Origin of the sequence: Streptococcus fermentans, assembly GCF_040888305.1 — a bacterium.
GTDB classification, from domain to species: domain Bacteria; phylum Bacillota; class Bacilli; order Lactobacillales; family Streptococcaceae; genus Streptococcus; species Streptococcus fermentans.
This window is the reverse complement of sequence record NZ_JBFNFG010000001.1, coordinates 1-230,686: the sequence shown is the minus strand read 5'-3', so window position 1 is coordinate 230,686 and position 230,686 is coordinate 1. Positions and strand designations below refer to the sequence as shown.

203 protein-coding genes, 1 tRNA gene, 13 pseudogenes and 2 other annotated features are annotated in these 230,686 nt (G+C 40.4%); of the genes and pseudogenes, 50 read left to right on the top strand and 167 right to left on the bottom strand.

Features of this window, described 5'->3' with window-relative positions; all coding sequences use genetic code 11:
* Positions 1–200: 200 nt before the first annotated feature.
* On the bottom strand, positions 201–1,778 hold the full coding sequence (locus AB2B50_RS01095; protein WP_126419914.1) for a DEAD/DEAH box helicase: 1,578 nt from the start codon (positions 1,776–1,778) through the stop codon (positions 201–203).
* A 339-nt stretch (positions 1,779–2,117) separates the two neighbouring features.
* Between AB2B50_RS01095 and AB2B50_RS01090 the strand changes: the two genes are divergently transcribed.
* The 4 genes from AB2B50_RS01090 to AB2B50_RS01075 all read left to right on the top strand — a co-directional run bounded on the left by AB2B50_RS01090 (position 2,118) and on the right by AB2B50_RS01075 (position 6,856).
* Positions 2,118–3,434: an FAD-containing oxidoreductase gene (locus tag AB2B50_RS01090; RefSeq protein WP_320692245.1), complete on the top strand. Its 1,317-nt coding sequence runs from the start codon at positions 2,118–2,120 to the stop codon at positions 3,432–3,434.
* A gap of 98 nt (positions 3,435–3,532) precedes the next feature.
* On the top strand, positions 3,533–4,876 hold the full coding sequence (murT, locus tag AB2B50_RS01085) for a lipid II isoglutaminyl synthase subunit MurT (RefSeq protein WP_320692246.1): 1,344 nt from the start codon (positions 3,533–3,535) through the stop codon (positions 4,874–4,876).
* Positions 4,876–5,658 carry a lipid II isoglutaminyl synthase subunit GatD gene (gene gatD, locus AB2B50_RS01080; protein ID WP_320692247.1) on the top strand — a complete coding sequence of 261 codons (783 nt, stop codon included), beginning with the start codon at positions 4,876–4,878 and terminating at the stop codon, positions 5,656–5,658. Before murT ends, gatD begins: the two co-directional genes overlap by 1 nt.
* Before the next feature lie 115 nt (positions 5,659–5,773).
* Complete coding sequence (locus AB2B50_RS01075) at positions 5,774–6,856, top strand: M24 family metallopeptidase (protein WP_320692248.1); 1,083 nt, start codon at positions 5,774–5,776, stop codon at positions 6,854–6,856.
* Positions 6,857–6,901: 45 nt separating this feature from the next.
* Here AB2B50_RS01075 and AB2B50_RS01070 read toward each other — a convergent pair whose 3' ends face one another.
* The 18 genes from AB2B50_RS01070 to AB2B50_RS00985 form a co-directional block, all read right to left on the bottom strand.
* Entirely contained in the window at positions 6,902–7,444 is a 543-nt protein-coding gene (locus AB2B50_RS01070; RefSeq protein WP_320692249.1) for a GNAT family N-acetyltransferase, read from the bottom strand.
* A 209-nt stretch (positions 7,445–7,653) separates the two neighbouring features.
* Positions 7,654–8,478: an ammonia-dependent NAD(+) synthetase gene (nadE, locus tag AB2B50_RS01065; protein WP_060956001.1), complete on the bottom strand. Its 825-nt coding sequence runs from the start codon at positions 8,476–8,478 to the stop codon at positions 7,654–7,656.
* Positions 8,475–9,935, bottom strand: a complete 1,461-nt coding sequence (locus tag AB2B50_RS01060) for a nicotinate phosphoribosyltransferase (protein ID WP_320692250.1) — start codon at positions 9,933–9,935, stop codon at positions 8,475–8,477. Before AB2B50_RS01060 ends, nadE begins: the two co-directional genes overlap by 4 nt.
* 107 nt (positions 9,936–10,042) lie before the next feature.
* A complete protein-coding gene (locus AB2B50_RS01055; protein WP_320692251.1) occupies positions 10,043–10,531 on the bottom strand; it encodes a DUF6773 family protein in 489 nt (162 codons plus the stop codon).
* Positions 10,521–10,730, bottom strand: a complete 210-nt coding sequence (locus AB2B50_RS01050; protein ID WP_001107501.1) for a helix-turn-helix transcriptional regulator — start codon at positions 10,728–10,730, stop codon at positions 10,521–10,523. The genes AB2B50_RS01055 and AB2B50_RS01050 overlap by 11 nt, the downstream gene beginning before the upstream one ends.
* 149 nt (positions 10,731–10,879) lie before the next feature.
* Positions 10,880–11,476 (bottom strand): HAD family hydrolase, encoded by a 597-nt coding sequence (locus AB2B50_RS01045; RefSeq protein WP_320692252.1) that lies wholly within the window; start codon positions 11,474–11,476, stop codon positions 10,880–10,882.
* A 51-nt stretch (positions 11,477–11,527) separates the two neighbouring features.
* Entirely contained in the window at positions 11,528–11,938 is a 411-nt protein-coding gene (locus tag AB2B50_RS01040; protein WP_320692253.1) for a GNAT family N-acetyltransferase, read from the bottom strand.
* 99 nt (positions 11,939–12,037) lie between these two features.
* Complete coding sequence (locus tag AB2B50_RS01035; RefSeq protein WP_320692254.1) at positions 12,038–13,411, bottom strand: amino acid permease; 1,374 nt, start codon at positions 13,409–13,411, stop codon at positions 12,038–12,040.
* 82 nt (positions 13,412–13,493) lie between these two features.
* The gene (gene greA, locus AB2B50_RS01030; RefSeq protein ID WP_000818756.1) at positions 13,494–13,976 is read right to left on the bottom strand and encodes a transcription elongation factor GreA; all 483 of its coding nucleotides are present in this window, start codon (positions 13,974–13,976) and stop codon (positions 13,494–13,496) included.
* Between the two features lie 352 nt (positions 13,977–14,328).
* Positions 14,329–16,071 carry an endolytic transglycosylase MltG gene (gene mltG / locus AB2B50_RS01025; RefSeq protein ID WP_320692255.1) on the bottom strand — a complete coding sequence of 581 codons (1,743 nt, stop codon included), beginning with the start codon at positions 16,069–16,071 and terminating at the stop codon, positions 14,329–14,331.
* 81 nt (positions 16,072–16,152) lie between these two features.
* Positions 16,153–16,647, bottom strand: a complete 495-nt coding sequence (locus AB2B50_RS01020; RefSeq protein ID WP_320692256.1) for a GNAT family N-acetyltransferase — start codon at positions 16,645–16,647, stop codon at positions 16,153–16,155.
* Entirely contained in the window at positions 16,644–17,159 is a 516-nt protein-coding gene (locus AB2B50_RS01015) for a GNAT family N-acetyltransferase (RefSeq protein ID WP_320692257.1), read from the bottom strand. Before AB2B50_RS01015 ends, AB2B50_RS01020 begins: the two co-directional genes overlap by 4 nt.
* 8 nt (positions 17,160–17,167) lie before the next feature.
* Positions 17,168–18,502 carry a UDP-N-acetylmuramate--L-alanine ligase gene (gene murC / locus AB2B50_RS01010; RefSeq protein WP_049530641.1) on the bottom strand — a complete coding sequence of 445 codons (1,335 nt, stop codon included), beginning with the start codon at positions 18,500–18,502 and terminating at the stop codon, positions 17,168–17,170.
* Between the two features lie 11 nt (positions 18,503–18,513).
* Positions 18,514–19,110 carry a hypothetical protein gene (locus tag AB2B50_RS01005; RefSeq protein WP_049503372.1) on the bottom strand — a complete coding sequence of 199 codons (597 nt, stop codon included), beginning with the start codon at positions 19,108–19,110 and terminating at the stop codon, positions 18,514–18,516.
* 58 nt (positions 19,111–19,168) lie between these two features.
* Positions 19,169–22,255 (bottom strand): DEAD/DEAH box helicase, encoded by a 3,087-nt coding sequence (locus tag AB2B50_RS01000; protein WP_320692258.1) that lies wholly within the window; start codon positions 22,253–22,255, stop codon positions 19,169–19,171.
* A 91-nt stretch (positions 22,256–22,346) separates the two neighbouring features.
* Positions 22,347–23,513, bottom strand: a complete 1,167-nt coding sequence (locus tag AB2B50_RS00995; protein ID WP_320692259.1) for a MalY/PatB family protein — start codon at positions 23,511–23,513, stop codon at positions 22,347–22,349.
* Between the two features lie 4 nt (positions 23,514–23,517).
* The gene (locus tag AB2B50_RS00990) at positions 23,518–24,612 is read right to left on the bottom strand and encodes a cystathionine gamma-synthase (protein ID WP_320692260.1); all 1,095 of its coding nucleotides are present in this window, start codon (positions 24,610–24,612) and stop codon (positions 23,518–23,520) included.
* A gap of 145 nt (positions 24,613–24,757) precedes the next feature.
* Positions 24,758–26,716: a peptide ABC transporter substrate-binding protein gene (locus AB2B50_RS00985; RefSeq protein WP_320693284.1), complete on the bottom strand. Its 1,959-nt coding sequence runs from the start codon at positions 26,714–26,716 to the stop codon at positions 24,758–24,760.
* A 461-nt stretch (positions 26,717–27,177) separates the two neighbouring features.
* On the opposite strand from AB2B50_RS00985, the gene AB2B50_RS00980 reads away from it, so the two are divergent.
* The 9 genes and pseudogenes from AB2B50_RS00980 to AB2B50_RS00935 all read left to right on the top strand — a co-directional run.
* Complete coding sequence (locus AB2B50_RS00980) at positions 27,178–27,492, top strand: YdcP family protein (protein WP_000420682.1); 315 nt, start codon at positions 27,178–27,180, stop codon at positions 27,490–27,492.
* A gap of 15 nt (positions 27,493–27,507) precedes the next feature.
* A complete protein-coding gene (locus tag AB2B50_RS00975) occupies positions 27,508–27,894 on the top strand; it encodes a YdcP family protein (protein ID WP_320692262.1) in 387 nt (128 codons plus the stop codon).
* A 28-nt stretch (positions 27,895–27,922) separates the two neighbouring features.
* Positions 27,923–29,308, top strand: coding sequence for an FtsK/SpoIIIE domain-containing protein (locus AB2B50_RS00970; protein ID WP_320692263.1), 1,386 nt, complete (start codon positions 27,923–27,925; stop codon positions 29,306–29,308).
* Between the two features lie 177 nt (positions 29,309–29,485).
* Positions 29,486–30,691: a MobT family relaxase gene (mobT, locus tag AB2B50_RS00960; RefSeq protein ID WP_000398284.1), complete on the top strand. Its 1,206-nt coding sequence runs from the start codon at positions 29,486–29,488 to the stop codon at positions 30,689–30,691.
* Between the two features lie 42 nt (positions 30,692–30,733).
* Positions 30,734–30,955 carry a hypothetical protein gene (locus AB2B50_RS00955; RefSeq protein ID WP_001009056.1) on the top strand — a complete coding sequence of 74 codons (222 nt, stop codon included), beginning with the start codon at positions 30,734–30,736 and terminating at the stop codon, positions 30,953–30,955.
* Positions 30,956–31,071: 116 nt separating this feature from the next.
* Positions 31,072–31,569, top strand: a complete 498-nt coding sequence (locus tag AB2B50_RS00950) for an antirestriction protein ArdA (RefSeq protein WP_000342539.1) — start codon at positions 31,072–31,074, stop codon at positions 31,567–31,569.
* A gap of 88 nt (positions 31,570–31,657) precedes the next feature.
* Positions 31,658–32,050 carry a conjugal transfer protein gene (locus tag AB2B50_RS00945; RefSeq protein ID WP_000723888.1) on the top strand — a complete coding sequence of 131 codons (393 nt, stop codon included), beginning with the start codon at positions 31,658–31,660 and terminating at the stop codon, positions 32,048–32,050.
* Positions 32,034–34,481, top strand: coding sequence for a conjugal transfer ATPase TcpF (tcpF, locus tag AB2B50_RS00940; RefSeq protein WP_000331160.1), 2,448 nt, complete (start codon positions 32,034–32,036; stop codon positions 34,479–34,481). Before AB2B50_RS00945 ends, tcpF begins: the two co-directional genes overlap by 17 nt.
* Positions 34,482–34,483: 2 nt before the next feature.
* Positions 34,484–35,947, top strand: a pseudogene (locus AB2B50_RS00935) (CD3337/EF1877 family mobilome membrane protein); the annotation flags it as partial.
* A gap of 52 nt (positions 35,948–35,999) precedes the next feature.
* On the opposite strand, the gene AB2B50_RS00930 reads toward AB2B50_RS00935, so the two are convergent.
* Complete coding sequence (locus AB2B50_RS00930) at positions 36,000–36,680, bottom strand: IS6-like element IS1216 family transposase (RefSeq protein ID WP_049486871.1); 681 nt, start codon at positions 36,678–36,680, stop codon at positions 36,000–36,002.
* Positions 36,681–36,755: 75 nt separating this feature from the next.
* On the opposite strand from AB2B50_RS00930, the pseudogene AB2B50_RS00925 reads away from it, so the two are divergent.
* The 6 genes and pseudogenes from AB2B50_RS00925 to AB2B50_RS00900 form a co-directional block, all read left to right on the top strand.
* Positions 36,756–37,478: pseudogene (locus AB2B50_RS00925) on the top strand (YtxH domain-containing protein); the annotation flags it as partial.
* A complete protein-coding gene (locus AB2B50_RS00920; protein WP_000769867.1) occupies positions 37,475–38,476 on the top strand; it encodes a bifunctional lytic transglycosylase/C40 family peptidase in 1,002 nt (333 codons plus the stop codon). The pseudogene AB2B50_RS00925 and the gene AB2B50_RS00920, both read left to right, overlap by 4 nt.
* On the top strand, positions 38,473–39,408 hold the full coding sequence (locus AB2B50_RS00915; RefSeq protein WP_001224320.1) for a conjugal transfer protein: 936 nt from the start codon (positions 38,473–38,475) through the stop codon (positions 39,406–39,408). The genes AB2B50_RS00920 and AB2B50_RS00915 overlap by 4 nt, the downstream gene beginning before the upstream one ends.
* A gap of 313 nt (positions 39,409–39,721) precedes the next feature.
* A pseudogene (locus tag AB2B50_RS00910) lies at positions 39,722–39,769 on the top strand (hypothetical protein); the annotation flags it as partial.
* Positions 39,770–39,784: 15 nt separating this feature from the next.
* The gene (tet(M), locus tag AB2B50_RS00905) at positions 39,785–41,704 is read left to right on the top strand and encodes a tetracycline resistance ribosomal protection protein Tet(M) (protein WP_320692264.1); all 1,920 of its coding nucleotides are present in this window, start codon (positions 39,785–39,787) and stop codon (positions 41,702–41,704) included.
* A gap of 100 nt (positions 41,705–41,804) precedes the next feature.
* Complete coding sequence (locus tag AB2B50_RS00900) at positions 41,805–41,990, top strand: cysteine-rich KTR domain-containing protein (RefSeq protein WP_011058338.1); 186 nt, start codon at positions 41,805–41,807, stop codon at positions 41,988–41,990.
* Positions 41,991–42,049: 59 nt separating this feature from the next.
* On the opposite strand, the pseudogene AB2B50_RS00895 reads toward AB2B50_RS00900, so the two are convergent.
* Positions 42,050–42,187: pseudogene (locus AB2B50_RS00895) on the bottom strand (XRE family transcriptional regulator); the annotation flags it as partial.
* A gap of 283 nt (positions 42,188–42,470) precedes the next feature.
* Here AB2B50_RS00895 and AB2B50_RS00890 point away from each other — a divergent pair.
* The 5 genes and pseudogenes from AB2B50_RS00890 to AB2B50_RS00870 form a co-directional block, all read left to right on the top strand.
* Positions 42,471–42,554, top strand: a pseudogene (locus AB2B50_RS00890) (MLS leader peptide); the annotation flags it as partial.
* A gap of 48 nt (positions 42,555–42,602) precedes the next feature.
* On the top strand, positions 42,603–42,686 hold the full coding sequence (locus tag AB2B50_RS00885; protein WP_001814874.1) for a 23S rRNA methyltransferase attenuation leader peptide: 84 nt from the start codon (positions 42,603–42,605) through the stop codon (positions 42,684–42,686).
* 124 nt (positions 42,687–42,810) lie between these two features.
* Positions 42,811–43,548, top strand: coding sequence for a 23S rRNA (adenine(2058)-N(6))-methyltransferase Erm(B) (erm(B), locus tag AB2B50_RS00880; protein WP_001038796.1), 738 nt, complete (start codon positions 42,811–42,813; stop codon positions 43,546–43,548).
* 354 nt (positions 43,549–43,902) lie between these two features.
* On the top strand, positions 43,903–44,457 hold the full coding sequence (locus tag AB2B50_RS00875; RefSeq protein ID WP_000576156.1) for a recombinase family protein: 555 nt from the start codon (positions 43,903–43,905) through the stop codon (positions 44,455–44,457).
* A gap of 3 nt (positions 44,458–44,460) precedes the next feature.
* Entirely contained in the window at positions 44,461–47,379 is a 2,919-nt protein-coding gene (locus AB2B50_RS00870; protein WP_001240982.1) for a Tn3 family transposase, read from the top strand.
* Between the two features lie 73 nt (positions 47,380–47,452).
* Here the strand turns inward: AB2B50_RS00870 and AB2B50_RS00865 are convergent.
* Positions 47,453–47,674 (bottom strand): annotated as a pseudogene (locus AB2B50_RS00865) (helix-turn-helix domain-containing protein); the annotation flags it as partial.
* 504 nt (positions 47,675–48,178) lie between these two features.
* On the opposite strand from AB2B50_RS00865, the gene AB2B50_RS00860 reads away from it, so the two are divergent.
* The 4 genes from AB2B50_RS00860 to AB2B50_RS00840 all read left to right on the top strand — a co-directional run bounded on the left by AB2B50_RS00860 (position 48,179) and on the right by AB2B50_RS00840 (position 50,791).
* A complete protein-coding gene (locus AB2B50_RS00860) occupies positions 48,179–48,601 on the top strand; it encodes a sigma-70 family RNA polymerase sigma factor (protein WP_000804885.1) in 423 nt (140 codons plus the stop codon).
* The gene (locus AB2B50_RS00855; RefSeq protein ID WP_000857133.1) at positions 48,598–48,828 is read left to right on the top strand and encodes a helix-turn-helix domain-containing protein; all 231 of its coding nucleotides are present in this window, start codon (positions 48,598–48,600) and stop codon (positions 48,826–48,828) included. The genes AB2B50_RS00860 and AB2B50_RS00855 overlap by 4 nt, the downstream gene beginning before the upstream one ends.
* Positions 48,829–49,288: 460 nt before the next feature.
* Positions 49,289–49,492, top strand: coding sequence for an excisionase (locus AB2B50_RS00845; RefSeq protein ID WP_000814511.1), 204 nt, complete (start codon positions 49,289–49,291; stop codon positions 49,490–49,492).
* A gap of 81 nt (positions 49,493–49,573) precedes the next feature.
* Positions 49,574–50,791 (top strand): tyrosine-type recombinase/integrase, encoded by a 1,218-nt coding sequence (locus AB2B50_RS00840; protein ID WP_001291561.1) that lies wholly within the window; start codon positions 49,574–49,576, stop codon positions 50,789–50,791.
* Between the two features lie 243 nt (positions 50,792–51,034).
* Here AB2B50_RS00840 and AB2B50_RS00835 read toward each other — a convergent pair whose 3' ends face one another.
* A complete protein-coding gene (locus AB2B50_RS00835; protein ID WP_320692265.1) occupies positions 51,035–52,657 on the bottom strand; it encodes a putative polysaccharide biosynthesis protein in 1,623 nt (540 codons plus the stop codon).
* 103 nt (positions 52,658–52,760) lie between these two features.
* Here AB2B50_RS00835 and AB2B50_RS00830 point away from each other — a divergent pair, with 103 nt between their 5' ends.
* Entirely contained in the window at positions 52,761–54,206 is a 1,446-nt protein-coding gene (locus tag AB2B50_RS00830; protein WP_320693283.1) for a UDP-N-acetylmuramoyl-L-alanyl-D-glutamate--L-lysine ligase, read from the top strand.
* A 191-nt stretch (positions 54,207–54,397) separates the two neighbouring features.
* Here the strand turns inward: AB2B50_RS00830 and AB2B50_RS00825 are convergent, their stop codons facing one another.
* The 22 genes from AB2B50_RS00825 to AB2B50_RS00720 form a co-directional block, all read right to left on the bottom strand.
* On the bottom strand, positions 54,398–55,048 hold the full coding sequence (locus AB2B50_RS00825; protein WP_320692266.1) for a DUF1803 domain-containing protein: 651 nt from the start codon (positions 55,046–55,048) through the stop codon (positions 54,398–54,400).
* Entirely contained in the window at positions 55,032–55,544 is a 513-nt protein-coding gene (locus AB2B50_RS00820; protein WP_061862839.1) for a YiiX/YebB-like N1pC/P60 family cysteine hydrolase, read from the bottom strand. Before AB2B50_RS00820 ends, AB2B50_RS00825 begins: the two co-directional genes overlap by 17 nt.
* 70 nt (positions 55,545–55,614) lie before the next feature.
* Complete coding sequence (locus AB2B50_RS00815; protein WP_000036039.1) at positions 55,615–56,550, bottom strand: manganese-dependent inorganic pyrophosphatase; 936 nt, start codon at positions 56,548–56,550, stop codon at positions 55,615–55,617.
* Between the two features lie 84 nt (positions 56,551–56,634).
* Positions 56,635–56,919, bottom strand: coding sequence for a GIY-YIG nuclease family protein (locus AB2B50_RS00810; RefSeq protein ID WP_000349620.1), 285 nt, complete (start codon positions 56,917–56,919; stop codon positions 56,635–56,637).
* Positions 56,909–57,655 (bottom strand): tRNA1(Val) (adenine(37)-N6)-methyltransferase, encoded by a 747-nt coding sequence (locus AB2B50_RS00805; RefSeq protein WP_000229054.1) that lies wholly within the window; start codon positions 57,653–57,655, stop codon positions 56,909–56,911. The genes AB2B50_RS00810 and AB2B50_RS00805 overlap by 11 nt, the downstream gene beginning before the upstream one ends.
* Before the next feature lie 48 nt (positions 57,656–57,703).
* Complete coding sequence (locus tag AB2B50_RS00800; protein WP_000689622.1) at positions 57,704–58,066, bottom strand: S1 RNA-binding domain-containing protein; 363 nt, start codon at positions 58,064–58,066, stop codon at positions 57,704–57,706.
* Position 58,067: 1 nt separating this feature from the next.
* Complete coding sequence (locus tag AB2B50_RS00795; RefSeq protein WP_075227132.1) at positions 58,068–59,468, bottom strand: bifunctional Cof-type HAD-IIB family hydrolase/peptidylprolyl isomerase; 1,401 nt, start codon at positions 59,466–59,468, stop codon at positions 58,068–58,070.
* An 80-nt stretch (positions 59,469–59,548) separates the two neighbouring features.
* Positions 59,549–60,052, bottom strand: a complete 504-nt coding sequence (locus tag AB2B50_RS00790; protein WP_061863221.1) for a GNAT family N-acetyltransferase — start codon at positions 60,050–60,052, stop codon at positions 59,549–59,551.
* Positions 60,053–60,302: 250 nt separating this feature from the next.
* A complete protein-coding gene (gene rpsR, locus AB2B50_RS00785; RefSeq protein ID WP_000068664.1) occupies positions 60,303–60,542 on the bottom strand; it encodes a 30S ribosomal protein S18 in 240 nt (79 codons plus the stop codon).
* A gap of 32 nt (positions 60,543–60,574) precedes the next feature.
* A complete protein-coding gene (ssbA, locus tag AB2B50_RS00780) occupies positions 60,575–61,045 on the bottom strand; it encodes a single-stranded DNA-binding protein SsbA (RefSeq protein WP_000609604.1) in 471 nt (156 codons plus the stop codon).
* Positions 61,046–61,056: 11 nt separating this feature from the next.
* Positions 61,057–61,347 carry a 30S ribosomal protein S6 gene (gene rpsF, locus AB2B50_RS00775; protein WP_001151786.1) on the bottom strand — a complete coding sequence of 97 codons (291 nt, stop codon included), beginning with the start codon at positions 61,345–61,347 and terminating at the stop codon, positions 61,057–61,059.
* 128 nt (positions 61,348–61,475) lie between these two features.
* The gene (locus AB2B50_RS00770) at positions 61,476–62,132 is read right to left on the bottom strand and encodes a CBS domain-containing protein (protein ID WP_049549357.1); all 657 of its coding nucleotides are present in this window, start codon (positions 62,130–62,132) and stop codon (positions 61,476–61,478) included.
* A 322-nt stretch (positions 62,133–62,454) separates the two neighbouring features.
* The gene (locus AB2B50_RS00765) at positions 62,455–63,165 is read right to left on the bottom strand and encodes an ABC transporter ATP-binding protein (RefSeq protein WP_320692267.1); all 711 of its coding nucleotides are present in this window, start codon (positions 63,163–63,165) and stop codon (positions 62,455–62,457) included.
* Positions 63,165–63,929 carry an ABC transporter ATP-binding protein gene (locus AB2B50_RS00760; RefSeq protein WP_075227130.1) on the bottom strand — a complete coding sequence of 255 codons (765 nt, stop codon included), beginning with the start codon at positions 63,927–63,929 and terminating at the stop codon, positions 63,165–63,167. Before AB2B50_RS00760 ends, AB2B50_RS00765 begins: the two co-directional genes overlap by 1 nt.
* Positions 63,929–64,885, bottom strand: coding sequence for a branched-chain amino acid ABC transporter permease (locus AB2B50_RS00755; RefSeq protein WP_049509416.1), 957 nt, complete (start codon positions 64,883–64,885; stop codon positions 63,929–63,931). Before AB2B50_RS00755 ends, AB2B50_RS00760 begins: the two co-directional genes overlap by 1 nt.
* A gap of 3 nt (positions 64,886–64,888) precedes the next feature.
* A complete protein-coding gene (locus AB2B50_RS00750) occupies positions 64,889–65,758 on the bottom strand; it encodes a branched-chain amino acid ABC transporter permease (RefSeq protein ID WP_000941435.1) in 870 nt (289 codons plus the stop codon).
* Between the two features lie 114 nt (positions 65,759–65,872).
* Complete coding sequence (locus AB2B50_RS00745; RefSeq protein ID WP_320692268.1) at positions 65,873–67,033, bottom strand: ABC transporter substrate-binding protein; 1,161 nt, start codon at positions 67,031–67,033, stop codon at positions 65,873–65,875.
* An 88-nt stretch (positions 67,034–67,121) separates the two neighbouring features.
* Positions 67,122–67,391, bottom strand: coding sequence for a YlbG family protein (locus AB2B50_RS00740; RefSeq protein ID WP_320692269.1), 270 nt, complete (start codon positions 67,389–67,391; stop codon positions 67,122–67,124).
* Between the two features lie 75 nt (positions 67,392–67,466).
* Positions 67,467–68,057 (bottom strand): ATP-dependent Clp protease proteolytic subunit ClpP, encoded by a 591-nt coding sequence (gene clpP / locus AB2B50_RS00735; protein WP_000613459.1) that lies wholly within the window; start codon positions 68,055–68,057, stop codon positions 67,467–67,469.
* Positions 68,058–68,229: 172 nt separating this feature from the next.
* Positions 68,230–68,859, bottom strand: coding sequence for a uracil phosphoribosyltransferase (upp, locus tag AB2B50_RS00730; RefSeq protein ID WP_000517029.1), 630 nt, complete (start codon positions 68,857–68,859; stop codon positions 68,230–68,232).
* 87 nt (positions 68,860–68,946) lie between these two features.
* Positions 68,947–69,414 (bottom strand): deoxycytidylate deaminase, encoded by a 468-nt coding sequence (locus tag AB2B50_RS00725; RefSeq protein WP_000136981.1) that lies wholly within the window; start codon positions 69,412–69,414, stop codon positions 68,947–68,949.
* 18 nt (positions 69,415–69,432) lie between these two features.
* Positions 69,433–69,990, bottom strand: a complete 558-nt coding sequence (locus AB2B50_RS00720) for a TetR/AcrR family transcriptional regulator (RefSeq protein WP_311523089.1) — start codon at positions 69,988–69,990, stop codon at positions 69,433–69,435.
* A gap of 124 nt (positions 69,991–70,114) precedes the next feature.
* On the opposite strand from AB2B50_RS00720, the gene AB2B50_RS00715 reads away from it, so the two are divergent.
* Both AB2B50_RS00715 and AB2B50_RS00710 read left to right on the top strand, forming a co-directional pair.
* Positions 70,115–70,960: a DegV family protein gene (locus AB2B50_RS00715; RefSeq protein ID WP_248034768.1), complete on the top strand. Its 846-nt coding sequence runs from the start codon at positions 70,115–70,117 to the stop codon at positions 70,958–70,960.
* Between the two features lie 227 nt (positions 70,961–71,187).
* On the top strand, positions 71,188–72,363 hold the full coding sequence (locus AB2B50_RS00710; protein WP_320692270.1) for a BaiN/RdsA family NAD(P)/FAD-dependent oxidoreductase: 1,176 nt from the start codon (positions 71,188–71,190) through the stop codon (positions 72,361–72,363).
* A gap of 106 nt (positions 72,364–72,469) precedes the next feature.
* Here AB2B50_RS00710 and AB2B50_RS00705 read toward each other — a convergent pair whose 3' ends face one another.
* Entirely contained in the window at positions 72,470–73,210 is a 741-nt protein-coding gene (locus AB2B50_RS00705) for a MerR family transcriptional regulator (protein WP_320692271.1), read from the bottom strand.
* Between the two features lie 231 nt (positions 73,211–73,441).
* Between AB2B50_RS00705 and AB2B50_RS00700 the strand changes: the two genes are divergently transcribed.
* Positions 73,442–74,782, top strand: a complete 1,341-nt coding sequence (locus tag AB2B50_RS00700) for a sodium-dependent transporter (protein ID WP_320692272.1) — start codon at positions 73,442–73,444, stop codon at positions 74,780–74,782.
* Positions 74,783–74,824: 42 nt separating this feature from the next.
* Here the strand turns inward: AB2B50_RS00700 and manA are convergent, their stop codons facing one another.
* The 7 genes from manA to AB2B50_RS00665 form a co-directional block, all read right to left on the bottom strand.
* Positions 74,825–75,769, bottom strand: coding sequence for a mannose-6-phosphate isomerase, class I (manA, locus tag AB2B50_RS00695; protein WP_320692273.1), 945 nt, complete (start codon positions 75,767–75,769; stop codon positions 74,825–74,827).
* A 121-nt stretch (positions 75,770–75,890) separates the two neighbouring features.
* Positions 75,891–77,330: a 6-phospho-beta-glucosidase gene (locus AB2B50_RS00690; protein WP_320692274.1), complete on the bottom strand. Its 1,440-nt coding sequence runs from the start codon at positions 77,328–77,330 to the stop codon at positions 75,891–75,893.
* A gap of 164 nt (positions 77,331–77,494) precedes the next feature.
* Complete coding sequence (locus AB2B50_RS00685; protein WP_320692275.1) at positions 77,495–78,073, bottom strand: DUF3592 domain-containing protein; 579 nt, start codon at positions 78,071–78,073, stop codon at positions 77,495–77,497.
* A gap of 301 nt (positions 78,074–78,374) precedes the next feature.
* A complete protein-coding gene (gene spxB / locus AB2B50_RS00680; RefSeq protein WP_045614086.1) occupies positions 78,375–80,150 on the bottom strand; it encodes a pyruvate oxidase in 1,776 nt (591 codons plus the stop codon).
* 323 nt (positions 80,151–80,473) lie between these two features.
* On the bottom strand, positions 80,474–82,696 hold the full coding sequence (locus tag AB2B50_RS00675; RefSeq protein WP_316108867.1) for a heavy metal translocating P-type ATPase: 2,223 nt from the start codon (positions 82,694–82,696) through the stop codon (positions 80,474–80,476).
* Positions 82,697–82,705: 9 nt separating this feature from the next.
* Positions 82,706–83,077, bottom strand: a complete 372-nt coding sequence (locus AB2B50_RS00670; protein WP_000933322.1) for a cupredoxin domain-containing protein — start codon at positions 83,075–83,077, stop codon at positions 82,706–82,708.
* Positions 83,078–83,087: 10 nt separating this feature from the next.
* Positions 83,088–83,483, bottom strand: a complete 396-nt coding sequence (locus tag AB2B50_RS00665; RefSeq protein ID WP_045763230.1) for a CopY/TcrY family copper transport repressor — start codon at positions 83,481–83,483, stop codon at positions 83,088–83,090.
* Between the two features lie 206 nt (positions 83,484–83,689).
* Here AB2B50_RS00665 and AB2B50_RS00660 point away from each other — a divergent pair, with 206 nt between their 5' ends.
* From AB2B50_RS00660 to AB2B50_RS00645, 4 genes are read left to right on the top strand one after another with little or no spacing between them, the layout of a single operon-like run.
* A complete protein-coding gene (locus AB2B50_RS00660) occupies positions 83,690–84,370 on the top strand; it encodes an amino acid ABC transporter permease (RefSeq protein WP_320692276.1) in 681 nt (226 codons plus the stop codon).
* On the top strand, positions 84,330–85,007 hold the full coding sequence (locus AB2B50_RS00655) for an amino acid ABC transporter permease (protein WP_320692277.1): 678 nt from the start codon (positions 84,330–84,332) through the stop codon (positions 85,005–85,007). The genes AB2B50_RS00660 and AB2B50_RS00655 overlap by 41 nt, the downstream gene beginning before the upstream one ends.
* Positions 85,008–85,766, top strand: a complete 759-nt coding sequence (locus AB2B50_RS00650; protein ID WP_060956040.1) for an amino acid ABC transporter ATP-binding protein — start codon at positions 85,008–85,010, stop codon at positions 85,764–85,766. It abuts the gene before it with no gap.
* Positions 85,767–85,784: 18 nt separating this feature from the next.
* Positions 85,785–86,651, top strand: coding sequence for a cysteine ABC transporter substrate-binding protein (locus tag AB2B50_RS00645; protein WP_320692278.1), 867 nt, complete (start codon positions 85,785–85,787; stop codon positions 86,649–86,651).
* Between the two features lie 60 nt (positions 86,652–86,711).
* Here AB2B50_RS00645 and pyrE read toward each other — a convergent pair whose 3' ends face one another.
* The 25 genes and pseudogenes from pyrE to miaA form a co-directional block, all read right to left on the bottom strand.
* Positions 86,712–87,344 carry an orotate phosphoribosyltransferase gene (gene pyrE, locus AB2B50_RS00640; protein ID WP_045614097.1) on the bottom strand — a complete coding sequence of 211 codons (633 nt, stop codon included), beginning with the start codon at positions 87,342–87,344 and terminating at the stop codon, positions 86,712–86,714.
* A gap of 38 nt (positions 87,345–87,382) precedes the next feature.
* The gene (gene pyrF, locus AB2B50_RS00635) at positions 87,383–88,084 is read right to left on the bottom strand and encodes an orotidine-5'-phosphate decarboxylase (protein WP_315639691.1); all 702 of its coding nucleotides are present in this window, start codon (positions 88,082–88,084) and stop codon (positions 87,383–87,385) included.
* Positions 88,085–88,339: 255 nt separating this feature from the next.
* Positions 88,340–89,638, bottom strand: coding sequence for a cell division protein FtsQ/DivIB (locus AB2B50_RS00630; protein WP_320692279.1), 1,299 nt, complete (start codon positions 89,636–89,638; stop codon positions 88,340–88,342).
* 9 nt (positions 89,639–89,647) lie between these two features.
* Positions 89,648–90,706 (bottom strand): UDP-N-acetylglucosamine--N-acetylmuramyl-(pentapeptide) pyrophosphoryl-undecaprenol N-acetylglucosamine transferase, encoded by a 1,059-nt coding sequence (locus AB2B50_RS00625; protein WP_320692280.1) that lies wholly within the window; start codon positions 90,704–90,706, stop codon positions 89,648–89,650.
* A 1-nt stretch (position 90,707) separates the two neighbouring features.
* Entirely contained in the window at positions 90,708–92,060 is a 1,353-nt protein-coding gene (gene murD / locus AB2B50_RS00620) for a UDP-N-acetylmuramoyl-L-alanine--D-glutamate ligase (protein WP_320692281.1), read from the bottom strand.
* A gap of 95 nt (positions 92,061–92,155) precedes the next feature.
* The gene (locus AB2B50_RS00615; RefSeq protein ID WP_320692282.1) at positions 92,156–94,861 is read right to left on the bottom strand and encodes an FtsX-like permease family protein; all 2,706 of its coding nucleotides are present in this window, start codon (positions 94,859–94,861) and stop codon (positions 92,156–92,158) included.
* A gap of 1 nt (position 94,862) precedes the next feature.
* The gene (locus AB2B50_RS00610) at positions 94,863–95,564 is read right to left on the bottom strand and encodes an ABC transporter ATP-binding protein (RefSeq protein WP_000323392.1); all 702 of its coding nucleotides are present in this window, start codon (positions 95,562–95,564) and stop codon (positions 94,863–94,865) included.
* 205 nt (positions 95,565–95,769) lie between these two features.
* Positions 95,770–96,954, bottom strand: a pseudogene (locus AB2B50_RS00605) (hypothetical protein).
* Positions 96,955–96,957: 3 nt separating this feature from the next.
* Positions 96,958–97,545, bottom strand: coding sequence for an ATP-binding cassette domain-containing protein (locus tag AB2B50_RS00600; RefSeq protein WP_049503214.1), 588 nt, complete (start codon positions 97,543–97,545; stop codon positions 96,958–96,960).
* An 843-nt stretch (positions 97,546–98,388) separates the two neighbouring features.
* Positions 98,389–105,048: pseudogene (bgaA, locus tag AB2B50_RS00595) on the bottom strand (LPXTG-anchored adhesin/beta-galactosidase BgaA); the annotation flags it as partial.
* Between the two features lie 209 nt (positions 105,049–105,257).
* Positions 105,258–105,426, bottom strand: a pseudogene (locus AB2B50_RS09705) (YSIRK-type signal peptide-containing protein); the annotation flags it as partial.
* A 413-nt stretch (positions 105,427–105,839) separates the two neighbouring features.
* Complete coding sequence (locus tag AB2B50_RS00585) at positions 105,840–106,397, bottom strand: SMI1/KNR4 family protein (protein ID WP_320692283.1); 558 nt, start codon at positions 106,395–106,397, stop codon at positions 105,840–105,842.
* Between the two features lie 11 nt (positions 106,398–106,408).
* Positions 106,409–107,131 (bottom strand): DUF4241 domain-containing protein, encoded by a 723-nt coding sequence (locus AB2B50_RS00580; RefSeq protein WP_061862817.1) that lies wholly within the window; start codon positions 107,129–107,131, stop codon positions 106,409–106,411.
* Between the two features lie 51 nt (positions 107,132–107,182).
* The gene (locus AB2B50_RS00575; protein ID WP_320692284.1) at positions 107,183–108,934 is read right to left on the bottom strand and encodes a glycoside hydrolase family 13 protein; all 1,752 of its coding nucleotides are present in this window, start codon (positions 108,932–108,934) and stop codon (positions 107,183–107,185) included.
* A gap of 197 nt (positions 108,935–109,131) precedes the next feature.
* A complete protein-coding gene (locus tag AB2B50_RS00570; RefSeq protein ID WP_320692285.1) occupies positions 109,132–110,088 on the bottom strand; it encodes a hypothetical protein in 957 nt (318 codons plus the stop codon).
* Positions 110,089–110,106: 18 nt separating this feature from the next.
* Entirely contained in the window at positions 110,107–110,856 is a 750-nt protein-coding gene (locus tag AB2B50_RS00565) for a hypothetical protein (protein ID WP_049508593.1), read from the bottom strand.
* A complete protein-coding gene (locus tag AB2B50_RS00560; protein ID WP_049508601.1) occupies positions 110,853–111,440 on the bottom strand; it encodes an SMI1/KNR4 family protein in 588 nt (195 codons plus the stop codon). The genes AB2B50_RS00565 and AB2B50_RS00560 overlap by 4 nt, the downstream gene beginning before the upstream one ends.
* Positions 111,441–111,484: 44 nt before the next feature.
* The gene (locus AB2B50_RS00555; protein WP_320692286.1) at positions 111,485–112,549 is read right to left on the bottom strand and encodes an ankyrin repeat domain-containing protein; all 1,065 of its coding nucleotides are present in this window, start codon (positions 112,547–112,549) and stop codon (positions 111,485–111,487) included.
* Between the two features lie 2 nt (positions 112,550–112,551).
* Entirely contained in the window at positions 112,552–112,989 is a 438-nt protein-coding gene (locus tag AB2B50_RS00550) for a hypothetical protein (protein ID WP_320692287.1), read from the bottom strand.
* Between the two features lie 18 nt (positions 112,990–113,007).
* Entirely contained in the window at positions 113,008–113,577 is a 570-nt protein-coding gene (locus AB2B50_RS00545; protein ID WP_320692288.1) for an SMI1/KNR4 family protein, read from the bottom strand.
* A 202-nt stretch (positions 113,578–113,779) separates the two neighbouring features.
* Positions 113,780–114,535 (bottom strand): SDR family NAD(P)-dependent oxidoreductase, encoded by a 756-nt coding sequence (locus AB2B50_RS00540; RefSeq protein WP_320692289.1) that lies wholly within the window; start codon positions 114,533–114,535, stop codon positions 113,780–113,782.
* Positions 114,536–114,555: 20 nt separating this feature from the next.
* On the bottom strand, positions 114,556–115,485 hold the full coding sequence (gene rnz / locus AB2B50_RS00535) for a ribonuclease Z (protein WP_320692290.1): 930 nt from the start codon (positions 115,483–115,485) through the stop codon (positions 114,556–114,558).
* 14 nt (positions 115,486–115,499) lie between these two features.
* On the bottom strand, positions 115,500–116,123 hold the full coding sequence (locus tag AB2B50_RS00530) for a cystathionine beta-lyase (RefSeq protein ID WP_320692291.1): 624 nt from the start codon (positions 116,121–116,123) through the stop codon (positions 115,500–115,502).
* On the bottom strand, positions 116,116–117,354 hold the full coding sequence (gene hflX / locus AB2B50_RS00525) for a GTPase HflX (RefSeq protein ID WP_320692292.1): 1,239 nt from the start codon (positions 117,352–117,354) through the stop codon (positions 116,116–116,118). Before hflX ends, AB2B50_RS00530 begins: the two co-directional genes overlap by 8 nt.
* Complete coding sequence (miaA, locus tag AB2B50_RS00520) at positions 117,347–118,231, bottom strand: tRNA (adenosine(37)-N6)-dimethylallyltransferase MiaA (RefSeq protein ID WP_320692293.1); 885 nt, start codon at positions 118,229–118,231, stop codon at positions 117,347–117,349. The genes hflX and miaA overlap by 8 nt, the downstream gene beginning before the upstream one ends.
* Before the next feature lie 120 nt (positions 118,232–118,351).
* Here miaA and AB2B50_RS00515 point away from each other — a divergent pair, with 120 nt between their 5' ends.
* The gene (locus AB2B50_RS00515; protein ID WP_001051776.1) at positions 118,352–118,522 is read left to right on the top strand and encodes a DUF3042 family protein; all 171 of its coding nucleotides are present in this window, start codon (positions 118,352–118,354) and stop codon (positions 118,520–118,522) included.
* 123 nt (positions 118,523–118,645) lie between these two features.
* On the opposite strand, the gene AB2B50_RS00510 is transcribed toward AB2B50_RS00515, so the two are convergent.
* The 13 genes and pseudogenes from AB2B50_RS00510 to mecA form a co-directional block, all read right to left on the bottom strand.
* Positions 118,646–119,485: a thymidylate synthase gene (locus AB2B50_RS00510; protein WP_320692294.1), complete on the bottom strand. Its 840-nt coding sequence runs from the start codon at positions 119,483–119,485 to the stop codon at positions 118,646–118,648.
* Positions 119,486–119,586: 101 nt separating this feature from the next.
* Positions 119,587–120,546 carry an ROK family glucokinase gene (locus tag AB2B50_RS00505; RefSeq protein WP_049508573.1) on the bottom strand — a complete coding sequence of 320 codons (960 nt, stop codon included), beginning with the start codon at positions 120,544–120,546 and terminating at the stop codon, positions 119,587–119,589.
* Between the two features lie 104 nt (positions 120,547–120,650).
* Entirely contained in the window at positions 120,651–121,511 is an 861-nt protein-coding gene (locus AB2B50_RS00500) for an excalibur calcium-binding domain-containing protein (RefSeq protein ID WP_320693282.1), read from the bottom strand.
* Positions 121,512–121,554: 43 nt separating this feature from the next.
* Positions 121,555–122,178: an alpha/beta fold hydrolase gene (locus AB2B50_RS00495; protein ID WP_320692296.1), complete on the bottom strand. Its 624-nt coding sequence runs from the start codon at positions 122,176–122,178 to the stop codon at positions 121,555–121,557.
* Entirely contained in the window at positions 122,179–123,900 is a 1,722-nt protein-coding gene (gene pabB / locus AB2B50_RS00490) for an aminodeoxychorismate synthase component I (RefSeq protein WP_320692297.1), read from the bottom strand.
* Between the two features lie 133 nt (positions 123,901–124,033).
* Entirely contained in the window at positions 124,034–129,043 is a 5,010-nt protein-coding gene (locus AB2B50_RS00485; RefSeq protein ID WP_320693281.1) for an SIALI-17 repeat-containing surface protein, read from the bottom strand.
* A gap of 151 nt (positions 129,044–129,194) precedes the next feature.
* A pseudogene (locus AB2B50_RS00480) lies at positions 129,195–129,347 on the bottom strand (helix-turn-helix domain-containing protein); the annotation flags it as partial.
* A gap of 81 nt (positions 129,348–129,428) precedes the next feature.
* Positions 129,429–130,544 carry a peptide-methionine (R)-S-oxide reductase MsrB gene (gene msrB / locus AB2B50_RS00475; RefSeq protein ID WP_320692300.1) on the bottom strand — a complete coding sequence of 372 codons (1,116 nt, stop codon included), beginning with the start codon at positions 130,542–130,544 and terminating at the stop codon, positions 129,429–129,431.
* A 9-nt stretch (positions 130,545–130,553) separates the two neighbouring features.
* Positions 130,554–131,114, bottom strand: coding sequence for a redoxin family protein (locus AB2B50_RS00470; protein WP_320692301.1), 561 nt, complete (start codon positions 131,112–131,114; stop codon positions 130,554–130,556).
* Positions 131,115–131,273: 159 nt separating this feature from the next.
* A complete protein-coding gene (locus AB2B50_RS00465; protein ID WP_320693280.1) occupies positions 131,274–137,402 on the bottom strand; it encodes a ZmpA/ZmpB/ZmpC family metallo-endopeptidase in 6,129 nt (2,042 codons plus the stop codon).
* A 1-nt stretch (position 137,403) separates the two neighbouring features.
* A complete protein-coding gene (locus AB2B50_RS00460) occupies positions 137,404–137,967 on the bottom strand; it encodes a TIGR01440 family protein (protein ID WP_320692303.1) in 564 nt (187 codons plus the stop codon).
* 891 nt (positions 137,968–138,858) lie between these two features.
* Positions 138,859–139,245: pseudogene (tnpA, locus tag AB2B50_RS00455) on the bottom strand (IS200/IS605 family transposase); the annotation flags it as partial.
* A gap of 194 nt (positions 139,246–139,439) precedes the next feature.
* Positions 139,440–140,177: an adaptor protein MecA gene (mecA, locus tag AB2B50_RS00450; protein WP_320693270.1), complete on the bottom strand. Its 738-nt coding sequence runs from the start codon at positions 140,175–140,177 to the stop codon at positions 139,440–139,442.
* Positions 140,178–140,301: 124 nt separating this feature from the next.
* Between mecA and AB2B50_RS00445 the strand changes: the two genes are divergently transcribed.
* Positions 140,302–141,780: an oligosaccharide flippase family protein gene (locus AB2B50_RS00445; RefSeq protein WP_320693271.1), complete on the top strand. Its 1,479-nt coding sequence runs from the start codon at positions 140,302–140,304 to the stop codon at positions 141,778–141,780.
* 362 nt (positions 141,781–142,142) lie between these two features.
* On the opposite strand, the gene AB2B50_RS00440 is transcribed toward AB2B50_RS00445, so the two are convergent.
* From AB2B50_RS00440 to AB2B50_RS00395, 10 genes are all read right to left on the bottom strand, one after another.
* A complete protein-coding gene (locus AB2B50_RS00440; protein WP_320693094.1) occupies positions 142,143–143,402 on the bottom strand; it encodes a TRZ/ATZ family protein in 1,260 nt (419 codons plus the stop codon).
* 273 nt (positions 143,403–143,675) lie between these two features.
* Entirely contained in the window at positions 143,676–145,424 is a 1,749-nt protein-coding gene (locus AB2B50_RS00435; RefSeq protein ID WP_320693095.1) for an ABC transporter ATP-binding protein, read from the bottom strand.
* A 1-nt stretch (position 145,425) separates the two neighbouring features.
* A complete protein-coding gene (locus AB2B50_RS00430; protein ID WP_320693096.1) occupies positions 145,426–147,150 on the bottom strand; it encodes an ABC transporter ATP-binding protein in 1,725 nt (574 codons plus the stop codon).
* A gap of 50 nt (positions 147,151–147,200) precedes the next feature.
* Positions 147,201–148,139 (bottom strand): peptide-methionine (R)-S-oxide reductase MsrB, encoded by a 939-nt coding sequence (gene msrB / locus AB2B50_RS00425; protein WP_320693097.1) that lies wholly within the window; start codon positions 148,137–148,139, stop codon positions 147,201–147,203.
* A gap of 277 nt (positions 148,140–148,416) precedes the next feature.
* Complete coding sequence (thrB, locus tag AB2B50_RS00420) at positions 148,417–149,286, bottom strand: homoserine kinase (RefSeq protein WP_320693098.1); 870 nt, start codon at positions 149,284–149,286, stop codon at positions 148,417–148,419.
* Between the two features lies 1 nt (position 149,287).
* Positions 149,288–150,574 carry a homoserine dehydrogenase gene (locus tag AB2B50_RS00415; RefSeq protein WP_320693099.1) on the bottom strand — a complete coding sequence of 429 codons (1,287 nt, stop codon included), beginning with the start codon at positions 150,572–150,574 and terminating at the stop codon, positions 149,288–149,290.
* A gap of 287 nt (positions 150,575–150,861) precedes the next feature.
* Entirely contained in the window at positions 150,862–151,584 is a 723-nt protein-coding gene (yaaA, locus tag AB2B50_RS00410) for a peroxide stress protein YaaA (protein ID WP_320693100.1), read from the bottom strand.
* A 79-nt stretch (positions 151,585–151,663) separates the two neighbouring features.
* The gene (locus AB2B50_RS00405) at positions 151,664–151,828 is read right to left on the bottom strand and encodes a DUF3953 domain-containing protein (RefSeq protein ID WP_060956070.1); all 165 of its coding nucleotides are present in this window, start codon (positions 151,826–151,828) and stop codon (positions 151,664–151,666) included.
* 155 nt (positions 151,829–151,983) lie between these two features.
* On the bottom strand, positions 151,984–152,394 hold the full coding sequence (locus AB2B50_RS00400) for a peptide deformylase (protein ID WP_320693101.1): 411 nt from the start codon (positions 152,392–152,394) through the stop codon (positions 151,984–151,986).
* Positions 152,395–152,503: 109 nt separating this feature from the next.
* Positions 152,504–155,188 carry a cation-translocating P-type ATPase gene (locus AB2B50_RS00395; RefSeq protein ID WP_320693102.1) on the bottom strand — a complete coding sequence of 895 codons (2,685 nt, stop codon included), beginning with the start codon at positions 155,186–155,188 and terminating at the stop codon, positions 152,504–152,506.
* A 267-nt stretch (positions 155,189–155,455) separates the two neighbouring features.
* Here AB2B50_RS00395 and AB2B50_RS00390 point away from each other — a divergent pair, with 267 nt between their 5' ends.
* A complete protein-coding gene (locus AB2B50_RS00390) occupies positions 155,456–156,646 on the top strand; it encodes a cation diffusion facilitator family transporter (RefSeq protein ID WP_070461131.1) in 1,191 nt (396 codons plus the stop codon).
* A 40-nt stretch (positions 156,647–156,686) separates the two neighbouring features.
* On the opposite strand, the gene scrK is transcribed toward AB2B50_RS00390, so the two are convergent.
* Together scrK and AB2B50_RS00380 are read right to left on the bottom strand one after the other, a co-directional pair.
* A complete protein-coding gene (gene scrK, locus AB2B50_RS00385; RefSeq protein ID WP_320693103.1) occupies positions 156,687–157,574 on the bottom strand; it encodes a fructokinase ScrK in 888 nt (295 codons plus the stop codon).
* Positions 157,575–157,834: 260 nt separating this feature from the next.
* On the bottom strand, positions 157,835–159,718 hold the full coding sequence (locus tag AB2B50_RS00380; protein WP_320693279.1) for a sucrose-specific PTS transporter subunit IIBC: 1,884 nt from the start codon (positions 159,716–159,718) through the stop codon (positions 157,835–157,837).
* A 361-nt stretch (positions 159,719–160,079) separates the two neighbouring features.
* Between AB2B50_RS00380 and AB2B50_RS00375 the strand changes: the two genes are divergently transcribed.
* Together AB2B50_RS00375 and AB2B50_RS00370 are read left to right on the top strand one after the other, a co-directional pair.
* Positions 160,080–161,534, top strand: coding sequence for a sucrose-6-phosphate hydrolase (locus tag AB2B50_RS00375; RefSeq protein ID WP_320693105.1), 1,455 nt, complete (start codon positions 160,080–160,082; stop codon positions 161,532–161,534).
* On the top strand, positions 161,515–162,480 hold the full coding sequence (locus AB2B50_RS00370; protein WP_006145962.1) for a LacI family DNA-binding transcriptional regulator: 966 nt from the start codon (positions 161,515–161,517) through the stop codon (positions 162,478–162,480). The genes AB2B50_RS00375 and AB2B50_RS00370 overlap by 20 nt, the downstream gene beginning before the upstream one ends.
* 37 nt (positions 162,481–162,517) lie before the next feature.
* Here the strand turns inward: AB2B50_RS00370 and AB2B50_RS00365 are convergent, their stop codons facing one another.
* From AB2B50_RS00365 to AB2B50_RS00255, 23 genes are all read right to left on the bottom strand, one after another.
* Positions 162,518–163,786, bottom strand: a complete 1,269-nt coding sequence (locus tag AB2B50_RS00365) for a hydroxymethylglutaryl-CoA reductase, degradative (protein WP_320693106.1) — start codon at positions 163,784–163,786, stop codon at positions 162,518–162,520.
* Entirely contained in the window at positions 163,786–164,958 is a 1,173-nt protein-coding gene (locus tag AB2B50_RS00360) for a hydroxymethylglutaryl-CoA synthase (protein ID WP_320693107.1), read from the bottom strand. Before AB2B50_RS00360 ends, AB2B50_RS00365 begins: the two co-directional genes overlap by 1 nt.
* 153 nt (positions 164,959–165,111) lie before the next feature.
* Positions 165,112–165,561 carry a threonine/serine exporter family protein gene (locus tag AB2B50_RS00355; RefSeq protein ID WP_049503410.1) on the bottom strand — a complete coding sequence of 150 codons (450 nt, stop codon included), beginning with the start codon at positions 165,559–165,561 and terminating at the stop codon, positions 165,112–165,114.
* Position 165,562: 1 nt separating this feature from the next.
* Entirely contained in the window at positions 165,563–166,321 is a 759-nt protein-coding gene (locus tag AB2B50_RS00350) for a threonine/serine exporter family protein (protein ID WP_320693108.1), read from the bottom strand.
* 107 nt (positions 166,322–166,428) lie between these two features.
* Positions 166,429–168,312: a Stk1 family PASTA domain-containing Ser/Thr kinase gene (gene pknB / locus AB2B50_RS00345; RefSeq protein WP_320693109.1), complete on the bottom strand. Its 1,884-nt coding sequence runs from the start codon at positions 168,310–168,312 to the stop codon at positions 166,429–166,431.
* Positions 168,309–169,049, bottom strand: a complete 741-nt coding sequence (locus AB2B50_RS00340; protein ID WP_320693110.1) for a Stp1/IreP family PP2C-type Ser/Thr phosphatase — start codon at positions 169,047–169,049, stop codon at positions 168,309–168,311. Before AB2B50_RS00340 ends, pknB begins: the two co-directional genes overlap by 4 nt.
* Before the next feature lie 15 nt (positions 169,050–169,064).
* Positions 169,065–170,378, bottom strand: coding sequence for a 16S rRNA (cytosine(967)-C(5))-methyltransferase RsmB (gene rsmB / locus AB2B50_RS00335; RefSeq protein WP_320693111.1), 1,314 nt, complete (start codon positions 170,376–170,378; stop codon positions 169,065–169,067).
* Positions 170,371–171,306: a methionyl-tRNA formyltransferase gene (gene fmt / locus AB2B50_RS00330; RefSeq protein WP_320693112.1), complete on the bottom strand. Its 936-nt coding sequence runs from the start codon at positions 171,304–171,306 to the stop codon at positions 170,371–170,373. The genes rsmB and fmt overlap by 8 nt, the downstream gene beginning before the upstream one ends.
* Before the next feature lie 12 nt (positions 171,307–171,318).
* A complete protein-coding gene (locus tag AB2B50_RS00325; RefSeq protein ID WP_320693113.1) occupies positions 171,319–173,715 on the bottom strand; it encodes a primosomal protein N' in 2,397 nt (798 codons plus the stop codon).
* Between the two features lie 84 nt (positions 173,716–173,799).
* Positions 173,800–174,114 carry a DNA-directed RNA polymerase subunit omega gene (rpoZ, locus tag AB2B50_RS00320; protein ID WP_006146546.1) on the bottom strand — a complete coding sequence of 105 codons (315 nt, stop codon included), beginning with the start codon at positions 174,112–174,114 and terminating at the stop codon, positions 173,800–173,802.
* A 24-nt stretch (positions 174,115–174,138) separates the two neighbouring features.
* Positions 174,139–174,765, bottom strand: a complete 627-nt coding sequence (gene gmk / locus AB2B50_RS00315; RefSeq protein ID WP_000775049.1) for a guanylate kinase — start codon at positions 174,763–174,765, stop codon at positions 174,139–174,141.
* Between the two features lie 136 nt (positions 174,766–174,901).
* Positions 174,902–176,515 (bottom strand): ribonuclease Y, encoded by a 1,614-nt coding sequence (locus tag AB2B50_RS00310; protein WP_223140069.1) that lies wholly within the window; start codon positions 176,513–176,515, stop codon positions 174,902–174,904.
* 216 nt (positions 176,516–176,731) lie between these two features.
* A complete protein-coding gene (locus AB2B50_RS00305; RefSeq protein ID WP_320693114.1) occupies positions 176,732–177,829 on the bottom strand; it encodes a nucleotidyltransferase in 1,098 nt (365 codons plus the stop codon).
* A gap of 9 nt (positions 177,830–177,838) precedes the next feature.
* Positions 177,839–178,579 (bottom strand): class I SAM-dependent DNA methyltransferase, encoded by a 741-nt coding sequence (locus AB2B50_RS00300; RefSeq protein ID WP_320693115.1) that lies wholly within the window; start codon positions 178,577–178,579, stop codon positions 177,839–177,841.
* Between the two features lie 110 nt (positions 178,580–178,689).
* Complete coding sequence (gene rsfS / locus AB2B50_RS00295; protein ID WP_075227801.1) at positions 178,690–179,043, bottom strand: ribosome silencing factor; 354 nt, start codon at positions 179,041–179,043, stop codon at positions 178,690–178,692.
* Between the two features lie 12 nt (positions 179,044–179,055).
* Entirely contained in the window at positions 179,056–179,556 is a 501-nt protein-coding gene (locus AB2B50_RS00290; protein WP_075227800.1) for a cysteine hydrolase family protein, read from the bottom strand.
* Positions 179,557–180,150 carry a bis(5'-nucleosyl)-tetraphosphatase (symmetrical) YqeK gene (gene yqeK, locus AB2B50_RS00285; protein WP_049508901.1) on the bottom strand — a complete coding sequence of 198 codons (594 nt, stop codon included), beginning with the start codon at positions 180,148–180,150 and terminating at the stop codon, positions 179,557–179,559.
* A complete protein-coding gene (locus AB2B50_RS00280; protein ID WP_036759262.1) occupies positions 180,150–180,779 on the bottom strand; it encodes a nicotinate-nucleotide adenylyltransferase in 630 nt (209 codons plus the stop codon). The genes yqeK and AB2B50_RS00280 overlap by 1 nt, the downstream gene beginning before the upstream one ends.
* Before the next feature lie 50 nt (positions 180,780–180,829).
* Positions 180,830–181,141 carry a ribosome assembly RNA-binding protein YhbY gene (yhbY, locus tag AB2B50_RS00275; RefSeq protein WP_000060171.1) on the bottom strand — a complete coding sequence of 104 codons (312 nt, stop codon included), beginning with the start codon at positions 181,139–181,141 and terminating at the stop codon, positions 180,830–180,832.
* A 211-nt stretch (positions 181,142–181,352) separates the two neighbouring features.
* Positions 181,353–182,459, bottom strand: coding sequence for a ribosome biogenesis GTPase YqeH (gene yqeH, locus AB2B50_RS00270; protein ID WP_320693116.1), 1,107 nt, complete (start codon positions 182,457–182,459; stop codon positions 181,353–181,355).
* 2 nt (positions 182,460–182,461) lie between these two features.
* A complete protein-coding gene (locus AB2B50_RS00265) occupies positions 182,462–182,989 on the bottom strand; it encodes a YqeG family HAD IIIA-type phosphatase (protein ID WP_320693117.1) in 528 nt (175 codons plus the stop codon).
* A 24-nt stretch (positions 182,990–183,013) separates the two neighbouring features.
* Positions 183,014–183,919, bottom strand: a complete 906-nt coding sequence (locus AB2B50_RS00260) for a magnesium transporter CorA family protein (protein ID WP_049508908.1) — start codon at positions 183,917–183,919, stop codon at positions 183,014–183,016.
* Between the two features lie 51 nt (positions 183,920–183,970).
* Complete coding sequence (locus AB2B50_RS00255; protein WP_001154834.1) at positions 183,971–184,537, bottom strand: mechanosensitive ion channel family protein; 567 nt, start codon at positions 184,535–184,537, stop codon at positions 183,971–183,973.
* Between the two features lie 151 nt (positions 184,538–184,688).
* Here AB2B50_RS00255 and sstT point away from each other — a divergent pair, with 151 nt between their 5' ends.
* Both sstT and AB2B50_RS00245 read left to right on the top strand, forming a co-directional pair.
* Entirely contained in the window at positions 184,689–185,894 is a 1,206-nt protein-coding gene (gene sstT / locus AB2B50_RS00250) for a serine/threonine transporter SstT (RefSeq protein WP_320693118.1), read from the top strand.
* A 64-nt stretch (positions 185,895–185,958) separates the two neighbouring features.
* Positions 185,959–186,930, top strand: coding sequence for an aromatic acid exporter family protein (locus tag AB2B50_RS00245; protein WP_000029010.1), 972 nt, complete (start codon positions 185,959–185,961; stop codon positions 186,928–186,930).
* 141 nt (positions 186,931–187,071) lie between these two features.
* Here the strand turns inward: AB2B50_RS00245 and tnpA (AB2B50_RS00240) are convergent.
* From tnpA (AB2B50_RS00240) to typA, 3 genes and pseudogenes are all read right to left on the bottom strand, one after another.
* Positions 187,072–187,534: pseudogene (gene tnpA / locus AB2B50_RS00240) on the bottom strand (IS200/IS605 family transposase).
* Between the two features lie 219 nt (positions 187,535–187,753).
* Entirely contained in the window at positions 187,754–188,002 is a 249-nt protein-coding gene (locus AB2B50_RS00235) for a DUF3165 family protein (RefSeq protein WP_000262655.1), read from the bottom strand.
* Between the two features lie 19 nt (positions 188,003–188,021).
* Positions 188,022–189,863 (bottom strand): translational GTPase TypA, encoded by a 1,842-nt coding sequence (typA, locus tag AB2B50_RS00230; protein WP_049503436.1) that lies wholly within the window; start codon positions 189,861–189,863, stop codon positions 188,022–188,024.
* A gap of 161 nt (positions 189,864–190,024) precedes the next feature.
* Here typA and AB2B50_RS00225 point away from each other — a divergent pair, with 161 nt between their 5' ends.
* Positions 190,025–190,750 carry a 16S rRNA pseudouridine(516) synthase gene (locus AB2B50_RS00225; RefSeq protein ID WP_320693269.1) on the top strand — a complete coding sequence of 242 codons (726 nt, stop codon included), beginning with the start codon at positions 190,025–190,027 and terminating at the stop codon, positions 190,748–190,750.
* A 40-nt stretch (positions 190,751–190,790) separates the two neighbouring features.
* On the opposite strand, the gene AB2B50_RS00220 is transcribed toward AB2B50_RS00225, so the two are convergent.
* The 8 genes from AB2B50_RS00220 to AB2B50_RS00185 form a co-directional block, all read right to left on the bottom strand.
* Positions 190,791–191,018: a DUF4190 domain-containing protein gene (locus AB2B50_RS00220; protein ID WP_320693278.1), complete on the bottom strand. Its 228-nt coding sequence runs from the start codon at positions 191,016–191,018 to the stop codon at positions 190,791–190,793.
* Positions 191,019–191,184: 166 nt separating this feature from the next.
* Positions 191,185–191,412, bottom strand: coding sequence for a DUF4190 domain-containing protein (locus tag AB2B50_RS00215; RefSeq protein ID WP_320693277.1), 228 nt, complete (start codon positions 191,410–191,412; stop codon positions 191,185–191,187).
* A gap of 92 nt (positions 191,413–191,504) precedes the next feature.
* On the bottom strand, positions 191,505–191,885 hold the full coding sequence (locus AB2B50_RS00210; protein ID WP_000259323.1) for a rhodanese-like domain-containing protein: 381 nt from the start codon (positions 191,883–191,885) through the stop codon (positions 191,505–191,507).
* A 5-nt stretch (positions 191,886–191,890) separates the two neighbouring features.
* Positions 191,891–192,115 (bottom strand): YqgQ family protein, encoded by a 225-nt coding sequence (locus AB2B50_RS00205; protein WP_049529907.1) that lies wholly within the window; start codon positions 192,113–192,115, stop codon positions 191,891–191,893.
* 68 nt (positions 192,116–192,183) lie between these two features.
* A complete protein-coding gene (locus AB2B50_RS00200) occupies positions 192,184–192,645 on the bottom strand; it encodes an ECF transporter S component (protein WP_320693119.1) in 462 nt (153 codons plus the stop codon).
* Positions 192,623–193,396: a bifunctional hydroxymethylpyrimidine kinase/phosphomethylpyrimidine kinase gene (locus tag AB2B50_RS00195; RefSeq protein WP_320693120.1), complete on the bottom strand. Its 774-nt coding sequence runs from the start codon at positions 193,394–193,396 to the stop codon at positions 192,623–192,625. The genes AB2B50_RS00200 and AB2B50_RS00195 overlap by 23 nt, the downstream gene beginning before the upstream one ends.
* On the bottom strand, positions 193,386–194,135 hold the full coding sequence (gene truA / locus AB2B50_RS00190; protein WP_320693121.1) for a tRNA pseudouridine(38-40) synthase TruA: 750 nt from the start codon (positions 194,133–194,135) through the stop codon (positions 193,386–193,388). Before truA ends, AB2B50_RS00195 begins: the two co-directional genes overlap by 11 nt.
* Positions 194,136–194,220: 85 nt before the next feature.
* Positions 194,221–194,676 (bottom strand): GNAT family N-acetyltransferase, encoded by a 456-nt coding sequence (locus AB2B50_RS00185; RefSeq protein WP_320693153.1) that lies wholly within the window; start codon positions 194,674–194,676, stop codon positions 194,221–194,223.
* A gap of 70 nt (positions 194,677–194,746) precedes the next feature.
* On the opposite strand from AB2B50_RS00185, the gene AB2B50_RS00180 reads away from it, so the two are divergent.
* Positions 194,747–195,406 (top strand): prepilin peptidase, encoded by a 660-nt coding sequence (locus AB2B50_RS00180; protein WP_320693122.1) that lies wholly within the window; start codon positions 194,747–194,749, stop codon positions 195,404–195,406.
* Here AB2B50_RS00180 and trpA read toward each other — a convergent pair.
* From trpA to AB2B50_RS00105, 15 genes and pseudogenes are all read right to left on the bottom strand, one after another.
* Entirely contained in the window at positions 195,378–196,160 is a 783-nt protein-coding gene (gene trpA / locus AB2B50_RS00175) for a tryptophan synthase subunit alpha (RefSeq protein ID WP_320693123.1), read from the bottom strand. The two genes, AB2B50_RS00180 and trpA, sit on opposite strands and share 29 nt — an antisense overlap.
* Complete coding sequence (gene trpB / locus AB2B50_RS00170) at positions 196,153–197,376, bottom strand: tryptophan synthase subunit beta (protein WP_320693124.1); 1,224 nt, start codon at positions 197,374–197,376, stop codon at positions 196,153–196,155. Before trpB (AB2B50_RS00170) ends, trpA begins: the two co-directional genes overlap by 8 nt.
* Positions 197,354–197,953 carry a phosphoribosylanthranilate isomerase gene (locus AB2B50_RS00165; RefSeq protein WP_320693125.1) on the bottom strand — a complete coding sequence of 200 codons (600 nt, stop codon included), beginning with the start codon at positions 197,951–197,953 and terminating at the stop codon, positions 197,354–197,356. Before AB2B50_RS00165 ends, trpB (AB2B50_RS00170) begins: the two co-directional genes overlap by 23 nt.
* Positions 197,940–198,707: an indole-3-glycerol phosphate synthase TrpC gene (gene trpC, locus AB2B50_RS00160; protein ID WP_320693126.1), complete on the bottom strand. Its 768-nt coding sequence runs from the start codon at positions 198,705–198,707 to the stop codon at positions 197,940–197,942. The genes AB2B50_RS00165 and trpC overlap by 14 nt, the downstream gene beginning before the upstream one ends.
* Positions 198,704–199,708, bottom strand: a complete 1,005-nt coding sequence (gene trpD / locus AB2B50_RS00155; RefSeq protein ID WP_320693127.1) for an anthranilate phosphoribosyltransferase — start codon at positions 199,706–199,708, stop codon at positions 198,704–198,706. Before trpD ends, trpC begins: the two co-directional genes overlap by 4 nt.
* Positions 199,709–199,718: 10 nt before the next feature.
* Entirely contained in the window at positions 199,719–200,285 is a 567-nt protein-coding gene (locus tag AB2B50_RS00150) for an aminodeoxychorismate/anthranilate synthase component II (RefSeq protein ID WP_006148971.1), read from the bottom strand.
* Positions 200,282–201,643 (bottom strand): anthranilate synthase component I, encoded by a 1,362-nt coding sequence (gene trpE / locus AB2B50_RS00145; protein ID WP_320693128.1) that lies wholly within the window; start codon positions 201,641–201,643, stop codon positions 200,282–200,284. The genes AB2B50_RS00150 and trpE overlap by 4 nt, the downstream gene beginning before the upstream one ends.
* 71 nt (positions 201,644–201,714) lie before the next feature.
* Positions 201,715–201,940, bottom strand: a binding site (T-box leader).
* Positions 201,937–203,115, bottom strand: a complete 1,179-nt coding sequence (gene trpB, locus AB2B50_RS00140) for a tryptophan synthase subunit beta (protein ID WP_320693129.1) — start codon at positions 203,113–203,115, stop codon at positions 201,937–201,939. (Overlaps the previous feature by 4 nt.)
* Before the next feature lie 160 nt (positions 203,116–203,275).
* Positions 203,276–203,507 (bottom strand) — a binding site (T-box leader).
* Positions 203,508–203,567: 60 nt separating this feature from the next.
* Positions 203,568–204,794, bottom strand: coding sequence for a DegT/DnrJ/EryC1/StrS family aminotransferase (locus tag AB2B50_RS00135; protein WP_320693130.1), 1,227 nt, complete (start codon positions 204,792–204,794; stop codon positions 203,568–203,570).
* A 39-nt stretch (positions 204,795–204,833) separates the two neighbouring features.
* Positions 204,834–205,526, bottom strand: coding sequence for a sugar transferase (locus tag AB2B50_RS00130; protein WP_320693131.1), 693 nt, complete (start codon positions 205,524–205,526; stop codon positions 204,834–204,836).
* A gap of 105 nt (positions 205,527–205,631) precedes the next feature.
* Positions 205,632–207,374, bottom strand: coding sequence for an ABC transporter ATP-binding protein (locus AB2B50_RS00125; protein ID WP_320693132.1), 1,743 nt, complete (start codon positions 207,372–207,374; stop codon positions 205,632–205,634).
* Positions 207,364–209,109 (bottom strand): ABC transporter ATP-binding protein, encoded by a 1,746-nt coding sequence (locus AB2B50_RS00120; RefSeq protein ID WP_320693133.1) that lies wholly within the window; start codon positions 209,107–209,109, stop codon positions 207,364–207,366. Before AB2B50_RS00120 ends, AB2B50_RS00125 begins: the two co-directional genes overlap by 11 nt.
* A gap of 255 nt (positions 209,110–209,364) precedes the next feature.
* Positions 209,365–210,005 (bottom strand): annotated as a pseudogene (locus AB2B50_RS00115) (SdpI family protein).
* Positions 209,986–210,273: an autorepressor SdpR family transcription factor gene (locus AB2B50_RS00110; protein WP_320693134.1), complete on the bottom strand. Its 288-nt coding sequence runs from the start codon at positions 210,271–210,273 to the stop codon at positions 209,986–209,988. Before AB2B50_RS00110 ends, AB2B50_RS00115 begins: the two are co-directional and overlap by 20 nt.
* Positions 210,257–211,156: a CPBP family intramembrane glutamic endopeptidase gene (locus AB2B50_RS00105; protein WP_320693135.1), complete on the bottom strand. Its 900-nt coding sequence runs from the start codon at positions 211,154–211,156 to the stop codon at positions 210,257–210,259. The genes AB2B50_RS00110 and AB2B50_RS00105 overlap by 17 nt, the downstream gene beginning before the upstream one ends.
* Before the next feature lie 217 nt (positions 211,157–211,373).
* On the opposite strand from AB2B50_RS00105, the gene AB2B50_RS00100 reads away from it, so the two are divergent.
* Both AB2B50_RS00100 and AB2B50_RS00095 read left to right on the top strand, forming a co-directional pair.
* The gene (locus AB2B50_RS00100; RefSeq protein WP_320693136.1) at positions 211,374–212,201 is read left to right on the top strand and encodes an exodeoxyribonuclease III; all 828 of its coding nucleotides are present in this window, start codon (positions 211,374–211,376) and stop codon (positions 212,199–212,201) included.
* Between the two features lie 11 nt (positions 212,202–212,212).
* Positions 212,213–212,599, top strand: a complete 387-nt coding sequence (locus AB2B50_RS00095; RefSeq protein ID WP_320693137.1) for a bleomycin resistance protein — start codon at positions 212,213–212,215, stop codon at positions 212,597–212,599.
* 74 nt (positions 212,600–212,673) lie between these two features.
* Here the strand turns inward: AB2B50_RS00095 and AB2B50_RS00090 are convergent, their stop codons facing one another.
* A complete protein-coding gene (locus AB2B50_RS00090; RefSeq protein ID WP_320693138.1) occupies positions 212,674–214,164 on the bottom strand; it encodes a Sau3AI family type II restriction endonuclease in 1,491 nt (496 codons plus the stop codon).
* Between the two features lie 116 nt (positions 214,165–214,280).
* On the opposite strand from AB2B50_RS00090, the gene AB2B50_RS00085 reads away from it, so the two are divergent.
* Positions 214,281–215,546 (top strand): DNA cytosine methyltransferase, encoded by a 1,266-nt coding sequence (locus tag AB2B50_RS00085; RefSeq protein WP_320693139.1) that lies wholly within the window; start codon positions 214,281–214,283, stop codon positions 215,544–215,546.
* 58 nt (positions 215,547–215,604) lie between these two features.
* On the opposite strand, the gene AB2B50_RS00080 is transcribed toward AB2B50_RS00085, so the two are convergent.
* From AB2B50_RS00080 to AB2B50_RS00070, 3 genes are all read right to left on the bottom strand, one after another.
* Positions 215,605–216,009, bottom strand: a complete 405-nt coding sequence (locus AB2B50_RS00080) for a PaaI family thioesterase (protein ID WP_320693140.1) — start codon at positions 216,007–216,009, stop codon at positions 215,605–215,607.
* A gap of 69 nt (positions 216,010–216,078) precedes the next feature.
* A complete protein-coding gene (locus AB2B50_RS00075; protein ID WP_320693141.1) occupies positions 216,079–217,560 on the bottom strand; it encodes a UDP-glucose--hexose-1-phosphate uridylyltransferase in 1,482 nt (493 codons plus the stop codon).
* A gap of 18 nt (positions 217,561–217,578) precedes the next feature.
* Entirely contained in the window at positions 217,579–218,757 is a 1,179-nt protein-coding gene (locus tag AB2B50_RS00070; RefSeq protein WP_320693142.1) for a galactokinase, read from the bottom strand.
* 168 nt (positions 218,758–218,925) lie between these two features.
* On the opposite strand from AB2B50_RS00070, the gene AB2B50_RS00065 reads away from it, so the two are divergent.
* Entirely contained in the window at positions 218,926–219,927 is a 1,002-nt protein-coding gene (locus AB2B50_RS00065) for a LacI family DNA-binding transcriptional regulator (protein WP_049503477.1), read from the top strand.
* Positions 219,928–219,994: 67 nt separating this feature from the next.
* Here the strand turns inward: AB2B50_RS00065 and AB2B50_RS00060 are convergent, their stop codons facing one another.
* Positions 219,995–221,032 (bottom strand): zinc-binding dehydrogenase, encoded by a 1,038-nt coding sequence (locus AB2B50_RS00060; protein ID WP_320693143.1) that lies wholly within the window; start codon positions 221,030–221,032, stop codon positions 219,995–219,997.
* A 79-nt stretch (positions 221,033–221,111) separates the two neighbouring features.
* Entirely contained in the window at positions 221,112–222,008 is an 897-nt protein-coding gene (locus AB2B50_RS00055; RefSeq protein ID WP_320693144.1) for a cation diffusion facilitator family transporter, read from the bottom strand.
* A 133-nt stretch (positions 222,009–222,141) separates the two neighbouring features.
* Here AB2B50_RS00055 and AB2B50_RS00050 point away from each other — a divergent pair, with 133 nt between their 5' ends.
* Positions 222,142–222,675, top strand: a complete 534-nt coding sequence (locus AB2B50_RS00050) for a TetR/AcrR family transcriptional regulator (RefSeq protein WP_320693145.1) — start codon at positions 222,142–222,144, stop codon at positions 222,673–222,675.
* A gap of 186 nt (positions 222,676–222,861) precedes the next feature.
* Here AB2B50_RS00050 and AB2B50_RS00045 read toward each other — a convergent pair whose 3' ends face one another.
* The 9 genes from AB2B50_RS00045 to AB2B50_RS00005 form a co-directional block, all read right to left on the bottom strand.
* Positions 222,862–223,485, bottom strand: coding sequence for an endonuclease III domain-containing protein (locus AB2B50_RS00045; protein ID WP_320693146.1), 624 nt, complete (start codon positions 223,483–223,485; stop codon positions 222,862–222,864).
* A complete protein-coding gene (locus AB2B50_RS00040) occupies positions 223,482–225,002 on the bottom strand; it encodes an ABC transporter permease/substrate-binding protein (protein ID WP_320693147.1) in 1,521 nt (506 codons plus the stop codon). Before AB2B50_RS00040 ends, AB2B50_RS00045 begins: the two co-directional genes overlap by 4 nt.
* Entirely contained in the window at positions 224,995–225,723 is a 729-nt protein-coding gene (locus AB2B50_RS00035) for an ABC transporter ATP-binding protein (RefSeq protein WP_320693148.1), read from the bottom strand. Before AB2B50_RS00035 ends, AB2B50_RS00040 begins: the two co-directional genes overlap by 8 nt.
* Positions 225,724–226,683: a zinc-binding dehydrogenase gene (locus AB2B50_RS00030; RefSeq protein ID WP_320693149.1), complete on the bottom strand. Its 960-nt coding sequence runs from the start codon at positions 226,681–226,683 to the stop codon at positions 225,724–225,726.
* Positions 226,684–226,696: 13 nt separating this feature from the next.
* Entirely contained in the window at positions 226,697–227,461 is a 765-nt protein-coding gene (locus tag AB2B50_RS00025; RefSeq protein WP_320693150.1) for a nuclear transport factor 2 family protein, read from the bottom strand.
* Between the two features lie 3 nt (positions 227,462–227,464).
* Positions 227,465–227,914, bottom strand: a complete 450-nt coding sequence (locus AB2B50_RS00020; protein WP_049503489.1) for a MarR family winged helix-turn-helix transcriptional regulator — start codon at positions 227,912–227,914, stop codon at positions 227,465–227,467.
* 133 nt (positions 227,915–228,047) lie between these two features.
* Positions 228,048–228,752, bottom strand: a complete 705-nt coding sequence (locus AB2B50_RS00015) for a hypothetical protein (RefSeq protein ID WP_320693151.1) — start codon at positions 228,750–228,752, stop codon at positions 228,048–228,050.
* A gap of 152 nt (positions 228,753–228,904) precedes the next feature.
* Positions 228,905–230,056, bottom strand: coding sequence for a DUF4767 domain-containing protein (locus tag AB2B50_RS00010; RefSeq protein ID WP_320693152.1), 1,152 nt, complete (start codon positions 230,054–230,056; stop codon positions 228,905–228,907).
* A 493-nt stretch (positions 230,057–230,549) separates the two neighbouring features.
* A tRNA-Ser gene (locus tag AB2B50_RS00005) sits at positions 230,550–230,637 on the bottom strand.
* Positions 230,638–230,686: the final 49 nt, after the last annotated feature.

The following is a 230,686-nucleotide window of genomic DNA, read 5'->3' as shown; positions in this document are numbered from 1 at the left end:
TATTTATTGAATTGCAATTCATGACTGTTCGAAAATTTTTACTAGTTTTTTAAATTTTCTTATTGACAAGTCCCTAAATTTTTGATAAGATAACATTACAAGATAACAAATATATAAATCCATTTTCTCGTATGAAACTTTTCTTGACTCTCGGTCTCCTTATATATAAAAGCGATCCACCTCAGTGAACCGCTTTTTTATTATTTATCACCCTTGTTACGGATTACAAAACCAGTTTTCTTCTCGCTTGAAGTATTGCGTGGTTTTTTATTATCCTTACGGTAACGGTTTTCCTTCTCAAAGCGGTCGTTTTTGCGACTGCCTTTTTTGAAGTCATCTCGACGTTCACCACGTCGATTGTCGCGACGGCGATCTCGATCGCGACGGTCATCTCCACGACGACCTCCCTTACCTTTACCACCGAAGCCACCACCAGATGGTTTAAATGGTAACGGTTTTTCACGTGCAATCTCAACTTCAGGAAGACTATCTGGGTCTTGAACAGTTAAGCTGAGGATATACATAGCCAATTCTTCTGGGCTGAATTCTGAGGCTAATTGACGAGCATCCTTGCCAAACTTCTCAAAGTTGCTACGAATCTCCTCATTCGCAAAATCACGTTCAATTTTCTTAAGAGCTACTTGCTTCTTAGCTTGGAAGGCTTCTTCTGCACTTGCAGGTTTGAGACCTTTCATACGTTTCTTAGTCAAGTTCTCAATGATTTGGAGGTAACCCATTTCATTAGGTGAAACGAAGGTAATAGACTGACCTGACTTACCTGCACGTCCTGTACGACCAATACGGTGAACATAACTCTCAGGGTCTTGAGGAATATCGTAGTTATAGACATGAGTCACACCTGAAATATCCAAACCACGAGCAGCCACGTCTGTTGCAACTAAGACATCAAGGTTGCCATTTTTAAAATCACGAAGGACACGAAGGCGTTTGTTTTGGTCCAAATCTCCATGAATCCCTTCTGCACGGAAACCACGGATTTTAAGTCCACGAGTCAACTCGTCCACACGACGTTTAGTACGACCGAAGACGATTGACAACTCAGGTTGATCAACATCCATAAGACGAGTCATGGTGTCGAATTTTTCTTGTTCTTTAACACGGATATAGTACTGGTCTACCAGTTCTGTTGTTAATTCTTTAGCAGCAATCTTCACATGCTCAGGTTCTTTCATGAACTGAACACCAATACGTTTGATAGCATCTGGCATAGTCGCTGAAAAGAGCAAAGTTTGACGATTTTCCGGTACACGAGAGATGATGGCTTCGATGTCTTCAAGGAATCCCATGTTGAGCATTTCATCTGCTTCGTCAAGGATGAGAGTTTCAATGTCCTGTAATTTCAAAGCCTTGCGTTTAATGAGGTCAAGAAGTCGTCCTGGTGTTCCTACTACGATATGAGCCCCTGATTTAAGAGCCTTGATTTGTTTTTCAATACTTGAACCACCATAAACAGAACGAACTTTTACACCCTTGCTTCGACCAAAGCGGAAAAGCTCTTCTTGGCTTTGAACAGCTAGTTCACGAGTTGGGGCAATGACCAAAGCTTGGATAGTTGCTTCTTCTGTACGAATCTTTTCAAGGGTTGGCAAGCCAAAGGCTGCAGTTTTCCCTGTACCGGTTTGAGCTTGTCCGATAACATCTTTCCCTTCAAGAGCCAAAGGAATGGTTTGCTCTTGGATAGGACTTGCTTCTACAAATCCTGCTTTTTCAATTTCTGCCAATAAGTCAGCAGAAAGGTTAAATTCATTAAATTTCACGTTATTCTTCTTTCTAAAGATGGTGCGAAGCCATCCTATAGCGCTTAGTTTATACTTTTCTTGTCATGACGTACTTTCATATCTTTTATGAAAGACCGTGTTGCTTCTTTTCCACAAAAGAAAAGTACTGCTTTCTTTGCAACCTATCTAGTATAACATAAGAGAGGGGCAAAAGATAGTCTAACCTCCCGATTAAATCATGTAAACGATTTTCTTTCGATTTGCTTCACTCAAAAAGTATTTGTTAGAGCATTCGGTTCCTAAAACTATTTTCCGTAGCAGATTTGTGCAAAAGTCTTTTTCTTGTGCTAGAATGAAAATCGAACAGGAGGAATAAAAATGTTAACATACGATTTAATTGTCATTGGATTTGGTAAGGCTGGTAAGACGCTTGCTGGAAAACTAGCTTCAGCTGGTAAAAAAGTTGCCCTTATCGAACGTAGTAAGGCGATGTACGGCGGAACTTGTATCAATATCGGTTGTATCCCAACTAAAACCTTGCTAGTTGCTGCTGAGAAAGATTTGTCATTTGACGAGGTTATGGCAACAAAAAATACAATTACGAGCCGCCTCAATGGTAAAAACTATGCTACGATCGCTGGTACTGGAGTTGATATCATTGATGCCGAAGCCCACTTTGTTTCCAATAAAGTCATCGAAATTCAAGCAGGTGACGAAAAACAAGAACTAACTGCTGAAACAATCGTCATCAACACTGGTGCTGTTTCAAACGTATTGCCAATCCCAGGTCTAGCAACTAGCAAAAATGTCTTTGATTCAACAGGTATCCAAAACTTGGAACAATTACCAGAAAAACTTGGTATCCTCGGTGGTGGTAATATCGGTCTTGAATTTGCTGGTCTCTACAATAAACTTGGCAGCAAGGTAACAGTCCTAGATGCTCTAGATACTTTCCTACCTCGCGCAGAACCTTCTATTGCTGCTCTTGCTAAACAATACATGGAAGAAGACGGCATTGAACTCCTTCAAAACATCTATACTACTGAAATCAAAAACGATGGTGACCAAGTTCTTGTCGTGACAGAGAATGAAACCTACCGTTTTGACGCCCTTCTCTACGCAACAGGACGTAAACCAAACGTAGAGCCACTTCAACTGGAAAATACAGATATTCAACTAACTGAACGTGGGGCTATTAAAGTAGACAAACATTGTCAAACAAACGTTCCTGGTGTCTTTGCAGTTGGAGATGTCAACGGTGGCCTTCAATTCACTTACATTTCACTTGATGACTTCCGTGTTGTCTACAGCTACCTTGCTGGTGATGGCAGCTACACACTTGAAGACCGTCTCAATGTGCCAAACACTATGTTTATCACACCTGCCCTTTCACAAGTTGGTTTGACTGAAAGCCAGGCAGCTGATTTGAAACTTCCATATGCTGTTAAGGAAATCCCTGTTGCTGCTATGCCTCGTGGTCATGTAAATGGTGACCTTCGTGGAGCCTTCAAAGCTGTTGTCAACACTGAAACTAAAGAGATTCTCGGTGCAACCATCTTCTCTGAAGGATCACAAGAAATCATCAACATCATTACTGTTGCAATGGACAACAATATCCCATACACTTACTTCACAAAACAAATCTTCACTCACCCAACCTTGGCTGAGAACTTGAATGACTTATTTGCGATTTAAGTTGAAATTTCATCGCATCAAACAGCCCTCCTTGGGCTGTTTTTCTTTTTCTAAAATCTCAAATCTATCTTTTTCAGCATTTATGATATAATAGAAACATGAAATTAAAAACTACTTTGGGCCTTCTTGCTGGGCGTTCTTCTCATTTTATTTTGAGTCGTATTGGACGTGGAAGTACACTCCCTGGAAAACTTGCCCTTCAATTTGATAAAGATATTTTACAACATTTAGCAAGGAACTATGAGATTGTTGTAGTAACTGGTACCAATGGAAAAACCTTGACGACCGCTCTCACTGTTGGTATCCTAAAGGAAATTTATGGTCAAGTTTTGACCAATCCAAGTGGTGCCAACATGATCACAGGGATTACAACTACCTTCTTGACTGCAAAATCTTCAAAAACTGGAAAAAATATTGCAGTTCTTGAAATCGATGAAGCTAGTCTCTCACGTATCTGTGACTACATCCAGCCTAGCCTTTTCGTCATCACCAATATCTTCCGTGACCAAATGGACCGCTACGGTGAAATCTATACGACTTACAACATGATTTTGGATGCTATTCGGAAAGTTCCTACTGCTACTGTACTGCTGAATGGTGACAGTCCTCTTTTCTACAAACCTACAATTCCAAATCCTGTTCAGTATTTTGGTTTTGATTTGGAAAAAGGTCCAGCAAAGCTTGCTCACTACAATACTGAAGGTATCCTCTGCCCTGAATGTCAAAGTATTTTGAAATATGAACTCAATACTTATGCTAACTTGGGAGCTTATATCTGTGAGAATTGTGGATGCAAGCGTCCTGAGCTGGATTATCGTCTGACTGAACTGGTTGAATTGACTAACAATCGTTCTCGTTTTGTTATTGACGGTCAGGAATATGGTATTCAAATCGGTGGTCTCTACAACATCTACAATGCTCTGGCTGCGGTTGCTATTGCTCGCTTCCTCGGAGCTGAGCCACAACTTATCAAGCAAGGTTTTGACAAGAGCCGTGCTGTCTTTGGACGCCAAGAAACCTTCCATATCGGTGACAAGGAATGCACACTGGTTCTTATTAAAAATCCTGTTGGTGCCACCCAGGCCATCGAAATGATCAAACTAGCTCCTTACCCATTTAGTCTATCGGTTCTCCTCAATGCCAACTACGCGGACGGGATTGATACCAGCTGGATTTGGGATGCTGACTTTGAGCAAATTACTGATATGGACATTCCTGAAATCAATGCAGGTGGAGTTCGTCATTCTGAAATTGCTCGTCGTCTACGTGTTACTGGCTATCCAGCTGACAAAATCACTGAAACAAGTAGCCTGGAACAAGTTCTCAAAACAATCGAAGCTCAAGACTGCAAGCATGCCTATATCCTTGCGACATATACGGCTATGCTGGAATTTCGAGAATTACTAGCCAATCGTCAGCTTGTTAGAAAGGAGATGAACTAATGGTTTATACTTCACTTTCCTCAAAAGACAGCAACTATCCGTACCAGCTAAATATCGCCCACCTCTATGGGAATCTCATGAACACCTACGGAGATAACGGGAATATCCTCATGCTCAAGTACGTCGCTGAAAAGCTGGGTGCTCACGTAACAGTTGACATCGTTTCTCTCCATGATGATTTCGATGAACATCACTACGATATTGCCTTTTTTGGCGGTGGCCAAGACTTTGAACAAAGCATCATTGCTGATGATCTACCCGATAAAAAAGAAAGTATCGACAACTTTATCCAAAATGACGGTGTTGTCCTTGCTATCTGCGGTGGTTTCCAACTATTGGGTCAGTATTATATTGAAGCTTCTGGAAGACGCATTGAAGGCTTGGGTGTCATGGGACACTATACACTCAACCAAACCAACAACCGCTTTATTGGTGACATTAAAATTCATAATGAAGAGTTTGATGAAACCTACTATGGCTTTGAAAACCACCAAGGCCGTACCTTCCTCTCAGATGACCAAAAACCATTGGGGAAGGTCGTATACGGAAACGGAAATAATGAAGAGAAAATCGGTGAAGGTGTTCACTATAAAAATGTCTTTGGTTCTTATTTCCACGGGCCTATTTTATCCCGTAATGCAAACTTAGCCTATCGCTTGGTCACTACTGCTCTTAAGAAAAAATATGGTCAGGACATTGTTCTACCAACTTACGAGGATATTCTCAGCCAAGAAATCGCTGAAGAATATAGCGATGTTAAAAGCAAGGCAGAATTCGACTAATATTTAGATTCCAATATGCTATTAGCTGTTGGAATTTTTTTAAGCTCTTTTCCCCTTCTCCCTTGCATTTTCTACTAATTTTTGCAAAAATAGAGGGGTAGAAAGAAGGTAACATATGTCTAAATTACAACAAATTGTAACATATCTCGAATCTGAAAAGTTAGACGTCGCAGTCGTATCTGACCCCGTCACTATCAATTACCTCACTGGCTTTTACAGTGATCCACACGAACGCCAAATGTTCCTCTTTGTCCTTGCAGACCAGGAACCACTTCTCTTTGTTCCAGCCCTTGAGGTTGAGCGTGCAACTAGCACTGTCTCTTTCCCAGTTGTTGGTTATGTGGACTCTGAAAATCCTTGGAAGAAAATCCAAAATGCTTTGCCACAGCTTGATTTCAAACGTGTAGCAGTTGAGTTTGATAATCTCATCTTGACTAAATACCATGGTTTAAGATCTGTCTTTGAAAGTGCTGAGTTTGAGAACTTGACTCCATTGATCCAACGCATGCGCTTGATTAAATCAGCTGACGAAGTGCAAAAGATGATGGTTGCGGGTGTTTACGCCGATAAGTCTGTTAAAGTTGGTTTTGACAATATCTCTCTTGACAATACTGAAACAGATATCATTGCGCAGATTGATTTTGCCATGAAACGCGAAGGCTATGAAATGAGCTTTGATACTATGGTCTTGACAGGTGATAACGCCGCAAATCCTCATGGTATCCCTGGAGCTAACAAGGTTGAAAAAGATGCTCTTCTCCTCTTTGACCTCGGAGTTATGGTCAATGGTTATGCATCAGATATGACTCGTACAGTCGCTGTTGGTAAACCTGACCAATTTAAGAAAGAAATCTACAACTTGACCCTCGAAGCCCAACAAGCTGCCCTTGACTTTATCAAACCTGGTGTAACAGCTCATGAGGTTGACCGTGCGGCTCGTGAAGTGATCGAAAAAGCTGGCTACGGTGAGTACTTCAACCACCGTCTCGGTCACGGTATTGGTATGGACGTCCACGAATTTCCTTCCATCATGGAAGGAAACGACATGGTTATCGAAGAAGGCATGTGCTTCTCAGTTGAGCCTGGTATCTACATCCCTGGTAAAGTCGGTGTCCGCATCGAAGATTGTGGTGTTGTTACCAAAGATGGTTTCGACCTCTTTACAAGTACCAGCAAAGATTTGCTTTATTTTGATTAAAAAGTATATTACAAAAAATAAGATGGAAAAGCTTAACTTTCCATCTTATTTTTTGATTTGATAATAAATTTTATCAGCTATATAACCTTTTCGTTCAACTGCATTTGGAATTGTCTTCCAAAAAGTCATTCCAGCCTTTTCCATCACACGACCAGATGCAGGATTTAGACTTACATAGCAAGCATCAACCTCTTTAAATTCAATCTCATCCAGACAGTATGATAAAACTGCCTTCAAGGCTTCTGTCATGAGTCCTCGCCCCCAGTAGTCCATCCCTAAGATATATCCGATCTCACAGCTAAAGTTTTCTTCATCCACACTGACCAGACTAATATCTCCAATGACATAGTCTGCATTTTCTTTGAGACTAATGGCCCATTTGTAGTAATTTGGATCGTCATAGGATTTTACCCAATTGCCAATAGAATTTCGAGTCTGTTCGACATTCAGGTGTGGATTCCAAGTCACATAAGTTAGATTTTCTGAGCGTGAAGCCCAATTATCAAACATGGCTCGAGCATCACCTTCCACAAATCTCCTCAGTATCAAACGTTCTGTCTCAATAGTTTGTGTACCTAGTGCTTTCATAATCGTAACTCGCTTTCTATTTGAATGTTCAAGCTAAAAAGGTCCACTGGACCTTCTTAGTTTTCTTATTTCTAGATGAGAGGGTAAAAAAGTCCCCCGGACTTACTCTCACTTTCTTATTTCTAGGTGAGAGGGTAAAAACCTCCCCCAGAGATTATTCTTGCTTTCTAATTTCTAGGCAAGAAGGTAAAAAGGTCCCCCGGACCTTTTTACTCCCAAAACGTATCAAACACTGTGATTGGTAGATGGCGTTTGTGTTGGCCTTTGTGCCACCATTTTTCAATGGTTGCTTGGGCTTCTGGGCTGACTTGTTTACCTTCGAGGTAGTCATCAATTTCTGCGTAAGTAACTCCTAATGCTACTTCGTCTGCAATACCTGGTTTTTCTTCTTCCAAATCTGCTGTTGGGATTTTTTCATAGAGGGCTGGATCAGCTCCAAGCTCCTTCAAAAGTTGTTTTCCTTGGCGTTTATTGAGGCGATAAAGTGGGAGAATATCTGCACCACCGTCACCAAATTTGGTAAAGAAACCTGTGATATTTTCCGCAGCATGGTCAGTCCCGATAACTGCTCCACTATGAGCTCCTGCGAGTGCATATTGGGCAATCATACGACTACGAGCCTTGATATTTCCCTTGTTAAAATCTGAAACAGGACTGCCTGTTGCTTCCACTGCTGTTGTCATAGCATCAGCAGATTCCTTGATATTAACGACCAAGCTCACATCTGGTCGGATAAAAGCTAGTGCTTTTTGCGCATCATCCTCGTCAGCTTGCACTCCATACGGCAGGCGAACAGCGATAAATTTATAAGAATCATCTCCAGTTTCTGCTCGCATTTCTTCCATAGCTAGTTGGGCAAGGCGACCAGCTAAAGTCGAGTCTTGACCACCAGAAATGCCCAATACAAAACTTTTAAGGAAGGGATGCTTTTTTAGATATCGCTTTAAAAAATCAACAGAACGACGAATTTCCTCCTGTGGATCAATCACAGGTTTTACTCCTAATTGTTGAATAATACTTTCTTGTAAGGTCATTCTTCTTCTCCTTCACCTAGAGCTTCCTTACGCATTTTATCAATCAAGTCCATCTTATCTTGCCATACATCACGAGCCAAGTCGACAGGATAATGTTGTGGGTTAAGAACACGTTTGTATTCGTCCCAAAGCTTGTCAAATTCCTTACGAGCATAGGCTTGAATTTCAGGTAAACTTGGTAAATCATAGACTAGCTTACCTTCCTTGAAAATGTCTACCAAGAGAGGAACAGCATCAAAATTACGGACAGTTTTCTTGATGTAAGTATAGGTCGGATGGAACATCTTAATCTCTGTCATACTAGTAACATCTACACCATCGTATGTAATGTAGTCACCTTCAGACTTGCCTTTTTCACGGCTGGTGATGCGCCAAACTTGTTTCTTACCTGGTGTTGAAACCTTCTCTGCATTGTTTGAAAGTTTAATTGTATTGCGCATATGACCATTCTCATCTTCGATGGCAACAACCTTATATACTGCCCCAAGTGCTGGTTGGTCGTAGGCTGTGATGAGCTTAGTTCCTACACCCCAGACATCAATCTTAGCTTTTTGCATCTTGAGGTTAAGAATGGTATTTTCATCAAGGTCATTTGATGCGTAAATCTTAGCATCAGTAAATCCTGTCTCGTCCAGTTGTTGACGAACTTTTTTAGAAATATAGGCGATATCTCCAGAGTCAATACGAACACCAAGAAAATTAATCTTGTCACCAAGTTCACGCGCAACCTGAATTGCTGCTGGAACACCGATCCGAAGAGTATCGTAGGTATCCACTAGGAAGACACAGTTTTTGTGAGTTGAGGCATATGCCTTGAAAGCCTGATAATCATTGCCATAAACTTGAACTAAAGCATGAGCATGAGTCCCTAAAACCGGAATTCCAAAGAGCTTACCAGCACGTACATTACTAGTTCCATTGGCACCACCAATGACAGCGGCACGAGTTCCCCAGATAGCTGCATCCATCTCTTGCGCACGACGTGTACCAAACTCCATCAAAGGTTCATCTTCAATGACTGAACGAATACGAGCAGCCTTGGTCGCAATCAAGGTTTGAAAGTTGACGATATTTAAAAGTGCTGTTTCAACCAACTGACACTGCGCCAAAGGTCCTTCCACTTGAACAATCGGTTCATTAGCAAATACTAAGTCCCCTTCCTGAGCAGAACGTACCGTCAACTCCAACTTGAGACTACGCAGATATTCCAAGAAGGCGCCATGATAACCAAGTGATTCCAAATAAGCTATATCGCTATCTGAGAAACGCAAGTTTTCAAGGTATTTTACAATTCGTTCCAAACCTGCAAATACAGCATAACCATTTTTAAACGGTTGTTGGCGGAAATAAACTTCAAAAACTGCTTTCTTGTTATGAATTCCTTGGTCGAAGTAAACCTGCATCATGTTAATCTGATACAAATCTGTGTGCAATGTTAAACTGTCATCTGGGTACATATACTGTCCTTCTTCCTTATTTGTAAAAAGATGAAAATGTTTCTTCTTTTCTCATAAATTAGTACTATTATAACACATTTTATCGATATTGATAAAAAGCTAACAAGCTACTCTATGCTCTCGAGCTCATCCATATCTTTTTCATACTTCTTCTGAGCCCATTGACCATAGCTTTTCAAGCCTAAATTTCCAATAAAGACCCAAGGAAGATAAAAGATATAAGTAAATACCCAAGCAGAAAGGTATTTAACGTTCAAAGGATTGTGCTGATAAATTTCTATGTTGAATTGATAATTCTGTAACATTAAAAGAGCCGTAATAGCCAAGGTCAGGAAAAAACAACCCAAAATCGTAAAATGAAAACGACTATAGTAGGTCACTCCCAGATAACGGGCACGATTGAAAAAGAAGAAAATTCCTACTATCAGAGTATACACTAGAAAATTCGGATTAAAAAGAGATGGAGCCAATACAGCAACCAAATAACTTAGAAGCACAAGCCAAATGAAGAGGGTAAAGGATTCTGCCCCTGCTTTATTCATCAGTTGTTCTTCTCTTTCGTCTAGTAATTGATAATAATAAAATTTATTTTTCATCTTCTTCCTCCCAAAATAATTGATCTAAAGTTTTCCCTAAGCATCTGCAAATGGACTGGCAAAGTGAAAGCGAAGGATTGTACTTTCCAGCTTCTATCAAGCCGATAGTCTGGCGCGTAACCCCGACAGCTTCTGCCAAGTCACCTTGTGTCATATCAAGCTCTACTCGAGCGAGTTTTAATTTTAGATTCTTAGCCACTTGTTACCTCCTCCTTAATTTTAAAAGTCGCGCTTCTTTTTTCAACTTTATTATATCATATATTTTACATTATGCAATATATATCTGTCATTTTGTGCGATTTTTTTAACAAAAAAACTCTGCCACCGAAATGATAGAGAGTTTTCTACTTATTCAAATTTTTTCAAAACATATACAACGTCACTTCTCTGTTTGACTTGGTAGGATTTGATGCCTAAACTTTCAGCCATATTAGTATTATCTTTAACATCATCCAGAAAAATACAATTTGCTGGATCCAACTGATATTTACGGAGAATTTCTTCAAACATTTTTCGATCAGGTTTGATGACCTTAATATCACAAGAAAGGACGAAACCATCTAAAATCTTTTCTAGAGGTGCTAGTTGATCTTTTAATAATTCATAAAAAACTGGCGATGTATTAGATAGAACAAAAATACGATGACCTTTTTCCTTTAACCCTGTAAGCAGCGGAAAGACTTCCTTGTAAATATCAATGTAAGCAGGCCAATTCCAAATAACTTCTTCTACCTTTTTCTCATAGATATCCCCTAATAAGGAAAGAACTCTATCAACCAGTTCTTCCCGAGTCAAAGTCCCTAAGTCCAATCTTTCCCAGAGCCCCGACTGGAAAATAGCCTTGTCTAAAATTAGATAATCTTTTTCTGTTTTAGCTACAGCTTTCAAAATCTTATCCTTGTTCCATTCCAATAAAACATTACCCATATCTAGTATGATATCCATTAAGCCAACTCCATTATGATGTGTCGATTTCTTCGATCATTCATTTTCTGTTTACAAATCCTTTTGATAATAGTGTCTTTGTCCAGTGTAGGGATAATCTTTTAAGGTAAAGACTTCCTTGTAACCATGCTTTTGATAAAAGGCTGGCGCTTGAAACTGATATGTATTCACAAAAGCAAAGCGACAGTTTCTCTTCTTAGCTTCACTCTCTGCTTGCTTCAATAGTTGGGAGCCGATTCCTTGTCCTCGCAAGTCCTCCTTCACAAACAAATACTCAATTTCTAACCAATTCCCGAAAGTCTCTGCTACTAAACCAGCCATGATTTCACCATGTTCATCTTCGACATAAAGGTTAAGGGGCTCGCTTTCAGCTGCTTCTCTCTTAGAACGATTATAGGAGCGAATCAAATCCCCTATTTCCTGTGATTTCTGAGACTCTGTATTATCCAATCTAATGTGCATCAAAACCTCCTCAAAGACACTTATGGCTTGATTATATTCCTATTTTGAAGAACTGTCAAACTTAAAAAACTCACCAACCTAAGTTGATGAGAGTAAAACTTATTTTCTAAATTTCCATTGGCTATAAATACCAAAAGCAACAATCCAGATAGCTGAACCTCTTGCTCCCATTACAGTTGATTCTTGTAAGAAGAGTGTTCCAAATACAAAGATAAAGAAGAGCATGGTCATAGGATTTAGCAAGCGGTATTGAGGCATGAGATAGCCATTTGCCATAAAGTCTTTAGACTTGCGATACTTGAGATGGGCTACCATGATCAAGATGTAGATGGCGATATAAACACCTGATGAAGAAGCTGTAATCAAAGCAAAGGCATCTGATACGCCAGGAAGTACATTGATGAAGGCTGCAAAACCAATCAATACGGCAGAAGCAATGATTGCATTCTGAGGAACGTTGTGGCGTGAGAGTGTGTCTGCCTTAATAGCTTTCAAGAAACGATTTGGTGAATCATGGGCAATTTGGTACAAGTGACGACCTGTTGAGTAAAGGGTTGAATTCAAGGCTGACGCTGCTGAAGTCAAGACAACAAAGTTAATCAAGGCTGCTGCCCACTTAAGACCAACAAGTTCAAATACCGTTACAAATGGTGAATCTGTCGCAGAAAGCTCACGCCAAGGAATAATAGACATGATGGCTAAGAGAGCTCCACCGTAGAAAAAGATAATTCGCAAAGGAATTTCCTTAACAGCCTTAGGCAATACTTTTCGAGGATCCTTGGTTTCAGATGTTGTAACACCGATAAATTCAATCATCAAGTATGCAAAGAAAACCATCTGGAAGGCCATGACAAAGTTCATCCCACCATTTGGGAAAAGTGAGAAGTGTTCACTGATATTGGCAAGACTTGCTGAACCATAAGGCGTTTCAAAGCCAGTCAAAACTAGAAAGACACCTGTCGCAATCATGGCAAGAATGGCCACGATTTTGATCATAGCAAACCAAAATTCTACTTCACCAAAGATTTTAACAGCAATCAGATTGACCAATCCCAAAATTGTTAGGAATACAACCTGAATCAACCAAGATGGCCAGGATGGAAACCAAAACTGAACATAGTGAGCAATAGCCGTAATCTCGGCCATTCCGATAAAGACTACTGAGAGCCAGTATGACCAGACTGAGAAGTAACCCCAGCCCTGACCAAGATAACGGGTAATAAAGTTGATAAAGGTATGTTGCTCCGGATCTTGGTACAACATTTCCCCGATAGCACGCATCATAAGATACATAAAGCCACCCGTAATCATATAGACCAAGACGATTGACGGACCTGTCAAACTAATTGAACGTCCAGCTCCTAGAAACAGTCCTGTTCCAATTGTTCCTGCAATCGCCATAACCTGAACATGGCGATTTGTTAACCCACGTTCCATTTTATTTTTCTTTTTGTGCTTATTTTCTGAATTCATATAGTCTCCTCTAGTTTTTAGAATTAAGAAAAGGAGTGATAGGAAGCGCTTTCCCTATATCTACTCCTTCTTTTCATTCCTATTAAACTGTTTTTTCTACTTTTAAGATTTTAACATCATAGCTTCCTACAGGTGTTTCAATTGTAGCAGTATCACCTGTTTTCTTACCAATCAAGGCTTGCCCAATAGGGCTTTCATTTGATACTTTACCTGCAAAGGCATCGGCACCCGCTGATCCCACGATGATATATACTTCTTCGTCGTCTTCACCAATTTCTTGGATAGTGACTGTTTTCCCGATAGCAACTTCATCTTGAGCAACCGCATCACTATTGACAATTTCAGCATAACGAATTTTTGTTTCCAAGCTAGAGATTTGTCCTTCAACGAAGGCTTGCTCGTCCTTAGCTGCTTCATACTCACTATTTTCTGACAAGTCACCGTATGAACGCGCAATCTTGATGCGTTCTACAACTTCTGGACGACGAACTAGTTTCAACTCTTCTAATTCTTTTTCGAGTTTTTCCTTTTCTTCAAGGGTCATTGGATATGTTTTTTCTGCCATTTTTCTCAACTTTCTTTTGAATAAATTTAAATTTCTTTAGATAGTAAAGCAAAATTATGTGGTAAACCACATAATTTTACAATGAAGACAAAGTCTTTTTAGAACTTTCCTTAAATGATTTTAGTCAGTATCGATCTTTTAAAATCTGTGCCTAAACCTAATGATTCTATCACTTCTAGACTCAGGTTCAAACAAGAGGTAAGTTTTTACTTTTGCAATTTCCGAACGCCTAAAACTTATAGATTTCAGGCGTTTCTGATCATAGTGGAAAGACCGATGTGACTTGCTATTCCTGTAAAAAGAAGAGATTCTCTTCTTTTTACGGATTTATTAGCAAATCTTGTTCTAAGAGTTAGTTTGAACTACTTGATTGTGTCAGTTTACTGTTGACATGCTCTGCAACGTTTCGATCATGTTCTTCTCGTGTCGTTGCAAAGTAAACCTTGCCATCTTGTACGTTGGCTACAAAGTAAAGATTGTCACTCTTAGTTTGATTGATACTTGCTTCAATTGCATCCAGACTTGGACTGTCTACTGGACCAGGCATTAAGCCAAGGTTTGTATAAACATTATATGGTGAATTGATTGTTGTATCAATTGCTGCATCATCTGCCAAGCTAATATTTTGTCCTAGTTTACCTTCGGCATAGAGAATAGCAATGTTACTTTGGAGTGGCATACCAAGATTCAAACGATTATAGAAAACTCCAGCAATTAGCTTACGATCATCAGTTTTCAACCCTTCTTTTTCCACAAGTGATGCAATGGTGAGGAGTTCATTCACTGTCAAATTCTTTTCTTTGATTGCAGTATAATGCCCTGACAAGTTTTGGTCCATAGCTGCCACCATTTCATCAATCAAGCTTTCAACAGTTGTGCTTTCTTTGATGCTATATGTTGCTGGGAAAAGATAACCTTCTAAACGGTAACGAACACCACTTTCTTTAGTTGGTAGACTTTCGAGAAGGGTTGGGTACTTAGCAACTAATTGAGAGATGAAGGTTTCATCTTGAACTTTTGCCAGGAAGGCAGCCGCAGTCAAGGGTTCTTTAAACTCTCCTTGAAGCTGACCAACCGTTTGTGCGATTTGATCAAGGGTATAACCTTCAGGAATTGTAAGATTTGCAAGTGCAACCTCTTGAGGTTGAGGAGTTCCACCCTTTTGCAATTCTTTGATGATATCATCTGTACTCATGCTCTTTTGCAAATTGTAGTAACCAGATTTTAAATCAGAATAGTCTTTATACTTAGCATAAAGGCTAAAGATAAACCCGTGTTTTACCAATCCAGAGTTCTCTAATGTATCACCAATTTGCTGAAGATTAGCTCCTTCTGGAATCTGAACCGTGACATACTGTTTTGAATTTGCATCAACTGGTTGGAGTGCAGATTCGACATAACGGTAACCAAAGAAACCACCCACACCTAGTAAAACCAATAAAACAAATACTGTTACGAAAAATCCTTTCAAGCGTGATTTTTTCTTTTTCTTGATTGGTTTCACTGACTCTTTACGACTTCTTCTAGGAAGTTCAGTTCTAGTTTCAACTGGAGCAACTGGTTCTTGACTTGGAGTTTCTTTTGCAAGAACTGTTGGTTTCGGTTGAGGTTTAATATTCTTTCTAGCAGGACTTGGTTTGGCCTGATTCGTACGATAAGAAACTGGAATCCTTGTCGAAATAGCATTGAACTCTTTCTCTTCTTCCACTGGTTGAGTAGGTTCAAGAGGCTTAACGGGTTCAGCAGGTTCCGTTGATGGTAAAGGTTCTGTTGATGGTAGAGGATCTGGAGCTACAGCTGGTTCTGAAGCAACAGAAGTTCCAACAGAATCGTCTTGTAATACTGGACGTGGTGGAACTGTTGGTGCATTAGCAAGCAATTCATCCACTAGTGAAACAGAATTGGCCATCAAGTCTTCTACAGAAGGTTCTTCCACTGGTTTTTCCGCTTCTGAACTATTACTTAAATTTGAAAACAAATCATCGTTGCTACTTTTAGTATTCGCGATGCCGTCTTCTCTTTTTAATCTTTCTAAATCTCTTAAAATTTGTTCTTTAAAACTTAACTTTTCTTCTTCTCGAGAATTTTCGCTCAAAGGTGTTACCTCCTTGTTGATAATCCATAATATTATATCTTAAAAACTAAAGAAAAGCAACCATAGATGCCTTTCTGATGCCTAATTCGTATTTTCCCAGACCATATCATACCATGCTTCCCCAGCAAAAGTCGACTTGGATTTTCCTTCATTCACAAAACCATGTTTCTCATAATAGCCAATAAGATAGTCATGACAGGTCAGATTGATTCCCTCACGCTCATGCTCAAGAGCGATCTCTTTTAAGGCGGTCAATAATTTTCGTCCGACACCTAAAGCTTGAGCTTTCTTAGCAATGGATAGACAAGTCACAGAGATATAACCACCTTGTTGATGGCTATAATCTTTAATGTCTTCTGTAAATGACTGGTCTTGTAAATGTCGATGAGGGATTACCGGTCCCTCAATATAGCCTAGTATTTCCCCCTCTTTTTCAGCCACTAAAAAACTAGTCGTAATTTCCTTCAGATGAGCTTCAAAAACAGGGCGAGGAATGGCTTCTTCAATTGAAAAGTTCTCTAATTCAATTTCACAGATGCGATCTAAATCTGTCAATCTCGCTGGTCTAATAATCATATTTCCTCCTGATAGTAGGGATTTTGCCAACTCATGAGAAATGCAACTTCACTGCCCCTTTCTCCATCTACGATCCCCTGTTCTACAAATCCATTCATTTCAAAGTAGGCTAGCAACTCATCCTCACAAAGCAGATAAATACCTGGTCTATCTTGCTGACGGGTAACTTCCTTCAAAGCTGCTAGCAACAAAGTTCCAAAACCTTGCCCTTGGTAATCTGGATGAACAGCTAAATCTTCAAGGATGATTGAGTTCTCATTAATGAATTTCTCACCTCCAATCTCAAGCATCCATTGTCTTAAAGAGGGAAAAGGAAGTATCGTCGCAGTGATATAAGCAATCCCTTGATTATCCAAGCTAGCTAAGAGAAACGTACCCGCATGCTTGCGGATACGTTCTTCTATTATTTCTTTATTCATTATTTCTAGGGAGCTTGAAATACTTTCTTGTATCAAGCAAATCTGGTCAATATCTGATTGCTGAGCTTCCCTGATTTTAATTGGAAATTCCATGATTTTCCTTACTGAACATTGCTTGTCAAATTAGACAAGAGACGTTCGAATGAATATTCATACGTTTGGATGTCGCCAGCTCCCATGAAGACATATACAGCATTGTCATGGTCTAGGAGTGGAGAAACATTTTCAACTGTGATAACTTGATGTTTCTTGTTGATTTTATTGGCAAGGTCTTCTACTTTGACATCACCATGGTCCACCTCACGAGCAGATCCATAGATTTGTGCTAGGTAAACCGCATCAGCCTGATTCAAGGCTTGGGCAAAATCGTCCAACAAGGCGATTGTACGAGTAAAAGTATGCGGTTGGAAAATTGCCACGATTTCCTTGCTTGGGTATTTTTGACGTGCGGCATCTAGAGTTGCTATGATTTCAGTTGGGTGATGCGCAAAGTCATCGATGATAACCGTATCATTGACAATCTTTTCTGTAAAGCGACGTTTCACTCCACCAAAAGTCTTCAAGTGTTCACGTACCAAATTCAAATCAAAGCCAGCAGTATAAAGCAAACCAATTACTGCAGTGGCATTCATGATGTTGTGGCGACCGAAAGTTGGAATGTGGAATTGGCCCAACTCTTGACCACGGAAGTGAACGGTAAAAGTTGAACCTGTTGTAGAACGAAGTAAATCGCTGGCTACAAAGTCATTGTTGTCTGCTTCAAAACCGTAATAATAGATTGGGGCATTTGCTGTAATCTTACGCAACTCAGCATCTTCACCATAGACAAACAAACCTTTGGTAATTTGTTTAGCATAATCATTGAAGGCGTTGAAGACATCTTCCAAGCTTGTGAAATAGTCAGGGTGGTCAAAGTCAATGTTAGTTATGATAGAGTATTCTGGGTGATATGGCATGAAATGGCGCTCATACTCGTCAGATTCAAAGACAAAATACTTGGCATTTTCAGAACCACGACCTGTACCATCTCCGATCAAGTAGCTTGTATCAGTGATGTGTGACAAGACGTGAGAAAGCATCCCTGTCGTTGACGTCTTACCGTGGGCACCTGCAACTCCCATACTGATAAAGTCACGCATAAAGCTACCAAGAAACTCATGATAACGTTTGTAGCTGATACCATTTTGGTCTGCATAAGCAATTTCAACATTGTTATCTGGACGGAAGGCGTTACCGGCGATAATTTCTAAATCACCTTGAAGATTTTTTTCATCAAAAGGTAAAATTGTAATTCCTGCTTGCTCTAGTCCACGTTGTGTAAAGTAGTACTTCTCAACGTCAGAACCTTGCACCTTGTGCCCCATTTGATGCAACATCAAAGCCAAGGCACTCATACCTGATCCTTTGATTCCGATAAAATGATAGGTTTTTGCCATTTTCTTCCCCTCTATTCGCTCATTCTAGTCAAGTTAAGCTCTTGGGCCACTTGACGTTCTTGTTCTTTTTGTTTACTTTTTTTGTTATAAATTTGGCTTTTCTTTAAAAAGTCATAATTGTTTTTCTTGGAACGACTTGTTTCACCGTCTGAAATTGGATGTTCCACTTGAGAAACGGTTTCTGCCAAAATATAGTGAGATTGACCTAACTTCTGACTATATTTCGCAAATTCTCCTGGATTTTCTTTTTGAAAAGGTGCTGTCGGTTGATTTGCTGGACGCACCTGGCTTGTTTTCGTTTGACGTCTCGTATGACTCACATCCTGAGTCAAATATCGAGCCGAGCGCTTCTTTTTCAAATCCGCGCGAGCTTCTTCACGTGCTAATTCAGCATAGGATTTTTCTTTTTTCTCAATCGGTTTTACAAGAGGCTTGGCTTTCTCTTGCTTTTTTTCTTCAGTGATTGGAGACCATTCTAAGTAGTTTTTATCTTGATAATCACCTTTGATATTACTGATGAAATCAGACTCATCGTAGAGATTCATAACTGGCATTTCTGTCAACATGACTTCATCATCTGCCACTATTGGAAATCGTTTTTGTGTCATATTTATTTCCTTTCAATACTCCATTATAGCGTAATGTCTTGATTTTTCAAGTATAGGCTCATGAAATCCCTAAAATTTCTCGTATTTCAGCTAGACTCAGACTTCCTCGAGACTCTGTTCCATCCAAGATTTCAGAAACAAGATTTTTCTTTTTCTCTTGTAATTCTTGAATCTTTTCTTCAATTGTACCTCGAGTCACAAGGCGATAAACTTCAACAGCCTGCTCTTGCCCCATACGATGGGCTCGACCGATAGCCTGAGATTCAACTGCAGGATTCCACCATAAGTCTACTAGAATGACCGTATCCGCACCAGTGAGATTCAGTCCAACCCCACCAGCTTTTAGAGAAATCAAGAATACATCGCGCTCTCCTTGGTTAAAAGCCTTGGTCATTTCCTGACGTTCTTGAGAAGGAGTTGAACCCGTAATTTTAAAGGAAGTCAAGCCTAAGTCAGGTAGCTCTTGCTCAATCCGATCCAACATACCTCTAAATTGTGAGAAGATAAGTACACGGTGTCCACCTTCAGCAATCTGAACCAGCAAATCTCGTAAACTATCCAGTTTCCCGCTCTCTCCTTGGTAGTCCTCCATAAAGAGCCCAGGTGTATCACAAATCTGACGCAGACGCATGAGACCAGTCAAAATTTCGACGCGATTTCGTTGAAATTCCGAATCGCTTACCTGTCCCAGACGCTCCTGCATCTGTTGCAGCTGAGCAAGATAGATAGCTTTTTGTTGATCCTCCAGTTCATTCTTATAGACGACTTCAATCAAGTCAGGCAACTCTGTCAAAACCTCTTCTTTCTTGCGTCTCATGACAAAGGGTTTGATAAATTGAGCCACTCTCTCAGTTGATAGTTTCATAAACTCCTTCTTAGCAGGTAAGAGGCCTGGTAAGACAATCTGAAAAATCGACCAGAGTTCTCCCAGATGGTTTTCAATCGGTGTTCCTGATAGTGCAAAGACGGATGGAACCACAAATCGTCGCAAACTTTGAGCAATCTTCGTTTGTGCATTTTTCATCACTTGAGCTTCATCTAGAAAAAGAAAATCAAAAGATAGGTCTCGATAAATCTCACTGTCCTGACGGAAAGTAGCATAGCTTGTCACATAAATCTGATGATTTTCTGCCAAAATTGACTCTCGATGAGATTTTAAGCCATGCACAACCGCTACATCCAAATCTGGAGCAAACTTTTGAAATTCATCAGCCCAGTTATAGATTAAGCCAGATGGAGCAAGGATTAGGACACTAGTATCTGTTTGAACCTGACTACTTAAAAAGGCGATGGTTTGCAAGGTCTTCCCAAGTCCCATATCGTCTGCTAAAATCCCACCAAAGCCATAATGGTGAAGCATTTGAAGCCACTGAATTCCCTTTTTCTGATAGTCTCTAAGTTCTGCTTGGATATTCAGCACTTTCATCGGAAAATCTTCTGGATGCGTCAAATCATGGGCCAGATTGCGAAATTCTTCGGTGAAAGAAATTTGATCCTGGTCCTTAAATAGATGAGATAGGGTATAAGCTAGGGATTTACGAGCTCGAAAAGCTCCATCTTGTAGGTCCTCTATCCCTAATTCTTCTAAATCCTGACGGATACGCTTGGTCTGATCATCGAAATAGTAAACCTGATTCGAAGAGCTGATGTAATAATCCTGCTTCTCAACTAGTGCTTTCATCGCTCGATCGATTTCTTCTTGATCTATATCTTGAAAATCAAATTGAATTTCTAATAGGCTTCCCTTGGATGAGATGTGAACTTGAGGCTTCTGAACCTGATAAAGGTCTTGCAAGCTCTCAGAAATCTTTAATTCTCCAAGTGCTGCAAAGGCTGGCAAAACTTCCTGGAAGAAGGCATGGACTGCATCAGCTTTCAAACTTTGACGCCATGAACGAAAATCTGCTTCAAATCCAGCTGATAGAGCTAGTTGAAAAATCTCTTTCTCTAGTTGAATATCGCTAGCAAAAGGAAGATTCTCTAGTTCATTACAATTCCTTACTAGGCAAGTTTCATACTGAAACTGCATATCCAAACGAATAGAACCGTCTTCTTCTCCTTCCATGTAGAAAGAAGGACGGAAAGACTGAATTTGAAGCGCATCAGGGGCTTTTACCTCTCCTATGTCTTTAAACTGCGACAAGGTCGAAGCTAAAAGGTCTCGGTCACTGGTATCAAATTGTAAAATCTTTCTACCACTTTTATCGATAGATACTTTTTTTAATTTTTCTATAAGTCTAGCTTGTTCTTTAGACAGAAGGTAAAATGTACCTTTAGTAAACAAGACTTGTCCCTTATAAAACGAATTAAGCCCTACCTGTTGAACAATTTCCATCTCAAAATAGTTGGACTTTTCTTCAATTTGAAAGGTAAACAAACCTGCTTGACCATCAAAATCTTGAAATACAAGGTGGTGATAATTCGAAATCTGATGGTCAAATTGAAATGCATCTAAACCCATCAGCAGACTAACACCCTGCTCAAAAAAAGACAGCGGAAAATAGAGATGACGACCTTGATTTTGGAAAAAGAGGGCATTTTCAGCCTCATCTTCTACAATTCCTTGAAGGAAATTTAGAACAAATTGGCTACTTTCATCAAACTGACGAATATTCAAGGAAGTTTCATATAACTTCCCAATCATATAGGGTTTGCTAGTTTCTAAAACCTTCAGAAAAAGGGGTATATCTCGGATTACATAGAATTTCTGTGTCTGAATAAGACCGACTCTCAAAGTCCAAATAATACGATTAGTCCCTGCTTCAACCTGCCCTTGAGCAGACAACTGATAGATTTCAGAAAGTTTCGGAATTTGGACGGATTCTAAAAACTTTCCTCCAAAAGTAACCTGAGTTTCAATTTCTTCTTTCTTTTCGTGCACATTTTCCAGATTTCCTAAGAGTTCCTGGCCAATCGGATCATTTTTAAGGTAATGTTCTAGTGCTGCCAAATGTACACAAAACCCTCTTTTTTGGAAAAAATCACAAGCACAAAAAATCAAATCATCATCCAGGCTATAGCGAATTTCTTCATCTGCTACACGCGCATAGAGACGATGGTCTTTCTCTTTGATAATTTCAATCTGACTAGTTTCGTAGAGTTGAGCTCCCTCCATTCGAAGCTTACCTGGAATCAATTTAGCCATATGTTCCCCTTTTCTTTATCTCCTAATTATACCACATTTCTTCCTATGAAAATAGCCTTCTAGGGTACTTTTCCCCCAGAAGGCTAGCTTGTTAAAGGTTAGCGAAAGTGGTTAGGATTCGTTGACAAACTTCTTCCAAGACAGATGTCGGCATGGCTACATTTAAGCGAGCATGTAGAGCTCCTTCTTCACCAAAGTCCAAGCCCCTATTCAGGATAACCTTGGCTTCATTTCTTAAGAGGCTTTTTAATTCTTCATCGCTAATATCATAAGCCGAAAAATCAAGCCAAATGAGATAGGTCCCTTGAGGTTTCATGACCTTGATTTTAGTTTCTTTGCCAAATACATCCACTACATAATTGATGTGTTTCTCAATCAGTTCTTTGAGTTCTGTCAACCAATCTTCACCATATCGATAGGCAGTTTCTGTTGCTAAATATCCCAAACCTGAGATTTCATGTTGATTATTAGCAAGCTGGCGCTTCTGGAAAGCAAGTCTCAACTTTGGATTCTCGATAATGGCGTAAGAATTCTTGGTCCCAGCAATATTGAAGGTCTTGGTCGCACTGCTTAAAATCAGTGAAAATTCTTTAAAATCTTCATTTACCGTATTGAATGACTGGTGTTTATGTCCAAACAAGGCCATGTCTTGGTGAATCTCATCAGATACCAGCAAGACTCCATGTTTTTGACAAAGTTGTCCAATCTTCTCCAAGACTTCCTTCTCCCAAACACGTCCACCAGGATTATGAGGATTACAGAGAACGTAGAGCTTCACTTCCTCTTCGACAAAATCTTTCTCCAATTGATCAAAGTCAATCTCAAAAAGTCCGTCTTTTTCTACTAGAGAATTGGGGATTAGTCTACGATTATTGAGCTTAATGCTGCGAGCAAAAGGAGGATAAACGGGTGTATTAATGAGTACTGCTTCTCCTTCTTTGGTAAAGGCTTGAATAGCTGTTGAAATAGCAGGTACTACTCCCTCGATAAAGACTAGAGCATCCTTATCAAAGCGATAACCATGGTGTTTTTCCTCCCAGTTTTGAACGGCTTCAATCAATCCATCACTAGCATAGGTATAGCCATAGACTAATTGCTCAGCATAGTCATGGACAGTCTGACGAATCTCAGGTAAGACTTCAAAGTCCATATCAGCAATCCAGGCTGGCAATACTTGACGGTCAGTCTCTGCTTCTTTCCATTTGTAGGTATGATGTCCAAAACGATTGGGCAAAGTCGTAAAATCATATTTTCCCATAGTCTTATCCTTCCAAAGCTTGACGCAAATCTTCAATCAAGTCCCTTGCATCCTCAATTCCAATAGACAAGCGCAAGAGGTCATCAGTCAGTCCATAAGAATGACGAACTTCTGCAGGAATGTCTGCATGGGTTTGAGTGGTTGGATAGGTAATCAGACTTTCTACACCACCTAAGCTTTCAGCAAAAGAGAATACTTTCAAAGTATTTAAGATATGAGGGATACGCTTCTCATCTGCTACTTTAAAGGAAATCATTCCCCCACGACCTGTATACAAGACTTCTTTGACTGCAGGTGATTGTTCTAAAAAGGCTACAATTTCTTGGGCATTAGCAGTTGAGCGCTCCATACGAAGTGACAAAGTCTTCAGACCACGAATCAGTTGATAACTATCAAATGGTGACAAAACAGCCCCTGTCGTATTGAGATTGTAAAAGAGTTTTTCGTACAAATCAGCATTATCTGTCACAACTACACCAGCTAGAACATCATTATGGCCTGCAAGGTATTTTGTCGCTGAATGAAGGACAATATCTGCTCCATTTTCAATTGGACGTTGGTAGATAGGACTGTAGAAGGTATTGTCAACGACAACTTTAGCACCCTTAGCATGAGCTAATTTTGACAATTTTTCAATATCAAATTCCAACATCAAAGGGTTGGTTGGCGTTTCGATATAAAGTACATCCACATCCTTTTCTAGCTCAGCAATTAACTCTTCTTCTGTATTAGCATAGGTAAAATGGAAACGTCCTTCTTGCTCAACTTGATTGAACCAGCGGAAAGAACCACCGTAAAGGTCACGGACTGCCAAAACTTTGCTTCCTACTGGAAAGACACTAAAGGCCAAGACAATCGCAGACATACCTGAACTTGTTGCTAAAGCATAGTTGGCGGATTCAATGGCTGCTAAGACTTCTTCTGCTTTACTACGAGTTGGGTTTTTGGTACGTGTATAGTCAAATCCAGTTGATTGACCGAATTCTGGATGCTGATAAGTCGTTGAAAAGTGGAGGGGAGTTACCAAAGCTCCCGTTGCCTCATCAGACTTGATACCTGCTTGTGCTAAAATTGTGTTAATGTGAAATGATTTGCTCATACTTTACCTCCAAATCTATAGTAACTATTGTACCACTTATTTTGGATCCTTCGTTTTCTTGTTTTCAAGAGCTAGTTATAGTTTCAAACTATATAAAAACGATAGCTTCCTGAGAAACTATCGTTTTTCCTGTTGAATAGATTGATTATTTAACGTGTTTTGCCAATTCTTCTTGGGCTTTTTTATTAGATTCTTCTTTTTCTTTCAGCCATTTTTGTCGAGCCGCTTCATACTCAGCCGTTGTGACAACCTTATCTTGAAGTTTAACATATTTATATGATTCAACACCTTTATTTCCTGCTTGAGAGAAGGCAGCAGAGAATGGTACAGTTCTTCTCAATCCAGGTGTTCCACCCTGAGAAACGTTTGGAATAGCAAGGGCGCTATCAACGAGCCAAGCTTGAACTTCAGCATATTTTTCATAACGTTTTGCTGGATCTTGCTCCTTGTTCGCTTCTTCCAACATTTGAGTGTAAGTATCCAGACCAACTGCCTTAGCCTTGTCATTGACCTCACCTGGTTCTAGACCAATGTTTTGCAACATACCACCGTTATTGACATTTAAGATATCAAGATAGCTTGACGGATCTAAGTAGTCTGCACTCCAACCACCATTATAGATATCAAAGTCTTTTTGAGCTGCAGTTTGAGCGAGGTAGCCAGAATTATCGTAATCGTCTGTTGATAATTGTTGGATATCGATCACCACATTCTCAGCTCCTAGAACAGATTCGATGGATTGTTTCAAAGAGCTTGCTTCAAGTACACCTTTTTTAGATGATTGGTCAACTGTTACATCCAAGTGGATTGGGAATTGCACACCCTTAGCTTCCAATTCTTTCTTGGCTTCCGCAAATTTAGCCTTAGCCTTGTCAGGATTGTAGTATGGGTCTTGCGCATCTGCAAAGTTGATTCCTTGCCATTCTTGGCCATAGTTGACCATCTTTTCTGAAACAACATCACCAAAGTCTTTTCCGTTGATGCTTACAAATGTAGGAGGTACAACTAGGTTACGAATAATCTTCGTTGCTCCGTCTTCCCCTTGAGATTGAGCTCCATAGGCTGTACGGTTATAAGCATAGTTGAAGGCTTGACGGAAGTTTTTATTCAGAACTGCTTCTTGGGTTGATTTCTTTTCGATATCTGAGGACTTAGAAGTGAAGTTATAAGACTTTCTGTCCAAGTTGAAGTTCAAGTAATAAGAAGTTGCATTTTGCATACTATAGATGATGTTATCCCTGTTCTTCTCTTTAATTCCTTCAAAGCTTGAGCTATTTGGATAGAGACGTGCGTAGCTGTAGACTCCTTCTACAAAGTTACGAGCTAGTGCATCTTGGTCACTACCATCATAATAGGCCAATTTCACATCATCTACAAAGACATTTTTTTCATCCCAGTAGTTGGGATTTTTCTTGAACTCGATAACAGATTTTGAAACAAAGGATTTCATCAAAAAAGGTCCATTGTACAAAATGCTAGAAGGGTCTACCTTACCAAAGTCGTCCCCTTTTGATTTCAGGAAGTCTGCATTGACAGGGAAGAGAATGGTTGATGTTGTTTTAGAATTCCAATAAGATTCTGGTCGTGTCAAAGTGTACTGAACTGTTTGGTCGTCAATCGCCTTAACACCGACAGTTGAAAAGTCAGTTGTTTTCCCGTTGATATAGTCATCCAAACCTGCTACAGAATCTTGAACCAGGTACAAAGCTTCGGATTTTTTATCAGCAGCATATTTCAAACCAGTTACAAAATCTTGGGCAGTTACTGGAGCATATTCTTCACCTTCAGAGGTATACCACTTAGCATCTTTACGAAGTTTATAAGTGTATGTCAAACCGTCCTGAGAAACACTCCAATCCTCTGCTAAGGATGGAACGTAGTTACCGTATTGGTCATTTTCCATGAGACCATCTACTAGATTAGTCACGATATCATTAGTAGTTGCACGGTTTTCAGCAAGATAGTTTAAACTAGACGGATCGCTAGAATAGACATAATTATATGTTTTAGTAGAACTAGCTGAGTTGCTACAAGCTCCCAAGAGCAAACCAGCAGTTAAGACGACGCCTGCTAGCGTCAGGTATTTTGCCTTAGACTTTTTCATAAACAGAACCTCCAAATTTAAATATTTGTATCATTATACAGTTAAAGTTTTTTTTAGTCAAGCGTTTATGTGTTAAAAATTTATTTTTTTCTACAATTTTTATTTTTTTCTCTCTTTTTTTAATAAAAAATAGCATAAAAATCTAGTTATCCGCATAAAAACTGGACTTATCACACTTTATCAAGGTCAAAACCACTCAATTTACTACTAATTTACTACTTATGAATGAGCTTTGATACGACGATTTATCCTTGAAAAGTGAAGATATAAAGATACTTCCAATAAAATTTGAATATTTAATAGGTAGACACTTCAAAAAATGAGGTGTCTATTTTTTTACTCGATTTTGAAAGGAAGTGAACTTATGAAAACAAAAAATCAAGAATCAAAAGGTCGTTCCCCACTCTTTAAGACCATCAAACATTCATTCAGCCAATAAAAAAGAAAGGATAGGTAAAAATATGGAACTTAAATTTGTGATTCCCAACATGGAAAAAACATTCGGCAATTTAGAATTTGCTGGCGAGGATAAAGTCGTTCAGCGAAGAATCAACGGACGGCTAACTGTCTTATCAAGAAGCTATAATCTCTATTCTGATGTTCAAAGAGCAGATGATATTGTGGTGGTGCTTCCTGCTGAAGCTGGCGAAAAACATTTCGGCTTTGAGGAACGTGTGAAGTTAGTCAATCCACGTATTACCGCAGAGGGCTACAAAATCGGCACTCGTGGTTTTACAAATTACCTTTTACATGCTGACGACATGATAAAAGAATAAAGAAAGAGAGGAAAAATGATGAGATTAGCAAATGGCATTGTATTAGATAAAGACACGACTTTTGGAGAATTGAAATTCTCTACTCTACGTCGTGAAGTGAGAATCCAAAATGAAGACGGGTCGGTTTCAGATGAAATCAAGGAACGTACCTATGACTTAAAATCCAAAGGACAAGGACGCATGATTCAAGTAAGTATTCCTGCCAGCGTGCCTTTGAAAGAGTTTGATTATAACGCACGGGTGGAACTTATCAATCCCATTGCGGACACCGTTGCTACTGCCACCTATCAAGGAGCAGATGTTGACTGGTATATCAAGGCAGACGATATTGTGCTGACAAAGGATTCTAGTTCATTCAAAGCTCAACCACAAGCAAAGAAAGAACCGACACAAGACAAATAGTCGCTAGGTAGAAAGGAGACTTTTTCGCATGAAACAGCGTGGTAAAAGGATTCGCCCATCTGGTAAAGATTTAGTCTTTCATTTTACGATAGCGTCACTCCTGCCTGTTTTCCTGCTGGTTGTCGGACTGTTTCATGTGAAGACAATCCAGCAGATCAACTGGCAGGATTTTAACCTATCACAAGCAGATAAGATTGACATTCCCTATTTAATTATCAGTTTCAGTGTCGCAATTCTTATCTGCTTGCTGGTAGCGTTTGTATTCAAACGGGTTCGCTATGATACGGTTAAACAACTTTACCACCGTCAAAAACTGGCAAAGATGATACTTGAAAACAAGTGGTATGAATCTGAACAGGTCAAAACAGAGGGTTTCTTTAAAGATAGTGCTGGTCGTACAAAGGAAAAGATAACCTACTTCCCTAAAATGTATTATCGACTTAAAAATGGCTTGATACAGATACGGGTGGAAATCACGCTGGGAAAATATCAAGACCAACTCTTACACTTGGAAAAGAAATTAGAGAGTGGCTTGTACTGTGAGCTGACGGATAAAGAGTTAAAGGATTCCTATGTGGAATATACTTTGCTCTATGACACCATAGCCAGTCGTATTTCTATTGATGAAGTAGAAGCTAAAGATGGTAAACTTCGCTTAATGAAAAACGTATGGTGGGAATATGATAAGCTCCCTCATATGTTGATTGCTGGTGGTACAGGTGGCGGTAAAACTTACTTTATACTGACACTGATTGAAGCCTTGCTTCATACAGATTCAAAACTGTATATTCTTGACCCGAAAAATGCTGACCTTGCGGACTTAGGTTCTGTGATGGCAAATGTCTACTATAGAAAAGAAGACTTGCTTTCTTGCATTGAAACATTCTATGAAGAAATGATGAAACGTAGTGAGGAAATGAAGCAGATGAAGAACTATAAGACTGGCAAAAATTATGCTTACTTAGGTCTCCCGGCACACTTCTTAATCTTTGATGAATACGTCGCTTTCATGGAAATGCTGGGAACAAAAGAAAACACCGCAGTTATGAATAAGCTGAAACAGATTGTCATGTTAGGTCGTCAAGCTGGCTTCTTTCTAATACTGGCTTGTCAACGTCCAGACGCAAAATATTTAGGCGACGGAATCCGTGATCAGTTTAATTTCAGAGTGGCTTTAGGTCGTATGTCTGAAATGGGCTATGGCATGATGTTTGGCAGTGACGTACAAAAGGATTTCTTCTTAAAGCGAATCAAAGGTCGTGGCTATGTTGATGTAGGAACAAGTGTCATATCAGAGTTTTATACTCCCCTTGTACCAAAAGGATATGATTTCTTGGAGGAAATTAAAAAGTTATCCAACAGCAGACAGTCCACGCAGGCGATGTGCGAAGCGGAAGTCGCAGGTGTGGACTGATCTTGCTGGCTGGTGTGGCAATAGCCACGCCAGCACTTAACCCCCCGTATCTAACAGGGGGGTACAAATCGACAGGAAACAGTCAAAAAAACATTAGAAAATCCTTTGGTTACAAGGGATTTACAAAATTTCAGCGTATGTCAAATGGGCTTTAAAAGTTGACATACGCCTTTTTGATTGGAGGGATTTTTACTGAATGAACAAACTTGGTTACAGCATTTAAAAGAAAAACGCTTGGCTTATGGACTATCTCAAAACCGTTTAGCTGTTGCGACTGGTATTACAAGGCAGTATCTAAGCGATATTGAAACAGGAAAAGTCAAGCCATCAGAGGATTTACAGCAGTCCCTTTGGGAAGCTCTGGAACGCTTCAATCCCGACGCTCCCCTTGAAATGCTGTTTGATTATGTAAGGATTCGCTTTCCGACAACAGACGTACAGCAGGTGGTCGAAAACATCTTACAACTGAAACTGTCCTATTTTCTTCATGAGGACTATGGTTTCTATTCTTATTCAGAGCATTATGCTTTAGGCGACATATTCGTCCTTTGCTCCCATGAACTGGACAAAGGAGTTCTGGTGGAATTGAAAGGTCGTGGGTGCAGACAATTTGAAAGCTATCTTCTGGCACAACAAAGAAGCTGGTATGAGTTCTTTATGGACGTTTTGGTGGCTGGCGGTGTGATGAAACGCCTTGACCTTGCCATTAACGATAAGACAGGGATTTTGAATATCCCTGTACTCACTGAAAAGTGCCAACAGGAAGAATGTATCTCCGTCTTCCGCAGTTTTAAAAGCTATCGCAGTGGCGAACTGGTACGCAAAGAGGAAAAGGAATGTATGGGAAACACCCTCTATATCGGTTCATTACAAAGTGAAGTTTATTTCTGTATCTATGAAAAGGACTACGAGCAGTACAAGAAAAATGATATTCCCATTGAAGACGCAGAAGTAAAAAACCGTTTTGAGATTCGATTGAAAAATGAGCGTGCCTATTATGCAGTCCGTGATTTACTCGTCTATGACAATCCAGAGCATACCGCCTTTAAAATTATCAATCGGTATATCCGTTTTGTAGATAAAGACGATTCCAAACCTCGTTCTGATTGGAAACTGAATGAAGAATGGGCTTGGTTTATTGGGAACAATCGTGAACGATTAAAACTAACCACAAAACCAGAGCCTTACTCCTTCCAAAGGACGCTGAACTGGCTATCTCATCAAGTTGCCCCGACCTTAAAGGTTGCGATTAAACTTGATGAAATCAACCAGACGCAGGTTGTAAAAGACATTCTCGACCATGCGAAACTGACAGACCGACACAAGCAGATTTTGAAGCAACAGTCAGTAAAAGAACAGGACGTGATAACAACAAAAAAATAACTCAAATACAAATTCATTGAATATAGAGAGGAGAACATTTTTATGAATTTTGGACAAAACCTTTATAACTGGTTTCTATCAAACGCTCAATCACTGGTGCTTTTAGCAATCGTTGTGATTGGCTTGTATCTTGGCTTCAAGCGTGAGTTTAGCAAACTGATTGGCTTTTTAATTATTGCGATTATTGCGGTTGGCTTAGTCTTCAACGCTGCTGGAGTAAAAGACATTTTACTAGAGCTATTCAATCGCATTATTGGTGCTTAAATAAAACCGTTCTTTTGTGGAATATAAGTGGTTTTCTTATGTTCCGCAAAGGAATGGTACACCAAACGAAGTGCGGTAGGGATTTTTGAATCTCTACAAAGAAAGGACGTGAATATATGGACGATATGCAAGTCTATATTGCGAATTTAGGCAAATACAATGAGGGCGAATTGGTCGGTGCGTGGTTTACCTTTCCCATTGACTTTGAGGAAGTCAAAGAGAAAATCGGCTTGAATGATGAATATGAGGAATACGCCATTCATGACTACGAGTTACCCTTTACGGTTGACGAATACACTTCCATTGGCGAACTCAATCGACTATGGGAAATGGTATCGGAATTACCCGAAGAATTACAATCGGAGCTATCTGCTCTGCTCACTCATTTTTCAAGCATTGAAGAACTAAGCGAACATCAAGAGGATATTATCATTCATTCCGATTGTGATGATATGTATGACGTGGCACGCTACTACATTGAAGAAACGGGTGCTTTAGGCGAAGTACCAGCTAGTCTTCAAAACTATATTGATTATCAAGCCTATGGTCGGGATTTAGACCTTTCAGGAACGTTTATCTCAACCAATCATGGGATTTTTGAAATCGTCTATTAAATCTGTCGGTACATTACTACTGGCAGATTTTCTATTTTACGGGGTGGCTCAATCAGCTACCCCTATTTTTTATGAAAGGATTGATTACATGAAGAAAATACGAAGCTATACCAGTATCTGGTCTGTGGAAAAGGTACTGTATTCTATCAATGATTTTAGACTTCCGTTTCCCATAACCTTTACGCAAATGACATGGTTTGTCGTGTCACTCTTTGCAGTGATGATACTTGGCAACTTGCCCCCTCTTTCCATGATAGAGGGAGCATTTCTCAAATACTTTGGGATTCCTGTGGCTTTCACATGGTTTATGTCTACAAAAACTTTTGATGGTAAAAAGCCTTATGGATTTTTGAAGTCTGTCATTGCTTATGCACTGCGACCAAAGCTGACCTATGCAGGAAAAAAAGTAACGCTTGGCAGAAACCAGCCACAAGAAGCCATTACAGCAGTTAGGAGTGAATTTTATGGCATATCCAATTAAATACATTGAAAACAATCTCGTCTGGAATAAAGACGGGGAATGTTATGCTTACTATGAGCTTGTTCCTTACAATTACTCATTTCTAAGTCCAGAACAGAAAATACAAGTGCATGATTCTTTCAGACAGCTTATCGCACAAAATCGTGATGGCAAAATTCATGCTTTACAAATCAGTACAGAATCCAGCATACGTTCTGCACAAGAGCGTTCCAAAAATGAAGTCACTGGCAAGCTCAAAGCGGTTGCCTATGACAAAATCGACCAACAGACAGACGCTTTAATATCCATGATTGGCGAAAATCAAGTGAACTACCGTTTCTTTATCGGCTTTAAGTTGCTTCTCAACGATCAGGAGTTTTCTATGAAAAGTCTTACCGTTGAAGCAAAAAATGCTTTGTCTGATTTTGTCTATGATGTGAACCATAAGCTGATGGGCGATTTTGTTAGTATGAGTAATGATGAAATCCTGCGTTTTCAGAAGATGGAAAAGCTCTTAGAAAATAAAATCTCTCGTCGTTTCAAAATCCGCAGGTTAGATAAGGACGACTTCGGCTATCTGATTGAACACCTTTACGGACAGACAGGCACTGCCTATGAAGAGTATGAGTACCATCTATCAAAGAAAAAGCTGGATAATGAAACGCTGATTAAATACTATGACTTGATTAAGCCTACTCGCTGTTTGGTGGAAGAAAAACAGCGATATTTGAAAATCCAGCAGGAAGATGAAACCGTCTATGTAGCTTACTTTACCATTAACAGCATTGTCGGAGAACTGGACTTCCCGTCCTCTGAAATCTTCTACTACCAGCAACAGCAATTTACATTCCCGATTGATACGTCAATGAATGTGGAAATTGTAGCGAATCGTAAAGCCCTATCTACTGTCCGCAATAAAAAGAAAGAACTGAAAGACTTGGATAACCACGCTTGGCAAAGTGATAATGAAACCAGCTCCAATGTGGCGGAAGCTCTGGAAAGTGTGAATGAGCTGGAAACCAATTTAGACCAAAGCAAGGAATCTATGTACAAGCTGTCTTATGTGGTAAGGGTATCAGCAAATGATCTTGACGAACTCAAACGTCGTTGTAATGAAGTGAAAGATTTTTATGACGATTTAAGCGTAAAACTGGTACGACCATTTGGGGATATGCTCGGCTTACATGAAGAATTTTTACCTGCCAGCAAGCGTTATATGAATGATTATATTCAATACGTGACCTCTGATTTCCTCGCTGGTTTAGGTTTTGGTGCTACTCAAATGCTGGGGGAAAATGAGGGGATTTATGTTGGCTACAGCTTAGATACTGGACGCAATGTCTATCTGAAACCTGCTCTTGCCAGTCAAGGGGTTAAGGGTTCAGTAACCAATGCGTTAGCGTCGGCTTTTGTTGGTTCGCTGGGTGGTGGTAAATCCTTTGCGAATAACCTTATCGTCTATTATGCGGTGCTTTATGGGGCACAAGCAGTGATTGTAGACCCAAAAGCAGAACGTGGCAGATGGAAAGAAACCTTGCCAGAGATTTCCCATGAAATCAATATCGTCACTCTGACTTCTGATGAGAAAAACAAAGGCTTACTTGACCCTTATGTGATTATGAAAAATCCCAAAGATTCTGAATCACTGGCTATTGATATTCTGACATTCCTTACGGGGATTTCCTCTCGTGATGGGGAACGCTTCCCAATCCTTAGAAAAGCCATTCGTGCAGTAACCAATAGTGAAGTACGAGGGTTGATGAAAGTGATTGAGGAATTACGGGTTGAGAATACGCCACTAAGTACCAGTATAGCCGACCATATCGAAAGTTTTACAGACTATGACTTTGCACATTTATTATTCAGTAATGGTTATGTGGAGCAGTCTATCAGCTTAGAAAAACAACTGAACATTATACAGGTTGCGGACTTGGTACTTCCCGACAAGGAAACTTCCTTTGAGGAATATACCACTATGGAGCTTTTATCCGTTGCTATGCTGATTGTCATTAGTACCTTTGCTTTAGACTTTATCCATACAGACCGAAGCATTTTCAAGATTGTAGATTTAGACGAAGCATGGAGCTTTTTACAGGTAGCACAAGGAAAAACACTATCTATGAAGCTGGTTCGGGCTGGTCGTGCTATGAACGCTGGGGTATATTTCGTGACCCAAAATACAGACGACCTCTTAGATGAAAAACTGAAAAATAACCTCGGCTTAAAATTTGCATTTCGTTCCACTGACCTTAACGAGATTAAAAAGACCTTAGCCTTTTTTGGTGTAGACCCAGAGGACGAAAACAATCAGAAGCGATTGCGTGATTTGGAAAACGGGCAATGCCTTATCAGTGATTTATATGGTCGTGTCGGTGTGATACAGTTCCACCCTGTATTTGAAGAACTGCTCCATGCCTTTGATACCAGACCACCTGTGCGAAAAGAGGTGTAAATGTGAAACCATCAATAGTAAACAGAATAAAATCAAACTGGACGCTGAAACGTCTAGGTAAAGTGGCAATGACAGTGGCTTTCACACTTGTGATTGCCATTTTTCTTTTAGCCATGCTGGGAACGGTGGTTCAAGCTGCGGGCTTGGTAGATGATACGGTCAATGTGGCAAATGAATACAGCCGATACCCACTTGAAAACTATCAACTGGATTTTTATGTGGATAATAGCTGGGGCTGGCTTCCGTGGAACTGGTCGGACGGGATTGGAAAACAGGTCATGTATGGACTATATGCCATTACCAATTTTATTTGGACAATCAGTTTGTATGTTTCCAATGCGACAGGTTACTTAGTACAGGAAGCCTATTCCTTAGACTTCATTTCCGCTACAGCAGATTCCATTGGTAAGAATATGCAGACCTTAGCTGGTGTGAGTGCAAACGGATTTTCAACAGAGGGTTTCTATGTTGGATTCCTCTTACTCTTGATTTTGGTTCTTGGGGTTTATGTTGCCTATACGGGACTGATAAAGAGAGAAACCACAAAGGCAATTCATGCCATTATGAATTTTGTGCTGGTGTTTATCCTATCGGCTTCCTTTATTGCCTACGCTCCCGACTACATTAAAAAAATCAATGACTTTTCATCAGACATCAGTAATGCCAGTTTATCACTTGGCACGAAGATTGTCATGCCCCATTCCGATAGTCAAGGCAAGGACAGCGTGGACTTAATCAGAGATAGCCTGTTTTCCATACAGGTTCAGCAACCGTGGCTACTGCTTCAATACAACAGTTCAGACATTGAAAGTATCGGTATTGACCGTGTGGAAAGCCTGCTCTCCACCAGCCCAGATTCCAACAATGGCGAAGACAGAGAAAAAATTGTTGCGGAAGAAATTGAAGACAGAAGCAATACCAATCTAACCATTACAAAGACCATTAACCGTTTAGGTACAGTCTTCTTCCTATTTGTCTTCAATATTGGGATTTCCATATTTGTATTCCTATTAACAGGAATCATGATTTTCTCGCAGGTACTTTTTATCATCTATGCTATGTTTCTGCCTGTGAGCTTTATTTTAAGCATGATTCCATCATTTGATGGTATGTCAAAACGAGCCATAACAAAGCTCTTTAATACCATTTTGACACGAGCTGGAATCACATTGATTATTACGACAGCATTTAGTATTTCAACCATGCTCTATACCTTATCGGCTGGTTATCCGTTCTTTTTGATTGCTTTTCTACAGATTGTGACCTTTGCAGGAATCTACTTCAAGCTGGGCGATTTAATGAGTATGTTTTCTCTACAGAGTAACGATTCTCAAAGTGTGGGAAGTCGTGTGATGAGAAAACCTCGTATGCTTATGCACGCTCACATGCACCGTCTACAGCGGAAACTTGGACGTTCCATGACTACTCTAGGGGCTGGGTCTGCCATTGTTACAGGTAAAAAAGGGTTCTGTTGCAAAGTTTTAAATAAAGAATAAAATCCCTTACGGCATCTATGATTTAAGCTGGGATTCCCAATAATACCTTGATTTCAGTACAGACCGAAAACCCGAAGAGAGTGCCTTCTTTTCGGGTTTTCTTATATAATCCTCGGATGGCTTCCATGCCTTTAATCGTGGGTGAGGCAGTGCGTAAACTTCGATAGAATTTATTGCGTCTCTTTACTGGACGATGGTCTTGTTCAATCAAATTATTCAGGTATTTAATGGTACGATGTTCTGTCCCTTGATAAAAGCCGTATTCTTTTAGTCTCTTAAAGGCACTTGTAATAGAGGGGGCTTTATCTGTGACTACAACCTTCGGTTCATCAAACTGCTTCACTAACCGCTTAAGAAAAGCATAGGCTGCTTGTGTGTCCCGTTTTTTACGTAACCAAATATCCAAGGTTAAACCATCTGCATCGATGGCTCGATACAAATAATGCCATTTTCCTTTAATTTTGATGTATGTTTCATCCATTTTCCATGAATAAAAGGATTTTTTATTTTTCTTTTTCCAAATTTGATAGAGTAGTTTGCCATATTCTTGCACCCAACGATAAATCGTCGTATGAGAAACGTTAATGCCACGATCATATAAGATTTCTTGAACTTCACGATAGCTAAGGTTATAACGAAGATAGTAGCCCACGGCTACAATAATCACATCCTGCTGAAATTGCTTTCCTTTAAAATGATTCATCGTCATTCCTCCTGCTATCTTTTTCTATTATTCTACCTTATTTGATAGTAGATTTAAAACTTTGCAACAGAACCTAAAAAAGGACAGTCGGGTTCGGGGAGTTCTGCAAGGACACAAGCAGATCACTCCCGACCAGACGGAAAGGAAAAATCAACACTTGGAAAACGTATCGGTCAAACCATCGGTACAGTAGCTGATACCAAAGACAGAATGGTAGACACTGCTAGTGGTTTGAAAGAACAGGTTAAAGATTTGCCGACCAATGCAAGATATGCAGTATATCAAGGAAAATCCAAAGTAAAAGAGAATGTCCGTGATTTAACCAGTAGTATTTCTCAAACCAAAGCGGACAGAGCCAGTGGACGCAAGGAACAGCAGGAACAAAGGCGAAAAACCATTGCGAAGCGTCGCTCTGAAATGGAACAGGTCAAACAGAAAAAACAGCCTGCTTCTTCTGTTCATGAAAGACCGACTACAAGACAAGAACAATATCATGATGAACAGACCTCAAAACAGTCTAATATTCAGACTTCATATAAGGAATCTCAACAAGCCAAACAAGAGCGTCCAGCAGTTAAGTCCGATTTTTCAAGTCCAAAAGTGGAACGCCAAGGCAATACCGTTCAAGAAAAAACCGTTCAAAAGCCAGCAACTTCAACCACTACAGCAGATAGAACTTCACAACGTCCAATCACAAAAGAACGTCCGTCTACTGTTCAAAGAGTACCACTACAAAATACAAGAAGTAGACCACCAATCAAAACCGCCACCATTAAGAAAGTCGGTAAGAAACCATGAAGTTGAAAACTTTAGTGATTGGTGGTTCTGGATTATTCTTGATGGTCTTCTCACTGCTTCTGTTTGTTGCCATTTTATTTTCAGATGAACAGGACAGCGGAATTTCCAATATTCATTATGGAGGTGTGAATGTTTCCGCAGAAGTGCTGGCTCATAAGCCTATGGTAGAAAAATATGCCAAAGAATATGGCGTTGAAGAATATGTCAACATACTTCTTGCGATTATACAGGTGGAATCGGGCGGTACTGCGGAAGATGTTATGCAGTCCTCGGAATCCCTCGGTCTTCCACCTAATTCATTGAGTACAGAAGAATCCATTAAGCAAGGTGTGAAGTATTTCAGTGAATTATTAGCCAGTAGCGAAAGGCTCAGTGTAGATTTAGAATCGGTTATCCAGTCCTACAATTATGGTGGTGGTTTCTTAGGGTATGTGGCTAATCGTGGAAATAAATATACCTTTGAACTGGCTCAAAGTTTCTCAAAAGAGTATTCAGGTGGCGAAAAAGTGTCTTACCCCAATCCCATAGCCATACCTATCAATGGGGGCTGGCGATACAACTATGGCAATATGTTTTATGTGCAACTGGTAACGCAGTATCTTGTCACAACAGAGTTTGATGATGATACGGTACAAGCCATCATGGACGAAGCACTGAAATATGAGGGCTGGCGATACATTTACGGTGGAGCTTCCCCGACTACTTCTTTTGATTGTAGCGGACTGACACAATGGACGTATGGAAAAGCTGGAATTAACTTACCACGAACCGCACAACAGCAATATGATGTGACCCAGCATATCCCACTATCGGAAGCACAAGCTGGCGATTTGGTTTTCTTTCATTCTACCTATAACGCTGGCTCTTATATTACTCATGTTGGGATATACCTTGGCAATAACCGTATGTTTCATGCAGGCGACCCAATCGGTTATGCCGACTTAACAAGCCCCTACTGGCAACAGCATTTAGTGGGAGCAGGACGAATCAAACAATGAGAAAGGAAGATTTAATGATGAAATTTAGAAAAAATCAGAATAAAGAAAAACAGATACCAAAGGAAAAGAAACCTCGTGTCTACTATAAGGTCAATCCTCATAAAAAGGTTGTGATTGCCTTGTGGGTACTTTTAGGGCTTAGTTTCAGCTTTGCGATATTCAAGCACTTTACAGCTATAGATACTCATACTATTCACGAAACAACTATCATAGAAAAGGAATACGTTGATACTCATCATGTAGAAAATTTTGTAGAGAACTTTGCGAAAGTCTACTATTCATGGGAGCAATCCGATAAGTCCATTGATAATCGAATGGAAAGTCTAAAAGGCTATCTGACAGATGAACTTCAAGCTCTCAATGTTGATACAGTACGCAAAGATATTCCTGTATCGTCTTCTGTAAGAGGATTTCAGATATGGACGGTAGAGCCAACTGGCGACAATGAGTTTAATGTAACCTACAGTGTAGACCAGCTCATTACAGAGGGAGAAAATACAAAGACCGTCCACTCTGCTTATATAGTGAGTGTCTATGTAGATGGTTCTGGAAATATGGTACTGGTTAAGAATCCGACCATTACCAACATACCTAAGAAATCAAGTTATAAACCAAAAGCCATTGAAAGTGAGGGGACGGTTGATTCCATTACAACCAATGAAATCAATGAGTTTTTAACGACGTTCTTCAAGCTCTATCCTACAGCGACAGCCAGTGAACTTTCCTACTATGTGAATGACGGGATATTAAAACCAATCGGAAAAGAGTACATCTTTCAAGAACTGGTAAATCCTATTCACAATCGTAAGGATAATCAAGTCACGGTATCGCTGACAGTGGAGTATATCGACCAGCAGACCAAAGCAACGCAGGTATCTCAATTTGATTTGGTACTTGAAAAGAACGGGAGTAATTGGAAGATTATAGAATAACAAATATTGGTACATTATTACAGCTATTTTGTAATCACGTACTCTCTTTGATAAAAAATTGGAGATTCCTTTACAAATATGCTCTTACGTGCTATAATTTAAGTATCTATTTAAAAGGAGTTAATAAATATGCGGCAAGGTATTCTTAAATAAACTGTCAATTTGATAGTGGGAACAAATAATTGGATGTCCTTTTTTAGGAGGGCTTAGTTTTTTGTACCCAGTTTAAGAATACCTTTATCATGTGATTCTAAAGTATCCAGAGAATATCTGTATGCTTTGTATACCTATGGTTATGCATAAAAATCCCAGTGATAAAAGTATTTATCACTGGGATTTTTATGCCCTTTTGGGTTTTTGAATGGAGGAAAATCACATGAAAATTATTAATATTGGAGTTTTAGCTCATGTTGATGCAGGAAAAACTACCTTAACAGAAAGCTTATTATATAACAGTGGAGCGATTACAGAATTAGGAAGCGTGGACAAAGGTACAACGAGGACGGATAATACGCTTTTAGAACGTCAGAGAGGAATTACAATTCAGACAGGAATAACCTCTTTTCAGTGGGAAAATACGAAGGTGAACATCATAGACACGCCAGGACATATGGATTTCTTAGCAGAAGTATATCGTTCATTATCAGTTTTAGATGGGGCAATTCTACTGATTTCTGCAAAAGATGGCGTACAAGCACAAACTCGTATATTATTTCATGCACTTAGGAAAATGGGGATTCCCACAATCTTTTTTATCAATAAGATTGACCAAAATGGAATTGATTTATCAACGGTTTATCAGGATATTAAAGAGAAACTTTCTGCCGAAATTGTAATCAAACAGAAGGTAGAACTGTATCCTAATATGTGTGTGGCGAACTTTACCGAATCTGAACAATGGGATACGGTAATAGAGGGAAACGATGACCTTTTAGAGAAATATATGTCCGGTAAATCATTAGAAGCATTGGAACTCGAACAAGAGGAAAGCATAAGATTTCAGAATTGTTCTCTGTTCCCTGTTTATCACGGAAGTGCAAAAAACAATATAGGGATTGATAACCTTATAGAAGTGATTACGAATAAATTTTATTCATCAACACATCGAGGTCAGTCTGAACTTTGCGGAAAAGTTTTCAAAATTGAGTATTCGGAAAAAAGACAGCGTCTTGCATATATACGTCTTTATAGTGGCGTACTGCATTTGCGAGATTCGGTTAGAATATCGGAAAAGGAAAAAATAAAAATTACAGAAATGTATACTTCAATAAATGGTGAATTATGTAAAATCGATAAGGCTTATTCCGGGGAAATTGTTATTTTGCAGAATGAGTTTTTGAAGTTAAATAGTGTTCTTGGAGATACAAAGCTATTGCCACAGAGAGAGAGAATTGAAAATCCCCTCCCTCTGCTGCAAACGACTGTTGAACCGAGCAAACCTCAACAAAGGGAAATGTTACTTGATGCACTTTTAGAAATCTCCGACAGTGACCCGCTTCTGCGATATTATGTGGATTCTGCGACACATGAAATCATACTTTCTTTCTTAGGGAAAGTACAAATGGAAGTGACTTGTGCTCTGCTGCAAGAAAAGTATCATGTGGAGATAGAAATAAAAGAGCCTACAGTCATTTATATGGAAAGACCGTTAAAAAAAGCAGAGTATACCATTCACATCGAAGTTCCACCGAATCCTTTCTGGGCTTCCATTGGTCTATCTGTAGCACCGCTTCCATTAGGGAGCGGAGTACAGTATGAGAGCTCGGTTTCTCTTGGATACTTAAATCAATCGTTTCAAAATGCAGTTATGGAGGGGATACGCTATGGCTGTGAACAAGGATTGTATGGTTGGAATGTGACGGACTGTAAAATCTGTTTTAAGTATGGCTTATACTATAGCCCTGTTAGTACCCCAGCAGATTTTCGGATGCTTGCTCCTATTGTATTGGAACAAGTCTTAAAAAAAGCTGGAACAGAATTGTTAGAGCCATATCTTAGTTTTAAAATTTATGCGCCACAGGAATATCTTTCACGAGCATACAACGATGCTCCTAAATATTTTGCGAACATCGTAGACACTCAATTGAAAAATAATGAGGTCATTCTTAGTGGAGAAATCCCTGCTCGGTGTATTCAAGAATATCGTAGTGATTTAACTTTCTTTACAAATGGACGTAGTGTTTGTTTAACAGAGTTAAAAGGGTACCATGTTACTACCGGTGAACCTGTTTGCCAGCCCCGTCGTCCAAATAGTCGGATAGATAAAGTACGATATATGTTCAATAAAATAACTTAGTGTATTTTATGTTGTTATATAAATATGGTTTCTTGTTAAATAAGATGAAATATTTTTTAATAAAGATTTGAATTAAAGTGTAAAGGAGGAGATAGTTATTATAAACTACAAGTGGATATTGTGTCCTGTATGTGGAAATAAAACACGATTAAAGATAAGGGAAGATACTGAATTAAAAAAATTCCCCCTCTATTGTCCGAAATGCAGACAAGAAAATTTAATTGAAATAAAGCAGTTCAAAGTAACTGTGATTACAGAGCCAGACGCAAAGACGCAGAGCCGATAAAATGAGATTAATACAATCTCATTTTATCGGCTCTTTCCGTTATGTATGGATTCTTTTAATTAGTCTTCGATGTTTCTTGCTTCGTTGATACCGCTGGCTAAAGATTCCATTAAGGATAGTTCTTTGTCTGTAAAGCTATCCATGTATTTCTCTATCTGTAATCGTCGGGTGCTTTTTACCAAGTTATTAGCAGGTAGGGGTCCCGAGCGCCTACGAGGAATTTGTATCGATAAGAAATAGATTTAAAAATTTCGCTGTTATTTTGTACATTTAACTTGACGGTGACATCTCTCTATTGTGAGTTATTAGTGGTACAGTTTTCAACCGTTTTAATTATAAAAAAGTGGTGCATTTTTAAATTGGCACAAACAGGTAACGGTTATTGCAGGTGTATTTCTTATCTATGGGTTTAACATGGATTTTATCATTAAAATCATGAGTATTGTCCGAGAGTGATTGGTCTTGCGTATGGTTAACCCTAAAGTTATGGAAATAAGACTTAGAAGCAAACTTAAGAGTGTGTTGATTGTGCATTATCTTAAAATTTTGTATAATAGGAATTGAAGTTAAATTAGATGCTAAAAATTTGTAATTAAGAAGGAGGGATTCGTCATGTTGGTATTCCAAATGCGTAATGTAGATAAAACATCTACTGTTTTGAAACAGACTAAAAACAGTGATTACGCAGATAAATAAATACGTTAGATTAATTCCTACCAGTGACTAATCTTATGACTTTTTAAACAGATAACTAAAATTACAAACAAATCGTTTAACTTCTGTATTTGTTTATAGATGTAATCACTTCAGGAGAGATTACATGAACAAAAATATAAAATATTCTCAAAACTTTTTAACGAGTGAAAAAGTACTCAACCAAATAATAAAACAATTGAATTTAAAAGAAACCGATACCGTTTACGAAATTGGAACAGGTAAAGGGCATTTAACGACGAAACTGGCTAAAATAAGTAAACAGGTAACGTCTATTGAATTAGACAGTCATCTATTCAACTTATCGTCAGAAAAATTAAAACTGAATACTCGTGTCACTTTAATTCACCAAGATATTCTACAGTTTCAATTCCCTAACAAACAGAGGTATAAAATTGTTGGGAATATTCCTTACCATTTAAGCACACAAATTATTAAAAAAGTGGTTTTTGAAAGCCGTGCGTCTGACATCTATCTGATTGTTGAAGAAGGATTCTACAAGCGTACCTTGGATATTCACCGAACACTAGGGTTGCTCTTGCACACTCAAGTCTCGATTCAGCAATTGCTTAAGCTGCCAGCGGAATGCTTTCATCCTAAACCAAAAGTAAACAGTGTCTTAATAAAACTTACCCGCCATACCACAGATGTTCCAGATAAATATTGGAAGCTATATACGTACTTTGTTTCAAAATGGGTCAATCGAGAATATCGTCAACTGTTTACTAAAAATCAGTTTCATCAAGCAATGAAACACGCCAAAGTAAACAATTTAAGTACCGTTACTTATGAGCAAGTATTGTCTATTTTTAATAGTTATCTATTATTTAACGGGAGGAAATAATTCTATGAGTCGCTTTTGTAAATTTGGAAAGTTACACGTTACTAAAGGGAATGTAGATAAATTATTAGGTATACTACTGACAGCTTCCAAGGAGCTAAAGAGGTCCCTAGCGCCTACGGGGAATTTGTATCGATAAGGAATAGATTTAAAAATTTCGCTGTTATTTTGTACAATAAGGATAAATTTGAATGGTACCATAAACGACCGTTTATGGTACCTTTTCATTTTCCTGCTTTTTCTAAATGTTTTTTAAGTAAATCAAGTACCAAAATCCGTTCCTTTTTCATAGTTCCTATATAGTTATACTTAATGAGTTATGGTACATTTAAATTATAAAATTAAGGAGGTTTTTTTATGATTTTTGGCTATGCTCGAGTGAGTACGGATGATCAAAATCTTAGTTTACAAATTGATGCACTTACTCATTATGGAATTGATAAATTATTTCAAGAAAAAGTAACTGGTGCGAAAAAAGACCGACCGCAATTAGAAGAAATGATCAACCTACTACGTGAAGGAGATTCTGTTGTCATTTACAAGTTAGATCGAATTTCACGATCAACTAAACATTTGATTGAACTTTCTGAATTATTTGAAGAACTTAGTGTCAATTTTATATCTATTCAAGATAACGTAGATACTTCAACGTCTATGGGAAGATTCTTTTTCCGAGTTATGGCTAGTTTAGCAGAACTGGAACGGGATATTATTATTGAACGAACTAACTCTGGTCTTAAGGCAGCCAGAGTCCGAGGAAAAAAAGGGGGCCGTCCAAGTAAAGGTAAGCTATCAATTGATTTAGCTTTAAAAATGTATGACAGCAAAGAGTATTCTATTCGTCAAATTCTTGATGCCTCTAAATTAAGCAAAACAACCTTTTACCGTTACCTCAATAAAAGGAATGCTTAAGATATGGCTATGAAAAGAATTTTAACTACTTCACAGCGTGAACAACTTCTTTCTGTAGACCACTTATCAGAAGAGGATTTTAAAGCGTATTTTAGTTTTTCTGATTATGATCTGGAGGTTATTAATCAACACCGTGGAAAGGTCAATAAACTAGGATTTGCGATACAACTTTGTTTGGCCCGGTATCCTGGGTGTTCTTTAAGTAATTGGCCGATTAAATCAACCAGACTAACTTCTTATGTGAGTCGACAGCTCCATCTTGATGCAATTGATTTAAATTCATATGATCATAGAAATACACGTGCAAATCACTTCAACGAGATCTTAGAAGTATTCAACTATCATCGATTCGGTAGTGCTAATACACAAAAACAGTTAATAGAATATTTAATTGAACTAGCTTTAGAAAATGATGACTCTATCTATCTAATGAAAAAAACAATTGATTTCTTAACTCGAAAAAGAATTATTTTTCCATCTATAGCTACACTTGAAGACATTATAAGCCGCTGTCGAGATAAAGCAGAAAACAACTTATTTTCAATATTACTCTGTTCATTAACAGATATACAAATTGAAAAACTAGAGAGTTTGTTTCAAATTTATGAAGAGACGAAAATAACTAAACTCGCTTGGCTAAAAGACATTCCAGGTAAGGCAAATCCAGAAAGCTTTATGAGTATTTGTAAAAAAGTGGAAGTGATTGCTTCCATGGGACTCGGGACAATTAATGTCTCCCATATTAATCGGAACAGGTTTCTTCAGCTAGCTAGACTAGGGGAAAATTATGATGCATATGACTTCTCCCGTTTTGAGCTTGAAAAAAGATACTCTTTACTTATTGCTTTTTTAGTCAATCATCATCAATATCTGATCGATCAACTGATTGAGATTAATGACCGCATTTTAGCAAGTATTAAACGCAAAGGGACACGTGATTCACAAGAACAGTTAAAAGAAAAAGGAAAATTGGCTACTAAAAAATTGGAACATTATGCTTCTTTAATTGATGCTCTTCACTTTGCAAAAGATAATGATAGTAATCCTTTTGACGAAATTGAACGAATCATGCCTTGGGAAGATTTAGTACAAGATGGAGAAGAAGCTAAAAAAATTACAGGTAATAAAAATCATGGCTATTTAGAAATGGTTCGAAATAAAGCTAATTACCTCCGAAGATACACGCCAATGTTATTGAGGACCCTTTCGTTCAAAGCAACTCCGGCAGCAAATCCAGTCCTCATGGCCCTAACTCAACTAACTGATTTACACAATAGTGGTAAAAGAAAAATACCGGCAGATACTTCTACTGATTTTGTGAGTAAAAAATGGAAAAGCCTTGTTCGGCCAGAAGAGGGGAAAATAGATCGGTCTTACTATGAGTTAGTAGCTTTCACCGAGCTAAAGAACAATATTCGATCAGGAGATATTTCAGTTGAAGGAAGTATGATCCATCGAAATATTGATGATTACTTAGTTGATTTATCTGCTTGTATTGATTCAGAAACTATTCCAGACACGTTTGAGGACTATTTAAAGGATCGGGAAATAATTTTAGATTTACAGCTTCAATTTTATTCGACAGTTGATAAGAGAATTTCAAGAGCAAACCTTAAAAAGTTGGAAAAAGTTACACCTAGCGAAGCAGAAATATATAGAAAAAAACTTTATTCAATAATTCCTAAGATAAGGCTTAGTGATCTTTTAATTGAGGTGGACAGTTGGACCAACTTTTCACAAGAATTTAGTCATGATTCTACAGGGAAACCGCCGAGTGAACAAGAAAGAAAAATTATTTTTGCTGCTTTGCTGGGTTTAGGGATGAATATTGGTCTTGAAAAAATGGCCCAATCAACTCCTGGAATTTCTTATTCTCAGTTAGCCAATGCCAAACAATGGCGCTTTTATAAAGAAGCTCTGACTCGTGCTCAATCTGTTTTGGTTAATTATCAGTTAAAGCTTCCTGTTGCAGACTTTTGGGGTGAAGGAAAAACCACTGCTTCAGACGGAATGCGCGTCCCAGTGGGCGTCTCAGCTCTAAAATCCGATGTTAATCCACATTACAAAAGTATGGAAAAAGGAGCTACAATGATTCGATCAATAAATGATAGGCATACGACTCATCATATCGAGGTTGCTTCAACTAATACAAGGGAAGCTACTCATACCCTTGATGGCCTACTTTATCATGAAACAGATCTAGATATTGAGGAACATTTTACTGATACAAATGGGTATTCTGATCAGGTGTTTGGAATGACCGCATTACTAGGCTTTGATTTTGAACCTCGCATCAGAAATATAAAAAAATCACAATTATTTTCTATCAAATCACCTTCCTACTACCCTAACTTATCAGAAGATATAAGCGGAAAAATCAATGTAAAAATTATTGAAGAAAACTATGATGAAATTAAACGAATCGCCTATTCGATTCAAACAGGAAAAGTATCTAGTTCTTTACTATTAGGAAAGCTAGGCTCATACGCACGTAAGAATAGAGTAGCTCTTGCACTGAGAGAACTAGGTCGCATTGAAAAGAGCATTTTTATGATAGATTATATTACAGATAGTGAGCTACGGCGAAGGATCACTCATGGACTAAATAAGACAGAAGCGATTAATGCTTTAGCTAGAGAACTATTTTTTGGGCGACGCGGAAAATTTATGGAGCGCGATATTCGCCGACAACTTCAAAGTGCTAGTGCGCTTAATGTGTTAATAAATGCAATAAGTATATGGAACGCCGTCTACTTACAAGCAGCTTATAATTATCTCGTCAAAATAGATCCCGAAGTAACTAAGTATATGAAGCATGTATCTCCTATTAATTGGGAGCATATCACTTTTCTTGGAGAGTATAAATTTGACTTGTTATCTATTCCTAAACACTTAAGAGAATTGAATATAAAAAATAAATAGGCCTTGAAACATTGGTTTAGTGGGAATTTGTACCCCTTATCGATACAAATTCCCACTAAGCGCTCGGGACCCCAGGTAAGAAAAATTCATCAACGGAAACATGAAGTAACGATACAAGGTCATAAAGAACTTGTATGCTGGGGTGTTGCCCTTTATTTTCAATATTAGTTAAGTACCGTGGGTCAATTTCAATCAATGCTCCCACTTGTTCACGAGTTAAACCTCGTTTCAATCGAGCTTCTTTAATGGCTAAACCAAAGGCTCTAAAATCATATTTATCTTCTTTTTTACGCATAGTAGACCACCTCTATACATTTTATTGTTCCTACTGAATTAAAAACAGGTATAGAAAAACGTGTTATATGGTTTATAGGTTTATATTTAATAAAAAGCACTACTAAACGCCAATAAAAAAAACCGTTATATGGTAGTGCTATTTACGCTGTTAAAATATTGTATATTACTTCCAAATGGCGGTTTGTTGGAGGTCAACGTCGCCATGAAGTACATCATATACAATAAATTTCCTTACATTGGGTTCTTGTCAAAAAAAGTCGTCTATCTGCAATAGATAAGTACGTCCACCAATGTGGTTTTATAAATCATATAGATAGAATAACAGAAGCATGTAAACAGAGAAATAAATCTGTTTATATGCTTTTTTGGCTATTCAGAACTTTTTTACAAAGTTTATTTATCAGTAATGCAACAAATCCCCCTTTCACATTGGGACTAAGAGTGAAAGGAGATAAACGAGCAAGGCTCACTTCCTTTCCTAGACAGAAAGGGGGTGAGAAACATGAAACCATCTTCTTTTCAGACCACAATAGAAAATCAGTTTGACTATATCTGTAAACGTGCTATGGAAGACGAGCGAAAGAATTATATGCTTTATCTTTCAAGGATTGCAAAGCGTGAGGTGTCCTTTTCGGATGTTGGCGATTATCTTGTTAGCCAGTTTGCGACAACAGATAACTATTCAACTGACTTTCAGATTTTTACACTCAATGGGTTATCAGTAGGCGTTGAAAATGATTTGTTGAGTGAAGCATTACGTGAGTTGCCAGACAAGAAACGTGAAATTCTACTGCTGTTTTACTTTATGGACATGAGCGATTCAGAAATTGCAGACCTGTTGAAATTGAACCGTTCTACTGTCTATCGGCATAGAACCAGTGGACTAGCCTTAATTAAAAAGTTTATGGAGGAATTTGAAGAATGAAAACACAATATCCTATGATTCCCTTTCCTCTCATTGTAAAGGCAACAGATGGCGATACCGAAGCGATTAACCAGATTCTACATCATTACAGAGGGTACATAACGAAGCGTTCCCTACGACTTATGAAAGATGAATATGGCAATCAAAGTATGGTCGTTGATGAAGTCTTACGTGGAAGAATGGAAACCAGACTGATTACAAAGATTTTGTCATTTGAAATTAAGTAATATCCTCTCTCCTTTCGTGGAAGCGTGCTAAACCATTCCACGCTTCCCGAACAGGGAGGTTTGTTATTCCACCAAAGCATATTGAGCTTTCAATGTGTTTTGATAGGCTAACGAGCCATTGTTCTTTGAAAACTGAATAAAAGTAATCGAATACGTTTCGATAAGAAAAGAGCCAACGGAACTAACCGCCATGACCTATCTTATAAAGATAGCGAGCGATTCATGTTAGTGATCCGAGAAGCAATCTTTAGCAGGATTGCCTGCAACGACATTCTTATCGTGATAATGATACTCCCATACAGTCAATAGTCCGAGCGTGATAAAACCGTCGCAGGCAATGAGTATGGCTACATGAGAACCATGCAGGGGTGGAACTCCCGTGAGCTTTGCTAAAGCTGTTCGATTGCTGGTAAAACAACTTTTATGAAATCCAAATAAGTGATTTGGAAAGGAGGATTTTATGAAGCAGACTGACATTCCTATTTGGGAACGTTATACCCTAACCATTGAAGAAGCGTCAAAATATTTTCGTATTGGCGAAAACAAGCTACGACGCTTGGCAGAGGAAAATAAAAATGCAAATTGGCTGATTATGAATGGCAATCGTATTCAGATTAAACGAAAACAATTTGAAAAAATTATAGATACATTGGACGCAATCTAGCGTCGCCAAAGGGTCTTGTATATGATAAAATAGTATTAAGTCGTATCAAGGCTCTTTCCATAAAGGAAAGGAGCAAATGCCATGTCAGAAAAAAGACGTGACAATAAAGGTCGAATCTTAAAGACTGGAGAGAGCCAACGAAAAGACGGAAGATACTTATACAAATATATAGATTCATTTGGAGAACCGCAATTTGTTTACTCGTGGAAACTTGTGGCTACAGACCGAGTACCAGCAGGAAAGCGTGATTGTATCTCACTTAGAGAGAAAATCGCAGAGTTACAGAAAGACATTCATGATGGTATTGATGTTGTAGGAAAGAAAATGACACTCTGCCAGCTTTACGCAAAACAGAACGCTCAAAGACCAAAGGTTAGAAAAAACACTGAAACTGGACGCAAATATCTTATGGATATTTTGAAGAAAGACAAGTTAGGTGTAAGAAGTATTGACAGTATTAAGCCATCAGACGCTAAAGAATGGGCTATTAGAATGAGTGAAAATGGTTATGCTTATCAAACCATCAATAACTACAAACGTTCTTTAAAGGCTTCATTCTATATTGCTATACAAGATGATTGTGTTCGGAAGAATCCATTTGACTTTCAACTGAAAGCAGTTCTTGATGATGATACTGTCCCTAAGACCGTACTAACAGAAGAACAGGAAGAAAAACTGTTAGCCTTTGCAAAAGCTGATAAAACCTACAGCAAAAATTATGATGAAATTCTGATACTCTTAAAAACAGGTCTTCGTATTTCAGAGTTTGGTGGTTTGACACTTCCAGATTTAGATTTTGAGAATCGTCTTGTCAATATAGACCATCAGCTATTGAGAGATACTGAAATTGGGTACTACATTGAAACACCAAAGACCAAAAGTGGCGAACGTCAAGTTCCTATGGTTGAAGAAGCCTATCAAGCATTTAAGCGAGTGTTAGCGAATCGAAAGAATGATAAGCGTGTTGAGATTGATGGATATAGTGATTTCCTCTTTCTTAATAGAAAGAACTATCCAAAAGTGGCAAGTGATTACAACGGCATGATGAAAGGTCTTGTTAAGAAATACAATAAGTATAACGAGGATAAATTGCCACACATCACTCCACATAGTTTGCGACATACATTCTGTACCAACTATGCAAATGCAGGAATGAATCCAAAGGCATTACAGTACATTATGGGACATGCTAATATAGCCATGACGCTGAACTATTACGCACATGCAACATTCGATTCTGCAATGGCAGAAATGAAACGCTTGAATAAAGAGAAGCAACAGGAGCGTCTTGTTGCTTAGTAGTACAAATGAATTTACTACTTATTTACCACTTCTGACAGCTAAGACATGAGGAAATATGCAAAGAAACGTGAAGTATCTTCCTACAGTAAAAATACTCGAAAGCACATAGAATAAGGCTTTACGAGCATTTAAGAAAATATAAAAAGATAATTAGAAATTTATACTTTGTTTCAGTTAAAAATGAACAATTTAAACTTTTTTCTCTTAAAAGTTCAAACTGTTCATTTTATTTATAAAGCATTATGATAATTTTAATCGTGCTCGTAACTGGTCAGCTTTTGCCTGTCCAATAACCTTATCTAAGAGACGAGTATAGAGACTCATGAATCCGTAGAGTCCACCACCGATAGCACCAATTAGAGCGACATAAATGAAACTCCAGAAACGTCCAGTTGGTTGGAAGACAAATCCTATCATCCATTGTAAGAAGCCTACCAGAATAAACATGACAAGAGTTAAAATAGTCACTAGGATGGTTCGTTTAAGGATGATCTTTCGACGAACTCCTGTAATCTGACAGATTTCGCGATACATTAAAACAATTGGAATGATAAGACCGATGGTCGTTGAAATGAGAGGACCATAACTATGAAAAAGCGCTATTGATGGTATTTGTAAGACGAGCTTGGCAATTGAGCCATAAACAAAATACAAGACTGCCTTGCGGTTACGAAACATAGCCTGAAGCATTGGTGACAAGACCATGTACAAACCTAGGATTGTTGATTGCAAGACTGCAAAGACAAACAAGCCCATAGCCAAACTATCTGGCTTACCGTAAAAGACTGTATAGAGTGGTTCACCTACCATGACTACTCCAACCGTTGCAGGTAAGAGGAATAGGAAAAGCATGGTAATACTATCTTGCACTAAACGAGAAGCTGCTGGCAAATCCCCCTTGACATAGTTCTCAGTTAAAAGTGGTAATCCTACACTACCAATCGAAACTCCAACAGAAATGAGAATCATGGTGATTTTATTAGGATTGGCAGAGAAATAAGAAAACATGACAACTAAATCTTCATTATTGTAGTTGGTAAACCACTTCATGATATTGATAAAGGTCATTTGGTCCAAAATTTGGAAAAGCTGAATAGCTGAACCTGTTATGATAAAAGGAATAGCTTCCTTAATGGTATCAACCAAGAGACCTTTACTATCAATCTTATCTCGGGTTTCAAAGACTTTTCGAAGCATTCCTTCTTTATAGAGGAAATAAAGCAAGACAGCAAAGCTAGCTACCATTCCCACAAAGGCCGCAAAGGTAGACTGGGTGACTGCTGCTAGATAGTCTCCCGAACCAAGCTTCATGATGATAAAGGTTGCTAAGAGCATCCAAATAACTCGGATAACTTGCTCAGCAATTTGACTCATGGCATAAGGCTTGAGATTATTCATCCCTTGGAAAAATCCACGGATAACACTCATAGACGGGAAAATCAAGACAGCCCAAGCTAGACTCTGCATAATGGGAATCAAGTCCTTACCGACACCCGAAAGATCTGCCAACCAAGGTGCAAAGAGATATAAGATCAAAGCAAAGACAAGTCCAAGCCCAGTCATAAAGCCTAGGAAACTCCGAATCAAAGCAAAACTATGCTCTTCTTCTTTCATGGTGTTATACTTGGCAACCTGCTTAGCGACTGCAACAGGGATACCTGCTGTCGAAATCAACAAGAACCAAGCATAGATATTGTAACCCATAGTAAAGAGACCATTAGCCTTAGCAGCATAAGTCCCCATCCAGATATACCAAGGGATGATGTAAATGGCCCCGAGCAGGCGACTGATAAAGTTACTAGCCGTTAGCCAGGCAGTTCCACGTAACATCTGGGCCTGCTGATGATTATTTTCGTTAGACATAACTTCCTCATTCAATTTTAATAACGGAAATGTTCCTTATCTTCCATTATAAACTTTTCCTTGTTACTTGTAAAATTCAGACTTTCGGTTTACAATAGAAAGTATGATAAAGATTGAAACTATATTAGATATTTTAAAGAAAGATGGTCTCTTCCGTGAGATTATCGACCAAGGACATTACCACTACAACTACAACGATGTTATTTTTGACAGCATCAGTTACGATAGCCGAACAACCAAAGAAAATACTCTATTTTTTGCAAAAGGAGCTGCCTTTAAAAAAGAATATCTATTTTCAGCTATCGCACAAGGGCTTGGTTGGTACGTGGCTGAGCAGGATTATGAAGTTGGTATTCCTGTTATTGTTGTTAACAATATCAAAAAGGCCATGAGTTTGATTGCCATGGAATTTTATGGCAACCCTCAGGAGAAACTGAAAGTCCTTGCTTTCACTGGCACTAAAGGAAAAACAACAGCGGCTTACTTTGCCTATCATATCTTGTCCCAACGCTACCCAACAGCCCTCTTGTCGACAATGAATACAACTTTAGATGGCAAGACTTTCTTCAAATCTTCCTTCTCAACACCTGAAAATATCGACCTCTTTGATATGATGGCTCAAGCGGTTAAAAATGGTAGAACCCATCTGGTAATGGAAGTTTCCAGCCAAGCTTATCTGGTAAATCGAGTATATGGTTTAACTTTCGACGTGGGAGTTTTTCTCAACATCACACCAGACCATATTGGTCCTATTGAGCATCCAACCTTTGAAGACTACTTCTACCACAAGCGCCTCTTGATGAAAAATAGCCGAGCAGTTGTCATTAATAGCGATATGGACTACTTCTCTGTTCTGAAAGAACAAGTTGAGAACCAAGAGCATGACTTCTACGGTAGCCAGTCAAATAACCAGATCGAAAACTCCAAAGCCTTTAGCTTCTCAGCTACTGGTAAATTAGCAGGAGACTATGATATCCAGTTGATTGGACATTTCAACCAAGAAAACGCAGTCGCTGCAGGACTTGCCTGTCTTCGTTTAGGTGCTAGTCTTGAAGATATCAAAAAAGGGATTGCGTCTACTCGCGTCCCTGGCCGTATGGAAGTTCTCACTCAGAAAAATGGCGCAAAAGTTTTCATTGACTACGCCCACAATGGTGACAGTCTTAAAAAACTAATCTCAGTTGTTGAAACACATCAGACTGGAAAAATTGCTCTAGTTCTTGGTTCAACTGGAAACAAGGGAGAAAGCCGTCGTAAGGACTTTGGACTTCTTCTCAATCAGCACCCTGAAATTCAAGTCTTTCTAACGGCTGATGATCCAAATCACGAAGATCCAATGGCTATTGCAGATGAAATCAGTAGCTATATCCATCATCCTGTTGAAAAGATTGCTGACCGTGAGCAAGCTATCAAGGCTGCGATGTCTGTTACAGATCAAGAACTGGATGCTGTCATTATCGCTGGTAAAGGAGCTGACTGCTACCAAATCATCCAAGGTAAGAAAGAAGACTATCCAGGTGATGCAGCCATCGCTGAACGTTATCTATAGTATATTTAAAAAGAGGCTGGGACAAAAGTCCTAGCCTCTCAATTGTATTTGGATTGTCGAGCAAGACGCAGTGGTTGAGTGGGCTCTACTACGCTGATTTCAGCAGCTTTTACAGCCCTACTCAACTGTGCGGAGGTGGGCCGACGAAATCGAATTCTAACGAATTACCGATTTCTGTCCCACTCTCTCTTCTATTTTTTTCTAAAGATGAATCTCTCTTTATCAAATTCTACAACCAACTCATATTTCCCATCTTCATTTTGAACGATGTAACCTAATAAGACTAAACTATCAACAAAGATATCACGGCGTTTCTGCATGAGTTGATCTTTCTTTAGAAACTTGAGCAAAAAAGTAGTCATATACTTAAGGGCATACTCAGGGTTGACATCTCCTAAAATTCCATAGAGCGCCTGCTGTTCTTCCGTCAAAGGATACTGATGCTTAACCTTATAAAAATAATTAGACAGTGTCATCTTTTCTCTTGCAAAATCGGTATATTCTTTTAAAATTGCTGCATTGGTTTGATTGCGCAATTCGGTCTGAAAATGTTTCCCCAGGATTTCTTGATAGATTTGACTATCATCACTCACATAAACTTCCTGGTCTAGTTCAAGAGATTCTGTAGACTTTAGAAAAGGGAGATTGAGATAATAGCGTTTATTTTCTCTCAAAATCAAACCCGCTTTAATGTATTCCTCCAAATACTTGTCAACTGCGACCTCTGGAAACTGAGCCTTGATTTCACGGAGGATAACATCATCATGCTGATCAAGATAGTCTACCAAATTTCTAAAGAATGGTTGTCGCGTCAAACGAGATGGATTAAAAATCTGAATCATGAAGATTCCTTTCTTTACAAACTAAAAGTGGTGATGCTGCTAATTGACTCGGGTTAGTGCCAGGCTGATTCAGAGGTACAGGAAGCCCCAACTCTCGATAATATTCTCTCCAGAAATCACTGATTTCCTGTGTATCATCACCAAACTTCATGGGAATGGGCTCAAAAATAGGGAGGATTTCTGCTACAAACTGGGAGCAATAGAAACCATCTCCATCTGGGTAAAAAGAAGCATTGTAGGGAGCCCCTAAAAGACTCTCTGCTCGCTTTTTGACCTCTATACAATCAATCTGCTCATAGTGATAAAGGTCATATACTTTCCCGTGTTCAAAGAATTCCTCAGGAGACTGAGCAAGGACACCACCTTCTACCGTGGCGTGATAGACCTGTCCGTCCAAAAAGATAGCCACGTGACTGTAGTTACCAGTAGATTCCTGGATGGCCTGTCCTATATCCGAATCATCTTTCACAAAAATCAAATTGCCATTTTCTAACATACTTCTCTCCTAGCAAAAAAGGAGCCTCGACTCCTTTTTAACAATGGGTATCCCCATTTTTATATTACAATTAAGCATTAAAGCTTTCAGTCAATTGTGGTACCACTTGTTTCTTACGTGAAACGGCACCTGGAAGGAAAGCATGGTTGTTTTCAAGTTTGAAGTTAAAGGCTGCTTCTACCTTGTCCATATTAGCACCAAGAGCCAAAATTTCTGAGTTTGAGTTAACGATATCTGTGATCATCAAGACAAAGTCAGAGTAGCCATTTGCTGTATTTGCGGCTTGGATGGCTGCTTCGATTTCAGCTTGGCGTTCCAAGACTTCAGCAATATCAACTGTATTCACTTGGGCAACACGTACGTTGTTACCGTTGAGTTCAAAAGTCTTTGCATCGATGTCGATCAATTCTTCTGCTGACTTGCTTGCCAAATTTGTACCAGCTTTGAGCATTGCAAGACCGTATTCTTCCAAGTTCACACCAGCCAATTCAGCCAATTCAGGCGCAATCACTTTATCAGATGGGTGTGTTGTTGGAGATTTCAAAAGAAGGGTATCTGAAATCAAACCTGATAGCATCAAACCTGCAATTTCTTTTGGAACAGCTACACCGTGTTCTTTGAACATACGGTAAACGATAGAAGATGCTGATCCAACTGGTTCCAAACGCATGTAAAGTGGGCTGGCAGTTTCAAAGTTAGCCACACGGTGGTGGTCCACAACACCATAAACTTCAACTTCAGCAATATCTGAAACTGATTGTTGGAATTCATTGTGGTCAGTTAAGATGACTTGTTCTGCACCTTCTGCTTTAGCTGATGTGATTACGCGCGGTGCTTCTACACCAAAATAGTTCAAGACGAAAGCTGTTTCTTCATTTGGAGTTCCTAGAGCCACTGCTTCTGTATCCAAACCATAAGCTTCTTTTGCAAGATAGGCAAAGGCTACAGATGACCCGATGGCATCTGAATCTGGATTTTGGTGACCAAATACTAGAATCTTAGACATGATTATACCTCGTTTCTTTATTCACTCTATTGTAGCATTTTTTTCAATTTTTGACAAAAGTAAGGGGAGTCAAAGAACTCCCCTCTACTCTTCAAAATGACTGATTAAATTTTTTTCTTGGTTTTCAGATAAAAATCTTTCCTTCTGTGGCCTCTTCTTACGTTTTAGAAGCGCTTCGGCTGACATGGCTTCTTCTTTACTATCGAAACCTTCTACATAGATAAGTTTTACTGGCAACCGAGCTCGTGTATATTTTGCTCCTTTACCGCTATTGTGAACGGCGATTCTTTTTTTGACATCCGTTGTATAGCCAGTATAGTAGGTACCATCACAACACTCTACCACATACATGTAAGCCTTATGATCCATAGTAAATCTCTTGAATTTCTGGAGTATAGGAACCATCATCATTATGAACAATGAGTGGTGGCAGAACCTTAAAACCACTAGTGGAGCCGTCCTTGATAGCCTCGATCAAAAGCATATTGGCTTCTTTCTCCCGTTTAGGGTAAACAAATTGCAGACGCTTTGGAGCTAGATTATGCTGTTGAAGCGTATCTAAAATATCTAACAATCTATCTGGACGATGAACCATGGCTAAACGCCCATTGGATTTGAGAATACTTTGGGCACTACGGCAGATTTCCTTAAGATTGGTCGTAATTTCGTGCCGAGCCAACAAATAGTGCTCACTCTCGTTCAGATTAGAATTTGGGTCCACCTTAAAATAGGGAGGGTTGCATAAAATCAAATCAACCTTACTCCCCTGAATGTAAGCAGGCATATTTTTCAAATCATCACAAATGACCTGCATCTGTTCTTCTAAGCCATTTAATCGGACTGACCGGTCTGCCATATCCGCCAATCGTTCCTGGATTTCAACAGACAGAATTTTCGCCTTAGTACGACTACTGGCAAAAAGTCCAACAGCTCCATTACCCGCACAAAAATCCACTATCAAGCCATTTTTAGGAAAGCGAGGAAAGCGTGACAAAAGTACACTATCCACCGAATAGCTGAAAACCTCTCTATTTTGAATAATCTTGATATCTGTAGAAAAGAGCTGATTGATTCTCTCTCCTGATTTTAATAATTCTTCTACCATACTTCTATTATAACAAACTATATTAACATTTCAAGAGAGAAAAATCAATTAAGACTTTTTCTTATTTAGATTAGAGATAGCTTCCTTGGTCCAGATAGGCATCATGCGAGCCAAAGGAGCAAATCCGTATTTGACACGGTCACTTGAAAAACGTCTCCGTCTCGGTAATTGATGTTTCTCTTCTTCCAAAGTCCGAATAGAAAGACTTGCTTTCCCTGTATATTCGTCCAAATCGACAACCTGGACTTGAACTTCTTCACCGATTTTCAGTACATCATAGATATTCTCAATAAATCCTGTACGAATTTCAGAAATATGAATCAAGCCCGTGATACCAGTCTCTAACTCCACAAAGGCTCCATAAGACTGAATCCCTGTAATTCGCCCTGTTAGCTTATCACCTATTTTCATTTTAGTCCTCGATTTCAATCGTTTCGATGACGACATCTTCAACTGGTTTGTCCATTACACCTGTTTCTACACCTGCAATTGCATCCAGAACTTCATAAGAAGCTTCATCCGCAAGCTGTCCAAAAACTGTGTGACGACGATCAAGGTGAGGAGTTCCACCTTGATCCGCATAAATTTCCGCAATTGGTTCTGGCCAACCACCACGAGCAATTTCTTTCTTAGAATATGGCAAGTGTTGATTTTGCACGATAAAGAACTGGCTACCATTTGTATTTGGCCCAGCATTAGCCATAGAAAGGGCTCCACGGACATTGTAAAGTTCTTCTGAAAACTCATCCTCAAAAGATTCTCCATAGATTGACTCGCCACCCATACCAGTTCCAGTTGGGTCTCCACCTTGAATCATAAAGTCCTTGATAATACGATGGAAAATGACACCATCATAGTAACCATCTTTAGACAGAGCAATAAAGTTGGCAACTGTTTTTGGTGCATGCTCAGGGAAAAGCTTAATACGCAAGTCTCCATGATTTGTCTTAATAGTCGCAATCGGACCTTCTACTGCTTCAATGTCTACTTGTGGAAACTGTAATTCTTTTTCTACCATACCAAATCCTTCTAAGGCATCGAAAATGCCATCCTCTTCTAATGTTTTTGTAATATAATCTGCTTTTTCTTTGATTTTGTCATGAGAAACACCCATAGCGACACTAATGCCTGCATAATCAAAGAGCTCTAAATCGTTAAGTCCGTCCCCAAAAACCATCACGTTCTCAGGTTTAAGACCTAAATGTTCTACAACTTTTGCTACACCAGCTGCTTTTGAACCTGAAATTGGTACCACATCTGACGAATGTTCATGCCAGCGTACCATACGCAAAGTCGATGCTAAACTTTCAGGCAAAGTCAGGTCATCTCCCTGATCCTCAAAAGTCCACATCTGATAGATGTCTTCTTTTTCATAAAAATCTGGATCTACATCTAAGTCGGGATAAATTGGATCAATGGCCTCACTAATCAACTCAGTTCTAGTGGAGAGTTTAGCAGTATGACTACCAACTAAACCATAGTCAATCCCCACTTCCTTAGTCCAAGCAATATAGCTTTCAACCTTATCTTTAGAGATTTTGTTACTATCAATCACATTGCCTTTTTTATCCTCAATATAGGCACCATTCAGAGTAACAAAAAAGTCATGTTTAAGCTCGCGAATCTCTGGCACGACACCGAAAATCCCACGACCAGTCGCAATCCCAGTCAAAATACCTTTTTCACGTAATTGTTGAAATACTGTTGGAATTGCGGTTGGGATAAAACCAGTCTTTGAGTCTCTCAAAGTATCATCAATATCAAAAAAAACAATCTTTATCTTTTTCGCCTTATATCTTAATTTCGCATCCATCTCATTACCTCCTTCAATTCACTCTTTCCATTATACCATAAAGTAGAGGAATCCCACATCCCCAATAAAATCCTTGTCTCTTATCCGAATTCCTTTACTAGATACAAAACCAAATCATCATTATTTTGGCTAGTTGCATTCATTTCTAAGGGTTGATTTCGATACCAGACACCTGTCCCATCTGGAATGTAGCCCCGTCTGATATACAATCTCTGGGCAGGGCCATAGCCTAAGTGCAAACCTACACCAAGAGTGACCTTACTCGAAACAAACTTGACTCGTTTTTCTGCTTCTTCTAGCAGTTGATTCCCAATCCCTTGATTTCGAAAAGGCTCAAACACATTAAAATCTGATAATTCTGGATAGACTTCTGCAAAAGGACCATGTTTAGCAGAGGGCAAAATGGTAACGTAGCCCGCTACAACACCATCAATCTCTGCAACTAAGACTTCTCTCTCCCCACTTTCCTGTTCCAGAAAATATCTAGCCAAAATTTCCTCTCTACCAGACCAACCTTGATTCATAAATCCATGAGATAAGGATTCAATATCAGACTTAATCATATTTCTAATCGTACAATTCATCTTTGACTTACCCATCTTTACTCTTTCTATTACCATTATAGCACGCCAAGATCAGAAAAAAACTATCTCGTGAAAAAAGACCCGTTGGGGTCCTAATTTGCTTCCTTATTTTCAATCTCATGAAAAAGAGGTCCACTGAACCCAAACTCGCTCTCTCATTTCAAATCTCGTGAAAAAAAGACCCGTCGGGGTCTTAATTCGCTTTCTTGTTTTCAAGCTCATGAAAAAGAGGTCCACTGGACCCCTTTTTTTAATCTTCGTTTACGAAAGGCATCAAAGCCATTACGCGAGCGCGTTTGATAGCTGTTGTTACTTTACGTTGGTTTTTAGCTGAAGTTCCAGTTACACGACGAGGAAGGATTTTCCCACGTTCTGAAACGAAACGGCTAAGAAGCTCAGTATCTTTGTAATCAACATATTCAATTTTGTTTGCTGCGATGTAATCAACTTTTTTACGGCGTTTGAATCCGCCACGACGTTGTTGAGCCATGTTTTTTTCTCCTTTATAGTATTAATTGTCCATTAGAATGGTAAATCATCATCTGAAATATCCAAAGGATTTGTTGTTCCGAATGGATTTTCATCACGTGAAAAGTCAGGCACTGATTGAGTAGGTGCTGAATAGTTTGAACTTGGTGCAGAATAAGCTCCACCAGTATGTCCTTCACGCACACTACGGCTTTCCAACATTTGGAAATTCTCAGCCACGACTTCCGTCACGTAGACACGTTGTCCTTGCTGGTTATCGTAACTACGAGTCTGAATACGGCCTGTCACCCCGATAAGTGAGCCTTTTTTAGCCCAATTAGCAAGATTTTCAGCCTGTTGGCGCCACATAACGACATTGATAAAATCAGCCTCACGTTCGCCATTTTGACTCTTAAATGTACGGTTTACTGCAAGAGTAAAAGTCGCAACTGCTACATTTGATGGGGTATAACGCAACTCAGCGTCACGAGTCATACGCCCTACAAGTACAACATTGTTAATCATAATCTACCTTCTTACGCGTCAGTTTTGACAATCATGTGACGAAGAATGTCAGCGTTGATTTTTGAAAGACGGTCAAACTCTTTAAGAGCTGCATCATCATTTGCTTCAACGTTAACGATGTGGTAAAGTCCTTCGCGGAAATCTTGGATTTCGTATGCAAGACGACGTTTTTCCCATGTTTTTGATTCAACAACAGTTGCACCGTTGTCAGTCAAGATAGAGTCAAAACGTGCTACCAAAGCGTTTTTCGCTTCTTCTTCAATGTTTGGACGAATGATATAAAGAATTTCGTATTTAGCCATTGATATGTTCCTCCTTTTGGTCTAATGACCCCAAGACTTTGCAAGGGGTAAGTGAGGTTTGCTCACAATAAATTATTATACTAGAAAAAAATTTTTTTCGCAAGTAAAAAATGCTTCTATTTTATTTTTTACAGTTTTTTTGCAGAAGTTTGTGTAATTTCTTCAACCTGAATATTCTCAGATTCAAATTTCTGTTTAAAGGTAGCTAGATCAACCGTTCCCTCAATTTGAACTTCGATAACAATCTTACCATCTTTACGTGGAATATTAACAGTATGAGAGATATTAAGATTTTCCTCAACGATTAAAGAAACAATCTTACCAAGTACCCCAACTTCATTTTCTGTGATAAAACGAACACGGATTCCCTCTTCGCCATAACCAGAAATTTCAAGAAATGCTCTGAATACATCACGGTCAGTAATAACACCATAGACTTGTTCGTTATCAATAACTGGCAAGATTCCAATCTTATTTTTCAGCATAAGATAGGTTGCATCTTCCAAACTTGCATAACCGGAGACAGTTACAACATTACGAATCATGACGTCTTTTACTTTTGTTTTATTAAGCAAGTAATTCATCTCAAAGATTGAAAGACTCGTTGCTTTTGATGGACTGGCTTCAGCAATTGTTCCTTCTGTTACTAGACCAACTAATTTATCATTTTCAATAACAGGAAGACGATGCAAACCTTGTTCGCGCATCAAGTCTGCTGCATGTGCTACAGTCGTATCTGGGCTAATATATACGACCTTTCGTGTCATAAAATCTTTAACTGCCATAGGAACTCTCCTTTATGTTTATAGCTTTATTATACACTTTTTACGAAAATCAATCAAACGCTTTCATCTCTTTTTCAAGATTCTGAAAACTCTGAAATACTATAAAAAGAGCCCTATATTAGGGCCCTCAATCTTATGATTATGTAATTTGTTTGGCAATCTTTCCCGCCGACTAAGATAATCTTTACCCGCCGACTAAAACAATCCACTGGTTCTGATGATTACCAAGCAATCTCTATCCGCCGACTAAAAAGGTCCCCCGGACTAATGTGGATTGCTTTGCAATCTTTATCTGCCGACTAAAACAATCCACTGGATTGTTTTAGCCACCTAGATATGCTTTTCTGACTTCGTCTGATGCTGCGAGCTCTTTACCTGTTCCTGATAGGACAATCTTTCCTGTTTCAAGAACATAGCCTCGATCTGCGATGGAAAGTGCCTTATTGGCATTTTGCTCGATCAAAAGAACGGTCGTACCTTGTTTTTGAATATCTTGGATGATATCAAAAATTTCTTGGATAAAAATTGGAGCAAGCCCCATTGATGGTTCATCTAAGAGAAGAAGTTTAGGCGTTGACATAAGCGCACGTCCCATAGCAAGCATCTGCTGTTCACCACCTGATAGAGTAGCTGCATCTTGGTTTTTACGTTCTTCTAAACGCGGGAAACGTGAAAATACTTTTTTCAGATTTGCTTGATTTTCTTCACGATTTTTCTTAAGGAAGGCTCCCATTTCCAAGTTTTCCATAACTGTCAAACCAGGGAAGACGTGACGTCCTTCTGGTACTTGAGAAAGTCCTGATGCCACAATTTTTTGTGCAGGCATCTTTTGGATTTCTTGTCCCAAAAATTCAATTCGACCAGAACTTGGACGAACAAGGCCTGATAAGGTACGAAGGATGGTTGTTTTACCAGCACCGTTTGCACCGATAAGGGAAACAACTTCCCCTTCATTTACTTCAAAGCTCACATCACGTACAGCTTGAATCATACCATAGTGTACTGAGAGGTTTTCAACTTTTAACATAGACATTAGGCTTCACCTCCAAGATAAGCTTCGATAACACGTTTATTACTCTTGATTTCATCTGGTGTCCCGTGAGCAATCAAACGACCGTACTCAAGAACATAGATACGCTCCGTAACTTCCATAACCAAGTTCATATCATGTTCAATCAGCATGATAGTAATCTTGAATTCATCCTTAATACGACGAATCAACTCAGTCAATTCTGCAGTTTCTTGTGGATTCATACCCGCTGCAGGCTCATCCAAGAAGAGGATTTTAGGTTCTGTAGCAAGAGCACGAACAATCTCTAAGCGACGTTGTTGACCATAGGCTAAATTTTTAGCTAGAGTTTCAGCATCTCCATCCAAATCAAAGATTTTTAGTAATTCTAAGGCTTTAGCTTTCAATTCTTTTTCATTTTTATAAAAAGCTGGTAAGCGCAAGAAACTTGCAAAAACATGTTGTTTATGATGGTTACTAAATGCAATCAGAACGTTATCCAAAACTGTCAAGTCTTTAAAGAGGCGGATGTTTTGGAAGGTACGCCCTAAACCAAGAGCAGCAATTTTATAGGGTTGCTTGCCATTTAACAAGTGGCCATCCAAGGTTACTGTTCCTTCGCTTGGTTCATAAACTCCAGTCAGCAAGTTGAAAAGAGTTGTTTTCCCAGCACCATTCGGTCCAATCAAACCAACAAGTTCACCTTCGTTCAATTCGAGAGTGACGTCCCCAACGGCTGTCAGACCACCAAAATGTTTGGTTAAATTTTTTACTTCAAGCAATGCCATTAGTTTTGTCCCTCCTTCTTACCTTTTTTAAAGAGACGTGATAGGCTCAATTCCCAAGTCCCAAGAAGACCACCTGGTCTGAAGATCATAACGAGTACTAAGGCCAAAGCATAGATAATCATACGAACGCTGGCCACATCTTGAAGGAGCATGTTCAAGATTCCAAGCACGATTGCAGCAACAATTGCCCCTGTAATGGATCCTAAACCACCAAATACAACGATAATCAATACATTGATAGAGTTGATGAACGTATAATCTTTTGGTACGACTGATCCGATAAATCCTGACTGAAGAGTACCAGCGATACTTGCAGTAACAGCACCAAAAACAAAAGCGATGATTTTAATTTTTGTAGTATTTACCCCTACTGACTCAGCAGCAATCTCATCTTCACGAACAGATAAAGTTAAACGCCCGATAGGACTACGAAGGAAATTGAGAGTAGCAATCGTTGTAATCACAGCAAAGAAATATACCATTTGCCAAGTTGTAAAGTTAGGAATCCCCAAAATACCAGCAGCACCGTTTGTAAGGCTTCCACCATTAATAATGAAGATACGAATAATTTCAGCAACACCAAGTGTCGCAACCGCAAGATAATCCCCTTTCAAACGTAGGGTAGGAATTCCAACGACCAAGGCAACCAGACCAGCAATGATTGCACCGAGCAACATAGCTCCAAAGAATGCACCATAGGTTGGAGATTTTGATCCGATAATGGCTGCTGCATAGGCACCAATAGCCATAAATCCAGCATGTCCAAGTGAAAACTGACCAGAGAACCCAACGATAAGGTTAAGACCTACTGCTAGAATAATGTTGATACCGATTTGTTCAATAATCTGAATATGGAAAAGGTTCAAGACTCCTATAGAAACCAATAGGCTAATCAAACCATATCCAAGCAACAAAAGGAATAACCATAGAATATTAACTTTTAAATTTTCTTTCATTGTTTACACCTTCTCTTTCACATTCTTACCGAGGATACCAGCTGGGCGAACAATCAAGATTAAGAGTAAGATTCCATACACGATGGCATCACGGAAATCTGACATTCCGAAGGCGGTAGCAAATGTCTCCAAAAGACCAATAACAAAGCCACCCAGAGCTGCACCAGGGATAATTCCGATACCACCAAGAACGGCAGCCACGAATGATTTTATACCTGGAGTCATTCCCATCAATGGTTCAAGAGAGTTATAGTAAAGTGCAATCAAGACACCCGCTGCACCAGCTAGAGCTGAACCCAATGCAAAGGTAAAACTGATTGTACGGTTCACGTTAATCCCCATCAGCTGAGCAGCATCACTATCTACAGAAACGGCACGCATGGCTTTCCCCATCTTGGTTTTTTGTACGATGAGTTGTAGAAGAACCATCAAAACAAGTGAGACAGTCAAAATCAACAATTGAATATTTGTTAAACTAATTGGTCCCAAGTCATAACGAACTGTTTGGATTGCTTGAGGGAAGGCACGTGTATTGGCGCCTACCAGATAGACCATCCCATACTCCAGTAAGAAGGAAACCCCGATGGCTGTAATCAATACAGAGATACGAGTTGAATGACGTAATGGACGATAAGCAAGAAACTCAATGATAACACCGAGAATTGCAGTACCGATCATCGATAAGATCAAGGCAACAAAGAAATTTAATTGCAAGGAATTAATCAAGAAATAACCCATGAAAGCACCCATCATGTAAATATCACCATGAGCAAAGTTAATGAGCTTGATAATTCCATAAACCATAGTATAACCTAGGGCTAGTAGTGCATAGACACTACCCAAGATTAGACCATTGACAAGTTGTTGAAGCATATGGTTCACTCTTTCTAATTATTATTTTTAGGATTTTTTTAAAAAAATAATCCTTTCATAAATACTGAAACAGGGAGTGAGTAAAAGCTCATTCCCCATTTACAATATCTATAATTATGGTTTTACGACTTCTGCCGCTTCTACTTTACCATTATTCATGGTCATCATGAAGGCTGTTTTCACAGTGTTGTGATCTGCATCAAAGCTTGTTTGACCTGTAACACCTTCGAAGTTTTGTGTTTTAGCAAGATTGTTCTTGATATCAACTGAAGTTTTTGCACCTTTTGCTGCATTAGCTACAAGGTAAACTGAGTCATAAGCAAGAGCTGCAAATGTTGAAGGATCTTCGTTGTATTTTGCACGGTAAGCTTCAAGGAAGGCTTTTGCCTTATCTGAAACCTCTACAGTAGTTGAGAAACCTGAGATGAAGTAGATATTTGATGCACGTTCGGCTGTTGCTTGTTGAACAAATTCTGCACCGTTGAATCCATCACCACCGATGATTGGTTTATCAATTCCCATACCACGAGCTTGGTTTACAATCTTACCAGCTTCTGTATAGTAACCTGGCAATACGATTGCATCAAAGTCTTTATCTTTGATTTTTGTCAAAGCTGCTTGGAAGTCAGTGTCACCTGATACAAATGTTTCATCTGCTACGATTTCGCCTGAGAATGAATCACGGAATGATTTTGCAATTCCTTTAGCATAGTCACTTGAGTTATCTGTATATAAGACTACTTTCTTAGCGTTCAACTTGTTTGTAACATAGTTAGAAATGATTTTCCCTTGGAAGCTATCTTGGAATGTTCCGATGAAAAGGAAATCTTGACCTTTTGTCAAACCATCTTGAGTAGCACTTGGAGAAATCAATGGAACTCCAGCTTGTGTAGCATTTGCTACTGCTGCTGCAGTTGCACCTGAAGTTGCAGGTCCTACGATAGCTGCTACTTTAGATTGAGTAACAAGGTTTGTTGAAACTGAAGCAGCTTCAGCAGTTTCAGATTTGTTATCTTTGTCTACTACTTCGATTTGTTTTCCATCGATACCACCTGCTGCGTTAATTTCATCAACTGCAAGTTGAGCACCCTTCTGCTCAGATGTACCGTAAGAGGCTACAGCACCAGTTTCTTCAAAGTTGAAACCAATTTTAACGACTTTCTCATCCACTGGGTTACCAGTTGAGTTTGAAGCTCCTGACTTTACTTCTCCACAAGCTGCTAAAACAGCCACACTTGCAAGAGCTACAAGTGACAAGACAAATTTTTTCTTCATGTTTATCTCCTTTTAATTACTTAATTTAAATTACATGTTAAGAATATACCGAATTATCAGAAAATTGTCAACACATTTATCTAAATTTTTACATGATAACGTTTTCGTTATTTCTGTAGAGACTACCAACAAAGGGAGTTTCCAATTCTTGGATATGACATCGTCTCACTTTTTTGACAAATTTCTCTTTTCCTAAACGGCTAACCAGTTCTTCCACTTCTTCTGTTGGGACATAAAGTTGCAGATAACGGTGTTTTTTAGAGTGGTAACAAATATCACCATAATTATCGAGTTTTTTTGCATCACGATTATAGTATAGGTAGATAATCAGACCAGACCGATTCTCTTTTTGAAACATATTACAACTTCCTTCTAAAAATCTTCTTACTATTATATCAAAAAAAGCAAACTCAGTCGAGTTTGCTTCAAAAGATTAATTCAAAGAATTATTAGCCATGATTTCATCAATGAAACCATATTCAAGTGTTTCTTGAGCGCTCATCCAGTAATCACGTTCAGCATCTGCATGGATTTGCTCAACTGATTTACCAGAATTATCTGCAAGAATTTGCTCCAAAGTTTTACGAGTTTTAAGCAAGTGTTCAGCAGCAATGGCCATATCTGTTTGCTGTGTACCACCACCTGTACCACCCATCGGTTGGTGAATCATGTACTCGGCATTTGGAAGCATAAAACGCTTGCCTTTTGCTCCACTTGAAGCAATGATTGTTCCCATTGAAGCAGCCATCCCCATAACAATGGTTTGGACATCTGCCTTGATAAAGTTCATAGTATCAACGATTGCCAAACCAGCTGATACAGAACCACCTGGAGTATTTACATAAAGGTAGATATCTTTTGTACTATCTTGGGCATCCAAGAAAAGCAATTGGGCGATAACTGAATTGGCCATATTGTCTTCGACTGGTCCAGTCAACATAATGATACGATCTTTTAAAAGACGTGAGTAAATGTCATATGAACGTTCTCCACGACTTGTTTGTTCAATAACTACAGGAATCATTCATTTCTCCTTCTGATTTCTAAATTTCCTAGTCAAGCGACTTGATACAGGACTATTATATCTTTTTGGTCAAAAAAGGTCAAATTTTTGCTCTATCCTAAAAACAGACACAAAAATTCAACCTCCTTTCTAGACTAAAACTAATGAACAGTTTTAGGGTAAGCTTAGAATTTTACTTAGTTCCGAACAAACGGTCTCCAGCGTCACCAAGACCTGGAACGATATAGCCATGTTCGTTCAAGCGTTCATCCAAAGCTGCTGTAAAGATTTCTACATCTGGGTGAGCTTCTTGAAGAGCTTTTACACCTTCTGGAGCAGATACAAGGCAGACAAATTTGATGTTTGATGCTCCACGTTTTTTGAGGGAATCAACAGCCAAGATTGCAGAACCACCTGTTGCAAGCATAGGGTCAACCACAAAAATTTGACGTTGGTCGATATCTTCAGGTAATTTAACCAAGTATTCTACTGGTTGAAGAGTTTCTTCATCACGGTACATACCAATATGTCCAACTTTGGCTGCTGGAACCAAGCTCAATAGCCCATCGACCATCCCAATACCTGCACGCAAGATTGGAACAATTGCCAATTTTTTACCAGCCAATTGTTTTTGGACTGTTTTTGTGATAGGTGTTTCGATTTCAACGTCTTCAAGCGGAAGATCACGAAGTACTTCATATCCCATCAACATAGCAATTTCATCTACTAACTCACGAAAAGCTTTTGTAGAAGTGTCTGTACGACGCAAGATTGACAATTTGTGTTGAATGAGTGGATGATTAATGACTTCAAGTTTTCCCATTTTCTGAATTCCTTCTTTCAATTTATTCTTCTTATTATATCAAAAAATGGTTTAAAAATCCTTCTAAACCATCTTTTTTTTAAATTTTTAAATCAAGTTAGCTTCTTGAAGAGCTGCTTGTACTGTCTCAAGTGGTAAATGGGTCAACTCAGTCCCTTTTTCACGATAGAGATACTGGGCGTAGTCGTCCATACGGTACTGGTTAATATAAACGACACGTTCACAACCTACCTGGAGTAATTGCTTGGTGCAGTTGAGACAAGGAAAATGTGTAACGTAAGCTGTAAATCCTTTTGGAACGCCACGTTCGGCTCCTTGTAAAATAGCATTAACCTCAGCATGAAGAGTGCGGACACAGTGGCCCTCAATCACCAAACAGTCATGGTCAATACAATGCTCCGTTCCTGATACAGAGCCATTATAACCTGTTGAAATCACCTTATTATCCTTGACTAAAACAGCTCCTACCTTGGCGCGTTTACAGGTTGAACGATTGGCAATCAATAGGGCTTGAGCAGCAAAATACTCATCCCAAGCCAGTCTTTTTTCTGTCATAACTTCTCTCCTCCTGATCTATTTTTTGAAAAATGGTAGGCGTAAATCTGCAATTTTTTCAGCAGGAACCTTCATTCCATCCTTGATCCATTTTAGCAAAACTGATACGATGGCAGAACTCCAAAAAGAATGCAGATAAGAGCTGACTCCTTTTGATTTTCCATAGTATTTTTCTAAAAACTCTTGCATGGCTTGCACAAAGATTTTTTCCAAGTGGTAGTCCAAGGCAAGCTGAATAATCTTGGCTTCTTTTCTGGCTTCACGAAAGAGATGAACCCAAACCAGATAGAGATCCGTTTTGACATCGTAATGACTCAGCTGCTCCATGATATTATGGACACTGCGTTTAAAGACGCTTTCTAAAATCTCTTCTTTGGAGTCATAGTTTCGATAAAAAGCTGCACGGGAGACCCCAGCTCTTTTTACCAATTCGGAAATGCTAATCTTTGTCAACTCCTTTTTCTCCAAAAGTTGCAAGAGAGCTGTTTCGATAGCTTCTCTGGTCAGTAAATTGGATTCTTTGTTTGATTTTCTGAGATTTTCAAGTGAATTTTCAGAAATTCTTCGTTCGGCCATAACACTTCCTTTCTACTTGTGACAACAGAGTGACGAGACTTTTGTTTTAAGATTTTTCATGATATAATTGTAAAAAAAGACAGAACCTTTGTCAATGTATAAGTGATAAAGATGGAGAATTTCTATGACATGGAAGATTGTAGCTGACTCTGGTTGTGATTATCGTCAACTGGCAAATCCAGCAATTGATACTGAATTCATCAGTGTTCCCTTAACCATTCAAGTGGCTGATCAAGTCTTTATTGACGATGCTAGTCTTGATATTGACAAAATGATGGAAACCATGTATGCAACTTCTGAAGCTTCAAAATCAGCTTGTCCTAGCCCTGATGATTACTTGCGAGCATTTGAAGGGGCAAACCATATTTTTGTAGTGACCATTACCGGAACTCTTTCTGGTAGTCAAAACAGCGCTCAATTAGCTAAGAATCTCTATCTCGAAGAACATCCTGATACTCAGATTCATGTCATTGATAGTTTATCTGCTGGTGGAGAAGTTGACCTTATCGTAGAAAAAATCAATGATTTGATTGACCAAGGACTTTCTTTTGAAGAAGTGGTTAAAGCTATTACTGCTTACCAAGAAAAAACTAAGTTACTATTCGTCCTCGCTAAGGTTGATAACCTCGTTAAGAATGGTCGCTTGAGTAAGCTGATCGGTACAGTTGTTGGGCTGCTTAATATTCGTATGGTCGGGGAAGCAAGTGAAACTGGAACCTTGGAACTCCTACAAAAGGCTCGTGGTGCTAAGAAGTCCCTCCAAGCTGCTTATGAAGAGTTAATCAAGGCTGGCTACGCTGGTGGGCGTATCGTCATGGCTCACCGCAGTAATGATAAATTCTGCCAACAACTCTCAGAACTCTTGCGTGAAAAATTCCCACAAGCTGAAATCAAGATTATCCCAACCTCTGGACTCTGCAGTTTTTATGCAGAAGAAGGTGGACTCCTCATGGGATATGAAATTGACTAATTTATATAAGACAGAGGTCGGGATTCAATGTCCCGACCTCAATTTTTATCAGCAATTATCTTTTCTACTGTAGCTGAGTAGACTTTTGTACTGACAATTTCATCTTGTCAATACATAAGCTTGAAGAAGCCACGGGTTTGATAAAGATTCACGGGACTAGGTACTATCATGCAAAACTTGATTTACCGATTTCTGTCCCTCCGTCTTTTTTATGGTACAATACTTTTATGAAATATTTTGATACTATTGTAATCGGGGGAGGCCCGGCTGGTATGATGGCTACGATTTCAAGTAGCTTTTATGGGCAGAAAACACTTCTCATTGAAAAAAATCGAAAACTTGGAAAAAAATTAGCTGGTACTGGTGGTGGTCGTTGCAACGTGACCAACAATGGAACTCTAGATGACCTATTAGCTGGCATCCCTGGAAATGGCCGCTTTCTATACAGTGTCTTTTCCCAGTTTGATAACCATGATATCATCAACTTTTTTACTGAAAATGGCGTAAAACTCAAGGTCGAAGACCATGGCCGCGTCTTTCCAGCCAGTGATAAATCTCGCACCATTATCGAAGCATTGGAAAAGAAAATCATGGAGCTAGGTGGGCAAGTTGCCACTCAAACAGAGATTGTTTCGGTTAAAAAGATTGACGACCAGTTTGTCCTTAAGTCTACAGATCAAACTTTCACTTGTGATAAACTCATTGTCACAACAGGTGGAAAATCCTATCCTTCTACTGGCTCTACTGGTTTTGGTCATGAGATTGCTCGCCATTTCAAACACACCATTACCGAGCTTGAGGCTGCTGAAAGTCCATTGTTGACTGATTTCCCGCATAAGGCCTTGCAGGGGATTTCCCTAGACGATGTGACCCTAAGCTATGGCAAGCATGTCATCACTCATGACCTACTCTTTACTCACTTTGGTTTGTCAGGTCCTGCTGCGCTGCGCATGTCTAGCTTTGTCAAGGGTGGGGAAATTCTCTCTCTAGATGTCTTGCCACAACTTTCAGAAGGTGACTTAGTTGACTTTTTAGAAGAGAACCGTGAAAAATCCTTGAAAAATGCCTTAAAAGCTATACTCCCTGAACGCTTGGCAGAATTTTTTGTCCAAGGATATCCTGAAAAAGTCAAACAACTAACTGAAAGAGAACGCGACCAACTTGTCCAGTCTATCAAAGCTCTTAAAATTCCAGTAACTGGCAAAATGTCCTTGGCTAAATCCTTTGTTACCAAAGGAGGTGTTAGTCTCAAGGAAATCAATCCTAAAACGCTGGAAAGCAAACTGGTTCCTGGCCTTCACTTTGCAGGAGAGGTCCTAGATATCAACGCCCACACGGGTGGCTTTAACATCACTTCTGCCCTCTGTACTGGCTGGGTGGCAGGAAGTCTACATTATGATTAAACTTTAAAGTAAGAAATCGGCAGAGGTCACTCCGCCGATTTTTATCTTATCTAAGTCTATGTCTTCCTACTAAAATTCTGTTACTGGCTTTGTCAGTCTGTGAGTTTTATCGAGTCTGTGTGCTTACATAGTGAGCAATGACATCTGATGTGTACTGGGCTGTTCCCTGTCCAAACTTATCAATGTTTTCCTTAAACTCTGGATTATAGACATAGCCTTTTCCGATATGACCAAAGACCTCGATAGAGCAGTCAAATCCATAAGTACGGATGGCTTGCAAGAGTTTGCCTACTTCTTCTTGGTTTTCAGATGCTGTTATCGGTAGACCATCTTTGAGATTTTGAGCTAAGCTTTGAAAGACTTGATTAAAGGCTGTTGCAGCCTCATCCTCTCGTCCTTTTTGACGCTCAAGTGCTTGATCCATGACTTCTTGGCCATACTTGTTTACTGCTTCTTGGTGGTATTTTTGATGGTCTTGGTAGCTAAATCCAGTGAATTTTTCCTCAATAGTCATTTTTCTTTCTCCTTTTTGTTCTTGAATGGTTTTTTGTAAGGTTAAAATCAAGGTATCTAGATGTTGCCTCTCCTGGGTTAAATAGTCCAACTGTCTAGTTAAATGTGGTAACAAGTCCGTCTTTTCTTCCTTCAATAGCTCTGCTATTTTTTCTAAAGAAAAGCCTAGATACTTGTAATAGAGGATAATCTGTAGTCGTTCTAAATCCTCTTGACTATAGGTCCGATAGCCATTTTCTGACTTTAATGGAACCAAAAGTCCAATCTTGTCATAATGGTAGAGAGTCTTGACGGAGACACCTGAAAGTTGCGCAGCTTCTTTGATATGGTACATGATTTCCTCCTCACATAAATAGTATATACCCTCCCCTTTGAGGAGAGTCAAGTATTTTATCATATTTTTTATAAAAACATGAAAATCGCTTTCTTGACAGACTTGAAAAATCATGATAGGATAATCAAGTCTATCAATCAAATAAAAAGCTCATAAAGAGCCATTGAGAGAAGGCTATTTGACAACTCAAGTAGCCTTTTCTTATTTAGAAAACTAGATTGGAGTTTAACAATGTCTGAAAAATCGCAATGGGGCTCAAAACTGGGCTTTATCCTTGCATCTGCTGGTTCTGCTATTGGTCTTGGAGCTGTTTGGAAGTTCCCTTACATGACTGCTGCCAATGGTGGGGGAGGTTTCTTACTGGTCTTTCTCATCTCGACACTATTGATTGGATTTCCACTTCTCTTGGCTGAATTTGCCCTCGGTCGGAGCGCTGGCGTGTCAGCAATCAAAACCTTTGGAAAATTGGGCGATAACAAGAACTACAATTTTATCGGTTGGATCGGTGCCTTTGCCCTTTTCATCCTCCTATCCTTTTACAGTGTTATTGGAGGTTGGGTTTTAGTGTATCTAGGTATCGCTATTGCTAAAGCCTTCCAAGTTGGGATTAGCAGTGATTATACCCAGCTCTTCACAGATATTATTTCTAATCCATGGATTGCCCTTGGGTCTCAAGCTCTTTTTATCTTCCTCAACATCTTTATTGTATCTAAGGGAGTTCAAAAAGGGATTGAAAGAGCATCTAAGGTCATGATGCCCTTGTTATTTATCATCTTTGTCATTATTATCGGGCGCTCTCTCAGCTTGCCAAATGCTATGGAAGGGGTCGTTTATTTCCTCAAACCTGACTTTTCAAAACTGACAAGTGCTGGTCTCCTCTATGCTCTAGGACAGTCATTCTTTGCTTTGTCCCTCGGGGTTACTGCCATGTTGACCTATGCTTCTTACCTAGATAAGAAAACCAATCTGATCCAATCAGGTATGTCTATCGTTGCCATGAACATTTCTGTATCGATCATGGCAGGACTAGCTATTTTCCCAGCTATGTCAGCCTTCAATATTCAGTCTGAAGGTGGTCCTAGTCTCCTCTTTATCGTTCTACCCCAACTCTTTGACAAGATGCCTTTTGGAAGTATTTTCTATATTCTCTTCCTATTGCTTTTCCTCTTTGCGACGGTCACTTCTTCTGTCGTTATGCTGGAAATTAATGTTGGAAATATCACTGACCAAGATAACGAAAAACGTAATAAATGGAGTCTTATTTTAGGTATCTTGACCTTTATCTTTGGTATCCCTTCGGCCCTATCCTACGGTCTTATGGCAGATGTTCAAATCTTTGGGAAGACCTTCTTTGATGCCATGGACTTCTTGGTTTCTAATCTCCTCATGCCCTTTGGCGCCCTCTGCTTGTCCCTCTTTACAGGCTATGTCTTCAAAAAAGCATTGGCTATGGAGGAACTCCATCTCGATGAAACACCGTGGAAACAAAGACTTTTCCAAGTCTGGCTCTTCCTTCTTCGTTTCATCATCCCAATTATCATCATTGTGGTCTTTATCGCCCAATTTATGTAAATACAAAAAAGGACTTGAGTAATGAACTCAAGCCCTTTCTTTTTATGGATGACTAACAATCAATTCTAGACCTTGACCTTCCAAAGTCCATGCATCAACATCGCTTGGCAAGATAAAGTGGCTACCTTTTTGGATTGGATATTCCTTACCGTCTACAATGAGCTGACCTTGACCAGCCAAGACACTTAACAAGCTGTAATCAGCTGTTTTTTCAAAGTCAACTTTTCCAGTAATTTCCCACTTGTAAACTGCGAAGAATTCATTGGATACAAGGAGAGTTGAACGCAAATCATCTGCTTTAACAGTCACAGGACGGCTATTTGCAGGCTCACCAATATTTAAAACATCGATGGATTTTTCAAGATGAAGTTCACGCAAGTTGCCATTATCATCCTTGCGGTCAAAGTCATAGACACGGTAGGTTGTATCACTAGACTGTTGCGTTTCAAGAATTAAGATGTCTGCCCCGATAGCGTGCATGGTTCCACTCGGTACGTAGTAGAAATCTCCAGCCTTAACAGGGACTTTAGTCAGCAAGGCATCCCAGTTCTTGTCTTCAATTTGCTGGCGGAGTTCTTCCTTTGACTTAGCATTGTGACCGTAAATAATCTCTGAGCCTTCATCTGCTGCGATGATATACCAGCATTCAGTTTTTCCGAGTTCACCTTCATGCTCTAGTCCATAAGCATCATCGGGGTGAACTTGGACGCTGAGCCAGTCATTGGCATCGAGGATTTTAGTCAAGAGTGGAAATACTGGCTCTGGACGATTGCCAAACAACTCACGGTGTTCCGCATACAAACTAGCGAGGTCTGTTCCTTGATAGCGCCCATTGGCTACCTTGGAAACACCATTTGGGTGAGCCGAGATGGCCCAATATTCTCCGATTTTTTCGCTTGGAATGTCGTAACCAAACTCATCACGTAGTTTAGTCCCACCCCAAATTTTTTCTTGCATAACGGAATTTAAAAATAATGGTTCTGACATGTTTCATCTCCTGTCTGATTTTTCTCCCCTCATTATAGCAAAAAGCTAGGTCTAATTGAACTCTTTTTCAGATCTTATAAAGTAGGGAGAAGATTTTATAAAAATAGTGAATAAATGAGTTCTACTCAATGCTTGCACCATTGCTGGCAATGACATCCTTGTACCAGTGGAAGGACTTCTTCTTGCTACGTTTGAAACTTCCATGACCTTCATTATCACGATCCACATAGATAAAGCCATAGCGCTTGTTCATTTCGCCTGTTCCAGCTGAAACCAGATCGATACAACCCCAAGTTGTATAACCAAGCAAGTCTACTCCATCTTGATAAATAGCATCTCGCATAGCCTTGATGTGGGCCTCTAGATAAGCAATTCGATAGTCATCTTCCACATAACCATTCTCATCAGGCCTGTCCATAGCACCGAGCCCATTTTCTACGATGAACATAGGCTTTTGGTAACGATCCCAGATGGCATTGAGGGTGATTCGAAGCCCAAGTGGGTCAATCTGCCATCCCCATTCTGAGGATTCTAGATAGGGATTTTTGAGAGAGGCAAATACATTTCCAGCTGTTAATTCTTTAACTTCTGGATCACCTGAGGCCACTCGACTTGCATAGTAAGAGAAGGAAACAAAGTCAACAGTATAATTCTTCAACAAGTCTAGATCCTCTGCCGTCATTTCAATCTCAATCCCTTCACGCTCCCACTGCTTCTTGGCGTAGCTTGGGTATTCCCCACGCGCTTGAACATCAATGAAGAAGTAACTCTTGCGGTTTTCCTCCATGGCTGCCCAGTAGTCTCTCGGATGGGCTGTGTTGGGATAGTATTGCCCTGCAGCCAACATACATCCCACCTTGTTTTCTGGGTCAATTTCGTGAGCAAGCTTAGTCGCCAGAGCTGAAGCTACCAACTCATGGTGGGCTGCTTGGTATTTGACTTGTTCTTGATTTTCACCTTCTTCGAAACAGAGACCAGCTCCCATAAAGGGTGCATGGAGAATCATGTTGATTTCGTTAAAGGTAAGCCAATATTTGACCAAGCCTTTGTAACGGGTAAAGAGTGTGCGACAGAGATTCTCATAGAAGTCCAACATACGACGATTGCGCCATCCACCATACTCAGTAATTAAGTGCATGGGGCAGTCAAAATGCGTGATGGTTACCAGAGGTTGGATCCCATACTTATGGCATTCCTTAAACAAATCCTCATAAAAGGCTAGACCAGCTTCATTTGGCTCTGCTTCATCTCCTTTGGGGAATATTCTTGTCCAAGCAATGGAAAGCCGATATGTTTTAAAGCCCATTTCCGCAAAAAGGGCAATATCTTCCTTGTAATGATGGTACATATCAATAGCTTGCTTGGCTGGGTAAAAATAGCCCTCCTCAAAAGAAAACATCTTTTTCTTCCCTGTGATAATGGCTTCACGGTCCTTACCGATTGGAACAACATCAACATTGGCCAACCCACGACCGTCTAAATTATAAGCACCCTCACATTGATTAGCTGCCGTAGCACCACCCCAAAGGAAGCCCTCTGGAAATTGTAGTATTTCTGTCATCACTTTACCTCACATGATTTACTGGTACTATTATACTATCAAACATTTAAAAAAGCAGAAATAGCCCCTAAATAATTTTTAAGAAAAGCACTTTCTTCAAGAAAAACTTCTACGATGAACATAGAAGCCAAATAGGGTAGTTGAAGTTTGTATATAAAACTGCTTTATTTCATAAGATTTGGAAGAATGAACATGATAAAGAAAGCTAGAGCAACCATAATAAAAACATTGAGATAGATAAAACATTTTGCCAACCATGCATATCGCCCAGGTCTTAGGGGTCTTTCTACATAGGAATGTTTTGGTTTTTTAGGATCATAATAAACAGCAACTTTTCCACCAATTGGAAAGCGTTCCTTAAGTGGAGATTTTGTATAAGACAAAAAACTATTACCCTTAACTTTGTATCTTAAAACTTGTGGAATTTCACCATTTTCAAAATTATCCGTTTTTACATCAGATACGATTGAACCTAAGGGAGTACTGATTGTATTTGAAATAGCAGATAGAAATTTAGGCCCTACGACCTTGTATTGGTTTCCATCAACAGTGTATTCAACAACTGGGAGACTAATCCCATTATAAAGAGCATAGGAATATCGGATAATAACTCCTTCCGTTCTTTCGGTACACCTCTTGGCATTGCTATAATTACTAAATATAAAATAGGAAAACATAAAATAGGTGAAGGCAACAAATCCTAACATCATTAAGCCAATTAATAGAAAGAAAGTTGTTGGCATCTTTTTCTCCTTAGAACATTGTTATGAAGCTATTTTAACAAATTTAACAGAAAAGACAAGAAAAAGACCGGATGGCTCCGATCTTTTCAAGTTCCGCTCTATGAAAATCAAAGAATAAACAAGGCGGAACCAAGTTTGATGGCAAATCTTCGCTCATCAAACTACGAAAAATCCTTTGGGACTTTTTCTAGGCTCCGCACTAGATTCCATCATTGAAAATTAATGTTTCAATGATGGAATCGTCGGAAGTAAACCTCAGATTGAAGTCTACAAATTTATCTTTTATTTTCGATGAGAGGAATTATTTAATTGCGCGTGATTGCAATCCTTCTTCTTCCAAGAAGAGGCGGAATGGTACGAGTTCTTCTGCTTCGTATTTTTCCTTGAAGGCTTTAATAGCTTCTTCTGAGTGTTGTTTTGGATCCAACTCAAGTACTTCTACTGGAAGTGGACGATGTGGAGTGATGTGAGCATCGATAACAACAGTTTTACCTTCTTTGTTCAATTTAACAGCTTCTGCAACAACTGCATCGATGTCTTCGATACGGTCAACTGTAAATCCTACAGCACCTTGCGCTTCAGCGATTTTCGCATAGTCAGCATTAGGGAAGTCACAACCAAACAAGTGTTTGTTTGTGTCTTCGTATTTGTCCTTGATGAAGGCATATTTACCATTTGAGAAGACAACGTTGATAACTGGAAGGTCGTATTGAACGTTTGTGATAACGTCTGGGTAGCACATGTTGAATGCACCGTCACCCATGATGTTCCATACTTGGCGATCTGGATTGTCTTTCTTAGCAGCGATACCACCAGGAAGGGCAATACCCATTGTCGCAAAGAGTGGAGATGTACGCCACATGTTCTTAGGTGTCATGTGAAGGTGACGAGTAGATGTTTGAGTAGTGTCACCTACGTCGATTGAATAGATAGCGTCTTGATCAGCATGTTTGTTGATTGCATTGTAAACTTGATACAATTGCAATTCACCCTCAGTTTTACCTTCGAGTTTGTTCATGTAATCACGCCAGTTTTGGTTGTTTTTCACGTTTGCACGCCACCATGGAGTAGACTCAACTGGGTTTACTTTATCAAGGATAGCTTTAGCTGCTTGACCTGCATCACCAAGGATAGAAGCGTCAAGGGCGTGACGTTTACCAAGTTTGTAAGGGTCGATATCCACTTGGATGAATTTTTCAGTGTTTTTGAATGCTTGGTAAACTTCAGCAAATGGGAAGTTTGAACCAAGGAAAAGAACTGTGTCTGCTTCAAAGACCACTTCGTTGGCTGGTTTCCAACCAACACGGTAAGCAGAACCTGTCAAACCTTCGTAGTTCCATTCGAAAGCTTCAAAGTTTTTACCAGTTGTGATGATTGGTGCTTTGATTTTACGTGACAATTCAGTAATCACTTCACCAGCTTTAACACCACCGTAACCAGCATAGATAACTGGACGTTCAGCATTGTTCAAGATTTCAACTGCTTTGTCAATTTCAACTTCGTTCAAAGCAGGAGCGATGAATGAACGTTCGTATGAACCTGAACCGTAGTATGAGTTTTCGTCGATTTCTTGGAAACCAAAGTTTACTGGAATTTCAACAACAGCTGGACCTTTTTTAGAAACGGCAGCACGGCAAGCTTCGTCGATAACTTTTGGTAATTGCTCTGCGTAAGCTACACGTTTGTTGTAAACAGCGATACCGTTGTACATTGGGTTTTGGTTTAATTCTTGGAAGGCATCCATGTTTAATTCGTTAACTGGACGTGATCCAAGGATAGCAAGGAATGGAGTGTTATCCATAGCTGCATCGTAAACACCGTTGATCAAGTGAGTCGCACCTGGACCACCTGAACCAACTGCAACACCAATAGATCCGCCAAATTTAGCCTGCATAACCGCTGCAAGAGCACCTGTTTCTTCGTGGCGAACTTGCAAGAAACGGATATCTTTGTCTTCAGCCAAAGCGTCCATAAGTGAGCTAAGTGTTCCTGATGGGATACCGTAGATAGTATCTACGCCCCATGTTTTCAATACGTTAAGCATTGCTGCAGATGCAGTAATTTTCCCTTGAGTCATAATGATAACTCTCCTTAAAAGTTAATTTGATGAATAATAAAAGCGCTTTTATATGTTTTTTGAAAACGATTCAGTAAATTTACACTCCTAATTTATCACATTTACTTTTAGTTTCATAAGAATGTGCTCACAAAACTCCATTCTCTATTACAGTACAGATTGAAAACGTTTTGAAAATCTGTTTTAGAATAGCAAAAAAGCGGTTAAAACCGCCTTTTTATACTCAATGAAAATCAAAGAGCAAACTAGGAAGCGAGCCGCAGGCTGTACTTGAGTACGGCAAGGTGACGCTGACGTGGTTTGAATTTGATTTTCGAAGAGTATTAATCGACTTTAGTAAAATTAAGCATCAGAGAGCTGATTAGAACAGAGACTGAACTAAAGGCCATGGCCAATCCTGCAAGTTCTGGATTGAGTACCAAACCAAGACTTGAAAAGACTCCTGCTGCAATCGGAATACCAATGAGGTTATAGATAGAAGCCCAGAAAAGATTGAGTAGAATACGATTAAAGGTCTTCTTACTCATATCAAAAGCACGTGCCAATCCTAGTAAATTGTTGGTTGTAAGGACAAGATCTGCTGATTCGATAGCAATATCTGTCCCAGAGCCCATGGCAATTCCGACATCCGCTACACTGAGGGCCGGCGCATCATTGATACCATCGCCGACAAAGGCCAATTTGCCATTCTTTTGAAGCTTGTGAATTTCATGTGCCTTTTCCTCTGGCAAGACATTTGCGATCACTTCTTCGATTCCAATTTGCTCTGCAATCGCATGCGCTACTCCAGCATTATCTCCGGTAAGCATGACCGTTCTAAGACCACGTTTTTTCAATTTGGCAATAGCTTCTTTGGCATTTTCCTTAGGGACATCCTGCAAGGCAATTAAGCCTTTTAACTGACCATCCACGGATAGGAAGACAACTGTTTTCGCTTCTTTCTCAAGCAAATCAAATCGTTCTTGATAATCATGTGGAATAGCAAGGTCAGCTAAGAGCTTAGCATTCCCCAGCAAGACTTGCTTACCATTAATAATCCCAGTCACACCTTTTCCATGCAAGGCTTGGAAGTTTTCCACGGGATAAAGACTGATTCCTAATTCAGACGCACGATTGACAACTGCCTGAGCTAGAGGGTGTTGAGAGGCATCTTCTAATGAGGCAGCCAAACTTAGCACTTCTCCTTCATCTCCGATAACATCTGTCACTACTGGCTTCCCTTCGGTCAAGGTTCCTGTCTTATCAAAAACAACCGTTTGAACTTTTTGGATTTCCTGTAGAACTGTACCATTTTTGAGAAGAATCCCCATCTTGGCACTTCGTCCTGTTCCAACCATGAGTGCTGTCGGTGTCGCAAGTCCAAGAGCACAAGGGCAAGCAATAATCAAGACTGCAACACCATAGAGAAGCGACGTTACAAAACTTTCACCAAGAAAAACAAACCAGATCCAAAAAGTAAGGAGTCCTAAAATGACAACTGCTGGTACGAAAATTCCAGAAATCTTGTCTGTCAAATCTTGAATAGGAGCACGACTGGTTTGAGCTTTCTTCACAAAGTCTACAATCTGAGCCAACATGGTTTCAGAACCTACTTTTTCAGCTCTAAAAACAATGGTACCACTATTATTGATGGTTGAACCAATGACAGCATCTCCAACTGACTTATCAACCGGTATACTTTCTCCAGTCACCATTGATTCATCAATACTAGTTTCTCCTTCTATTACAGTCCCATCAACGGCAATTTTTTCACCTGGTCGAACGCGAATGAGATCCCCAACTTTGACTTGTTCTAGAGGTATTTGAACATAAACATCATCACGCAAAACCTCTGCTGTTTTTGCTTGTAGGTCTAATAATTTTTCGACTGCCTGCGAAGTATTTTTTCGCATTTTTTCCTCAAAAACTGCTCCCAAAAGAATGAAGAAGAGGATAAATGCAGCACTTTCAAAGTAAACGGGCAGACCAGTGAAGAGGGCAACTAAGCTATAGAAATAGGCCACTAGGGTTCCCAGAGCAACCAAGGTATCCATGTTGGAATTGTGCTTTTTAAAACTAGCCCAGGCGCTTCTGATATATGGAACTCCAGCTACCAGCATAATGGGGGTTGTGGCTAAAAAGGTGCCCCAACGCATGACTTGGTGACTAATTCCTCCTGTAGACATCCCAATCATAAGAATCACAAGAGGCACAGTAAAGATACTAGTAATCCAAAAACGTTGTAAAAGACTGAGAGACTTTTTGGTTTTTTCAACAACGGTGTAGGTTCCCTTTTGCATCTTCATGCCACAAGAAAACTCGTGCTCACCCAAGTCTTGAGGCGTAAAGCGAATAATTTTTTCCTCATCTTGAGCGATTGGTTCTAGAATTCCTTCTTCTTCGAAGAGAATTTCTTTATAACAGTTTGATGGTGTCACACGGTGAAAGGTAATCTCAGCAGGAATTCCTTTTTGTAGTTGAATATGGGCTGGATGGTAGCCTTTGTCTGCCGTGATACGGATTTTTTGAACACCATTTTCAAGACTTGCTTTTACAATTTCAGTCATATCCTTCTCCTATTCTACAATCATCTTACCGTGCATCATGTTCATGCCACAAGAGAAACCATATTCTCCGGCTTCTTCAGGAGTGATTTCCACCACATATTGGTCTCCCATAGGTAGGTCTGCATGCACACCAAAGTCTGGAAATACGATTTGGTCCAAGCAAGGTGAAGGATCTTTTCGATCAAAAATAATGCGAGCAGGTTGCGATTTTTTGAGGATAATGGTTTCTGGAGTATATCCTCCCATGACCTCCACTCGAATTTCTTGATAGCCATTCTTTTGTTGGGCTCTCTTAGCATCTTCTTGCGGTTTTTTGAAAAACCAAAAGAGGATAAAAGCAATCATTCCTAAAACAACAATAGATACAAATAGATTTAACATAGCGTCTCCTTTACATACAATTACATCTTACTTCTGTTACAGCACTTGCTTTTTTCTTTGAAATCACTTCTTCCAAACCTTCCAAGTCAGCTAGGGTAAAGTCACATTCTTCAATCAAATCAGCTAGCAAGAGCTTTATTCTTCGAGAACAAAGCTTGTCTTTGATATCCTGAACCATTAATCCCCTACTATCATCTAGCGTTAAAAGGGCCGAATAGACAAAGGACTTGCCCTGTTTTTCCCGAGTCAAACATTCTTTCTCCACCAAACGGGCCAAGAGTGTCTGGATCGTGGATTTGGACCAACTGAACCTTTTCTCTAATACTTTTATGAGATCAGTACTAGTCTGTTCTCCCTGCATCCAGATAATCTTCATGACCTGCCATTCTGCATCCGAAATCTGCATTGTTATTCCTCCTAAATCTACATTTGTAAATTACAATTATCAGTATACTCTTAAAATCTACATTTGTCAACCAAAGAAATCACATTTTTAAAATTTATCGCCGCTATAAATATTTTTTATCACCACAATAAAAAATACATATTATCCAAAGCTCTCTTTTAATGCTACAATAACTGTATCATTTTCCTAGATGGGAGGTTCTACTTTTGGATTGGTCCATTGTTGAACAATATCTACCACTCTATCAAAAGGCATTCTTTCTGACCTTGCATATCGCAATTTGGGGAATCCTAGGTTCTTTTTTGCTGGGGCTCATCGTCAGCGTCATCCGGCATTACCGAGTTCCTGTTTTCTCACAGTTGGCAACAGCCTATATCGAGCTTTCACGAAACACACCCCTTTTGATACAACTTTTCTTTCTCTACTTCGGTCTACCTCGAATAGGGATTGTTCTTTCTTCAGAAGTCTGTGCAACAGTCGGGCTCATCTTCTTAGGTGGTTCCTACATGGCAGAATCCTTCCGAAGCGGGCTAGAAGCCGTCAGTCAAACCCAGCATGAAATAGGTTTAGCCATTGGCCTCACACCATTTCAGGTCTTTCGCTACGTGGTTCTTCCACAAGCGACTGCGGTGGCTCTACCATCCTTTAGTGCCAATGTTATTTTCCTGATCAAGGAAACTTCTGTCTTTTCAGCAGTTGCCCTTGCTGACCTTATGTACGTTGCTAAGGATTTGATTGGACTCTATTATGAGACAGATATTGCGCTGGCTATGTTGGTGGTTGCTTACCTCATCATGCTTCTACCAATTTCACTAGTCTTTAGCTGGATAGAAAGGAGACTCCGTCATGCAGGATTCGGGAATGCAAGTACTCTTTCAGGGAAATAATCTCCTGAGAATTTTACAGGGATTGGGAGTCACAATTGGGATTTCTATCCTGTCTGTCCTCTTATCCATGATTTTCGGAACGGTGATGGGAACTATCATGACTTCTCATTCTAGAGTGATTCGTTTCTTGACTCGTTTTTATCTAGAATTTATCCGGATCATGCCCCAGCTGGTGCTCCTTTTCATCGTTTACTTTGGTTTAGCTCGAAACTTTAATATCAATATTTCTGGTGAGACTTCTGCTATTATCGTTTTCACCCTCTGGGGAACAGCTGAGATGGGTGACTTAGTTCGTGGAGCTATCACTTCCCTACCGAAACATCAGTTTGAGAGCGGACAAGCACTTGGCTTAACTAAAGTGCAACTCTACTACTACATCATCATCCCTCAGGTCTTAAGAAGATTGCTCCCACAAGCCATCAATCTTGTCACTCGGATGATTAAAACGACTTCCTTGGTTGTTTTGATTGGGGTTGTTGAAGTTACCAAGGTTGGACAACAAATCATCGATAGCAATCGTTTGACTATCCCAACCGCTTCCTTTTGGATTTATGGAACCATCCTAGTCTTATATTTCGCGGTTTGCTTCCCTATTTCCAAACTATCTACTCACTTAGAAAAACATTGGAGGAACTAAATGTCTGAAACTATTTTAGAAATCAAGGAACTAAAAAAATCCTTCGGAGACAATCCTATCCTCCAAGGACTTTCCCTAGATGTTAAAAAGGGGGAAGTGGTCGTCATCCTAGGGCCGTCTGGTTGTGGGAAAAGTACCCTACTTCGTTGCCTCAATGGTTTAGAAAGTATTCAAGGAGGAGATATCCTGCTGGATGGCCAGTCCATCGTTGAAAATAAAAAAGATTTTCACTTGGTTCGCCAAAAAATCGGCATGGTCTTTCAAAGTTATGAACTCTTTCCTCACTTAGATGTCCTTCAAAACCTTATCTTAGGCCCTATCAAGGCTCAAGGACGCGACAAGAAAGAAGTAACAGAAGAAGCCCTACAACTACTAGAACGTGTCGGATTGTTGGATAAACAACATAGCTTTGCTCGTCAATTATCTGGTGGGCAAAAACAACGGGTTGCAATTGTACGAGCCCTGCTCATGCATCCAGAAATTATCCTCTTTGACGAGGTGACTGCTTCACTGGATCCAGAAATGGTGCGTGAGGTTCTAGAACTCATCAATGACTTGGCCCAAGAAGGTCGTACCATGATTCTGGTAACCCACGAAATGCAGTTTGCCCAAGCTATTGCGGACCGCATTATCTTTCTAGACCAAGGAAAAATTGCTGAAGAAGGAACTGCTCAAGAATTCTTCACAAATCCACAAACCAAACGAGCACAAGAATTTTTAAACGTCTTTGACTTTAGCCAGTTTGGCTCATATCTATAATCAATAAAGGAGATTATTATGAAACTACTTAAACCAATTCTAACTGTTTTTGCTCTAGCATTTGCGCTTATCTTCGTCACAGCTTGTAGTTCAGGTGGAAGCTCTGATGCTTCATCTACAAAGGCAACTGCCAAAGCTCGTACTATTGACGAAATTAAGAAAAGTGGTGAACTTCGAATCGCGGTATTTGGAGACAAAAAACCATTTGGTTACGTTGACAACGACGGTTCTTACCAAGGTTATGATATCGAACTAGGTAACCAATTAGCACAAGACCTTGGTGTAAAGGTCAAATACGTTTCTGTCGATGCTGCCAACCGTGCTGAATACTTGATTTCAAACAAGGTTGATATCACCCTTGCCAACTTCACAGTTACTGACGAACGTAAGAAACAAGTTGACTTTGCCCTTCCTTACATGAAAGTTTCTCTCGGTGTTGTGTCACCAAAGACTGGTCTAATTACAGATGTTAAGCAACTTGAAGGCAAAACCTTGATTGTTACAAAAGGAACTACTGCTGAAACTTACTTTGAGAAAAATCACCCAGAAGTAAAACTTCAAAAATACGACCAATATAGCGATGCCTATCAAGCCCTTCTTGACGGACGTGGAGATGCCTTCTCTACTGACAATACTGAAGTTCTAGCTTGGGCGCTTGAAAACAAGGGATTTGAAGTAGGAATTACTTCTCTTGGTAATCCAGATACTATTGCACCAGCAGTTCAAAAAGGTAACCAAGAACTACTCGACTACATCAATCAAGAAATCGAGAAATTAGGTAAAGAGAACTTCTTCCACAAGGCTTATGAAAAAACACTTCACCCAACTTACGGTGATGCTGCTAAGGCAGATGACCTGGTTGTTGAAGGTGGAAAAGTTGACTAATACTTTCCGAGAATAAAAAGAAATCAGGTAATCCTAGTGACTACCTGATTTTTCTATGCTCTAAACATTTTGCCAATTTTCTTGGTCTTCTTTAAAGCGTTTGAGGAGGTCAAGTCCTTCTGGTGTGATGTAGCCTTCTTCTTGGGCTAGGTGAATGAGCTCGCTATAGTTTGAAAGTGTTACTAGTTTGACACCAGCATCTGCAAAGTTCTTGTCTGCTTTTGGCAATTGATAGCTGAAGATAGCCACAACACCCAGAACATCTGCTCCTTCACGTTTGGCAGCTGCCACTGCTTCGAGAACTGAACCACCCGTTGAAATCAAATCTTCAACAACGACCATCTTTTGGCCTTGGGCTACACGGCCTTCAATTTGGTTTCCAGCGCCATGATCTTTTGGTTTGCTGCGGATATAGGCAAAGGGTAGATTCATCTTATCAGCGATGATAGCACCGTGTGGGATACCCGCAGTCGCTGTTCCTGCAATCACTTCTACCTCTGGGAATTCTGCCTTGATAGCTTCCACAAAACCATTCTCAATCAAAGTTCGAGTTTCTGGGTAGGCAAGCGTCACACGGTTGTCCGTATAAATCGGTGACTTGATGCCTGATGCCCATGTGAAGGGCTCTTCTGGTTTGAGGTAAACGGCTTGTATTTTCAATAGATGGCTGGCAATATCTTTAGCAAGTGTCATGGTGTGCTCCTTTTTATAGTGTTAAATGAATCTTCTTTTTAAACCCAATCTTGTGTCCATTCTTCTTTGATGGCATGGTAGGCTGCGACTGGATCAGCTGCTTGCGTAATCGGACGCCCAACTACGATGTAGTCACTGCCAATCTGGTAAGCTTCTCCTGGGGTTACTACCCGTTTCTGATCCCCTGCTTCTGTCCCTCTTGGGCGAATCCCTGGTGTCAGACAGATAAAGTCTTCATGAGTTGCTTGTTTGATAAGCTTGGCTTCTTGGGCCGAGCAAACGACTCCATCCAGACCCGCTTCAGCTGTTTTCTGGGCATAGTGGATAACCGACTCTTGGAGGCTGGTTTGGATATTTTGACACTCTTGCATTTGTTCCTCCGAGGTTGAGGTTAATTGGGTCACAGCTATGAGAATCCCCTTGTCTCCCAATCCTTCACGCGCTGCTTGCATCATCTCAACCCCACCTGCTGCCTGCACATTGGTCATATCAACTCCCAGGTTCGATAAGATTTTCATGGTTGATTTAACTGTATTGGGAATATCATGCAGTTTGAGATCCAAAAAGACACTATGTCCTAATGACTTCAAATAGCGGACAACTTCAGGCCCTACAGCATAGTAGATTTCCATTCCTACTTTGACATAGAGCTTTTCCTCTGCTGGAAATAGGGCTAAGAACTCCTTGGCTTCTTCAAAACTTGGAAAATCCAGAGCTATGACTGGGCGACTTTCACGCATGCGTTTCTCCTCTTATCTTTCTTATCAGCCCAGCTTCCGTCAAAGAGACTACAAAAAAGGAACCTGCCAACAGCAAGGTTCCACGAAAAATGGGTAGAATCCACCATTTCACCGTCTAACCTTAGCTGCCTCTCTGGACTGCTTTAAAGGTTTTTTACTATTCTATTATTTAAAGCGGTACTTGTCAAGTAAAAACCAGTGATTGAACTTGTAGAAAACATGACTCATCATCAAGTCAACAGAATCATCTTAGGATTAACGACTCTGTGATTGTTGGGTTGTTTGATTTTGACTCTGAGTTTGATTTCCTTGCTCTTCTTGTTTTTTCTTTTCTTCTTCCTGCTTCTTCTTTTCCTCTTCTTTAGCTTTGATTCTTGCTTCTTCTAAAGCCTTATCCGTCAAGCTATAACTATAGATCCCGACTTCCATATCAATACCGCTCGGTACTGTTAGTTGGGGTTTAATCTTACTATAGTAAGGCAATTTTTTACCTAGTTCTGATAAAGGAACCAAAATTTCGTCCGTATCATACATGGTAATCTTGAGCAGATCACTGGTTACACTAGTTGGAGCCAATTCAATCGTTTTGATCGCCTGCTTAATCTCTGGGCTGACTTCAGCTAGTTGTTCAATCAAGGTTTTGACTTGCTGCTCATCGTTAAAGAGTACGGACATATAGGTTTCTGGAAGACTGACTAGACTAACTGGACTGGTTTCCACCGTCCCACTAGAAAGAATCGGATAATGGTCCTCTCCAGAAACATAATAGGCTACAATCCCGTATTCCTTGACCTGGATGGTAAAATTGGTCGGAAATTGATAGTGAATGCTAGCAGATTCAATCCAGTGATTGGACTTAATCATCTCAGCATGTTTGTCTTTATTGAGGAGCAGACCAAAGGTATAGTCACTATCACGAATCCCTGAAGCCTCTTTGATTTGGTCTGCATTGGTCTCTACTGTCCCAGTGACTTCTATGTTTTTCAGAGTTGAGAAGGGCGTCAAGAGATAGATCGAAAAGAACAAAACAAGCAAACTTGGGATTAGAATCGTAACAGCACGCCAGATATGAACACTTGGAATAGAAGGCTTAGCAATCTTTTTCTTAGACTTAGATCTTTTTTCTTCTACTTTTGTTTCTTCAGATTTTTCGTCAGATTTTTCGCCCTCTTCTTCCACTAGTTCTGGTTCAGTAGTTTCCTCCTCATTTTCAAGCGAGGACTGGTCTTCTGCACTTTCCTTCTGCTCTTCAGGATTAGAATCTGAATCCTCTTCCTCCTCAGTGTCCTCAGATAAGTCTGACTCTTGTTCTTCCTTGGTCTCTTCCTCAGCCTTTTTACGCAGATATTCACGGTTCTGCTTCTGCCACTCTGATAAAGTGTTTTCTTCTTCCGGAGCTTTTGCCACTTCTTTTTTATTGGTATCTGCTTGGACCTTTTCTTTGGCTAGTTGGGCCTCTTCTTCAGCTTTTTTTTGAAGATATTCTTGATTTCGTTTTTGCCACTCTGACAATTCCTTGCCTTGAGTTGGCTCTTGTTTCTTATCCTTTGACATCGATTTTCCTTATGATAGATCTTTTTTTAGTAGCGCATAAAAATCCGCCACAGATTTTAATTCATGAGAATTCTTCATCGTGTTCTGGTAGTCTTCCTTGTGGGTCAAAAGCTTGCTTACTTTTTCTTCTAAAGTAGACAAGGTCAAATCGCCCTCTTGCAACTCCTCAGCATAGCCTTTTTTCACAAAGTAAGCCGCATTTTCAATCTGATCTCCACGACTAGCTTCACGTCCTAAAGGGACAATGACATGCAATTTAGCCATGGCAAGAAGTTCAAAAATAGTATTGGCGCCACCACGAGTGATGACTACATCAGCCATATTCATGAGCGGTTGATAGAGTTCAGTCACGTAGTCAACACGGTAGAGGTTTGAACTTAGTTCATTTAAGCTAGCATCCCCTGTTAGATTGATGATATTATAACGACTAGTCAGCTCTTCCTTATGGTCTGTAACTAATTGGTTAAAGACACGCGCACCAGCAGAACCTCCGACGAAAAGAAGAGTTGGTAGCTTATCATTGAAAGAAGTTCGGATATCCACCATTTCTTCAGGCTCTTCCATGATTGGACCAGAAACCTTGGTCACGGCTCCTACATGCTCTACCTTAGTGAGGCTAGACGGTTGCTCAAAAGTAGAGTACATTTTAGTCGCAAATTTATAGGCAATTTTATTGGCCAATCCCATAGAGAGGTCAGACTCGTGGATAAAGACTGGTACTCTGCATACTCGCGCTGCAATAACAGGCGGAACAGATACAAATCCACCCTTAGAAAATAGGGCTTGTGGACGAACTCGAAGCATGATAAAGAGCGATTGAAGAATTCCAAAAGCAACCTTAAAGACGTCAACCATGTTTTGCCATGAGAAATAACGACGCAATTTCCCAGTTGCAATCGAATGGAAGGTGATATCTAAACCTGACTTGAGAATTTCATGATGCTCAATTCCGTTTTTGTCACCAATATAGTGGACTTCCCAGCCATCTTCGATGAACTTAGGCATTAACAAAAGGTTGAGGGTAACGTGTCCAACCGTTCCCCCACCTGTAAATACTATTTTTTTCATATTATCCCTTTAACTCCGCTACAGTGTCGATGAAAAGATCTCCACGTACCTCAAAGTTGGCATACATATCCCAGCTAGCATTAGCAGGACTGAGGAGAACCACATCTCCTTCTTCCGCAAGTTCATAAGCCTTTCGAGTTGCGTCAGCAATATCAGTTGCATCCACATAAGCCACACCAGCCTTGTCCGCTGCACGTTTGACACGCTCTGCAGACTGACCGAGGATGATCATTTTCTTGAGTCCTTTAATATCTGGCACTAATTCATCAAACTCATTGCCACGGTCCAACCCACCGGCAATCAGAACAACCTTACTATTGTCAAATCCAGACAAGGCTTTTTGAGTTGCCAAGATATTGGTTGACTTACTATCGTTGTAGAATTTCACCCCATTGATTTGGTCTACAAATTGAAGACGGTGTTTGACACCACCAAAGGCTGACAAGGTTTCCTTGATGATTTCATTGTCCACACCACGAAGTTTAGCTACAGCAATGGTTGCAAGAGCATTTTCCACATTGTGGCTACCAGGAACTCCGATTTCATCAGCTGCCATGACTTTTTCACCACGGAAGTAAAGAAGACCATCTTCAAGATAAGCACCGTCAACCTTTTCAAGGGTTGAGAATGGTACTACAGTCGCGTTTGTCTTTGTAGAAAGCTCTTTAGCTAATTCCTGGTTGAAGTTCAATACTAGGTAATCAGCTGCTGTCATATTGCTTTGAATATTCCACTTAGCTTCGACATAGGCTTCAAAAGAACCATGATAGTCGATATGGGTTGGCATCAGGTTGGTGATAACAGCAATTTCAGGATGGAATTCCTGAATTCCCATTAATTGGAAAGAGGATAGCTCCATGACAAGAGTGTCCTTATCTGTGGCAGTTTGAGCCACTTGACTAGCAGGATAACCAATGTTACCTGATAAAAGCCCATTTTGTCCTGCAGCGGTCAGAACTTCTCCAATCATGGTTGTGGTCGTAGTCTTACCATTCGAACCAGTAATACCGACGATTGGTGCTTCTGAGATCAAGTAGGCCAACTCAACCTCAGTCAAGACTGGAATGCCTTTTTCTAGAGCTTTTTCAATCATCGGATTGCTATAAGGAATTCCTGGATTCTTTACCATAAGGGCAAAATCTTCATCCAATAATTCCAAGGGATGGCCACCAGTTACAACCTTGATACCATCTTCCAAAAGGCTTTGAGCCGCTGGATTTTCCTCAAAAGGCTTGCCATCATTCACCGTTACGATGGCTCCTAGCTTGTCCAAAAGACGAGCTGCAGATTCACCAGATTTAGCCAAACCTAGAACTAATACTTTCTTATTTTCAAATTGATCAATTCGTTTCATATCTAGAACTCCATTTCTACTCTTACTATTTTACCATTTTTATGAAAATAAAAAAGCCACAAAGGGCTTTCTTATTTGTTTTTGTCCTCGACCAACTATTCCACAGACTTGAGGGCTTCAAGCATATCCACCTTTCGGAGATAATGATTGACAAAAAATCCTAGAATGGTCAAAATGACACTAACAGCTAGAATTGGAATGAGATACACTTCCCAGCCGACTTTCGGTTGAAAACGGAAGGTACCGGGTGCGATCATCTGAATGAGAAATTGATGGAGATAAAAGCCTGAGACCAATCCTACAATCATTCCAATTAGTGACAATATGATGGTCTCCCGATAGATGTAAAGGGTCACTTCTTTGTTATGAAAACCAAGAACCTTGATGGTTGAGAGTTCCCTAATCCGTTCAGCAACATTGATATTGGTCAAATTATAGAGAATCACAATAGCTAATAGCACCGATACCAGCACCAAAATCGCCATGGTATGATTCAGAGAATTGGCAAAACTTTCAAAGAGCTGAATGGTGGAGGCATTTTGAACGAGGCTACTGACAGCAGCTAGATCCATAAATTCTCCTGCGACGGTTTCAGTATTTCCTTCACTTTTATCCTTAAGTTGGACCAGATAGGTGTTCATCTTGGGAGCTTGACCATAAATTTTCTCATAGGTCGCCTGATTCATATAAACAAAATGACCCACGTAGTGTTCGGTAATGGCTCCAACCTTAAAGGTTTTTCCATCTATTGTAAAGTTGTCACCAACGGAAACTCCTGCTAACTGGGCTAATTTTTCAGTTAGAACAAGTCCGTTAGATAAGCTCAGTTTTTCCCCATTTTTTTCTAAATGGACAAAGGGATCCAGGTCATCTTGATCCGTTACCATCATAGTCACGGTTTGAACACCTGCCTTGCCAGCATACTTTTCCTCAACCTGTTTGGAAGAAATTAAACGATAGTTTTCAACTTCATCACTCTGCAATTTTTCTTCTAGCTTTGCCTTATCAGAATCTGAAGCTCGAGAATTGACAGAGAGAATCATCTGATATTGTTGCAGATCTTTAAACTGTCTGTCAGCAACTCCAGCCACAGAAGACTGAATGCCAAGCCCTGCAAAGAGGAGGGCTACTGAACCTGCAACCCCAAAAATAGTCATCAGCATGCGTTGTTTGTAACGGAAAATATTGCGGGCAGTTACCTTTTGGGTAAAGCTCAAATGAGACCAGATAAAGGTTATCCGCTCCAAGAGAATCTTTGAGCCCTTGACTGGTGGCTTAGGTAGTAATAATTGCGCTGCTTCTTCATGCAATTCTCTGCGAGACACAAGATAAGCAGGTAGGACACTTGCCACTAAGCTTAGCCCCAGAGCTAAACAACTATAGGTCCAGTAGAAATACTGCTGACTCTCTCCAACAATCATCCGCACAGTGATGATATGCGAAATAGTAGGTGCTAGGATGTAGTGACCAATCAGAATTCCTAGTAGGGTGCCTAGAGTACCAGCAACCAGACCGTAAATCACAAACTTAGCAATGATATCCTTGCTATGGTAGCCTAAAGCCTTAAAGATACCAGCATTTGTCCTTTCCTCGTCTACAAATCGTGTCATGGTGGTAAAGGTAACCATGGCTGCTACGGCATAGAGAACAACTGGAAAAATATTCCCTACGGCACGAATACTCATGGCCGAGTTACTATACATGAGATAACCTTGACCAGTAGGAGAACTCTTGCGATTGTAGACATGATAGGTTGGCTCTGTCAGAGCATTGACCTCATCCTGACTGGTCTGCCATTTAGCCTTTTCATTAGTAAGATCTGTTTCGGCTTGGCTCAGCTTTTCCTTTTCTTGCTTTAGTTGGTCTTTTGCTTCTTCTAACTGACTAGAGGCTTGACTTTTTTGTGGTTCTGGTAGTTGGCTCACTTGATTTTCTTGAGCTTGTAGACGCGTTTCGATTTCTTGCAAGCGTTTCTTGCCAGCTAGCAAATTACTTTCAGCCTCGTCCAGTTGTTTCTTCCCTTCATCAAGGGACTCTTGGGCATCCTTCTTCATTTTCTCTAGCCGCGCTTGTCCATTATCAGCAACTAGTTCCTTTAAAGTCTCCTCTTCTTCCTCTAGCTTCTTTTCGTAATCACTAGAGAAAGGATTGACATCTGTTAGGCTAGCAAAACGCAGGCGGGCAATCGTGTAAACAGAGCTCTTAAAATTTTCTTCAGTTACGACACCATAAGCATCCAAGTTCCCATTACCACTGGCTGAACTCCCCATATCCGTTTTTGAAAAAATATCTGGAGAGTGGATAAAGCCTGTAATGGTATAACTATCCCGCTTTAATTGAGAATTACTGCCCTTTTTTTGACTCAAATGAATGACTTGACCTATCTGATAGCGATCTTTCCAAAAGTCCGCCAAAGCCAATTCATCTTCTTTTTCAGGCAAACGACCTTCCGTTACTTGAAATTTTGAAATCTTATCAGTATTTGAAAAGATTCGTATGGCATCTTCACTGTTTGCCAGAGTCAAATCTGTCATATAACCAAACTCGACATCTGCTCCTGATAAAGTTTGCAATTCTGTCTGGTCTGCCTGATCTAGACCATAATCTGCTATGACGGTCATATCTGCCGCATTAGTATCTTTCAGATAAGCCCAAGCCGTTTGCTCCATATTGGGACTGGCTACTTTGAGACCAACCACGGCTAAAGAACCTAACATCATCAGAGTTAGGATGGATATAAACCGTCCCTTTGAACCTGTGAAAGACTGGAGCAGGTCTTTCCAATATGTCTTTCTTTTCATCTCAATACTCCAAATCATCAATATCCTGTGGTTGAGGATTGAGGACAACACTCTTGACACTGGCATCATGCATCTGAATCACGCGATCAGCTATTGGAGCTAGGGAGGCATTATGGGTCACGATGATAACGGTGGCCCCCTTCTTACGTGACATATCTTGAAGAATCTTTAGAACCTGCTTACCCGTCTGGTAATCCAAAGCTCCCGTTGGTTCATCACAAAGGAGAATTTTAGGATTTTTAGCCACGGCTCGAGCAATGGATACCCGTTGTTGCTCACCGCCTGACAGCTGAGCTGGAAAGTTATTTAGACGGTGCCCTAAGCCTACATCCTTGAGAACCTGCTCAGGATCCAAGGCATCAGCAACAATTTCTGAAGCTAGCTCAACATTTTCCTTGGCAGTCAAGTTAGAAACCAAGTTGTAAAATTGAAAGACAAAGCCAACGTCATCTCTACGATAGTTAGTTCTCTGATGAGAAGTGAAATTCGAGATATTGGTCCCATCAATCCAGACTTGCCCTTCATCGTTTGTATCCATACCACCAAGAATATTTAAAACTGTTGACTTCCCTGCACCAGATGACCCAAGGATAATGACTAGTTCTCCCTTTTCAATCTCGAAGTTGACATCTCGATTGGCTACGATTTCTGTATCACCAGTATGATACCTCTTATAGCTGTTTTTCATTTCAATATAAGCCATCCTATCTCCTCCTCTTCTCCTATTTTCACCTTTATTATAACTCTTTTGATAGCAAAAAAGCCATCTAATGATGACTTTTTTTACGGCTCATATTTTGAGAGTCTCCTGATATTCGTTTTCCCTCGTTTTTTATAGCTAACAATAATTCGGATGTTCTTTCTTATTGTTATTTGCATAAAGTAGTTATCAAGTGGAAATAGAAAAACTAACACCTATTTAACATACTCTTTTTTCGTGAACTTCCCCAGCTTTCGATAAATAGAATTCCCAATAGCAAAAGAATTATCGTGCAAGGCAGTAAGACTAGCCCCGTACCCCAATTTAGATTGACATTATCAATCTGCTTAGGTAATTTTCCAGACAAAATCTCCACTGAACGCAAGTAAGTAAAGGGAATCAGATGTGCAATCCTCTGAAGAGGCTAAATCGTTTGGATACCAAACAACAAGCCAACAATCCCAATAAGTGAAAGAAAGAGGACAGGCATTTTTTGCTTGAAAAAGTAAGCAATCAAGTAGACGACTTCCACAATGACGATAAAGGCTAAGAAAGCTAAGAGCAAGCTAGGAAATAACACATCTTGTATTTTTCCAATACTTACCTCTTGATTCGTTAAGCTATAGAACGGGTATGGATAATCTAACTGTCCAAAACCGCTTATCAGACTTCCCACTAGAAAAGAAAATCCACAGATTCCGATAAACAGCACTGTTACATAGCTCACCCCAACTCCAAGAGAGGACATGGCAAATGCCACTTTTGAAAAAGGATATAAGTGAGCTGTATCCAGATGATTTTGATATCTTTCTGCAAATAGTTGCGTTAGCATAAAAATAATAGCAACTACAAACAAGCTTGGGATGATAGTCTCTAAAATCCAGACAATCTGATCAATCCCGTGGGTCGGATAAACTAAATTGTGGGCTTTTATGTTCAAGGGATATAGGGCTTGGTAAGTCTTTCGTTCGCGGTCAACCGCCATTTTAAAGTCAGAGCTAGAAGTCGGTTGCTTCGATACAATTTCATAACTCTTTTCCTCAGCTTGCCACTGCAAATAGTAGGCTTCTTTCCAGCGTCCTTCTTTTAACAAAGCCAGAATTTCTTTCTTTTCAGTCAAAAGATTTTTTTGCGATTCTAAATTAATTTTAGCAATCTGGTATTCCTCCGAGTTGGTATCAGATATTTGGGAGAGTTTCTCTTCATATTCATTGATGACTCTCTCATCTTTTACAAGACGGGTTTCCAACTCGCTCTCCAAGCTGACGGAGTTTGCAGTCTGACTATTAAAATAAAAGGTAACACCGAGTCCAGATACAAATAAAGCTAAGATAATCCAGTTTAAGCGACTTTTGAAAACTTTTTTTAATAAAAATAGACTAACATCTTTCATAAACTAAACCTCTTCTATCCGTCCCTGACGAATGGTTACTACTCTATCGCAGACATCAACTAGTTCTTCTTTGTAGTGGGAACTCAAAAGAACCAGCTGCTCTTGTCTATCGATTTCTGTCAGCCTATCAAAAAACTTCTGTCGATAATACTCATCTAAACCATTTGTAATCTCATCCATGAGCCAACATTTCGCTTGACTGAGAAAATACATAGCAATCACCAAGCGTTGCTTCATGCCTAAGGAATACTTGCGAATGGGAAGGCTGATATAGTCAGACATTTCCCAGTAGGCGATTTCATCCCTTAAATTCAGGTCTGACTTCCAGATGTTTTTTATAAGACGAAGGTAGTCCATCCCACTTAAGTTTCCATCCAGCCATTCAACACTTTCAAAATAAAATAAAGAAGGAGGGACTGTTATATTTCCACTACTAATGGGAATTAAGCTACTAATGGCGCGGAATAGTGTCGTCTTTCCAGAACCATTGATAGCAAGAACTCCATAAATCATGCCATTTTTAAAGGTGAAATCTACATCTTGTAAGATGACTTGTCGCGTTTTTAAGGTAACATGAGAAAGCCTTAACATATCAAACCCTCCTTTTTCTCACTCTTTATCGATTAAAAGTCTCCGCTGTAGTAGTTTATGACTTCATCACGATAGAAATTCCAGCCAGAATCAACTTTATATTTCATAACGAGACCACGACTAGATGTTAATATAGCTATGTCTGTGGTAATTCATACTAGACTTATAGTAGGTATTCCAATCATACCGATAACTTTTAGTGACTGTCACAACAGATACACTGGATTAAAAAGACCAATTCATAACAAACTAGCTAATAACACGACTTTGACTGACTTTTCATATTTTTCATTGCATTTATATCATTAGCGTTGAAAACACTTTCATTATATCGTTTTTCTCATTTTTATGCAACAGTTCCCCATTGGTTTTAATAATATATAACACTTAGAAGTTATATGAAAGTTCTAAATTGAAGTTAGCTAGTCTTACTTTCTAAAACTAAGATTGTTTGACTAACTTAGAGGAAATATGGGACGTAATTTCATTTGACAAAATGGCTTAGGATAAGACTATCCTTGGTTTAGCTGACTAAATATTTTCAAGGGAACCTGTTGTCAATTGTAAGGTAATTTAGGAATAAGAAACCAGCTCTGTCTTATACTCAATGAAAATCAAAGAACAAACTAGGAATGTACTTGAGTACGGCAAGGCTACGTTGACGCGGTTTGAAGAGGTTTTCGAAGAGTATTATACTTTCTTGTTGTTCACTACAGTTGACAAAGAGCCAAAAAAGCGAACAAGACCAGATTCTGTTTATCAGAAAACTAGTTTTGTCCGCTTTTTATAATCGAGATGAGTCTTTTGAACCAATCTCTATGACTTAGATGTTTTTACATCATCTTATTCGTCTTCTTTTTTCTTTCCCATAGCAAACATACCAAGAAGTGCTCCTACAACACCTGCTGTTGCAAGGGTTGCATTTTCCTTAGTACCTGTTTCAGGGAGGATATTTTGATGACTTGCAGGCGCTTGGTAGGTCTTGTCTTGTGACATAGCAAGAGCTACTTGTGACTGCTCATCTCTGTATGCTGGTGTTTCACCTGTAGTTGGGGCTGAACCATTCACACCTCCAGTAAATTCTGGAACTTGGTGACTAATCCCTTCTCCACCAGGAACGCCACCTTCAAAGTGTGGAACTTGGTGGGTAGCTCCTTCTGATCCATTTACATGACCAGTGAACTCAGGGACTTCATGAATAGCAGCTTCTGCCCCATTGACACCGCCTGTAAATTCTGGAACCTCTACTACTGGTGCTGGCTCATCACCTGCTGTGCCAATGACTCCTGGGTACTCTGGGACTTCATGAACAGCTGCTTCTGCTCCATTGACACCGCCTGTAAATTCTGGAACTTCATGGATAGCTGGATCTGTTTTACCAGATACTTCTTTCTTAGTTCCGACTAAGACAATCTCATCTTGCGGTGCTTCAATAGTTTCGCGAAGTTTTTCAGTACGGCTTCCATCTAGTGCTACTTCAGTCAAGATACGTTCTTTACCTTCACGACCTGCTTGAGTTACACGAGTTTCACCTTCTGCTAGAGTTGGATCTTCTTTCTTCACTGTCTTGAAGCTGAGAGTTTCTTCTACCACTTCTAGGCTAGGAAGCTCTTCCTGAACAGCTGGGGCAACTTTCCCAGTTTCAACCTTTTCTTTGGTCAATTGGATACGGTATTCCTTGACGTGTTTACCACTTTCTGAAACGAGACGTACCAAGACTGGAAGTTTATCGTCACCACTATCGACAACTGTTGCCGCTACGTTTTCACCAGCTTCAACGGTCACTTTAGGACGGTTTCCACTATAAGTTACTTGGTAGTCTGCACGATCTTCTGAGAAGTCAGCAAGCTCTTTACCATCTACTAGAAGTTTAGAAGCTGTATTGTCTTTAGGAGCTTCACTTGGAGCGATAAAGGCCATTTCAGTGATAGCCACACCCTTCTTGTCTGCTTTTCTGTCCATGCGCCATCTCATAGCTTTAGCTTTGACCGGTGCAAAGGTTACATGGATGTCAGTTCCTGCTTGAACTTCTTGATCCGCACGGTATTCAACTTTCTCCCAGTTAGAAGGAGTGTTGAATGGATGTTCTGGATCGTATGGTTGGTAGTTAGAGTAATATTCTGGCGAATCAAATTCTGGTCCCACATAGCGTTCTAGGACGAGTTTAGAAGGGGCGTCTGTTCCACCATCTGCAAAGAATCGAATGCTTCCTTCAGCAACTGTACGTTCAACAATCTTGCCAGCTTCTCTAAAGATAACCCCTACTGAGACTTCTGGATTTTCAGATGGACTTGCAGACCAGTTGGTCCAACGACGGGTTTCATCATCTGAACCATCGTTAACATAATCTACACGGTCATGAGAGTTTGGATCAATATCGTTAGTTGCTGAGGCAAATGAACGGTTGCTATCGTCATCGAAGTCTGGGTTGTCTGAAAGGTTTTCACCGAGTTTATCTGTCACACGTACAGCCACTTCAGCAGTTAAATCAGTACCCAAAACGCGACCATGAACTGTAAATTCACCTGCTTTTGTTAGATTTTCTGCTGGAACTGCTTCCCAGTCAACAGCCAAGTCTTTCACTTCATAGTCAGATTTTCCTGTGAAGTAGACAGGAACTTTTGCTGGTAACTCAAGGGTTTGTCCTTTAGCAACCAAGCGAGAGGATTTGGCAACAGCAACAGGTTTACTTGCGAGCAAATCTTTATCATTTGTGAAGTGTAGACGATATTCACCCAAGATATCACCGTTTTCAGCCTTGACAACAACACGAACTGGATCTCCTTCACGTACGCTTGGTACAACTGTTGCAATACCATTTTCAGTAACACTTGCTGTCACAGCTGGAGTTTTTCCTTGGCTTGATTCAAGATAGTAGTCAGTCAAGCCTGGATTAAAGTTTGGCAAATCTTTTCCATCTACTTGGATTTGTGCTTGAGCTTTCTTAGCTGCAGCTACTTGTTTAGAGAAGACTTGCATTTCTGTAATAGAAGTACCCCATTTACCATCTGGTCGAACCATGCGGATACGAACTGCGTAAGTGTTGACTTTATCAAAGCTAAAGTGGGTCATTTCTCCAGCTCTTACTTGATCTGGAGCCTTGAGATTTGTTACTTCTTTCCAGTTTTTATCGTCATTAAAGACATGATCTTCACGTGCTACAAAGCTTGGATTCTTAGGAACTGTTGGAGTTGCTGAACCGACATAGTATTCGATGACATAGGATTTAGGTGCACCAACACCGTGGTCTTCGTGGAAGGCGACATTGAGGTTATCAACTGAACGTTTAGACATGATACCAGAGTCACCAAAGAGAATTCCCACTGATGCTTCACTTGTACGGTTCCAGTTTGTCCAGCGGTTTGCTGGTTGATTGTTATATGAAATTAGTTTGTCATTGACATTTGCTACTGAATCACTTGGATTTGAGTCTGATGCAAAGGCAAGTGGCAATTCTGAACCAGTCCACTGGTCAGAAATATTAGCACCAGTTTCTGTCTGTGAAGATACACGAACATGAAGTTTGGTTGGTAGTTGAGTACCTTCGACATGTCCTGTCACAGTAAAGTTGCCTTCTTGTGCGTATTGGCTTGGTTCAATTGCGTCCCAAGTTACTTTAGCTGAAGAGACTTGGCCATTTGAGTGATAAGTCCGAACACTCTCTGGTAATTGAGGAGCTTCTGCAACTGGAGTTGTTACGCTCACTTCCTCGACAGCAATGATACCTTCAACAGATACCTTAGCATGAGCTTCTTTTTCAAGCCCTTCTACTTTACCAAGAACATCAAAGCTATGGTATTTAGCAAGGTCTTCCTTAGCAACTGCTTGCCAAGTCACCTTGTGAACCTTTGGAAATCCTTTGTCATACTCTACAGTTACTGTAGCTGGGAGACTTGGTTCTTGGTTCAAACCTGTCACGACACTAACTGGACGGATGGCTTGGACGACTTTATCTTCAGTATTTGCTTGAATGTTCAAGTCAATCTGACCTTCTGCTCCTTCAAATTGAGCTTTCAGAGTTACTTGACCTGGTTTGTGCAATTCAAGCATACCTTTACGAACGGCTACATCTCCCTCACCTGTAGTTGAGAAGGTAACCTTGTCAGCTTTCAAGACTGCCTGAGTACCATCTTGGTAGTGAGCCAAGACCTTGATACCGACCGTTTGGTCCTCTTTCAAAGCAGCTGCATTTTCAACTTCTAGGCTCAAACGTTCAATTTGTGGAGCCTCTTGTAGGAATTGGATAGCATAGGTTTGTAGTGGGCCACCGTCGTTAGGTTGAACATGGATGCTTGCACGCATACCATTTGCTTCATTAGCTTGAATAACTGTCACTTGAGCATTTTCAGCCGTAGCTTTAACCTCTGGCAAAGCTACGCCATAAGCAAGCTTGTGGTATTTTACAGGTTGGTCAGTTGAAAGACCTTCAACCGCTTGATCTGCCACAGTTACACTTGGAACTACTGGATTAGCAGCTTCACCTTCTGCCACTACCAAGGTCGCAGCGATTTCTTCATCTTCTAAAATACCTTTTGCTTGGATGCGAGATCCTGGGATTGCTAGTTTAGCTTGATCTTCAGCTGCAATTTCCCACTTATTAACATCATAGCTTGCTACAGTACCATCTGACAATACGTAGGAAACAGATTTGTCAACTGAATTTAGGTCTGTATTTGGAGCGATTCTCTTGACTATAGGCAATTCTGCTTCGAGAGCCAAGACTTCAACACGCGCTTCTACATCACGTCCATCTGCTACACCCTTAACAGTTACAATTCCTGGTTCATTGACATCAACTGCTGACCATTCTACTGGAAGTTTTGCACGACTGCCGTCACTGTAGATAAAGGCTACTTTCTTAGGCATTTTTGGTGCTTGCCCGATAACGGTACGGACTTTAGCAACTTCTGTACCTAAGACAGTTTTTTCTGCTTGGTCTTTCTTACCTGTGAAGATAGTAGTTTGATCAGATTTCAAGAGATCAGAGTGGGCAGTCAAGGTGAATTTACCTGCTTGCTCAGTTGATTTGACAATGACAACACCCTTACCATTGAAGGCCTTGCGAATCCATGAACCATCAGCTTGCTCTTTGTAACGCTCACGGCTTGCTTGTTCACCGTTGTCCACACCGACAATCTGACCTTGTCCATGCAACTGGAAGCGCACAAGGTTATTAGCAGTAGGAACCACATTGCCAGCGCTATCAACGATTTCGTAGTAGATATAAGTGAGGTCTTTCCCGTCTGCTGCGATAGCATTTTCTTCTTTGACTAAGCGAACACCTGCAGGCTCACCAGCAGTCGTAACCTTATCACGAGCAATTTCGTTACCTGCCTCATCACGAGCTACTGCTTCCAGGGTTCCAGGTTGATAAGCAACCTTCCACTCAAGGTAAAGTTCATTTGCATTGGCACCTTCTTGATAAGTACGGCCATCACTTGTTTGTTTCTTGTTAAAGGTTTTCTTACCTAAGGACTCACCATTCAAGAATAGTTCCACACTGGCAGCATTTGAAAATGCACGAACAGGAATCTTACCATCTGCATCCGCTACATTCTCTTTTAGACTAGAGTCTTCCCAATTCCAGTGAGGAAGGAGGTGAACCATTGGTTTCTTCTGAGCAGAAACCCATTGGCTTTGGTACAAGTAGTAGTCATTCTTTGGAATGCCAGCTGTATCTACGATACCGAAGTAAGAACTCTTAACTGGTGTGTTGTTTTGGTTGTGCCATGGAGTAGGCTCACCGATATAATCGGTACCCGTCCAGATAAACTGACCAGCATAACCAGCATTGTCACGATCAAAAGTCCACGATGCAGTGGCTGTTTTACCCCAACCAACACGGTCATTACCGTAGTCTGACTGCTCATAATGACGATATGCTTGGTTACTGTGAACTAGCTCACTTTCTGGACGGAAATAGCTACCACGAGTACGTGTTGCTGAAGAAGTTTCTGAACCGTAAATCAACCAATTTGGATGTTTCGCACGAAGCTTCCTGTAGTTGTCTTCTGAATAGTTAAATCCAACCGCATCAAGTTCGTTCGCAATCTTTTCATGATCACCACTACCATCACCAAAGCGGAACTTGTCTGCTCCCATAGTGACATAGCGTGTCTTATCAACTGCCTTGATCACTTGCACCAAGCGTTTAACAGTCGCTAGAGAACGAGCTTTACCGTCTGCTTCACCGATTTCATTACCGATAGACCACATGAAGATAGCAGGGTTGTTCTTGCCTCTCTCGACCATTGTACGTAGGTCAAAGTCAGACCATTTTTCACCTTTTTTAGCATCTGGGTGAGTGGCGTCTTTGTCAAAGAAACGGCCGTAGTCATACTGTTTCTTCCCACCGTACCAAGTATCAAAGGCTTCTTCTTGGACCAACAAACCTAGTTCTGCAGCAATCTGCAACGTTTGCTCACTAGCTGGGTTGTGGGTTGTACGGATAGAGTTCACACCCATATCCTTCATCTGTTTCAGACGACGGTATTCTGCCTTATAGTTTTCTTCAGCTCCTAGAGCTCCATGGTCATGGTGAAGAGAAACCCCATGGAATTTAATGCGTTCACCATTCAAAGAGAAGCCTTCATTTGGTGTCCAGTTATAGTAACGGTAACCAAACAAGTCCTTCTTAGCATCGACCAATTGACCATCACGATAAACACGAGTCACCAACTCATAAAGGGCAGGCTTGTCGTTAAGAACTGTCCAAAGTTTTGGTTTCTCAACTTGCAAAATAGCATTTAGACTAGTTGATTGATGAGCTTTCAAGACTTGGCTATCTGTACGAACCACGTCCGTTACAGCCTGACCATTTCGTTCGATAATTTGGTATTCAGCAACAATTTCATGATCTTTGTCATCTGTATTGACAATCTTACTTGTTACATGAGTATCAACCTTACCATTTTGTTGTTTTTCAAGGTCTGGTGTTAAGATAGTTGTTCCATTTTTCTCAGCATGAACCTTATCTGTGACTTGAAGGGTAACATCGCGGTAAATACCGCTTCCTGAGTACCAACGGCTACTTGGTTGTTTATTAACCGCATGTACAGCTACGACATTTTCACGACCGTCTTTATTGAGATAGTCAGTGATGTCATATGAAAATTGGTTATAACCATTTGGATAGTGACCAACTAGCTGACCGTTTACATAGACTTGCGAATCCATATAAACTCCATCAAAAACCAAACGAACATTCTTGTTAAGGTCTTTTTCGTCAAGTTTAAAGGTCTTGCGATACCAAGCATCACCACCATTGAGTTGTCCACCCTCATTTTGGGCAGGAGAATCATGATCGAAGTCATTGTAAATACTCCAGTCATGAGGAAGGTCTAATTTCTTCCAGCTTGATACATCTGCATCTGGTTTGATAGCATCTTTGGCATTGGCATTGAGTTTAAAATGCCAGTTTTGGTTAAATTCTACTTTACGGTCCTCAACCAATTGATTTACCTCCTCACTGGTAGCCGGTTTTAGGTCCGGTTTTTCCGTTTGAGCAGATTGATCTTGAGTAATTGCTTGAGGCTTTTTATCTAAGATGGAATCCTCTTTTTTGTCAGAATCTGATTGTAGAGTTTGATCGTCCTGTGCTTTTTCAGCTTCATGAGCTGGTGTAGCAACTTTACTTGCAACTGATTCAGTTGATGCTTGAAGTTCTGGACTTGCTGTTTCACTAACTTCCTCTTTATGAGACTCATCCTCTACCTTTTCTGTAGCAACTGTAATCGGAGTTTCTTCCGCAGCTACCGGATTTGCACCAGCTACACTTGCTCCAAATAAGACTGAGCAAGTACCGATGACTACAGAGCAAGTTCCAACGGTAAATTTTCGGATACTATACACTCTTTTTCGATTCCAATGATCTTTTCCCATAAGATCCTCCTTATATTCGTAACCGCTTCCATTTTTATGTAAGCGCTCTACTTTTTCAGTAGTATTTTGCTTCTATTTTATAAAATAATATAAGAAACTTCAATACTGGCAGCATAAAAATCATACTTTTGATTCTTTTTTCTATAATTTGTAGAAAAGTTTAAAAATCTGAATGTACATTTAGTGAATGGTTTTATTAAAAAAGGCGGTGGGACAGAAATCGATAGACAAAGTCTCGATTTCGTAGTCCCAGCCCCACGAGGATGATTAGGAGCTTTTTGGAGTCTAAAAGACGAACAAAAAGTTCAATCAGCTAGCTACCGCGTCAAAGTTTGATTGCTAATAAAAAGTGAGGTCGGGATCTTTTGTCCCAACCTCTTTTACGAACTATCAAACTGATATTTCCTTATAGATTATTGACTAGATTTCCTCTTTTCCAAAAGCTTGACCATCTCATTTTTACGTTCTTCTAGCTCGGCAATTTGATGGAGTAAAAGTCCTGAAAAATCACATTCAAGCTCTTCAGTTTCGCCACTATTATACCAATCTAGAGCTACAATATGATTGTCCTTATCAAAGCAAAAAATCACTTCTCCGTCCCCGACGATAGACAGAAATGGAATATAATCCACAAAGCCCAGAGCGTGTAATTCCTTGGTTTTAAGACGAATGTCTAAGAAGTCTGGGATGCCATTTGCAATTCCCAAGACCTTAATACCTCGACAGAAGGTCCAAAATGGTGCTACATCGTAAGCCTTGGCTCTTGGCCATAGCTCTTCCCTGACTTCCATAAAGAGACCTCCCAGAGATGACATGGTGAATTCCCTGAAATCTTCTGGCAGACGAATGCCGTATTGATTTTCAAAATCCTGAACATCTTCTTCCGATGGTTCATTGCCCATGCAGGCGACAACTTGATAAGTTTCCTTATCATAGTGACGAAAATACTCATAAACTTCCTTGAGTGCCATCATCCAACTCCTTATCCAAGATAGATATACTCGATAACCACATCACATAGTTGGTGATCCTTATCATAGCCAAAGTAAACAGGATAATTTCCATCTCCAAAACCAGACTGAATCATTGGAATAGTCAGGTCTGTATCTGGTATTTTAAAGTTAATCCAATCACCGCCTTCTCGTTGATATAGGGGATATTCTATGGCATTTTGAGCAAAAATTTCCGCAAAGAAATCATCATAGATGTTTTTTTCAGGATTTTCTTGATACCATTTTTCTTCAAAATCACAGTAGGCATTTTTAGTCTCAACATCCACAATAGTTGCCAAGCCTGCATCGACTGAAAACCCAAAATAAGAATCTTCTTCAACCGAATCCAGGTTTTCATTGCCAATTAAGGCTTCATAGTAGACAACTGGAAGCTTATCTGTAAATTGAACTCTTGTTGCAACATACCGATAATGATCTTCTTCGATCTTGACTACTAAGGTTTTGAGTGGAAATGTTCCTTTGGGAACTGTCTCTAGATAGGGTTTTTCATTCCTACGGAGCCAGACCAAGGGATCCCTAACTAATATTTCTCCACTTGGGAAGGTCACTTCCCCCATATCTAGGACAAAGACTTCCTTGCCGTCTATTTCTTTCGTCTCAAAACATGCTGCATAATTGACAGACGAGGTCAAAATATGCTTGATTTCTTGGTATTTTTGCAACCATTCTTCGGAAACTTGAAGTTTTTCCATCATTCTTCCCTTTCTCGTTTAAAACAAACCTATACTGGAGTTAAAATCGATTTAAATCGAATCTAAATAAACCACAAATCCATCTGGCAAGATGACTTGCTGACCATCTTCAAACTGGCAATGACTCGCTAAATCAACTGAATCTCTGTCTAAAGTATATTTCTCAGAAGACTGATTGAAGATGGCTTGAACTTCTTTCTCTTCATAGCTCCATTTCAAAGCTAGAACATCTGGTTTCACTTCTTGCAAGCTATAATTTCCATGCTGAATCATACTTGCCACTTCCTTACGGACTTTGATTAATTTCTTCATGAAATTCAGCATATCATTGTCCTCAGACACACGGTCCCAAGGCATGACACGACGGCAGTCGGGATCTGGTCCACCTATTAATGCAAGCTCTGTTCCGTAATAGATACAAGGAGTCCCTTTTTGAAGGTAGAGGAAGGTTAAAGCAGCCTTGACATGTTGGAGATTTCCTTTGGCAGTTGTGAGGATACGCTCTGTATCGTGAGAATCCAGAAGGTTAAACATCACTTCTGAGATTTGTTGCTTGTAGTACATAGACTGGCTATTGATTTCTGAAATAAACTGCTCTGTCTTTTTACGCTGACGCAAGAAATAATCCTTGATACTTTCAGAGAGTGGGTAGTTCATGACCGCATGGAACTCATCCCCTTGTAACCAAGGTTGAGACGTATGCCAGATTTCACCTAAAATATACAAATCAGGCTTTTTAGCGAGAACTGCCTTTCTGAAATCTCTCCAGAACTGATGGTCAATTTCATTGGCAACGTCCAAGCGCCAAGCATCGATATCAAAATTCTCAATCCAGTAAGTTGCAACACTTAAAAGAAATTTTTTAACTTTAGGATTTGCCGTATTTAACTTAGGCATATAGCTAGCAAAGGCAAAGGTATGATAAGGGAGTTGTCTTGGATTCTGAAGTTTATCCTCTGTAATTGGGAATTCTTGAATATGGAACCAATCTTTATAAGGTGAGTTTTCTCCATTCTTTAGAACATCCTGCCATTGGGCAGACTGGTAGCCGATATGATTGAAAACAGCATCTAACATAATCTTGATGCCACGTTTGTGGGCTTCCTCGACTAGATTACGAAAGACTTCCTTGTCACCAAAGTGACGGTCAATTTCAAAATAATCCGTCGTATCATACTTGTGATTGGTCGTTGCTTCAAAAATCGGACATAGATAAAGTCCAGTGATTCCCAAATCTTTAAGATAGTCTAAATGATCAATAATCCCTTGTAAATCTCCACCAAAAAAATCATCCCTGTTAGGCGCAATGGTAGCATCCCACTCTCGAGCTCCATCTGGAGTTAGATTAGGATTTCCATTGGCAAAACGTTCTGGGAAAATCTGATACCAAACGGTATTTGAAACCCAGTTAGGAACCTGACATCCGTCGATTTCGTGAATATAAGGAAGCTTAAAGCCATTGCCTTCAGCATCCAAGTTTTCTTGAGTATGTTCTACACAACCCTTATCACCGTAGAAAACACCCTGACCTTCCTCATCAAGGAGCTCAAAGAGATACTGAATCCGTGCAAAACCAACAGATACTGTAACCTGCCAATAATCAAATAGGGCATCTGAGGTTACTTTGGTCATTTCTTTCTTAGCCTCATACTTATCCTCGATGAAGATAAAGGGATCTCCATAATGCAAAATAACCTGCTGGACATCATCTTTCTTGGTTCTGATTCGGATATGTAGCTGACCTTCTTTGTAAAGATAAGCATACTCTGATTCTGGTCTATGATAAATGGCTGTCAATTCCATGTCTTGTCTCCTAAATAATCATCAACAACAAAAAACGCAAACGTTTTCATAACTAACAGAACTAGTATACTATTTTAAGATTCGATTTGCAATACTTGGTCAAATTTGACAAGAAAACACCTCAAAATGAATACTACAGACTAATCAAGAAATTTCAGCACCTAGCAACAAAAAGCTCCCAAACTCAGCCTCACAGCCTAGTCAATCTGACAAAGGGCAAGTTCTTTTAAACCTCTGTCGTACAGAAAAGTTAAACAAAAGTTGTCTGTCATATTTTGAAGCTTGTGTTTACTCATTCCTCTAGGCAAAGCTATATCACACCATTCTCTTGTTGCCAGAGAAAATAGCTTTTGCTTGCCCTTCCAATCATCATTCTTAAATAGGGGGCTCAGGATCAGATAAGCCGAATCCGTAAAGAGTCCATTGACACCAGCTTTTTTGCCTAAAGCCTTTAAATGTTCCGATTCTAATAACTTTTCGATAATACGACCATCACTAGAGATTTTAACAAGAGCATAATAGTCTATGCCCCATTTATTGACAGAGGTTTGACTTTCTCCAGAGCTAAAGGCATAGAGCTCTTGCTTCCAACATTTCAAACTATCGATTTTAGGACTAGCGTCCGAGCTCCTGTCGTGGTGGTTTAAATCTTTTTTATCAATATGCGAATAAGTGGTCCACTTAGCCTGCTTTTTCTCTCTATCTAACTCTAAAAGGGCAAAGTTTCTTGCCTGATTTGTATAAACTTGATCTTCAAAACACACGGGTATCTGGTTGCTATCTGATACGCTTTGAAAATATCTCTCTTGTGCCTTTTTAGGAAGTATACTTTGCGGATCCCTTATGGCAATGATTTCTGGATTAGAAAAATCACCAGTATAATAGACTATTTCCTTGCCAGCCTTGATGATGCCAATATTTTGTCCATCTGTAAAGAGTAGAGGCTCTTCCTCCCAAACATGGTCACAATACCAAGCATCTATCTCCTTCACACCCAAAGGTGATACTTCAAGCAGACAGTAGCGATTGAAAGTTTCCTTCTCACTGGTCAAGACAAAGGCTCTACCATCATGTAACATGACAGAATTGAAAACACTATTGTAGTCCTTGTCTAGTTCCCATTTGTTCAATAGGCTTAACTTTAACTTCCCCATTTTCTCTCTCCTAATCCTTCACCACTCGTTGATGGCAAATAGAATAGCTAATCGAATATTTCTTAGCAATTGATCCGAAAGTTCATCGTATACTTGACCAAGTCCCTTATCTTGTGCCAGCCATCCAGGCTCATCATTCCAGGAGCCCATTGCTCCAAAAACATCCGCTGCACTTGCAGCTCTAAATATGCTTAGATGTTGCGGTGGAATTTGAGGTTCTGCCAGTCCTTTACCAGATTCTGGGTCTAGCAAAAATTTTCTAGCAGAGTGAAAGACTTTGGCAAAATTGTCACATTCAATTTTAATTGCTAGATCTTCTATACGAGCCAATATGTCCTTAAATTCTTCGATATTATTTTCATAGTGGGGAATGTCTTGAGAAGACCTTTCCCACTCATACTCGGTGTAGGTAACATCCCAGCCCTTGCCTGGAGAAGCAGATTCCCAATTTGGTAGGAAATAACTTGCCTTCCCATCTTTATAAAAACAGAGAATTGAACTCTGTGTTGTATTGGAGAAACCTAAAATACCTCTGTCTTCAACTGAAATGGGGCAAAATAATTTTAAGTCCTTCAAACCTTTTTCCTTAAGGTTTTTAAACCAATCAGTTACAGAAAGTTCCGTAACTTCCCCCTTTTCTGACGGCAAAATTTGAAAGTTCAACTTATTTGTATATTTTTCAGGCTTATAGCATATTTCTTTACCACTTTTTAAAGCCTTCCTAGCTGCTGCCACGATACAGGCTATTTGGTACATTTGTCCGTTCATACTATCTCATCCATTATCCCTTCAATCAGATTTGTAAGACTTTTAGTCGCATAGATCACCTGGTCAGGATCATGGATGTAGCAAATAACCTGCCCTTCCTGACCCTCCCGATCTGGATCAAAATCCAGCATAAGATAACAAGAGTCACAATACTGAGCAAAAGGAAGCCATTTTTTATTAAAAAGATAAGGCTTAATTCTACTATCATGCATGTTTTCTAGGTCTTGACTAGAAAAATAGTCGGGAAATTCTGTTAACAGAGCATCTCTATTTTGAAAGTACTTTTTACAAGTCTCAATTTCCTGTAGACTCATGAGAGAAAAAGTTAAATCTCTCTGGTCAATCACACAAGGTAAAATAGAGAGGTATTTACTCCCATTTTTGTAGCTACAAAGCTCTTTGAAGTCACTAGGTAGACGAATGCCAAGTCTTTCCTCAAAGCCTTGAAGCTCTTCTTCGGAAGCACCAGAAATGTCCTGATAATCTTCCAGATATCCTTCTTCCACAGGATCATCCAAATCCCAGTCTTCAAAACACTCACAAATATAAGTTTCTATTTTTTTAACTTGGTCAATTAGTTGCATCATTTCACCATGATTTCTTTATTTTATCTGCCTTCCAATGATTTTTACCGCTTATAACTTGTTTTTTCTAGGAGAAGGGGTTCAGGATTTTTCTTAATCCAAGCAATAGCTAGCTGACACAGGCGGTCTAGGCGAGGCTCGTCATCAAAATCTTTCCCATGAACTTGAGCAATAAGCTCTTTAGTCTCTTCTAATTCTTGATCTGAAAGAGGGATTCCTAGAGACAAGTATTGAGGGAGAGCCTGAAGCATTTTTCTATAGTCTCTGTCCCAGTTGACCCCACCATTGCGATCCAGTTCATCACGAACGCGCCCTGGTATGCGGATGACTTCGCCCTGAACAGTTTTTGCAGCACCACTTGAAGGAATTAAGAAGGACCAAAGTTCCTCATATTGCTCCTCCCAAGTTCCTTCTTTGACCAAGATTGGTGCACTGCCATCATGGGTTATTCGTTTGGCGACTGGCTTAACATCAAAGAGCTCATAGAGCTTCGCTAAGCCTTTATCTGCTCCCTCGATGTAGTCTGGGTGGATACTTTCTCTATGAAATTCAAAATCCTTACCGATATTTTCGACCTTTTCTTTCATGGCTGGTGTTTTCTTAGCACCAGCATCCAGAAGCATAGAGGCAATTTCAGCTGTTTGGGCAATATAAATCCCCCGACAAACCATCAAGACTGAAGCTAGTGGGGTTCTTCCCATATCATTTTTAGCATTGACATCTGCTCCCTTATCAATCAAAAGTTTGACAGTCTTAGGATGGAAAAACTCAGCTGCTACATGTAGGGGGGTCTCACCATAGGTATTAGGTTTTCCAATGTCTGCCCCCAATTCAAGCAAGAGTTTTACTGTATCTCTCCCCAAGATTGCTTGACGGTACAAAGGTGTTGCTCCATAATAATCAGGGATATTGATATCCAAGCCCTTTTCCACCAGCCAGATAACCAATTCATCCGGGACTCCTCCCATATGCAGAGGTGTACATAAGCTAAATCTTCCATCATGAGCGGTTAATTCACAACGATCATAGACTGCTTTAAGGGCTTCAATATTTCCTTCATCCATTAAATCCTTAAACTCTTTTGGTAAGGTAACTCTTTTCTTTGCCATATTTAGTTCCTTTCTTCTGATTTAGCATCTAGGGCAAGCCAATGAAGATTGTCAACAGTTTTCAAAGTCAGGGCTTGTCCATCATAATCATTTTTCAACTCAAGACCGTTTTGCTCAATAGATATATGATTGTACCAGTGGTCTAGGCTGGCGTATTTCCCCATATGAATGTTGATGAGTGTCGTCGTTATGGGATCCCAAGTCCCTTTTTTAACCGTTTCTGCTAAGAGGTAGTAAGCATCTAAAAATATGAGATTTCTCCCATAGATCCAAAAGGGCAGTTCAAGTTCTAACAAAGGTAACTTGGCAGAAAAAATCTCATCACCGTGTGGTGGCACGGTTTCATAATGAAATTCTATCTCACTGCCACAATAGGCAATCAAAGCTCCCTGACATCCGATATTTTGAGGAATCCCTTCCTCAGCTACAATAAATTCCATGATCTGCTCCTTCTACTTTCAATCATAAACTCCGACCAGACTCTGCCAGAATATCAGACTGGACGCATGGCCTATCCTAGTCATCAAGTGGATGAAGTCACTTTCACAACCCTTCCAAACTGCAAATTGGGCCGTTCCCATGGCTCTAATAAATACTAGAAAATCTGGTGCCAGCCATATTTTTTCATCATAGGTCATCTCTGCATCAAGAGCATAGACCGCCCCAGATTGACAATCCAGCAAAATAGTGTAGGGATCTCCATTTGCAATGATGATCAAGCCTCTTTCTTGTAGAGTCGAGTAATCATGGTATTCCAGATTGCGATTGATTAGCCAAGTAAGACTAGTGTCGTCCCCATATCCAAACTGGTAACTTAAAAAACCGACCTGCCCCCAGTTATAGGCCAGAATATACTTCCTAAAAATCGGATCCAAATCTTGTATTTGCAGTTGTTTTTTCAAACGATCCAGTTCAGACACGGGCAGTTCAGTATGGCTCAGGACAATTCCTTCTCTTATCTCAGGGTCAAGCCCTTGTGTTGCTTCCTCAATAATGGAAATGATTTGGTCAATTGTCAATAATTCCATTGTCAACCTCCGGCTATACATGAGTCATTATCTAGGGTAAGCTAGCTGGTTTGGGACTTCATTTATCTAATGAACGTTCTTATCTCTATTATACCTTAAAGCTATCTAACAGGGATAAACTACCAGTATTTTCAGGGATTATTTTTGATCAACAACTCCTCCTAATTAAAGCAAAAAGCCATTCCTCATGGGAACAGCTTTCTCACTTATAATTAAAGGTTTCTCCAGCCAACTTATCTGCTAGCTTAGGAAAGAGGGTATAAAACTTATGGGCTAAATGTAACAAGATTGGGAGATTGAGCTCGCGTTTGTTTTTTCCTATGGTCTTAACAATCTTTTGCGCGACAGCATCTGGTTCCAATAGAAAACGGTCAACCGACTTGAGATAGGTCCCATCTGGGTCTGCTTGGTCAAAAAATCCTGTACGGATAGGTCCTGGATTAACAGTTGTCACATAGACACCATAGGACATGAGTTCAAGGCGCAAAGCATTTGAAAAACCAATGGCCGCAAACTTGGTCGCAGAGTATAGACTAGACTTAGCAGTCGCTATCAATCCTGCCATACTGACGATATTGATGATATGACCTTTTCGCATTTCCTTCATGCGAGAAGCAACCAAACGAGATAGATTCATGAGAGCAAAGGTGTTAACCTCAAACATTTGATGAATATCTTGACTAGAAATCTTGTCAAAATCCTCAAAAATCCCGTAGCCAGCGTTGTTAATCAAAACATCAATCTTACCATAACGGAGATAGAGGTCAGCTACCAATCCTTCTAAGGCTTGACTATCGGTAATATCAATCTCGACCAATTCTGCCTGTGGATGATTTCCGTATAATTGAGCTAATTTTTCCTTATTTCTACCTAGCAAAATGAGTTGGTCTTGAGGCAAGAGTTTGACCATTTCTTGGGCTAGACCACCACTGGCACCCGTAATGAGAATCGTAGACATACTTTTCCTTTCTCGAGATTCTAGATTTCCACTTCTTCCAAGTCTTTGACCACATGGACATTTTCAAAGACACTAGCAGCGTCTTTCTTGAGCTTGCTGATATCTTTTGATAGGAAACGAGCACTGATGTGGTTGAGCAAAAGCCTTTTGGCACCTGCTTCTGTTGCCACCTGCGCAGCCTGCATATTAGTTGAGTGACCGTGGTTGCGGGCAATCTTTTCGTCTCCCTTGCCATAAGTTGACTCATGGACAAGGACATCTGCATTGACAGCCAGACGCACACTAGCATCTGTTTTTCGAGTATCACCTAAGATAGTGATAATCTTACCAGGACGAGGCGCTGAGATATAGTCTGCTGCTTTAATCTCGGTGCCGTCTTCTAGGACTACATCCTGCCCGTTTTTGATTTTACCAAAAAGCGGTCCAAATGGTACGCCGGCAACCTTGAGTTTTTCAGCATCCAGAGTGCCTTCTAGGTCCTTTTGCATGACACGGTAGCCCACACAGAAAATAGTGTGATCCAACTCTTCCGCATAAACTGTAAATTTATCGGTTTCAAGAATTTTCCCTAGAGAATCTTGGTTGAACTCATGGAAATGAATCTTATAGGGCAAGCGTGAACCTGACACTCGTAGACTGGTCAAGACAAAAGATTTGATGCCTTGGGGACCATAGATTTCCAAATCTGTCTGCTCTTCATTGGCCTGAAAAGCGCGACTAGAAAGGAATCCTGGCAAACCAAAGATATGGTCTCCATGCAAGTGGGTGATAAAGATTTTGCTGACCTTACGTGGTCGAATCGTGGTTTCCAGAATGCGATTTTGCGTTCCTTCTCCACAGTCAAAAAGCCAAACTTCGTTAATCTCGTCCAAGAGTTTCAGAGCGAGACTGGAAACGTTGCGGGCTTTTGAGGGCTGACCAGCCCCCGTTCCTAAAAATTGAATATCCATTCGATACTTTCTAATTAATCAATATATAACATAGCAGTGCGATTTTCTGAGCGATAATAAAACTTGCCAGAAAAAGCTCTAGCTTCTTGCAGTAAATCCTCTTGGCTGTAACCTTTAAGTCGCTTTCTTCCATCTGCCAAGGTTTCCAAATCTGTCAAGGTTGTGAGATTTTCCACGCTAACAACTTCCTCGTCCCCGACAGACTTCAAGTAAATCTTTCCAGACTCTTCAAAGACCAACTGATGAGGAAAAATTTGCGCAATCTCAAAGAGTAATTCATCTGTAATTAGCTCCTCAGCTTCTGAGAAAATCCGACCTAACCCTTCTTTCTCGTAGCAAAATCCAAAGGATTTACCAGATAGATTGAGGCGAATAAAGGGCTTGCTTTCTTCCGTGAAACTTGGTTCAGCATTGTAGAGGCTCAGTTCTTGGCTGACTTCTGCAAAATAATCGGTCGCAGCTTGAGGACTCTTTTTCTGGTAGAGTTCTGCAAAGTAGGCATTGACTACACTTGGTGGAGGGGTGATGAGAGCTAGTTGCTCCTCTTCAGACCTACCAGCTAAAAGCTGATCTAGATATACCTTGTCTAAACTCGTATAGCCACCATACTTGAGTGCCAACGTTTTAATATCAGTCATAAAATTCCTCTAATCTCCATTTATTTTTCTCAGAAATGAAGCCTGTGATGACTTCGCCGTCATCTTGGTAGTCACGTTCTTCTAGGATAGCAACACTCTCCAAATCATGAATCTTGTAAGACTTAGAAAAAGACACGTGTAGGGTAAAGGGTTCAAAAATTTCCTTAATCTTATCCAGCAATAAAGCCTGCAACTGTTCGCGACTATCCTTAGATTTAGCAGAAATCAGAGCATAAGGCGTTTGAGTAGGTGTGAAATCCTCCACCAAATCCGCTTTATTATAAAGGGTCAAGCAAGGAATATCCTCCATGTCCAAGTCTTTCATAATGGAAAGAACTGTTTTTTCATGTTCCTCATGGTAAGGATTGCTGGCATCGATAACATGAACCAGAAGGTCTACATGCTTGCTTTCTTCCAAGGTCGACTTGAAACTTGACACCAATTCGGTTGGTAAGTCTTGAATAAATCCAACGGTATCTGTCAAGGTTACCTGTAGATTACCCCCCAGATGAATGCTTTTAGTCGTCGCATCCAGAGTCGCGAAAAGCTCATCTGCCTCATACTGGGTCTTGCTAGTTAAGGTGTTCATGATAGTTGACTTTCCAGCATTGGTGTAGCCAATCAAACCAATCTTAAAGGTACTTGACTCCAAACGTTTTTCTCGAACTGTCGCCCGATTTTTCTCAACCACCTTGAGCTGGCGCTCGATATCTGTAATCTGGTTGCGAACACTACGACGGTTAAGCTCCAGCTGACTTTCACCTGGACCACGAGAACCAATTCCCCCTGCCTGACGGCTGAGCATAATCCCTTGACCAACCAAACGAGGCAAGAGGTATTTGAGCTGAGCTAGATGCACTTGGAGTTTGCCTTCATGGCTTCGAGCCCGCATGGCAAAGATATCCAAAATCAACTGCATACGGTCAATGACCTTGACACCTAAGACTTCCTCTAAATTGACATTTTGTCGAGGTGTCAGACGGTTATTGACGATGACTGTCGTGATTTCTTCTGCGTCCACCATTTGAGCAATTTCTTCCAACTTACCAGTTCCGACAAAGGTCTTGGAGTCGTATTTTTCACGTTTTTGTCTGTAACTATCGACTACGACTGCACCAGCCGTCTTAGCCAGACTAGCCAGCTCTTCCATGGAGAGGTCAAAATTATCCATGCCCTGGAGTTCAACACCAATGAGCAGGACTCGCTCCTCTTTTTTCTCCGTTTCAATCATTTAAAAACTCCTCAATCTGGCTTAAAATACGGTCTGTCACACCAGATTCTCCTATTTGATAAAAGGTCACATACATACGATTACGGAACCAGGTTAGCTGACGCTTGGCAAAACGACGGGTCGCCTGTTTGAGACTGTCACTAGCCTCCTCCAAACTCTGCTCTCCACGAAAATAAGGAAAGAGTTCCTTGTAGCCAATCCCTTTAGCAGCCTGCACATCTGGATAATGGTCAAACAACCACTTAGCTTCATCCAATAGTCCAGCTTCAAACATCAAATCCACACGGTGGTTAATCCGTTCATACAATTGACTACGCTCATCATCCAAGCAAATAATCAGAGGTTCATACAAGGTCTCTTGATTTTCCAAGTCTTGACCAAAATGGGCAATCTCCAAGGCACGCATGGCACGACGACGATTAAACTGGGGAATTTCAAGGCCTATTTGCTCTACAAGATGGGCTAACTCCTCATCTGAAAAAGGATCTAGACTAGCACGATAAGCTAAAATCTCCTCATGGGGAGTCTCCCCACCTAGGTGGTAACCTTCTAACAAGCTCTGGATATAAAGCCCAGTTCCACCAGCGATAATGGCTAGCTTACCTCGACTTTGAATATCCTCAATGGCCGCCTTAGCTTCTGAAACAAAATCAAAAGCCGAGTAAGACTCGGTTACTTCTCTCACATCAATCAAATGATGAGGAACACTTGCCTGCTCCTCTGGACTAGCCTTAGCTGTCCCAATATCTAGTCCTCGATAGACTTGTTGGCTATCTCCACTGACTACTTCGCCATTAAAATGCTTAGCAACTTCAATGGCTAGAGCTGTTTTTCCAACTGCAGTCGGTCCAACAATCACAATTATTTTTGTTTTCATCTTTTTTCCTTGAAAAATTCCCATTTTTTCGTTACTATTATTATATCACAAAAAGGTCAGTCAGAAAAATGCGACCTCTTGAGGTAGCTGGCTGATTTATAAGTTAAAGGAGGAATACTCATGGCTAAAGGATTCGCTAAAGGTCTTGTAACAGGTATTGCAGGAACTGTCGCTGCAGTTGCAGGTGCAGTATACGCAGTTAAAAAGAAAGTGATCGAACCAGAAGAACAAAAAGCAGCTTTCATCGAAGAAAATCGTAAGAAAGCAGCGCGTCGTCGCGTATCACACTAAGCAACAAAAGAAGTTGAGAAAAAATCTCAACTTCTTTTGTTCTTTTTTTCTATTCTTTTATACTTAATAAAAACCAAATAGGAAAAGGAATCTAGCGTGGTTTGAAGAGATTTTCAGAGAGTATTAAATGGCCAAGTCAAACTTCAACTGTGGCTTGACTGGATCATAATCAACCAGCTCAAAATCCTCTGCTTTAATATCAAAGAAGTTGGTCTTGTCTGGTACATTCAAGACCAGACGTGGTTGGCAGTTTGAAGGTTCACGACGAAGCAATTCCTGAGCTTGTTCAAATTGATTGTCATAGATGTGAAGGTTATTGATAAAGTAGAAGAATTTCCCAACCTTCCAACCAAAGTGTTTAGCAATCATCATCTGAAGAGCTACATACTGCATGGCATTGATATGATGAGCCACCAGCATATCATTAGAACGCTGGGTCAAAGTCGCATCCAGATAGATGTCCCCATCAACTCGACGAACATCAAACATAGTCTGAAATGCGCATGGAAGAAGTCCATCTGTCTCCTCAAAAGCCTGATAATCCCAAAGTGAAATGATATTACGACGGTTCCAAGGATTGGCTTCTAACTGTTTGAGAATCTTGTTAATGATGTCATGCTTCTTAACAACAGCCCCATAACGTTCCCCAATAGTCCCTGTATCTCCAACTTCCCAGTCATTCCAGTAGTGAACATTGTACTTGTCATTTAGAACCTCTAGGCTATTGGACTGGTCTTGATAGATCCAAAGAACTTCCTTGATAGCTGATTTGATTGCGATTGGTCGCAAGGTCGTGATGGGAAATTCGCCCTTAGACAAATCATACTCCGCAAAAGCACCTGTGATGTACTTGGAGTTAGCCACTGTTCCATCCTTGTACTTGGGACGAGCCTGTTCTGAAAAGACACCTTCATTGAGAATTCGCTCGATATTTTCTTTAAAAATCTTATCCGCTTTTGTCATTTACTCTCACCTCAATTATTGTCTTAACTAGTATAGCATAAAAAAAGAAAGGAGGAAAATCACTCGCTTACAGAAAGCAATTTTCTCCTTTTTATGTTTATTTATTGCAAGACAAGTGATGCTGCTCCGATAACTCCAGCGTCATTTCCTAGAGTTGCTAGAGCTAATTTAGTTGTTGTGCGTACTTGTGGGAAGGTATTTTCATCATAAACCTTTTGCACACCTTGAAGGAGGAATTCTCCTGCAGCTGATACGCCACCACCGATAACGATTGTTGATGGGTTTAGGATTGAACCAATGTTAGCACATGCAATACCCAAGTAACGTGAGAAGTTACGGTAAACGATCAAGGCAAGGTCGTCTCCTTCTTTTGCCAAATCAAAGACAGTTTTAGCTGTTACTTCTTCTCCGTCATCAATCAAGCGTTTCAACTCTGCATCGCCTTCGTATTCATCTGCGTAACGACGAGTCAAGTTAACAATACCTGTTGCTGAAGCTACTGTCTCAAGACAGCCTTTTTTACCACAAGTACATGCGATTGGTTGATCAAAGTCAACTGTGATGTGTCCAAGTTCACCAGCAGCACCAGCAACACCGTGAAGTAATTTTCCTTCTGCCACGATACCGCCACCAACACCTGTACCAAGTGTCATAAAGACAACGTCTGGTTGGTTTTCACCAGCACCCATCCAACGCTCACCAAGAGCTGCTACGTTGGCGTCGTTGTCAATGAAGAATGGAATCCCCAAGGCTTTTTCCATTTTTTCTTTGATTGGTTGAAGAGTTTTCCAGTTCAAGTTGTAGGCACCGATAACAGTCCCTTTTTCGCGGTCAACCACACCAGGTGATCCCATACCAATTCCACGGAAATCTTCAGCAGACAATCCAAGCAATCCCAAACGGTGTTGAATAGTTTCAATCATATCGTCTACGATATGGCTTCCTTCATCCAAAATGTTAGTCTTGATAGACCATTTTTCTTGGATTTCTCCTTCTTGCGTTAAAATAGCGAACTTGATAGAAGTTCCACCAAGGTCAATCCCAATAATCTTTTGACTCATCGTCTTCTCCTTATCCTTAATTGAAAATGCTTACAGTACTAGTATAACAAAATCTGCCATTCAGTGCAAAGGTTTGCATTAACTTTCCAGAATTTTTTTCTATTCTATGGTTTCCACAAACCAGAAGCATCTACATAATAGCGTCCGCCATCCACTCGCTCATTCTTAGCCATTTTACCATCCGATTTCAAATAGTAATTTCCTTGCCATGCATTGCGAGCATAAGATCCATCTGATTTCAAGTAATACCAGGCTTGGTAAGAAGAATCATAGACCCACTCACTCTGAGCCATTTTACCATTTGACTTGAGGTAGTATGCACCTTGCCAAGTATTATGCGCATAAGATCCATCTGATTTCAGATAATACCAGGCTTTGTAGTAAGAATCATAAATCCATTCACCCTGAGCCATTTTACCATCTGATTTGAGGTAGTAACTTCCTTGCCAAGTATTGCGTGCATAAGATCCATCTGATTTGAGGTAATACCAGGCTTGGTAATAGTTATCGTATACCCACTCACTCTGAGCCATTCTTCCATCTGACTTGAGGTAGTAGGCCCCCTGCCAAGTATTTGTTACTGGTTTCCCATTTTCAGAAAAATAGTACCAAGATCCATTCTGACGAACCCAGCCACTTTCAGCTGCTACACTAGGAGCAGATACTGCACTATTTGGTGTTGCACTATTTGGTGCTACATTGTTGTTAGCTTGAGATGCACTCGTCTTTTTCTCTTTTAAAACTCCCTGAGGCGCATTCTTCGATTCACAAGCGATTCCATCATGATCCTTATCCAGAGTGGCAGAATAACCTGGTTCTCCCTTATGAATATCTGCATATCCATTCTCCCAAGCTTCCTTACAACTTGAAAAATGGATACTTTCATCTGCCACAACAGGTTGTAAAAACAAAGCAAGGAAAGGTAAAGAAACTAGGCCTAGTTTTAATAGATGACGTTTGTTCATGATTTTCTCCTAAAATTATAATATCAATCTCAATATTATTTTATCAAACTTGTTTCAGCAATTCAAGAAAACTTCTGGTTAATTCTGCAAACTCTTTTGGTTTTGCCTTATTCAAGACATGAGGGCCGTCATGGATGATCTCAAACTGAGAATCTGGCATCAGTTCTTGAATAGCTTTCATTGAACTGAGATTAGTCTTATCCTGACTACCACAAATTAATAAAGTTGGATAGGGACAATTCCGTGCAATCTCTCTTAAATCAAGTGTTTTTAATTCCTCAGAAACTCCAACCATAAGAGGCTTATCTGCCCCCTGCTTCTCATATATCCTCTTAGGAAGCAATTTGAATATCAGCAACTGAATATAAAAAGGAATGTTACCCGCAAGTTTCAGTGGACAACCTGACAAAACCAAGGCCTGAAGATTTGGTATCTCAGAACTTGAAAGCTCCAATGCAAGTGCAGCCCCTAAAGACAAACCGATTAAGACAAAAGGTTCTGTCTCCTCTGATAAGTGCTGATAAATGCGCTCTTTGGCTTCTTGATAAGTTCCAACTCCAGTAGGAAATAACTCTAGGGCTTCAGAGGGATAATCTGCCAGCAAATCCTGAACTTCTTTCCAACTATCTGCTGACTGACCTAGGCCATGTAAAAATATAAGTTTCAATTAGTTCTCCTTTATTGACAATTCATACAAGCCTCTGACTGCATTACAGCCATAGATGACTTCTGCTCGCTTCAAATCTTCTAAAGTCAGAATTTTCTCTTCTACTTGCCCATTTTCAAGCAAATGTTGACGATAAATCCCTGGTAAAATACCAAGAGCGCTAGGTGGTGTATAGAGCTTGCCATTAATTTTTAAGACCAGATTCCCAATAGAAGTCTCAAGCAGTTTTCCATCAGCAGTGTGATAAATGATTTCCTGATTTCCCATTGTCAAATGTGGTCGGTATGTCGTCTTAAAGTAGGTAAAGGCCTGCTGCAAATCAGCCTCCTGCAGACAAAGTTTTGCCTGACAGAAGTTAGAACTAAGTGGTGTTAATACTTGTCGATCAATGTCTATTTCTCCAGACTTATTGAGACTGATTCGTAAACGGTAGTCTTGATGGAGGTCACAAGCTCGACACTCTTCCTCTATTTTTTGTCTCAAACTATCTTGATCAAATGGAAAGGCAAAATAACGACTAGCCTTTTGTAGTCTTTCTAGATGCTCTTTTTCAAAGAGTAATTTCTTCTGGCTGATTTTCCCTGTCGTTATTAATTGAAAACGAGGCTGTTTTCGGTAAAGAACAGCTGCCTTTTGCTGGACTTCACGGTATTCTGACTCCCAAGTACTATCCCAAGTGATGCCACCGCCGACTCCATAGATGGCTCGATCTCGATGCAGTTGAATGGTTCGAATAGCTACGTTGAAAATCCGTCGTCCATTGGGAAGTAAGAGTCCAACAGTTCCACAGTAAACTCCTCTAGCTTGTGGTTCCAAATTCTTGATAATTTCCATAGTCGCTATCTTGGGAGCTCCTGTGATGGAACCACATGGAAAGAGTGAACGGAAGATTTCTACTAGGTCAATATCTGGTCGTAACTGACTCTTGATGGTCGAAGTCATCTGCCAAACCGTTGAATACTGTTCCACCTGACATAAACGTTCCACATGCTCACTTCCCACCTCAGACAGACGATTCATGTCATTGCGCAAGAGGTCCACTATCATCATATTTTCTGAACGATTTTTGGGATCCTGCTCCAACCAAGCTGCTTCTTTCAAATCTTCAGCATCAGTCAGACCACGTTTAGTCGTCCCCTTCATAGGACGAGTTGTCAATTCACGATCATTTTGTTCAAAAAAGAGTTCTGGACTCATGGAAATTACTGCCATGTCGTCATGTTCAACATAGGCATTGTAACCTGCTTCCTGCTCTACCACCATACGATTGTAGATAGCAAAAGGATCGGCAGACAACTCCTGCTTGAGTTGAACAGTATAATTTACCTGATAAGTATCGCCCTGTCGTAAATGATGATGAATCTGGGCAATGGACTTTTCATAGTCCTCTGCTGCTGTTACTTCCTGCCAGTTTGACGGCAAATCCACATCCTCATATGTCAGAGGAATACTGGATCTTTCAACACTGCCATGGACGGTGAAATAGAGTAGATACTCTCCCAATAGAGGAGCCTTGTGAACCGCCAACTTCTCCTCAAAAGCTGGCGCAGCCTCATAGCTGACATAACCCACCACATAATAGCCCTGTTCTTGGTAGCTTTCCACTTGAGCTAACAAGTCTGTCACTTCTGCTAAATCTCTGGTTTTTAACTCTTTGATAGGCTGGGTAAAGGTATATCGCTCTCCCAAAGCCCTAAAATCAATCACTGTTTTTCTATGCATATCCTAAGTATACCATAAAAGCCAGACCCCAACAGGAGATCTGGCAATTTTATTCTTTGAGAATGATAAAGTAGATGTCACTTTCTAAGAAAATCTGAACATAGCATTCTCTTTTATCACACCGACTTTTTATCTATCCTTTAGGAAAGAGTTCGGATGAAAAGGCATCTGTGACCTGCAATAGCTTCTGGAAGACTTTTTTCTTCAAGGCTACTGTATAATTGGCAACTGAGCCTCCGTACTTGAAGTTTCGGTAATCCGTTTCTACTGCTTGGTCAAACAAGTCTTGCAATTTCTCATAAGAATCAATTTGCTGACCATCAATTTCAAAACTATGGATTCCTCGTTTTGCCTTAGCAATAATAGCGTCAAACCAGGCCTTCTTCCATTCTTCCAAGTTCTGGAACTTGCCTTTCGAAACCTTCTGGATAATGAAATCATCCCCAAGGGTGTCACGTCCCTCGCTTAAGGCCTCATCCTTGTATTTATTAGAAGCATATCCTAGGAAACCATTTTCGTAGCCATAATAACCCCACATACGGAAGGCATTATGCTTGAAGGAGATGGCTCCAGGAGCTCCCTGACTTGTATTTCCACCATAGATAGCGTCCACCATCTTGACATTGACATAAGCTGTCTTGAGTTCTTCTGGTCGGTAAGTTCCCTGATAATGCCTATTGGTGATGATGTTATGTTTGATTAGGTCATCTACAGAATTTAGCTGAGTCTTGGCTTCCTCATCCGTCAATGGACGGACATAGTCCCACTGGTTAGGAGCAAGGAGTTTATTATCCTGGTCCTGATAGCGCATTTGCTTGGTCATCTTGCTGAACCAAGCCCTCTTCAAAGCCAGATCATTCTTAGCGAGAACTCGTTCTCCTTCCAGATAATCTAGAAGCATCAAAGCCTCATTATAACCTTTCATGTAGTGGTCAATCTGCTGGCGTGTTTGCAACTTGGTTGGATCTGGATTGTACCATTGATCCCCATCATTTGGTCGCATGTAAGCCATATTGAGACCAAGAGCACCATACTCACCTTGATGCCCTTCCTCAGCTGGCGACTGGAGCATACCCTGAGCATAGGCTTCTACATAGGTTCCTTCACGATGTTTGTAGCCACCCAGATAGACAATGCGATCATTGACGTGAGTTGTCTCATGGGTGTAGACAGACAAACCATACTCACTCATCATATCGATTTCTACAAAGTGAACAGCATCTCTGGCATTTATCTTTGGATAGATAGAGGCATAAGCTCCTAGCTTATTGTCTTTATAGTAGCGACCTGCTGGTCCAAATACCTCACGAATTGGTGCGTAGTCTTCCATACCACTGGTATGTCCATAACGCTCTACCCAGCCACGTCCATCAACGCGATAACCTTCCCAAACTGGTGTAGCTACATTAAAGTCACTCTTAACCATACGGTCTTTGACATCATCAGCGGCAAGACGATACCAAAAGTCCAAGTAAGTCAACTGGCGGTCCGCTACTAGATCAATGTCAGCTTTCATCTGGTCTATGGTTTTGCCAGATTTATCAGCTGATCCGAAAGTAATGGTATTGTAGTTGGAAATCAGGAACATCTGTGCCTTCTTGACATTCAACAAAGGCAGAATCATATTGCGATGCAACCAGTTATTAAGATTGTCATAAGCCCGATGCTTCCGATTTGCAATTTCTTGATTCTTCGAAGCTCGCTCTGCTATGTACACATGGCCCTTGGTGGCATTCACAAACCAGTCATTCATATCCTTGTCAGTCGTCAATAACTGTCTGTTGTAGTCTAAGAAGGCATGTAAATCTTCAGATTTTGTATCCTTGGCTAGGACTCTGGCAAAGGTTTCATGAGTCTGGTCGCCTTTTAGGTTGTTCTCTCTTGAACCAAGTTCAATCAATCGATCCAAGATATCCACATTTTGCCCATAAAAATCTGGTTTAAAGAGCATGAGTTCTTTCAGATTGTAATCGGCAAATCGGATACCGTAATAGCGATTAAGATAAGCAAGTCCCAGCATGATAGCTGATTGATTGTCCTGAACTTTTTTCTTCAAGGCAGCCATGCTAGCAGGTGAATCATTCCACTGGTAGTCTAGATTGGTAAGTAACTTATCAACCAAGCTTCCTAGCTGCGCTTTGACCTCTGCAAAGCTTTCTTCTAGATACCAATTCTTCACAGCCTCAACCTTCTTATCAAGGCTAGTGGTTTGATCATCTAGGATTCGATAGACCCCTTCAGACTGTAAGTCCACCGTTTTCAGGATAGATGTCAAGTCCTTAACAAGGGCTGAACGGTCCTTAACCAGCATATCTGGCGTATAAAGTACATCCAAGTCAGCAATCTTGTATTCCTTGATGGCAGTCAAGCCAGAATTTTGTGAGGTGATTGCAAACACATCCTTGGTCTTGTCTGCATAATGAACCATGATATGGTCTGCCACTGAAAGATCCGTCACAAAGTCTTTCCCTTTCATGGCGATAACAGAGATTACCTCTTTCTTGGCTAGATTGTGATCAAGATCCAATTTATTTCCTTGATTTACAATCCATTCTTTATTGTAGAACGGTTGCAATTTTTCAAGGTTGCGATAGGCTTGATCATGGCGACTATCATAATCTTGGATATCCTGATAAGCGTATTCTTTTACACCAGGAACAGCAGGAGATGCAGTACTCGACTTAGCCAGATAGTAGCTGTAGCCTTCTTCAAAAGTTTTCTGAGCATCGCGTTGAATCAAATCAGTTGCTTCAGCATTCACCTTATAATATTCTTTTCCATCAATTCTCTCAGTTTGGATTGACTTGATGGCTAAACGGCTGGTCTTATGGTCCTCTGAATTAATCTTGAGATAATAGTCTTCCAAGTTTCTTGGCACTTCTGTCAAGTGCTGAATCACAGACTCTTTGCCATTTTCAACCTTAACAAGGGTTGTTTCCTTGATATCTTTTATTTCTAGCTTTTTAAGTTCTAAACGAAGCTTCTTTTCCTCAAGTAGAGTGCTCTCTTCACCCTTGCCACGATTAAAGACCATCCTTGTAGATATGGTGTAATCCGTATAAAGTTTCAGATTATCAACTGTTGCTTCCAGCTGATCACTCGTCAAGTCAAGAGTCTGATCCTCTAGCCCTTTAGCTTTAATAGTGGCACTAATTTTTGAAATGGTAACACCATCTGCCTTCTCCAAGTTATAACTTAGGCGAGCTGAACGGCCCATCGAATTTCCAGTAATATTTGAAAGAGTTAGGACAGGTTCAGGTTTAATTTCTTCTTTTTCCTTACTGCCACGGATGATAACCTGATCTTTAGCTTCTGTTAAAACCCGTGTTGTTTCTTTTGGCTCTGAAATACGTTTCCCATCTTTTTCCTCATAGCTGGTAACAATCTCTTTCTCACCATCTTGACCGACTTGCTCGATTCTTGTTTCACCGACAAGCATGTCTGGATCAATCTTTTCCCTAGTTTGTTTAGGAATCAACTCTTTTCGGACTTCAATATGTAAAGTCGGTTTTGCATCTTGAACGAGCGCTTCAGTAGCATTCACACCACCACTATAGCTAGGTGTGTCCTGTTTCAGAGTGTCAACTGGGACTGCGCCTCCTTCATAATCTGGTAGGCTTTCAGCTACTGTACCCGGACCATTAACGCCACCTTCAAATATTGGTTTAGACGGCTCAACTAAAGATTCGCCTGATACACCGCCTGTGAACTCTGATTTGTCATGGACTTCTGGCACGCCACTTTGACTACTCAATTCTGGTGCATACTCTGGTAAGGCTTCGGACACTGCACCCAGGCCATTAACTCCGCCTTCATAGCTAGGTCGGACAGGTTCAACAAGCGGTTCACCATTAACGCTACCTGTAAACTCGGAGAGTTCCTGTTTCAAAGTTTCAACTGGAACTGCACCACCTTCATACTCTGGTAAAGTTTCAGCTACTGCTCCTTGGCCATTAACACCACCCTCAAATGTTGGTTTTGTTGGCTCAACCAAGGATTCGCCGAATACGCCGCCTGCGAACTCTGGTTTGTCATGGACTTCTGGCACGCCACTTTGACTACTCAATTCCGGTGCATACTCTGGTAAGGCTTCGGACACTGCACCCAGGCCATTAACACCACCTTCAAATGTTGGTTTAGTTGGCTCGACTAAGGATTCGCCTGATACGCCACCTGTGAATTCTGGTTTGTCATGGACTTCTGGAAGGCCACTTTGACTGCTAAATTCCGGTGTATACTCTGGTAAGGCTTCAGCTACTGCATCTGGGCCATTGACTCCACCTTCAAATGTTGGTTTTGTTGGCTCAACCAAGGATTCGCCTGATACGCCACCTGTAAAGTCTGCTTTGTCGTGGACTTCTGGGACGCCACTTTGACTACTCAATTCTGGTGTATACTCTGGCAAGGATTCAGCTACTGCTCCTGGGCCATTAACACCACCCTCAAATGATGGTTTAGGTGGTTCAACTAAGGATTCGCCTGATACACCGCCTGTGAATTCGGAAATTTCATGAATGGCTGCTTGATTTACTGGTTTTGCAGGAATTTCTGGACTCGCACTAGATGTTATATCTTGGCCTGTTCCTCTTAAATCCGTCTCTAATAAATAACCGACATAGTCATAGCCTTTAATGTCAATAATTCCTTGAGTTAAACCATCTGCAGACACAAGGGTTTTAGTCTGATCATAAGCTAGTAAGTCCTTGTGTTCAAAAGCAAATACTTGATAAGGTAGTAATAAACTCTTACCCACAGAAGCAATCAATAACACTCCAACTATCTTAGAAGGCTTTTTCCTAGAAAATAGGAAAACCACCAAACTAGCCGTCAGAAGACCAAGACCAGCCAAGGGGAAGGTGACGGATCCTGTTTGAGGTAAGACGGCTTGTCCCTGCTTACGATAGACTAGATAATAGCTCTCTTGACTAAGATCTTGTGGTAATTCATGGTGAATGAGTTCACGTTCAGCAGCTGTCAACTCCGATTCCGCTAAATAGCGAAAGGAAACTTGTTTGGTTTCATCAGCCTGAACCAGTTTTGGTTCAAGTGTTCCTCCAACGAAGGCAAGTCCAATCAATACCGAGCCCACTCCCATACTCAGTTTACGAATGGCAAATTTTTGTAGCTTTTTTCTATCTTCCATATCAGCTTTGTTCTTGTCTTTAGAGACATCTCCTTTATTCCGTTTTCATAATCTTATTATAATATTTTGTTGATTTTTTTACAAAATATTTTCGAGATAAATTGATATTTTTTAAATAAAAAAGCGGATCAGCATTGGCTGAACCACATTTTTAGTCTGGCACATACTCCAATATATCACCTGGCTGGCATCCTAGTTCTTTACAAATAGCTTCAAGTGTTGAAAAACGTAGAGCTTTAGCCTTACCTGTTTTCAATATTGAAAGATTTGCGGGAGTAATCCCAACACGTTCGATTAAATTGCCATACCGCTTCTAAAATCCAAATTCTACACTTCTTATGAATTAAAATATATTTCTAGTAAACACTTTTTAATAATCTCAAGATTACTCAACATAATCCAACAAATAGCCATAGCCCCTTTCTTCCATTTGATCCTTTGGGATAAAATGGATAGATAGACTATTGATACAATAGCGTAGACCTCCCTTGTCCTGAGGTCCATCTGTGAAGACATGGCCTAGGTGGGAATCCCCTGTTCGGCTTCTGACTTCAGTTCTGACCATATTGTAGGACTTGTCTTCCTTGTAGGTCGCAACATCTGGACTGATAGGCTGGGTAAAGCTAGGCCAACCACAACCTGATTCAAATTTATCTTTCGAAGAAAAGAGGGGTTCTCCAGTTGCTACATCTACATAAAGGCCTGCTTCAAATTTATCCCAGTAACGATTTGAAAAGGCACGTTCTGTTTGACTGTTTTGAGTCACTGCATACTCCTCTGGTGACAGGAGTTTTTTCAATTCATCGTCGCTCGGTTTTGGATATTGACTAGCATCAATGACCGGATAGGATGCTTGATTGACATTGATATGGCAATATCCATTAGGATTTTTCTGGAGATAGTCTTGGTGGTAGTCCTCAGCCACAATAAAATTGCTTAAGGCTTCCTTTTCAACCGCTAGAGGCTGGTCGTATTTCTGAGCAACTTGTTCAAAAACTTGATTGATGACTTCTAGGTCCTGCTCGTCCTTATAGTAGACTCCTGTTCTGTACTGAGTCCCCACATCATTTCCCTGCTTATTTTTGCTAGTTGGATTGATAATGCGGAAATAATGGAGCAAGATTTCTTTTAGAGAAATTTGATTGGCATCGTAGGTCACATGAACAGTCTCAGCATGCCCGGTTTGGCCGATCAATTCATACTGGGTTGTTTCTCCTCTGCCATTCGCATAGCCAGAAACAGCATCTGTCACACCTGCCACTCGTGAAAAATACTCTTCGACTCCCCAGAAACAACCTCCAGCTAGATAGATTTCATGTAAGTCCGCATCTTTACTTGGCTCAGTTTTTTTCGTGACTTTTTGACCTTGACTAACTGCTGCCTTCTCGATTTGAGTGGTATCGGTGTAGCCTGCGCTTCTTTTTTCCAAAAGAAATAAAAGTCCAATAATAATGCAAATGATGATTCCTATGAATACAATTATTTTTAATTTATCATTCATGATGAGCCTCTAATCTATGTTTTTTAGCATCTGTAAAATAGTTTCCTTGTCCATAAAGCCCGGCTGGGTCTTCACTAGTTTACCTTCTTTATCAATAAAAGCCTGAGTCGGATAAGAACGAACTCCATAACTCGCTAAAAGTTGTCCCGAAGGGTCTAGCAATACTGGTAAATCTTTATAGTCCAAACCTTGATACCATTTTTTAAAGGCTTCTTCTGACTGCTCTCCTTTTTGACCAGGAGAAACGACTGTCAAGATGACATAGTCATCGCCAGCTTCTTTTGCCAGTTCATCGGTATCAGGGAGGCTGGCTAGACAAATAGAGCACCAAGATGCCCAAAATTTGAGATAGACCTTTTTACCCTTATAATCAGATAGATGGTAGCTTTTCCCATCAACTCCCGCGAGTTCAAAGTCTGGAACTTCATCTCCTTTTTTGGCAGTTTGAGAGCTGACTTGCGCTTGTTTGTCTCCATTTTGTTTATCAGCCTCGCTCGTCGTCTGATTTTTACAAGCCGATAGACAAACCAGACTAGCGCAGACCAATACAGTTGCTTGCCATGTTTTCATCTTCATTACCTTCCTCGTTTATCATATGAATATAGATATTCACTTTGTAGTTCTATTATATACCTACCTTGCTAAAAATACTTAGAATCTGTTTGGAAAATCAATAATCTTCTTGATTACAAAAAAACTCCCACCTGCTAAGCAGATGAGAGCTTTGGATTATTTAAAGATTGAAGTTTTAAAGCTATCTGTTTGTTGAAGAAGTTTCTTAAAGAGTTTTTCTTTCAAAGCAACAGTATTGTCAAATTTAACAGATCCCTTACTTAGAGTAGCCTTATCTTTATCAACTGCTTCAGCAAATGCGCGTTTCAAGTCTTCATAGCTATTGTATGTTTTACCATCAATTTCAATAGATTGAATTCCATTTTTAGCACTTGTCACAACTTCTTTGAAGTAAGCTTTCTTCCAATCTTCAAGATTGTTGAATTTTCCTTCAGAAATCTTGTTAATGATGAAGTCATCACCTAGAGTATCTTTGCCAGCTTTTTTAGATTCAGCTTTTAGCATATTAGATGCATAGTTTAAGAATCCTTTTTCGTAGCCATAGTATCCCCAGATTCTGAAGGTATTGTGTTTAAATGACATGGCTCCAGGAGCACCTTCACTTGTGTTACCACCATAGATACCAGACATCATTGGAACGTTCACATAAGCAGAATCAAAGTCAGTAGGATTATAAACTCTGTTACCTGGACCACGGTTAGTCATAAAGTTATTGGTTACTAAGTCATCTACTGTGCGTAAAGGAATAGCTTTTTCCTCATCACTTAAAGGTCTAACCTTATCGAATTGGTTCTTGGTGTTATTTCCTCGGTATTGCTTATCAACCTTCTTGAACCAAGCATTGTTCAAATCTTGATTTGCCTTATCGAGAACAGCCTCTCCTTCCAGGTAATCCAGAAGCATGAGGGTGTCATTGTAGCCCTTCATGTAACGATCAATTTCGTCACGTGATTTCAGATCATTTGGATTGGTGTTATACCATTGATTTCCATCATTTGGACGTTCATAAGCCATATTGAGACCTAGGGCTTTATATTCACCGTTTGGATTTGATACGGATGGAGTTTGCAACATTCCTTGTGCAAATGCTTCAAGATCTGTTCCTTCACGGTGTCTTGAGCCACCTAAATAAACCATTCGGTCATTGACGTGAGTCGTTTCGTGAGTAAAGGCAGAAACTCCAAAATCACTAATCATGTCCGTCACCATAAAGAAGACAGAGTCATCTTTATATGGATTGGCATAAACACGAGCTACCGCTCCCATACGCCAGTCTGTTGCATGGTAACGTCCTGTAGGTCCGTATAATTCACGAATAGGAGCAACATCTTTACCACTATTAGTGTGACCGTATTTATCAGTACTAATATCTTTATAGTTTTGGTTATCTAAAACAGGTGTTGGAACCATGTTATTGCTCTTCAAGAGTTGATTACGAACCTTGTCAGTTGCTAGACGTGACCAGAAGTCTAGATAATTCTGTTGCCCTTTTGCAACCTTATCAATTTCAGCTTTGAAAGCATTACGTTCTGCTTCAGTATACTTACCATATTTCTCAAATGAACTATAAGCCATTGTATTGTAAGTTGAAATCAAGAACATATGAGCATCTTTCAAGTTCAAGAGTGGCAAGATCATCTTACCGTGCATATCATTGTTTAAACCTTCGTAGGCTCTATGTTTCTTATCAGCAAACTCAGGAGTTGTTGTTTTTGGTTCCACGATATAGACATTATCTTTAGTTGATTTAATGAACCAATCATTTAGATCTTTGTCTTCTGTGAATAGACGCATATTATAGTCTAAGAAACTGTTTAACTCGCCTATACCGATAACTCCACCGATAGTTTCGCGATAAGCTTCTAAAGTTCTATCACCTTTAATGTTATTTTCTTTAGAACCAATCTTAATCAAGAAGTCTAACACATTGACATTTTTACCATAGAAGTCTGGTTTGAACAACATGAGTTGCTTGATATTGAAGTTATCAAACTTAACTCCGTAGTAACGATTGAGGTAAGACAAACCAAGAAGAACAGCAGCCTTGTTGTCATCAATCTTCTTGATCAAGGCACGTTTAGCAGCTTCATCTGTGTTTAATTGATGATCTTCATTTTCAAGCAACTGTTTCACAAATTTAGCCAGATTATCCTTAACTTCTTTGAAGCTTTCTTCTAGGTAAAGATCTTTTATAGCGTTAACTTTATTTGGTCCTGTTCTACCTAGGTGTGTGTAGATAGGATCTGATTGCAATTCTACTGGGCTTAATTTTTCAACGATAGCATTGATGAGATCACTGCGGTCTTTGTCAACCATGTTTGGAGTGTAAACAACTTCTCCAAGTTCAGCAATGCTGTACTCTTTGACTTGTTTGACCTTAGAGTCTTTCGGTGAAACAGTAAAGATGTCTTTAGTCTTATCACCATAATGAACCATAATATGGTCAGCGTCAGCCAATTCTGTCACAAAGGCATTGCCCTTCATGGCAGTAACAGACAAGATTTCCTTGGTCAAGAGAGGACTACCAGCAGCCAATTTGTTTCCTTGGTTAACAATCCACTCTTTGTTGTAGAATGGTTGCAATTTTTCGATATTACGGTAGGCAAGTTCACGAGAAGCGTCGTAACCATCGATTGTTTTGTATTGATCAGCTTTGTTGACAATGTTATTGAGTTTGTCTTCAACAGGTTTGGTGCTTTCAAATTTATCAGCAGTGATTCCCATTGCTTCAATCTTCTTGTCAGCTTCTTCTTGTGAGATGCTAGGAATCTTACGAGAATTCTTATAAGATTTATTACCCTCACTTACTCCCTCAACACTAAAGTTACGTTTTGTTCTTGAATACGTGAAGTAATCATCGGCGTCAATATCAGAGTGACCAAAGACCATCTCACCTGTTTTGACTTTCATCATGGTGATGTTGTCTTCAATAGCACCCAAGGCCCAGTTGGTACCCAGCAAGCCACCAGATTGAACAGCTTCTTTCAGCTCGATAGAACCTTTAGCAACTGAATTTCTGAGAACACCTTCTCTTCCTAGTGTATTGTTATCTCCACCATTTTGAGAAGAATAAACTAATCCTGCAGCTTTTGCCTTGTTACCAGTAATTTCAGCATCAACGTAGGCTTTTTCTACGATACCTTTCCAGTTTTCACCTAGAACACCTGCTAAGTACCAACCTTTATTTCCAGCAGCGTGAATCTTACCGATAAAGGCAACATTACTTACCTTACCACTACCATCAATTTTATTGATAATACCAGCTACATCGTTGCCCCCGATAACATTACCTGTTACTTTAACATTTTCGACAGTCGCATTATTTTTGATAACATTTGCGATTGGTGCTACTCGATCAAATCCAGGCATGTCAATGTTGACATTTTCAAGCAAGAGATTCTTGACAGTACCACCTTCAATGTTACCAAACAATGGTCTCGTAATGTTATGGATGGCAAATTTATTACCTTCTGTACTTTCCAATGTTCCCTTGAAGGCATTGGTTACATAAGACTTGCCAGCTGGTTGCACGTTACTTGCATTCATACTGCTACCAAGCTTAAAGGTACCAGTAGGATTAGCCTGCATTGCTTTTACAAGGTCATTGAAATCGTAATAAACATCACCTTCATGGGCTTTTGGTTTAGCAAAGTAATGGACATATTCCTCTGTAAACTGATTATCTGCATTACGTTGGACTAGGTCTGGTGCTTTAGCAGTCACTTTGAACAATGCTTTACCATCAACTGTGACTTCTTCAATCTTATCAACAGCAAGTTTTGTCACCTTGTTATCATGAGTAGTCACTTTCAAGTAATAAGGTTTAACATCTGATGGTTTTGCTGACAAGAGACTATTATCAGTTTCTACACCTTGGTCATCAACACTGATAAGGCTTGTTTCCTTAATGTTTTTGACTTCGACTTTTTTGAGATCAAGGCGCAGTGGTTCTTCCGTGAGAACTACTTCTTCATTCCCATTTCCACGATCGTAAACCATCTTAGTCGCAATCTTGTAGTCCTTGTAGTATTTCAAGTTTGTAAGATTTGCAGTCAGGTCTCCCTCAGACATGTTGACTGTTTGAAGGCTAGTGTCTCCGTCTTTCAAAACAACTTCAAGAGATTTAATGGTTACACCTGTTGGTTTGACCAATTGGTAACGAACCTTGGCACTACGCTCTAACTCTTCTTTATCAATTTGAGTAAGTGTCAACGTTGGCTCAGTCAGGATTTGATCACCTTTTTTGATGATACGATCTTGAACTGCTTCAACAACTTCCTCTGAAATCGTTGGAGCATCTGCAGTTTTCACGCCCTTAAGAGTCTTATAGACTTTGGTAATCTTTTTCTTACCGTTTTGACCAGCTTGAGCAACAACTTCTGTTCCCTTCGGAAGAGTGCTGTCTACTTCTGTTCTTGTCTCGAAAGGAATTTCTTCAAATGAAACTTCTTCAACTTGACCTTCAATAGCCTTGGTACCACGACTAATTTTTTCGTTTACTGGAGCCTTAACAGTTTCTGTACTTGTGCTGATTGGGTCCCCAACTTTTTGACCATTAACAGTTTTATAAACGCGGTGAATTAGCTGACTTCCTGCTTGACCGTTTTGAATCACTGTTTCTTCATCAGTGTAACGAGTATCATCAGCTACATACTCCTTTGTATATGGAACTTCTACAGTTTCAGTTTCCGTGATAGTTGCTTCAGCTACTTTATACTCTGGTAATTCTGGCTGAACTAGGGATTCGCCTTGGTGACCTTCTTCTTGCGTGCCTTTGGCTGTAACCTCACCTGTATAAGCTGGGGATTCTGGTTGAACCAAAGATTCGCCTTCATGACCCTCTTCTTGGGTTCCTTTGGCACTAATCTCGCCTGTATAAGCTGGGGATTCTGGTTGAACTAGAGATTCACCTTCGTGGCCTGATTCTTGGGTGCCTTTAGCACTAATCTCACCTGTGTAGGCTGGCAAGTCTGGTTGAACCAGGGATTCGCCTTCGTGGCCGTCTTCTTGGGTGCCTTTAGCACTAATCTCACCTGTGTAGGCTGGCAATTCTGGTTGAATCAAAGATTCACCTTGGTGACCTGCTTCTTGCGTGCCTTTGGATGTAAGCTCGCCGGTGTAGGCTGGCAACTCTGGTTGAACCAGGGATTCGCCTTCGTGGCCTTCTTCTTGGGTGCCTTTAGCACTAATCTCACCTGTGTAGGCTGGCAATTCTGGTTGAATCAAAGATTCACCTTGGTGACCTGCTTCTTGCGTGCCTTTGGATGTAAGCTCGCCGGTGTAGGCTGGCAACTCTGGTTGAACCAGAGATTCGCCTTCGTGGCCTTCTTCTTGGGTGCCTTTAGCACTAATCTCACCTGTGTAGGCTGGCAACTCTGGTTGAACCAAAGATTCGCCTTCGTGGCCTGCTTCTTGCGTTCCTTTAGCGTTAATCTCACCGGTATAAGCTGGAGCTTCTGGCTGAACCAAGGATTCACCTTGGTGCCCCTCTTCTTGCGTTCCTTTGGCTGTAATCTCGCCGGTGTAGGCTGGCAATTCTGGCTGAACTAGGGATTCGCCTTGGTGGCCCTCTTCTTGAGTACCTTTGGCTGTAATCTCGCCTGTATAAGCTGGGGCTTCTGGTTGAACCAAAGATTCGCCTTCATGACCTTCTTCTTGAGTTCCCTTAGCAGTCGTCATTTGCTCTGGTTGTTCTTGGAAGTCTGATGCTTTAAAGTAACCGACGTATTCGTATCCTTCTATTTGAATGACACCTTTTGCCAAGTCCTCTTGACTACTTGCTGCAATCGTTTGATTGTAGGACACTAAGATTTTATTCTCAAATGCTTGAGCTGACTGAGGGATAAAGTAACTACCACCTAGAGCTCCAATAAAGAGAAGGCCAAGCATTTTATTGCGGTGCTTTTTAGACATCACCACAACAATCATAGACGCTGTTGCAAATCCTAGAGTTGCCAGTGCTAACTCTTTGCTTCCAGTGTTCGGCAATTGTTGAGAATTCATTTCTTTCTTTCTGTAAACAAGATAGACAACATCATCTTGCTTTAAATCAGAAGGAAGTTCGTGATGGATCAAAGCTTTTTCTGCTTCTGTCAATTCTTGTTCAGCCAAATAACGGTAATGAACTTGGTTGGGTGTTGCCACTTCGTTAGCTGAAACAGTTTCAACTAAAAAGTTATTTGCCCCCAAAAGAAATGTCCCGATAACCGCAGAACCGACACCAACCGAGAACTTCCGAATAGAGTATTTAATGACTCTCTCAAACTGCATTTTTCTAGTATTCATTTTATATCTTCCTAATATGATCTATTGGATAGTGAGCACGCGCCCCTCCAATGAGTTTTGGTCGACTAGCAAGTGCCGTTACATGAGCCTGACCAATCTCTCTTAAGACTGGCCGAATGGGTACCTGAACATGTTTGATATGCATACCGATAGCTGTATCACCAATATCCAGACCAGCATCTGCCCTGATAAATTCGACCTCCACGGGATCCTTCATATAGCGAAAGGCGGCCAACTGACCAGAACCTCCTGCATGTAAGGTCGGGAGTACACTCACAATCTCCAACTGATGTTTTATAGCTACTTCTCGTTCAACAACTAAAGCCCGATTGACATGTTCACAACCTTGAACAGCCAGGTGAATTCCCTTAGCCGTCAACAGTTCCAACATAGTCTTGACAATAAGTTCACCGATTTCCTGACTCGAATCTTTTCCGATGTGTCCTCCCAGCACTTCACTCGAAGACAAACCTAAGACAAATAGTGCTCCCTCCTGTAAAGAAGCCTTGTCTAATACATCTTCAAGTATCTGCTGTGTTTCTGTTTGAATCCGTCTTTGGTCCATATTTCACCTCGCTTTTTTTTCATTCTATCATATCGTTTTTCATCAATTTTAGCAAGATTGGAAGACGTTGGAATACCATTTGCTAGGATTCAAAAACTATATGAGGGCTCTTTTTAAAAACTGATTCAAATTCATCTAGTTTCAAATATAAGATAAATTATACTTTGAAAACAAAAAAAATATAATAGTTTAGTAAGATCGTTGATGTAACAACATTTACACCTAAAAGATTTGTCTGTCAATTCGATTATAAGCTACCGAAAAGCAACTTCCACCATTCTACCCCATTTCTTCTATTAAATCTACTACTTTGCTTATTTTTTAGCCACTTTTTTGTCCTTGTAGATTTAGATGATGATTCAGAAAATTTTCATGAAATTATGCTAAAACTTTAATTTTATCCTCAAATTATAATATGTCAGTTTTTTGAATACAAACTGTATCCAATATTTTTAAAAACTAGATTTTATAGAGAAGATAACAAAAGGCGGTGGGACAGAAATCGATAGACAAAGTCTCGATTTCGTAGTCCCAGCCCCGCGAGGATGATTAGTAGCTTTTTGGAGTCTAAAAGACGAACAAAAAGTTCAATCAGCTACCGCGTCAAAGTTTGATTGCTAATCACGACCACCCGTCTAACGGGTGGTTTGCACCAGGGCTATAAGCCCAAATTACCAGCCAGCACCTAAAGACGCTGGTTTTCACGTTGTTCAAGCCTCATTGCTCTTGACTCGTCACTTGCCTCTTAAAGAGGCGTGAGTATTACTTACCACTATCCCTAAAGGAATCCTCATATTTTTTTACACTTAATTTATCTAGTACTATATCATGCTTTACTCGTTCTCAAATTTTCATACTCGTGAAGAAATCATCCACTGGATAATTTCTTTAATCTTGAATATATTTCTTAATTGTGGCTTCATTAAGCCCTACTGTACTCACATAATAACCTTCTGCCCAGAAATGCCGATTCCCAAACTTGTACTTGAGATTAGCGTGTTTGTCAAACATCATGAGTGCACTTTTTCCTTTTAAATAACCCATGAAACTTGAAACACTTATCCTCGGTGGAATACTGACTAACATATGTACATGATCAGGCATTAAGTGACCTTCGATAATCTCAACCCCTTTATAACTACATAATCGGCGGAATATTTCTCCTAAACTACTTCGATATTGATTATAAATGACTTTTCGTCTATACTTAGGGGTGAACACAATGTGATACTTACAGTGCCACTTTGTGTGTGATAAACTATATGTCTTTTGTGCCATGGTTTTCTCCTTTCGCTTTACAATTGGCTTGAACACCTTTATTGTATCGCGTTTGGAGTTTTTTGGTATAACCTTCGACGCGCACCCGCATAGCGGGTGGTTTATTTGTATCGCACCTCACGGAGCGAGACGGACTGAAAGTCGCATAATAAAAAGTGAGGTCGGGATCTTTTGTCCCAACCTCTTTTTCTAGATTAAACTTTTTGGAGTCCTTGAACCGCATCATGATTGATGAGCACTTGACCATATTCTTGTAGAACCGAACGACTGATATCACTATCATCCGCAAATTCTCGCATACGAGCCAGTAACCAAGCTGGATAAAGATTTGGTCGATCCTCTACATCCACTAAGACTGTCAGATAATACTGGTCATTCATCTTATAGAGTTCTGAAGTTTCCATTTGGTAGTCAACCATTTTGGCAAAAGAAACCAAACTAGCTAAATTGTCAAAGCGTAAGATGTAGTAGATATAAGGTTCTCTTTTTCCTTCTTCTACCCCAAGTGCTTCGTCAAGCGCTGCTTCCTCTTCCTTTTCAACCTGTTCTAAAGATTGAATAGCTTCAATATCGTCTTTAGTTTTTTCTGCCATGGTTTTCTCCAAGGTTTTCAAAAACTCATCTGGAGACATTTTAGCTAACTCATCCATATCAGGAAGATCTGCCAAATCGTCAAAATCCAAATTCTGGTCAATCTTAGACTTGGTCACAAAGACATCAACCTTATCTGGCTTAGGAGTCACTCGGAAGCTAAGCATACCCGTATCCAAAAAACTGTCTGGCATCTCTAGCTCATCCAAAATGGCATAGAAAAATTCTTCTGTTTTCTCTTGTGGAACGAGAAAGTCTGCGATTTCCATTCCACGATCCATCAAATCTTCTAAAGACATGGTGATCTTTAAAGTCGTATCACTGATTTGTTTCATTTTCATAGTTCGTAACCTCATACTTTCAGTTCCATCTATTATACAAGATTTCACAGATTTTATCAAAAGAATGGCGTTGGAATGTGATATAATACTAGTATCTATTTTAGAATATAAGAAAGAAAATTTCATGAAGAATATTAAAGTAAATGCTTTGGCTAGCTTGCTGGTCAATATCTTAAATATCGTTTTTCCTTTGATTACTAATCCCTATCTAACGCGGATTCTTAGTAAATCGAATTACGGTTACTTCAACACAGCTAACACCTGGGCGAGCTTTGTCATTCCACTCGCTGCCTTTGGAATATACAATTATGGGATTCGAGCTATCAGTAAGGTTAAGGATGATAAAAGTAAGATCAATTATGTCTTTTCTAAGTTATTCTATATTTCCCTGATTACTTCAATTCTGACAACTGCAATTTACTTCCTCTTTATTCATTTTGATACTAGTATTGTCAATCTGAAAATCCTTTACTATATCCTTGGAATTCAAGCCCTCTTCCAATTTCTGAATATCGAGTGGATGAATGAAGCCTACGAGAACTATTCTTTTATCCTTTATAAAACACTGGTTATCCGAATTGGAATGTTAGTGGCTATCTTTGCCTTCGTTAAGACACCTGATGATATCGTCCCTTATGCCACAATCATGAGTGCGACAACCATTATCAACTATCTACTTAGCTTCCTATGGATTAAACGAGAGGTTTCCTTTGTTAAGATTGAGTTCATCGAACTTCTCAAGTCATCTAAACCACTCTTAACCATGCTCCTTCTAGCAAATGCTAATATGCTCTATACCTTGCTAGACCGTATGTTCATCACTAAAGGACCTGATGAGAATTTTATCTCCTACTACACCATCGCCTCCAGTATCGTTATGCTGATCGCTAGTGTCCTCAGTGGAGCTATCAACGTCAGCATCCCACGACTTGGTTATTATTTAGGAAAAAAAGATTTTACTTCTTATAAAAATTTGGTCAATCAGGGCGCATCCCTCTTTTACTTCCTCATGGTTCCTACCAGTATTGGTATTATGGTTTTGGGAACCTATGCTACAGTTATCTACTCTTCTGAGAAATATCTAGAAGCAGGAATCGTAACGAGTATCTTTGCCTTTCGTACCATTATCTGGGCTATCGAATTAATCCTTGGAAAACAGATTATCTTTATTAATGACCATGAAAATCGTTTGACTGCCTTTTACTTTATCGGTGGCGGTGTCAATGTAGTCCTAAACTCTCTACTCCTTTTCAATAATATCTTTAGTCCTGCATACTACATTGGAACAACCATTATAGCTGAATCAATCGTAGTTCTGCTAGAAATTCGCTTTATTCAAAAACACAAACTATTGGATTTGAAAGAGATTTTTAAAACTCTGGCTCGCTACACAATCGTATCACTTGGTTTCATCCCAATTTATTATGTTTTTAAAACCCTCTTCCAAGTTCATAGCTATGAAGTTACGATGAAGATGATTAGCATGGTTCTTTCTACAATCGCAGCTTGTGGCATCTATTACGCCATCACCCTCTTTATTATCAAAGATAAAACACTTCATTATACGCTTGACTTAGTTCGTGCTAAGATTAAAAGAGGATAGAGGTCTTTATCCCTCTCAAAAATGTTCAAATTAAATATCTTGCAACAAAAGAGGCTGGGACAAAAGTCCTAGCCTCTCAATTGTCTTTGGATTGTCGAGCAAGACGCAGTGGGTGAGTGGGCTCTACTACGCTGATTTCATCAGATGTTACAGCCCTACTCAACTGTGCGGAGGTGGGACGACGAAATCGAGTTCTAACGAATTACCGATTTCTGTCCCACTCTCTTTTCTATGCATCCAAGAGCATCTCAAAACATTGATTCTCAATAAACTTAAAGGATAAATTAGAAAGCTTTAGGTTATGGCAGACCACATCAAAACGATATTGACCCAGCTTGAAAATGTTTTTGAAGAAAATCACTTTACAAGGCTACTGTTAATACTTGCCCTGCTCTTACAACCTGCTCTCCTGCAATGTAAACATCGTCGACATCACTGGATTTCACGGCATAAACGAGGTGAGACAGCATGTTTTCTTGTGGTTGGAGATGGATTTTTCCTTGGGGCTGGATGACGAGAAAATCAGCCTGCTTACCGACTTCTAGACTACCAATCTCATCTTCCATTCCCAACACCTTAGCTCCTTCAATGGTCAGTGCCTTGAGGGCATTTTCGATTGGAAATTGGCTAGCATCATCACTCTTCATCTTCTGTAAGAGTGCTGCAGTCCGCCCTTCCTCAAACATATCGAGATTATTGTTAGAAGCAACTGAGTCTGTCGCAATACCAACCGGTACTCCTGCTTTTTGAAGTTGGACGACTGGGGCAATCCCTGAGGCTAGCTTGAGATTGCTGATAGGATTGTGGGCGATAGCGACTCTCGAATCTGCCAAGCGTGTAATTTCTGCTTCATTTAACTCAACACCGTGAGCAAATACAGCCTGATGATCTAAATACCCAAGTTCATCTAGAAAGGCTAATGGGCGTTTGACATAGCGTTTCAGGATAATGCCTGACTCTTCCTGTGTTTCTGCAACATGGATATGAAGAGGAATGTTTTCTTCTTTTGCTAGCCCAAGACTTGCCTCTAACAATTCTCGACTACAACTATAGGGCGAATGAGGAGCCACCATGACCTTAAAATTTGGGTCTTGATAGCCTTTGATTGTCTCGATGACAGCTCGAGTTCTGGCTATGGTTTCATCCGTCGTCTCGGTTTCTGAAGAAAAGAGAGTTGGAGAAAAATAGCAACGCATCTTAGAAGCTTTGACTGCCTCATAAATCTCAGCTATATCCACTCCATTAGGATTGTACATATCATTGAAAGTTGTCGTTCCTGACTGGAGCATCTCTGTTAGCGCCTCTTTGACGGCCTTTGTAGTCATTTCTGGTGTGAATTCTGCTTCTGCTGGCCAGATATAGTCCTCCAGCCATTCGTGGAGATTGCTATCATCACGAATCCCTCTCAAGCCTGTCATGGCAGAGTGAGTATGGCAGTTAACCAAACCAGGCATGATCCAAGCACCCTGATAGTCTATGATTTGATCTGCTTGTTTAAGAATCTCTTGATTTTCCTGACCGACATAGACGATTTGGGATTCTTTGACAGCCAAAATCCCATCTAGATAGACATGGAAATCTTGGTCACAAGTCACGATATTTACATGCTGAAAGACTTTCATTCCTAGGCTCCTTTTCTAAATTATACTCTTCTAAAATCTCTTCAAACCGCGTCAACGTCACCTTGCCGTATGTGTAGGATACTGACTACGTCAGTTCCATCTACAACCTCAGAACAGTGTTTTGAGCAACCTGCGGCTAGTTTCCTAGTTTGCTCTTTGATTTTCATTGAGTATTAGCTTTCATACCAGATAATTTTTCTAGCTATTGTAACAAAAAAGTCACCCGAAGGCAACTTTTCTTGTTGTTTATTGGTATTATAAAGGCTCTCCCATTTATTCTGGGCTAAAAGCTGCTGCTTTTTTCATTTGATAGTATTTACCTTTTCTCGCCATGAGTTCCTGATGATTGCCATATTCGACAATATCTCCATCGACCAAGACAAGAATCAAATCAGCATCTTGAATGGTCGATAAACGGTGGGCAATGATAAAGCTTGTGCGCCCCTTCATGAGTTTAGCAAAGGCATCCTGAACCAAGACCTCTGTCCGAGTATCGATGGATGAAGTTGCTTCGTCTAAGATGAGAATCTTAGGAATGGCTAGAAAAACACGGGCAATGGTTAAAAGCTGAGCCTGACCGACAGACAAGGATTCCCCTGCATTTTCAAGCTTGGTATCATATCCCTGTGGCAATTGTTGGATAAAGAAGTCTGCGTTAGCTGCCTTGGCTGCTGCAATGACCTGCTCTCGGCTAGCATCAGGATTGCCAAAAGTAATATTGTCATGAATGGTTCCTTGCTTGAGCCAAGTTTCTTGAAGTACCATCCCAAACTGCTGTCGAAGAGAAGCTCGGGTATAGTCATAAATGGAGCGACCATCTAGCAAAATATCCCCTGAATTAATCGGATAAAAACGCATGAGGAGATTGATGAGGGTAGACTTACCAGCACCCGTTGGTCCAACGATGGCAACCTTGCTACCAGCTGGAATATCAATAGACAGATCCTTAATCAAGATCTTTTCAGGACTGTAACCAAAAGAAACATGTTTAAAGGAAATAGCTCCCTTGACTTGGTCGCTGTTCAATTCTTTAAGACCAGTTTCTGTAACCTCAGGACTTTTTAGAACAGCATAAACACGTTCTGCACAAGCTAAGGCGCTTTGCAACTCAGCTAAGACTGATGAAATATCGTTAAAAGGCTTGGTGTACTGCTGCACATAGTTCAAAAAGGTCACTAAACGCCCAACCGTCAAAGTAGAACCCGCCATGATGCGCAAGGCTCCAACACCAGCTAGTAGTGCATAAATAAGGGAATTGACAAAACGGGTGGAAGGATTGACTGTCGATGAATAAAAGATAGCCGACTGAGAATAACCTGCGTAGTTGTCATTTGCCTCATGAAGTCTCTCGATAAATTCTTCCTGAGCATTGAAGGATTGGATAATATTCTGTTGGGTGAGCGATTCTTCTATCAACTGAGTCTGAATCCCCCTAGTCTCTGTCTGCTTTTGAAAGAGATGGTAGGATCTCTTAGCGATAAAGCGTGAAATGACCATAGATAGAGGTGTTAAGAGCAGAACCAAGAGAGTCATCAATAGATGGATTTGGAGCATAGCAAGGATGCTGACTAAAATCATCAAAACTCCTATGAAAAATTGGTTGAAAATCATATTCAGACCCGCTGCCAACTGCTCGATATCTGTCGTGACACGGCTGACCATTTCTCCACTACCTTGTCTATCTACAAGGGCAATCGGAAGACGATGGAGCTTTTCAATGATTTTTTCGCGCAAATCTCTGGTATAGGAGAAAATCAGTCGATTATATAGAAGGGGATTGGCCCATTGTACTAGAGTATTTCCAATCACCACTATAATCATCTGGAGGAAAATCTGCCAAAATACCTGAGATGAGCCCGTCACTAAAACTTGGTCAATCACACGTCCAATCAAGATTGGCAGATAGATTGATAGGGCTACCTGAGCAATGGTACCCAAGAAAGCCAGGAAAAGAAGGACGGGATGGCCAGCTAAATCTTTTGCTAATCGTTTAAGGGTTTGACTTGCATGTTTGCCTTTCATTCTAGTCCTCCTTTCCATGTTGGGATGCATTGATTTCACGATAGACTTGGCTAGTCTCCATCAATTCCTCATGATTTCCAAGTGCTAATTGCTCCCCTTTCTCTAAAAGGAGAATTTGATCAGCAATCTTCAAGGTTGAAGTTCGTTGGGAAATCAAGATCAAGCTGGTATTTGGCAGGTTATCTTGAACAGCCTTCAGAAGATTAGACTCGGTAATGGTATCAAGGGCAGAAGTCGCATCATCGAGGATGAGAAAAGGAGTTTGACGTAAAACTGCTCGAGCAATAGACAAGCGTTGTTTTTGCCCACCTGAGAAATTACGACCGCCTGCTTGGACCTCTGCATCAAGCTGTCCTTCCTTTTCACTGACAAAATCCTTGGCCTGGGCAATTTCTAAAGCCTGCCAGAGTTCTTGGTCAGAGACAGGGTCTTCCATACCCAGACTCAAGTTAGAACGAATGGTTCCCTTAAAGAGTTCAACCTTTTGAGGAACATAGGCTATCCAGGAACGCCATTCAGAAAGATTGCGAGGACTACGTCCATCTCGATAAAGGGAAATACTTCCCTTATCTGCCGTATAAAGGCCAAGTAGGACCTGTACCAAACTTGACTTACCAGAACCAGTCCCCCCGATGATTCCAAGAATCTCCCCCCGTTCCATATCAAAAGAAAGATTTCGCAAGGATGGTTGAGCAGCATCTGGGTAGGTAAAGCTCAAGTGTTCAACTCGTAAGGACTGGTTCGAGGAAGTTTCTTTTTGAGCAATTTCTGCCAGTATATCTTCAGGCTTTTCTGCGAAGACTTCCTCAATACGCTTAGCTGATATATAAGACTGGTTGAGTGAATTAATGAGCATGGCTAGCTTGATCAATTCGACCAAGATTTGCAGGAGATAGTTGATTAAGGCAATCAAGGCACCTTGACTGAGCCAGCCTCCCTGGATAGAAATATAGCCATTCCAGATAATCACTAACAAGGTTCCGTTGACGATCAAATAGGTCAAGGGGGTCAAGAGACTGGACCAGTAGCCTGTTTTCATTTGGATAGCCGTATAGACTTGATTAAGTACTTGGAAGTTCTCGATTTCTCGTCTTTCTTGGCCAAAGGCACGAATCACACGCATCCCTTGTATCTGTTGGCGTGTTTCCTGAACCAGCTGGTCTGTTTTCTTTCTCAAAATACTATAGAGAGGATTGACCAAGCGTGATAATACGACAATGACAAAGGACAAAATGGCAACCATGACCAAAAACCAGAAGGTCAATTCAGGCGAGAGACGATAAGCCATAAAAATGGCACCAAAAACAATAATAGGAGCCCTTAAAAATAGACGTAAAAATTGATTGATCCCTGTCTGAATCTGATAGGTATCTGAAGTCAAACGCGTCACCAAACTCGAGGTCGTTAAACGGTCTCTACTATCCTTGGGCAAGGAAAGAATATGACGATAGAGGTCATTGGTCAACTCCTTAGTAAATCCTACTGCTGCCTTGGCTGAGTAAAATTGAGCAACTAAGGCTACCAAAACGCCGATAACTGCAAACACAAAGAGGAGACCCATTTGCAGCCACAGATGCCCTTGATCTTTTTGAGGGATAGATTGGTCGACAATCCCAGCTATCACCATGGGTACTAAGAGCTCAAAAACAGCTTCTAGCAATTTAAACAAAGGTGCTAGAAAAGACTCCTTGAGGTAGGGTTTAAAGTAAGAAAGTAATTGTTTCATGTGTCCCTTCTATTTCCAAAATGAAGAAGGTGGAAAACCCACCATCTTTTTTATTTGTTCAAATATGGAAGTAGATAGCCATAGCCAGCTTCCTCCATTTCATCCTTAGCGATAAAACGTAAGGATGCAGAATTGATACAGTAACGGAGACCACCTAGTTCCTGAGGTCCATCTGTAAAGACATGTCCCAAGTGAGCATTACCCGAACGTGAACGAACTTCAATTCGCTCCATCCCGTGACTCAAGTCTTGATAGTAATGGATAAGCTCTTTAGAGATTGGTCGGCTAAAACTTGGCCAACCACAGCCTGAAGCAAACTTATCCTTGGCAAAGAAGAGGGGCTCACCAGTCGTGATATCAACATAAATTCCTTCCTCAAAAGTTTGGTCATAAGCATTGCTAAAAGTAGCTTCCGTCGCAGCTTCTTGCGTAACTCGGTAGGACTCTTCTGACAAACTTTCTCGTAAAATTGCCTGACTAGGCTTTTCATAGTTAGCAGCGTCTATCAGTGGTTTCTCTGCATCTCTCACATCGATATGGCAATAGCCACCAGGATTTTTCTTGAGGTAGTCTTGGTGATAGTCTTCAGCTAAGATATAGTGGCGAAGCTCCTCCACTTCCACTGCAATTTTACGACCGATGAGTAGTTCTTGTTCACGAACTACTGTATTGATAGTCGGTAAATCCTCTTCATCTTGATAATAAATCCCTGTGCGGTATTGACGACCACGGTCATTTCCTTGTTGGTTGACAGATAGTGGATCGATAACTCGGAAATAATAGAGTAAAATCTCACGAAGCGAGACTGCCTTTTCATCATAAATAACTTGAACAGTCTCTGCGTGATCTGTTTCTTTGATCAGTTGATAATTGGTGGTTTCTACCTGACCATTGGCATAACCAACACTTGTTTGCAACACTCCAGAAATACGGGAAAAGAATTCCTCTAAGCCCCAAAAACAACCACCTGCTAGATATATTTCTGCCATTTCAAATCCTCCTTGACCGTCTATCGGTCGATAAACACGGGAAACATTTCATACTCTTCGAAAATCTCTTCAAACCACGTCAGCTTCGCCTCGCCGTAGATATATGTAACTGATATCGTCAGTCTTATCTACAACCTCAAAGCGGTGCTTTGAGCAACCTGCAGCTCGCTTCCTAGTTTGCTCTTTGATTTTCATTGAGTATCAGTTCCCACGTTTCATTTTCAAAAAAAGGACAGGAAGCCCTCTAATAGAGAGTTTCCCCATCCTATTGTTCTGTTTATTTTTCTTCGACGCGAACGCCTTGTGTATCTACTTGCAAATCATGAAGCTTGCCTTTGAACGGTTGTTTTTCAAGCTCTGCCTTAATTTTAGGCATCTTATCATGCTCAGCTAGAACCATAACAGTAGGCCCAGCACCAGAGAGGTAGGTCGCATAAGCACCATTTCTCTTAGCAACTTTTTTTATGGTCGCAAATTCTCGCACCAAATCTTGACGATAACGCTCGTGGAAAAGGTCACTCTCGATAGCTTGGCCAGCTTTGACCATATCTCCTGTCAGTAGAGCTGCAATAGCCACATTGGCGATAGAACTTGCTGCAACAGCTTCCTTGTATGATAATTTCTTAGGCAAGACACCACGACTATCTCGAGTTCGCAATTCATAGTTTGGAATATAAGCTAGGAAAGCACACTCTGGGAAAGGCGCCACAACAGCAGAAACCTGACCTTCTACCGAACTAGCAATGACGAGGTTTCCATAGATAGCAGGCGCAACATTATCAGGATGCCCTTCAATCTTAGTCGCCAATTGCAACTTATCGTGATCCGTTAATTTTAGGTTCCCTAATTGATTTGCTAGTTCAATCCCAGCAACGATGACCGAGCTCGATGAACCTAGTCCACGCGCAAGCGGAATATCGCTGACCATCTTCAGACGTCTAGGTTGGAGGTCTGGAACAATTTGTAGAGCAATCTTCAGCAAAAGATTACGTTCATCACGTGGAATCCATTTGCCTAATTGGTGCTCAATCATCCATTCTTCACGTTCCTCACAAACCTGAATTTCTAGGTACTTAGTTACAGCTACTCCAACCGAGTCAAAACCAGGACCCACATTGGCACTTGTAGCAGGTACAATAATCTTCATCTTAGTCTCCTAAAACCTTGAAGGTGTTGAGAAGTTCAAACTCGGCTACCGCCTTCAAAGCTGCTGTAATATTTTCAAGCTGGGCCTTGTTGATTTTATGAGTGATGATGACAACACGAGCCTTGCCTTCTTGCTTACCATCTTGAAGGATTTGCTTGAAGGAAATATCTTCTGCGTTAAAGAGCTCAGCCAATTTCAAGACTTGCCCTTTTGAGTCTGGAGCCAAGATTGAGAAATAATAGTTAGCTTTGACATCTTCTGGCTTAGCCAAGACTACTGGACGACTATATTCATTAAAGGCTTTTCCAATTGTTCCATCATTCAAACGACGAACGATGCGGGCAATATCAGCCACAACACTTGTTGCAGTTGGTTTTTGACCTGCACCCGGTCCATAATACATAGATTCACCAATACCGATAGACTCCACAAAGACAGCATTCATAACACCGTTAACACTTGCAAGTGGATGTGCTTTAGGAAGGAAGGTTGGTGTAACCTCAGCAGCAATTCCAGAAGCTGTTTCTTCGATAGAACCAACTAGTTTCACAACATAACCAAGTTCTTGAGCTACTGCTACATCTTCTGGAGTAATGTTGCGAATTCCTTGGTGGCCTACATCTTCAAACTTAACATTCATTCCAAATGCAAATTGGCTGAGGATGACCATCTTGTAGGCTGCATCAATACCGTCAACATCATTGGTTGGGTCGCTCTCAGCAAAGCCAAGTCGTTGGGCTTCGGCAAGGGCATCAGCGTAAGACCAACCTTCTGTTACCATTTTGGTCATCATAAAGTTAGATGTTCCGTTTACAACACCAAGAACACGTGTGATTTTGTCTGATGCTAGTGAGTTGACCAAGGTACGAAGGATTGGGATTCCTCCTGCAACAGCTGCTTCGTAGTATAGGGCAACATTGTGAGCTTTGGCTACCTCAAGCAATTCTGCACCATGGACTGCCAAAAGATCTTTGTTAGCTGTCACGACGTGTTTCCCTGCTTCTAAAGCACGAGTGATAAAGGTTTTAGCAGGTTCGATACGCCCCATCAACTCAACAACAATCGTGATGTCTTTGTCTGACAAAATTTCATCGATATTTGTTACAAAATTAAAATCATTTCCTGCTTCAAGCAAGCGGGCTTTCTCTTGATCGTCTTTGACCAAAACTTTAGCTACTTCAATTTCTGACTGGGCTGCTTGAACAATTTTTTCTCTATTTTCCTTTAGCAAGAATGGCACACCACTGGCTACTGTACCAAATCCAAGTAAAGCAATCTTAACTGACATGTTTGTCTCCTTGAAATTTTCTAATAGTCCTATTATACCAAAATTGTGAGAAAATTCCTACCATTCTAAACTAAAAATAGGAGCACCAAATCACAAAAAGAGGCTGGGACAAAAGTCCTAGCCTCTCAATTGCCTTTGGATTGTCGAGCAAGACGCAGTGGTTGAGTGGGCTCTAACTACGCTGATTTCATCAGCTTTTACATCCCTACTCAACTGTGCGGAGGTGGGACGACGAAATCGAATTCTAACGAATTACCGATTTCTGTCCCACTCTCTCTATTTTCTATCTATTTCACAAAAGCCAATTCCTTATCACTAGATAAGTCTTCTCGATAAGTGAAACCCGCAAAGCTAAGCTTTTTAATATCTTCAACTGAAGTTACCTGACCTTCCATCAAGGCTGTTAAGAAAGCCCCTCTAGCTTTTTTAGAAATGGTTGAGTGGATTTTAAGTTTTCCATCTCTATCTTCCATGAACTTGAAGGTCACCATTTTCTCACGGATTTCTTTAGGAAAGACAGTTTCAAACTCAGAAGACAAGAGTGAAAAGATTAGTTCTTCACCCTTCATCGACTCTTCATAGGCTGCCTGCCAGTGATTTTTTAGGCTTTTCCCAGCAACTTTAAGTTTCATCAAAAAGTCCAGTCTGTGAGGTGCAATCGGCGCAAAGGCTGGGATCACACCATAGAGAGCTGACGTTATCATGAGGTGTTTCTCCAGATAGGTTTGCTCCTCCTTGGTGAGATCGTCCCGTTTGATGTTGCGATACATGAGTCCATCAAAGAGGTGCAAGGCTGGATAGTTTGTCGCAGTTTCATTTTTCAAGGCCTGGATATGGTCATACTCCTCTTGCGCTTTTTCGGCAGATATTTTGTAAAAACTCTCCAGCTCTTGGGCAGAATATGTCGCTAATGCATCCAATACAGCCTGACTTTCAGGACGCAATGGTTTAGCCTCTAAAATAGGGATTTCGGTATTCATTTCTTTTGCAGTTGGGATTAGAATTTTCATAGTGTTAGTGTAGCATATTTTTTTAGGACTACCAAGGATTTGCACCTAAAAACCTCGGTGACTACCGAGGCTTCTTTCCTTATTTTGGCAATCCTAACCAGATTGCAAAGAGAACTAGTGCTGTCCCAAGGCAGCTTGTCAAGATAGATGACAGAGTAACCTTTTTCTCCTTTAGGTGAGAAAATCCTATCTTCAAAGCGAAAAGACCAAGCAACATCGAACCAATCATCAGATAAAATCCCATTTGACTGTCCTCCATTTATTATTCTTTCATTTATTATCACAAATTTCAAACAAGAGTGCAAGAAAAACGAGGCTTTACTTAGTTTGAAGATTTTGAGATAGTTATCCTTGACAACTTGACCTTTAGAGGATTAACTCTCATCTAGAAAACAAGGACTATATGATAATCCCTTCCAAATGATCCAATTCATGCTGACAAATCTGAGCCGGAAAACCTGTCAGGGCAATGGTCTGCTCTTGCCAATGGATGTCTCTGTAGCTTACTGTAATCTTCTCATACCGAGTTGTAGGTCTGACACCTGTCAAAGACAAACAACCTTCCTCTGTTTCGTATGAGCCTTCAAAAGATTGGAGAACTGGATTAAACATAACCATGGGAATCATTCCGATATTAAAAATAATGACACGTTTTTGTACCCCAATCATATTGGCCGCTAGTCCAACACAGCTTTCTCGGTTAGCCAATAGGGTATCCTGCAAATCCTTTGCTAGGGATAAATCTTCCTGACTAGCAGGCTGGGATACCTGTGACAAAAACAAGATATCTTTTACAATTTTCTTTTCCAAGATTCTTTCCTCCATACGATATCAGTCTACTTGATTATAGCACAAAATCTTTGTCAGTTTACCTTTATATACAAACAAAAAGCCATCCGAAGATGACTTTTCATAATGCTTAAATAGCGTTTTTATCTTTTCCAAGTGCTCGTTGGATTGCTTTGACAATCTCAACAAGAACTACAATCATAAGCGCTCCTACAGCGACCACCATCCATTGAGTCAAACTCAAATGTGACACGTGGAAGAGATTATTAAATCCAGGAACCAAAATTGTCACCACAAAGAGGACAAAGGCAACTGGGATAGACCAGTTAAAGGTCTTGTTCGTAAAGAGTCCCACTTTAAAGATTGATTGGTAAACCGACTTAACGTTAAAGGCATGGAGCAATTGGATCAAACCGAGAGTTGCAAAAGCCATGGTAAGGGCATCCGCATGGATTTCAGTATGACTTTGGTGCTCTGGGAAGAGAAGAGCCCAACCATAAACACCTAAAACCAGCATGGTTTGGAAGATCCCTTGATAAATGATTGCTCCGAAGACACCACCATCAAAGAAGTTAGACTTACGCCCACGAGGTTTGTGAGTCATGACGCCTGGCTCAGCTGGTTCTACCCCAAGAGCGATGGCTGGTAGTGTATCTGTTACCAGGTTAATCCATAGCAAATGCACTGGTTGAAGCACATCCCAACCAAAGAGGGTTGCAAAGAAAATGGTGAAAACTTCAGCCATATTGGCAGACAAGAGGTATTGGATTGATTTTTGGATATTTGAGAAGACCTTACGTCCTTCTTCTACCGCTACGATAATGGTTGCAAAGTTATCATCAGCAAGGACCATATCAGATGCTCCTTTAGAAACTTCTGTACCTGTAATCCCCATACCGATACCGATGTCAGCTGTCTTAAGTGAAGGCGCATCGTTGACCCCGTCACCTGTCATGGCAACAACCTTACCTTCGTTTTGCCATGCTTTCACGATACGAACCTTGTGCTCAGGTGATACACGAGCATAAACAGAGTATTTCTTGAAGACTTTTTGGAATTCTTCATCCGTGAGTTCATTCAACTCAGCACCCGTGAAGACATGGTCTTCTGTATCATTTGGATCGATGATACCGAGACGTTTAGCGATAGCTTCCGCTGTATCTTGGTGGTCACCAGTGATCATAATCGGACGGATACCTGCTTCTTTAGCGACACGTACAGCTTCTGCAGCTTCTGGACGCTCAGGGTCAATCATGCCGACCAAACCAGAGAAAATAAGGTCAGATTCAACAATTTCAGATTCCAAGGTTGGAATTTCGTTACTTGTCTTGTAAGCCATCATCAAGACACGAAGGGCTTGTTTAGCCAAGTCTTTGTTGGTTGCAAGGATGGCATTTTTATCTTCTTCTGTGATTGGGCGAACTTCCCCATTGACTTCAATACGAGTCACACGCTTGAGCAATTGGTCAGGAGCACCCTTGACAGCGATAAAGTAAGAACCGTCTGCTTCCTTATGGATAGTCGACATAAGCTTACGGTCTGAGTCAAATGGCAATTCAGCCACACGTGGTTCATACTTCAAGACTTCACGAACATCAAAGTCGTGGTCCAAACCAAACTGTACAAGAGCAGTCTCCGTTGGATCACCGATCAATTTGCCAGATGGGTCTACCTTGGTGTCATTGGCAAAGTTCATGATACGTAGCGTATTGTTGTTAGTAGCAATTTCAGATACCGAGCTTTGCAATTGACCGTTGGTATAAACTTTTTCAACTGTCATTTGGTTCATGGTCAAAGTACCTGTTTTATCAGATGCAATGATTTCTGTTGAACCAAGCGTTTCAACCGCTGGTAATTTACGAACAATCGAATTACGTTTGGCAAGGGTTGTTGTTCCCAAAGATAGAACGATGGTTACAATGGCAGGAAGCCCTTCTGGAATAGCCGCTACTGCAAGAGCAACCGCCACCATCAAGCCCTCTAATGGATGTTCTCCACGAACAAAGACACCAACCAAGAAGGTAATCACTGCAATCACAATAATTAAGTAAGTCAAGGCCTTAGATAATTGTTCCAAGCTTTGCTTCAATGGTGTTTCTGTCTCATCGGCATTGGCCAACATGTCCGCAATCTTACCAACTTCTGTATACATACCAGTGTTGGTCACGACACCAATACCACGACCGTAAGTTACGTTTGAGTTTTGGTAACCCATATTAACGCGGTCTCCAATACCTGCATCAGCTTCGACAAGTCCTGTCACATCTTTTTCTACTGGGACAGATTCCCCTGTAAGAGCTGCTTCTTCGATTTTTAGGGATGCTGCTTCAAATAAGCGCATATCAGCAGGCACGACATCCCCCGCCTCTAGTAAGACGATATCCCCAGGCACCAATTCTTTTGAGTCAATCTCAATGACATGACCATCCCGACGAACACGGGCCATCGGGCTAGACATATTTTTCAACGCTTCAATGGCTGCTTCTGCTTGCCCTTCCTGGTAAACACCAAAGGCAGCATTCAAGACAACAACGGCCAAGATGATAATGGCATCCGTTAGACCGTCCATTCCTTCTGTAATCACAGAAAGTGCCGCTGCCGCAAGCAAGATGATAATCATCAAATCCTTAAATTGATCAAGGAATTTAGCTAGTAGGCTCCGTTTTTCGCCCTCTTCCAACTCATTGCGACCATAAGTCACTAAGCGTTCTTGAGCCTGGGCAGTTGACAAACCTTCAACGGATGAGTCCAAGTTCTTTAGGACTTCTTCTGAGGTCTGTGTGTAAAACAAGTCTTTATTTTGTTCTTTTGACAAAACAGTCTCCTCCTTTTTGGCCTCTTTTTACAAAAAAAGAGACCTGTTTTTTAAAAAAACAAGTCTCGCTGTTTAATATAGTGCCGGAAATAATTCGTAATGACGACACTATCGCGGTTTCCCGCCAGCTACTCCCTTGAGTAGTTCTATTATATCAGAATTTCAAAAGTTTTCAAGTGCTGGGGTAGGATTATTCGCGCTCCATTTGAATTTTCCTTACAAAACCAGTATAATGATAGAATACAAAAATTCTAGGAAGAGAGTCAGATGAATCAATCAGTTTCAAACTTGAAATTAGCTGAACGAGGTGCTATTATAAGCATCTTGACCTACCTTTTCTTGTCAGCAGCTAAGTTAGCAGCAGGCCACCTCCTTCACTCGTCCAGTTTGGTGGCAGATGGTTTCAACAACGTTTCTGATATCATCGGAAATGTTGCCCTCCTCATTGGGATTCGTTTGGCCCGCCAACCAGCAGATAGAGACCATCGTTTCGGTCACTGGAAAATCGAGGACTTAGCAAGCCTCATCACTTCAATCATCATGTTCTATGTTGGTTTTGATGTCTTGCGAGATACGATTCAAAAGATTATTAGTCGCGAAGAAACAGTGATTGACCCACTGGGAGCGATTCTAGGAGTGATCTCTGCTGTGATTATGTTTGCTGTTTATCTCTACAACACCCACCTCAGCAAGCAGTCCAAATCTAAAGCGCTTAAAGCGGCTGCCAAGGACAATCTATCAGATGCAGTCACTTCACTCGGAACCACTATCGCTATCCTAGCCAGCAGTTTTAACTTCCCTCTCGTGGATAAATTGGTTGCCATCGTCATTACCTTCTTTATCCTCAAGACTGCCTATGATATCTTTATCGAGTCGTCTTTCAGTCTTTCAGATGGTTTTGATGAACATTTGTTGGAAGATTATCAAAAGGCTATCATGGAAATTCCTAAGATTAGCAAGGTCAAATCACAACGCGGTCGTACTTACGGAAGTAATATCTATCTGGACATTACTCTCGAGATGAACCCAGATCTCTCTGTTTTTGAAAGTCACGAAATTGCGGATCAGGTTGAATCCATGTTATCAGAACGCTTTGGTGTCTTTGATACAGACATTCATATCGAACCAGCACCAATCCCTGAGGATGAAATCCTAGATAATGTCTATAAAAAATTGCTCATGAGAGAGCAATTGATTGACCAAGGAAATCAACTAGAAGAGCTACTTGCAGAAGACTTCATTTATATCCGCCAGGACGGACAAGAACTGGACAAGGATGCCTATAAGTCCGAAAAAGAACTGACATCTGCTATCAAGGAACTTCACTTGACGTCCATTAGTCAGAAGACAAAACTCATTCGCTATCAGATTGGTGATACCATCCACACAAGCATCTGGCGCCGTCACGAAACTTGGCAAAATATTTTCCATCAGGAAACAAAGATAGAAAAAGACTAAAAAATGAGGCCGGGATAATTCCCGTCCTCATTTTTCATGTTTATTTTGCAACGCTCTTAGCAAGAACGAAGTTTCCAAGTGTAGCCGAACCATTACCTGCAACAGCTGGTGTTACGATATAGTCACGTACATCTGGAACTGGTAGGTAACCATTGAGAAGAGATGTAAATTTCTCACGCACTCGGTCAAGCATATGTTGTTGAGCCATAACCCCACCACCAAAGACGATGATATCTGGACGGAAAGTTACAGTTGCGTTTACAGCGGCTTGAGCGATATAGTAGGCTTGAACATCCCAAACAGGGTTGTTGAGTTCAATGTTTTCCCCACGAACACCTGTACGAGCTTCCAAACTTGGACCAGCTGCATAGCCTTCCAGACAGCCCTTGTGGAATGGACAAACACCGTTGAATTCTTTTTCAATATCCATTGGGTGTCTAGCCACATAATAATGACCCATCTCAGGGTGACCAACACCGCCAATAAACTCGCCACGTTGGATAACGCCTGCACCAATACCTGTACCGATTGTATAGTAAACCAAGTTTTCGATACGGCCACCAGCATTATTACGAGCAACTACCTCACCGTAGGCAGAACTGTTTACGTCTGTTGTGAAGTACATTGGCACGTTTAGAGCGCGACGCAGAGCACCAAGCAAATCAACATTTGCCCAGTGAGGTTTCGGTGTAGTTGTAATAAAACCATAAGTTTTTGAGTTTTTGTCGATATCAATTGGACCAAATGATCCAATCGCAAGTCCTGCAAGATTATCAAATTTTGAAAAGAACTCGATAGTTTTATCGATTGTCTCGATAGGAGTTGTTGTTGGGAATTGTGTTTTTTCTACAATATTAAAGTTTTCATCACCGACAGCACAGACAAATTTTGTACCGCCCGCTTCCAAGCTTCCATATAATTTTGTCATGATAAACCTCTAGTTTTTATTTTCTTTATTATAGCATAATTCCAGAAGGAAAGTTGCTCTATATTTTAGTTTTTCCTCTGTAAATTTTACCATTCAATCAAAAACGAACAAACATAACATTTGTTCGTTTTATTGATTTATTAAATCGAAAGTAGTGTACTCAATGAAAATCAAAGAACAAACTAGGAATCGAGCTGCGGACAGTACTTGAGTACGGCAAAGCGAGTATGACGCAGTTTGAATTTGATTTTCGAAGAGTATTAAGCTTTAACTTCGATGATTGCATCCCCCTTAGCAACTGATCCAGAAGCAACTGGATTTACTGAAGCAAAGTCTGCAGTGTTTGTCACGATAACCATTGTTGTATTATCAAGGCCTGCAGCAGCAATCTTAGCTGAATCAAATGTTCCAAGAACATCTCCAGCTTTAACCTTGTCACCTTGAGCAACTTTATGGTCGAATCCTTCACCGTTCATTGAAACAGTGTCGATACCCACGTGGATCAAGATTTCAGCTCCGTTTGCAGTTTTCAAACCATAAGCATGTCCTGTTGGGAAGACGATTGTCACTTCAGCATCAGCTGGTGCATAAACAACATCTTGACTAGGTTTTACAGCGATACCTTGTCCCATAGCTCCACTTGAGAAGACTGGGTCATTAACGTCTGAAAGAGCAACTACGTCACCAACGATTGGTGTTTGGATGACACCTTCGCTAGGTGCAATAACAGTACCAGTTACTGCTTCGTCAGCCAAACGTTCAGTTGTAGCTTCTGAAGCCACTTCTGCTTCATCTTCATAACCAAACATGTAAGTAAGAGCAAAACCAAGAGCGAATGATACAGCTACCATAAGAAGGTATTGTGGAAGTTGTCCGTTACCAATGTAAAGCATTGTACCAGGGATGATTGTGATACCATTACCAGTACCGGCAAGACCAAGGATTGAAGCAAGTCCACCACCGACTGCACCAGCAATCAATGAAAGGAAGAATGGTTTACGGAAACGCAAGTTAACCCCGAAGATAGCAGGCTCAGTAATACCTAGGAAGGCAGAAAGAGCAGCTGGGAAAGCAAGTGTTTTAAGTTTAGGATTTTTAGTTTTCACACCAACGGCTACTGTTGCAGCACCTTGAGCAGTCATGGCAGCTGTGATGATAGCGTTGAATGGGTTAACATGGTCAGCAGCAAGCAATTGAACTTCAAGCAAGTTGAAGATGTGGTGAACACCTGATACGACGATAACTTGGTGAACTCCACCAATCAAGAAACCACCAAGACCAAATGGCAAGTTAAGGATAGCTTTTGTTCCAAGAAGGATATAGTTTTCAACAACGTGGAAGACTGGTCCGATAACAAACAAACCAAGAATTGACATTACGAGGAGTGTTACGAATGGTGTTACCAAGAGGTCAAGAACATCTGGAACAACCTTACGAACAGCTTTTTCAAACTTAGCTCCGACAACCCCGATGATGAAGGCTGGAAGAACTGAACCTTGCAAACCAACAACTGGGATAAATCCGAAGAAGTTCATAGCAGTTACTTCACCACCAGAAGCAACAGCCCAGGCATTTGGAAGTGAACCTGAAACGAGCATCATACCAAGAACGATACCAACAGCTGGGTTACCACCAAATACACGGAAGGTTGACCAAACAACCAAACCTGGCAAGATAATGAAGGCTGTGTCAGTCAAGATTTGAGTGTAAGTTGTAACATCTTCTGGAAGTGTCATTCCAAGAGCAGTCAAGAGTCCACGAACCCCCATGAAGAGACCAGTTGCTACGATAACTGGAATGATTGGTACGAAAACATCACCGAAAGTACGGATGGCACGTTGGAACCAATTTCCTTGTTTAGCAGCTTCTGCCTTCATCTCATCCTTAGATGATGTTGGCAAGCCAAGAGCTACGACTTCATCGTACATCTTGTTTACTGTACCTGTACCAAAGATGATTTGGTATTGACCTGAGTTAAAGAAAGCACCTTGAACTTTTTCCAAGCTCTCGATAGCATCTTTGTTAATTTTCGCTTCATCTTTAACCATAACGCGAAGACGAGTCGCACAGTGAGCTACACTATTAACGTTCTCACGTCCGCCCAAGGCTTCGATGACTTTTTTTGCAATTTCTGTATTCGTCATTTGCAAAAATCTCCTTATAAAATTTTTTCTTGTTTGAAAGCGATTTTATCCGCCCTACGAATATTATTCTATCACGTTTAAAAAATATGTCAAGCGTTTTGCAGAAAAAATTTTGCTAATTTTTATTTTTTGATTGTTTTTGCTATTTTTTCATTAACATAGCAGTAAAAATCCTCTGAATTTAAGGTTTTTACTTTGAAAGTTTCAAAAGCTTTCATATTTTCATTAATTTTCATAAAAATAGGTTCCTAATTTTCTGTCAATCGTTTGACATTTTTTTCTTTAATTTAGTGTGAAAGACTTGCTTTTTTATAAGGAAACGTTTACTATTAAGATAGTAGAATTTATGGAGGAAATAGAAATGGAATGGACTACTGAACGTCGTTACAGACGTTATGAAGATTGGACACAAGAAGAAAGAAAAGAAATCCAAGAAAAGATGGCACAATCCCCATGGCGTGTCAGCTATCACATTGAGCCAAAGGAAGGTCTCCTCAACGACCCAAACGGCTTTTCTTATTTTGATGGTAAGTGGATTGTCTTTTACCAAAACTTCCCCTTTGGTGCAGCTCATGGGTTAAAATCTTGGGTTCAACTTGAAAGCGACGATTTGGTGCACTTTACTGAAACAGGTGTAAAAATCTTACCTGATACTCCACTTGATAGCCACGGTGCTTACTCTGGTTCTGCTATGCAGTTTGGTGATCAATTATTCCTTTTTTATACCGGAAATGTTCGTGATGAGAATTGGGTACGCCACCCTTATCAGATCGGTGCCTTGATGGATAAGGATGGAAATATTAAAAAGATTGATAAAATCTTGATTGATCAGCCTGCTGATGCTACTGACCACTTCCGCGATCCACAGATTTTTAACTTTAAAGGGCAATACTACGCTATCGTTGGTGGTCAAGATATGGACAAAAAAGGATTTGTCCGTCTCTATAAGGCTATCGAAAATGATTATACAAACTGGCAAGAAGTCGGAGATCTTGACTTCAACAATGACCGCACTGCCTATATGATGGAGTGCCCAAATCTAGTCTTTGTCGGAGAACAACCTGTCCTTCTTTACTGCCCACAAGGTTTGGATAAAAAGGTTCTTGAATACGACAATATCTATCCAAACATGTATAAAATCGGCACTTCCTTTGATCCAGAAAATGCTCGTATGGTAGATGTGTCTGAACTACACAACCTCGATTATGGTTTTGAAGCTTATGCCACTCAAGCCTTCAATGCCCCTGATGGACGTGCCCTTGCTGTTAGTTGGCTTGGTTTACCAGATGTGTCTTATCCATCTGATCGTTTTGATTACCAAGGAACTTTCTCATTGGTAAAAGAACTTACCATTAAAGACGGCAAATTATATCAGTATCCTGTAGCAGCTATCAAGGATCTTCGTGCTTCAAAAGAGGAATTTTCAAATCGTTCTGAAACCAAAAACACCTACGAGATCGAGCTTAACTTAGAAGCTGATAGTCAAAATGAAATCGTTCTTCTTGCTGATAAAGATGGCAAAGGACTCTCTATCAGCTTTGACCTTATCAATGGTCAAGTTACTGTTGACCGCAGTCAAGCTGGAGAACAATATGCTCAAGAATTTGGAACTACTCGCTCTTGCTCAGTTACTAATCAAGCAACTACTGTCAATATCTTCATCGACAACTCAGTCTTTGAAATCTTTATCAATAAAGGAGAAAAAGTATTTTCTGGTCGTGTATTCCCGCATGCGGATCAAAATGGAATCCTCATTAAATCTGGAAACCCAACTGGAACATACTACGAATTAGAATATGGTCGCAAAACTAACTGATGTCGCAGAACTAGCAGGCGTCAGCCCAACTACTGTCTCACGTGTTATCAATAAAAAAGGCTACCTGTCAGAAAAAACTATTCAAAAGGTTAAAGATGCTATGCGTGAGCTAGGCTATAAGCCTAACAATCTGGCTCGCAGTCTTCAAGGTAAATCCGCCAAGTTAATTGGGCTAATTTTCCCTAAAATTAGCCATGTTTTCTACGCAGAGTTAATTGATAAATTAGAGCACGAACTATTCAAAAAAGGCTATAAGACAATCATCTGTAACAGTGAGCACGATTCGGAAAAAGAACGTGAATATCTTGAAATGCTAGAAGCCAACCAAGTGGACGGTATTATCTCTGGTAGCCATAACTTAGGGATTGAAGACTACAATCGCGTGACGGCTCCTATCATCTCCTTTGACCGAAACTTGTCACCAGATATTCCTGTCGTTTCTTCTGATAACTATGCTGGCGGAGTCCTAGCCGCTCAGACCTTGGCTAAAACTGGAGCCAAGACTATCATCATGATTACGGGTAATGACAACTCCAATTCTCCAACTGGACTTCGTCATGCTGGTTTTGCTTCAATCTTACCCAAGGCTCCCATTATCAATGTTTCCAGTGACTTTTCACCCCTTCGAAAAGAAATGGAAATCAAAAATATCTTGACTAAGCAAAAACCAGATGCTATTTTCGCATCAGACGATTTAACAGCCATCTTGGTTATGAAGATTGCCCAGGAGCTTGGTATCTCTGTTCCAGAAGAACTCAAGGTTATTGGCTATGATGGAACTTATTTTATCGAGAATTTCTATCCTCACCTTACTACCATTAAACAACCCTTGGAAGAAATTGCTCGCCTGACAGTTGATTTACTACTTCAAAAAATCGAAGGAAAAGAAGTTGCCACAACCGGTTATTTCTTACCAGTTTCCCTCCTACCAGGAAAAAGTATTTAAACAAAAAGACTCAGACTGAATCAGTCTGAGTTTTTTCTTATGACCTAAATTTTTTCAAGAGTGTTTGGGCTTTTTCTAGATTAAAAGTTTTTTCAGCAATCAAGCTTTCCACTAGTTTAGGTACTTCTGCCTCAGTCGCACCTGCTAAAAGCGCTAGAGATTTTGCTTGAAGTTTCATGTGTCCATGCTGGATCCCTGTGCTGACCAGAGCCTTAAGTGCTGCAAAGTTTTGAGCGAGACCAATCGAAACAATAATTTGGGCCAATTCTTTGGCAGATGGATGGCCTAACAAGTCATGGCTGAGAACGACTCGAGGATTGAGACCAATTGATCCACCCTTGGTAGCAACTGGCATCGGCAGAGTCATTTCTCCAATCAGTTCTTCTGTTTCCAAATCCATCGTCCAACGACTAAGACCTCGATAGGAACCATCATGACTCGCATAGGCATGCGCTCCCGCTTCAATGGCACGCCAATCATTTCCAGTAGCAATCAAGAGAGCATCGATTCCATTAAAAATTCCCTTATTGTGGGTAGTTGCTCGATAAGGATCAGCCTGGGCAAACTGACTAGCTAAAACCATTTTTTCTGCCAACTCACGCGCTTCATCCTTCTGGCGACTCAAATAACGAAAGGCAATCTGACAAGTTGCAGTTACTAAAGAATCTGTTGCATAGTTGGATAAAATGCCCATTAAACTTTGCCCTTGACTTAGAGCCTCTAGACTTGGTTTTAAAGCTTCAAGCATGGTATTGAGCATATTAGCTCCCATGGCTTCCTGAGTATCCACATGGAGATAAACCACTAAAACCTCACCAGAAATTTTCTCAACTGTTAGCTCTCTCGCTCCACCACCACGTTTGACAATAGATGGATAGGCTTGGTTTGCTTGTTCGAGTAGATCTGCTTTCTGACTCAAAATAGCCTGACATGCTTTATCCCTATCTGGAACCTGATAAAGAGCTACCTGACCAATCATTTGGCGTTGATGAACCTGAGCAGTAAAACCACCCGCACGTTTGATAATCTTACTAGCAAAACTAGCTGCAGCAACAACAGATGGCTCTTCTGTCACATAAGGAACTGTGTACTCTTGACCATTTACCAATACTTCTGGAACTACTGAGTATGGAAGCGAGAAGGTTCCCACCACATTTTCACTCAGTTGGTCCGCAACTGCTAGACTGAGATTTTCATTTTGCGCAAGACTTTCTTGGGCTTCCCTAGAAGTAAGCACCTGAGACTTAACTAGTTCTAGGCGCTCTTGAATTGATTTTTTAGCAAATCCATTCCAATTTTTTTTCATTATTTTTCAACCTTGCTGTAACGACGTTGGTGGTTTACAATCTCAACCAGAGCATAATCCTGCCCTTCATAGCCTGACAAAGTTGCAGAACCAGACTCATCTAAGTTTGCTTCTTCAAAGAAGATTCGTTCATAGTCGGCAACACTCAAAGCTTGACGTTGGTCTAGCAAGTCTAAGCGATTTTTCTGCAATTGCTGTTCATATCCTTCAACCAATTCTACACTAAAGAACTCAGATACAGCACCACTACCATAGCTGTAGAGAGCAATCTTATCCCCAGCTTTCAGACTATCAGAATTTTCAAGAAGAGACAAGATTCCTAAAAAGAGTGAACCCGTATAGATGTTCCCAACCTTTTGGCTATAAATAATGGATTCATCAAAGTGCTTTTGAAGTAAATCCTTTTTCTCTTGAGGCAGAGATTTATCCAGAATTTTTTTCAATCCCTTGAGAGCTAGCTTTGGATATGGCAAGTGGAAACAGACAGCTTTAAAATCATCCAAAGTACAGTCATAACGCTTTTGGTACTCTTCCCAAGTTGTTTTTAAACTATCAAGATATTGCTGTGTTGAGTAAACCCCATTGACAAATGGTGTTGTCGAGTAATTTGGACGCCAGAAGTCCATAATATCACGAGTCTGCGCAACGTTATCGTTGTTGAATACCATAACTCGTGGATTTTGGCTAATCAACATAGCAACACAGCCGGCTCCTTGAGTTGGTTCTCCAGGAGTTTCAACACCATACCTTGCAATATCACTAGCCAGCACCAAAACTTTTGATTTAGGAGAATTCTCTACATGTAACTTAGCATAGTGAAGTGCCGCAGTTGCACCATAGCAAGCTTCCTTGATTTCAAAACTACGAGCAAATGGTTGAATCCCAAGCAAACCGTGTACAAAGACAGCTGCAGCTTTACTCTGGTCAACCCCAGACTCTGTCGCTACGATAACCATATCAATCTCTTGCTTATCTTCTTCAGTCAGGATAGAATTTCCTGCACTGGCAGCCAAGGTAACGATATCCTCTGTTAAAGGAGCGATACTCAATTCTTTTAAAAGGAGTCCTTTACTCAATTTTTCAGGATCAATTCCTCGGGTTTCTGCTAAATCTTGTAATTTCAAAACGTATTGACTGGTTGCAAAACCAATCTTATCAATACCGATTGTCATATTTACCTCTATTTTTATCATTCATTGTAAAAAATCGTTCACCTCTATTTTATCACAATTGAGGTCAAATGAGCTAAAAAAGACTTGATTCACCAAATCAAGTTCATTATCTCATTTTTCAAACAGAACTTTAGGGCTACAAAAAATCGAGTCTTAGCTAGCTCGATTCTTTTTGAGATAATGATACAATTTCAACAAAACTGTCCCACTGGCCATTCCAATGGAGATAACAAGGGCCAACATCATGACTAACATGGCACTAGAAATGGCATGGCCGTAGTCACCTGTAACGAAGAAGGAAGTGGTTCGGTAAGATAGATAACCTGGTACTAGTGGTGCCAGAATGGCTAGGGCAAAAACCACTGCTGGCGTTTTGTAGAGAATACTCATAATCTGGCTGACACAAGAACCAATCACCGCAGCAATAAAGGTTGCTAAAATGACGTTAGTCGGCTCCTTGAGTATCAGATAGAGTAGCCAGATAGACATCCCTAAAACTCCACCAGGGATCAGCATGGAACGCTGGACATTTAAGACGATTAAGAAGGTAATAATGGCAAGCAAACTTGCCAGAGCTTGCAATAAAAATGTTGTTAGTGTCATATTAGTTCATGAGTACGAGGGCAACTGATGTTCCAGCCCCTAAGGCAAGGGTAATCAGCAAGGATTCAAACATCTTGCTCATACCAGAGTTAATGTGATTGGTCATAATATCTCGAACAGCATTGGTCAGGGCAATTCCAGGTACAAAGGGCATGACCGCACCCGCAATGACCAAATCAGCTGTCGATGGTAAACCAGAATAGCGCGCCCAAAATTGTGCAATCAAACCAAAGACAAGGGCTCCTGCAAAAGCTGTCATAAAAGGAATACGAATAAACTTTTCTACATAGAGAGAGAAAGTAAAAGCAAACAAGGTCGCCACTCCTGCCCCTATTGCATCGTAGACATTCCCACCGAACATGATTGAAAAGAAAGGAGCACTGAGGGTCGCTGCAGCAGTTAGTTGAACATTGGTATAGGGAGATGCCTTAGCATTCAATTCCTTTAGTTGGATAAAGGCTGTCTCCAAATCAAGCTGTCCTGATACAAGCTGCCGTGAAATCTGGTTGACATCACATACCTTCTCAATATTATAAGCAGAGGAGGTCACTCGCTTCATACGAGAGATATTTGTATTTTCAATGGAGAAAAAAATGGCGGCAGGCATGGCTAAAACATTACAATCCATAATACCCTGTGAATGAGCAATCCGAATCATGGTATCTTCAACACGATAAATCTCAGAACCATTGCGAAGCAGAATTGTTCCAGCTAGCATGATGACATCAATGACTGCATTCAGTTTTTTTGATTCGTCCATGTTTCCCTCCTTTTTCAAACTCCATTTTATTTTATCATAATTTCGGAGGAAAAAAAATCTTTGCCACAAAAACTGTGACAAAGATTGAATTATGTATATGGAGTCTATTAATTTCGTTGACTTCCATTTCCATCTTGTGTAGGTGTTGTTAGATGGTTACCCTGCGTAGGGTTTGTAGGGTTTGTTGTGTCAGTTTGACCAGAATTATGTTCTGACGAAGGTTGACTAATTGGTGGTGAAGTTTTTTTAGGTTTATAAATATAGAGTTTAACTATCGGATTGCTTAAATCAAGTTTTTCATCCGGTGCGGGACTTTGTTTCGCAATCTCACCTTCTTTAATTCCTTCTTGTGCTATCTCAACTTCTTTAATTTCAATTCTATCTTCACTAATACCAATACTTTTAAGATTATTTTTAGCAAATTCAAGATTTGAGCCAATGTAGTTTGGCATAGTTATCGTCGTCACCTTTTTCTTCTTAGCAACAGTTAAAACGATAGAAGTGGCCTTGGTAAGATCATAGGTCGTCCCTTCTGAAAGGCTCTGTTTTAAAACAACACCGGGTTCCGATTCACTGGACTCTTCCTCCTCAATCTTAATCAGATTTTCAGGAACTTTTTTCTCCTTCAACTCTGCAATGACATCAGTAGATTTTCGACCAATGTAATTACCAATCTTAAAGGATTGCTTACCAGTTGAAATAATCAGATTAATCTTACTTCCCTCTTTACGGTTACTACCTGCCTCAGGGTCTGTCCGAATCACTCGCCCTTCCTCGACTGTTTCACTAGCTTCCGTTTTCTCATCACCAACTTCAAAGTTGGCTTTTTTCAAGGTTTCCTTAGCTTCAGCAACTGTTTGACCTGCTACATTTGGAATATCGAGGGTAGCTGGTGTTCTGGATAAAATCCATACCAGAGAAGCCGCAACCAGTACGAAACTTGCTAGTAGAACCAGATAGCGTGCTTTAAAACGACGTTTTTTCACTGGTTTTTCCACAGATTTTTTAGCGCTTACTTCTGGGCTAGCTTTAGTTGCCTGATGGCTATCTGTCTGTGGTTGAACCTTAGGAATAGAGGTCAAGGTTGTTTGAGAAACCTTTGGCAATGTCTTTGTGTCCGCCTTAGTAGCATCATCAAAAACAAGTTTAGGTTCATTTCTGCGGTTATAAGATAGACTGCTAGATAAATCAACATACATCTCTGAAACCGACTGGTATCGATCTGTTAGCTTTTTAGCAGTTGCTTTGATGACCACATTCTCCAAAGCTTGGGGAACAGATGGATTTTCAGCTATGACCGAAGGAAGAGGTTTTTGAAAATGCTGGAGAGCGATGGTTACTGCACTATCGCCATCATAAGGGATATGCCCTGTCAGCATTTCATAGAAAATAATCCCCATGGCATAGATGTCACTTTGGAACGTTGCTTTAGAACCACGAGCCTGCTCAGGTGACAAGTAGTGAACAGAACCCAACATAGAGTTGGTCTGAGTTAGACTGGTCTCTGCAAAGGCTACGGCAATCCCAAAGTCCGTTACCTTAGCCGTCCCATCCGGAGTTAAAAGAATGTTTTGAGGTTTTAAGTCACGATGGACAATACCTTTAGTATGTGCCAAGCGCATCGCTAAGAGAATCTGACCCATGATACGGACAGCCTCTTCATTTGAGAGGGGATAGTGTTCTTTGATATAGCGCTTGAGATCAAGACCAGCTACATATTCCATAGCCAGGTACTGTTGGCCGTCCTCTTCGCCGATATCCGTTATCCGAACGATATGGGGATGATCTAAGTCAGCCATTGCACGCGCTTCACGCTGAAAACGCGCAACAGCAATCGGGTCAGTCTGGTAGTTAGTCCTCAGGACCTTTACAGCTACCTCTTCCCCGTCTAAAATCAAATCCTTGGCCAGGTAGACATCTGCCATACCTCCACGGCCAATTTGTTTGATAATCCGATACCGCCCGGCAAAAATCTTGCCGATCTGGATCATAGTGCCGCCTCCTCCTCAATCGAAACAAGGGCAACTGTAATATTATCAAGCCCTCCGGCATTGTTGGCAAAGCGTACCAAAGTGGCTGCCTTATCATCTAGAGAGATATCGCTAGTCACAATATCATAGATCTCACTACCTGAAATCATATTGGTTAGACCGTCACTATTCATGACCAGATAGTCACCTGCTTCCAAGCTGACAATTCCTAAGTCAGGTTGAATTTCATCTTTTTGCCCAATAGACTGTGTGATGATATTCTTTTGTGGATGTGCTTCAGCTTCTTCAGGTGTCAATTGACCTGCCTTGAGCAATTCATTGACCAAAGAATGATCACTGGTCAATTGATGGTATTCTTCACCACGAATCAGACCGATACGAGAATCTCCAATATGAGCATAAATAGCTTGATGATCAATGATTGCAAGGGCTTCTAAAGTTGTCCCCATTCCCTTGTAGGCTTCATCACGCCCCATTTGATAAATCTTTTGATTTTCAACTTCTAGATGGTGGGCAAACCATTCGCGAACTTCATTAACGGTGTCAATCTGCGTATCAACCCAGGCAACACCTAAATCAGTTACTGCCATCTCGCTAGCAATATTACCTGCACGGTGTCCTCCCATCCCGTCAGCCAAGATGATCATTGTACGACCGGCACGGTTGACAAAAAGATTGACATAGTCTTGATTGTTTGTACGTTTCTGACCCACATCTGTTAATAATGAAATCTCCATTGTGTCAGTTCCTTCCTACTTGGATATCTTGCGAAATTGGCTGATGAAGAATCCATCACTTCCGTATAATTCCGGAGTAATGAGGATACAACCATTTTTCACGATATCCTTACATTCGTGTTCTAGTTTAACCTGCTCGAACTCTGGATGACTTTCTAAAAATGCTTGAACAACTTGAAAGTTCTCTTCAGAGACAATAGTGCAGGTACTATAAGTTATTATACCACCTTTACGTAGCGTTTGACAAACACTACCTAATATTTCCAACTGAATTTCCTGTAATGACGCGAAATCTGCTGTCTCTTTATTATATTTGATATCTGGTTTTCGACGCAATAGACCAATCCCTGAACAAGGGGCATCAACAAGAATCTTATCAAATTGATCCTTACCAAAAAATTCATGCACTTTTCGAGCATCCAGTTTTTGCGTTTGGACACGGTCCGCTACACCTAGTCGCTCTGCATTCTCTTGAATCAAAGTGAGTTTATGGTCGTAGAGATCTAGAGCCGTTACCTGACCTGTCGTCAAATAGGATGCCATATGGGCGGTCTTTCCACCAGGAGCTGCACAAGCATCTAAAACCTGCTCGTCACCTTGTAACTCTAGTGTCGGTGCAACCAGTTGACTAGACTCATCCTGGATAGTAATAGCCCCTTCAGCAAACAAATCATGGCCTGCAAAGTGCCCATGTTCCTTAACCAGACCAGCAGGAGATAAAAGAGAATCACTTGCACCAAGCAGAGTTTTGATCTGCTCTTTTCGACTCAAATCTGTCACACGGATACTGGCTTTATTCCGTTGCAATAGACTTTCAAAAATAGCTTGAGCTCGCTCTTCTCCATACTCTTCCTTGAGTTTCGAAATCAACCAAACTGGTAAAGAGTAGGCAATGGAATCACGCTTATTTTTACGCTTGATACTGGCAATATCTGGCAAGCCCTCACGCAAAATACGACGAAGAACAGCATTGACCAGTTTTTCACTACCCTTCTTACGAGATTTTGCAATTTCCACTGCCTCATTGACCACTGCATGGTCAGGAAGCTTATCCAAGTATTGGAGTTGATAGACGCTCATGAGAAGCAGAACATAGAGCCAGTTGTCTAGCTTGTCTCTATCCTCAATAAAGTGAGAAATGTACCACTCTAGTGTGAGTTTTCGAGCTACAGTTCCATAGACCAGCTCTGTCACTAAACCCTTATCTGCAACTGATAGTTGACTTCCCTTGAGGTGTTTATTTAGAGCGATATTGGAATATGCTTCATTGACAAAGACGTCTTCTAGCACCTCTAAGGCTAAACTTCTTGCCGTTTCTACTTTAGTCACCAAATCGTTCTCCTACTGCCAAAGTTCGTCCCACACCGTTGAGGAAGGAAGCAATGTCCATCTTAGGTTTTCCTGCTGGTTGGACTTGCTTGAGTGATAAAGCTCCTTCTGCTGTTGCGACGATCAATTCTTTCTTGCCGATGGAGAGTATCTCCCCCGAATTACCCTTCCCTTCTACAGGCAGAGCTTCATAGATTTTAAAGCGTTCTCCCTTGAGGAAGGTATGAGCAACTGGCCATGGATTCATCCCACGGATTTGGTTAAAGAGTTGACGATTGGTCTTGTTCCAGTCCAGTTTTTCCTCCTCAGGTTTGATATTTGGTGAGAAAGTTACTTGACTTGGGTCTTGTGGTTCTGGTTGAATCTCGCCAGCAATGTATGCAGGCAAAGTATCCAAAAGCAGATCACGACCAACAATTGCCAATTTTTCAAACAAGGTCCCAACATTGTCCTCATCAGTAATGGGAATACTGCGACGAGAAATCATATCTCCGGCATCCATTTCCTTGACCATTTCCATAATGGTTACTCCTGCCTCCTCATCACCCTGAATCAAGGCATAATGGATCGGAGCACCACCACGGTGTTTAGGAAGGAGGGATGCATGAACATTGACTGCAAAATCCATGCTATTAAGGAGTTTACTTGGGAGAAATTGCCCAAAGGCGGCTGTTACAATCCCATCAGCACCCAAATTCATGATAGTTTCCATTTCTGGACTACCCGATAATTTTTCAGGTTGGTAAATAGGAAGTCCTGCCTCTTTGGCAGCTTGTTTCACTGGGGTTTCTTGGATAACTTTTTTACGTCCGACAGCACGGTCTGGCTGAGTTACAACTGCTAGAATCTCATAGCGATCGTCTGACAAAAGTCCCTTCAAAACGGTTGCTGAAAAATCGGGAGTCCCCATAAAGATTAATTTTGTCATATCTTCTCCTTCTTATAAAAACTGTTGCGGTTCGTGATCAATACTGAGACGAAGTTCGCTATTTTCCCGTTCTTGAGTCAAGGCCAAGACCTGGTTAAGGGTTGGACCCAGCTCATCTTCTAAACGGTATTTAATTAAAATCTGATAATGATAGAAGTTATGAGTACGAGCGATAGGTTTTGGCGTTGGTCCAAGGATGATACTAGCATCCGACAAACCAGACCTCAAAATACCCATGACTTGATAAGCACGTCTAAGAACCTCTTCCTCTTTTTTATGAGACAAGGTAATCCCAATAGTGAAATAATAAGGCGGGTAACCCAACTGACGTCTGATACCCATTTCATAGGCATAGAAACCTTCGTAGTCCTGATCCTTGGCAAAACGAATGGCATAATGCTGAGGATTATAGGACTGAATCAAGACCTGTCCTGCTTTCTCAGCTCGACCTGCTCGTCCAGCTACCTGGGTCAAGAGTTGGAAGGTTCTCTCAGAAGAACGGAAATCAGGCAGATTCAAGGCTGTATCCGCATTGAGAACACCAACCAAGGTCACATTTGGAAAATCCAAGCCCTTGGCAATCATCTGGGTTCCTAGCAATATGTCCGCTTCACCATTGCCAAATTGTTCAAGTAGAGCTTGGTGACTGCCTTTTTTACGAGTTGTATCTACATCCATTCGCAGAATGCGAGCCTCTGGAAAGAGTTCAGCCAGCTCATCGTAGGCCTTTTGAGTTCCTGTTCCATAGTAACGAATACTGCGACTCTGACAATTTGGACAGACATGAGGAATTTCTTTGGAAAAACCACAATAATGACAGTTCATCGTCTTGGTATCCATGTGCAGCGTCAGAGAAATATCGCAGTTCGGACAGGTATCCACGGTCCCACATTCCCGGCACATGACAAAGCTAGAGTAACCACGGCGATTGAGCATGAGAACAACCTGCTCTTTTTTATCTAATCGATCTTTAATGGCCTCAATCAGTGGTGGTGTAAAATTTGATGTTTCATTCTGCCCGATATAATCACGGAAGTCAATCAGTTGAACTTCAGGAATGCTTGCTAAAGGATTGGCCCTTTGCGTCAGGCGGAGATGTTGATAAACACCCTTGCCAGCACGCGCACGACTTTCTAAACTCGGTGTTGCAGAACCAAGGACTAGGGCAGCTTGATTGTACTGAGCTCGTAAAATGGCCACATCTCTAGCATGATAACGAGGATTACTGTCTTGCTTGTAGCTGGCCTCGTGCTCCTCATCGATAATGATTACCCCTAGATTTTTCAAAGGTGCAAAAATGGCAGACCTAGCACCAACAACTACCTGGGCTTCTCCTCGCTCCACCTTGCGCCATTCATCGTACTTCTCACCATTGGACAAGCCAGAGTGGAGAATGGCAACTTTCTCACCAAAACGAGCAATAAATCGCTCGGTCATTTGAGGTGTCAGAGAAATTTCTGGGACTAGAACAATCGCTGTTTTTCCCAAATCCAAAGCCCCTTGGATAATCTGCAAGTAAACCTCCGTTTTCCCACTTCCAGTGATTCCTTGTAAAAGAAAGGGAGGGTGTTTCTTCCCAATCGCTCCAACAACCGCCTCACAGGCTTCTTTTTGTTCTGGATTTAACTCTAAAGATTGGCTAGATTCAATACCTTCAAAATAAGCCGCTGAACGTTGCACTTCTTTTTGCACTATGGTGATAGCACCATGTTCCACAAAGAAATTAACTTGTTCACGTGAGTAATGTTCTAACAAATCAGCCAAAGGAACTGTTTCAGGATGTACTAATAAGTATTCTCGCAGTTCCAATTTCTTCTTGGCACGATTTGAAATTTCTAGCTTTTCTAACTGTTCAAGATGAACTTCAACCCAAGACTGCGTCTTAACCTTCTTCTGATCCACAGCCTGGTACTCTAGTTTTAAAAGCCCTTTTCGAGTCAATCGCATCATCTCAGCTTGCTTTTCTAGGTCGAGAGATGAAAATGCTAGAGACTCCTGTGAACCAAATAAGCGTTCTCTATCTTCTTGACTTAAGCCTTCCAGAGGATAGAGGATCTTATCATAGCTAGAATTCAAAAATCCCGGAAGCATAGCTTTTAGAATGGAAATCTTGTATGAAAAAACTGACTTACGTAGTTCTTCTGCCAACCAGAGTTGTTCCTCCGTTAAAACTGGAGAAAAGTCAAGAACCTCGGCAATCTCTTTCAAACCTTCGTCCGCCACATCTGCAGCAACTTCTTGTTCAATTCCAAGAACAATACCCTGAATCAAGCGATTGGCCTTCCCAAAGGGTACATGAACCCGCATGCCAACTTCCAACATCCCTTCAAATTCTTCAGGAACCTTATAACTGTAGGGTTGATCCGTCTGCATCAAGGGAACATCCACAATGATTTTTGCAATAGCCATTTCCTCACCTCCTTCTCTTCTTAAATCGTTTCATTTGAGTGAGTATTCTTGCAATAGAAAAAATAAGATTGAGTCCCCCCAACCTTAAATTTTTTCACCTTCTTCTTTTTCTTTCGCGATTTGCTCTTTGATTTTCTTTTCTTCTTCTTCTTTCAATCGTCTTTCTTCTTCGATACGACGACGAACAGCTTCGCGTTTTCCTTCTGGATCTGGGTGGATGGTTACATTCCCTGATTCAATTTCTTCTAAAGCACGAAGAGTTGATTTTTCAGATTTAAATTCTTGAGTAGCAGGTGCTCCAGCTTCTAATTCGTGAGCACGTTTTGCTTCCAAGATTACGAGTGAATATTTTGATGGTACCTTATCAAGCAAGGTATCGATAGAGGGTTTAAGCATCATTTGTTTGTACCTGTTTTCTATAGTTTATCGAATAGTCGGAGACTTTGGTAGCATATCCTGATAATGACCAATCACGCGGTCTACACGGAAATGTTCTGCTTCAATCACACGTTTTACACGTTCTGCGGCAAGAGGAACATGGTCATTTACAATAGCGTAGTCATACTCACGCATCAAAGCAATTTCTTCCTTGGCTTTTTCGATACGCTGAGCAATTACTTCTGCACTATCGGTACCACGGCCTACGAGACGGTCTTGCAATTCTTCCAAATCTGGTGGTGTCAAAAAGATAAAGACAGCATCTGGAACTTTTTTCTTGACCTGAAGAGCTCCCTGTACTTCAATTTCTAGGAAGACGTCAATTCCTTTATCAAGCGTTTCATTGACATAGGTCAGAGGAGTTCCGTAGTAGTTGCCTACATACTCTGCATACTCTAACATTTGCCCTTGACGGATCAATTCTTCAAATTCCTCCCTTGTACGGAAGAAATAATCAACACCATCTACTTCACCTGGACGTTGTGCCCGTGTCGTCATAGATACAGAATATTGAAATTGATTTTCAGAACTCTCAAAAATTTCTCGTCTAACCGTTCCTTTTCCAACTCCTGAAGGACCTGAAAAAACGATTAGTAAGCCTCGGTCTGCCATTATATCTCCTTTGGATAGTTTGTGAAATGACTTGAAAATTTCTGTAAGATTATATATCTAAAGCCATTTCTGCTCGCTACAATCTTTCTATCTAGTGTAACAAAAAAGCAGTAATTTTTCAACTGCTCTTTCTTATTTATTTTGCATAATCAACTGCACGAAGTTCACGAATCACGGTTACCTTGATATTTCCTGGGTAATCGAGATTACTTTCAATTTTCTCACGAACTTTGTGAGCCAAAATTGTGACCTTGTCATCTTTGATTTGACCTGGGTTCACCATGATACGGATTTCACGACCCGCTTGAAGGGCAAAGCTATTTTGAACACCTTCAAAGCTATTCGCGATTTCCTCTAAATCATGGAGACGTTTGATGTAGCTTTCAAGCGATTCGCTACGAGCTCCTGGACGGGCTGCGCTTAAGGCATCCGCTGCAGCAACGATGACTGCGATCACACTTTCAGGTTCTACATCTCCGTGGTGACTAGCAATGGTGTTAACCACAACTGGGTGTTCCTTGTACTTGCGAGCTAACTCGGTACCAATCTCAACGTGGCTACCTTCTACTTCACGGTCAATGGCTTTACCAATATCGTGGAGGAATCCCGCACGACGAGCAAGGGTAGCATTTTCACCAAGTTCGCTGGCCATGATACCAGCCAACTTAGCAACTTCAATCGAATGACGCAAGACATTTTGTCCGTATGAAGTACGGAACTGCAAGCGTCCCATGATCTTCATCAAGTCTGGGTGAAGGTTTGGTGCACCAATTTCATAGGCTGCGGCTTCACCATATTCACGAATCTTGTTATCAATCTCTTGACGATTTTTCTCAACCAACTCTTCGATACGAGCTGGGTGGATACGTCCATCCTTAAGCAAGGTTTCCATCGTCATACGGGCAATCTCGCGACGGATAGGATCAAAACCTGACAAGGTTACCACTTCTGGAGTGTCGTCAATGATAACATCAACCCCTGTCAAACTTTCAAAGGTACGAATATTACGCCCTTCACGACCAATGATACGACCTTTCATGGTATCATCAGGCAGATGAACTGTAGAGTTGGTAGACTCAGCTACATACTCACCAGCAATTCTCTGCATGGCTTGAGACAAGATATCCTTAGCCAATTTGTCTGAACGTTCCTTAACTTCTTGCTCAGCCTCACGAATGCGACTAGCAATTTCCTTAGTCAAGTTTTCCTCTGTCTGGGCCAAGATAATGTCTTTTGCTTCCGACTGAGTCAGAGTTCCAATACGCTCTAGTTCAGCTTGCTTTTGTTTCTCAATTTCTTCTAGTTGCTCTTCACGTACATCAAGGTTTTTTGCTCTATCAGAAATACTTTGTTCTTTTTGTTCAAGTGTTTTTTCTTTGTTCGTCAAATTGTCATCTTTACGATCAAGACTGCTAGCACGTTCGGTCAAACGACTTTCGATTTGCTTGAGTTCTTGACGTTCTGATTTAAATTCAGCGTCCACTTCTTCACGGTATTTTCTGGCTTCTTCTTTGGCCTCCAATAGTGCTTCTTTTTTAAGAGACTTGCTTTCGCTCTTAGCTTCATTGAGTAATAAATCCGCTTCGCGCTCAGCTTGTCCTCGTAAATTAGTTGCTTCTTGTTCAGCATTTAAAAGCATCAGCTCTGCAGCCTCTTGTGATGATTTCATCTTGACTGAGATGCTGACATATCCAATGACTAAACCAATGATGACGGCAAAAACAACGATAACAATCGCCATAATTTCCATGTTTTTACCTCAATTTATTTGTTTATCCGAATGATATGCATTCCTATACATTCTACCATAAAAAATCATTTTTAACAAACCTTAATTTGAAGTTGTTTTGGTCATTTCAAGGCTAAAAATCCTTATTTTTCCTAATAAAATAGGCTATTCTCCCTAATAAAATTTTAAAGATTTTTTTAGAAAAAAATAAGTTAAAAAGCCTACCTCTCAGTAGACTTAGTTTCTTTCTATTCTAATCGGTACTCTTCCAAAATTCTGCTCTTCTATACTAGGATTCCCCAGTTGGTAAATCTGGTCTGCCTTTTGGGTCATAGCGTCCCAAGGTTCCTTGCCAATTCGGCTGACTAGATTGACCTGCCCTTTCAGAGACTTAAGGTGTTGTCTGCCTTTTTCGGTAAAGCCAAGGACATGAATGGATTCTGGTAAGTCGTTTTCTCTGACCTGTACCAAGATATAGGTCAAGAGCCGTCTGACACGCGCCTTGGTGTAACGTTTGGTAGTCACTAACTCGACCAATTCGTCAACAGACTGGGCTGTCTTGATAGCCTCCTTGATACGCACTGCCATTTCTTGATTGAGCTGATAAATGATGGTCAGGTCTGGATTGGACAAGATTTGATAGCGTAGCAAAGGAAAATAGTCATCCCAGCTCACCTTACTAGCATTTTCAAAGAGATCAACAGAAGGCATAAAACTTTCTAAGAAATCTTGGTCTGATCGATGCTGGCGAAGAGCTGTCGCAGAGGCAAAGTCCACATCTTTGTCCACAGAATGGTACCCCGCTCCCTGACGCTTGATTGGATGAAGTTTGATGTCTCGCCCAGCAACTGCCTTGGCATAGGCCAGAGCAAGGACATGATTGGGCGTATTACCTGAAAAATCAAGACCTGCAAATTCCTTCCACATAGCTTGCGTTTTCTGAGGATAAGAGAGGGAATCAGGTAGATTATCCACAAATTGCTCCATCTCTTGACCACGTTCTGAGTATAGGTCTGCAATTTTCTGATAATCCAGAACTTCCTCTGTCCCAAAAGCTAGTCTGTCAATTCCTAACTGTGCCAAGATATCTACTGCTCCTTGTCCAAAGAAATCCGCTGCCTGAACACTGACTAAAAAGGGCAATTCCACTACCAGGTCTGCTCCGTTCTCCAACGCCATCTGAGCCCGTGTCCACTTATCCACGATAGCAGGCTCGCCTCTCTGCATGAAATTCCCAGACATGGCAACGATTTTCAGTCCCTCCGCCTGGTCCAGCAGGTATTTGTGGCCATTATGAAAGGGATTGAACTCCGCGATAATACCTGTAATGGTCATGGAAATCTCCTACTTCTGAGCGACGAAAAACCAACGGGTACTGGTTTCTGTTGGCTCCTTGTCTTCAAAGTCCGCAAAGAGTTTGAAGGATTTGAAACCAGCCTGTTCCAGCAAGATATCATAGGTCAAGACCTCGTAAGTCCGTTCCTCATGTACCTCATCATGACGGCTAAAGGAACCATCTGCCTCCTTGACAAAGAAGGTCAGTTCATGCACGATGGAGTGAGGAGCATCGTCCTCATAGGTATCCCAAAGCATGGCAAAGTCTTCGGCGTTTTCATGGTAGGAATAGCCTGGGAAGACCTCATCTGTCTGGTAAGTCGAATGCACATCAAAGATAAAAACACCATCTTCATTGAGGGCATTATATACTTCTTTAAAAACGTCCCCAACTTCCACCTCATCCTGCATGTAACAGATTGAATCGGAATAGCAGGTCACAAAGTCGTATTGACCAGCCTTGGACAAATCCAGCATGTTGCCTTCAATAAACTCAATCTTTTGCTTGGCTGAAGTAGCTCTCTTTTCAGCAATCTTCAGCATATCCACGCTCAAGTCAAGTCCAGTCACATCAAAACCAGCTTGAGAAAAGCGCACAGACTGGATGCCTGTCCCACAAGCCAATTCCAATAGTTTCTTTCTGTCCTTGGTTTTAGGTAAATGACGCAGAGAAAAGTCCGTCCATTTGTCGTATAAACTATCATCCATAACCGCATCATAGACCGCCGCAAAAGTTTCATAAGTTGCCATAATCATGATACCAAGAGCCCCATGGTAAACACCACTAGCCCTTACCTTTCTAACAATTTTCTTCTAACATAAGCAAATAAAACCCAGTTGATTACAACTGAGTTCATCTTCTATGCTAAGGCTTCTAAAATGTCTACAGAATTTGCCTCATGCCATAGTTTTTCGAGGTTATAGTGGGCACGCATTTCTTCTGAGAAGATATGCACTACGACACTACCGAGATCTAATAGGACCCAGCCTCCAGCTGCATCGCCTTCAACATGGCTACCTTTAAAGCCAGCTTCAGCTACTTTTTCACGGATATTGTCAGCGATAGCATCCAACTGACGGCTGTTCATTGAGCTAGTGATAACAAAGTAGTCTGTCACGCTAGTCAAATCTTGTACATCAAGTGCGAGGATATCCTCTGCACGTTTCTCATCAGCCGCTTTCACGACTAGTTCTAGTAATTCTTTTTCGTTCATTTAATCCTCTTTCTAGAAAATATGTTTGTAATCTAGGACATCTGCAAAGCGCCCCTCCCAAATGTCCTCATAAAATTCATTTATCGTTTCAGCTGGAATGTCATCCCCATCAAAGGTTGTGACAGCACCTTCTGGAATAATAAGCTGATAGCCATATTCAAAGGCAACCTTGACAGAGGTATCCACACAATATTCTGTCTGCATACCACATAAAACTAATTTTTCAATCCCCTGTTTATCCAAGTATTCTTTTAAACCAGTTTCTTTGAAAATACTATTATACTTCTTCTGAAAGACCTTTTCATCAGGTTTTCGATTTAAAAGCGCAGATAACTGCCAATCTTCTGATGTTTGGGCTTCAGGGTTCTCAATATGTTGAACATAGATAATTTCGATATTCTTACTTCTAGCTTGGTTTTGTAAATAAGAAATTTTTTCCAATAGACCTTTTGTCTGAAACCCCGTTTCCACTAAAATATTTTGTACATCAATAATGATAAAAGCCGTCTTCATTTAATCCTCTTTTAAATAGTGCACATAGGCGTTATAGGTTTCAAGGGTTTGGGGATAGATGGGAAAGCCCTGGTGAGCTAAATGCTCCACAGTATGAGCTGTCTCATAGGCCACCGCCTTATTTAGTGACAAACTTGCAATCTCACGTGCCTGGTCCACACCTGGAAAGGCACGATTGTGCTCGATATAGTCTGCGACGTAGATGACCTTGTCTAGGTCCGTCATCTGGCCAGCTCCAACTGTATGGATTTCTATTGCACGCAAAATTTCAGGATCTTTCAAATCTAAATCTTCCTGAATCTTGTAAATTCCTACCATGCCATGCCAGACATTATTGCCCCAGTTTTTAAGGTCTGAATCTAGTTGATATCGATCAATCAAGTCTAGAAACTCTTGATCTGACAGCTTTTTAGCATAGTCATGAAGAAGGCCTGCTAGTCCTGCTTTCTCGGTATCGACTCCAAATCGCTGAGCCAGTTCTATGGCTGCACGCTCCACACCCAAGCAATGGGTTAGACGTTTTTCAGGTAGGAGCTCTGCCATTTTTTCCAACAATTCTTCACGCGAACAGTTGATATAGTCTTGGTATGCCATCAGTAAAGCCCTTCTTTCTCGATATAGTCTAGCACTGGTTTTGGCAAGAGAAAGTTAGGGGTGCGTCCTTGGGCGATAAAATCACGTACCATACTGGATGAAATATCCATGAGAGGCACATCCACCCAGATGACTGGATAAGAAGTCCCAGCCTTGTATCGTGGTCGCTGAACTCCTACAAACTGAACGAGGTCGACCAATTCGTCAATTCTATACCATTTGGGTAAATAGTCTACCATGTCAGCGCCGATGATAAAGTAATAATCTGTATCTGGATTCTTCTCTGTCAAAATCTTCATGGTGTCGTAGGTGTAGGAAATACCCTTACGCTCCAGCTCGATGGTCTCAATAGCTAAACCTTCGATTCCGTCAATTGCCAATTCAAGCATTTTGAGACGATGGTGCTCAGGGATAGTTTCCTTTTTGTCTACGTGAGGTGGTTGATATTCAGGCATGAGCAGAACCTGATCCAATCCCAACTGTTGACGGACTTGGTCTGCCACGATAAGATGGGCGTTGTGAACAGGGTTAAAATTTCCCCCTAAGATTCCAACTTGTTTGCGTTTTTTATCCTTTATTTCTGGCTCTAACTCCACTTTTGTAAAGGGAGTTAATAATTCGATTGCCATAGGCTAATCTCCTTTAGTCTTCTGTAAAAACAGTTTTTTGGAGTATATTTTTAGATTTCTTTAACTTTTTTAGAAATCTTGCGATTTTCTTTCTTGCTTGATTGTTTATACAAAATCAAGATGCGTCCGATTTTTTGGACTGTATCCACACCGATTTCTTCTTCTAAGATTTCAGCTACTTCGTGGATATTTTCATCTGTATTTTGCAAGAGTGTAACCTTAATCAATTCACGGGCATCAAGTGCCTGACGAACGCTGGTCTTGATTTGGTCGTTGAGACCATTTTTCCCGATTTGGATGATGGGTTTAAGGGTGTGTGCCTGGCTGTTGAGGAAGGCACGTTGTTTCGATGTTAATGACATATTCTTTCTTCCTTTTTTGATAGTTATTTTAGGTGGTGGGGGAAGGTCGGAACTAATTTTTCAATGATTTCACCTTTGAAAAATGGATTTCCTGACCTCACAATTGAGCCTAGGTCTCAATTGTGCCCCTTGCCAATCTATGGATTGGCAATCACACCACGGCAATAACTATCTTTTTATGAGCTCACTTTGTTCGCTCAGTGATTTTAGTTTAAATAATTGCTTTTCGTGTGACGACGGCGACGCCTTCTGGTGCCCAGACGGCGACTTTGGCGGTGCCTGTTACACGAATCCAGCCTAGTCCTGAGATAACTAGGTCTGTCTTGTCTTTAATATTAAAGACATGCTGGACCAGTTTTGGAAAATCTTCTTTTTCCTTGCTATTTGGTGGTGTGAGGAGGGTTCCAAGGTGCTTGTCGTAAAAAGCACTAGCCCCTTCTAGCTTGGTACGATGAAGTTTGAGTTCATTGTCAAAGAAAGCTGTAAATCCTTGCTTTTCTCCTGCAATGAAGTCAAATCGTCCCAAGCCACCTAAAAATAGAGTTTGTTCAGGGTTTAGTTGATAAGTTTTTGGCTTGATTTCCTTTTTAGGGCTGACATACTTGAGATTTTTGGCCGTCAAGTAGTGAGCCATCTGGTGACGATGGATAATTCCAGGCGTATCGTAGATATAAGAACCATCATCAAGCGGAATCTCGATTTTATCTAGAGTTGTCCCTGGGAAACGTGAGGTTGTGATGACATTCTGGTCACCCGTAATTTCCTGGATAATAGCATTGATAAGAGTTGATTTCCCAACGTTGGTCACACCAACTACGTAAACATCACGTCCCTTACGGTAGTGCTCAATCTTGTCAATGACTTCCTTGATGGCATGCTTATTTTGCGCTGAAGTCAAGACAACATCGACTGGACGAAGTCCTTCTTCATGGGCACGCTCCATGAGCCATTGGCTAATTTTACCAGGCTTAACAGACTTAGGAAGGATGTCTTTTTTATTTCCAACCAAGAGCACATCATTACCTGACACAAAGCGTGGCAATCCTGGGATAACAGAGCCATTGAAATCAAAGATATCAATCACATTGACCACCAAGGCATCACTGTCTCCTACCTCGTGCAAGAGTTTGAGGAAATCATCATCCGTTAACTGAACATCTGTGATTTCATTATAATGACGAAGACGGAAACAACGCTGGCAATAAACTTCTCCAGTTTCCAAACCTTTTTCAAGTGCTGACTGAGGTGTAAAACCTAAACCAGTCTTATCTTCCGTCTGAATGATTGCTCCACAACCAATACAGAGAATTTCTTCCATAATTAGATTCCTTTTTTATATGTAATCGGTCCGTACTTTTCAGCGATTTTTCTCATCACACGACGCTCACGCGCTCGGTTAATCTGAGTCTTAATAGAATCGTGCTGAACCAAGGGTTTAACCAAAATCGAACGAATACCTGCTCGATGGGCTGCTCGAATATCCGTCATCAGCTGGTCGCCTACCATGACCACTTGGTCTTTTTCATAGTGGAAATGTTTCATGGCACGGTTAATTCCTAAAGTAAAGGGCTTCAGTGCCCAGTAAACATAGTCAATGTCAAATTTTTCAACTGCTCGTTTGACACGTTTGGGAGTATTGTTAGATACCACAATGATACGAATCCCAGCATCTCGGAGGTCATGCAACCATTGCTTCATCTCTACTGTTCCATCTGGATTATTCCAAGCAATGAGGGTATTATCCAGATCAACCAAAACAGCCTTGATCCCATGCTCCTGCAGGCTTTGGACTGTCAGATCATAAACTGCTTCCACAGCAAAATCTGGCATATAATTTTCAATCGCCATTCTGGCTCCTTTTCTTTCTATTTTTTAGTTTCTAGCAATTTTCTTTAGATACTGAGCCAAGATTGCCCATAAAATTAAACTAGCAATCAAAATATATATCCAGGCATTAGGCTCTTCTGTAAATGGCAGAGGGACATTCATTCCGAAAAATCCTGTAATGACTGCAAGAATGGCTAGCAAAACTGAGATAATGGTCAAGGTTGTCAAATTATCATTCAGATTGTTGTTTAGGATATTATTGTAAGATCCTGAGAGTTGTTGTAAAACCTGGGAAATCAAATCTGTCATGGACACTAACTGATGTGCTTCAATCATAGCATCATCAAACTGCTCTCTTTCCACTTCGTTAAAGTTCCGATAAAGCGCATGTCCCTGGATATGCTCTAAGAGGAGGCGATTTTGTTTAGCCGCAGCTGTCAAGTAAACCATACCAGTTTCCAAGTCAGAGAGGGCAAAGAGATTTTTTTTAGTGGTTGTTTGACGCAACAAGGCACTGATTTCATCCTTACTTTTATCCATCTGTTCAATGACAGGATAATAAGCATTGCTGATAAGCTCTAAACCGGCAAATAGAAACTTGTAGATTGAAATGATTTCATGATTTTCAAGATAGCCTAGCATCTGATCAATGACATAGGCATTCTTATGATTGCTGATGGTAATCATTCGTTGCTTTTCCACGATAAAGGTCATAGGAATGGCTTCATAGTATTCCTTGTCCCTTTCTAAGTCAAGAACGTTGTAGATAAAGGTCACTGTCCCGTTTTCACGGTTATAATCCATGTGGGCTCGTTCGTTTCTATCCAGCGCATACTCGATGGTTTCTTTATCCAATCCATAGATTTCTGATAAATCTTCGAGATTTTTGATGATTTCCACATCTAGATTAATCCAGGTGCAACCATTCCCTAACTGCTTATCTAAAAACATCGTTTCTCCTTTACCAAACTCTTTCTATTGTACCATAAATCAAGTAAAATTTCAGTTCTCTTCTTTTCTTGAAAAATTGCTAACCACAGTAATATTACGGTTAGGAACAAAGTGAAGGGCTTGGTCGTCACTTCTCAGTTGAGTCGTTCGAATTCCGACACTAACTACTTTTCCTGATACAGTAATAGGCCCATTGGTCAAAACAACTTCATCTCCGACATCCAACTGGCGTTCAAAGAGAATAAAGAAGCCATTGATGACGTCTGATAGAAAACCTTGTGCCCCCATACCGATAGCCACCCCAGCAATCCCCGCACCTGCAAGCAAGCTAGAAACAGGCAACCCTAAAATAGACAAGATACAGTAAATCAAGAAGAAATAAAGCGTGTAGTTGAAAATATTTTCAAGCAAACGAGAAATAGTCTTTTGTCTACCTGCATCTCGATTTGAAAACTTAAGTGACGGTTTAACAATCTTTCCTACAGCAACATGGAGGAACTTTTTAGCTATATAAAATAGAAGGATAAGAAGTAGAAGAGAAATCACCTTGGTCAAGAGATTTTCTAATACAGTTGTTAGATCTAATTTATCCAAATAACGTTGAAAAAATTCTTGCATATAAAACTCCTTTTCTATCCATTATACCATAAATCCTTCCCAGCCATCCTTTTCATAAATATTCATTTATTCTAATGAAACTTATAACTCACTTGCTTTTCAAGCATATTTATACTATAATCATAAACAATACACAAAAAAGGAGACCTCTATGAAAAGAATCATTCGTGCTTGGAACAAAACAAATTTGATCAAACGTATCGGAATCGGAATGGTCTTGGGAGCAATTCTAGGTCTACTCTTTCCTAATCTAACTGGCATTGGTTTATTGGGAGATTTATTTGTAGGAGGACTAAAAGCTATCGCTCCTATCCTGGTTTTTGCTTTAGTCGCTAACGCCCTTTCCCAACACCAAAAAGGCCAAGATAGCAATATGAAAAGAGTCATTTTCCTCTATTTGCTGGGGACTTTTGCTGCGGCTCTTGTAGCAGTTTTGGCTAGTTTTCTCTTCCCTGTTCAGATGGTCTTGAGTAGCGCTAGCACAGAAGTTACTCCTCCAGACGGTATCGGACAAGTGCTCAGCAATCTTCTGCTAAAAGTAGTAGATAATCCTGTCAATGCCATCATCGAAGCTAACTATATCGGAATTTTGTCTTGGGCTATCGTCTTTGGGATTGCCATGCGAGAAGCTAGCAAAAATAGCAAGGAACTACTCAAAACAATGGCCAGTGTGACTTCAAAAATCGTCGAATGGATCATCAACCTTGCGCCCTTTGGTATCCTGGGCTTGGTCTTCAAAACCATCTCAGACCAAGGTATCGCTAGTTTAGCAAATTACGGAATCCTACTCGGACTTTTGATTGCCACTATGGTTTTCGTTGCCCTAGTGATCAATCCTCTGATTGCTTTTCTCTTTATCAAGAAAAATCCATATCCCTTGGTGTGGAAATGCTTGCGTATCAGTGGCGTTACAGCCTTTTTCACCCGAAGTTCCGCTGCTAATATCCCTGTTAATATGAAACTCTGTGAGGATCTAGGTCTTAATCCAGATACCTATTCTGTCTCAATCCCCTTGGGATCAACCATCAATATGGCTGGGGCTGCTGTTACCATCAACATCTTAACCCTAGCAGCTGTCAATACTCTAGGAATCTCAGTTGATTTTGCAACAGCCTTTGTACTCAGTATCGTTGCAGCCATCTCTGCCTGCGGTGCTTCAGGAATCGCCGGAGGTTCACTCCTACTTATCCCAGTTGCCTGCAGTCTCTTTGGGATTACCAACGATATTGCTATGCAGGTTGTGGGTGTTGGTTTCGTTATTGGTGTTATTCAAGACTCTTGCGAAACAGCCCTCAACTCTTCAACAGATGTCCTCTTTACAGCAGTAGCAGAATTTTCCTCTGCTCACAAAAAATAATCTAGACAAGCCTTTTTAGGGCTTGTTTTGTCTGGTTTCTATCATTCATTATAGGAAATATCTCATGTCTATCACTCAACGTACTTTAAAACTCGTTCTGGCAACCTGTTTGGCCTGTGTCCTAGCCTACTTTCTCGATTTATCTTCAGCAGTGTCAGCTGGTATCATTGCCCTTTTGAGCTTGTCTGATACTCGTAGAAGCACTATAAAACTAGCTCGTAATCGTTTATTCTCTACCCTTCTTGCTCTTTTCATTGGTGTCCTTTCCTTTCACCTGACTGGCTACCATATCTGGAGTTTCGGTCTCTATTTGGCCCTCTATGTTCCCCTTGCCTATAAATTCGGCTGGGAAATTGGCATTACCCCGAGTAGTGTCCTGGTCAGTCATCTCTTGGTTCAGAAGTCTACATCACCAGATCTGCTAGTGAACGAGCTTCTCCTATTTCTTATTGGTACGGGATTTGCCTTGACTGTCAATCTCTATATGCCTTCTCGACAAGAAGAAATCCATCTCTATCATCTCAAGGTAGAAGAAAAACTCAAACACATTCTACAACGTTTTGAATATTATCTTGGAAAGGGCGATGGTCGTAACCGTGCCCAACTCGTTGAGGAACTGGATCAGCTTCTTGAAGAAGCTCTCAAACTGGTCTATCTTGATCACTCTGACCATCTCTTTCATCAGACCGACTATCATATCCACTATTTCGAAATGAGACAGAGACAGAGTCGCATTCTTCGCAATATGGCCCAGCAAATCAACACCTGTAATCTAGCAGCAAGCGAAAGCCTAATCCTTGCCCAGCTATTTGCTAAAATTGCGGATCAACTCAGTCAGACCAATCCAGCCAACGATCTATTAAATGATATTGAAAGCTACCTGCAGGTATTTCGCAATCGTAACCTCCCTAAAACAAGGGAAGAATTTGAAACACGCGCAACATTACTTCAACTCCTGCGCGAATTGGAAAACTTTATCCAACTGAAAGTTGACTTCTATCAACGCTATTCTGAAGAAAAAAGCAATCTATCTTAATCATGACCACCCGTCTAACGGGTGGTTTGAACCAGGTCTATCAGCCCAAATTACCATCCAGCTCCTAAACACGCTGACTTTAACGTTGTTCTAGCCTCATTGCTCTTGACTCGTCACTTGCCTCTTAAAGAGGCGTGAGTATTACTTACCACTATCCCTAAAGGGATCCTCATATTCTTGTACACTCAATTTATCTAGTGCTATATCATGCTTTTCCTGTTCTTGGATATATTTCCTAATTGTGGCTTCATTAAGCCCTACTGTACTCACATAGTAGCCTTCTGCCCAGAAATGCCGATTCCCAAACTTGTACTTGAGATTGGCGTGTTTGTCAAACATCATGAGTGCACTTTTACCTTTTAAATAATCCATGAAACTTGAAACACTTATCCTCGGTGGAATACTGACTAACATATGTACATGATCAGGCATTAAATGGCCCTCGATAATCTCAACACCTTTATAACTATAATCGGCGGAATATTTCTCCCAAACTACTTCGATATTGATTATAAATGACTTTTCGTCTATACTTAGGGGTGAACACAATGTGATACTTACAGTGCCACTTTGTGTGTGATAAACTATGTGTCTTTTGTGCCATGGTTTTCTCCTTTCGCTTTACAATTGGCTTGAACACCTTTATTGTATCGCGTTTGGAGTTTTTTGGTATAACCTTCGATGCGCACCCGCATAGCGGGTGGTTTATTTGTCTCGCATCTCACGGAGCGAGACGGACTGAAAGTCACATAATCAAAAAAACTTCTATCAGCCAACTAGTTGCTAATAGAAGTTTTTGTTATTTTAGGATTCGAATTGATGATTAGTGTTTTTTTCGAATTGACATGAGACTGATATCTCGCAAACTAAAGTAAGCAAGGACCAGCATGGCTACTGTGATAAAGAATTCTGTTGGTAGCTGAAAGATTTGCAGGATGGACAACATAAGCAAAATCACGAGGGAAACGAGACCAAAAACAAGAATTACAATATTAACCGTCCCCTTGATACTTTGAGGTGTCGCAAATATATAGAGTAAGAGTAATAAAATCCCTATGATTAAATAGACCATTTTCTGCTCTTTCTAGCTTTTATTCAGCTGATTTTTTCTTTTTGTTTGCTTTCTCACGCTCTGCCTTGTTAAGGATTTGTTTACGCAAACGAATAGATTCAGGCGTTACTTCCATGTATTCATCGTCGTTCAAGAACTCAAGTGATTCTTCAAGGGTCAAGATACGAGGAGTTTTGATAACCGCTGTTTGATCCTTAGTTGCTGAACGAACGTTAGTCATTTGTTTCGCTTTCGTAATATTAACAGTCAAGTCATTTTCACGAGAGTTTTCACCGATGATCATTCCTTCGTAAACCTCAGTACCTGGGTTGACAAAGATAGTACCACGTTCTTCGATAGACATGATAGAGTATGTTGTTGCCTTACCGGTATCGATAGAGACAAGGGCACCACGGTGACGTCCACCGATTTCACCTGGAATCAATGGCAAGTATTGGTCGAAGGTATGGTTCATGATACCGTAACCACGAGTCATTGACAAGAACTCAGTTGAGTATCCAATCAAACCACGCGCAGGAACGAGGAAGACCAAACGAGTTTGACCATTACCAGTTGAGATCATATCCAACATTTCACCTTTACGTTCAGAAAGGCTTTGGATAACGGATCCTTGGTATTCTTCAGGTGTGTCAATTTGCACGCGTTCAAATGGCTCACATTTAACACCATCAATTTCTTTTACGATAACTTCTGGACGAGATACTTGAAGCTCATATCCTTCACGACGCATAGTTTCGATAAGGATTGACAAGTGCAATTCCCCACGTCCTGATACAGTCCATTTATCTGGTGAGTCAGTTGGTTCAACACGAAGAGAAACGTCTGTTTGCAATTCTGCTTGAAGGCGCTCTTCAACCTTACGAGAAGTGACCCATTTACCTTCACGACCAGCAAATGGTGAGTTGTTAACCAAGAAGGTCATTTGAAGTGTTGGCTCATCGATGTGAAGAACTGGAAGAGCTTCAACTGCATCTGTTGGAGTGATGGTTTCGCCGACAAAGATATCTTCCATACCTGAAACGGCAATCAAGTCACCAGCTTTGGCTTCTTGGATTTCACGACGTTCCAAACCAAAGAAACCAAAGAGTTTTGTGACACGGAAGTTCTTAGTTGTACCATCCAATTTAGAAAGGGTAACTTGATCCCCAACCTTTACACTACCACGGAAGACACGTCCGATACCGATACGACCTACGAAGTCGTTGTAGTCCAAAAGTGACACTTGGAATTGAAGGGGCTCATCTGAGTTATCAACTGGAGCTGGAATGTGGTCGATAATAGTGTCAAAGATTGGCGCCATAGTTTTTTCTTGGTCTGCTGGATCATCTGACAATGAAGATGTTCCGTTGATAGCTGACGCATAAACAACTGGGAAGTCAAGCTGGTCATCATCCGCACCAAGCTCGATGAAAAGTTCCAAGACTTCATCTACTACTTCTGCTGGACGAGCTGATGGCTTATCGATTTTGTTAACCACAACGATAGGCACAAGGTCTTGTTCCAAGGCTTTTTTCAATACGAAACGAGTCTGTGGCATGGTTCCTTCGTAGGCATCTACGACCAAAACAACACCGTCAACCATTTTCATGATACGTTCAACTTCTCCACCGAAGTCCGCGTGCCCTGGTGTGTCCATGATGTTGATACGAGTTCCGTTGTAGGCAACTGCTGTATTTTTCGCAAGGATGGTAATTCCACGCTCTTTTTCAATATCGTTTGAGTCCATTGCGCGTTCTGCCAACTCTGTACGCGCGTCAAGAGTTTCAGATTGTTTCAACAATTCGTCAACAAGGGTAGTTTTACCGTGGTCGACGTGGGCGATAATCGCGATATTACGGATATCTTCTCTTAATTTTGTCATGATTTCCTCTATTGTATTCAAAAATTTATTTTCTAACTGAACGATTATACCACAATTTTGAGCAAATGACTTAACTCAAGTAAGTGTAAATGTTTTCAATGCACTTTTCTTTTCACTTCAAGCCTTTTCAAAGCAAGCGACTTATGATAAGATAGGCTGGTATGCGTTTAGATAAATTATTAGCCCAGGAAAAAATCAGTCGAAAAGCCATGAAACAGGCTCTTTTGAAAAAAGAAATTTTAGTTGATGGACTCCCTGCTAGTTCCCTTGCACAGAATGTTGATACAGGACTTCAAGAACTGATGTTCCAAGGCAGAAGAATTCAAGGATACGAACACACCTACCTCATGCTCCGTAAGCCAAATGGAGCCGTAACTGCAAGCAAGGATAAGAAACTCCCAACGGTCATGGACCTCCTTCCTCAGCATCTCCAGTCTGACCAACTCTACGCCATCGGTCGTCTGGATCGGGATACGACAGGACTCCTCCTCTTAACGGACAATGGGCCTCTAGGTTTTCAACTCCTCCATCCTCAATACCATGTCGATAAAACTTACCAAGTAGAGGTCAATGGGCCACTAACTCCCGACCATATTCAAGAGTTTAAAGATGGGATTATCTTTCTTGATGGAACTATCTGTAAACCTGCTCAACTTGAGATTTTATCCTCAAGTCCTAGTCTCAGCAAAGCCACTATCACCATCTCTGAAGGAAAGTTTCATCAAGTCAAAAAAATGTTCCTCTCTGTTGGTGTCAAGGTCACTGCCCTAAAACGAGTTCAATTTGGAGATTTTATGTTAGACTCTGACCTAGCAGAAGGTGATTTCCGTCCTCTAAACAAAGAAGAACTGCGGTTTATTAAAACATACTTAGAAAATAGTGGATAAAACAAAAAAGCTTTATACTTCAAAGCTTTTTTGTTATTGCTTATCCATAAACTCTCGCTATGGCTACAATCAAGTTTATTACAAAAACTACAATACCTACGATATTGAGAATTCGTTCTGTTTTATAGTCTAGTCCAGATTCTTTTTGATGTGAATTAGCCAAGACTAGACCAATGATCCCCAAAACGAGACCTACGATTGGAGATAGCAAACCAAGGACGATAGATAGGATACCTAAAACAAGTGATGATTTTTTCTTTTCTTTCATCTTCAAAAAACTCCTTAAACTAAACACAAATGAATAATACCATAAAAATCGGCTTTATCAATTGGGTAAAAAATGTTAGCACTATGTTATCCGGTTCTTGAACCGAGAAGAGTGGATAAAACAAAAAAAGCTTTATTTTTAAAAGCTTTTTTTGTTAGAATCCTGATTAGTGCATCATTAAGAAGAGTCCTGCAACCCAGTTAATTACAGAAACTACAATCCCTACGATATTAAGAATTCGTTCTGTTTTATAGTCTAATTCAGATTCTTTTTGATGTGAATTAGACAAGACTAGACCAATGATCCCCAAAACGAGACCTACGATTGGAGATAGCAAACCAAGGGCGATAGATAGGATACCTAAAACAAGTGATGGTTTTTTCTTTTCTTTCATCTTCAAAAAACTCCTTAAATTTTATACTAACAATTATACCATAAAAAGCCGAGACTTTATATTAAACATATGTGACAAGTTTTTTCACATTGTTAATTAGACTTCACCTTGCCAGTCCATGAATCCAATCCGTAAGAGAGGATATAAATTTCTGAGAAGCCTTGCTTTTTCAAGAAAAGTGCTGCATTGGTCACACGTTGCGCACGTTGGTTTTCATATAGAAGGACAGGTTTATCCTTGCGAAGAGCTGCAAGACTTGTCTTCAATTGATTTGAAGGAATATTACGAGCTCCAAGGATATGTTTTCTGTGGAAGTCAGCTGGATCACGCAAGTCAATTAACTGACCTGTACGAATCAAAGACTCAAACTCTGCATTGTCTACAATTTTCGCTGCACGACGAATGCGAAGGTAGTTGTATCCCATCCAAGCCAACATCGCTACAATAAGTCCCCATAATACCCAAGTTACCATATTACCTAATCTCCATTTTTTTCTAAATAGTCTAATTCTAGTTTGTGCTCTCTGCGAAGAACAGCTTCTGCTTCAAGATAATCTAGCTTGTCCATCAAGCCTGCATCATAAATCCGTGATAGTTCAATCTTCATCAGTTCAATGTCATAGAGACGTTTTCCCATATAAACAATGATACCGAACTGTTTTAGATATTGTTGCACATCGTAGAGTGTTTTCATAGCTCTCATTTTAGCAAATAATTAGAGTTTTTTCAATAGTTCCCTAATAGTGCGGAGTAGGTTTCCTTTTTTCACTATTATCTGAATTTCTTTACACTATGACAAAGAAGAAACCCTAGAGTCATTCCAACAACATTTTGCATGAGATTTGGGATGATTTCTGGAATAGCTGCACCCCAACCATTCATCCAAGCCGATGCCAAGGCATAACCAGCTACCATGAATAGAGTCGCCAAGACTAATCCTAACCATTGCCATTTCCCTTTAAAACCTGCAAAATAGCCTTGCAAACCATGATTGATTAAGCTAAAAATCATCCACTGAGGGTATCCTGAAATGAGGTCAATGAGAAATCCTGCTAATCCCCCGACAACGGCTCCTTCACTGCTTCCAAAGTAAAAGGCTGTGAAGAAGACTCCAACGTCCAAAAGTGTTAGAAATCCAGTTGGTGTTGGGATTTTTATAAAATACCCCAATACGACAGAACTGGCTGCTAAGATAGATACTAGGGCGATTTTAGTTGTTTTGGTTTGCTTCATACTGTCTCACTCCATATTGATCTGCTTGTACGATGGCACGGTAAACAAAGGCTTTGGAAGTTTCAATTGCTGGCAAGAGTTCTTCTCCCTTAACTAGCTGGCTAGCAATACTTGACGCAAAGGTACATCCTGCCCCAGCATTTTGTCCTTGAATGACTGGGTTTTCAAGAATAGTGAAATTCTCTCCATCATAAAAGACATCCACAGCCTTATCCTGACTGAGACGATTTCCTCCCTTGATAATGACTGCTGGCGCTCCTAAGCCATGTAATTTCTGAGCTGCAGCTTTCATATCATCCAGACTTTCAATCTTTTGATCTGCAAGCAACTCTGCCTCAGGAAGATTAGGAGTAATCACAGTTACATAAGGGAAGAAGCGAATCAACTCTTGACAGAGTTCGCTAACTGCAACATCATGCGTTTCCTTACAAACCAATACAGGATCCAGAACGACAGGGACTCCTGATCTTTCCTTGATGAAATTCAATGCTTTCTCAGCAATACCAACAGTCGGCAAGAGACCAATCTTAATCCCTCCAAAGTCTACGCTTTTAAGACTATCCAACTGTTGTTGAAAAATAGTCTCATCCGTCGGGAAGACTTCAAAACCATTTTCTGTCAAGGCAGTCAAGCAAGTCATGGCTACAAAACCATGCAAACCATTCAAAGTATAAGTCGCAAGGTCAGCAGCTAGTCCACCACCACTAAAAATATCATTTCCTGAAAGTGCTAAAATACGATTATTCTTCATAACGAATCTCCTTCAAATACAATCCATTAGGTGCTGCAGTTGGTCCTGCCAACTGTCTGTCTTTTTTCTCCAAGATGAGGTCAATCTGTTCAACTGGCATACGGTTATTACCAATTTTCAGCAAGGTTCCAACCATATTTCGAATCTGCTTATAGAGGAAACCATTGCCTGAGAAAGTAAAGGTCAAAAATTGACCGGTCTCGTCAACCCTAAGACTGGCTTCCGTGATCGTTCTTACCTTGTCCTCCACACTTGTTCCGGCAGCAGTAAAACCGGTGAAATCATGGGTTCCTTCTAATTTCTTTATAGCCTTTTGCATGCATTCCACATCAAGGGGATAGGGATAGTGGGTGGCGTAATGACGTCTCATAGGATTCTTAGGCCGTCCTCTATCCACGATAAACTCGTAGTTCTTGCTATGCTTGGCATAACGGCAATGAAAATCATCAGCCACAATCTCAATCGAAATCACATCGATGTCTTCAGGACTTTGGGTATCAAGAGCAAAGCGAAGTTTTTCCTCATCCATCTGATAGGGGAGATCAAAGTGGATGACCTGCCCTAAGGCATGAACACCACTGTCCGTTCGCCCAGCACCATGGATGGTAATGGCCCGTCCTTTATTGAGTTTGGTTAGAGTTTTTTCAATTTCCTCTTGGACACTACGCGCGTGAGGTTGCCGCTGAAAACCAGCAAAAGCATAGCCATCATAAGAAATTATAGCTTTATATCTAGTCATGTATCTATTTTATCAAGAAAATTTCTCTGCAACAAGTTTGAAAACCGAAAATTGTACGGGTACAGTTCCTGGCATCATCTAGTTCTTATCTATATTTTCTCATCATATATTTTTGTTCTGGAATTTCAATAGTTTGAACAATTTCAAATCCTTCTTTTTGGTAAAGATTCTGAGCTCTTTGATTGGACTCAAAAACCGTTAGGGAAATACTTTCTATGTCTTCATTTTCAAAGGCCAAACTAATAAATTTCCTTAAAGCCTGGCTACCTAATCCCTGCCCCTGTTTCTGGGGATTGATAAAAAATCTCCCGATATGAAGATTCCTGTCTTCTAGCCTGATTTTCTGGATGAGGCCTACAAACTCTTCTCCAGTGAAAATAGAAAAAATCCCTTCTATCTTTTGTAAGGATTGAGCAATTAAGGGATAAGAAATTTTGGGACCCATCCATTGCTTCTGGAAACTTTCTCCCAAAGCATTAGACCAATGACAAATGAGTTGGGCATTTTCTAACTGAAGTCCTTTTTCAAAGTGAATTTTCATATTTGCTCCTAAAATTTCTCCTTTATCCAACTATTATACTCTTTCTCTTATTTTTTCCGAATAAATAAGTATGATTCATCTTTACTTTTTTCTTGTTGGAGCTATTCTTGCTTCCTTTCTAGGCTTGATTATCGACCGTTTCCCTGAGCAGTCTATTATCTTTCCTGCTAGTCATTGCGACTCCTGTCAAACTCGCTTACGGCCCTTGGATTTGATTCCGATTGTCTCTCAACTAGTCCAGGGCTTTCGCTGTCGCTACTGTAACTCAAGCTATCCCTTTTGGTATGCTCTCTTTGAGTTTGGATTGGGGCTTCTCTTTCTAGCTTTCTCTTGGGAATTCCTAACCCTAGGACAACTTATTCTGATAACTGCTGGCTTGACCTTAGGAATCTATGATCTCCAGCATCAAGAATATCCCTTGCTAGTCTGGCTGACCTTTCACTTAATCCTCATGGTTTGCTCTAGTTGGAATCTAACCATGGCTTTCTTTTTGATTCTTGGAATCATTGCTCATGTTATTGATATTCGCATGGGAGCAGGTGATTTTCTCTTTCTGGCCTCTTGTTCGCTAGTCTTTACACTTACAGAAATTCTGATTTTAATTCAATTTGCTTCCACAACTGGTATCCTAGCCTTTCTCCTGCAAAAGAAAAAGGAAAGACTTCCTTTTGTACCTTTCCTCTTGCTTGCTGCTTGTATGATTATTTTTGGTAAGCTACTGCTTGTCTGATAAAGTCAGCGATTTCTGCTACTTGTCCTTCATGTAAAGCCTTAACAATCTTGGAACCGACGATGACGCCGTCTGATACTGCATTAAATCGTTCTACATCATCCTGTGTGGATACACCAAAACCTGTCAATACTGGAATATCTGCCACTTGATGCAGTTGAGCCAAGTGCTTGTCCAAGTCATCTCGGTAATTACCTGCTTTCCCTGTCACCCCATTGATAGCAACGGCATAGACAAAACCTTCAGCTCCCTCAATGAGTTCCTTTTGACGCTCAATTCCTGTCGTCAAGCTGACTAAAGGAATCAAAGTAATGTCTGTATCTGCCAAGAAGGGCTCTACAAAATTAGCATGCTCATGAGGCAGGTCTGGAATAATCAATCCCTTGACCGCTGTATCAGCAAGGTCTTTGACAAATTTCTCAATACCGTACTGAAAGAGGGGGTTAAAATAGGTCATGATAACAAGCGGAACTTCTGTTTCAATAGTCTTCAAAGTTTCAACCAAAGCCTGGGTAGAGGTTCCGCGAGCTAGACTGCGCAAGCCTGCTTCTTCGATAACTGGACCATCTGCAACAGGGTCTGAGAAAGGAACTCCCACTTCAATAGCAGACACACCCAAGTCTTCTAAAAAGCGAATTGTTTCAGCAAGACCATCCAAACCTTTTTCATGGTCTCCAGCCATGATATAGGGAACGAAAATTCCTTTTCCAGTCGCTTTTATAGCGTTCAATTTTTCTGTTAGTGCCTTAGACATGAGTTTCTCCCTTCTTTGCTGCGTCTGCTTCCAATCGGTCTTTAACTTGAACTACATCCTTGTCCCCACGACCTGATAGACAGACAATCATAGACTTGTCTGGTCCAAGTTCTTTGGCCAATTTCACTGCGAAAGCGATAGCGTGACTAGATTCCAAGGCAGGGATAATTCCTTCCACACGAGACAAGAGTTGGAATCCTTCCAAGGCCTCTTCATCTGTCACAGGCACATAGGACGCGCGTTTGATATCGTGGTAATGTGAATGTTCTGGACCGATACCAGGATAGTCCAAACCTGCTGAGATTGAGAAAGCTTCTAGGATTTGACCATGAGCATCTTGGAGCACATCCATGAGAGAACCATGGAGAACACCTGGACGACCCTTGGTCAAGGTTGCTGCATGATGCTCTGTATCCACACCTAGTCCTGCCGCTTCAGCTCCATACATAGCCACTGACTCATCTTCCACAAATGGATGGAAAAGTCCGATGGCATTAGAGCCACCACCAACACAGGCTACTAGGGCATCTGGCAGATCTTGACCCGTCAAGTCACGGTATTGTTGTTTAGCCTCTCGACCGATAACACTTTGGAAGTCACGAACGATTTCTGGGAATGGATGAGGGCCTAAGGCAGAGCCTAGAATATAGTGAGTATCATCGATATTTGCCACCCATGAACGCAGGGCTGCATTGACCGCATCCTTGAGCACGCGCGAACCATCTGTCACTGCCTCGACCTTGGCTCCCAAAAGCTCCATACGGAAGACATTGAGGGCTTGACGTTTAACATCCTCTTCACCCATGTAGATGGTACATTCCATGTTAAAGAGGGCTGCAGCAGTTGCAGTTGCCACACCGTGCTGACCTGCACCTGTTTCTGCGATAATTTTCTTTTTTCCCATACGTTTAGCGAGGAGAACTTGTCCTAAGGCATTGTTAATCTTGTGGGCACCTGTATGGTTGAGGTCTTCACGTTTGAGATAAATCTTGGCTCCGCCAATATGCTGGGTCAAGTTTTTTGCGTAGTAAAGAGGAGTTTCACGCCCCACATACTGGCGCAAAAGTTGGTTTAACTCTTCTTGAAAGCTTGGATCTGCCTGACTTTCACGATAGGCCTTCTCCAACTCTAAAACTGCTGTCATCAATGTTTCTGGGACAAATCGTCCACCGAATTTTCCGTAAAATCCATCTTTATTTGGTTCTTGATATGCCATGCTTAACCCTCTCTATAAATCTTCTGATCTTTTCCTGATCTTTTTGTCCATCTGTCTCCACTCCGCTTGATACATCTACTGCATAGGGAGTAAAGTGTTGAATTGCTTCTTCTACATTGTCTTCATTAAGCCCACCTGCGATAAAGAAAGGCTGAGCTAGTTCTGTCGTATCCAGTCGGCCCCAGTCAAAGGTTTGTCCACTCCCTGCCACAGGAGCATCAAAGAGTAGATAATCTGCCTGAGAATTGGGTACATGCCCCCCTTCATCGACCTGAACAGCCTGAATGCTGCCACAAGGTAAATTTTCAAATAGTTTATCTACTACCTGACCGTGAACTTGTACAAAGTCCAAACCAACTTTGTCTACCGCTTCTAACAGTTCTGCCCGACTGGGTGAAACAAATACTCCAACTTTTTGAATATGGCTAGGAATAAACTTAGCCAGCTCTGCTGCTTGTTCCAAGGTCACCTGTCTTTTGCTAGGAGCAAAGACAAAACCAATGTAGTCTGCTCCAGCCGACACAGCTGTTTTTATCGCTTCTTTGGTCGATAGTCCACAAATCTTAACTTTTGTCAATTTGCAACTCCTTGATTCTCTGGGCTACGTCTTCTGCCTGCATGAGAGCTGTCCCTACTAAAATTCCGTTAAAGTATGGCGCTACTCGTTCCGCATCCTGCCCTGTGAAAATAGCAGATTCAGAAATGTACAAGCAATCATCTTTGAAATGTTTAGCCAAGTCTACACTGGTCTGCAAGTCGACTTCAAAGGTTGTTAAATTGCGATTGTTGACACCGATAATTTGAGCTCCAAGTTTATGAGCCACTTCCAGTTCAGCAAGATTATGAGTTTCCACCAAAACTTCTAAACCAAGATCTGTCGCGTAGTCGTAAAGCTCCTTCAGTCGTTTTTCAGATAAGGCCGCTACGATGAGCAAGATAACGGTCGCACCTGCATTGCGAGCACGGATGATTTGCTTTTTATCGATGATAAAATCCTTATTCAGCGTCGGAATCTCTACCTGACTGGAAATTTCCCGCAGATAATCCAAATGACCTTTAAAGAAAACCTCATCTGTCAGAACAGAAATCATAACCGCACCGTTATCCTCGTAAGTCTGGGCCTGTTGTACGATATCCACATCAAGATTGATATCACCTAGACTTGGGCTTGCCTTTTTGACCTCCGCAATGATTTGCAAACGGTCCTGATGGTTTTTCAAATATTCAGCTAAGCGATAGCTTTCACGCAAGGGTTGAAGCTCCTCTCGCTCCATCTTTTCAACTTCACGCGCCTTTTGCTCTAGGATACGTGATAAAAATTCCTGACTCATCTTTGATACTCCTGTAATAGTCTGAGTTTTTCAAGGGCCTTACCACTGGCAATCACTTGACGTGCCAATTCAACTCCGTCCTTGATACTGTCTGTTTTACCATTGGCGTAGAATCCTAGACCAGCATTTAAAACGGTTGTTTCCAAGAATGGACTTGGTTCGTTATTAAGAACACTGACAAGGATGGCTGCATTCTCATGAGCATTTCCTCCACGAATGTCTTTAATAGCAATGCGTTCCATTCCCAAATCTTCTGGAGTAAAGGTTGATAAAGTAATTTCTCCATTTTCAAGAAGGGCAATGCTGGTAGTTCCATTCAAACCAGCTTCATCCAACCCTTCTGGACCAGCTACTACAATGGCACGTTTGCGACCCATGTTTTTCAAAACCTGAGCAGTACTTTCCAGAAGTTCAGGACGACTGATTCCTAGAAGCTGTGTTTCCAAGACCATTGGATGGATGAGCGGTCCTGTCAAATTCATGATGGTTGGAATTCCCAACTCCAAACGAGCTGGCATAATGTATTTCATGGCTGGGTGCATGTTTTTGGCAAAGAGAAAGACGATTCCTGTTTGGTCAAATACCTTACCCAATTGTGATGGTTTAAGGTCAATATTAATTCCCAAAGCTTGCAAGACATCTGCTGACCCAGATTTAGAAGAAATAGAGCGATTTCCATGTTTGGCCATGTGGACTCCTCCACCTGCCAAAACAAAAGCTGCAGTTGTAGAAATGTTGAAGCTAAATGACTTATCTCCACCTGTACCACAGTTATCCATAGCATCTTGAATATTTGTTGGAATGTGTTGAGCATGTCCTCTCATGACTTGAGCGAGGGCTGTTCTTTCTTCAGGTGTTTCTCCCTTCATCTTAAGGGCTAAAAGTAGTGAAGCGATTTGTGCTTCTGTCACTCTCCCTGTTACGATGCGTTCGATCACATCTGTCATTTCAACACTTGATAGATCTTCAAAGTTGGCTAATTTTTCAATAATTTCTTTCATTTTGTGTTCCTTACTTTACAACTTTCTCGATAAAATTCTGAATAGAAGATAGGCCATCTGGCGTTCCAATACTTTCTGGATGATACTGCAAGCCATAAATCGGCAAGGTTTTGTGTTGAATCCCCATAATAGCTTGGTCATCTGTCGAACGAGCTGTCACTTCAAACTCTTCTGGCATCTCTTCAATTAAAATACTGTGGTAACGCATGACTGGACGATTGTCCTCAATTCCTTGATAGAGAGCTGATGGAGTCTCAAATCGGATTTGACTTTGTTTCCCGTGCATAACTTTAGGAGCCAAGCCCAACTTACCACCAAAGACTTCTGCAATGGCTTGGTGCCCCAAACAAATCCCTAGAATAGGTTTCTTACCTGCAAAATCACGAATCATTTCTTCCATTTTCCCAGCATCAGCTGGCCAACCTGGACCAGGAGAAAAGACCAGTCCATCTGCCTTTGTAGCTTCTTCATAAAGGTTTGGATCATCATTTCTCAAAACCTGAACTTCTGCGAAATTCCCGATATATTGAGCCAGGTTATAGGTAAATGAATCATAATTGTCAATCAATAAAATCATGGTCTTAGTTCTCCCATTCTAGTCATAGATTTAGCTTTGTTAATCGTTTCTTGGTATTCATTCTGAGCGATGGAATCATAAACAATTCCTGCACCAGCCTGTACGTAGGCTCTTTTATTTTTAAGAATCATGGTTCGAATTGCAATGGCGAAATCCATATCTCCAGTTGCTGATAGGTAACCGATAGCTCCTGCATATACGCCTCGCTTCTCTGTTTCTAGTTCATAGATGCGTTTCATGGCCCGAATCTTTGGTGCCCCCGATACTGTTCCTGCCGGAAGAGTCGCCTTCAAGGCATCCATAGCAGTCAGTTCTGGTAACAAACGTCCTTTAACCACGCTGGTCAAATGCATGACATAGCGGAAAAGTTCGACTTCCATATACTTAGTTACTTGGACACTTGCTGTTTCAGCAATTCTACCGATATCATTTCGTCCCAAGTCCACCAACATTCGATGTTCTGCCGTTTCCTTTTCATCAGAAAGTAGATCACTTGCAAGTGCTGCATCTTCCTCGTCATTGGCACCTCTAGGTCGCGTACCTGCAATTGGATTGGTTGTCACGATGCCATTTTTGATGGAAACCAAGCTCTCTGGACTGGCACCGATAATTTGATAATCTCCAAAATCATAAAAGTAGAGGTAATTTGATGGATTGGTCACTCGGAGATTTCTGTAGAAGTCAAAAGGATTTCCAGTTACCTCTGCGGAGAAGCGCTGGCTAAGCACACATTGGAACATATCTCCATTGCGAATCAAGTCGCGAGCTGTTTCTACCATTTCTTCAAATTTCTGAGGTGCAATATGTGGTCTAAACTGAAGTGGAGAAACGTCCAAATCTTCAAATTCATTTGGAGCAGGGATTTTCAACTCTTCTAAAACCTGATCTAAAGCCACTTCTAGTTCTTCATTACTACGTTCACTGTAGAGAGCATCCTCTATGATATGAATTTTTTCTTTCTTATGGTCAAAAACTATATAACTCTCATAGACGAAGAAATGCATATCTGGCGGCCCAATCGTATCCACAGGGAGCTGGCCAATCTCTTCATAGAGAGAAATCATATCGTAGCCAACAAAACCAATGGCTCCACCACCAAAGGGTAGTTCTGAATGGTGATGGTTCTTGTAAGTCACCTCGTAGAGGAAATCCAAGGGATCACGATCAATCACTTGACCATTTTTATAAAGAACTCCATTCTCAAACTTAATCTCAAAAACTGGGTTATAGGCCAAGATAGAAAAACGAGCATTTTCTTTTTCTCTTGGGATACTTTCAAGTATGACCTTGTGTTGTCCGTTCAAACGCATATAAGCCAAGATTGGTGATAAAACATCTCCATGAATGATTCGTTCCATTGTAATTTCCCTTTCAGTTCTTCTTAAATTCCGTGTTGATTCTACAAAAAATCCCCACGCAAAATAACTTGCGTGAGGACGAAATTCGTGGTGCCACCTCAATTATAGGATTTCTCCTATCTCTCATCCCTGTCTCAGATAGCTCCTGTAACAGGTTGTGCGATAAAGGGCACTCCCTTGAGAATTATGTTTTCTTCTCTCATTTCAGATGGACCCAACCTTACAGCTTTCTCTGCTTGTTTTCAGCAACCACAAGCTCTCTGTGAGAGAAATCTCTGTATCTTTTCCATCTTTTATTTTTTAGCTTCAAGGTAGTCTGCAATGGCAGCTACGTCCTTGTCTCCACGACCAGAGACATTGATGATGATAATCTCATCTTTACTTAGTTTTGGTGCGCGTTTGACTGCTTCAGCGATAGCATGTGAGCTTTCAATCGCCGGGATAATTCCTTCTGTTTTACTTAATAAAAGTAATGCTTGAACAGCTTCTTCGTCTGTCGCTGCTACATACTCTACTCGACCAGAGTCTTTAAAGTAGGCATGTTCTGGACCAACCCCTGGATAGTCCAAACCTGCTGAAATAGAGTAGACTGGAGCAAGTTCCCCATCTTCCTTAAAGACTGCATAGGTCTTCATTCCATCGACAATTCCGACACTACCCTTGGTCATAGTTGCTGCGTGTTTGTCGGTATCTAAACCATGACCAGCAGCTTCTACCCCAACCAATTTTACTTCTTCATCAGCTACATACTGTGAAAAAGCACCGATAGCATTGGAACCACCGCCCACACAGGCAATCACGTAGTCTGGCAGTCGTCCTTCTTTTTCCAAGATTTGACGACGAGATTCTTCACTAATAACTTTCTGGAATTCATGAACAATCGTTGGGTAAGGGTGAGGTCCAACAGCAGAACCTAAAACGTAGAAGGCTTCAAGATCATTCATCCATGCTCCAAAGGCTGCGTCAACCGCATCTTTGAGGGTACGAGTACCAGTTTCAACTGCGTGAACAGTTGCTCCCATCATCTCCATACGGAAGACATTGAGACGTTGACGCTCCACATCTTCTGCCCCCATATAGACATCACAGGCCATACCAAACTTAGCTGCAGCAGCCGCAGTCGCAACACCGTGCTGACCAGCTCCTGTTTCGGCAATGACACGTTTTTTACCCATGCGTTTAGCAAGAAGAATTTGTCCCAAAACATTGTTAAGTTTGTGAGAGCCCAAGTGGTTAAGGTCTTCACGCTTGAGATAAATCTTAGCTCCACCTAGGTGCTCTGTCAAACTTTCTGCAAAATAGAGCGGTGTTTCACGACCCGAATAGTCCTTCAAGTAATGGCGAAACTCAGCTAAAAACTCTGGATCATCCTTGTACTTATCAAAAGTCACTTCCAATTCATCTAGTAAAACCTGAATTGGTTCTGGTACAAAACTACCACCAAATTGTCCAAAATATCCTTTAATTGTCATAAATTTTTCCTCCTTCTGTATGAATCCGGCTTTTTGTTTGCTTTTAGTAGTGGGCAAGGAGCTGCAGATAGAACTCAAGTTCATCAAAGCGACTTAACTCCCTAATAAAAGATATACAAAATGACGGATAGAAAAAGCCCACACACGGAATATATTTCCATGTGAGGGCGTTTGTAACGCGGTACCACCTCAATTGTAAAGAGAATATCCCCTTTACATCTCTGCCTTGTCTATCAACAAGTTGCACTGTAAGGTGTGCGCACCGAATTTTCATTGTTTCAAATTCATTTTTTCAAATCAGCCCAATTTCACTAGTTCCAACCACCTGTTCACAGCAACCACAGGCTCCCTGAAGATCAAAAATAACTACTTTTCTGATTTGTTGAGTTAATTATATGTTATTGCTTTTTCTTTGTCAACCGTTTTCATTCATTTTTTACTAATTTTTTTAATTAGTTTTTTGTAGAAGCAAGAACTTCTTCAGAAACTCTGACAAAAGTCTCAATGATATAATCTACTTCTTCATCCGTTAATTTCGTGTGAAGTGGTAGTGTAATTTCGTTTACAAAGAAGGCATAAGCTCGCGGATAATCTGCCATGTCAAAGCCAAGATTCTTATAGGCTGTCAAAAGCGGAAGCGGTTTGTAATGAACATTACTTGCAATTCCTGCCTTAGCCAATTCTTGAATAATTTGGTTGCGTTGTTCGAGACTTGCTCCTTCTACATGGGTGATGTAGAGGTGACGACAAGATTCAACTGCATCTGTCTCATGAGCCAATGGGTGAATACGAGTTCCCGCAAATCCATGGTCATAGCGTTCCACGATGTCCTTACGACGTTGTAGTAAGCCAGGATAACGATCTAGCTGAACCAAACCAAGTGAAGCCATGATATCTGTCATATTGCACTTGTAGGCAGGAGTTACGATATCGTATTCCCATGAACCCAGTTGCATCTTGGCAAGAGCATCTTTTGTTTGACCATGAAGGGAAAGGATTTGGAATTCCTTGTACATTTCTTCATCGTCAATCGCTGGATTGGCTTTCCAAGTGGCACTTCCTCCCTCAGCAGTTGTAAAGTTCTTAACTGCGTGGAAAGAGAATGATGTAAAGTCAGCGATTGAACCGGCTGGTTGTCCCTTATAGGTTGAACCTAAAGCATGGGCACTATCAGAGACAATCACAATACGGTTAAAAGCCTTCTGCCACTTGCTAGCAGCTGTAAAGAGGTCGCGTTTCTTTTCTACAACTTGGAACAAACGGTCATAGTCACAGATAATCCCTGCTAGTTCTACCGGGATGATGACTTTAGTCTTCTCAGTAATAGCTTGCTCAAGCTTATCATAGTCCATTTCAAAGGTATCATCTTGGATATCAACCATCACTGGTGTCGCACCTACGTGAGTGATGACGCTACATGATGCTGTATAAGTCATAGCTGGAACGATGACTTCGTCACCAGGCCCTACTTCAAGTACGCGCAAGATCAATTCAAGAGCTGCTGTTGCAGAGTTGAGGCAGACTGTCTTAGGCGTTTGAGTATAGACGGACAGACGACGCTCTAATTCTTTTGTCTTTGGACCTGTTGTGATCCAACCAGAACGAAGAGTATCAGCTACTTCAGCAATTTCAGCTTCGGTAATATCGGGTGGTGAAAATGGAATATTATACTTTGTCATTGATTTACTCCTTTTACTGTATTCACTCTTGTGACTACTTTATTTTAAAACTTCAACTACAGTCTGGAACATGATCTTGATGTCTCCGAAGAAACTAAAATCACGCAGGTAGGCTAGGTTAAAGTGCATTTTCTCTGGAAGGACTCTTTCTACATAAGCCTGGTCAACCGTCATACCTTTTGCAGTCATTTGACTGATGATGGCATCCTCATCCTTATAGTTAATGCTGGCAAGCGATGTAATCCCTGCAGGTAAGAGCAAGGTAGCCATCATTTCAGGGCTATACTGCTCTGTGTAGCGTGGTACTTCTGGGCGTGTTCCTACAAAGGACATCTCTCCTTTGAGGACATTGACCAATTGCGGCAATTCATCCAAACGAACACGTCGAATGAAATTTCCAACTTTTGTGATACGACTGTCATTTGCAGAAGTTACCAGACTTCCTTTTTTATCAGCATCGGTTACCATAGTCCGGAATTTCCATATCTTGAAATGACGGTTGTACTGGGTTACCCGCACTTGCTTGTAAATAACTGGACCCTTGCTATCTAGCTTGATCCAGATGCTTAGAATCAGAAATAAGGGGGAGGTCAAGATTAACAAGACCAAAGCTAGAAACAAATCTAGACAACGCTTGAAAATCAGTGAGCCTTTTCTTCTAGACACAAGCTGGTAGTATGGTTTTACCTCGCTCAATTGCATTTCTTGAGGTAGTTCATCCCATTTCAGCATGCACATTCTCCTCTATTTTTATATATAATCTTTATTAACATTCTACATTATACCACAAAATGAAAGAGGCAGTGCAAGAAATCTATGTTTTAAAGGAATTCTTCCTTAGGAAAGAGCTCCTGCCTGCAAACTATACATCTTGTGATAGGTTCCACCCAAGGCTAAAAGTTCCTCGTGTGTGCCACTCTCAATAATACGTCCCTTATCAAGAACATAGATACAGTTAGCGTCTTGAATGGTAGAAAGGCGATGGGCGATGGCAATGGTTGTCCGACCTTGTCTCATCTTAGCTAGGGAATTTTGGACCAGAGCTTCTGTCTCAGAGTCGATATTGGCTGTCGCTTCATCCAAAATCAGGATTTTAGGTTGACTGGCAACAGTTCTAGCAAAGGCAAGGAGCTGACGTTGACCGGTTGAAAAACTCGAACCACGCTCAGATACAGGAGCATCATAACCTAATGGAAGGTCCTGAATGAAAGAATCTGCATCGACAAATTCTGCTGCTGTCTTAACCTGGTCATCGCCGATATCTTGGTACATGGCGATATTGGACTTAATGGTCCCATGATAGAGGAAGGGATCCTGTAGGACCAAACCGATATTTTTTCTCAATCCCTCTTGGCTATACTTACGAATATCCACACCATCTAGGAGAACTTGACCAGACTGAAATTCATAAAAACGCATAAGAACATTGATGATCGAAGATTTTCCAGAGCCAGTATGCCCGACAAAGGCAATGGTTTCACCTTTATTGACGGTAAAGGAAATATCATCGAGAATTTGGTGTTCCCCATCATAGGAGAAGGACACATGTTCAAAACGGATATTTCCTTCTTTAATCTCGGCTTGTCCATTTTTTTGGACCGGTTCATAGTTGGACTCATCGATGAGTGCAAAGACACGACCTGCTGAAACCATGGATGTCTGAAGAGTAGAAAAGTTTTGCGTCACCTCGATAAGCGGATCAAAGAGACGGTTGATGTACTGGATAAAGGCATACATAGTTCCTGCCGTTATTCCTAGATAAAGTCCGCGATAGCCAAAGTAAGCCATCAAAACCGCATATCCTAACAGCTTCAACAAACTCATAGCTGGACGTAAAAAGAGAGAATCCAAGGCTACTGAACGGTTAGCGTAGACTAGGTGTTCCTGGTTTATCTCATCAAACTCTTCTTGCAGGCGTTTTTCTTGGTTAAAGGCTTGAATAATACGAATTCCTTCGATATTTTCTGCCAGCTTACTGTTAATATCTGACAGTAGACTTCTGGTTTTTTCAATGACCTTGACCGATTTTTTACGGTAGAGATTGACCAAAAGGAAAATTAAAGGTAGGAAGAGCAAGACTAAAGCAGTCAGACGATAGTCCAGAACTAACATGGTATAAAGGGTCGTCACGAATATAAAGACTGCCGAGATAAAGCTAGATAAGATTCCCGAAAACATATCACTAATGGTCTCCGTGTCGTTGGTCAAACGAGAAACGATGGAACCTGCAGGTGTTTTATCAAAGTAAGACATGCCTAGCTTCTCCATATTGGCAAAGGCATCACGTCGGATATCTTTAACGATGCTGTAGGACACGCGCGCAAAAAGGAGATTCCCCACATATTGGACAATAGTTTGAAGGATATAGAGTCCATAGTAGGCTAGCAAGACTGTAACGGCAAGTTGGTTGAGATTATGTAGATACTGGTCGATAAAGTGAGAAGCTACCAGGGGGATAATACTCTTAACAACAGTCGTCGCAAGGAGAAAAGCTAAGGCTAAAAAGGTTAGGAGACTATAGGGCTTGAGATAAGACAACAAACGCTTCAATACAGCCCATTGTTCTTGTTTATTCCGCATCTTCTTCTCCTTTCATTTCTAACTGTTGAGACTGGTAGGTCTGGGCATACCAACCATCCAAGGCTAGTAAGTCTTCATGCCTACCTCGTTCAATGATGCGACCATCCTGCATGACCAAAATCAAATCTGCATGAACAACTGCACTGAGACGATGGGTAGTGATGATGGTCGTTTTATCTTTGCGAGTTTCCTTGAGATTATCGATGATCGCGAACTCTGTCTTAGCATCCACTGCTGACAAGGAATCATCTAAAATTAAGATATCAGGATTTAGAATCATAGCCCGACTCATAGCCAGACGTTGCTTTTGTCCACCAGATAGACTAACACCTTTTTCCCCGATAACTGTATCAAATCCCTCAGGCATGGCCTGAATGTCTTGATAGACTTGAGCCAACTGAGTCGCTTCTTCTACTGCTGAGAAAGGTAGGTCGGGATTTCCAAAACGGATATTATCTAGGATAGAGCTAGCAAAGAGAAATTGGTCCTGTGGAACGTATCCCATCAAACTACGTAAGTCAGCTAGTCGATAGGCACGAATGTCATGACCATTTAGATAAATAGCTCCTTGGTCAACATCATACTCACGTAGGAGCAATTTAATCAAAGCAGTTTTCCCTGAACCAGTTTGCCCAACCAAGCCCAACGTTTGCCCTTTTTCGAGACTAAAATGTATATCTCTCAGCGTCTCTTCGTCTTCAAAGGCAAAACGATCAATAGCATATTCCAAGCGCCCATTTTCAATCCCGTCAAGTGGAGATTCTGGATCTTTGACAGGTGATTCTTGAGACAAAAGACTCTCAATTCGTTGATAAGAAACCTTCCCTCTTTGAGTAATATTAAAGAGGAAACCAATCGCCATCAAGGGCCAGACAAGCATATCCAAGTAAGAGATAAAAGTGACCAGATTCCCAACAGTTACTTGTCCCGCTTGCACCATAAAGGCACCGACTAAGAGAGTTAAGGCATAGGAAGAACCAACAAATAGCAGAACCATGGGGCCAAAGAGACTATCATATTTCATGGTTTGCAGATTCTTTTGGAAGGTCAAATCATTGACTTCCTGGAAAGATGCCAATTCATCAGATTGATAGCCAAAGGACTTGGTTACCTTGATACCTGATACTGACTCCTGAACCTTATTATTAAGTTCAGAAAAGGCTGCTTGGGATTCGCCAAAAGCCTTATGGGTCTTTCTCCCCAGACGACTAGTTCCATAGGCCATAAACGGCAAAGGTAGAATAGCAACCAAGGTCATCTGCCAAGAAATGCTAAAGAGCATAGTCAAGAGAGTCACCAAGGCTGTGATAGAGGCATCCACTGCCATCATGACACCACCACCTGCTAAACGAGTCAGAGCATTGATATCATTGGTTGCGTGAGTCATCAAATCCCCAGTCCGATAACTCTGATAAAAAGCGGGAGACATTTTTGTAAAGTGCTCAAATAGTCTTGAACGCATGATTTGTCCAAGTCGGTAGGAAGTCCCTAGGATATACATACGCCAAACGTAACGCAGATAATACATCCCGAAAGCTGCCAGCAGGAGATAAAAGAGATGGAGCAGGAGCTCATCTTGTGTTAATCGTCCCGAAGTAATGGCATCGATTACGCGCCCCATGACCATAGGTGGGATGAGGTTTAGTACAGAAACCAAAACCAAAGCTACAATTCCAACTAGGTAACGCCGTTTTTCTAATTTAAAAAACCACCAGAGTTTTTGGATGATGGACATAAAATTCCTTTCTAATGACAAATGGAAACCTGAGGCGACTACCTCAGGTTTTTCCTATTCATAGGTGATGACACTAACTTAAACTTTGTCATATTCAGCAATAAAGATACTCAAAGGAGTAACATTTCATTTATTTTCAATCTTTCACATAAATCATTCTTTATTATATAGGAATGACCTGGATTTTTCAAACCATACGCTGGGGAAATATGATTATCAGACCAACATCTCTAACTAATGATTCAAATACCTATTTCAAGATTCTGATTTTGATAATTGATAAGAATAAATACTAGGAATCAGCACTACAAGGAAAAATGTTAAGAAAAAGACCCAGTAAACATATAGTTGAACAAAGGCATTCAGAAACAATAGCAAGCCTCCTAATACCCAAATTTTTCCAGCTAGGCATGCGTTTTGCTCCAGTCCTCATCATTCTCCAAAGTCCACGGAAGTCGAATACCGATTATATAATTTCGGCGTGTTTTTGGTAGATAATTTCCAATTACAATCATGACGACTCCCATAAAAATCTGAGCTAGAATTCCACTCATCATAGAATAACCCAAAGATGCTCCGTAGGTAGAAATCATCGATAGACAAGATACAAAAGGAATAATCCAGTAAATCAAAAGTTGTATTTTTGAACTAATATTGCTGGACTTAGGATCCTTGATCATCAAGAATAGAATCAACCAATGCATCAAAAGCATGAGAGCCGGTAATCCAAAGATAGCAAACATTTTATGATCGTAGCCATCTGCTTGGCCCAGTAGATTAAAATGAGTCGGCATCTTCTCTGGTAATTGAAATCAGAAAATACAACCTACAAGGGTAGGCAGTAGGATAAGAATGCTAGTATATAATACCAATTTCTTATTGATTTTTATCTTCATCAAAATAATCTCCTTTCAGATCTGCTAACCACACCATTATATCCTCTAAAACCGATGTATTTAACTCATAGTAAATAAAGTTTTTCTCTTTCATTTCATGAATCAAATCCGCTGCTTTCAAAATCGTGAGATGGTGTGAAATCGTTGCACCAGTTAACTCAAAATGACTGGCAATTTCTCCTGCGGATAATCTGCCTGTTTTGAGCAAATTCAAAATCTCTCTTCTGACTGGATGGGATAAGGCTTTAAAGCTATTTGCAAAACTCATGGTGCTTTCTTTCTCTCCGCAAGATTAGTAAGGCAAGGAATAAGCAAGGTAGAACTGCTATTATTCCGGCTGGTGATGGACCAAAAATTAAGAGGCTAGACATTTTTTCTCCTGGTAGTTGAAAGAGTAATCCAAGACCTGCAGTTGCATTGATTGCCCCATGAAATAGTGCTGAAGCCCAGATAGAACCTGTCTTTTCCATCAACCAGCTCAACAATATTCCTACACTAAAACAAAATAGGAACATGGCAACAATTCCCAAAACAGGATAAGCAAAATAAGTTAGTCCATAATTATAGCCTTGCAAATTGATTGGTAAATGCCATAAACTCCAAATGAGACCAAGCAAGACATGAGTCTGTACTAGTGAAAAGCGTTCTCTTAGAGCTGGGTAAAGATAACCACGCCAACCAATTTCTTCCCCCAATGCAAAGAGACTATTAAGAAAAGGTGCGTAGGTCAAACTAGCTAGTATTTGAATCAAGACCACGGAAGATAAGGGAATGGGTGATTGAAGGACTCCTTTTTCTTGTAAGATGGCTTGAATAGATTCAAAACCAAGACTGAAATTGCTAGGAAATACAAGAAAATAAAGTCCTGCTCCTAAAAAACTGATGACTGCTGGTAACCAGATAGCTAGTAAGTAAAAGCGCCAGTTGCTCTTGAGTTTCACAACTAATTTAGATTTGATTCCACTAGGTTGATTCGTGATTTTCCCTAAAATAAAGACTGCAAGCGCAGGCATCCACATGGCCACAATACTAGCAAGCTGAATCCATGGAGAATTTAGACCAACACCACTTAGCCATAGTGCCAACCATATTATCCAAGCAAAGCCATAAGCCAAGACTACAAAAAGAAGGATTGTTCTCTTATTTGACATATTTGTAACTTCACTTTCTATTTAGATGTTTTTCTAAATAATATTATACCCCTTTCTATTCTAAATACAAGAACTATTTAGATTTTTTTCAAAATAGTTTTGAGAATTTTTGTTTTCTAAGAATAATCTCTAAAGACTTAGTTTACAAACTAGAAACTCGCTGGCTTTACTTTTTTTTGATAAAATATAAGAAATACATCTAGAAAAGGTACACACTATGAAACTAATCTCATGGAACATTGATTCCCTCAATGCAGCATTGACAAGTGATTCTGCGCGTGCGAAATTATCACAAGATGTCCTACAAACCTTGGTAGCCGAAGATGCTGATATCATCGCTATCCAGGAAACCAAGCTTTCAGCTAAAGGTCCTACTAAAAAACACCTTGAGGTACTGGAAGAACTCTTCCCAGGCTACGAAAACACCTGGCGTTCCTCTCAAGAACCTGCTCGTAAAGGTTATGCTGGAACTATGTTCCTCTATAAGAAAGAACTGACTCCAAGTATCAGCTTCCCGGAAATCGGTGCTCCTTCTACCATGGACTCTGAAGGCCGTATCATCACTTTAGAATTTGATACATTTTTCGTGACTCAAGTTTACACACCAAACGCTGGTGATGGCCTCAAACGCTTGGAAGAACGTCAAGTCTGGGATGTCAAATATGCAGAGTACTTGGCTCAACTAGACAATCAAAAACCTGTCCTAGCAACCGGAGACTACAACGTTGCCCACAAGGAAATTGACCTTGCAAACCCAGCCAGCAACCGTCGTTCACCAGGTTTCACAGACGAAGAACGTGAAGGATTTACTAACCTTTTAGCCAAAGGATTTACAGATACCTTCCGCCATATCCATGGCGATGTGCCAGAACGCTATACTTGGTGGGCACAACGCAGCAAGACTTCAAAAATCAACAACACAGGCTGGAGAATCGACTACTGGCTCACAAGTAACCGTGTAGCAGACAAGGTTACCAAGTCAGACATGATTGACTCAGGCCCACGCCAAGACCATACACCGATTGTCATGGAGATTGATTTCTAAGGAGAAAACGAATGGACTATCAAGCTGTCATCCCTGAATTTGTCGTATCGGATATCGAGAAATCGCGTCACTTCTACTGCGACTTATTGGGATTCTCTGTCGAATACGAGCGTCCAGAGGAAAAATTTCTCTTCCTTTCGCTTGAAGACTGCCAACTTATGCTAGAAGAAGGCAACGCAGAAGAATTATCCCAACTGACTTATCCTTTCGGGCGTGGTGTCAATATTTCCTTTGGTATCAAGGATGTCCCCAGAATCTATCAGAAAGTAATCGAGTCTAACTATCCTATTCATCGTCCATTGACCAAAAGAGAATTTCGTATTGGTGAACAATATATCTATCCTCATGAATTTGCAGTTCTAGACCCAGATGGCTATTTTTTAAGATTTAGTGAATAGGATAATAAAGCATTAGAGTGGGAAAGTAATAAAAAAAGAGGTGTTTGCCTCTTTTTCTTATTGTTGAAAATCACTTAATCCCACTTACCATCCAAAATATCTTTAAGGAACTTTTTAGGAATCCAGAAAGAATGCTTGGTAATTCTTCGCCCATCAGGAAGAGGGTTCGTATCTGATAGTTTTCCTTTTCCTACAAAAACATTTTTTTCAATCTCATAATAAGAGTTTGATGCATGAATTTTGGTAAACAAGAACTTATTCACTTTGCTTTGAGGAAAGTTTGTCGAAACACCTTTTTTTGTCTGAGTTAACTGTACGCCTTCATTAATAATGGTACGTGTTTCATTCCAGACACGTTTTGCTTCATCGACTAAACGTTCAGGGAATCCCCAAAACTTCACTTGACTTAAAACATATTCTCCAGGTTCTTCTTCCTTAAATACAACAAACATATAGCGTTTGTCACAAATTTCTTGAAAAACATGAGATTCTTCCCAGTTATCATTTTTTGCCAATTCTATAAAATCATAAACTTTAAACGGTGAGTCTTCAGTAGGTAGCCCCTTTTTATTTACACTAATAACTCTAAGATTCATATTGGCTTTTTGAAATTCCTGAGTATTTTCTATATCACCAGTAATACCAATCATTTTACGAATCAGTAAATTATTTCTAGATTTTGAGCGACGAGGAACACCGAACGCATCATATAAGTCTTCCGCTCTCCATCCTTCATACTTCAAAATTTTTTCTTCAATAAGCTGGGTAAATGTTTTTTTCGTTCCTTTTGCAGTAGCTAATACACTCTCCTGTTCATGACTAGCAAAGATTTTATGATTAATCAAATACGTCATGTAACTAGACTTTAATTCCCAGGCACGTTGTTTTGCCAAAACATCACTAAAAGGTTGTTTTTTCCAATCTTTGTCTTTACCGGCTCCTTTAGTACAAGTTGATAAATAGTTTCCATCGGACTCAGACAATTCGTGCGCACGTCCCTCCTTAATTTTCTGAGTAATTCGAGCGTAATCATCTAAAATGACATTCATATCTTCCTCAAACCATTCATACAGAAACACTTTTTCAATCATGTAATCCAAAACTGTATTTTCAGGAATCAAACCGTTGTAAAATAATAAAAGTATTTTAGAACATTTTTGCCATAGGTGAGTTTGATAAAAATCGTCCAAATTCTCTTCAAAATAATTAATAATCGTCAAGACTAGTCGTTCTTTTGCAGAAATGGTTCCATTCTTATTAACTTTAAATGGAGTCACCTTAAGCTCTACTCCAGTTTTTTCAAAATCGGCTGCAGCATTACTGTTAGGCTGATAACCATAATAATAACGTTCTATATAATTCCCATACTGTCCCTTTGACGATGGTTTAATTTCTTTTTTCTCATATTCATTAGCTTCTTGATTTTGATAATCCTCGTATGTTTTATAGAGAGAACGATTATATTCTTCCATAACCTCAGCAAATTTTCTATTCAAAAGTTTGTGAGAGTAATTTACAATACTATCAATATCTTCATCGTTATAATTAAATAAATTTTGTTTCATTCTTTTCTCCTACTCCCTATATTATATCAGATTAAATACAAAGCAAGCATTAATACTTGATCAATCGTTGAAAATAGTATATAATGGATTAAACTGAAAAATTGTAAGGAGAAAAGATGAAAGTTCTCGAACTATTTGCTGGGGTCGGAGGATTCCGAATAGGATTAGAAAAATCTGATAACCAGTTATTTGAAACAAAGTGGGCTAACCAGTGGGAACCGTCTCGTAAATCTCAAGATGCATTTGAGGTATATGATTATCATTTCCCCGACAGCGAGAATATCAATATTAGTATCTCTGATATTACAGACGAAGAATTTTCGAAAATGGATGCAGATATGATTGTAGGAGGTTTTCCTTGTCAAGATTATTCTGTCGCTAGAAGTAAAAAAAATGAAAAAGGCATCGAAGGAAAAAAAGGAGTCCTCTTTTGGGAAATCATTCGTGCTACCGAAAATATTAAACCTAAATATCTTATCCTCGAAAACGTTGACAGATTGCTAAAAGCCCCTTCTAAACAGCGAGGAAGAGACTTCGCAATCATGCTAACAGCTTTCAATAATTTGGGATATTCAGTTGAATGGAGAGTTATCAATGCGGCTGATTACGGACGAAGCCAAAGACGTCGTCGTGTTTTCTTCTTCGTTTATCGTAATGATACTAATTTTGCAAAATCAATTGATGAACAATATGAAAACAATGAAGCAGTAGCTGAAGAATATAAATATGATGAGTATTTATTTCAAACAGGTTTATTTGCAACTCAATTTCCAATAAAAAATAGACCAGTTAAAAATAGACATGTTTTTCATGAACTTGGAGATGATATCGTAGAGGTATCTGATAATTTTACAGGTACCGTTTGGAATACAGGTATTATGAGATATGGAAAATACTACTCTATCGATACAGAGCCTAACTTTAATGGAAGACCAATTACATTAGGTGAAATTCTTCAGGATGAAAAGGATGTTCCTGATAAATATTTCATTACAGATCAAGCAAAATTGGAAAAATTCCAATTCCTACGCGGTCCTAAACGAATAGAACGTACTTCTGCAGACGGTCATACTTATATCTATTCAGAAGGAGGAATGGCTCCTTATGACGATTTAAATTTACCAGGTCGTACAATGTTAACTTCTGAAGGTACCGTTAACCGTTCAACCCATTTTCTTAAAGTTAATGGTAAATACCGTCTTATAACTCCAGTTGAAGCAGAACGTCTTCAAGATTTCCCTGATAATTGGACAGCTAAAAAGAAATCAACTGATGGATCTATTATTGACGTTTCTGATAAAATGAGAATGTTTTTTATGGGAAATGCTCTTGTTACTGAGATTGTAAGAAAAATCGGTGATTTTATAAAGAAAATTGATTAAAACAAGTTGCTTACATTAAACAACATAAAAAAGAGGCATGTGCCTCTTTTTTTGTTTCCTATATCCTCACCTGTCTATCTTCAGATCGTTGTCCTGTGACAAACATGGTGAAGGTTGCCTTGCAGACATTTCGGCCATCTTGGTTGATGATGTCAACATCGACAACACAAGTGGTGCGTCCTTGATGGACACATTCTCCTTTGATAGTGAGAACATCTCCTAGATTTCCGGCTTTCAGATAGTTGATGGAAGACTGGAGTGTCACTCCGTCTAATCCTAACGAAATCACCACAAGTCCACTGATTTGATCACAAAGGGTAAATAGATAGCCTCCATGGGCATTCCCATAGTAGTTGAGTGAGGAGTCCACTACTTTTGTCGTTACTGCAACGTGACCGTCTCTCATTTTTTCAATTTCGTAGTTTTCAAAGGCAGATATAGCGTCAAAGTGAAAATCTTTCATACTTTCCTCCTGATATTTCAAACGACACTATGATACTACTTTTCAAGACTCTGCGCAAGGGAGAAGCACTTATTCAGCTAAAATCCCAACCTGCTCCACAAAGCGCATAAAGGCTGCTTGTCCTTCTTCTGTTTGCTTGTAAACTCCTGCATCTTCCAAAACTCGAGCAAAGATTTTTCCAACAGATTCTTGGACGATATTAAGAGCTTGGTCTTTGTCAGTCAAGTCAGGATGGGAGTCTTTCAATTCATCCGCCCATTCTTTGTGATAATCTGCTACTAGAACATCCTCTCCGACTAGGTAAGCTGCTACTTGCTCCACTTCTTTCTTCAAGCGTGGTGGCAAGATAGCCAATCCCATAACCTCTATCAAGCCGATATTTTCCTTCTTGATATGTTGGACATCCTTGTGGGGATGATAGATACCATCTGGATGCTCTGGAGATGTTTGATTGTCCCGTAAGACCAAATCCAACTCAAACTGCCCATCTCTTTTACGCGCAATCGGTGTGATAGTGTGATGCGGTGTTCCATTACTTTCTGCCAAGACCTGTACACTTGGATCTGAGTATTGACGCCAAGCCAGTAAGATTTTATCCGCTAGTTCTGTCAAATCCTCTTTAGAATCCGACGTCAATCGAATCACAGACATAGGCCACTGAACAATCCCTGCTTTAACAGATTCAAAACCTGCAAAGGTAAAGCTTTTCTGTAAAGGAGCCACTTCCATTGGGAATACATGGCGCCCACCTTGGTAATGATCATGCGTCAGGATGGAGCCACCCACGATTGGCAAATCAGCATTCGAACCAGCAAAGTAGCCTGGGAACTGCTCCACAATTGCTAACAAACGTTCAAAACTTTGGCGACTAATAGCCATAGGACGATGTTGGCTATCTAGGAAAATACAGTGCTCATTAAAGTAAGCGTAAGGCGAATATTGGAAGCCCCACTCCTGCCCAGAAATATCAAAACGAATAATTCGGTGATTGCTTCTAGCTGGATGATTGACACGACCATGATAACCTTCATTCTCCATACAGAGCTGACATTGAGGATAGTTACTCGACTTAACCAACTTAGCTGCCGCAATCTCTTTTGGATCCTTTTCAGGCTTAGACAGATTGATGGTAATCTCCAGTTCACCGTAGTCAGACGGTACACGATAAGCAATATTCTTTGCGATGGCCTTTAGTTTGATATAGTCATTCTTCCGACTGAGTTGGTAAAAATTCGCAATCGCCTGCTCTGGTGACTGGGCATAGGTATTCCAAAAATCACGATTGACCTGACTTGGACAAGGGGTTACCAAGTCCATGAGGTCAGCACCGAGAATTTCACGCGCAGCCTGACTATCTTCAATCGTTTCCAATCGAACTGCTTCCTCGACAAGCTGATCTTTAAGGTCAATCAAGTTATCTTGGTCAGTCTCAACATCAAGAACTCCATCTCCCACCAGTGCTAAAACACGATTGGTCAGATAGATACGATCCAACTCTTCAAAGCTACTTTCTGCAATGACTTTGGTCACAAAATTTTCTACTAAGGTCACTAGAAAACCTCCTTTTGACTAATCAAGAACGCGAGTTCCACCTGCCACTTCAGCGATATAAAAACTTGGAGCGTAACCAACGATTTCTTCATAGTGCTTGCCTACAGCTTCTTTAAAGGACTCAACAGCATCCTTTTGAACCAAGGCAATCGCACAACCACCAAAACCTGCTCCTGTCATACGAGCACCAAGAACACCTTCTTGAGCCCATGCAGTGTGAACGAGGGTATCTAATTCCAATCCAGTCACTTCGTAATCGTGCTCAAGCGAAACATGAGAAGCATTCATCAAACGACCAAACTTGTCCAAATCTCCTGCTTGAAGAGCAGCTTGCGCTTTAAGGGTACGTTGGTTTTCAAGAACAGCATGGCGAGCACGTTTCAAACGATTTTCATCTTTGATGAGGTAACTAAATTCATCAAAAGCCCACTCGTCCAATTCACCCAAGGTTTGAATGTCCAAGGCCACTTGGAGTTCTTCTACTGCTTTTTCACATTCAGCACGGCGTTCATTGTATTTAGAATCCGCAAGTTCACGGCGTTTGTTAGTGTTCATGATAACAACGACATTGTCCTTCAAATCAAGGGGAACCAAGTCGTATTCTAGAGTATTAGTATCTAGGTATATAGCACGTTGGTCTGCCCCCATACCGATAGCAAATTGGTCCATGATACCAGAGTTAACACCGATAAAATTATTCTCTGTCAATTTTCCGATTTTTACTAAATCTAAACGGTCCAATTTTAGGTCAAAGAGGTATTCTGCCACGACACCAGTCAAAAGCTCCAAAGATGCAGAAGAAGACAAGCCCGCACCATTTGGGATATTCCCAAAAACATAGAAATCAAAACCTTTATCAATCACATGACCAGCTTCTTGCAAGAAATGAAGGACACCTTTTGGATAGTTGGTCCAGCTGTGCTCTTTCTCAAACTTAAGGTCAGCTAGAGGTACTTCAATGATGCCTTTGTCCTCAAAGTTCGCGGAGTAGAAACGCAATACCTGGTCATCGCGCTTGCGTGCAGCTCCGTAAGTTCCTAATGAAATAGCTGCTGGGAAAACATGGCCACCATTATAGTCAGTATGTTCCCCAATCAAGTTGATGCGCCCTGGTGAGAAGAAGGTTTGATCCGCTTCTTGACCAAAAACAGCAAGAAAAGCTTTGCGAAGTGCTTCAGCAGTAAGATGTTGTGTCATATGAATTCTCCTTTGACGAAATATTAGGTAAAAAAGTTTATCCTGTAATCGTTTTCTTCTATTGTACCCAAGGGTTTTGCTTAGGTCAACATTTTTACCGATATTTTACTAAACTATGAGTAAAAAGGAAGAAAAATATGCTATAATAACCTAAAAAGGAGGGGAATTATGGCTACACTCAAAGATATTGCTCAGCTAGCCTCTGTCTCGATCGCAACTGTATCCCGTGTCCTCAATCGCGATCAGAGTCTATCTGTGACAGAAGAAACCAGACATCGTATTTTAACCGTTGCCGAAGAACTAGGCTACACCAAACATCTCAAAACAGGTGAATCACATAAACTCAAACAGAAAATCGCTATCATCCAGTGGGTCAGTGAACAGGGAGAGTTAGAAGATCTCTACTACTACCAGATTCGCCTAGGAATTGAAAATAGAGCTCAAGAATTAGATTACGACATCTTGCGCTATTTTAATGACCAGCCTTTTACGCTTAGCGAAGAAGTCATTGGGATTCTTTGTATCGGGAAATTTAGCCAAGCACAGATTGCCTCGTTTGAAGAATATCACAAACCTCTAGTTTTCCTTGACAGTGATACGATTGCCCTTGGTCATACCTGTGTCATTACGGATTTCTATAATGCGGTTAGACAGGTGGTTGATTACTTTACAGATCATGGGCTTAAAAAGGTTGGTATCTTATCCGGTCTTGAAACTACTACTGACCATGAAGAAGTTATCTCAGATAAACGCTTAGATTACTTTAAATCCTATACGCAAGAAAAGGGAATTTATAACGAGAAATTCATTTTCCAAGGGCTATTTACTGCCCAATCTGGATACGACTTGATGAAAGAGGCTATCGAAAAATTAGGAGATAAGCTTCCACAGGCCTTTTTTGCAGCTAGTGATAGTTTGGCAATCGGAGCCCTGCGCGCCCTTCAAGAAGCCAGCATCAGCATACCAGAGCGCGTCAGCATTATTTCCTTTAATGATACTATTCTAACCAAGCAAGTGTTCCCACCACTTTCTAGTATTACTGTCTACACCGAAGAAATGGGACGCACAGGAATGGATATTTTGAATAGGGAAGTCCTTCATGGGCGTAAAATTCCAAGCCTCACTATGCTTGGAACCAAACTGACATTAAGAGAAAGCACCTTGCATTAGGTACAACACTTGAACATAAAAAAATCCTAATAAGAACTTTTCAGTTCTCTATTAGGATTTTCTTTTTTTAATCCATCACAATCATAGATTTAATGGTCTTGCGTTCATCCATGGCCTTATATGCTTTGTCAATATCTTCTAGTTTGTAACTTGAAGTAAAGACACGACCTGGATTGATATCACCATCAAGGACAGATTTGAGCAAGAATTGCTTATCGTATGTTGTTGCAGAAGCTGCTCCACCTGCGACAGAGATATTTTGCATAAAGGTTGAACCAAGAGCACGATTCTTATAATGTGGTACTCCTACAAATCCCATGCGCCCTCCATTGTGAAGGACACCTAGTGCTTGCTCAACAGCAGCTTCAGTACCGACACACTCAAGTGCTGCATCTGCTCCTCCTCCGAGGATTTCACGCACCTTGGCAATTCCTTCTTCTCCTCGCTCAGCTACAACAGCTGTCGCTCCTGATTCCAAGGCCATCTTTTGACGATCTTCGTGACGACTCATAAGGATAATTTGTGAAGCACCACGCATTTTAGCTGCGATGACAGCACATTGCCCAACAGCTCCATCCCCAATAACGACAACCTTATCACCTGGTTTTACATCTGCCACACGCGCTGCATGATAGCCTGTTGGCATGACATCAGCCAGAGTCAAGAGAGACTTGAGCATACCTTCTGTGTAGTCAGACGGTTGTCCAGGAATTTTTACAAGGGCCCAATTAGCATAGTGGAAGCGGAGATATTCAGCTTGGAAATTTCCACCTAGGTTATTTCCAATATGATTGTCACAGGAACCATCAAATCCAGCACGACAGGCATCACATTCCCCACAACCATGAGTAAATGGCACAATCACAAAATCACCGGGCTTGACCGTTGTAATGGCTTCTCCAGTTTCTTCAACGATTCCAATCGCTTCGTGTCCACTATTTTTATGTCCCGCTTTAATATCTGGATTTCGGTAACTCCAAAGATCCGAACCACAAACACAAGCACGAACTACACGGATAATGACATCATCCGATTCTTGAATGCTTGGACGTTCAACCTCTTCAATACCAACCTGACCTGCTTTTTTATAGACTGCTGATTTCATAAACATTTACCTCTCTGTATCTAACTTATTTCAAGTATACACTTTTTATGAAGCTTTCGCTCACTTATACTACGTCTCATTAATGATGATGTTCATGACTTTTATCTACTTCCAACTCCTCAATTTTGCGCTTATGGGCTTGGTGAGTTTCTTGGTCAGCATCAACCTCAATGGTGATATTTTGGAAACCACAATCTTTGAGTATGCTTCGAATCGATTCCTTGCAGAGCTCCATCTGTTCAATTTCTTTTAGACAAACATGGACAATGGCATTTTTCTCCAAACCATCCATGGTCCATAGGTTAAGCTGATTGATACTAGCCACATACTCCAACCGTTCCAAATCACTCTTTACTTGCTTGATATCCACTCCTTCTGGCACGGCATCGAGGAAAATCTTGAGTGTAGACCAAAAACGTGGAATAGCCTTTAACAGAATGAAGAAGGAAATGACAAGAGATAAGAGCGGATCCAGAATATACCAGTCGGTAAATCGCAGAACAATGGCCATTAGGATAACAGCCAGCCAACCCAGAGTATCTTCCAGAAAATGCAGGCTAAGAATGGATTCGTTTTTTGTTTTTCCCTTGCGAACTACTAGACTCGCCAGCACATTAATGCTAACAGCAATGATTCCTAGCCAGAGGATACCCTCATCATTGACCGCTTGTGGATGAAAGAGTTTCGTTATATTCTCCAAAATGACTAAAGCAGATCCTGTCATGAGAATCACAGCCGTTACCAAGGCACCTAAGAGACTAAAACGTTTGTACCCCAAGGTGTAATGACTATCTTCTTCACGATTGGAGATTGTTTCTAGAAATGCTGATAGCCCAATTGCGATTGCATCTCCCAAATCATGGACAGAGTCAGCAAGAACAGCACTAGAACCAAATACTCCACCAGCGATAAACTCGACAATGGCATAACTCAAATTTAAGAAAAAAGCTAGCCAAACCGCACCTTTCGTTGTCATTTTTCCGTCCTCCTTTGGTATAATAGTAGTATAAATATTCCCTTTACTAGTATTATCTCTTACTCCGAAAAGAAAGGATAGGGGCAAACTGTTCTCTTTGTAAGTTACTGAACGATTTGTTCAAAGTGTCCATATGACTAGTCAAGACCGTCGCATTACCAAGACACGAAAAGCTATCTATACTGCTTTTTTACAATTACTAAATCAAAAAAATTTTGAATCCATCACTGTTCAGGAGATTATTGACCTAGCAGATGTCGGTCGCTCCACCTTTTACAGTCACTATGAAAGTAAGGAACTGCTTCTAGACGAGCTCTGCCGTTATCTCTTTCATCATCTTTTTGAACGTGAGGAAAATATATCTACAGAAGCTTATTTGGCTCATATCTTTTCACATTTTAAGAAAAATCAGGACCACGTCACCAGTCTTCTTTTCTCTAAAAACGACTACTTCCTCCGTCAATTGCAGAAAGAATTGGAACACCATGTTTATCCTATGGTCGCAGAGGACTTGCAAGTTTCCTATCCTAATATTCCTGCTTCTTATCTCAAACACTATGTTGTAACTAACTTTATCGAAACATTGACCTGGTGGCTGAAAAAGGGGAAATCTTACACGGAGGATCAAGTAGTGAGATTTTACTTAGACGTCATGGGGATGAAGTAGCAAACACAACTATAGATTTCATATCCACTCAAAAGAAAAATACCTGTCAACATTCTATCATTCAAATATTCCATTCACCATGAATATTTTGCCTCTACTTTCTATTTAGTAATCTGATCAAACTATGATTTTTTAAGCAAGTACATTAACTAAAAAAATTCTAAGGCAAGAAGCCTTAGAATTTTTTTATCGTAACCAACTTTCGTCTAACTGGCCTTTACTTTTGCTAAAAGCTTTCCCATGTTCATCAATAACAGCATGAATCTCTTGGCATTGTTTGAGAGTGAGTCCTTCCAATACATTACAATAAACAGCATGCATTTCATTATAGGTATCAAAATTTCCAAATCCTAATCGTCGAAAAAGTCTTCTAGCATATTCGTCCGAAATAAAAACTGAACGATCAAAAAGATATAGTAAAAGTGCATCTGTAGTCTCTGGTCCAATCCCTTTTAACTCCAAAAGTTGCTTCCGTAAATCTTCTGTTCCAATCCTAGCAAGAACCTCAAAACCACCATTTTCTCTTAACCAGATTAGAAGTTCCCTAATCGTTTGAGACTTTTGCTTAAAAAATCCAGCAGGTCGAATACGTTCCTGTAAATCTTCTAGCGATAACCCTAGGATACCCTCTACTGTCATGACATCCATAAGACCAGCTAAAGCCAACTTAGCATTTTTCTCAGATGTTCGCTGGATAAGAATAGTCGATACCAGATCTTCAAGCTTGTTATCCGATTGCCACCAATTTTGTTCTCCATAGTGCTTACAGAGTCGCAAAAGAGTCTCTTGTATTTCTTCTTGCCTCATCATTTATTCAATAATCCCTGTTCCACCAAGAAATCATGTGCAATAGTATAAGCATCCTTACCATCAATACCAACCTGATAGTTCATCTGACTCATCTGGCTCTCAGTGATTTTACCAGCTAGCTTATTAAGAACAGCTTCCAACTCCGGATGTTTTTCGAGTAATTTAGCTTTCATGAGTGGAGCGCCTTGGTATGGAGGGAAGAGTTGTTTATCATCCTCCAAAACCACTAAATCATAGCGAGCAATTTCAGCATCTGTTGAGTAAGCATCTGTAATTTGAATGTCCCCTGACTGGATGGCTTGGTAGCGAAGAGCTGGCTCCATGGTTGCCACATTGAGATTCAATCCATAAACAGACTGCAAGCCCTTGTTTCCATCCTCACGGTCATTAAACTCCAGAGTGAATCCCGCCTTGAGCTGTCCTTCTACTTTTTTCAAGTCTGAAATCGTCTTAAGCCCATATTCTTGCGCAATTTTTTTAGGAACTGCTATAGCATAAGTATTTTGATAAGCCATGGGTTTAAGAAAGGCTAGTTGATCCTGTTTGGCAATACCATCACGAGCCACCTCGTAAACCTTTTCTGGGTCATGCCCAATTTGTGGAGATGATTGGAGGAGACTCTCCGTCACTGTTCCAGAAAATTCTGGATAAATATCAATATCCCCTTTTTTCAGCGCTTGGTAAAGGAAATCTGTCTTCCCAAAATTGGGTTTTACCATCACCGTCATATCCGTATTTTCCTCGATGAGAAGTTTATACATATTCATGAGAATCTCAGGTTCAGGTCCTAACTTCCCAGCAATGACGAGATTGTCTTTCTCATTATGTGGAATGATGCTTGGAGCATAACTAACTCCCAAACCAAGGACCATGACAGCAAAGGTCGAAACAATCGTACGTAGCTTTGCCTTTTCCAACCATTTGAGAATGACATTAAAGAGAATGGCCAAGACGGCTGATGAGATTGCTCCGATTAAAATGAGACTAGCATTCCGACGATCAATTCCCAAAAGGATAAAGGAGCCCAATCCACCAGCTCCCACAAGAGCTGCTAGAGTCGCTGTCCCAATGATCATAACGGTCGCTGTTCGAACCCCCGATACAATGACAGGCATGGCCAGTGGAATTTCAAACTTCTTGAGTCGCTCCCACTTGGTCATCCCAAAAGCTATCCCTGCCTCCTCAAGACTAGGATCAATGCCATTCAGAGCTGTGATTGTGTTTTCTAAAATCGGGAAAATAGCGTAAATGACAAGGGCTGTGAGGGCTGGTAAGGTTCCAATCCCCATGAAAGGAATAAAGAGCCCCAACAAGGCCATTGAAGGAATGGTCTGGAAGATACCCGCAACTTGCAGCACCCAATTCGCTGCTTTTTTGTGACCATTTAGATAAACTGCAAGTGGGATGGTCAGAAAAATAGCGACCAATAAGGTCAAAAGAGATAATTGTAAGTGTTGCCCCAGAGCAGTTAACCATTCACTAAAACGCTCCTGAAAGGTTAAAATGAAATTAGACATGAAGGCTACCTCCAAACAAGTTTGCTACAAAGTCTGTCGCAGGCGCTTGTAAAATTGTTTCAGGTTCTGCGACCTGGCGAATTTCTCCATCCTGTAAAACAGCAATTCGATCCCCTAATTTTAAGGCCTCGTCCGTATCATGAGTCACGAAGATAGTGGTCATACCAAACTCTTTGTGCAATTTTTTAGTCAGAGCCTGCAACTGCTTGCGGGAGATAGCATCGAGAGCAGAGAAGGGCTCATCCATCAGCAAGATTTTTGGTTCCCCAATGATAGCCCGCACAATCCCAATCCGCTGTTGCTCCCCACCCGATAACTCACTAGGCATGCGCTCTGCATACTCTGCAGCAGGCAGACCCACCTTGTCCAAGAGTTCTTCTGTTTTCGAAGTGATTTGCTCCTTGCTCCACCCCTTCATCTCAGGAATCAGTGCAATATTCTCAGCGACAGTTAGATTTGGAAAGAGAGCAATGGCCTGAAGGACATAGCCGGTACTGAGACGTAACTCCCGTTCATCATAGTCCTTGATGCGTTTCCCATCCATATAAATATTGCCATCTGTCGGCTCCAAGAGACGATTGATCATCTTGATCATGGTGGTCTTTCCAGATCCTGAAGGACCCACTAGCACCATGAATTCCCCATTTTCAATGCGGAGATTGACATCTTTTAAAATGTCTGTATCCGTATAGCGCAGCACTACATTTTTGTATTCAATCATTTAGTCTTCCTCATTTTTCACAATAACTTTGCCAAAAGAATAGCTTCCTTCCAGATAAGCATGCGCTTCCTGAATTTGGTCAATCTTATAAACTTTTTCAGGCCCTACATCCACATGGTAACGCTCGACAAAGTCTACCAATTCCTGAAGCTTGTCTTGAGACACATTGGCAGAAGCAAAGGTCGTCAAGTAGAGATTGCGAGAGAGCATCTCGATTGGATCAAAGTCTGGAACAGTCCACTGACCACCCAGTAGGCCACAAGAACAGATAATCCCACCTTCTGCTGTCCGCGCAAAAGTATCGAGAATAGCGCTTGGACCGACAAGATCTAAGACCTTATTAAACTGCTCTTGCTTTTGCAAGACACCATCCTTGTCCAAAATCACCTGATCAAATCCGACCGCCTTCAATTGCTGTTCCTTAGCTAAATTTCGGCTAGTTCCTGCCAGGTGAATCTTAGGAAATTTTCCTTTAAGCAGTTTAGCAAAAGCAATGCCTACACCACTGGTTGCTCCTCGAACTAACACGCTATCTTTCTCCTCAATCTTAAGATTGACAAAAGAGCCAAATGCCGTGTAATAGGTTTCAGGTAGTGCGATCAAGCTTTCCAAATCAAGTTCTGTCTTGATTGGATAAATTTGTTCATTTGGAAGAAGTGTATACTCTGCATAACCTCCATCAAAGGCTCGCCCCATCTCTCCCATAATGGAAATGATTTGTTGACCAATCTTCAAATCCGCTCGTGTCGTTTCTTCCACAAGACCGACACACTCAATCCCTAATACACGAGGAAATTTCACAGATGGTGATTGTCCCTTACGGGTAAAAATTTCACTATGATTGATGCCAAATCCTTGGATTTTCACCAGGGTCCAACCTGCCTTCAGGACTGGTTTTGGTCGTTCGACAACTTCTAATACCTCCGGTCCACCTGGAGTGCTTACAACAACTGCTTTCATAATGTATTCCTTTTTAAAATTTCCCTCTATTGGTCAAGTCTTCTACCTTAGGCATAACTTCCTTATTATCCCAATGTTCAACAATTTTCCCATTTTCTAAACGGAAGATATCATATTGAGCATAGGCAACGCCATCAATCAATACCTGACCATAACTCACTGCAAAATTACCTTGAGCCAAGAGTTGGAAAACAAAGTCATAGGCCACATGGTGCTCGCGTACGTAATCCTTATAAGCTTGACTCTCTTGCCCAATCTCATGATTATGCTGAATCACATCCTCTGCCACAAAGTCTTCCCATTGATCGAGCTCCTTGTTTTGGAAAATTTCTGTCAAGAAACGACGGACCAGCTTTTTATTTTCCGCTGACTTGTCCAAGTCCTTGATTTCAAAATCTCCAAAAATCTGATCAAGTTGCTCATTTTCAGGTGTACGATAGTAGTCAATAACATCCCAATGCTCAACGATACGAGCATTTTCATCTGCACGGAAAGTATCTGTCGTCACCCATTGGGCTTCTCCACCGTTTAGGTACTGGTGCACATGAACAAAAACCAGATTGCCATCTTCAATGGTACGAACAATCTTGATTTCACGTTCTGGATGGCGCTTGATAAAATCTGCAAAAAAAGTAGCGAATCCTTCTTTCCCATCCGGCACTCCTGTCGAGTGTTGGATATAGGTATCCCCTACTGAGCTTGCTTGCGCTTCTGCTACACGGCCATCTTGAATAGCACGAATATATAGATTTTGTGCATTTTGTGCTTGAATGGACATGATTTATTCCTCGTTTTCTTTTTTCTTTAAATTAGTGATAATACGCTCTTGATAAGCTTCAAATTCCTGAATTTCTTGATCCGAAAATCCTTGGTAGAAAATTTCACCTAACTCTTTACTGACACGGTCTCCAATTTCTTTTTGCGCCCAACCGAGATCTGTCAAAGATATATATTTTTTTCTTTTATCCTGTGTACAAGGCTTAATCGTAACCAAACCCTGTTCTTCTAATTTCTTAACCATACTGGTCAGCGTATTGTTTGCCAGACCTGTCGCAAGAGCAATATCAGTTGCGGTAGCACAACCCAACTCTTGCTTCCACAAGATTGTTAAAATTTTTCCCTGCTCACTTCTGTATTGGGCATCTGGTTCCTTGCTCAAGAGTTTTTGAAAGATACGCCCATTCAACAATCGAATCTGTAGAGCTTGGTAGCCCCCTAACATCTTGTCCATTTTGTCTCCTTTACTTCTATATCTAACTTTCTGAATTTATTGTAACTCTTTTTATTACATATGTCTACTATTTCGATATAGAAATAATAAAAAACTTCCTACCCAAAAGTAGAAAGTCACCATTTTTATAAAATTAAACATGAATCACATCTGAAGCATTTCTCTTAAATAAACTACTATGGACCAGATAAGGACCATACTTAGAATTTTGACTAGAAACCAAGCATAAAGGGATGATAAAAATTTTTATAAAGTAGAGTAAGCAAAAAAGTAAAAAATAACTAAAACTAAGAGTTTTTAAATCAAGAAAGTAAAGATAACAGACAATTGATGTATTCAATAGAATATTAAATCCCGTAGCAAAACCAGCTGATATGATATTCGTCTTGATCTGAGAATTAAAGAGTTTGACAAGAAACAAGGCTAATAAAGAAGTGTTATAGATACAAATCGGTTTATTATTATTACGATAGAAAACTAAACATTTATTGTTATAAAAAACAAGCCCTCTGCTAAAATTACTCGCTTTGTTAATCCAAACATGGGAAACTCCACTAATATCACTCCAAGGAACAAATAAATCTAACCTTCTAATGTATATCCCATCCTGAGTAATATAAAATTTCCAAGGAAAAAGAAAATGTATGCCGATACCAAGTAAAAGCAATAAAAGAAGGGAATACCCTAACTGTGTTTGATGAAAGTTGAAGGCGTATTCAAAGATAGTAACTGTTTGAATTCCTCGCCCAACAATTTGATGAACACCCAAAAAATATAAAATAACTATAAATAGAACAAATCTATAATAAATACTATGAAACTTCACACTTTTTGGCATAGAAATTATTCTCCTGGATTATAGAATCATCATCAAATAATGCTTTACGTTCTTATATAACACTAGTATACCATTAAATACTCAAAGAATATAAAAATGAAAGAAGAGATTTTAAAAAATAGAGCTTGGCCTTGACCAAACTCTTCATTTTTCTACTCTTCCTCAACTAAGCGTTTAAACTCTGCTTGGATCTCTGTATTCTCTGTCGGTTTTAAGTACATAACCCCACCATTTGTTGTTGGAGAATGAAAAACAATCGCTTCCCCAGTATCAGTTATCGCAAAAAAGTAGCTATGCACGTCCGGGTATTTATCCCAGTTACTATAGCGTTCCACAATACGGTACTTAGCAGTTCCTAAACCTGTATCCGTGTATTCGGCATTCATTTTTTCGCTTGGTCCATCTCCAAAGGTATAGAGATTATCTGCACCAACATCCCCTCCTGATATTCCCTTTTCGTAATTAGGTTGACCAAGTCTTTCACCCCACCCTTTTATGAACTCTTCTAATTTAGCAGATTTCCTAGCATTCCAAGGAGCTTTTTGGTCTTCACCCGAAATAGACTTACTACTACTAGAAGTTTCAAATTTCTGCCAATCAAGTTGATTGAAATCTAGCATTTCTGCTTCTGTTTTTCCAAAATCTGCATGCAAACTTTTATTACCAGGAACTAGAACATCCTGTTCTTGTAGTTTACTTGCAGCTTGCTGGTTTGAATTCAGATGATAAAGTACTCCTCTACCTTGACCTGTTCCAGAGGACCAACCTAATTCTAGAATATCACCACCCTTATAGATATTCATAGAATTTCTAGCACCACCATGGCCTGCAACAAAACCCTCTGCCAAAAGTACCGGTTTCTCATTTACTAAATAATAAAGTCCCGAAATAAAATAACCGCCACTAGATTGCTCAACACCAATTAGCAATTCCTCTACACCATCTTTATTAAGATCCGCATAGGCATAGCTAATCTTATCTGATTGAAAAACCGCATTTTCAACTGACCAACTATTGATAGGGCGTTCAGTGCCTTGTAAACTCTTATAGAGATTAGCGATTACATTAAGATCTTTCGGTGTAGATAGGATTTTTTTGTAATCCTCAAAAACTGGCTTGTATAAATCTTTGTAATCTTTCTTAGACTCTCCAGACTTTATCTCGTTACTAGTAGTTGACTGACTAGTTGTAGCAGATAAACTAGTATCATCACTAGAAACATCAGAATTTTGATTACTACAACCAACTGTTAAGAAACTAAATATAAGAATAAACAGACTTCCTACTATACTTCTATTACCCATAAAAATCTCCTCTTGAAATGAATGGTAACAATAGCTTTGCCTACATTATATCAAATATTTTAGAGTTTCGGTAAAATAAAAAAACTTATATATACAAATACTAAGTAAATAAGTTCTATAATTCTTATATTAGATACACCTTCGATAAATACTATAGATCTAAACATAATGTAGGAAAAGCCAATAGGAGCTATAACAAAAAGAGATTAAACCATTATTTAAAGGTAATTTCTAATATAATTATTTTATATTAGAAACTTACAGGAAATTAAAAAAAGAAGATTAACACATCGAAAGACTAAAATAGAAATGCAGATAGAATCTAGGAAAAAGACTACAAAGTCACTAAAAAAAACTTAAATATTCGGTTAGTTTAATAACATTAAACCTAGAAACTTCCTAAGAGTGAAACAATTCATCGCCCTACCATAGTTATCAAAGAGCCAAATTTTACAGTCAAAAACACAAAAAAAGAGCTAAAAAGCTCTAATTACGGAGAATAAGGGATTCGAACCCTTGCGCCAGTTACCCGACCTAACGATTTAGCAAACCGTCCTCTTCAGCCTCTTGAGTAATTCTCCTATTAATGGGCACGAGTGGACTCGAACCACCGACCTCACGCTTATCAGG

What these genes read in the sequence shown, in the direction of transcription:
- yqeK (WP_049508901.1), bottom strand. Translation starts at nt 180,150, where the DNA reads ATGGCATACCAAGACTATATCAACTGTTCGCGTGAAGAATTGTTGGAA.
- AB2B50_RS00185 (WP_320693153.1), bottom strand. Translation starts at nt 194,676, where the DNA reads ATGAAAATTCACTTTGAAAAAGGACTTCAGTTAGAAAATGCCCAACTC.
- AB2B50_RS00615 (WP_320692282.1), bottom strand. Translation starts at nt 94,861, where the DNA reads ATGAAAAGAAAGACATATTGGAAAGACCTGCTCCAGTCTTTCACAGGT.
- AB2B50_RS00350 (WP_320693108.1), bottom strand. Translation starts at nt 166,321, where the DNA reads ATGGACGAATCAAAAAAACTGAATGCAGTCATTGATGTCATCATGCTA.
- AB2B50_RS00945 (WP_000723888.1), top strand. Translation starts at nt 31,658, where the DNA reads ATGAAGAAAATACGAAGCTATACCAGTATCTGGTCTGTGGAAAAGGTA.
- AB2B50_RS00015 (WP_320693151.1), bottom strand. Translation starts at nt 228,752, where the DNA reads ATGCCAAAAAGTGTGAAGTTTCATAGTATTTATTATAGATTTGTTCTA.
- AB2B50_RS00540 (WP_320692289.1), bottom strand. Translation starts at nt 114,535, where the DNA reads ATGTCTACGATTCTCATTACGGGTGCCAGTGGTGGTCTAGCCCAAGAA.
- thrB (WP_320693098.1), bottom strand. Translation starts at nt 149,286, where the DNA reads ATGAAGATTATTGTACCTGCTACAAGTGCCAATGTGGGTCCTGGTTTT.
- AB2B50_RS01060 (WP_320692250.1), bottom strand. Translation starts at nt 9,935, where the DNA reads ATGTACCCAGATGACAGTTTAACATTGCACACAGATTTGTATCAGATT.
- tcpF (WP_000331160.1), top strand. Translation starts at nt 32,034, where the DNA reads ATGGCATATCCAATTAAATACATTGAAAACAATCTCGTCTGGAATAAA.
- AB2B50_RS00040 (WP_320693147.1), bottom strand. Translation starts at nt 225,002, where the DNA reads ATGTCTAATTTCATTTTAACCTTTCAGGAGCGTTTTAGTGAATGGTTA.
- AB2B50_RS00630 (WP_320692279.1), bottom strand. Translation starts at nt 89,638, where the DNA reads ATGTCAAAGGATAAGAAACAAGAGCCAACTCAAGGCAAGGAATTGTCA.
- AB2B50_RS00740 (WP_320692269.1), bottom strand. Translation starts at nt 67,391, where the DNA reads ATGTTTCAAAAAGAGAATCGGTCTGGTCTGATTATCTACCTATACTAT.
- greA (WP_000818756.1), bottom strand. Translation starts at nt 13,976, where the DNA reads ATGGCAGAAAAAACATATCCAATGACCCTTGAAGAAAAGGAAAAACTC.
- AB2B50_RS00655 (WP_320692277.1), top strand. Translation starts at nt 84,330, where the DNA reads ATGCAGGATTCGGGAATGCAAGTACTCTTTCAGGGAAATAATCTCCTG.
- trpC (WP_320693126.1), bottom strand. Translation starts at nt 198,707, where the DNA reads ATGAGTCAGGAATTTTTATCACGTATCCTAGAGCAAAAGGCGCGTGAA.
- AB2B50_RS00355 (WP_049503410.1), bottom strand. Translation starts at nt 165,561, where the DNA reads ATGACACTAACAACATTTTTATTGCAAGCTCTGGCAAGTTTGCTTGCC.
- AB2B50_RS00265 (WP_320693117.1), bottom strand. Translation starts at nt 182,989, where the DNA reads ATGGCGATTGAAAATTATATGCCAGATTTTGCTGTGGAAGCAGTTTAT.
- AB2B50_RS00010 (WP_320693152.1), bottom strand. Translation starts at nt 230,056, where the DNA reads ATGGGTAATAGAAGTATAGTAGGAAGTCTGTTTATTCTTATATTTAGT.
- AB2B50_RS00560 (WP_049508601.1), bottom strand. Translation starts at nt 111,440, where the DNA reads ATGCAACTAATTGACCAAGTTAAAAAAATAGAAACTTATATTTGTGAG.
- AB2B50_RS00505 (WP_049508573.1), bottom strand. Translation starts at nt 120,546, where the DNA reads ATGAGTCAAAAGATTATTGGGATTGACCTTGGTGGAACTTCTATCAAG.
- AB2B50_RS00810 (WP_000349620.1), bottom strand. Translation starts at nt 56,919, where the DNA reads ATGGATCATAAGGCTTACATGTATGTGGTAGAGTGTTGTGATGGTACC.
- AB2B50_RS00225 (WP_320693269.1), top strand. Translation starts at nt 190,025, where the DNA reads ATGCGTTTAGATAAATTATTAGCCCAGGAAAAAATCAGTCGAAAAGCC.
- pabB (WP_320692297.1), bottom strand. Translation starts at nt 123,900, where the DNA reads ATGCATAGAAAAACAGTGATTGATTTTAGGGCTTTGGGAGAGCGATAT.
- AB2B50_RS00720 (WP_311523089.1), bottom strand. Translation starts at nt 69,990, where the DNA reads ATGGCCGAACGAAGAATTTCTGAAAATTCACTTGAAAATCTCAGAAAA.
- AB2B50_RS00580 (WP_061862817.1), bottom strand. Translation starts at nt 107,131, where the DNA reads ATGGAAAAACTTCAAGTTTCCGAAGAATGGTTGCAAAAATACCAAGAA.
- scrK (WP_320693103.1), bottom strand. Translation starts at nt 157,574, where the DNA reads ATGACAAAATTATATGGAAGCTTGGAAGCGGGCGGTACAAAATTTGTC.
- AB2B50_RS00975 (WP_320692262.1), top strand. Translation starts at nt 27,508, where the DNA reads ATGATGAGATTAGCAAATGGCATTGTATTAGATAAAGACACGACTTTT.
- trpA (WP_320693123.1), bottom strand. Translation starts at nt 196,160, where the DNA reads ATGTCTAAGGCACTAACAGAAAAATTGAACGCTATAAAAGCGACTGGA.
- AB2B50_RS01035 (WP_320692254.1), bottom strand. Translation starts at nt 13,411, where the DNA reads ATGAATTCAGAAAATAAGCACAAAAAGAAAAATAAAATGGAACGTGGG.
- upp (WP_000517029.1), bottom strand. Translation starts at nt 68,859, where the DNA reads ATGGGAAAACTTGAAGTCATTAATCATCCACTCATTCAACACAAATTG.
- AB2B50_RS00685 (WP_320692275.1), bottom strand. Translation starts at nt 78,073, where the DNA reads ATGCCAACAACTTTCTTTCTATTAATTGGCTTAATGATGTTAGGATTT.
- AB2B50_RS00915 (WP_001224320.1), top strand. Translation starts at nt 38,473, where the DNA reads ATGAGAAAGGAAGATTTAATGATGAAATTTAGAAAAAATCAGAATAAA.
- AB2B50_RS00530 (WP_320692291.1), bottom strand. Translation starts at nt 116,123, where the DNA reads ATGACTGATATTAAAACGTTGGCACTCAAGTATGGTGGCTATACGAGT.
- AB2B50_RS00055 (WP_320693144.1), bottom strand. Translation starts at nt 222,008, where the DNA reads ATGACAACGAAAGGTGCGGTTTGGCTAGCTTTTTTCTTAAATTTGAGT.
- yqeH (WP_320693116.1), bottom strand. Translation starts at nt 182,459, where the DNA reads ATGGAAGAAATTCTCTGTATTGGTTGTGGAGCAATCATTCAGACGGAA.
- nadE (WP_060956001.1), bottom strand. Translation starts at nt 8,478, where the DNA reads ATGACCTTACAAGAAAGTATTATTCAACAATTAGGAGTAAAACCTGTG.
- AB2B50_RS00375 (WP_320693105.1), top strand. Translation starts at nt 160,080, where the DNA reads ATGGAATGGACTACTGAACGTCGTTACAGACGTTATGAAGATTGGACA.
- AB2B50_RS00205 (WP_049529907.1), bottom strand. Translation starts at nt 192,115, where the DNA reads ATGAGAGCTATGAAAACACTCTACGATGTGCAACAATATCTAAAACAG.
- AB2B50_RS00760 (WP_075227130.1), bottom strand. Translation starts at nt 63,929, where the DNA reads ATGGCATTGCTTGAAGTAAAAAATTTAACCAAACATTTTGGTGGTCTG.
- mecA (WP_320693270.1), bottom strand. Translation starts at nt 140,177, where the DNA reads ATGAAAATGAAACAAATCAGTGATACGACTTTAAAGATCACCATGTCT.
- AB2B50_RS00180 (WP_320693122.1), top strand. Translation starts at nt 194,747, where the DNA reads ATGATTCATCTTTACTTTTTTCTTGTTGGAGCTATTCTTGCTTCCTTT.
- AB2B50_RS00805 (WP_000229054.1), bottom strand. Translation starts at nt 57,655, where the DNA reads ATGGTAGAAGAATTATTAAAATCAGGAGAGAGAATCAATCAGCTCTTT.
- AB2B50_RS00280 (WP_036759262.1), bottom strand. Translation starts at nt 180,779, where the DNA reads ATGGCAATCGAATTATTAACTCCCTTTACAAAAGTGGAGTTAGAGCCA.
- fmt (WP_320693112.1), bottom strand. Translation starts at nt 171,306, where the DNA reads ATGACAAAATTAATCTTTATGGGGACTCCCGATTTTTCAGCAACCGTT.
- murC (WP_049530641.1), bottom strand. Translation starts at nt 18,502, where the DNA reads ATGGCAAAAACCTATCATTTTATCGGAATCAAAGGATCAGGTATGAGT.
- AB2B50_RS01045 (WP_320692252.1), bottom strand. Translation starts at nt 11,476, where the DNA reads ATGGATATCATACTAGATATGGGTAATGTTTTATTGGAATGGAACAAG.
- pyrF (WP_315639691.1), bottom strand. Translation starts at nt 88,084, where the DNA reads ATGCGTGAAAGTCGCCCAGTCATAGCTCTGGATTTTCCAAGTTTTGAA.
- AB2B50_RS01055 (WP_320692251.1), bottom strand. Translation starts at nt 10,531, where the DNA reads ATGAAAAATAAATTTTATTATTATCAATTACTAGACGAAAGAGAAGAA.
- AB2B50_RS00845 (WP_000814511.1), top strand. Translation starts at nt 49,289, where the DNA reads ATGAAGCAGACTGACATTCCTATTTGGGAACGTTATACCCTAACCATT.
- murD (WP_320692281.1), bottom strand. Translation starts at nt 92,060, where the DNA reads ATGAAACGAATTGATCAATTTGAAAATAAGAAAGTATTAGTTCTAGGT.
- AB2B50_RS00575 (WP_320692284.1), bottom strand. Translation starts at nt 108,934, where the DNA reads ATGGAATTGACAGCCATTTATCATAGACCAGAATCAGAGTATGCTTAT.
- AB2B50_RS01040 (WP_320692253.1), bottom strand. Translation starts at nt 11,938, where the DNA reads ATGCACATTAGATTGGATAATACAGAGTCTCAGAAATCACAGGAAATA.
- rnz (WP_320692290.1), bottom strand. Translation starts at nt 115,485, where the DNA reads ATGGATATTCAATTTTTAGGAACGGGGGCTGGTCAGCCCTCAAAAGCC.
- AB2B50_RS01020 (WP_320692256.1), bottom strand. Translation starts at nt 16,647, where the DNA reads ATGATTATTAGACCAGCGAGATTGACAGATTTAGATCGCATCTGTGAA.
- AB2B50_RS00625 (WP_320692280.1), bottom strand. Translation starts at nt 90,706, where the DNA reads ATGAAAAAAATAGTATTTACAGGTGGGGGAACGGTTGGACACGTTACC.
- AB2B50_RS01075 (WP_320692248.1), top strand. Translation starts at nt 5,774, where the DNA reads ATGTCTAAATTACAACAAATTGTAACATATCTCGAATCTGAAAAGTTA.
- AB2B50_RS00995 (WP_320692259.1), bottom strand. Translation starts at nt 23,513, where the DNA reads ATGGGAAAATATGATTTTACGACTTTGCCCAATCGTTTTGGACATCAT.
- rpsR (WP_000068664.1), bottom strand. Translation starts at nt 60,542, where the DNA reads ATGGCTCAACAACGTCGTGGCGGATTCAAACGCCGTAAAAAAGTTGAT.
- AB2B50_RS00070 (WP_320693142.1), bottom strand. Translation starts at nt 218,757, where the DNA reads ATGACACAACATCTTACTGCTGAAGCACTTCGCAAAGCTTTTCTTGCT.
- AB2B50_RS00815 (WP_000036039.1), bottom strand. Translation starts at nt 56,550, where the DNA reads ATGTCTAAGATTCTAGTATTTGGTCACCAAAATCCAGATTCAGATGCC.
- miaA (WP_320692293.1), bottom strand. Translation starts at nt 118,231, where the DNA reads ATGAAAACAAAAATAATTGTGATTGTTGGACCGACTGCAGTTGGAAAA.
- rsfS (WP_075227801.1), bottom strand. Translation starts at nt 179,043, where the DNA reads ATGAACGAAAAAGAATTACTAGAACTAGTCGTGAAAGCGGCTGATGAG.
- AB2B50_RS00290 (WP_075227800.1), bottom strand. Translation starts at nt 179,556, where the DNA reads ATGAAGACGGCTTTTATCATTATTGATGTACAAAATATTTTAGTGGAA.
- AB2B50_RS00235 (WP_000262655.1), bottom strand. Translation starts at nt 188,002, where the DNA reads ATGGTCTATTTAATCATAGGGATTTTATTACTCTTACTCTATATATTT.
- AB2B50_RS00195 (WP_320693120.1), bottom strand. Translation starts at nt 193,396, where the DNA reads ATGAAGAATAATCGTATTTTAGCACTTTCAGGAAATGATATTTTTAGT.
- AB2B50_RS00980 (WP_000420682.1), top strand. Translation starts at nt 27,178, where the DNA reads ATGGAACTTAAATTTGTGATTCCCAACATGGAAAAAACATTCGGCAAT.
- AB2B50_RS00135 (WP_320693130.1), bottom strand. Translation starts at nt 204,794, where the DNA reads ATGACAAAGTATAATATTCCATTTTCACCACCCGATATTACCGAAGCT.
- AB2B50_RS00305 (WP_320693114.1), bottom strand. Translation starts at nt 177,829, where the DNA reads ATGACCATTACAGGTATTATCGCGGAGTTCAATCCCTTTCATAATGGC.
- AB2B50_RS00700 (WP_320692272.1), top strand. Translation starts at nt 73,442, where the DNA reads ATGTCTGAAAAATCGCAATGGGGCTCAAAACTGGGCTTTATCCTTGCA.
- AB2B50_RS00465 (WP_320693280.1), bottom strand. Translation starts at nt 137,402, where the DNA reads ATGAATACTAGAAAAATGCAGTTTGAGAGAGTCATTAAATACTCTATT.
- AB2B50_RS00600 (WP_049503214.1), bottom strand. Translation starts at nt 97,545, where the DNA reads ATGTTAAGGCTTTCTCATGTTACCTTAAAAACGCGACAAGTCATCTTA.
- AB2B50_RS01005 (WP_049503372.1), bottom strand. Translation starts at nt 19,110, where the DNA reads ATGACACAAAAACGATTTCCAATAGTGGCAGATGATGAAGTCATGTTG.
- AB2B50_RS00365 (WP_320693106.1), bottom strand. Translation starts at nt 163,786, where the DNA reads ATGAAAAAAAATTGGAATGGATTTGCTAAAAAATCAATTCAAGAGCGC.
- AB2B50_RS00300 (WP_320693115.1), bottom strand. Translation starts at nt 178,579, where the DNA reads ATGGCAACTTATGAAACTTTTGCGGCGGTCTATGATGCGGTTATGGAT.
- AB2B50_RS00510 (WP_320692294.1), bottom strand. Translation starts at nt 119,485, where the DNA reads ATGACAAAAGCGGATAAGATTTTTAAAGAAAATATCGAGCGAATTCTC.
- AB2B50_RS00035 (WP_320693148.1), bottom strand. Translation starts at nt 225,723, where the DNA reads ATGATTGAATACAAAAATGTAGTGCTGCGCTATACGGATACAGACATT.
- AB2B50_RS00610 (WP_000323392.1), bottom strand. Translation starts at nt 95,564, where the DNA reads ATGGCTTATATTGAAATGAAAAACAGCTATAAGAGGTATCATACTGGT.
- AB2B50_RS00045 (WP_320693146.1), bottom strand. Translation starts at nt 223,485, where the DNA reads ATGATGAGGCAAGAAGAAATACAAGAGACTCTTTTGCGACTCTGTAAG.
- gmk (WP_000775049.1), bottom strand. Translation starts at nt 174,765, where the DNA reads ATGGCAGACCGAGGCTTACTAATCGTTTTTTCAGGTCCTTCAGGAGTT.
- AB2B50_RS00755 (WP_049509416.1), bottom strand. Translation starts at nt 64,885, where the DNA reads ATGAAAGAAAATTTAAAAGTTAATATTCTATGGTTATTCCTTTTGTTG.
- AB2B50_RS00820 (WP_061862839.1), bottom strand. Translation starts at nt 55,544, where the DNA reads ATGTTAGAAAATGGCAATTTGATTTTTGTGAAAGATGATTCGGATATA.
- AB2B50_RS00555 (WP_320692286.1), bottom strand. Translation starts at nt 112,549, where the DNA reads ATGGCAAAGAAAAGAGTTACCTTACCAAAAGAGTTTAAGGATTTAATG.
- AB2B50_RS00885 (WP_001814874.1), top strand. Translation starts at nt 42,603, where the DNA reads ATGTTGGTATTCCAAATGCGTAATGTAGATAAAACATCTACTGTTTTG.
- AB2B50_RS00440 (WP_320693094.1), bottom strand. Translation starts at nt 143,402, where the DNA reads ATGAAAGTCTTTCAGCATGTAAATATCGTGACTTGTGACCAAGATTTC.
- AB2B50_RS00765 (WP_320692267.1), bottom strand. Translation starts at nt 63,165, where the DNA reads ATGTCTATGTTAAAAGTTGAAAACCTCTCAGTACACTATGGTATGATT.
- AB2B50_RS00025 (WP_320693150.1), bottom strand. Translation starts at nt 227,461, where the DNA reads ATGTCCATTCAAGCACAAAATGCACAAAATCTATATATTCGTGCTATT.
- typA (WP_049503436.1), bottom strand. Translation starts at nt 189,863, where the DNA reads ATGACAAAATTAAGAGAAGATATCCGTAATATCGCGATTATCGCCCAC.
- yhbY (WP_000060171.1), bottom strand. Translation starts at nt 181,141, where the DNA reads ATGTCATTAACATCGAAACAACGTGCCTTCCTCAACAGCCAGGCACAC.
- AB2B50_RS00690 (WP_320692274.1), bottom strand. Translation starts at nt 77,330, where the DNA reads ATGACAGAAATACTACAATTTCCAGAGGGCTTCCTTTGGGGTGGTGCT.
- spxB (WP_045614086.1), bottom strand. Translation starts at nt 80,150, where the DNA reads ATGACTCAAGGGAAAATTACTGCATCTGCAGCAATGCTTAACGTATTG.
- AB2B50_RS00825 (WP_320692266.1), bottom strand. Translation starts at nt 55,048, where the DNA reads ATGATTCAGATTTTTAATCCATCTCGTTTGACGCGACAACCATTCTTT.
- AB2B50_RS00435 (WP_320693095.1), bottom strand. Translation starts at nt 145,424, where the DNA reads ATGAAAGGCAAACATGCAAGTCAAACCCTTAAACGATTAGCAAAAGAT.
- AB2B50_RS00705 (WP_320692271.1), bottom strand. Translation starts at nt 73,210, where the DNA reads ATGTACCATATCAAAGAAGCTGCGCAACTTTCAGGTGTCTCCGTCAAG.
- AB2B50_RS00255 (WP_001154834.1), bottom strand. Translation starts at nt 184,537, where the DNA reads ATGCAAGAATTTTTTCAACGTTATTTGGATAAATTAGATCTAACAACT.
- AB2B50_RS00950 (WP_000342539.1), top strand. Translation starts at nt 31,072, where the DNA reads ATGGACGATATGCAAGTCTATATTGCGAATTTAGGCAAATACAATGAG.
- AB2B50_RS00470 (WP_320692301.1), bottom strand. Translation starts at nt 131,114, where the DNA reads ATGAAAACATGGCAAGCAACTGTATTGGTCTGCGCTAGTCTGGTTTGT.
- pknB (WP_320693109.1), bottom strand. Translation starts at nt 168,312, where the DNA reads ATGATCCAGATCGGCAAGATTTTTGCCGGGCGGTATCGGATTATCAAA.
- murT (WP_320692246.1), top strand. Translation starts at nt 3,533, where the DNA reads ATGAAATTAAAAACTACTTTGGGCCTTCTTGCTGGGCGTTCTTCTCAT.
- rpoZ (WP_006146546.1), bottom strand. Translation starts at nt 174,114, where the DNA reads ATGATGCTTAAACCCTCTATCGATACCTTGCTTGATAAGGTACCATCA.
- truA (WP_320693121.1), bottom strand. Translation starts at nt 194,135, where the DNA reads ATGACTAGATATAAAGCTATAATTTCTTATGATGGCTATGCTTTTGCT.
- AB2B50_RS00840 (WP_001291561.1), top strand. Translation starts at nt 49,574, where the DNA reads ATGTCAGAAAAAAGACGTGACAATAAAGGTCGAATCTTAAAGACTGGA.
- AB2B50_RS00515 (WP_001051776.1), top strand. Translation starts at nt 118,352, where the DNA reads ATGGCTAAAGGATTCGCTAAAGGTCTTGTAACAGGTATTGCAGGAACT.
- AB2B50_RS00870 (WP_001240982.1), top strand. Translation starts at nt 44,461, where the DNA reads ATGGCTATGAAAAGAATTTTAACTACTTCACAGCGTGAACAACTTCTT.
- AB2B50_RS00585 (WP_320692283.1), bottom strand. Translation starts at nt 106,397, where the DNA reads ATGGCACTCAAGGAAGTTTATGAGTATTTTCGTCACTATGATAAGGAA.
- AB2B50_RS00790 (WP_061863221.1), bottom strand. Translation starts at nt 60,052, where the DNA reads ATGAATTGTACGATTAGAAATATGATTAAGTCTGATATTGAATCCTTA.
- AB2B50_RS00120 (WP_320693133.1), bottom strand. Translation starts at nt 209,109, where the DNA reads ATGTCCATCATCCAAAAACTCTGGTGGTTTTTTAAATTAGAAAAACGG.
- AB2B50_RS01015 (WP_320692257.1), bottom strand. Translation starts at nt 17,159, where the DNA reads ATGGAATTTCCAATTAAAATCAGGGAAGCTCAGCAATCAGATATTGAC.
- AB2B50_RS00090 (WP_320693138.1), bottom strand. Translation starts at nt 214,164, where the DNA reads ATGAAACAAAATTTATTTAATTATAACGATGAAGATATTGATAGTATT.
- AB2B50_RS00835 (WP_320692265.1), bottom strand. Translation starts at nt 52,657, where the DNA reads ATGTCTAACGAAAATAATCATCAGCAGGCCCAGATGTTACGTGGAACT.
- rpsF (WP_001151786.1), bottom strand. Translation starts at nt 61,347, where the DNA reads ATGGCTAAATACGAAATTCTTTATATCATTCGTCCAAACATTGAAGAA.
- AB2B50_RS00770 (WP_049549357.1), bottom strand. Translation starts at nt 62,132, where the DNA reads ATGGCAGTTAAAGATTTTATGACACGAAAGGTCGTATATATTAGCCCA.
- trpD (WP_320693127.1), bottom strand. Translation starts at nt 199,708, where the DNA reads ATGAAAGAAATTATTGAAAAATTAGCCAACTTTGAAGATCTATCAAGT.
- AB2B50_RS00565 (WP_049508593.1), bottom strand. Translation starts at nt 110,856, where the DNA reads ATGAACGGACAAATGTACCAAATAGCCTGTATCGTGGCAGCAGCTAGG.
- AB2B50_RS00800 (WP_000689622.1), bottom strand. Translation starts at nt 58,066, where the DNA reads ATGAAAATAGGTGATAAGCTAACAGGGCGAATTACAGGGATTCAGTCT.
- AB2B50_RS00105 (WP_320693135.1), bottom strand. Translation starts at nt 211,156, where the DNA reads ATGTCAAATAAGAGAACAATCCTTCTTTTTGTAGTCTTGGCTTATGGC.
- AB2B50_RS00220 (WP_320693278.1), bottom strand. Translation starts at nt 191,018, where the DNA reads ATGAAAGAAAAGAAAAAATCATCACTTGTTTTAGGTATCCTATCTATC.
- AB2B50_RS00855 (WP_000857133.1), top strand. Translation starts at nt 48,598, where the DNA reads ATGAAAACACAATATCCTATGATTCCCTTTCCTCTCATTGTAAAGGCA.
- AB2B50_RS00080 (WP_320693140.1), bottom strand. Translation starts at nt 216,009, where the DNA reads ATGAAAGATTTTCACTTTGACGCTATATCTGCCTTTGAAAACTACGAA.
- gatD (WP_320692247.1), top strand. Translation starts at nt 4,876, where the DNA reads ATGGTTTATACTTCACTTTCCTCAAAAGACAGCAACTATCCGTACCAG.
- sstT (WP_320693118.1), top strand. Translation starts at nt 184,689, where the DNA reads ATGAAAAGAATCATTCGTGCTTGGAACAAAACAAATTTGATCAAACGT.
- AB2B50_RS00665 (WP_045763230.1), bottom strand. Translation starts at nt 83,483, where the DNA reads ATGCAGATTTCGGATGCAGAATGGCAGGTCATGAAGATTATCTGGATG.
- AB2B50_RS00370 (WP_006145962.1), top strand. Translation starts at nt 161,515, where the DNA reads ATGGTCGCAAAACTAACTGATGTCGCAGAACTAGCAGGCGTCAGCCCA.
- AB2B50_RS00200 (WP_320693119.1), bottom strand. Translation starts at nt 192,645, where the DNA reads ATGAAGCAAACCAAAACAACTAAAATCGCCCTAGTATCTATCTTAGCA.
- AB2B50_RS01070 (WP_320692249.1), bottom strand. Translation starts at nt 7,444, where the DNA reads ATGAAAGCACTAGGTACACAAACTATTGAGACAGAACGTTTGATACTG.
- AB2B50_RS00860 (WP_000804885.1), top strand. Translation starts at nt 48,179, where the DNA reads ATGAAACCATCTTCTTTTCAGACCACAATAGAAAATCAGTTTGACTAT.
- AB2B50_RS00150 (WP_006148971.1), bottom strand. Translation starts at nt 200,285, where the DNA reads ATGATTTTATTGATTGACAATTATGATTCATTTACCTATAACCTGGCT.
- AB2B50_RS00830 (WP_320693283.1), top strand. Translation starts at nt 52,761, where the DNA reads ATGATAAAGATTGAAACTATATTAGATATTTTAAAGAAAGATGGTCTC.
- AB2B50_RS00750 (WP_000941435.1), bottom strand. Translation starts at nt 65,758, where the DNA reads ATGCTTCAACAACTTGTCAATGGTCTAATCTTGGGTAGTGTCTATGCA.
- AB2B50_RS00430 (WP_320693096.1), bottom strand. Translation starts at nt 147,150, where the DNA reads ATGAAACAATTACTTTCTTACTTTAAACCCTACCTCAAGGAGTCTTTT.
- AB2B50_RS00405 (WP_060956070.1), bottom strand. Translation starts at nt 151,828, where the DNA reads ATGGGATTTTATCTGATGATTGGTTCGATGTTGCTTGGTCTTTTCGCT.
- AB2B50_RS00445 (WP_320693271.1), top strand. Translation starts at nt 140,302, where the DNA reads ATGAAGAATATTAAAGTAAATGCTTTGGCTAGCTTGCTGGTCAATATC.
- AB2B50_RS00645 (WP_320692278.1), top strand. Translation starts at nt 85,785, where the DNA reads ATGAAACTACTTAAACCAATTCTAACTGTTTTTGCTCTAGCATTTGCG.
- AB2B50_RS00310 (WP_223140069.1), bottom strand. Translation starts at nt 176,515, where the DNA reads ATGGAAATTATGGCGATTGTTATCGTTGTTTTTGCCGTCATCATTGGT.
- AB2B50_RS00460 (WP_320692303.1), bottom strand. Translation starts at nt 137,967, where the DNA reads ATGGACCAAAGACGGATTCAAACAGAAACACAGCAGATACTTGAAGAT.
- AB2B50_RS00550 (WP_320692287.1), bottom strand. Translation starts at nt 112,989, where the DNA reads ATGGAATTTATTGTAGCTGAGGAAGGGATTCCTCAAAATATCGGATGT.
- AB2B50_RS00675 (WP_316108867.1), bottom strand. Translation starts at nt 82,696, where the DNA reads ATGACTGAAATTGTAAAAGCAAGTCTTGAAAATGGTGTTCAAAAAATC.
- AB2B50_RS00670 (WP_000933322.1), bottom strand. Translation starts at nt 83,077, where the DNA reads ATGTTAAATCTATTTGTATCTATTGTTGTTTTAGGAATGATTGCTTTT.
- AB2B50_RS00130 (WP_320693131.1), bottom strand. Translation starts at nt 205,526, where the DNA reads ATGCTGAAATGGGATGAACTACCTCAAGAAATGCAATTGAGCGAGGTA.
- AB2B50_RS00095 (WP_320693137.1), top strand. Translation starts at nt 212,213, where the DNA reads ATGGACTATCAAGCTGTCATCCCTGAATTTGTCGTATCGGATATCGAG.
- trpE (WP_320693128.1), bottom strand. Translation starts at nt 201,643, where the DNA reads ATGGAACGAATCATTCATGGAGATGTTTTATCACCAATCTTGGCTTAT.
- AB2B50_RS00930 (WP_049486871.1), bottom strand. Translation starts at nt 36,680, where the DNA reads ATGAATCATTTTAAAGGAAAGCAATTTCAGCAGGATGTGATTATTGTA.
- AB2B50_RS00745 (WP_320692268.1), bottom strand. Translation starts at nt 67,033, where the DNA reads ATGAAGAAAAAATTTGTCTTGTCACTTGTAGCTCTTGCAAGTGTGGCT.
- AB2B50_RS00050 (WP_320693145.1), top strand. Translation starts at nt 222,142, where the DNA reads ATGACTAGTCAAGACCGTCGCATTACCAAGACACGAAAAGCTATCTAT.
- AB2B50_RS00920 (WP_000769867.1), top strand. Translation starts at nt 37,475, where the DNA reads ATGAAGTTGAAAACTTTAGTGATTGGTGGTTCTGGATTATTCTTGATG.
- AB2B50_RS00390 (WP_070461131.1), top strand. Translation starts at nt 155,456, where the DNA reads ATGAATCAATCAGTTTCAAACTTGAAATTAGCTGAACGAGGTGCTATT.
- AB2B50_RS00715 (WP_248034768.1), top strand. Translation starts at nt 70,115, where the DNA reads ATGACATGGAAGATTGTAGCTGACTCTGGTTGTGATTATCGTCAACTG.
- ssbA (WP_000609604.1), bottom strand. Translation starts at nt 61,045, where the DNA reads ATGATTAACAATGTTGTACTTGTAGGGCGTATGACTCGTGACGCTGAG.
- AB2B50_RS00060 (WP_320693143.1), bottom strand. Translation starts at nt 221,032, where the DNA reads ATGAAATCAGCAGTCTATAAAAAAGCAGGTCAGGTTGGTATTGAAGAG.
- AB2B50_RS00710 (WP_320692270.1), top strand. Translation starts at nt 71,188, where the DNA reads ATGAAATATTTTGATACTATTGTAATCGGGGGAGGCCCGGCTGGTATG.
- AB2B50_RS00570 (WP_320692285.1), bottom strand. Translation starts at nt 110,088, where the DNA reads ATGGGGAAGTTAAAGTTAAGCCTATTGAACAAATGGGAACTAGACAAG.
- AB2B50_RS00955 (WP_001009056.1), top strand. Translation starts at nt 30,734, where the DNA reads ATGAATTTTGGACAAAACCTTTATAACTGGTTTCTATCAAACGCTCAA.
- AB2B50_RS00380 (WP_320693279.1), bottom strand. Translation starts at nt 159,718, where the DNA reads ATGACGAATACAGAAATTGCAAAAAAAGTCATCGAAGCCTTGGGCGGA.
- AB2B50_RS00970 (WP_320692263.1), top strand. Translation starts at nt 27,923, where the DNA reads ATGAAACAGCGTGGTAAAAGGATTCGCCCATCTGGTAAAGATTTAGTC.
- AB2B50_RS00485 (WP_320693281.1), bottom strand. Translation starts at nt 129,043, where the DNA reads ATGGAAGATAGAAAAAAGCTACAAAAATTTGCCATTCGTAAACTGAGT.
- AB2B50_RS00650 (WP_060956040.1), top strand. Translation starts at nt 85,008, where the DNA reads ATGTCTGAAACTATTTTAGAAATCAAGGAACTAAAAAAATCCTTCGGA.
- AB2B50_RS00990 (WP_320692260.1), bottom strand. Translation starts at nt 24,612, where the DNA reads ATGAGCAAATCATTTCACATTAACACAATTTTAGCACAAGCAGGTATC.
- trpB (WP_320693129.1), bottom strand. Translation starts at nt 203,115, where the DNA reads ATGACAATTAAAGGATATTTTGGACAATTTGGTGGTAGTTTTGTACCA.
- manA (WP_320692273.1), bottom strand. Translation starts at nt 75,769, where the DNA reads ATGTCAGAACCATTATTTTTAAATTCCGTTATGCAAGAAAAAATTTGG.
- AB2B50_RS00500 (WP_320693282.1), bottom strand. Translation starts at nt 121,511, where the DNA reads ATGAACAAACGTCATCTATTAAAACTAGGCCTAGTTTCTTTACCTTTC.
- AB2B50_RS00875 (WP_000576156.1), top strand. Translation starts at nt 43,903, where the DNA reads ATGATTTTTGGCTATGCTCGAGTGAGTACGGATGATCAAAATCTTAGT.
- AB2B50_RS00125 (WP_320693132.1), bottom strand. Translation starts at nt 207,374, where the DNA reads ATGCGGAATAAACAAGAACAATGGGCTGTATTGAAGCGTTTGTTGTCT.
- yaaA (WP_320693100.1), bottom strand. Translation starts at nt 151,584, where the DNA reads ATGAAAATTCTAATCCCAACTGCAAAAGAAATGAATACCGAAATCCCT.
- AB2B50_RS00065 (WP_049503477.1), top strand. Translation starts at nt 218,926, where the DNA reads ATGGCTACACTCAAAGATATTGCTCAGCTAGCCTCTGTCTCGATCGCA.
- AB2B50_RS00085 (WP_320693139.1), top strand. Translation starts at nt 214,281, where the DNA reads ATGAAAGTTCTCGAACTATTTGCTGGGGTCGGAGGATTCCGAATAGGA.
- AB2B50_RS00260 (WP_049508908.1), bottom strand. Translation starts at nt 183,919, where the DNA reads ATGTTTTTAGATAAGCAGTTAGGGAATGGTTGCACCTGGATTAATCTA.
- AB2B50_RS00325 (WP_320693113.1), bottom strand. Translation starts at nt 173,715, where the DNA reads ATGGCTATTGCAAAAATCATTGTGGATGTTCCCTTGATGCAGACGGAT.
- AB2B50_RS00360 (WP_320693107.1), bottom strand. Translation starts at nt 164,958, where the DNA reads ATGACAATCGGTATTGATAAGATTGGTTTTGCAACCAGTCAATACGTT.
- AB2B50_RS00415 (WP_320693099.1), bottom strand. Translation starts at nt 150,574, where the DNA reads ATGTCAGTTAAGATTGCTTTACTTGGATTTGGTACAGTAGCCAGTGGT.
- AB2B50_RS00110 (WP_320693134.1), bottom strand. Translation starts at nt 210,273, where the DNA reads ATGAGTTTTGCAAATAGCTTTAAAGCCTTATCCCATCCAGTCAGAAGA.
- msrB (WP_320693097.1), bottom strand. Translation starts at nt 148,139, where the DNA reads ATGGCAGAAATATATCTAGCAGGTGGTTGTTTTTGGGGCTTAGAGGAA.
- AB2B50_RS00020 (WP_049503489.1), bottom strand. Translation starts at nt 227,914, where the DNA reads ATGGACAAGATGTTAGGGGGCTACCAAGCTCTACAGATTCGATTGTTG.
- clpP (WP_000613459.1), bottom strand. Translation starts at nt 68,057, where the DNA reads ATGATTCCTGTAGTTATTGAACAAACAAGTCGTGGAGAACGTTCATAT.
- AB2B50_RS00100 (WP_320693136.1), top strand. Translation starts at nt 211,374, where the DNA reads ATGAAACTAATCTCATGGAACATTGATTCCCTCAATGCAGCATTGACA.
- AB2B50_RS00340 (WP_320693110.1), bottom strand. Translation starts at nt 169,049, where the DNA reads ATGGAGATTTCATTATTAACAGATGTGGGTCAGAAACGTACAAACAAT.
- AB2B50_RS00210 (WP_000259323.1), bottom strand. Translation starts at nt 191,885, where the DNA reads ATGGTAACTTGGGTATTATGGGGACTTATTGTAGCGATGTTGGCTTGG.
- AB2B50_RS00545 (WP_320692288.1), bottom strand. Translation starts at nt 113,577, where the DNA reads ATGGAATTATTGACAATTGACCAAATCATTTCCATTATTGAGGAAGCA.
- hflX (WP_320692292.1), bottom strand. Translation starts at nt 117,354, where the DNA reads ATGATTGAAACGGAGAAAAAAGAGGAGCGAGTCCTGCTCATTGGTGTT.
- trpB (WP_320693124.1), bottom strand. Translation starts at nt 197,376, where the DNA reads ATGGCATATCAAGAACCAAATAAAGATGGATTTTACGGAAAATTCGGT.
- AB2B50_RS00215 (WP_320693277.1), bottom strand. Translation starts at nt 191,412, where the DNA reads ATGAAAGAAAAGAAAAAACCATCACTTGTTTTAGGTATCCTATCTATC.
- AB2B50_RS00030 (WP_320693149.1), bottom strand. Translation starts at nt 226,683, where the DNA reads ATGAAAGCAGTTGTTGTAAGCACTCCAGGTGGACCGGAGGTATTAGAA.
- AB2B50_RS00795 (WP_075227132.1), bottom strand. Translation starts at nt 59,468, where the DNA reads ATGGATGCGAAATTAAGATATAAGGCGAAAAAGATAAAGATTGTTTTT.
- AB2B50_RS00985 (WP_320693284.1), bottom strand. Translation starts at nt 26,716, where the DNA reads ATGAAAAAGTCTAAGGCAAAATACCTGACGCTAGCAGGCGTCGTCTTA.
- AB2B50_RS00245 (WP_000029010.1), top strand. Translation starts at nt 185,959, where the DNA reads ATGTCTATCACTCAACGTACTTTAAAACTCGTTCTGGCAACCTGTTTG.
- AB2B50_RS00725 (WP_000136981.1), bottom strand. Translation starts at nt 69,414, where the DNA reads ATGACAGAAAAAAGACTGGCTTGGGATGAGTATTTTGCTGCTCAAGCC.
- AB2B50_RS01090 (WP_320692245.1), top strand. Translation starts at nt 2,118, where the DNA reads ATGTTAACATACGATTTAATTGTCATTGGATTTGGTAAGGCTGGTAAG.
- pyrE (WP_045614097.1), bottom strand. Translation starts at nt 87,344, where the DNA reads ATGACACTTGCTAAAGATATTGCCAGCCATCTATTGAAAATACAAGCC.
- msrB (WP_320692300.1), bottom strand. Translation starts at nt 130,544, where the DNA reads ATGAATGATAAATTAAAAATAATTGTATTCATAGGAATCATCATTTGC.
- AB2B50_RS01000 (WP_320692258.1), bottom strand. Translation starts at nt 22,255, where the DNA reads ATGGCTAAATTGATTCCAGGTAAGCTTCGAATGGAGGGAGCTCAACTC.